This window comes from Jiella mangrovi (assembly GCF_017815135.1).
GTDB classification, from domain to species: Bacteria; Pseudomonadota; Alphaproteobacteria; order Rhizobiales; family Rhizobiaceae; genus Jiella; species Jiella mangrovi.
The window spans coordinates 115,344-280,231 of record NZ_JAGJCF010000006.1 but is presented as its reverse complement, the minus strand read 5'-3'; the positions used below and the strand labels follow the sequence as shown (position 1 = coordinate 280,231).

At 64.6% G+C, this 164,888-nt stretch carries 142 protein-coding genes, 3 tRNA genes, 1 pseudogene and 1 riboswitch (1 of these 147 only partly in view); of the genes and pseudogenes, 61 read left to right on the top strand and 85 right to left on the bottom strand.

Annotation, left to right across the window (positions count from 1 at the left end; all coding sequences use genetic code 11):
* Positions 1–197 (top strand): annotated as a pseudogene (locus J6595_RS11835) (IS110 family transposase); the annotation flags it as partial.
* A 147-nt stretch (positions 198–344) separates the two neighbouring features.
* On the opposite strand, the gene derI reads toward J6595_RS11835, so the two are convergent.
* From derI to ettA, 3 genes are all read right to left on the bottom strand, one after another.
* A complete protein-coding gene (gene derI, locus J6595_RS11830) occupies positions 345–812 on the bottom strand; it encodes a D-erythrulose-4-phosphate isomerase (RefSeq protein WP_209594747.1) in 468 nt (155 codons plus the stop codon).
* Between the two features lie 112 nt (positions 813–924).
* Complete coding sequence (locus J6595_RS11825; RefSeq protein ID WP_245198202.1) at positions 925–1,278, bottom strand: hypothetical protein; 354 nt, start codon at positions 1,276–1,278, stop codon at positions 925–927.
* 88 nt (positions 1,279–1,366) lie between these two features.
* Complete coding sequence (gene ettA, locus J6595_RS11820; protein WP_209594746.1) at positions 1,367–3,016, bottom strand: energy-dependent translational throttle protein EttA; 1,650 nt, start codon at positions 3,014–3,016, stop codon at positions 1,367–1,369.
* A gap of 570 nt (positions 3,017–3,586) precedes the next feature.
* Between ettA and J6595_RS11815 the strand changes: the two genes are divergently transcribed.
* On the top strand, positions 3,587–4,198 hold the full coding sequence (locus tag J6595_RS11815) for a transglutaminase-like cysteine peptidase (RefSeq protein WP_209594745.1): 612 nt from the start codon (positions 3,587–3,589) through the stop codon (positions 4,196–4,198).
* 284 nt (positions 4,199–4,482) lie between these two features.
* Here the strand turns inward: J6595_RS11815 and J6595_RS11810 are convergent, their stop codons facing one another.
* The 3 genes from J6595_RS11810 to J6595_RS11800 all read right to left on the bottom strand — a co-directional run bounded on the left by J6595_RS11810 (position 4,483) and on the right by J6595_RS11800 (position 6,642).
* A complete protein-coding gene (locus tag J6595_RS11810; protein ID WP_209594744.1) occupies positions 4,483–4,692 on the bottom strand; it encodes a DUF3126 family protein in 210 nt (69 codons plus the stop codon).
* 116 nt (positions 4,693–4,808) lie between these two features.
* Positions 4,809–5,630, bottom strand: a complete 822-nt coding sequence (gene cysE, locus J6595_RS11805) for a serine O-acetyltransferase (RefSeq protein WP_209594743.1) — start codon at positions 5,628–5,630, stop codon at positions 4,809–4,811.
* Positions 5,631–5,877: 247 nt separating this feature from the next.
* Positions 5,878–6,642, bottom strand: a complete 765-nt coding sequence (locus J6595_RS11800; RefSeq protein ID WP_209594742.1) for an alpha/beta fold hydrolase — start codon at positions 6,640–6,642, stop codon at positions 5,878–5,880.
* A 207-nt stretch (positions 6,643–6,849) separates the two neighbouring features.
* Between J6595_RS11800 and J6595_RS11795 the strand changes: the two genes are divergently transcribed.
* The 4 genes from J6595_RS11795 to J6595_RS11780 all read left to right on the top strand — a co-directional run bounded on the left by J6595_RS11795 (position 6,850) and on the right by J6595_RS11780 (position 11,650).
* Positions 6,850–7,092, top strand: coding sequence for a zinc-finger domain-containing protein (locus tag J6595_RS11795; RefSeq protein ID WP_209594741.1), 243 nt, complete (start codon positions 6,850–6,852; stop codon positions 7,090–7,092).
* Positions 7,093–7,153: 61 nt separating this feature from the next.
* Complete coding sequence (locus tag J6595_RS11790) at positions 7,154–8,413, top strand: FAD-dependent oxidoreductase (protein ID WP_245198197.1); 1,260 nt, start codon at positions 7,154–7,156, stop codon at positions 8,411–8,413.
* Between the two features lie 172 nt (positions 8,414–8,585).
* Positions 8,586–10,775 (top strand): OmpA family protein, encoded by a 2,190-nt coding sequence (locus J6595_RS11785; protein WP_245198196.1) that lies wholly within the window; start codon positions 8,586–8,588, stop codon positions 10,773–10,775.
* Positions 10,776–10,903: 128 nt separating this feature from the next.
* The gene (locus J6595_RS11780) at positions 10,904–11,650 is read left to right on the top strand and encodes an SDR family oxidoreductase (protein WP_209594740.1); all 747 of its coding nucleotides are present in this window, start codon (positions 10,904–10,906) and stop codon (positions 11,648–11,650) included.
* A gap of 40 nt (positions 11,651–11,690) precedes the next feature.
* Here J6595_RS11780 and J6595_RS11775 read toward each other — a convergent pair whose 3' ends face one another.
* The 5 genes from J6595_RS11775 to J6595_RS11755 form a co-directional block, all read right to left on the bottom strand.
* A complete protein-coding gene (locus J6595_RS11775; protein ID WP_245198194.1) occupies positions 11,691–12,863 on the bottom strand; it encodes an AI-2E family transporter in 1,173 nt (390 codons plus the stop codon).
* Positions 12,864–13,400: 537 nt separating this feature from the next.
* A complete protein-coding gene (locus J6595_RS11770; RefSeq protein WP_209594770.1) occupies positions 13,401–14,147 on the bottom strand; it encodes an amino acid ABC transporter ATP-binding protein in 747 nt (248 codons plus the stop codon).
* Positions 14,148–14,230: 83 nt separating this feature from the next.
* Positions 14,231–15,730, bottom strand: a complete 1,500-nt coding sequence (locus J6595_RS11765) for an amino acid ABC transporter permease (protein WP_209594739.1) — start codon at positions 15,728–15,730, stop codon at positions 14,231–14,233.
* A gap of 13 nt (positions 15,731–15,743) precedes the next feature.
* Positions 15,744–16,934, bottom strand: coding sequence for an amino acid ABC transporter permease (locus tag J6595_RS11760; RefSeq protein WP_209594738.1), 1,191 nt, complete (start codon positions 16,932–16,934; stop codon positions 15,744–15,746).
* Positions 16,935–17,094: 160 nt separating this feature from the next.
* Complete coding sequence (locus tag J6595_RS11755; protein WP_209594737.1) at positions 17,095–18,114, bottom strand: amino acid ABC transporter substrate-binding protein; 1,020 nt, start codon at positions 18,112–18,114, stop codon at positions 17,095–17,097.
* 220 nt (positions 18,115–18,334) lie between these two features.
* Here J6595_RS11755 and metC point away from each other — a divergent pair, with 220 nt between their 5' ends.
* Positions 18,335–19,516, top strand: a complete 1,182-nt coding sequence (gene metC, locus J6595_RS11750; RefSeq protein ID WP_425342143.1) for a cystathionine beta-lyase — start codon at positions 18,335–18,337, stop codon at positions 19,514–19,516.
* A 166-nt stretch (positions 19,517–19,682) separates the two neighbouring features.
* Positions 19,683–20,333, top strand: a complete 651-nt coding sequence (locus tag J6595_RS11745; RefSeq protein ID WP_209594735.1) for an outer-membrane lipoprotein carrier protein LolA — start codon at positions 19,683–19,685, stop codon at positions 20,331–20,333.
* 31 nt (positions 20,334–20,364) lie between these two features.
* Here the strand turns inward: J6595_RS11745 and J6595_RS11740 are convergent, their stop codons facing one another.
* The gene (locus J6595_RS11740) at positions 20,365–21,252 is read right to left on the bottom strand and encodes an alpha/beta fold hydrolase (RefSeq protein ID WP_209594734.1); all 888 of its coding nucleotides are present in this window, start codon (positions 21,250–21,252) and stop codon (positions 20,365–20,367) included.
* A gap of 226 nt (positions 21,253–21,478) precedes the next feature.
* Here J6595_RS11740 and J6595_RS11735 point away from each other — a divergent pair, with 226 nt between their 5' ends.
* Both J6595_RS11735 and J6595_RS11730 read left to right on the top strand, forming a co-directional pair.
* Complete coding sequence (locus tag J6595_RS11735) at positions 21,479–22,282, top strand: exodeoxyribonuclease III (RefSeq protein WP_209594733.1); 804 nt, start codon at positions 21,479–21,481, stop codon at positions 22,280–22,282.
* An 89-nt stretch (positions 22,283–22,371) separates the two neighbouring features.
* The gene (locus tag J6595_RS11730; RefSeq protein ID WP_209594732.1) at positions 22,372–23,532 is read left to right on the top strand and encodes a DUF2235 domain-containing protein; all 1,161 of its coding nucleotides are present in this window, start codon (positions 22,372–22,374) and stop codon (positions 23,530–23,532) included.
* A 3-nt stretch (positions 23,533–23,535) separates the two neighbouring features.
* Here the strand turns inward: J6595_RS11730 and J6595_RS11725 are convergent, their stop codons facing one another.
* Positions 23,536–23,988, bottom strand: a complete 453-nt coding sequence (locus J6595_RS11725; RefSeq protein ID WP_209594731.1) for a cyclic nucleotide-binding domain-containing protein — start codon at positions 23,986–23,988, stop codon at positions 23,536–23,538.
* Between the two features lie 314 nt (positions 23,989–24,302).
* A complete protein-coding gene (locus J6595_RS11720) occupies positions 24,303–24,986 on the bottom strand; it encodes a response regulator transcription factor (protein ID WP_209594730.1) in 684 nt (227 codons plus the stop codon).
* Positions 24,987–25,120: 134 nt separating this feature from the next.
* Here J6595_RS11720 and J6595_RS11715 point away from each other — a divergent pair, with 134 nt between their 5' ends.
* Positions 25,121–25,666 (top strand): L,D-transpeptidase family protein, encoded by a 546-nt coding sequence (locus J6595_RS11715; RefSeq protein WP_209594729.1) that lies wholly within the window; start codon positions 25,121–25,123, stop codon positions 25,664–25,666.
* 180 nt (positions 25,667–25,846) lie between these two features.
* A complete protein-coding gene (locus J6595_RS11710; protein WP_209594728.1) occupies positions 25,847–28,162 on the top strand; it encodes an FdhF/YdeP family oxidoreductase in 2,316 nt (771 codons plus the stop codon).
* A gap of 270 nt (positions 28,163–28,432) precedes the next feature.
* Here the strand turns inward: J6595_RS11710 and J6595_RS11705 are convergent, their stop codons facing one another.
* The 4 genes from J6595_RS11705 to J6595_RS11690 all read right to left on the bottom strand — a co-directional run bounded on the left by J6595_RS11705 (position 28,433) and on the right by J6595_RS11690 (position 31,982).
* Entirely contained in the window at positions 28,433–28,702 is a 270-nt protein-coding gene (locus tag J6595_RS11705) for a DUF6460 domain-containing protein (protein WP_209594727.1), read from the bottom strand.
* A 133-nt stretch (positions 28,703–28,835) separates the two neighbouring features.
* Entirely contained in the window at positions 28,836–30,665 is a 1,830-nt protein-coding gene (locus J6595_RS11700) for a cisplatin damage response ATP-dependent DNA ligase (RefSeq protein ID WP_209594726.1), read from the bottom strand.
* A gap of 116 nt (positions 30,666–30,781) precedes the next feature.
* Positions 30,782–31,111, bottom strand: coding sequence for a DUF2147 domain-containing protein (locus J6595_RS11695; protein WP_209594725.1), 330 nt, complete (start codon positions 31,109–31,111; stop codon positions 30,782–30,784).
* 70 nt (positions 31,112–31,181) lie between these two features.
* On the bottom strand, positions 31,182–31,982 hold the full coding sequence (locus tag J6595_RS11690) for an exonuclease domain-containing protein (protein WP_209594724.1): 801 nt from the start codon (positions 31,980–31,982) through the stop codon (positions 31,182–31,184).
* Between the two features lie 259 nt (positions 31,983–32,241).
* Here J6595_RS11690 and J6595_RS11685 point away from each other — a divergent pair.
* Positions 32,242–32,317, top strand: a tRNA-Thr gene (locus J6595_RS11685).
* A 137-nt stretch (positions 32,318–32,454) separates the two neighbouring features.
* Here J6595_RS11685 and J6595_RS11680 read toward each other — a convergent pair.
* From J6595_RS11680 to hemP, 4 genes are read right to left on the bottom strand one after another with little or no spacing between them, the layout of a single operon-like run.
* The gene (locus tag J6595_RS11680) at positions 32,455–33,291 is read right to left on the bottom strand and encodes a heme ABC transporter ATP-binding protein (RefSeq protein ID WP_209594723.1); all 837 of its coding nucleotides are present in this window, start codon (positions 33,289–33,291) and stop codon (positions 32,455–32,457) included.
* Between the two features lie 6 nt (positions 33,292–33,297).
* A complete protein-coding gene (locus J6595_RS11675) occupies positions 33,298–34,383 on the bottom strand; it encodes a FecCD family ABC transporter permease (RefSeq protein WP_209594722.1) in 1,086 nt (361 codons plus the stop codon).
* The gene (locus tag J6595_RS11670) at positions 34,380–35,279 is read right to left on the bottom strand and encodes a heme/hemin ABC transporter substrate-binding protein (RefSeq protein ID WP_245198192.1); all 900 of its coding nucleotides are present in this window, start codon (positions 35,277–35,279) and stop codon (positions 34,380–34,382) included. The genes J6595_RS11675 and J6595_RS11670 overlap by 4 nt, the downstream gene beginning before the upstream one ends.
* 11 nt (positions 35,280–35,290) lie before the next feature.
* A complete protein-coding gene (gene hemP, locus J6595_RS11665) occupies positions 35,291–35,404 on the bottom strand; it encodes a hemin uptake protein HemP (protein WP_209594721.1) in 114 nt (37 codons plus the stop codon).
* A gap of 265 nt (positions 35,405–35,669) precedes the next feature.
* Here hemP and J6595_RS11660 point away from each other — a divergent pair, with 265 nt between their 5' ends.
* Positions 35,670–37,895: a TonB-dependent hemoglobin/transferrin/lactoferrin family receptor gene (locus J6595_RS11660; protein WP_209594720.1), complete on the top strand. Its 2,226-nt coding sequence runs from the start codon at positions 35,670–35,672 to the stop codon at positions 37,893–37,895.
* Between the two features lie 220 nt (positions 37,896–38,115).
* Positions 38,116–38,433: a heme-degrading protein HmuQ gene (gene hmuQ, locus J6595_RS11655; protein WP_209594719.1), complete on the top strand. Its 318-nt coding sequence runs from the start codon at positions 38,116–38,118 to the stop codon at positions 38,431–38,433.
* A 298-nt stretch (positions 38,434–38,731) separates the two neighbouring features.
* Here hmuQ and rpmF read toward each other — a convergent pair whose 3' ends face one another.
* Positions 38,732–38,911, bottom strand: coding sequence for a 50S ribosomal protein L32 (gene rpmF / locus J6595_RS11650; RefSeq protein ID WP_209594718.1), 180 nt, complete (start codon positions 38,909–38,911; stop codon positions 38,732–38,734).
* A gap of 294 nt (positions 38,912–39,205) precedes the next feature.
* The gene (locus J6595_RS11645) at positions 39,206–39,895 is read right to left on the bottom strand and encodes a biosynthetic peptidoglycan transglycosylase (protein ID WP_209594717.1); all 690 of its coding nucleotides are present in this window, start codon (positions 39,893–39,895) and stop codon (positions 39,206–39,208) included.
* Between the two features lie 161 nt (positions 39,896–40,056).
* Here J6595_RS11645 and J6595_RS11640 point away from each other — a divergent pair, with 161 nt between their 5' ends.
* Positions 40,057–40,956: a polyprenyl synthetase family protein gene (locus J6595_RS11640; protein WP_209594716.1), complete on the top strand. Its 900-nt coding sequence runs from the start codon at positions 40,057–40,059 to the stop codon at positions 40,954–40,956.
* A gap of 378 nt (positions 40,957–41,334) precedes the next feature.
* Here the strand turns inward: J6595_RS11640 and J6595_RS11635 are convergent, their stop codons facing one another.
* The 4 genes from J6595_RS11635 to J6595_RS11620 all read right to left on the bottom strand — a co-directional run bounded on the left by J6595_RS11635 (position 41,335) and on the right by J6595_RS11620 (position 46,627).
* Entirely contained in the window at positions 41,335–42,891 is a 1,557-nt protein-coding gene (locus J6595_RS11635) for a putative bifunctional diguanylate cyclase/phosphodiesterase (RefSeq protein ID WP_209594715.1), read from the bottom strand.
* Positions 42,892–43,048: 157 nt separating this feature from the next.
* Complete coding sequence (locus tag J6595_RS11630) at positions 43,049–43,846, bottom strand: SDR family NAD(P)-dependent oxidoreductase (protein WP_209594714.1); 798 nt, start codon at positions 43,844–43,846, stop codon at positions 43,049–43,051.
* 116 nt (positions 43,847–43,962) lie between these two features.
* A complete protein-coding gene (locus J6595_RS11625; RefSeq protein WP_209594713.1) occupies positions 43,963–44,772 on the bottom strand; it encodes an SDR family oxidoreductase in 810 nt (269 codons plus the stop codon).
* Complete coding sequence (locus J6595_RS11620; protein ID WP_280890819.1) at positions 44,759–46,627, bottom strand: glycoside hydrolase family 15 protein; 1,869 nt, start codon at positions 46,625–46,627, stop codon at positions 44,759–44,761. Before J6595_RS11620 ends, J6595_RS11625 begins: the two co-directional genes overlap by 14 nt.
* 280 nt (positions 46,628–46,907) lie before the next feature.
* On the opposite strand from J6595_RS11620, the gene J6595_RS11615 reads away from it, so the two are divergent.
* The 8 genes from J6595_RS11615 to phoB all read left to right on the top strand — a co-directional run bounded on the left by J6595_RS11615 (position 46,908) and on the right by phoB (position 55,912).
* Positions 46,908–47,990, top strand: a complete 1,083-nt coding sequence (locus J6595_RS11615) for a hypothetical protein (RefSeq protein WP_209594711.1) — start codon at positions 46,908–46,910, stop codon at positions 47,988–47,990.
* A gap of 154 nt (positions 47,991–48,144) precedes the next feature.
* Positions 48,145–49,407, top strand: coding sequence for an ATP-binding protein (locus J6595_RS11610; protein WP_209594710.1), 1,263 nt, complete (start codon positions 48,145–48,147; stop codon positions 49,405–49,407).
* A gap of 144 nt (positions 49,408–49,551) precedes the next feature.
* The gene (locus tag J6595_RS11605) at positions 49,552–50,604 is read left to right on the top strand and encodes a substrate-binding domain-containing protein (RefSeq protein WP_209594709.1); all 1,053 of its coding nucleotides are present in this window, start codon (positions 49,552–49,554) and stop codon (positions 50,602–50,604) included.
* 170 nt (positions 50,605–50,774) lie between these two features.
* The gene (gene pstC, locus J6595_RS11600) at positions 50,775–52,268 is read left to right on the top strand and encodes a phosphate ABC transporter permease subunit PstC (protein WP_209594708.1); all 1,494 of its coding nucleotides are present in this window, start codon (positions 50,775–50,777) and stop codon (positions 52,266–52,268) included.
* Entirely contained in the window at positions 52,265–53,587 is a 1,323-nt protein-coding gene (pstA, locus tag J6595_RS11595) for a phosphate ABC transporter permease PstA (protein ID WP_209594707.1), read from the top strand. Before pstC ends, pstA begins: the two co-directional genes overlap by 4 nt.
* 12 nt (positions 53,588–53,599) lie before the next feature.
* Positions 53,600–54,409, top strand: coding sequence for a phosphate ABC transporter ATP-binding protein PstB (gene pstB / locus J6595_RS11590; protein WP_209594706.1), 810 nt, complete (start codon positions 53,600–53,602; stop codon positions 54,407–54,409).
* Positions 54,410–54,437: 28 nt separating this feature from the next.
* Positions 54,438–55,181 carry a phosphate signaling complex protein PhoU gene (gene phoU / locus J6595_RS11585; protein WP_209594705.1) on the top strand — a complete coding sequence of 248 codons (744 nt, stop codon included), beginning with the start codon at positions 54,438–54,440 and terminating at the stop codon, positions 55,179–55,181.
* Between the two features lie 5 nt (positions 55,182–55,186).
* Complete coding sequence (phoB, locus tag J6595_RS11580; protein ID WP_209594704.1) at positions 55,187–55,912, top strand: phosphate regulon transcriptional regulator PhoB; 726 nt, start codon at positions 55,187–55,189, stop codon at positions 55,910–55,912.
* Positions 55,913–55,915: 3 nt separating this feature from the next.
* Here phoB and J6595_RS11575 read toward each other — a convergent pair whose 3' ends face one another.
* The 5 genes from J6595_RS11575 to J6595_RS11555 form a co-directional block, all read right to left on the bottom strand.
* Positions 55,916–57,583, bottom strand: coding sequence for an AMP-binding protein (locus tag J6595_RS11575; protein ID WP_209594703.1), 1,668 nt, complete (start codon positions 57,581–57,583; stop codon positions 55,916–55,918).
* Between the two features lie 160 nt (positions 57,584–57,743).
* Positions 57,744–58,433, bottom strand: coding sequence for a DUF1007 family protein (locus J6595_RS11570; RefSeq protein WP_209594702.1), 690 nt, complete (start codon positions 58,431–58,433; stop codon positions 57,744–57,746).
* 18 nt (positions 58,434–58,451) lie between these two features.
* Positions 58,452–59,204, bottom strand: coding sequence for a hypothetical protein (locus tag J6595_RS11565; protein ID WP_209594701.1), 753 nt, complete (start codon positions 59,202–59,204; stop codon positions 58,452–58,454).
* 28 nt (positions 59,205–59,232) lie between these two features.
* A complete protein-coding gene (locus tag J6595_RS11560; RefSeq protein WP_342453169.1) occupies positions 59,233–59,859 on the bottom strand; it encodes a HupE/UreJ family protein in 627 nt (208 codons plus the stop codon).
* A gap of 197 nt (positions 59,860–60,056) precedes the next feature.
* A complete protein-coding gene (locus J6595_RS11555) occupies positions 60,057–60,767 on the bottom strand; it encodes a P-loop NTPase family protein (RefSeq protein ID WP_209594700.1) in 711 nt (236 codons plus the stop codon).
* A 303-nt stretch (positions 60,768–61,070) separates the two neighbouring features.
* Here J6595_RS11555 and J6595_RS11550 point away from each other — a divergent pair, with 303 nt between their 5' ends.
* Together J6595_RS11550 and J6595_RS11545 are read left to right on the top strand one after the other, a co-directional pair.
* Complete coding sequence (locus J6595_RS11550) at positions 61,071–62,984, top strand: ABC-F family ATP-binding cassette domain-containing protein (RefSeq protein WP_209594699.1); 1,914 nt, start codon at positions 61,071–61,073, stop codon at positions 62,982–62,984.
* Between the two features lie 219 nt (positions 62,985–63,203).
* Positions 63,204–64,400 (top strand): GGDEF domain-containing protein, encoded by a 1,197-nt coding sequence (locus tag J6595_RS11545; RefSeq protein WP_209594698.1) that lies wholly within the window; start codon positions 63,204–63,206, stop codon positions 64,398–64,400.
* Between the two features lie 61 nt (positions 64,401–64,461).
* Here the strand turns inward: J6595_RS11545 and J6595_RS11540 are convergent, their stop codons facing one another.
* The 4 genes from J6595_RS11540 to J6595_RS11525 form a co-directional block, all read right to left on the bottom strand.
* Positions 64,462–64,653, bottom strand: a complete 192-nt coding sequence (locus J6595_RS11540; RefSeq protein WP_209594697.1) for a Trm112 family protein — start codon at positions 64,651–64,653, stop codon at positions 64,462–64,464.
* A gap of 82 nt (positions 64,654–64,735) precedes the next feature.
* The gene (locus J6595_RS11535; RefSeq protein ID WP_209594696.1) at positions 64,736–65,413 is read right to left on the bottom strand and encodes an LON peptidase substrate-binding domain-containing protein; all 678 of its coding nucleotides are present in this window, start codon (positions 65,411–65,413) and stop codon (positions 64,736–64,738) included.
* Between the two features lie 185 nt (positions 65,414–65,598).
* Positions 65,599–66,627 (bottom strand): thioredoxin, encoded by a 1,029-nt coding sequence (trxA, locus tag J6595_RS11530; RefSeq protein ID WP_209594695.1) that lies wholly within the window; start codon positions 66,625–66,627, stop codon positions 65,599–65,601.
* Complete coding sequence (locus tag J6595_RS11525; RefSeq protein WP_245198182.1) at positions 66,624–67,151, bottom strand: prolyl-tRNA synthetase associated domain-containing protein; 528 nt, start codon at positions 67,149–67,151, stop codon at positions 66,624–66,626. Before J6595_RS11525 ends, trxA begins: the two co-directional genes overlap by 4 nt.
* Before the next feature lie 202 nt (positions 67,152–67,353).
* On the opposite strand from J6595_RS11525, the gene J6595_RS11520 reads away from it, so the two are divergent.
* Positions 67,354–67,428: transfer RNA gene (locus J6595_RS11520), tRNA-Gly, on the top strand.
* A 470-nt stretch (positions 67,429–67,898) separates the two neighbouring features.
* Here J6595_RS11520 and J6595_RS11515 read toward each other — a convergent pair.
* Positions 67,899–73,832, bottom strand: coding sequence for a hypothetical protein (locus J6595_RS11515; RefSeq protein ID WP_209594694.1), 5,934 nt, complete (start codon positions 73,830–73,832; stop codon positions 67,899–67,901).
* A gap of 580 nt (positions 73,833–74,412) precedes the next feature.
* Positions 74,413–74,497: transfer RNA gene (locus J6595_RS11510), tRNA-Leu, on the bottom strand.
* A 378-nt stretch (positions 74,498–74,875) separates the two neighbouring features.
* On the opposite strand from J6595_RS11510, the gene J6595_RS11505 reads away from it, so the two are divergent.
* Positions 74,876–75,883, top strand: a complete 1,008-nt coding sequence (locus J6595_RS11505; protein ID WP_209594693.1) for a complex I NDUFA9 subunit family protein — start codon at positions 74,876–74,878, stop codon at positions 75,881–75,883.
* An 18-nt stretch (positions 75,884–75,901) separates the two neighbouring features.
* Positions 75,902–76,660, top strand: coding sequence for a TSUP family transporter (locus J6595_RS11500; RefSeq protein ID WP_209594692.1), 759 nt, complete (start codon positions 75,902–75,904; stop codon positions 76,658–76,660).
* Here the strand turns inward: J6595_RS11500 and J6595_RS11495 are convergent.
* The gene (locus J6595_RS11495; protein ID WP_209594691.1) at positions 76,644–77,588 is read right to left on the bottom strand and encodes an undecaprenyl-diphosphate phosphatase; all 945 of its coding nucleotides are present in this window, start codon (positions 77,586–77,588) and stop codon (positions 76,644–76,646) included. The two genes, J6595_RS11500 and J6595_RS11495, sit on opposite strands and share 17 nt — an antisense overlap.
* Before the next feature lie 415 nt (positions 77,589–78,003).
* On the opposite strand from J6595_RS11495, the gene J6595_RS11490 reads away from it, so the two are divergent.
* Positions 78,004–78,696, top strand: a complete 693-nt coding sequence (locus tag J6595_RS11490) for a glutathione S-transferase family protein (RefSeq protein ID WP_209594690.1) — start codon at positions 78,004–78,006, stop codon at positions 78,694–78,696.
* A gap of 30 nt (positions 78,697–78,726) precedes the next feature.
* Here J6595_RS11490 and J6595_RS11485 read toward each other — a convergent pair whose 3' ends face one another.
* The gene (locus tag J6595_RS11485) at positions 78,727–79,611 is read right to left on the bottom strand and encodes a LysR family transcriptional regulator (RefSeq protein ID WP_209594689.1); all 885 of its coding nucleotides are present in this window, start codon (positions 79,609–79,611) and stop codon (positions 78,727–78,729) included.
* Between the two features lie 103 nt (positions 79,612–79,714).
* Here J6595_RS11485 and J6595_RS11480 point away from each other — a divergent pair, with 103 nt between their 5' ends.
* From J6595_RS11480 to J6595_RS11460, 5 genes are all read left to right on the top strand, one after another.
* Entirely contained in the window at positions 79,715–80,704 is a 990-nt protein-coding gene (locus tag J6595_RS11480) for an aldo/keto reductase (RefSeq protein ID WP_209594688.1), read from the top strand.
* A gap of 94 nt (positions 80,705–80,798) precedes the next feature.
* Entirely contained in the window at positions 80,799–81,263 is a 465-nt protein-coding gene (locus J6595_RS11475) for a GFA family protein (protein ID WP_245198180.1), read from the top strand.
* 500 nt (positions 81,264–81,763) lie between these two features.
* Positions 81,764–82,921, top strand: a complete 1,158-nt coding sequence (gene queG / locus J6595_RS11470; protein WP_209594687.1) for a tRNA epoxyqueuosine(34) reductase QueG — start codon at positions 81,764–81,766, stop codon at positions 82,919–82,921.
* The gene (locus tag J6595_RS22530) at positions 82,896–83,282 is read left to right on the top strand and encodes a hypothetical protein (protein WP_245198178.1); all 387 of its coding nucleotides are present in this window, start codon (positions 82,896–82,898) and stop codon (positions 83,280–83,282) included. The genes queG and J6595_RS22530 overlap by 26 nt, the downstream gene beginning before the upstream one ends.
* Positions 83,283–83,286: 4 nt before the next feature.
* Positions 83,287–84,201, top strand: a complete 915-nt coding sequence (locus tag J6595_RS11460; protein ID WP_209594686.1) for an SDR family NAD(P)-dependent oxidoreductase — start codon at positions 83,287–83,289, stop codon at positions 84,199–84,201.
* A gap of 35 nt (positions 84,202–84,236) precedes the next feature.
* On the opposite strand, the gene J6595_RS11455 is transcribed toward J6595_RS11460, so the two are convergent.
* From J6595_RS11455 to J6595_RS11430, 6 genes are all read right to left on the bottom strand, one after another.
* Positions 84,237–84,515, bottom strand: coding sequence for a DNA-binding protein (locus tag J6595_RS11455; protein WP_209594685.1), 279 nt, complete (start codon positions 84,513–84,515; stop codon positions 84,237–84,239).
* 315 nt (positions 84,516–84,830) lie between these two features.
* Positions 84,831–85,307, bottom strand: coding sequence for a hypothetical protein (locus J6595_RS11450; RefSeq protein WP_245198176.1), 477 nt, complete (start codon positions 85,305–85,307; stop codon positions 84,831–84,833).
* Between the two features lie 341 nt (positions 85,308–85,648).
* A complete protein-coding gene (locus tag J6595_RS11445) occupies positions 85,649–86,869 on the bottom strand; it encodes an agmatinase family protein (protein WP_209594684.1) in 1,221 nt (406 codons plus the stop codon).
* Positions 86,862–87,698, bottom strand: a complete 837-nt coding sequence (locus J6595_RS11440) for an ABC transporter ATP-binding protein (protein WP_209594683.1) — start codon at positions 87,696–87,698, stop codon at positions 86,862–86,864. The genes J6595_RS11445 and J6595_RS11440 overlap by 8 nt, the downstream gene beginning before the upstream one ends.
* Positions 87,695–88,516 carry an ABC transporter permease gene (locus tag J6595_RS11435; RefSeq protein WP_209594682.1) on the bottom strand — a complete coding sequence of 274 codons (822 nt, stop codon included), beginning with the start codon at positions 88,514–88,516 and terminating at the stop codon, positions 87,695–87,697. Before J6595_RS11435 ends, J6595_RS11440 begins: the two co-directional genes overlap by 4 nt.
* A gap of 22 nt (positions 88,517–88,538) precedes the next feature.
* Entirely contained in the window at positions 88,539–89,606 is a 1,068-nt protein-coding gene (locus J6595_RS11430) for a putative urea ABC transporter substrate-binding protein (protein WP_425342142.1), read from the bottom strand.
* A gap of 96 nt (positions 89,607–89,702) precedes the next feature.
* A riboswitch (guanidine-I (ykkC/yxkD leader) is annotated at positions 89,703–89,809 on the bottom strand.
* 314 nt (positions 89,810–90,123) lie between these two features.
* Here J6595_RS11430 and J6595_RS11425 point away from each other — a divergent pair.
* The 6 genes from J6595_RS11425 to J6595_RS11400 all read left to right on the top strand — a co-directional run bounded on the left by J6595_RS11425 (position 90,124) and on the right by J6595_RS11400 (position 97,812).
* Positions 90,124–91,053, top strand: coding sequence for a cell wall hydrolase (locus tag J6595_RS11425; protein WP_245198174.1), 930 nt, complete (start codon positions 90,124–90,126; stop codon positions 91,051–91,053).
* Positions 91,054–91,179: 126 nt separating this feature from the next.
* Positions 91,180–92,658 (top strand): alkaline phosphatase D family protein, encoded by a 1,479-nt coding sequence (locus J6595_RS11420; RefSeq protein WP_245198164.1) that lies wholly within the window; start codon positions 91,180–91,182, stop codon positions 92,656–92,658.
* 194 nt (positions 92,659–92,852) lie between these two features.
* On the top strand, positions 92,853–93,482 hold the full coding sequence (locus J6595_RS11415) for a nucleoside triphosphate hydrolase (protein ID WP_245198162.1): 630 nt from the start codon (positions 92,853–92,855) through the stop codon (positions 93,480–93,482).
* Between the two features lie 120 nt (positions 93,483–93,602).
* Positions 93,603–95,270, top strand: a complete 1,668-nt coding sequence (locus J6595_RS11410; RefSeq protein WP_209594679.1) for an AMP-binding protein — start codon at positions 93,603–93,605, stop codon at positions 95,268–95,270.
* Between the two features lie 107 nt (positions 95,271–95,377).
* Entirely contained in the window at positions 95,378–96,175 is a 798-nt protein-coding gene (locus J6595_RS11405) for an outer membrane protein (protein ID WP_209594678.1), read from the top strand.
* A 371-nt stretch (positions 96,176–96,546) separates the two neighbouring features.
* Positions 96,547–97,812: a GGDEF domain-containing protein gene (locus J6595_RS11400; RefSeq protein ID WP_209594677.1), complete on the top strand. Its 1,266-nt coding sequence runs from the start codon at positions 96,547–96,549 to the stop codon at positions 97,810–97,812.
* Here the strand turns inward: J6595_RS11400 and J6595_RS11395 are convergent.
* The 3 genes from J6595_RS11395 to J6595_RS11385 all read right to left on the bottom strand — a co-directional run bounded on the left by J6595_RS11395 (position 97,711) and on the right by J6595_RS11385 (position 99,349).
* On the bottom strand, positions 97,711–97,953 hold the full coding sequence (locus J6595_RS11395) for an Lrp/AsnC family transcriptional regulator (RefSeq protein ID WP_209594676.1): 243 nt from the start codon (positions 97,951–97,953) through the stop codon (positions 97,711–97,713). The two genes, J6595_RS11400 and J6595_RS11395, sit on opposite strands and share 102 nt — an antisense overlap.
* 129 nt (positions 97,954–98,082) lie before the next feature.
* Positions 98,083–98,724 (bottom strand): uracil-DNA glycosylase family protein, encoded by a 642-nt coding sequence (locus tag J6595_RS11390; protein ID WP_209594675.1) that lies wholly within the window; start codon positions 98,722–98,724, stop codon positions 98,083–98,085.
* A 13-nt stretch (positions 98,725–98,737) separates the two neighbouring features.
* Complete coding sequence (locus J6595_RS11385) at positions 98,738–99,349, bottom strand: glutathione S-transferase (RefSeq protein WP_209594674.1); 612 nt, start codon at positions 99,347–99,349, stop codon at positions 98,738–98,740.
* Between the two features lie 180 nt (positions 99,350–99,529).
* Here J6595_RS11385 and J6595_RS11380 point away from each other — a divergent pair, with 180 nt between their 5' ends.
* The 3 genes from J6595_RS11380 to J6595_RS11370 all read left to right on the top strand — a co-directional run bounded on the left by J6595_RS11380 (position 99,530) and on the right by J6595_RS11370 (position 102,097).
* Positions 99,530–101,041 carry a sensor histidine kinase gene (locus tag J6595_RS11380; RefSeq protein WP_209594673.1) on the top strand — a complete coding sequence of 504 codons (1,512 nt, stop codon included), beginning with the start codon at positions 99,530–99,532 and terminating at the stop codon, positions 101,039–101,041.
* A gap of 107 nt (positions 101,042–101,148) precedes the next feature.
* Complete coding sequence (locus J6595_RS11375; protein ID WP_209594672.1) at positions 101,149–101,397, top strand: DUF1289 domain-containing protein; 249 nt, start codon at positions 101,149–101,151, stop codon at positions 101,395–101,397.
* Complete coding sequence (locus tag J6595_RS11370) at positions 101,387–102,097, top strand: retropepsin-like aspartic protease family protein (protein WP_209594671.1); 711 nt, start codon at positions 101,387–101,389, stop codon at positions 102,095–102,097. Before J6595_RS11375 ends, J6595_RS11370 begins: the two co-directional genes overlap by 11 nt.
* 48 nt (positions 102,098–102,145) lie before the next feature.
* Here the strand turns inward: J6595_RS11370 and J6595_RS11365 are convergent, their stop codons facing one another.
* The 17 genes from J6595_RS11365 to J6595_RS11285 all read right to left on the bottom strand — a co-directional run bounded on the left by J6595_RS11365 (position 102,146) and on the right by J6595_RS11285 (position 123,236).
* Positions 102,146–102,970 carry a sulfite exporter TauE/SafE family protein gene (locus J6595_RS11365; RefSeq protein ID WP_209594670.1) on the bottom strand — a complete coding sequence of 275 codons (825 nt, stop codon included), beginning with the start codon at positions 102,968–102,970 and terminating at the stop codon, positions 102,146–102,148.
* Positions 102,971–103,062: 92 nt separating this feature from the next.
* Positions 103,063–104,556, bottom strand: coding sequence for an ATP-binding protein (locus J6595_RS11360; protein ID WP_245198160.1), 1,494 nt, complete (start codon positions 104,554–104,556; stop codon positions 103,063–103,065).
* A 149-nt stretch (positions 104,557–104,705) separates the two neighbouring features.
* Positions 104,706–106,130 carry a dihydrolipoyl dehydrogenase family protein gene (locus J6595_RS11355; RefSeq protein WP_209594669.1) on the bottom strand — a complete coding sequence of 475 codons (1,425 nt, stop codon included), beginning with the start codon at positions 106,128–106,130 and terminating at the stop codon, positions 104,706–104,708.
* Between the two features lie 38 nt (positions 106,131–106,168).
* Positions 106,169–106,981: a TVP38/TMEM64 family protein gene (locus J6595_RS11350; protein WP_209594668.1), complete on the bottom strand. Its 813-nt coding sequence runs from the start codon at positions 106,979–106,981 to the stop codon at positions 106,169–106,171.
* Between the two features lie 220 nt (positions 106,982–107,201).
* Positions 107,202–108,311, bottom strand: a complete 1,110-nt coding sequence (locus J6595_RS11345; protein ID WP_209594667.1) for an ABC transporter ATP-binding protein — start codon at positions 108,309–108,311, stop codon at positions 107,202–107,204.
* Between the two features lie 30 nt (positions 108,312–108,341).
* Positions 108,342–110,015, bottom strand: coding sequence for an alpha-glucosidase family protein (locus J6595_RS11340; protein WP_245198149.1), 1,674 nt, complete (start codon positions 110,013–110,015; stop codon positions 108,342–108,344).
* Between the two features lie 11 nt (positions 110,016–110,026).
* A complete protein-coding gene (locus J6595_RS11335; RefSeq protein ID WP_245198147.1) occupies positions 110,027–110,542 on the bottom strand; it encodes a GNAT family N-acetyltransferase in 516 nt (171 codons plus the stop codon).
* Between the two features lie 2 nt (positions 110,543–110,544).
* Positions 110,545–111,372: a carbohydrate ABC transporter permease gene (locus tag J6595_RS11330; RefSeq protein ID WP_209594665.1), complete on the bottom strand. Its 828-nt coding sequence runs from the start codon at positions 111,370–111,372 to the stop codon at positions 110,545–110,547.
* A 4-nt stretch (positions 111,373–111,376) separates the two neighbouring features.
* On the bottom strand, positions 111,377–112,378 hold the full coding sequence (locus J6595_RS11325; RefSeq protein ID WP_209594664.1) for a carbohydrate ABC transporter permease: 1,002 nt from the start codon (positions 112,376–112,378) through the stop codon (positions 111,377–111,379).
* Positions 112,379–112,571: 193 nt separating this feature from the next.
* Complete coding sequence (locus J6595_RS11320) at positions 112,572–113,834, bottom strand: ABC transporter substrate-binding protein (protein WP_209594663.1); 1,263 nt, start codon at positions 113,832–113,834, stop codon at positions 112,572–112,574.
* A gap of 285 nt (positions 113,835–114,119) precedes the next feature.
* Positions 114,120–114,815 (bottom strand): urea ABC transporter ATP-binding subunit UrtE, encoded by a 696-nt coding sequence (urtE, locus tag J6595_RS11315; protein WP_209594662.1) that lies wholly within the window; start codon positions 114,813–114,815, stop codon positions 114,120–114,122.
* A 794-nt stretch (positions 114,816–115,609) separates the two neighbouring features.
* Positions 115,610–116,458, bottom strand: a complete 849-nt coding sequence (gene urtD / locus J6595_RS11310) for an urea ABC transporter ATP-binding protein UrtD (RefSeq protein ID WP_209594759.1) — start codon at positions 116,456–116,458, stop codon at positions 115,610–115,612.
* Positions 116,459–116,618: 160 nt separating this feature from the next.
* Entirely contained in the window at positions 116,619–117,776 is a 1,158-nt protein-coding gene (urtC, locus tag J6595_RS11305) for an urea ABC transporter permease subunit UrtC (protein WP_209594661.1), read from the bottom strand.
* Between the two features lie 364 nt (positions 117,777–118,140).
* Positions 118,141–119,763 carry an urea ABC transporter permease subunit UrtB gene (gene urtB, locus J6595_RS11300; protein ID WP_209594660.1) on the bottom strand — a complete coding sequence of 541 codons (1,623 nt, stop codon included), beginning with the start codon at positions 119,761–119,763 and terminating at the stop codon, positions 118,141–118,143.
* A gap of 244 nt (positions 119,764–120,007) precedes the next feature.
* Complete coding sequence (urtA, locus tag J6595_RS11295; protein WP_209594659.1) at positions 120,008–121,324, bottom strand: urea ABC transporter substrate-binding protein; 1,317 nt, start codon at positions 121,322–121,324, stop codon at positions 120,008–120,010.
* A gap of 271 nt (positions 121,325–121,595) precedes the next feature.
* Positions 121,596–122,636, bottom strand: coding sequence for a phosphotransferase family protein (locus tag J6595_RS11290; RefSeq protein ID WP_209594658.1), 1,041 nt, complete (start codon positions 122,634–122,636; stop codon positions 121,596–121,598).
* Between the two features lie 87 nt (positions 122,637–122,723).
* Positions 122,724–123,236, bottom strand: coding sequence for a MaoC family dehydratase (locus J6595_RS11285; RefSeq protein WP_209594657.1), 513 nt, complete (start codon positions 123,234–123,236; stop codon positions 122,724–122,726).
* A 368-nt stretch (positions 123,237–123,604) separates the two neighbouring features.
* Here J6595_RS11285 and J6595_RS11280 point away from each other — a divergent pair, with 368 nt between their 5' ends.
* Complete coding sequence (locus tag J6595_RS11280) at positions 123,605–124,351, top strand: TetR/AcrR family transcriptional regulator (RefSeq protein ID WP_209594656.1); 747 nt, start codon at positions 123,605–123,607, stop codon at positions 124,349–124,351.
* Positions 124,348–125,574 carry an acyl-CoA dehydrogenase family protein gene (locus J6595_RS11275; RefSeq protein WP_209594655.1) on the top strand — a complete coding sequence of 409 codons (1,227 nt, stop codon included), beginning with the start codon at positions 124,348–124,350 and terminating at the stop codon, positions 125,572–125,574. The genes J6595_RS11280 and J6595_RS11275 overlap by 4 nt, the downstream gene beginning before the upstream one ends.
* 170 nt (positions 125,575–125,744) lie before the next feature.
* On the opposite strand, the gene J6595_RS11270 is transcribed toward J6595_RS11275, so the two are convergent.
* A complete protein-coding gene (locus tag J6595_RS11270; RefSeq protein WP_209594654.1) occupies positions 125,745–126,101 on the bottom strand; it encodes a hypothetical protein in 357 nt (118 codons plus the stop codon).
* 105 nt (positions 126,102–126,206) lie between these two features.
* Between J6595_RS11270 and J6595_RS11265 the strand changes: the two genes are divergently transcribed.
* Both J6595_RS11265 and J6595_RS11260 read left to right on the top strand, forming a co-directional pair.
* Positions 126,207–127,175 carry an NADPH:quinone oxidoreductase family protein gene (locus J6595_RS11265; RefSeq protein WP_209594653.1) on the top strand — a complete coding sequence of 323 codons (969 nt, stop codon included), beginning with the start codon at positions 126,207–126,209 and terminating at the stop codon, positions 127,173–127,175.
* Positions 127,176–127,298: 123 nt separating this feature from the next.
* Complete coding sequence (locus J6595_RS11260; protein ID WP_209594652.1) at positions 127,299–128,345, top strand: alcohol dehydrogenase catalytic domain-containing protein; 1,047 nt, start codon at positions 127,299–127,301, stop codon at positions 128,343–128,345.
* A gap of 497 nt (positions 128,346–128,842) precedes the next feature.
* Here J6595_RS11260 and J6595_RS11255 read toward each other — a convergent pair whose 3' ends face one another.
* The 3 genes from J6595_RS11255 to J6595_RS11245 form a co-directional block, all read right to left on the bottom strand.
* Positions 128,843–129,748 carry an alpha/beta hydrolase gene (locus tag J6595_RS11255; RefSeq protein ID WP_342453165.1) on the bottom strand — a complete coding sequence of 302 codons (906 nt, stop codon included), beginning with the start codon at positions 129,746–129,748 and terminating at the stop codon, positions 128,843–128,845.
* Positions 129,749–129,813: 65 nt separating this feature from the next.
* Positions 129,814–130,179 (bottom strand): cell division protein ZapA, encoded by a 366-nt coding sequence (locus J6595_RS11250; RefSeq protein ID WP_209594651.1) that lies wholly within the window; start codon positions 130,177–130,179, stop codon positions 129,814–129,816.
* Between the two features lie 44 nt (positions 130,180–130,223).
* Positions 130,224–130,502 (bottom strand): DUF4164 domain-containing protein, encoded by a 279-nt coding sequence (locus J6595_RS11245; RefSeq protein ID WP_209594650.1) that lies wholly within the window; start codon positions 130,500–130,502, stop codon positions 130,224–130,226.
* Positions 130,503–130,774: 272 nt separating this feature from the next.
* Here J6595_RS11245 and tkt point away from each other — a divergent pair, with 272 nt between their 5' ends.
* From tkt to J6595_RS11230, 3 genes are all read left to right on the top strand, one after another.
* The gene (tkt, locus tag J6595_RS11240) at positions 130,775–132,787 is read left to right on the top strand and encodes a transketolase (RefSeq protein ID WP_209594649.1); all 2,013 of its coding nucleotides are present in this window, start codon (positions 130,775–130,777) and stop codon (positions 132,785–132,787) included.
* A gap of 162 nt (positions 132,788–132,949) precedes the next feature.
* Positions 132,950–133,966 carry a type I glyceraldehyde-3-phosphate dehydrogenase gene (gap, locus tag J6595_RS11235; RefSeq protein WP_209594648.1) on the top strand — a complete coding sequence of 339 codons (1,017 nt, stop codon included), beginning with the start codon at positions 132,950–132,952 and terminating at the stop codon, positions 133,964–133,966.
* A gap of 251 nt (positions 133,967–134,217) precedes the next feature.
* Entirely contained in the window at positions 134,218–136,077 is a 1,860-nt protein-coding gene (locus J6595_RS11230) for an autotransporter domain-containing protein (protein ID WP_209594647.1), read from the top strand.
* Positions 136,078–136,099: 22 nt separating this feature from the next.
* Here the strand turns inward: J6595_RS11230 and J6595_RS11225 are convergent, their stop codons facing one another.
* From J6595_RS11225 to J6595_RS11185, 9 genes are all read right to left on the bottom strand, one after another.
* Positions 136,100–136,543, bottom strand: a complete 444-nt coding sequence (locus tag J6595_RS11225) for a hypothetical protein (RefSeq protein ID WP_209594646.1) — start codon at positions 136,541–136,543, stop codon at positions 136,100–136,102.
* On the bottom strand, positions 136,527–137,165 hold the full coding sequence (locus tag J6595_RS11220; protein WP_209594645.1) for a recombinase family protein: 639 nt from the start codon (positions 137,163–137,165) through the stop codon (positions 136,527–136,529). Before J6595_RS11220 ends, J6595_RS11225 begins: the two co-directional genes overlap by 17 nt.
* Before the next feature lie 153 nt (positions 137,166–137,318).
* On the bottom strand, positions 137,319–138,548 hold the full coding sequence (locus tag J6595_RS11215) for a beta-eliminating lyase-related protein (RefSeq protein ID WP_209594644.1): 1,230 nt from the start codon (positions 138,546–138,548) through the stop codon (positions 137,319–137,321).
* A complete protein-coding gene (locus J6595_RS11210; RefSeq protein ID WP_209594643.1) occupies positions 138,545–139,768 on the bottom strand; it encodes a CaiB/BaiF CoA transferase family protein in 1,224 nt (407 codons plus the stop codon). Before J6595_RS11210 ends, J6595_RS11215 begins: the two co-directional genes overlap by 4 nt.
* Positions 139,769–139,770: 2 nt before the next feature.
* Positions 139,771–140,553: an enoyl-CoA hydratase/isomerase family protein gene (locus tag J6595_RS11205; protein ID WP_209594642.1), complete on the bottom strand. Its 783-nt coding sequence runs from the start codon at positions 140,551–140,553 to the stop codon at positions 139,771–139,773.
* Positions 140,554–140,557: 4 nt separating this feature from the next.
* On the bottom strand, positions 140,558–141,835 hold the full coding sequence (locus J6595_RS11200) for a TRAP transporter large permease (RefSeq protein WP_209594641.1): 1,278 nt from the start codon (positions 141,833–141,835) through the stop codon (positions 140,558–140,560).
* Positions 141,832–142,380 (bottom strand): TRAP transporter small permease, encoded by a 549-nt coding sequence (locus tag J6595_RS11195; RefSeq protein WP_209594640.1) that lies wholly within the window; start codon positions 142,378–142,380, stop codon positions 141,832–141,834. Before J6595_RS11195 ends, J6595_RS11200 begins: the two co-directional genes overlap by 4 nt.
* 94 nt (positions 142,381–142,474) lie before the next feature.
* Positions 142,475–143,446, bottom strand: coding sequence for a TRAP transporter substrate-binding protein (locus tag J6595_RS11190; protein WP_209594639.1), 972 nt, complete (start codon positions 143,444–143,446; stop codon positions 142,475–142,477).
* Positions 143,447–143,527: 81 nt separating this feature from the next.
* Positions 143,528–144,724, bottom strand: a complete 1,197-nt coding sequence (locus J6595_RS11185) for a pyridoxal-phosphate-dependent aminotransferase family protein (protein ID WP_209594638.1) — start codon at positions 144,722–144,724, stop codon at positions 143,528–143,530.
* 157 nt (positions 144,725–144,881) lie between these two features.
* Between J6595_RS11185 and J6595_RS11180 the strand changes: the two genes are divergently transcribed.
* The 4 genes from J6595_RS11180 (at position 144,882) to J6595_RS11165 (ending at position 154,506) form a co-directional block, all read left to right on the top strand.
* Positions 144,882–148,055, top strand: a complete 3,174-nt coding sequence (locus J6595_RS11180) for an FAD-binding and (Fe-S)-binding domain-containing protein (protein ID WP_209594637.1) — start codon at positions 144,882–144,884, stop codon at positions 148,053–148,055.
* A gap of 98 nt (positions 148,056–148,153) precedes the next feature.
* Positions 148,154–148,825: a GntR family transcriptional regulator gene (locus J6595_RS11175; protein WP_209594636.1), complete on the top strand. Its 672-nt coding sequence runs from the start codon at positions 148,154–148,156 to the stop codon at positions 148,823–148,825.
* 357 nt (positions 148,826–149,182) lie between these two features.
* Positions 149,183–153,427, top strand: coding sequence for a hypothetical protein (locus tag J6595_RS11170; protein WP_209594635.1), 4,245 nt, complete (start codon positions 149,183–149,185; stop codon positions 153,425–153,427).
* Between the two features lie 167 nt (positions 153,428–153,594).
* The gene (locus J6595_RS11165; protein WP_209594634.1) at positions 153,595–154,506 is read left to right on the top strand and encodes a LysR family transcriptional regulator; all 912 of its coding nucleotides are present in this window, start codon (positions 153,595–153,597) and stop codon (positions 154,504–154,506) included.
* 426 nt (positions 154,507–154,932) lie between these two features.
* Here the strand turns inward: J6595_RS11165 and J6595_RS11160 are convergent, their stop codons facing one another.
* The 5 genes from J6595_RS11160 to J6595_RS11140 all read right to left on the bottom strand — a co-directional run bounded on the left by J6595_RS11160 (position 154,933) and on the right by J6595_RS11140 (position 159,585).
* Complete coding sequence (locus J6595_RS11160; RefSeq protein ID WP_209594633.1) at positions 154,933–156,072, bottom strand: pyridoxal phosphate-dependent aminotransferase; 1,140 nt, start codon at positions 156,070–156,072, stop codon at positions 154,933–154,935.
* A 93-nt stretch (positions 156,073–156,165) separates the two neighbouring features.
* Entirely contained in the window at positions 156,166–156,963 is a 798-nt protein-coding gene (locus J6595_RS11155) for an amino acid ABC transporter ATP-binding protein (protein WP_209594632.1), read from the bottom strand.
* Complete coding sequence (locus J6595_RS11150; protein ID WP_209594631.1) at positions 156,932–157,822, bottom strand: amino acid ABC transporter permease; 891 nt, start codon at positions 157,820–157,822, stop codon at positions 156,932–156,934. The genes J6595_RS11155 and J6595_RS11150 overlap by 32 nt, the downstream gene beginning before the upstream one ends.
* A 41-nt stretch (positions 157,823–157,863) precedes the next feature.
* The gene (locus J6595_RS11145; RefSeq protein ID WP_209594630.1) at positions 157,864–158,787 is read right to left on the bottom strand and encodes an ABC transporter substrate-binding protein; all 924 of its coding nucleotides are present in this window, start codon (positions 158,785–158,787) and stop codon (positions 157,864–157,866) included.
* A 120-nt stretch (positions 158,788–158,907) separates the two neighbouring features.
* Positions 158,908–159,585, bottom strand: coding sequence for an RraA family protein (locus tag J6595_RS11140; protein ID WP_209594629.1), 678 nt, complete (start codon positions 159,583–159,585; stop codon positions 158,908–158,910).
* 203 nt (positions 159,586–159,788) lie between these two features.
* On the opposite strand from J6595_RS11140, the gene J6595_RS11135 reads away from it, so the two are divergent.
* From J6595_RS11135 to J6595_RS11110, 6 genes are all read left to right on the top strand, one after another.
* A complete protein-coding gene (locus tag J6595_RS11135) occupies positions 159,789–159,989 on the top strand; it encodes a hypothetical protein (RefSeq protein WP_209594628.1) in 201 nt (66 codons plus the stop codon).
* Positions 159,990–160,016: 27 nt separating this feature from the next.
* Positions 160,017–161,144, top strand: a complete 1,128-nt coding sequence (locus tag J6595_RS11130; protein ID WP_209594627.1) for a LysR substrate-binding domain-containing protein — start codon at positions 160,017–160,019, stop codon at positions 161,142–161,144.
* A 92-nt stretch (positions 161,145–161,236) separates the two neighbouring features.
* Positions 161,237–162,223, top strand: a complete 987-nt coding sequence (locus J6595_RS11125; protein WP_209594626.1) for a TRAP transporter substrate-binding protein — start codon at positions 161,237–161,239, stop codon at positions 162,221–162,223.
* A 38-nt stretch (positions 162,224–162,261) separates the two neighbouring features.
* Positions 162,262–162,735, top strand: a complete 474-nt coding sequence (locus tag J6595_RS11120; protein WP_209594625.1) for a TRAP transporter small permease — start codon at positions 162,262–162,264, stop codon at positions 162,733–162,735.
* Positions 162,732–164,021 (top strand): TRAP transporter large permease, encoded by a 1,290-nt coding sequence (locus tag J6595_RS11115; RefSeq protein ID WP_209594624.1) that lies wholly within the window; start codon positions 162,732–162,734, stop codon positions 164,019–164,021. Before J6595_RS11120 ends, J6595_RS11115 begins: the two co-directional genes overlap by 4 nt.
* 19 nt (positions 164,022–164,040) lie before the next feature.
* Positions 164,041–164,888, top strand: partial view of a dihydrodipicolinate synthase family protein gene (locus tag J6595_RS11110; protein WP_209594623.1) — the 5' portion only. 91 nt of this gene lie beyond the right edge of the window; only the first 848 of its 939 coding nucleotides appear in the window; it begins with the start codon at positions 164,041–164,043; the stop codon falls past the right edge of the window.

The following is a 164,888-nucleotide window of genomic DNA, read 5'->3' as shown; positions in this document are numbered from 1 at the left end:
AGGGGGGAAGGCGCCGGGTGCGCAAAGCTCTCTACATGGCCGCCCTCGGTGCCATTCGCGCAAACACCCGTTTCAAGAGCTTCTTTCAAGCCGTCGCCGAAAGATCGGGATCGAAGAAAGTCGGCATAATCGCCGTCGCCAGAAAGCTTCTCACTGTTCTCAACGCCATGCAGAGAGACAGAAAGGCGTTCGAATGAACACAGTTGCCAGAAACGTTCGACACAACAGAAGCTTAAACGGCGCACTGGATGCTCGGGACGGAGCCCGAGCATGACGAGCGCGATAAAAGCGGACGCCTAGTCTCGGAGTGTCAGGCACTCGATATGCCTGCGCGCGAAAGCCGATCAGACGGCGTCTTGCGAATATTTCCGGTCGAGCGCGTCGATCGCCTCGACATTGGGGGCCGAGGAACTCTGCGGGTCGAAATCGGAAGCCAGATATTTCTCGACGATGGCCTTGGCGAGTTCCGGGCCGATTACCCGCGCGCCCATGGTGATGATCTGGGCGTTGTTGCTCTTGGCCGCGCGCTCGGCGGAATAGGTGTCGTGTGTGAGCGCGGCGCGGATGCCCGGCACCTTGTTGGCCGAGATCGACACGCCGAGGCCGGTGCCGCAGCACAGGATGCCGCGCTCGAACCGCCCTTCGAGAATTGCCACCGCCGCGCGCTCGGTGGTCGCGGCGTAGCGCTCGCCCGCGCTGTCGCCCGAAGGGCTGCAATCCTCGAAGGTGACGTCCGTGCGGGTCCGCAGATAATCCGTGATGGCCTTGACGAGTGGTTGGCCGGCGCTGTCACCGGCGATGACGATCTTCATGAAGCCCTCCCAACTCCCCCCGGCTTGTGGCCGGCCGGCCTTGACGACAGCTGGTTCCGTCAGTCGTCGAGGCCGGTGTTCCAATCGAAAAGAAACGGTGCAGTCGGGCTCCCTACCAGGCGCAGATCTTGGTGACGGTTTCCGGATTGGACCAGCAGGCGGGCTGGTCGCGCTCGCGCACATACATGCCCGACAGGGGCACGTTGCGCCCGGTGCCGTAATCGGCATAGGCAGAGGCAAAGCCGGGCCGCTCGACGATCAGCGCGAAGGTCGGCTTGCCGGGTGCGGAAATTTCAAAACTGCCGGACCCGTCGGTCCCGCGAAAATCGCAAGGGTAATAACCGTCGTCGGTGGTGAAGCAGCGGGCGCTTTTCGCCTCCGCCGGAACCACAGAAATGGCCATGGCACAAAGCGCCATGGCCAATATGCCAGCCACCGCGAACGGTGCTGCGTTGAACTTGCGCATCGAAACCTCCCTGATCTCCCGCAGGCGACACTATCGCGTCCTTCGAGAAAATCAGAGAGGTGCCGACGACAATATCCCGTTACGGCAATCAGCGCGTCAGGCGCTTGTAGGTCGGACGCTTCGGATTGACCGATTCCGGGCCGAGGCGGCGGATCTTGTCCTGCTCGTAATCCTCGAAGTTGCCCTCGAACCATTCGACATGGCTGTCGCCCTCGAAGGCGAGGATGTGCGTGGCGAGCCGGTCGAGGAACATGCGGTCATGGCTGATGACCACGGCGCAGCCGGCATATTCCTCCAGCGCGTCTTCCAGCGCGGTCAAGGTCTCGGTGTCGAGATCGTTGGTCGGCTCATCGAGCAGGATGACGTTGGCGCCGGATTTCAGCATCTTGGCGAGATGCACGCGGTTGCGCTGGCCGCCCGAAAGGGTGCCGACCTTCTGCTGCTGGTTCGGGCCCTTGAAGTTGAAGTTGCCGACATAGGCGCGGCTGTTCATCTCGTATTTGCCGAGCTTCATGATGTCGACGCCGCCCGAGATCTCTTCCCAGACATTGTGGTTGGGGTCGAGATCGTCGCGGCTCTGATCGACATAGCCGAGATCGACGGTCTCGCCGACCTCGATCTTGCCCGAGTCAGGCTTCTCCTGGCCGGTGATCATCTTGAACAGGGTCGACTTGCCGGCGCCGTTCGGGCCGATGATGCCGACGATGCCGCCGGCCGGCAGCTTGAAGGAGAGGTTCTCGATCAGCACGCGGTCGCCGAAGCTCTTGGTCAGGTTCTCGACCTCGATCACCTTGTTGCCGAGGCGCTCGCCGGTCGGGATGACGATCTTGCCGTCGGCGGGCTTTCTGTTCTCGGCCGCCTCGACCAGCTCGTTATAGGCCTTGATGCGGGCCTTCGACTTGGTCTGGCGGGCTTTGGCGCCCTGCTGGATCCACTCGCGCTCGCGGGTGATGGCGCGCATGCGGGCGTCGTCCTCGCGGCCCTCCTGCTGCATGCGCTTCTGCTTCTTCTCCAGATAGACCGAGTAGTTGCCCTCGTAGGGCACGCCATGGCCGCGATCGAGCTCGAGGATCCAGCCGGTAACATTGTCGAGGAAGTAGCGATCATGGGTGACCATCAGCACCGAGCCCTCATACTCGCGCAGGTGCTTTTCCAGCCACAGGATCGTCTCGGCGTCGAGATGGTTGGTCGGCTCGTCGAGGAGGAGGATGTCAGGCTTCGACAGAAGCAGCTTGCAGAGCGCCACGCGGCGGCGCTCGCCGCCGGAGAGCGGCGCGATCTCGGCATCGGCCGGCGGGCAGCGCAGGGCGTCCATCGCCATCTCGACCTGGTTTTCGAGATCCCAGAGGTTCTGGGCGTCGATGATATCCTGGAGCTTCGCCCCCTCCTCAGCCGTCTCGTCGGAGTAGTTCATCATCAGTTCGTTGTAGCGGTCGAGGATCGCCTGCTTGTCGGCGACGCCCTCCATGACGTTCTCGAACACCGTCTTGTCGGGGTTCAGATGCGGCTCCTGCGGCAGATAGCCGACGGTCGCGCCCTCGGCGGCCCAGGCCTCGCCGGTGAACTCGGTATCGACCCCCGCCATGATCTTCAGGAGCGTCGACTTACCGGCGCCGTTCGGCCCGAGGATGCCGATCTTGGCGTCCGGGTAGAAGGAGAGATGGATGTTGTCGAGAACCTTCTTGTTCCCGTAGGCCTTGGAGAGGCCGGACATGTGATAGATGAACTGGCGAGCCATGGGGCGCTGCCCTTTTCCTGTCGTAGACTTTGCGAGAAATTGGGCCGTCTCTAAGCCATATGGGCCGACGGAGCAACGGTGCGTCCGGGCAACGGCGCACGTCAAAATTTTCCCAATTCAGCCGCCGTTAAGCACAAAACCCGGCTCTCGAGGCAAAAACGGCCTGTTTTGACGCCGTTTCGGGCCCCGCATTAACCTTCCTCACCAGAGCCTTTCAGCTCAGCGAGCTCCGCGGCGAGGCGCGAGCCCTCTCATCCGACAGGCCAAATGCCCGTCCGCCGCGTCCGCAGCGAACATCATCCACGTCAGATCCGGTTTTCGCTGCGTGGAAACGACTGGCGCGCAAGGGATACAGACTTCGTTCCCGAGGTCTTAGCGCCGTCAGACGGGCTTAGCGTTCCAGCAAGCTTGCCAGCAGCTTAACAGGGTGGTTCGAATTTTGCGTCCCCTGGAAGAGCAGTTGAAAGTATAGGTCCTGCCACAATCGTTTCGCATTTGAATATAATTGCGGTTCTGCATTTTCGTCCGAAGTAAAACCGGGCTGGCAATGTCTCCCCAACGACGGGGAGAATGACAATGACGAAATTCAGAAAGCACATCGGCCTGGCTCTCGGCCTGATCGGCCTGATGGTCGCCGCATCGCCGGCGCAGGCTGCAGCCTCGTCGCCGATGCCGACGACGGGCTATACCTCGCAGCCAATCGGCCATTACGAGTTCTGCAAGCGCTACGCCTCGACCTGCCAGGCCAACCCGACCAGCGCCGCGCTGAAGCTCACGCCGCAGATCTGGAAGCGCATCGTCGACGTCAATGTCGCCGTCAACACCAACATCTTCCCGCGCACCGACGAGCAGATCTATGGCGTGCCGGAATACTGGGCGTATCCGACCACCCAGGGCGACTGCGAGGATTTCGTGCTGTTGAAGCAGTATATGCTGGAGCGCGAGGGCATCCCGGCTTCGGCGCTTCTGATCACCGTGGTCAAACAGTCGAATGGCGACGGCCACGCCGTTTTGACGCTGCGCACCGATCAGGGCGACTTCGTCCTCGACAATCTCGATAACCAGGTTCTCGCGTGGCAGGCCACCGACTACACCTTCCTGAAGCGCCAGTCCGTGGACAATGCGGGCAAGTGGGTCGGTATCGTCGACGATCGCAACCTCCTGGTCGGCAGCGTTCGCTGACGCAGGAGACGGACCGGGGCCGGCGATGAACCGGCGCTCGTCCCAATGCAGGATCGCTCGGAGCGCCCCGTCCCGCTCCGGGCATACCGGGGGCCGGCCTTCCTTCAAGGAAAAGCCGGCCCCCGGTTCGTTCTGGCCTCAACTCATGGCGTGCGATGATGGACCGTGGCACCGCCGGGCGAGCCGCCAAGGCATGATCGCTGGAACCGATGGCCGGTCCACGACGAGATCACGCGATGTCGGAAACTTTCGGGCGATGCGATCGACCCTGACCGCATTCGGCTTCAGTCGAGGTCGATATCGAGAATCGTCATGGTGAGATGGTAGGACAGCTCACCCTCGTCGGTGTCCTTGTCGATCAGCCCGGCGAATTCGCCGTTGACGTAAAGCTCGGCGGAATCCGCCTTGCGTGGCAAACCGCGCACGGACAGATCGACGCCACTGAAGGTCTTTTTCAGATAGGCTTCGACTTTTCTGATTTCGGCGGGGCTCAATGGCTTCTCCTCGATGATTTGGAGATGCGGTAGCTAGGGTGCCCCCCTGGAAGTTCGAGAGACGGAACAGGCCGCGCCGCCCATCTTTCCCAGAATTTTCACCGCTTTCGATGTGCTCAGTCGGCGCGATCGAAGCTCTGATCCATCTCGCGCGAGGGCTGGTCGCAGCGGGTCTCGCCGATGACCTTGGCGGGAACGCCGGCGACGGTGGTCTGCGGCGGCACTTCTTTCAGCACCACCGAGCCGGCGGCGATCTTCGCGCAATTGCCGACCTTGATGTTGCCCAGCACCTTCGCGCCCGCGCCGATCAGGACGCCGTAGCCGATCTTCGGATGGCGGTCGCCATGCTCCTTGCCGGTGCCGCCGAGGGTAACGTTCTGGAGGATCGACACATTGTCGCCGATCACCGCCGTGAAGCCGACGACGAGGCCGGTCGCGTGATCGAGGAAGATGCCGCGGCCCATCCGGGCGGCGGGATGAATGTCGGTCTGGAACACCGCCGACGAGCGCGACTGCAGATAGAGCGCGAAGTTCTTGCGGCCGTCGTCCCAGAGCCAATGGGCCAGACGATGGGTCTGGATGGCGTGGAAACCCTTGAAATAAAGCAGCGGCTCCAGATAGCGCTCGCAGGCCGGATCGCGGTCGTAGACGGCCTGAATGTCCGTGCGCACGGTCTCGGCAAATGTCGGATCGGCGGCGATCATGTCGTTGAAGGCCTGGGCGATCAGCACCGCCGGCACGTCCGGATGGTCGAGACGCTGGGAAATCCGATGCACCAGCGCCGCTTCGAAGCTCGGCTGGTTGAGGATCGTCGCGTGAATGAAGCTTGCGAGCACCGGCTCGTTCGCCGCGACGGTTGCAGCTTCTGCGCGGATCGCCGCGAAAATCGGGTCGACGGCCTGGATCTTTTCCTGGCTCCTGCTGCCTGCAAAGCTCATGGTGCTCTCCCATGGAACCGAGCGTGACACGCCTTGCTCCAAAGCCGCCCGCTTGTCCTGTTGGCGCATGATATGCATCGAAAGATCAGGTTTGACCGTTCGCGACCATGCTTTTTCGCGCCGACACCGTCCGGCACGTCAGATCCTCGGCGTGATTTAAGCGATGCATGCACCCAGGGAAAGAGTAGCCAGGACCGGCGCCGCTGAATTTGCCGCGAGAATTGCTCAAATCAGATGTGAGCCGATCTCACGCCGACGGCTTCACGAAACCCACGACCGCCTCCTTGAACCGCCTGTCGCCGACCGAAAGCATATGGTCGCGGCCCTCGATGGCCAGGACTTCCGCATTCGGCATCAAGGCGGCGAGAGGCTCGGGCGCGCCGGCGATGTCGTCCTTTGTGCCGACGCCGATGAGGACAGGCTGGGAGATCCGGCCGACCTCGTCTTCGGCAAGTTCGTCGCGCGACGTTTCGATGCAGGCCGCCAGCGCCAGCCGGTCGCTCTTCGTCTTGTCGGCAAATGCCCGGAACATCCGGCCGCGCGCATGGCTGACATCGTCCAGCGAGGGCGCGCGCAGCGCTTCGGCGATCGGGTCCCAGTCGCCGGTCCCGGTCACGAGGGCGATGCCGAGGCCGCCGAAGACCAGACGCTCGACCCGCTCCGGCTCTGCGAGCGCGGCAAAGGCCGAAACGCGCGCGCCCATGGAATAGCCGAAAAAGGTCGCGGCGGCGATGTCGAGATGATCGAGAAGGGCGAAACAGTCCGACGCCATCTTCTGTGGCGTATAGGCCGCGGGGTCCTTCGGCTTGTCGCTCTGGCCGTGACCGCGATGATCGAAGGCGACGACGCGAAGCCCGGCCATGGTCAAGGTCTCCACCCAGCCGGTGTCGATCCAGTTCACCCGCATCGACGAGGCGAAGCCATGAACGAGAAGCACCGCGGGACGGGCGGGGTCGCCCTCGTCCAGAAAGGCGAGGTGCAGCCCGTCATTGGTGAACTGTCCGGTCGTCATGGCGGGGCTTCCTTGCTCGTGGCGTGTTTGCGTCTCTTGACGTCGATAGCGCGCGAGGCCTCAGCTGACACCCCCTGTTCTTTCGCGGATCGGCGCATTATGGTCCGGCCGCATCATATGGGCCGATTCCGGCAGACCCCGTGAATGGGGCTTCGCGTGCCGGTCCCGATCCATCAGGCAGGACGTTTTTGAAGGTTTCAAGCAGTCATGGCCGGTCATCCGATTCCGCATTTTTCCAACGACGCCGGACACGCCACGATCACCGTCGGCGTGAAGGAGTTCATGTGCTGCGGCGCCAATCCGCCCCATGACCACCCCCATGTCTTCCTCGACATGGGCGACGAGGCCGAGATCGTCTGCAGCTATTGCTCGACGCTGTATCGCTACGACGCATCCTTGAAGATCAGCGAGACCAAGCCGGAAGGCTGCTTCTTCGACGAGGCCGCCTGAGCCTGACCTGCCGGCTGCCGGGCGCGCCTTTTGCGGACCGGGCGGCCGGGACCTCGATACCATGACGGCAACGCAAGCGCCCCCTATCGCCCAAGCGCCCCGCATCGCAATCATCGGCGCCGGCATTGCCGGGCTGACGACTGCGCTTTGCCTTGCGCGCATCGGCCTTTCACCGGTGCTCTTCGAGCGCGCCGAAACGCTCGATGAGGTCGGCGCCGGGCTGCAGCTCTCGCCGAATGCGCTTTCGGTCATGGCGGAACTCGGCCTTTTGCCGGCCCTGCGCCGTGTCGCCGTCGAGGCCGGCCATGTCGAGCTTCGCGATCTGCGCAGCGGCCGCCGGATCGCAGCGGTGCCGGTGCGCTCCGGAGATGGCACGCCCTATTTTTCGATCCATCGCGCCGATCTCCAGGCGGTGCTTCTCGCCGCGGTGCGGGACGAGCCGTCGATAACGCTGAGGCTCGGCGCCGAACTCGCCGGGCTCGAGGCCGTGGGCGGCATGGTCGCGCTGTCGCTGCGCGGCGAGGATCGGCCGCAGCATTTCGCGCTTGCGATCGGCGCCGACGGCGTCCGTTCGGCGATGGCCGGTTATCTTCAGCTTTCGCCGCCGCAGGCGGCAGGAACGACGGCCTGGCGCAGCACCATCTCCGTCGACGAGACGGGGAACATGGCAACTGCGGCGGCCTTGAGCGGAAACGACGGTACGGACGGCGGGCCGGGTGCCGTCGTCGGCGCCTGGCTCGGAACCCGCCACCATGCCGTCGCCTATCCGATCCGCGCCGGCCGGGCGGTCAATCTCGTCCTCGTGACGAAGGACAGCGAAAGCGGCGATCCGGCGAGCGTCACGTCGCTCTTCGAAAGCCGCGACCGGCGGCTTTCAGCGCTGATCGGGGCGGCTCCAACCCCGACCGGCTGGCCGCTCCTTGCGACGCCCGCCGACCGGCCCTTCGTTCACGCCGGCGGCCGCATCGTCCTCGTCGGGGACGCGGCTCATGCCATGGAGCCTTATGCCGCCCAGGGCGCGGCAATGGCGATCGAGGACGCCGCCGTCCTCGCAAGAGCTCTCGGCGACGTCGGCGGTGCCGCGATCGAGGCCGGGCGGATCGAGGCGGCGGCGCGGCGCTATGAAGCCGAACGCCGGCCCCGCATCGCGCAGGTCCGCAAGCGGGTGAGCTTTCACCGCTTCGTGTACCACCTCCCCCCGCCGCTCGCATTCGGGCGCGACGCGGTTCTGAAGCTGCGGCCGAGCGACGCATTAAGAGCCGATCTCGCCTGGCTCTACGACTGGCGCGCGCCGAAACTGGGGCCCCCGCCGGCAGGCTGATCGACAGCGATTTGGTCTTTTGCGGGAACGCCGCCGGCCTCCTCGCCGTTTCTGCCGCACCTCGCCCGCGTCCGAACCCGCGCGCCAGACTCCGCGAGGCTGTGCCTCGGGACCCGCGCCACCGGAACACGGGAAGGACCTGCAAGGGACGAAACGCGAAGGTCTAACTGAAATGTCGAATTTGAAACGTGGCGGCAAGCTGATCGGGATTGCCGCCCTCGCCGCGTCAACGGCCCTCACCGGCCCGATGAACGCGTCGGCCTCCGCCGCGCCTGTGACGCGCATCGCCTTCAATACATTCGACGCCGCGTCCGGTTCCGCCGGACCCCGCGACGGCGAGTTCCTGCAGCTTGCCCAGGCCGATGCAGCGCCTGGAGAAGATGCGCCGGAACAGCTCAAGAAGAAGCGTCGCAACGAAAAGGCGGAGAAGCAGCAAAGGGGCGAGCCGGGCGGCGAGCGCGCCGAGCGTCGCGAGGCGCCCGAGGCACGCGACAAGTCCGCGGCAAAGGATGGCGGCGAGGCCGCTCCTCAAAAACGCCAGGGCAAGGAAAAGGCCGAGCAGGCCGCGGCTCCCGACGAAGCGCCAGCGGCCGATCAGGCCGGCCGCGACGAGGCGCCCCGTAACGCCAGGAAGGCCGACCGTGCGCCCGGAAAGAGCGATCGGACCGCAGAACCCGCGGCGCAGGATCGCGGCGCAGAGGACGGCGCACCCCGCCGCAAGGGCGAGAAGTCGCAGAAGAATGCCGACAAACGCCAGGCGAAGCCGGCGGACGCAGAGGGTTCCGCCAATGTGACGCCGCAAGCCCGCCCTGCCAACGAGCCCGTCCCCGAAGAAAAGCCCGGCCGCGCCGAGCCGGACAAGCCGGTGCCGGCGACGGCGCCGAAGTCCGACGAAGCGCCGGCCGCCGGTGGCAACGAAGCACGCGATGCCGGAAAGCCCGGTGCCGAACCGGACGCGGTGGCCCAGCCCGCCGAAAACCCGAGCGATGCCCCCGCACCGCGCCGCAGGGGCGAGGCCAACGCCAATGATGCCGGCGAGACCAGCGGCAATGACGGGCAGGCCCGCGAGCAGCGGAACGAGGCGACCGCGCCCGGCGAGCAGCGCCAGCGCCCGCGCGGCGATGAGAACGCCGCAGGCCAGCCGAACGGCGCGGCCGGTCAGGCGGACAACCGGCGCGGTTCCCAGAACCCCCAGAACCCGCCGGCCGAACAGCCGCAGCCGGTTCCGGCGGCAACGCAGGACCAGCCCGTCGAGCCAGGCCGGATCAACGCCAGCGACGCGCGGGTGCAGAAGCTGCAACAGCCGGTCGAGGTGACGCCGATCACGCAGGAAAAGGGCGAACGCATCGAGCCGCCGGCCGGCGCCAGGGAACAGGGCAACGGCCGCGACAGGAACGGGAGAGAGGCCCGCGACCGCCGCGACGGCGACCGGTTCGATCCCGCGCGCGGCGAACTTCCGCCGGGCGTCAAGGTGGTCAAGCGCGAGGGCGATCGCGACATCCTGACGATCGTCGGCGCCGCCGCGGCGGGCGCCGTCGCAGGGGCTGCGGCCTCCTATTTCATCAAGAGCGACAATGACAGCCGGGTCGCAGTCGATTCCCGCAACACCTATTACGACCGCCTGCCCCGCGGCGAGGTCCGTCAGACCATCGTGCGCGACAACGGCGTTCAGGTGGTGACGATCACCAACCGCTATGGCGAGATCATCCGCCGCTCGCGCATCATGCCGGACGGCCGCGAGGTCGTTCTGTTCTACGATCCCTATTCGGGCGACGAAGCCCGGCCGACCTACGAACTCGACCCGGGCCGCGATTTGCCGCCGCTTCGCATCGACATCCCGGAGAACGAGTACATCGTCGACGTCTCGCGGCCGGACGAGAAGCTCTACTACGCCACGCTGATCGCACCGCCCGTCGAGACCGTGAACCGGATCTATTCGGTGGACGAGGTCGTCCGCTCCGAGCGCATTCGTGACAAGGTGAGGCGGATCGATCTCAACACGATCAACTTCGACTTCGGCTCCGATGCGATCGGCCAGAACCAGGTCGGCAACCTCAAGGCGCTCGGAGAGGCGATCAACGAGGTGATCGACAAGAACCCCGGCGAGACCTTCCTGATCGAGGGCCATACCGATGCCGTCGGCAGCCAGCTCGCCAATCTGGCGCTTTCCGATCGCCGCGCCGAGGCGGTCGCCTCCGCCCTGACGCAGTATTTCGACGTTCCGCCGGAAAACCTCGTCACCCAGGGCTACGGCGAAGAGGATCTGAAGGTGGACACCCAGGATCCCAACCGGGAGAACCGCCGCGTCACCGTCAGGCGGATCACGCCGCTGGTGAAGCCGGTCGAATCGGCCCGGAACTGACCGTTTGAAACCCAGAGGCGGCGCTGCGAGCCGATCTCGCGGCGCCGCTTTTCGTAACAGACCAGGAGCTTGACGGGCCGGCGCTCCTATGGAGAGGCCGGCCTGCCACGTCAGGAAGGAGCCCCACGATGAGCCTCAGAAACAGTGTCACCATCGTCACCGGCGCCGCCTCCGGGATAGGCCGCGCCATCACGCAACGCCTGCTCGCCGACGGCGGCAAGGTTGCAGCGATGGATGAAGACACGGCCGGCCTGGAACAGCTCTCACGGGAGATGGCGGCTGCGGCCGAAAGCGGGGCGCTCGCGACGATGAGCGGCGACGTCGCCTCGCAGGACGACACCGCCGCGGCGGTCGAAAGGACGTGCGAAACCTTCGGCCGGCTCGACGCGATCGTCTGCAATGCCGGTATCATGAAGCGCGTTCCGGCTGATGATCTATCCTACGAGGACTGGCACCGCGTCCTCGACGTCAATCTCTCCCAGAGTTTTCTCTTCGCCAAGCACGGTGGGCCCGAGCTGAGGAAAAGCGGCGGCGCCATGCTCTTGATCTCCTCCAGCCGGGCCTTCATGTCGGAGGCCGACACCGAATCCTATTCGGCGACCAAGGGCGGGCTCTTCGCGCTCGCTCATTCGCTGGCCGTCAGCCTCTCGCCGCAGGTCCGCGTCAATGCGCTCGCGCCGGGCTGGATCAATGTTTCGGGCGAGGAGCTGAGGGCCGTCGATCACGAGCAGCATCTCGTCGGCCGGGTCGGCGTTCCCGCCGACATCGGTCATGCCGCAGCCTTTCTCCTCGATGGCGAGAAAGCCGGCTTTATCACCGGCCAGACGCTGGTCGTCGATGGCGGCATGACCCGCAAGATGATCTACGCCCACTGAGAAAGCAGCCGCTCTTCAAGCGGGGCAAGCCGACCAGCTGTCAGTCGTCGTCGTCATCGTCCTGCCGGGTCTGCTCGGCCGACAGGAAGTCGCCGAGCGCGGTCAACGGCTCGATGTAGCTGGCAAACACCTTGATGCAGACCATCAGCGGCACCGCGAGGAACATGCCGACGACGCCCCAGATCCAGCCCCAGAAGGCGACCGCGAGAAAGATTGCGGCGGCATTCATTTCCAGGCGTCGGCCGACGATCATCGGCGTCAGGAACTGGCCCTCGACCGTCGTGCATGCGAGATAAAGCAGGACGGGTACGGCAGCGCTCGCCAGATGGCCGTATTCGGCAAGAGCGATGACGCCGACAAGCGCCATACCCATGATCGAGCCGATATAGGGAATGAAATTGAGGAGCGTCGCCAGAGCGCCGAAGACGATCGGTGTCGGCATGCCGACCCACCACAGGCAGGTGCCGACCGCGATGCCGAGGCAGATATTGATCAGCGTGATGGTGAAAAGGTAGCGCGAAAGCTCACGTTCGATGTCGTGGGCGATGTGCAGCGCCCGCTTCTTGTCCGACAAGGTCGGCATGGCCCGCACGAGCTTCTGGTAGAAAAGGTCGCCCGAGGCGAGAAGAAAATACAGAAAAATCAGAGAGAAGGCGATCGACGCGAGGATTTGCGGCGCCGTCTGGGTGACATTGTCGAGGAGCCCCGGATTTTTGACGACGACCTCTCTGGGAGCATCCTCGGTCGCACTGGGCGGATCGTCCGTCGCTTTGCGCACTTCTTCCTGCGCGGCCTGGAACCGATCCAGCCGATCGCGGATCGACCGCATCTCATTGTCCACGGCAGCGGCATATCGGGGCGCGTCGTTGACGAGATTGGTGATCGGATCACTCAGCATGTAGAAGCCGAGCGTCAGGGTGAGCAGCGAACCGACCACCAGAACGAGGGCTGACAGCGGCTCCCAGATCTTCAGGCGGCGCCGCAGAAACCTGACGATCGGGCTCATCACCAGCGCGAAAAGAAGCGCCAGAATGACCGGCAGCAAAAAGCTTGCCGTCAGATAGAGCGCCCCGAAGAACAGGATGAAGAATATGCCGATGACGGCCCAGCGCGGGCCGCTTTCGAAGGTTTGCGTGTTGACGAGGCCGATTGTCGGGGAGATCGTCGTGGAGCGCTGTTCGCTCCGTCGGCTGGCTTCTTTTTCCGACGACAAGTCATCCCCCGGATCTCAAACGTCGCTGATAAACGGCTGATGATGTTCAAGGTTCCGCGAGCGGGCCGTGAGGTTCGGTTGCCAAGCCCAAAAGCCCGCCCCGGTTGCGATGCACGTTCCGATCGCCCCCCGAGCGCCGCAAAGCACAAGCCTAAAGGGCGGCAAGTCCAGCAGGTCTGACGCGCGAGGGGAGATCATGCCTGACCTTGGATGCCGCCTCCAGCGCCTCCAGCCGCCTCTCCGCCGTTCCGATCTTCGTCACCAGGAGCAAGCCCGACAGCTCCTGCGAGGGTTCGCACCGGCCGCTGACCGCCGAGCCGGCGGTTGGCTGAGTGGCGCAATGAGGGGTGGCCTGATGGTTTTAGTGCGGCTCACAGCCTGCCCGCCTGAGCCTTTCTCGAAGGGCGAGCATCTCCCCACAAGGGAGAGATCGGACCGCTTCCGGGCGCGCCGCCGCCTTTGGTTCAAAGGTGACGCGAAACGGAAGCTCCGATCAGCGTCGATGATCGATCCCCTCTTTGCGGGGAGATGCCGGCGTCAGTGCAGGATCTGCGAGAGGAACAGCTTGGTGCGCTCGTGCTGCGGATCGGTGAAGAAGGCATGGGGCTCGTTCTGCTCGACGATCTGGCCGGCATCCATGAAGATCACCCGGTTCGCCACCTGGCGGGCGAAGCCCATCTCGTGGGTGACGCAGAGCATCGTCATGCCCTCCTCGGCGAGGCCGACCATGACGTCGAGCACTTCCTTGATCATTTCCGGATCGAGCGCCGAGGTCGGCTCGTCGAAGAGCATCACCTTGGGGTTCATGCAGAGCGAGCGGGCGATCGCCACGCGCTGCTGCTGACCGCCGGAGAGCTGGCCGGGATATTTGTTCGCCTGCTCGGGGATCTTGACCCGCGACAGATAGTGCATGGCGATCTCCTCGGCCTTCTTCTTGGGCATCTTGCGAACCCAGATCGGCGCGAGGGTGCAGTTCTCGAGGATGGTGAGGTGCGGGAAGAGATTGAAGTGCTGGAACACCATGCCGACCTCGCGGCGCACCTCGTCGATCTTCTTCAGATCGTTGGTCAGCTCGATGCCGTCGACGACGATCTTGCCCTTCTGGTGATCCTCCAGCCGGTTGATGCAGCGGATGGTCGTCGACTTGCCAGAGCCCGAAGGACCGCAGATGACGATCCGCTCGCCGCGATGGACGGTGAGGTTGATGTCGCGCAACACGTGGAACTCGCCGAACCACTTGTTGACGCCGATCATCTCGACGGCAATCTCGTCGGAGATCTCCATTTTCTTCGGCTTTTCCGATTGCGCCGCGTCTTTCGGTGCAGCTTCGCTCTGGAGGCTCATGTCAGGAATTCCTTATGGAAGCTTCAGCTCTTGTGGCCGGTATCGAGGCGGCGTTCCGTATAGATCGAGTAGCGTGACATCGAAAAACAGAACAGCCAGTAGATGAAGGCGGCGAAGATCAGCCCCGTCGCCGGCGTTGAGGGCGTGATCCAGTTCGGATCGTTGAAGCCGCGCCGCACCGTGCCGAGAAGATCGGCAAGACCGATGATGTAGACGAGGCTGGTGTCCTTGAAGAGACCGATGAAGGTGTTGACGATGCCGGGGATCACCAGCTTCAGCGCCTGCGGCAGGATGATCATCCGCATCTTCTGCCAGTAGGTCAGCGCCATGGCGTCGGCGCCCTCGTACTGCCCCTTGGGGATCGCCTGCAGGCCGCCGCGGATCACCTCGGCCATGTAGGCGGCCGAGAACAGGGCGACGCCGACACAGGCCCTGAGCAGCTGGTTGAAGGTCACGCCCTCGGGCATGAACAGTGGCAGCATGAAGTTCGCCATGAACAACACGGTGATCAGCGGCACGCCACGCCAGAACTCGATGAAGATCACGGACAGCAGCTTCACCGCCGGCATGTCCGAGCGCCGCCCGAGGGCCAGCAGAACGCCGAGCGGCAGCGACGCCGCGATGCCCGACAGCGCGACGACGAGGGTCAGCATCAACCCGCCCCAAAGATTGGTCGGGACATGGGAGAGGCCGAAATTCGTCGTCATCAGGAAGACGAAGAGGATGACGGCGATCGCCGGATAGAACATCCGCGCGACGTTTCCCTCGCCACGCCTTGCCATGAAGCCGGCGTAGAGCACCGCACCGAGCGCCACCAGCGCAGCAAGGAGCGAGACCAGCGATAGCGCCGAGAAGCGGAAGTCGAGAAACACGACGGTGCGCGCATCGACCAGCCCCGCGACGAGAATCGACAGGAGCGACAGCGCGGCCGCGCCGATGGCGATCTTCACCGGCAGGCTGTGGGAACCCACCTGCGGCTCGGAAGAGACGTCGGCGATGGTGAAGCCCGCGGCGATCAGGAACAGAAACGCCAGCATGCCGCCGGAAAAGGAGAACTGTCCGCCGGTCAGAAGCACGAGCGTGACGACCGGAAAGACGCCGAAGAGCAGAACCGCATTCAGCCGCTTGTAGGGCACCTTGGGGATCGCCAGCCCGGCGACGAGAAGCGCCAGCATGACGAACAGCACATCGACCCGCCAGCGATCGTCGAACGGATAGACCCCGTAGACGAACTGCCCGAACTTCGCCTTGACGAACGCCCAGCAGGCGCCGCCGTGACCACCGCCCTCGACGAGGCAGGCCTCGCGATCGGAGCCGGTGAAGACGGCGTCGATGACGGCCCACTGGAAAATGCCCCACACGCCCCAGACGACCACGATACCCGCGGCGATCGACAGCACGATATCGACCGGCGTCGCAAAGAGGTTGCGACGCACGATGCCGAGGGGGCCGACCTCGCTCTCGGGAGGCGGCAGCGCCGCCTTCTGTTCCTTCGAGACGAACCGGAAAACCTGTTCTTCCATTTTTCCGTTCCCCTCAGCGCTCGACCAGAGCCATTTTCGAATTGAACCAGTTCATGAAGGCCGAGACCGACAGGCTGATCGTCAGATAGACCGCCATCCAGATACAGACGACCTCGATCGACTGGCCGGACTGGTTGAGGACCGTCGAGCCGACGGCCACGAGTTCGGGATAGCCGACGGCAAGGCCGAGCGAGGAGTTTTTCGTGAGATTCAGATACTGGCTGGTCAGCGGCGGGATGATCACCCGGAAGGCCTGCGGCACGACGACGAGACGCAGGGCCTGCCCTCGTGTCAGGCCGAGGGCCGAGGCCGCCTCGTTCTGCCCCTTTGACACCGACATGATGCCGGCCCGGACGATCTCGGCGATGAAGGCGCCGGTATAGATCGACAGGGCCAGCCACAGCGAGATGAATTCCGGCCGGATCTGGATGCCGCCCGCCAGATTGAAGCGGTTGGCGGTCGGAAACTCCATCGTCGCGGGCAGGCCGGTGACGAGAAAGGCGATGATCGGCAGGCCAACGATCAGCGCCACCGCGGTCCATAAAAGCGGCTTGCGCTCGCCGGTGGCCAGCTGATGAGCCTTGTTGCGGCGGGCGATGATCACCGTGGCGACGATGCCGACGACGAAGGCGACGAGCGATGCCCAGGCCAGGAAGCCGAAAATCACCGCCGGCACCTGCAGACCGCGATTGGTGAGATAGACGCCGAAGGCGTTTTCCTCCAGCCCGCGGGGGCCGCCCAGCACCGAGAGAACGCCGAAATACCAGAACAGGATGACCAGCAGCGGCGGAATGTTGCGGAAGGTCTCGACATAGACCGTCGAGAGCAGTCGGATCAGGAAATTGCCCGACAGCCGGCCTATCCCGACGATGAAGCCGAGGATCGTCGCCAGCGCGATGCCGGCGCCCGAGATGATCAGCGTGTTGAGGATGCCGATGACGATCGCCTCGCCATAGGTCTCGTTCGACGTATAGGCGATCGGCGTGATCGCGATGTCGAATCCGGCGCGCGACCACAGGAAGCCGAAGCCGGACGCGATGTTCGCCTCGGCGAGGTTGCGCGCGGTGTTGGAGACGATCCACCAGACGAAGACGACCAGGGCAACGATCAGCGTCACCTGGATGACGATGCTTCGCACCGTCGGATTGTTCAGAACCGACGCCCAGGACGAAGATCGCGGGGCCGGATGTGTTTCGGCGCTCATGGCGACGAACTCCTATGGCGCGGAAGGCAGAGTATACGCCGTCCATGAGGCACGCACCAAACAGCGCGCGCCTTGCGCAGACGACCCAAGGCCTGACGGTTTCGTGATCCTGAAAGACAGATCGGGCGCCCCGCGAACGGGACGCCCGACGATTGTCAGATCAGCGGATCGGCATGCCGTACTGGATGCCGCCCTTGGTCCACAGGGCGTTCTGGCCGCGCTGGATCTTCAGCGGCGTATCGACGCCGATGTTGCGCTCGAAGATCTCGCCGTAATTGCCGACGGCCTTGATGATGTTGACCACCCAGTCCTTGGACAGGCCGATCGAAGCACCGAAATCCTTGTCCTCCCCGAGGAGACGGCGGATTTCCGGATTGTCGGACTTCATCATGTCCTCGACATTGGCCTGGGTGACACCCAGCTCTTCCGCGTCGAGGAGAGCGAAATGCGTCCACTTGACGATATTGAACCACTGGTCGTCGCCCTGGCGCACGGCGGGTCCGAGCGGCTCCTTGGAGATGATCTCGGGCAGGATGACGTTGTCGTCGGGGTTCTTCAGCTCGAGGCGCGAGGCCGCAAGACCGGAAGCGTCCGTCGTCAGAACGTCGCAGCGGCCGGAATCATAGGCCGAGTTCACGTCCGACTGCGCCTCGATGACGACCGGATTGTAGTCCATCTTGTTGGTGCGGAAGTAGTCGGCGAGGTTCAGCTCGGTGGTGGTGCCGGACTGGACGCAGACGGTCGCGCCGGACAGTTCGAGCGCGGAGTTCACGCCGAGCTCCTTCTTCACCATGAAGCCCTGGCCGTCATAGTAGTTGACGCCGGCGAAGGCGAGGCCGAGCGTGGTGTCGCGGTCCATCGTCCAGGTGGTGTTGCGGGCCAGCATGTCGATTTCGTTGTTCTGCAGCGCCGGGAAGCGCTGAACGGCCGACAGCGGCGAGTACTGGACCTTCGAGGGATCACCGAAGACGGCGGCGGCGACGGCCTTGCAGTAATCGACGTCGAGACCCTGCCATTCGCCCTGGTCGTTCTGGGATGCAAAGCCCGGCAGGCCAGTGTTCACGCCGCATCTGAGCGCGCCGCGTTCCTTGACGGTGTCGAGCGTCTGCGCCGAAGCAGCGCCGCCGGCGAGCCCCGCGATCGTCAGGCCGAGCGCGGCGGTCAGGAGCTTGGATTTCATCAGGATGCCTTCCCATTTGGGTTATCGTTTGTATCTTTGGCCGCGCCTCTGTCATTGCGGCGCAGCACCGGTGGCGCCGCTCGATCTCTCGGGCACCTCCGCCAACCGCCGCAATTCCATGACAAATTTTTAATCAGGTCAAGCTGTCGTGTTTTTCTTTCCCACGACAGACTGGCAAAAGCATCGAAGCTGCAGACGGAATAGTCAGAAGGACAAACAGTTGACCACCGACCGCTCAAAAACTCGGCAAACTGGCCCTAATACACTGCTGGCGCACGGCCCTTACGATCCCCGATCCATGCATGGTTTCGTCAATCCGCCGGTCGTCCACGCTTCGACCGTGCTGTTCGAGTCGACCGATGCAATGAAGAAGCGCAAGTCGCTTCCTTATACTTATGGACTACGCGGGACACCCACGACGAAGGTGCTGGAAGACGCGCTGAGCGAACTGGAGGGGGCGCACGACACGATTCTGGTGCCCTCGGGCCTCGCCGCCATCTCGATTCCCCTTCTCGCCTTTCTCGGTGCCGGAGACCACTGCCTGATCGTGGATTCGGTCTATTCCCCCACCCGCCAGTTCGCCCACGGCACGCTCGAGCGGATGGGCGTTACCGTCGAATATTTCGATCCGCACGTGGGGGCCGGCATCGCCGATCTCATGAAACCGAACACCAAGGTCGTGTTCCTGGAGGCGCCCGGCTCCAACACCTTCGAGATGATGGACGTTCGGGCCGTCTGCGACGCCGCCCATGCCGGGGGCGCGGTCACCATGCTCGACAACACCTGGGCGACACCGCTGTTTTTCCGGCCGCTCGACCACGGCGTCGATCTCTCGATCCACGCCTTGACCAAATATCCCGGCGGCCATTCCGACGTGATGATGGGATCGGTTTCCGCCAACGAGGCGACCTTTGGACAGCTTCGCGAGACGCAGCTGCAGATCGGCGTCAACGCGGCGCCGGACGACACCTATCTCGTTCTCAGGGGCCTCAAGACGATGGGCGTCCGGCTGGAGCGGCATCAGGCCTCGGCGCTGGAGCTGGCGTCATGGCTGGAAGCTCGCGACGACGTCGCCGAGGTTCGTCATCCGGCGCTCGCCTCCTTCTTTGATCATGAGCTCTACGCGCGGCAGTTTTCCGGCTCGTCGGGGCTCTTCTCCTTCCTCCTGTCAGGCGGCTTCGAGCGCGCGGCGGCCTTCCTCGACGCGCTGGAGATCATCGGCCTCGGCTATTCCTGGGGCGGCCATGAGAGCCTCGCAGTCGCGGCGGACCTGTCCGATCGCACCATCGCCAAGGGGCCGGCGGACGGCACCTTCATCCGCCTGCAGGTCGGGCTCGAGGACGTCGCCGATCTCAAGGCCGACCTCGAACGGGGTTTTGCAGCCCTGAGCCAGCTCGGGTGAGGACGCTGCGGGGCGCGGCCATCCGGCCGCCCATCACGCCATGGTTAGGCCCCATTGCAGCCCCACGTAACGCTCCCGACATAAGATAGCGAAAGACAACCGACGCCGGGCGCGAACCGGCGCGACGCCGAAGGGCGAAGCTCCTGAGAGAGGAAGCCTCATCGAGATGGCCACAATCATGAACATCATCCGCACCGGCGCCCGACGCGCCGTGATCGTCGGCGCGGCCGCCGCCATGCTGCTGCCGGCCGCCATGTCCGGCGCCTATGCGCAGGCGAGCGCCGCCGCCCAGAAGATCGCCGATCACTTCGCTTCCATCCCCTCGATGCACGGCGATTTCGTCCAGTTCGATTCGAACGGACGGCAGTCGGAGGGCAAGTTCTACATCGAGCGCCCCGGAAAGGTGCGCTTCGACTATTCCAACGCGCCGCTTCGGGTGATCTCCGATGGCTCGAACGTCGCGATCAACAACAAGAAGCTCAACACCTGGGACACCTATCCCCTGTCCCAGACACCGATGAAGCTTCTCCTCGACCGGCGCATCAACCTGTCCAATGCCAATATCCAGAGCGTCAAGGAAGAGAAGGATCTCACCACCATCGTCATGGGCGACCGCTCGGTCTTCGGCAATTCGCGCATCACCATGATGTTCGATCCGAAGACCTACGACCTGAAGCAGTGGACCATCCGCGACAAGCAGGGCAAGGAGACGACGGTGATGATTTACAACGTCAAGGAAGGCGGCAACATCCAGGACTCGGCCTTCAAGATCCCCTATACGGCGATCGAGCAGGGCCAGACCGGCAACCGCCGCTGAGGCGCTTCGTCGAGGGCGAAGCGTTTCGCCCTCAGGACCTGCCGAAGAAGTCGAGGAGCGCCGTCAGCGTTTCTTCCGGCGCTTCCTCGACCATGAAATGCCCGGCTTCGATCGGCCTGCCAACAACGTCGGCGGCCCAGCGCCGCCAGACGTCGAGCGGGCTCTCGCCCGACGCCGGAATACCTTCCGACCCCCAGAGTGCCAGCAACGGCACGCCGATCTTGCGCCCCGCCTCCCGATCCTCCCGGTCCAGCCGCCAGTCGATCGTCGCCCCGGCGCGGTAGTCGTTGCAGGCGCCCTGAATATGCTCGGGCCTGGAAAAATGCTCGGCATATTCGGCGAAGGATTCGGGCGGAAACGGCTCCAGCGACTTCGCGCCGGTCCAGCTGGCAATGGTGTACTTCAGATAGAAGACGGGATCGGCCGAGATCAGCGCCTCGGGAAGCGGATGCGGCTGGGCGAGGAACGGCCAGTGGTAGATCTTCATCGCTTCTGCGGCATGCATCTGCTCCCACACCTCCGCCACCGGCACGATGTCGAGGACCGCAAGCCTCGCCACCCGCTCCGGCATGTCGAAGCCCATCCGATAGGCGACGCGGGCGCCCCGGTCGTGACCCGCGACGGCAAACCGCTCATGACCGAGCGCGCTCATCACCGCCGCCATGTCGCGGCCCATCTGGCGTTTGGAATAAGCGAGGTTCTCCGCGTCGTTCTGCGGCACCGACGAGCGTCCATAACCGCGCAGATCGGGGATCACGAGGGAAAACCGTTCGGCGAGACGCTCCGCGATCGGGGCCCACATCGCCCCCGTCTGCGGATAGCCGTGGATCAGCAGAAGCGGCGGACCGTCGCCGCCGATGCGGCAGAAGATGTCGGCGCCCTCGCCGGGGATGATGCGTGTCGTGAAGCCGTCGAACATGGGATTGATCCGTCTGCCGTGGGGAATTGTCGCCGCTGCGGGCTGAGATACGGTACCGGAAAACCTCGGCAAGTGATGCCCGGTGGGCCGTGATCCGCGCCCGTCCACTGAAATGAACTCGGGGAACTCGCATGGGGATAGCCGCCTTGCCGCGCTTGCCGGCCGTGCCCCGGCGTCATAAGCCGGCATGATCGTCCGCCCTCCCCGCCCGAACCCGCAGAGCCCCATGTCCTTTTCCCTCGCCACCTGGAACATCAACTCCGTGCGCCTCAGGATCGGCCTCGTCGAGCGGTTCCTCACCGAGCACCAGCCGGATGTCCTGTGTCTGCAGGAGACCAAGTGCCCGAACGACCAATTTCCGGAAAAGGCATTCAAAGCGCTCGGCTACGAGCATGTCGCGATCCATGGCCAGAAGGGCTATCACGGCGTCGCGACGATCTCGAAGCTGCCGTTCGAGGACGTCGTCCGGCAGGATTTCTGCGCCGTCGGCGACGCGAGGCACCTGTCGACGCGCATCGACGTCGCCGGCAAGAAGATCCGCATCCACAATCTCTATGTTCCCGCCGGCGGCGACGAGCCGGATCCCGAGATCAATCCGAAATTCCGCCACAAGCTCGACTTCATCGATGAGCTGCGCCGCACCGATGCCAATGGCGAGGCAGGCGTTTCGGCGCTCCTTTGCGGCGATCTCAACATCGCGCCGCTGGAAACCGACGTCTGGTCCCACAAGCAGCTCCTGAAGATCGTCTCGCACACGCCCATCGAGACCGAAGGGCTTCTCACCGCCCAGAGCGAGGGCAACTGGACCGACCTCATGCGGGTGCACTTTCCGCCGGAGGAGGTGCTGTTCACCTGGTGGAGCTACCGGGCGAAGGACTGGGCCGCGTCGAACCGCGGCCGCCGGCTGGATCACATCTGGGGCTCGGCCGACATGGCGCCGGCGCTTTCGAAGGTCGAAATCCTCTCGGAAGTACGCGGCTGGGAAAAGCCGTCCGACCACGTTCCGGTGATCGCGCGGTTTGCCGCCTGAGAATTCCACAGCCCTAGATTGCAGTTGCCCTCAAACTTCCCTATGGTAAGCTTTCGCCACCTTGGCGACTGACCCCAGGGAGGATTGGCATGCGCGGACAAAAGCGTCTCGTCGTCTGTTTCGACGGCACCTGGAACAACGCCGATACCAGCGGCGACAACGCGACCAACGTCGAAAGGATCGCCCGGGCCGTCAAGGGCGACAGCGGCGACATCCCCCAGATCACGCTCTATCTGCGCGGTGTCGGTTCGACCGGCTATCGCCTGCAGCGGATCATCGACGGCGCGACCGGCAATGGCGTCGACGACAACATTCGCTCGGCCTACCAGTTTCTCGCCCAGAACTATCTGCCGGAACGCCCTGATGGAAACGGCGATCTTATCCCGGCCGACGAGATCTTTCTGTTCGGCTTTTCGCGCGGCGCCTTCTCGGCCCGTTCGCTGGCCGGCTTTCTTTCGACCTCCGGCCTCCTGAAACGCCAGCGTCTCGGCGACATCAAGGCCGCGTGGGACTATTATCGCGAAGAGGGCGGCGACAAGACGTCGAAGAGCTTCTGCGAGGCGAGCGGCAGCGACTGTCACCACGATCCGGAGATCAGGTTCCTCGGCGTCTGGGACACGGTCGGCTCCCTCGGCATTCCAACCTCGACCATCGACCTGCCGCTGCTCGAAAAAGAGTTCGCATTCCACGATACGACACCGTCCCGGCTGGCGAGACACGCCTATCACGCCATCGCCATCGACGAGCATCGGGACGAATTCGTCCCGACCCTGTGGACGGGTGACATCCCCGCCGGTGCGACGATCGAGCAGGTCTGGTTCGCCGGCGCCCACTCCGACGTCGGCGGCGGCTATGGCAACCGTGAGCTCGCAGACATTCCGCTTCACTGGATGGCCGAAAAGGCCAGGGCCTGCGGGCTCGATCTGGACGACAGCCTGCTTCCCCGCCGCGAAGATCTCAGACCGGTCGAGGCGCCACAGCACGAGTCGCGGGTGTCCTTCGGCTTCAAGGACCGCATCACGCCGACCATTCGAAAGATCCTCGGCGCTGAGTTTCACACCGCCTTCTACGAGACCGCCTACCCGGAAGATCCGATCGATTCGATCAACGAAACAATCCATGAAAGCGCCAGACAGCGCTTCGGCAAGAACGTCCGCGTCATCGTCGGCGACGACGGACGGAATTCGGGCACGATGGACTACGAACCGAAGAATCTCGCCGCTGCGCTCGAGAAGGAGCACGGCGGCTGAGCGTCAGCCGAACCGGTCTTCCAGCCGCTCGATGTCGGCGAGCATGGTTTCCAGCTCATCGCGGATGCGCGCGTGCAGCATCACCGCGAAATCCGGATATTCCTCCAGCATCCGGCGAAACAGCGGGCGCGACACACGGATGAGATCGCAATCGGTCTCCGTCCTGGCGCTGGTCGGGCGGGTGGTTTCGGCGATCAGGCAGAGTTCGCCGAGAAGCGCACCCGGCCCGTGCCGTGACACGATCTTCTCCGCCTCGCCGCGCCCGCGTGTCAGCGTCACGTTTCCGCTGGCGATCACGAAACCGGCATCGGCCCGGGCATTCTCGCGAAAGACGAACTCACCGGCTTTCAGCCGCCGGTGCTCTGCACCGAATGCCAGCAGCCGAAGCTGGTCGGTCTGAAGCCCGTCGAACAGTCTGACCTTCCGCAGGACCGCGATGTCGCTCTCGAGGCTCATGGTTCAGGCGTACCGATCTTCTCCGGCCCCGGGGCGCAGCGTCTTGTCTCGTGGCCAGCAACGCGCTCGCCCCGTTAACCATCAAGGCGGCAACGAAGCGCTCGCCAGCGGCCGCGACAGCAACCGAACGGCCACCTTATCGTGAACGGACTTGGTAGAGGAATCGTGAATGGGGAAGCAAGCTTTGTCTTTTCGCGCCGACAATCTTGCCGCGCGGCGAAAGCGTGGATGTCGTCGCGGCGCCCGGGCGCCCCACTCGCGTCGCAGCGACGAACTCGCCTCGACAACGGGCGATCGGCTCGCCCGTTGTTGCCTCAGGGCATCAGCTTGTAGCCGCCGGCTTCCGTCACGAGGAGACGCGCATTGGAGGGATCGGGCTCGATCTTCTGGCGCAGGCGGTAGACATGGGTTTCCAGCGTGTGCGTGGTGACGCCGGAATTGTAGCCCCAGACCTCCTCGAGCAGAACGTCGCGGGTAATCACCTTGCGGTCGGCGCGGTAGAGATAGCGAATGATCGCGGTTTCCTTCTCGGTCAGCCGGATCTTCGCCCCCTTCTCGTCGATCAGCACCTTCTGGCTCGGCTTGAAGACATAGGGGCCGACCTGGAAGGTCGCGTCCTCGCTCTGCTCGTGCTGGCGCAGCTGCGCCCGGATGCGGGCCAGCAGCACCGCGAAGCGGAACGGCTTGGTGACATAGTCGTTCGCCCCGGCCTCGAGGCCGAGAATCGTGTCGGAATCGGCGTCCTGCGCCGTCAAAATGATGATCGGCGCCTTGAACCCGCTCTTGCGCAGGACCTTCACCGCCTCCCGCCCATCCATGTCCGGAAGGCCGACATCCATGACGACGAGATCGATCAGACCCCCTCTCGCCGTAGCCACGCCCTTTGCCGCGGTGTCTTCCTGCAGGACGTTGAATTCCTCGTGCAGGGAAAGCTGCTCGGCCAGGGTCTCTCTCAGGTCGTCGTCGTCATCGACGATCAGTATGCTTCTAGCGCTCATCCCTCACCGCAGTTCTGCGTTTCAAATTCAAAGTTGCGGGTGTCCCCGCCGCAAATTCCCGGCGGATTGATTGTAACATAGGGATTTCATCGCTAGGACAACACTGTTGCAGAAGGCGCAAGGGGCATTTCGCCTTGAACGGCACGATCCGTCGCATCACCGTCCGGCGCAAACCCGGTGATCTAAGACGTGGCATCCTCGCCGCCGGCCCGTTTCGCATCGCCTGCGCACTCGGACGCTCTGGCACCACGGTCTTCAAACGCGAAGGCGATGGCGCAACGCCCGTCGCCGAAATGCGCCTCGTTAAGGCGTGGTATCGAACCCGAACCGGCTCCGGCCGCAAGAGCCGTCCGGCAAGCCGGCTCTGCACCCGTGAAGTGCAGCCCGGCAAAGACGGGTGGTGCGACGAACCGACGCATGCCTCCTACAATCGTCACGTGCGCCTGCCTTTTCGCGCGAGCGCGGAAAGTCTGGCGCGCACGGACCGGCTCTACGATGTGGTCGTGGTGCTCGACTGGAACTACAGTCGGCGCGGCCGCGGGCGCGGCAGCGCGATCTTCTTCCACATCGCCCGCCCGGGCTTTCCGCCGACCGAGGGCTGCGTGGCCATCGAGCCGTCTGCCATGCGGCTTTTGATGCCCTTTCTTAGCCCGCGAACGCGTCTCGTCGTACATCGCTGACTTGATAAAGACCGTCGTCTCTTTGCTCCTCAGCACGGCCCTCGCGTCAGGCGGTTCTGAGAAATCGGGCCTGCGCATCGCCTTTGCTGCAACCCCAGCGATGCCCGTGAGTTTGGAACATTGGAGCTAATGAAATTCTCGCCTCGGTTTTGACCGGCGGGCAGATTGCGAGGGGCAACCATGGATCGCTCAGAAAACACCGACAAGCCGACCATCGAGCCCTATGAGGAGCCGACCGGCGGCTGGGGCTCGGTCAAGTCGCTCGTCGACAAGTCCGCTCAGGAGGGACTTCTGGCGTCCACCGTCTGGGCGACGATGCAGCGTCAGAACAAGCCGGACGGCTATCAGTGCGTCTCCTGCTCCTGGGCGAAGCCCGCCGACCCCAAGCCCTTCGAATATTGCGAGAACGGCGCCAAAGCGACGATGTGGGAGATCACCCCGAAGCGCTGTGACCGGGCCTTCTTCGCCAAGCACCGCGTCTCCGAACTCCTTCAATGGACCGATCACGACCTTGAGAAACAGGGTCGCCTCACAACCCCAATGAAATACGACGCCAGCCTCGATCAGTATGTTCCGATCAAGTGGGAAGACGCGTTTCGCGAGATCGGCGAGGAGCTGAACGCGCTCGATCCGAAATCGGTGGTCTTCTACGTCTCCGGCAGGGCGTCCCTCGAAGCCTCGCATATGTGGCAGCTCTTCTCGCGCATCTACGGCTCCAACAATCTGCCCGACAGTTCCAACATGTGCCACGAATCGACATCCGTCGGCCTGCCAGAATCGATCGGCTCGCCGGTCGGCACGGTGGTGCTCGACGATTTCGACGCCACCGACATGATGTTCTTCTTCGGACACAACACCGGAACGAATGCGCCCCGTCTGCTGCACTGGGTGCAGAAGGCGCGCAAGCGCGGCGCGCCGGTGATCACCTTCAACCCGCTCGAGGAGCGCGGGCTGATGCGCTTCAAAAGTCCGCAGAACCCGCTCGAGATGATCTCTCCCGACGAGGGAACGAAGATGTCGAGCGACTATTACCAGGTTCGCGTCGGCGGTGACATCGCAGCGATGACCGGCATCGCCAAGGCCGTATTCGCCCTCGACGATGCGGCCAAAGAGGTCGGCGGCAAGCGGGTTCTCGACGTCGGCTTCATCGCCGAGCATTGCCATGGTTTCGAAGACTTCGAGGCTTTCGTGCGCGGCTCCGACTGGGATCTGATCGCCCAATGCTCCGGCATCCCCCGCGACGAGCTGGAGCATGTCGCGCGGGTCTATTCCAAGGCCGAAAGGGTCATCGCCAATTACGGCATGGGCCTCACGCAGCACCGGCACGGCATCGAAAACGTCCAGATGCTGGTGAATCTTCTTCTCATGCGCGGCATGATGGGCAAGGAGGGGGCCGGCATCTCGCCGATCCGCGGCCATTCCAACGTGCAGGGCCAGCGCACCGTCGGCATCACCGAAAAGCTCGAACTCATCCCGCACGAAAAGTTCGAGGAGTTCTACGGCTTCACCGTTCCGAAGGAAAAGGGCCTCGATACGATCGAGGCCTGCGAGGGCATCATCGACGGATCGGTCAAAGGCTTCGTCTGCCTCGGCGGCAATTTCTCACGGGCCGTGCCGGAGACCGAGCGGGTCGAGGAGGCATGGCGCAAGATGCGCCTCAACGTCCAGATCTCGACCAAGCTCAACCGCAATCACCTGCTCGCCTGCGAGAAGACCTACATCCTGCCATGCCTCGGCCGGCTGGAGCGCGACGCCCAGCACGGCACCGAGCAGGTGGTCTCGGTCGAGGATTCCACCGCCTGCATCCATGCCTCGATCGGGCATACGGAGCCGGCCTCGCGCGAACTCCTCTCCGAGCCGAAGATCATCGCCGAGCTCGCCAAGGCGACGGTGCCGGGCAAATCGACGGTGCCGTGGGACGAGTGGACCGCCGATTACGGCCGTGTGCGATCGGCAATCGAAAGAGCCTATCCGACGGATTTCAGGGATTTCAACGAGCGCCTCGGGACACCGGGCGGCTTTCGCCGCGACATCGGCGCGGCACGGCGCGAATGGCGCACCGACACGAAGAAGGCGAATTTCCTGACCCCCGAGAGCTTCGACGTCGATCCGGACATCGACACCACCTCGAAGGACGTGTTGAAGCTGATCACCGTTCGCTCCAACGACCAGTTCAACACCACCGTCTACGGCTATGACGACCGGCTGCGCGGCGTCAAAGGCACCCGAATGGTGATCCTCATGAACGCCGAGGACATGCGCCGCCTCGGTCTGACCGATCAGGACCGGGTGGACATCGAAACCCATGCCGATGACGGCGTGACCCGGCGGGTCGAGGACTACCGCGTCCACGAATGGCAGATCCCGAAGGGCAACTGCGCGGGCTACTATCCCGAGCTGAACGCGCTGATCCCGCTCTGGCACCATTCGCGCCGGGCGCATGTGCCGGCGGCGAAGTCCGTGCCGGTGCGGATTTTGAAGCGCGCTGCGGGGTGAAGGGCGGAGCGTTTGCGTTGAGCGGGAGCAGGGAGCGTTATTGTTAGGCTTCCGCGCCAATTACCCCCTCTGCCTGCCGGCATCTCCCCCACAAGGGGGAGAGCAAAGGCGGGAGCGCCGTCGCCAGATGCTTCAACGTTTTTGCAGGTCCACGCGGCGTCATGCGTGCGGCCACGCTCATGCAGGTCTGTTCTCCCCCCTTGTGGGGGAGATGCCGGCAGGCAGAGGGGGGTACAGCTGCACCAACGCTTCCTGAGAGGATAGTACCGTTTACCGCCGCCCGATCTTCAACAGCCGCGAAATGATGAAGACCGGCACGACGATCGCCGCGCCGAGGAGGAAATAATAGACCGCCCGCTCGGCCGAGCCGAACAGCGAGCGCCAGGCCCATTCGAAGGTGCGCACGACCCAGTCGATCAGGTCGTGGGGATTGAGGTTCAGCCAGGAGAGCAGGAAGCCGACGAGGATCGAGATCAGGATCAGCCGGACGGCGACGCCGATCGGCGAGCCTCCGAGAAAATGATGAATGCGCTCGGACATTTGCGGCGGTGTTCCCCTGGATCGATCGTCGTCCTTCGCCACAGCAGGTAGGCGGCGGGCCGGCGCTATGCAAGCTCCACGTAGCGCCCGCCGGCTTCGCGGCGTCGAGGTTGCGCCCTGGACAGCGCTGTCGTCATGTCTCCAGCACCGCCTGCAGCGTCTCGATCCGGTCGGCCTCTCGCGCCGGCTTGTCCCATCGCAGGCGTGAGACGCGTGGAAAGCGCATGGCGACACCGGATTTGTGACGATTGGAGCGCGCGAGGCCCTCGAAGGCGACCTCGATGACGAGGCCATGATCGGGCTCGGCGCGAACCGAGCGCACCGGCCCGAAACGCTCCACCGTGTTGTCGCGAATGTATTTGTCGAGCTGCTTCAGCTCCTCGTCGGTGAAGCCGAAATAGGCCTTGCCGACGGGCACGAGTTCCGGCGCGTCGTCTGCGCCCGACCAGACGCCGAAGGTGTAGTCGGAATAGTAGCTCGAACGCTTGCCGTGGCCGCGCTGGGCATACATCAGGACGGCATCGACGAGATGCGGGTCCTTCTTCCATTTGAACCACGGGCCCTTCGGCCTGCCGGGGACATAGGCGGAGTCCCAGCGCTTCAGCATCAGCCCCTCGATCACCGGGTGGGGTGGGGCGGCGCGGAGTTTTGCCAGCTGTTCGAAATCGGTGAAGGCAACCAGCGGCGAGAGATCGAAGCGGGTGGGTTCGAGCTTGCCGAGGAAGGCCGTCAGCCGCTCGCGCCGTTCGGCAAAGGGCAGCGCTCGAAGATCCTCGCCGCCGTCGATCAGAAGATCGTAGCAACGCAGGAAGACCGGATATTTCTTCAGCATCGCAGCCGACACGGTCTTGCGGTTCAGCCGCTGCTGCAGGTCGGAGAAGCTCGCGGCCACGATGTCGTCGGGCCGTGTGTCGGGATGGTCCAGCTTGGGGGTCCCGCCCCCCTCGCCCGTCGCGGCGACGAGAAGCTCGCCGTCGAGCGTACCCTCGAAGGTCATGAAGTCGACAAGGTCCGGGAAGGCGCCGGAAATGTCGTCGCCGGTCCGCGAATAAAGCCTTGCCGTTCCGCCCTCGGCGCTCGCCTGGACGCGAATACCGTCCCATTTCCATTCGGCCGCGTAGCTCTGCGGGTCGATCAGCCCGTGATCAGGCGCCTCCAGCGGCTGCGACAGCATCACCGGCCGGAATGGCGCCAACGCCGCCGAGACCGGCTTGTCGGCGCGGCCCTCGAGCCACGCGAACAAGGTCTCGTATGGCGGTGTCAGGCCATGCCAGAGTTCCTCGATCTCGGCGACGTCCTTTGAGCCGAAATCCGCCAGCGCCTGCTTGGCGAGCCGCGCCGAGACGCCGATCCTGAGGCCACCCGTGACGAGTTTCAGGAGGGCGTAGCGGCCGGAAGCGTCCAGCCGGTCGAGCCAGGCTTCGACGAGCTTCGGACCTTCCTGACGGGTTGCCGCGTTGAGCCTTGAAACGATTTCGGCGAGTGAGGGAGCGGCGATGCCGGCCTGCGCACCGCCCGCTTGCCCCCCTCTGCCCTCCTGAGCCTTCGTCGGAGGGGTATCTCCCCCATCAGGGGAAAGATCAGGCGGCTGGAACGTCTCTGTCGTTTCGATCTCCCCCCTTGTGGGGGAGATGCCGGCAGGCAGAGGGGGGTGCGACGCCGCCCTCTGCCAATCTCCAACCTCCCCGCCGCCCTCCGGCCATACCAGCGCAATCGTCTCGGCGAGATCGCCGACATAGTCGTATGAGTAGCGGAAGAGGACGTCGTCCATACGGGCGGTCACGAGCTCGCGCAGCATCGCCGGCTTGACGCTTCTGATGTCGAGATCGCCGGTGATCGCGGCAAGTGCCAGCCCCCTTTCGGGATCGGGCTGGCTGCGAAAATGCTCGACGAGAAGCTTCAGCTTGCCGTTGCGCGACGGCTGGAGGACGAGAGCGTCGAGGAGATCGGCAAAGGGCTTCATCGCCGGTGAAGATGCAGCGGCCGGCGACGACGGCAAGCAGGACGATGCCCGATCCTGCCGCCGCCTGTCGCCGCGCTTCATTCATGGATCGCCGCCGCAACGCTTACTGTCCGGCTTCAAGGCCGGCGCCAGCTCTGCACCGTGCGACAGAAGACCTTGGCGAGACAGCCGCGCAACTCCAGCCGCGCGCCGTTCAGCCGCAGGGCACCGTCATAGGACGTGTCGTTGCGCGGGTCGCGGACGCGGCCCTTGAATTCCGGCGGCGCGCCGGAAACCGCGGCAACGTTTTCGCCCTTGAAACGCCCGCTGGCGATCGTCGCGCACAATCCGGCGGCGCACCGCGCGATCCTGATCTGCGTTCCGTCGTCGGCGACCCATGGGCCGAGGACCTTGGGCGACGCCTTGGCAGCGCCCGCAGAGAGGAACAGGAGGAGGGCCACAGGCAAGAGAGCAGCTTTCATGGCCTCAAACGTGGCGGCCAATCATGTCCACAGCGTGGAGATCGGCGGGCGCCGCTCACGTTCTTGCAGGAAGGGGCCTTGCGCCGCGGATCTTCCGTGTCTTCAGATGGTGCTTGGCGGTGAAGACCGCATCGGCGTCCATGCCCGGCTCTTTCGTCAGCCAGTCGAGATAGTCGTCCGGCACCTGCTCGATCGGCACGCCCTTGTGGCGGCCGAAACGCAGCTTCGCCAACAGCGCCGGTTCGCTCGAGGCGCGCTCGGCCCGGTCGAGAAAATCGGCAAGGTCGTGGCAGCGCGGCATCAGGACGCCCGCAATCGCCCGCAAAAGGACGGCCGTTGCGACCGCGTCGTAGAGCGCGCGATGCGGCGCCAGCCCCGCCAGAAGCGGCTCGACCGGTGAAAGATCCAGCGGCACATATTTGACGAGACTTTGCAGGCCATGGGCCCTGAGGTTTGGAAAGGCCCTGAGCGCGAGTTTGTGCGTGCAAAGCCAGCGGCCGGAAAACCGCAGCCGCGAGCGGTCGAACTCGGCGCGCTGGGCGGCAAAGACCGGCGCGGAACGAAACCGCGCCGCCGCTTCCATGAAGGACGGCGCACCGGCGAGCATGGCGTCGGAGATGCGATGAACCTTGCGGGCCTGCGGGTTGATCGTGACCCCGCCGGGATCACAGAAGCTCTGCATCGGATTTGCAATGTCGCCGGTCGCAAGATCAAGATCGACCGATCCGATCTCGATCACCGCGTCCTCCTCCAGTCGATGGCCCGCCGTTTCGGTGTCGATCACCCGGACAAGGGTTTGCGGGGCCTCGGCAAACAGCGGCAGTGTCTTGGGGACGGCAGGGAAGTGGTCGGTCATCGAGACGAAAGATCGCGCGGCCGCACGATCAAAACAAGAACCCGCTTGACGAAAACGCCCCGGGCCGGCCCCGAACGGGCAACCCCGCCAGCGCCTTGCGCCCGCTCCCTCCCCCGCAATCCCTCATCAGAACCCGCAGGCGGGCTTTCCCCAGCCTGACCCGACATTGCCCCGGCCACCGATTTGCCCTTGAACCACCGACCTTTTGCCGGTATCAGGGCCGCGTCGATGGTTGGCACATGCCTCCCCTTCGCCGCGTGCCCCAATAGCTCAGTTGGTAGAGCAACGCATTCGTAATGCGTAGGTCGCTGGTTCGAGTCCGGCTTGGGGCACCATTTCCATCGAATTTTCTGTGTTCGGGCAGGCGATCGTCGTCGCCAGCGCCTAGCTAGACGGCTGCGATGCGTCAGCACCAGCGTTGCTTACCTGCTTGCGAGTCGCAGGGGCTTCACGCAGTGGGTCACGCTCGCGATCATGCTTCCGACGGAAGATGACGGGACTTGCGCGGCGTGTCGCCGTGATCGGAGAAATCGGGAAGGATGGCCGGGCGGCTCCAGCCGCCGGGGTGCAGGATCGTCATGTCGATGCCGAAGACCTTCGACAGGACACCGCTTGCAAGCAGGGGTCCGGGTGCGTCGTCTGCCGCAATGGTACCGGCTTCCAGCACGATCATGCGATCTGAAAATGCGGCCGCTAGATTGAGATCGTGGAGAACGGCGACGACGACGCCTCCGGCTTCGACGAAGCGCCGGGCGATCGTCAGGACGCCGACCTGATGACGGATGTCGAGGCTCGACGTCGGTTCGTCGAGAATGAGAAGTTTGGCTTCTGCGTCTTCGACCGGTTCGCCGCTCTGGCATAGGACGCGGGCCAGCTGCACCCGCTGCTGCTCGCCGCCGGACAGGCGCTGGTAGAGCCTGTCGCCGAAACCCGAAAGATCGACGGCGGCCAGGGCTTTGCCAACGCGCCTTTGGCGCACAGCGGCGTCGAGATCGAACCGCTGGCCGAGGGCGAGCGCGACGACCTCGTTTACGGTGAACGGAAAGGCGATCGTGCTCGCCTGCGGCAGAACCGCCCGGCGGGTGGCGAGCTGCGCGGGGGCAAGCCCGGCGATGTCCCGGCCGTGAAGGCGCACCCGGCCGCGGGCCGGGCGAAGTTCGCCGCTCATCGCCCTGACGAGCGTCGACTTGCCGGCGCCGTTCGGCCCGACAATGGTGGTCAGGCTGCCGGCGCCAAGCTCGAGCGAAACCGGGCCGAGAATGCGCCGTCCGGCCGCGACGATCTCGATCTCTTCGACCGCAAGCACCATGGCTTCTCAAAATCCCACGAAGCTGCGTCGCCGCATCAAAAGCCAGAGGAAGAACGGCGCGCCGATCGCCGCCGTGATGATGCCGATGGGCAGTTCGGCCGGGGAAACCAGCATGCGCGCGCCGATGTCGGCGGACACGATCAGAAGCGCGCCCCCCAGACAGGACGCCGGCAAGAGAAAGCGATGATCGGCGCCGACCGCCAGACGCAGGAGATGCGGCACGACGATGCCGACGAAGCCGATGATGCCCGCAACGGCGACGGCAAGGCCGGTCGCGATCGCCACGAGGAGGATCGCCTGCTTTTTCAACCTTTCGACCCTCAGCCCCATGTGGAACGCCTCGGCCTCGCCGAGCACGAGGGCGTCGAGGCCCCGGGCCATGACGATGGCCGAGGCGGCGACGACGAGCATGACCGGACAGCTGACGACGACCTTGTCCCAGGTCACCCCGCCGAGACCTCCAAGGCTCCAGAAGGTGATGTCGCGAAGCTGGGTGTCGTCACTGAGAAAGACGAGATACCCCATGATCGCGGCGGCGAAGGCCGCGAGGGCGACACCGGCGAGCAGCATCGTCGCAACCGAGGTCGATCCGGCTTGCGTCGAGATGGCATACAAAACGAGGGTCACCGTCAAAGCACCGGCAAAGGCGGCGATCGGCAGGGCGTAACCGCCAAGGACCAGGGCGACCGGCCCGAGCGCCCCGCTGCCCAGAACGATCATCGACACCGCGCCGAGAGCCGCACCGCTCGAAACGCCGAGAATGGTGGGATCGGCGAGCGGGTTGCGGAACAGTCCCTGCATGACGGCGCCGCCAAGAGCCAGCATCGCACCGACCATCATGGCCATGACGACGCGCGGCAGACGGATCTGCCAGACGATCACCACCTCGCCGATGGGAAATGACCGGCCGTCGGGCCCGCCAAGAAGGATCTTGAGGACACGCATCGGCGGCAATGCCATCGGCCCGATCCCGATCGCGAGGATCGCAACGACCAGCAAGGCGACGGCAAGAAGCGTGATCGCGGCGGCCCGGGACCGCCATCGATCGCGCTTTTGCCCCATCGTCGAAACGCTGCCACGAACCGCACTCATCGGGACGGCGCGATCTCGCCCGGATAAAGCTTCGCAGCCAAATCGCGCGCCGCATCGGCCGTTCGCGGCCCGAAGCCCAGAAGGTAGGCGGCATCCATCGTGATCAGCGCGCCGTTGCGGCCGGCCGGCGTCGCCTTGAGGGCCGGGATCGCAAGCGGATCCGACATGGCGTGGTTCGGCCCGGCGCCGGTGATCATGACGACGACGTCGGGGGCGAGCGCAGTCGCCGCTTCGGCATTGAGCGTCTTGTAGCCCTGAACGGCGGACAGGACATTCACGCCGCCGGCAAGCCGCATCATCGTGTCGGCCGCCGTTTGCGTTCCCGCCGCCATCGGTCGGCCATCGACGAGCGACAGGATGAACAGAACGCGCTTGTGGCGGTCGATAGCAACAAGTTCCTTCTGAAGACCGGCGAGATCTCTTTCGAGCGCTCCGGCCAGGGCCCGCCCTTCCTCAGCCTTGCCGACCGCGCCGCCGATCTTCTCGATCTTGTCACCGATCGCCTTCTGCCCGTGACCATCGGGAATGGTGGTGATCGCAATGCCCGACGCCTTCAGAAGCGCGATCGCCGGAGGCGGCCCGGCGCCCTCCTCCATCAAGACGAGATCCGGCGACTGGGCCAGCACGCCTTCGGCGGAAAGGGCGCGCATGTAGCCGACATTCGGCTTCCGCTTTGCCTCGGGCGGATAGACCGCGGTGGTATCGACGGCGACGATGCGGTCCTGAACGCCAAGCGCATAGAGTGTTTCGGTGATCGCGCCGCCGATCGCGACGATACGGCTCGCCTCCTTCTCCTGAGCCTTCGCGAGAGGCACGGCGAAGACGCCGAATGAGATCGCGAGGCACAGGGCGGCGAGGGGCCGGAAGCTGGCCGGCATGAGGATAGGGGAAGTCATGGTTACGCGCTTCACTTGGTGAGGATGAGCTTGCCCGCCTTCGTCAGGCGCAGGCGGTAGACCGTCGTGCCGAGATGGATTTCGAGTTCCTTGCGTTCGCCGAACAGCTCCTTCGCCAAAAACACGGGACGCCCTTCGCCCGACGGAGAACAAGACCCTTCGGCATCGCTCTCACCAGACTGGCGACGATCGGCATTCACTTTAGAAACCCTCCAAACCTCCAGCGATATCAATGCGATATAAGTTGACTCTGATTATCATAATAATTATGGACGTCAATGGCGGCGGCATGAACCGAGGGGGTTGGCCGCCCGCTCAGGACAGTAGCCAGCCAGACCGCGACGACGCGGCGCCAGCCAGGTCCCCGCCATTTCCAATCAGGGGGTTTTCATGGCTCGCCATTCGCGACAGCTCGCCGGCGCCGCATCCGGTTTCGTCATTTCACTCGTTCTGTCTTTTGCAGCTTCGGCCCAGGAGGCCACCGCGAACGGGGACCAGTCCATTCTGCTCCAGCCCGTCTTCATCGGGTCGGAGAGCGCTGGTCAGAATTCCGATGCCCAGACCGCGACCCGGGCAGAGACGGTCCTGACCGAGCGCATCACCCGGCAACAGCTCGACGCCGCCCAGATCTTCGACCCCGACGACATCGGCCGCCTCGATCCCGGCGTCGGCTACAGCCGTTCCAGCGGCAGCTTTTCCGTTCGCGGCCTCCAGGACAACCGGGTGCTGACGACCGTCGACGGCATCCCGCTATCGTGGCTCGACGATGGTGCGAGAGGGGTCACCGGCGGCAGCGCCACAGTCGATTTCGACAGCCTTTCGGCCATCGACATCGTCAAGGGCAGCGATTCCAGCATCTTCGGCGCCGGCGCGCTCGGCGGCATCGTCGCTTTGCGCACGCTGAACCCGGAGGACCTTCTTGCCGGCGACAAGAGCTTCGGCGGGTTGTCGCGCCTGACATTCGACAGCAAGGACCAGAGCTTCGGCATCGATCAGGCGCTCGCGGCCCGCTACGGCGACACCTACATGCTGCTCCAAGGCGGCTTCCGAAAGGGCCACGAGACCGACAACAAGGGCGATGTCGGCGGCTACGGGTCCGATCGGACCGAGCCGGAACCCCTCGACTACGACCAGAAGAATCTTCTGGTAAAGCTGCGCCAGCATGTCGGCGTCGATCAGGTCTTCGGCCTCACCGGCGAGATCTACGACCGCGACGAGGACATCGACGACAGGACAGCATCGACGACGACTTACGAGCCCGGCTCGGCAGCAAGACAGGAGGTCGAGAAGCGCAAGCGGATTTCGGCGAGCTACGAGCTCGGCGCGGGGGCAGGCGCCTGGCTCGATGCCGCCGACCTCGTGGTCTACTGGCAGCGTCAGGAGCTGTCGGACGATTTCTGGGCCACGCGCCAGTCGACCCCGGTCGGAGACTATTCCCGGCTCAGCGACATCGAGGACACCACCTTCGGCTTCAACGGCAGCGTGATGAAGCACCTCGATCTCGGCGGCCTGACCCACAAGATCAGCGTCGGCAGCCAGATTTCGGGCAATCGCACCAGCCAGCTTTCGAGCGGCGAGGACAACTGTCCCGAAGGTCCCTATTCCTACGCCTATTTCTTCACCTGCAATTTCCTGCACACCAATCAGGCGGACATGCCCGAGGTGCACGGCATGAATGTCGGCCTCTTCGTGGAGGATCAGATCTCGGTGACCGATCGCTTCCGCCTGACGCCCGGCCTTCGCTTCGACTATTACGAGCAGAACCCTCAGGAAACCGACGCCTTCCTCGACAACGCCACCTATGACGGTCTGCCGGACGCCTCCAGCGACAGCGCGTTTTCACCCAAGCTGAGAGCCGAGTTCGACGTCACCTCCAATGCGCTGATCTATGCCCAATGGGCGCAAGGGTTTCGCGCGCCGACGGCGACCGAACTCTATCTGAGCTATGGCGGGCCCGGCACCTATCTCAGCCTCGGCAATCCCGATCTCGAGGCCGAGACCAGCAACGGCTTCGAACTCGGCATCAAGGCGAGCCACCGGAGCTTCGACTGGCAGGTCTCGGCCTTCTACAATCGCTACAAGAATTTCATCGACACGCAGTCGGTGGACGCCGCAGACGTCGGGATCCCGGCCGGCACCTATCCGTTCGGCATCACCAGCTACTTCAACCGCGAGAGCGTCGAGATCTACGGCATCGACGCGGCCGCGAAGTGGCAGATGACCGAGACCTGGCACAGCGCCCTGTCGCTTGCCGGCTATGTCGGGCGCGACCGGGAGACCGGCGAACATCTCAACTCCATCCCGGCGGCAAAGGCCATCGCCAATCTCGGCTATGGCAACGGCATCTGGGGCGCCGATGCGATCCTCACCGTCGCGGCGGCCCGCACTGAGGCCGAAAACGACATCTCCAAGACGCCGAGCTACACGCTGCTCGACCTGACCGCCTGGTGGAAGCCCGAGCAGCTGGAGGGCGTCAAGGTGCAGGCCGGGCTCTACAACGTCTTCGACGAGACCTATTACGACGCTCTCGACATCCCCGACAGCGCCACCCAGGCCAAGCAGTTCTACACCGAGGCCGGACGCAGCTTCCGGGCGACGCTGACCTATCAGTTCTGATCCGCCGCCGGCTCCATCGTCCTTCACGGACGGGTCTCTCCCGAAGGCCCGTTTGCGCCTTGCGAAAGGGCGGCCGTCGCCGGCGAAGGCTTTCGCCTTGTGCTCGACCGGGAGCCGCCAACCCGGCGGACCGGTCGCCGGCACAGGCCATCAACCAACGACATCACGATCTCACAGGGCTCGCGCCGAGGGCGCGCCCACTCAGAAGGATACCTGCACGATGTACATCGCCATGAACCGCTTCAAGGTCGCTCCCGACATGGCCGAGGCCTTCGAGGAAAGCTGGAGGACACGGCAATCCTTCCTCAAGGACATGCCTGGCTTCGTCGAATTCCACATGCTGAAGGGCCACCATCACGGCGAGCATATTCTATATGCGTCCCACACCGTGTGGCGCGATCGCGACGCCTTCGAGGCGTGGACACGGTCGGAGGCGTTCGGCGCGTCCCATCGCCGGGCAGGCGGTGGCAGCCCCAAGCTCTTTCTCGGCCATCCCGAATTCGAGGGTTTCGAAGTCTTTCAGCACATCGCGGCGTGACAGGCGCCTGACTGCCGGCGAGCCCAGTCCTGACGTCCAACGAGGCGCAGCGCTCAGTCTCGTCGGACGTCGATGGAATGCTGCCCCGGCGTACCGGCCGCAAGAAGACGCCGGAGAGCTTTTTCGAGCGGCTATGCGAGGGGTCGATCGATCCGCCGAATCGTTTCGCCCGATATCCCGGGCCGCTCTTGCGCGGCACGACAGCGCTGCCGGGCACGGCGCCTCGCCTCCAGCCAAAGAAAAAGCCGGGCGAACCCGGCTTGATCGATCAAATTGGCTGATGCCGGCGAACCGGACGTCAGTCCTTGACGGCGAGGATCTGCTTGCCGCGATACATGCCCGTCTTCAGGTCGATGTGGTGCGGGCGGCGCAGTTCGCCGGAGTTCTTGTCCTCGATGTAGGTCGGCGCCTTGAGGGCGTCGGCCGAGCGGCGCATGCCGCGCTTCGACGGGGTCGTCTTCCGTTTGGGTACGGCCATGGTCTGCTCCATTTCCGGCGCCGGTTCGCGCAAAGCGAAGGGCCGGTCGCGTCTCGTTCGTCTCAATTTTAAAGGCGTCCGGCGATCCGGGGCGTCTTGCCACCGGGCCGGTCGACATTCGCGTCGCACGATGGTCTTCCGGACCGAAGCGGCCGCGGCAGGAACACCGGCATGACGGGAATTCGGGGCAGGCCATAACAAAGTCTGGCGCAAAAGAAAAGAGCCGGTCAGACGGCGCGATCAGTCGACCGGGCTCTGCCGGCCGTCAGACCGGCCCTCGAGCCCGCTCCTCGCTCACTTGTCGTCGACACAGGCGACATAGGCGCCGGAGCGCGCGGCGAGGCGCTCCACCCGGCGCGCCAGCTTGCGCATGGTGGCGCTGGGAGCTGCGGGATTGCGAACGTCCGGAGCCGGCAGCGAAACGGTGATCAGCGCCGCCTCGCGCGCCGTCAGCTTCGAAGCGGGCTTGCCGAAATAATGCTGGCTCGCCGCCTCGATGCCGTAGACGCCCGTATCCCATTCGGCGATGTTGACGTAGATCTCCATGATCCGCCGCTTCGGCAGGACGAAGTCGAAATACAGCGCCAGCGGCAGTTCGATCGCCTTGCGGACGAAGGACCGGTCGTTCCAGAGAAAGAGGTTCTTGACCGTTTGCATGGTGATCGTCGAGGCGCCGCGGGTCTCCTCCCCGTCGAGCGCCAGATCGACGACCGAGAGGAGCTCGCCCCAGTCGACGCCGTGATGGCGGCAGAACTGGCCGTCTTCGGACATGATGATCGAATGGAGAAGAACCGGCGCCACGTCGTCGATCGGGACCCAGTCACGCAGGACCGGCCTGACGGTGATCTCGTCGAACAGCATCAGCGTCGAAACCGGATGGACCCCGCGAATGGCATAGATCGGCGTCAAAACCAGCGGTATCGCGACCAGGATCAGGACGACGACGGCGATCCAGGCAGCTATGCGCTTTGCGACTTTAAGCATTTGAAAATCAGCGGCTTCGGCAATGTCGATGGGAGAGACCGGAGGAAGGGCTCCCTTTACTTATCGGTGCTACAAACCTGGCGCAATGGCTCCTGAGAGGATGTCGGAAAAAGCGTTCAATGGTGACTATAAGTCACTCACATCAAGAAGAGACGATAGAGATGAAATCCGGCGAATTCGAAGCATTACTCAAGGCAAACGCATCCGCTGTCGGCGAACATCTTGACGACGTGCTGTCATCTCATCAGTTGGTCGCGGGAACCCCGCATCATCTGCTCAACGCCATGCGCCACGGCGTGCTCAACGGCGGCAAGCGCCTGCGCCCGTTCCTCCTGTGCGAAGTGGCGAAACTTCTCGGCGGCGATTCCAAGGCGGCCATGCAGGTCGCGCTCGCCACCGAGTGCATTCATTCCTATTCCCTCGTCCATGACGACCTCCCTGCGATGGACAATGATGACCTCAGACGCGGCAAGCCGACGGTGCACAAGGCCTTCGACGAGGCCACCGCGATTCTTGCCGGCGACGCGCTGTTGACCCTTGCCTTCGGCATCGTCGCGGCCGTCGATACGATCCCCGAGGCCGTGCGAATCAAACTCATCGCGCTGATGGCGAAGAAGGCGGGCGCGCCGGGCATGGTCGGCGGCCAGGTCCTCGACATGCAGTCGAACGGCAAGCCGCGCTCGGAAATCGAGATCACCCGCATGCAGGCGATGAAGACCGGCGCGCTGATCTCCTTTGCCTGCGAGGCGGGCGCTCTCGTCTCGGGCGCGAGCGACGACGACCGCATGCGGATGCGCCGCTACGGCGAAAATGTCGGCATCGCCTTTCAGCTCGCCGACGATCTGCTGGATGAAAAGGGCGATCCGGCCGTCGTCGGCAAGGCGACCGGCAAGGACCGCGAGCAGGGCAAGCAGACCCTCGCCCAGATCTACGGAAAGCGAGCCCTGGAGGATCGTCTGGCCGCGCTCGTCACCGGCGCGGAGGAGATGCTCGAGCCGTTTGGAGACCGTGCGGCGAACCTGGTCGAAGCCGCGCGCTTCGTCTCCTATCGCAAGAGCTGAGATCGACCAAGCGCGAACCGAGCTTCCCTGCTCTCTCGGCTCGCCCTCCGGTTCGTCGGCTCTCAGCGCTGCAGATCAAAAGGTTAGAGCATCCTTTGTGCGTCCATTCAGTGTGGACGACACGATCCTCGAGGGCCGGCCACGACTTGATCGAGAAGGCGCACCATTCGACAATTCGTCATTCTCGGGCCCCGTCCCGAGAATCCAGAAACGTTTGTAACTACAGAAGCTTAGCCGGCGCACTGGATGCTCGGGACGGGGCCCGAGCATGACGAACGCGATAAAGGCGGACGCCTAATCTCGGAGTGTCTGACACTCGATATGCGCGGTTAGACAAGAATGTCGTGGACGGTGGTGTCCATTCGAACGAATGGCGCGCTAGGCGCTGTGCGCGCGACAGCCGGGTCCTGAATGAGAGGCAGCCCCGGAAGACGCAAGTTCCTTCGGCCCACTCGACTGCGTGCGGACCGCATAGCGTTCCTTCAAGGCTGCGATTCCCATTGGCCGATCAAGAAGGTAGCCCTGAAAGAGTTCGGCACCCGCCAGCTTGGCCAGGGTGTGCTGCTCCTCTGTCTCGATACCTTCTGCCACCACGTTCACACGGTAGGCGTGGGCGACGTTGACGAGCGCCGTCACCATCACATCCGACGCGTGGCTCGTGCCGAGCTTCGAAACGAAAGCCCGGTCGATCTTGATCGTGTCGACCGGGAAGCTCTGCAGATAGGCAAATCCGCTGAAGCCGGCGCCGAAGTCGTCGAGGGCGATCTTCACTCCGAGCCGGCGCAACGCCTCCAGCCGCTGGCGCACGTCCTCCCGGTCGCTCATCGCCATGCTTTCGGTGATCTCGATCACCAGCCGCGACGGGTCGGCCCCGGTCTCGCCGAGAACGGTCTCGACCATCGAGACGACACTGTCCCGCTTGAACTGGCTCGGCGCGAAATTCACGCCGAAGATCAGCCCCGGGAAATCGAGCATGTCCCGGCAGGCGCGCCGCAAAACCCATTCGCCGAGCAGATCGATCATGACCGAGCGTTCGGCAACCGGCACGAAGTCCGAAGGGGGCACGAGGCCGCGCAGGGGATGGCGCCAACGCACCAGCGCTTCGCAGGCATGCAGCGCTCCGTCCGCCCGGAACAGCGGCTGATAGGCGAGTTCCAGTTCGTCCAGCAGGATCGCCGCCCGCAGTTCCCGCTCGATCAGCCGGGCATGGCGAAGATCGCTCAGCATCGATTGGGTGAACAGCGTCGCCTGACCCCGACCTTTGCGCTTGCTCTCGTAGAGCGCCAGGTCCGCATGGTGCATCAGTTCGTCGAAGCCGCTGATATCGCACTCGATCGGCGCGACGCCGATCGAGGCGGAGAGGTTCATCGGCTGACCTTCGTGCCAGAACGTCATGGCGAGCTGTGCCAGATATCGGTTGGCGAAGCCCAGGGCCTCGTCATAGGGTCGTTTGGCAACGAGCAGAGCGAATTCGTCACCGCCGAGGCGGCCGAACACCGTCCCCGGAGCCATGGCATGGGCAATGTCGGCGGCGTGCCGGAGCGCGGCATCGCCCTTGGCATGGCCCATGCTGTCGTTGATGCGTTTCAGATAGTCGAGATCGATCTGCAGGAAGTAGCCGGAGCCCTCCTTGCGATTATGCATCGCCCTTTCGCATTCGGCGATGAAGGCCGCCCGGTTCAGCGCCCCGGTCACGGCGTCCCGGCGGTAGACGCTGGCCTGCCGGCGATGGGCGTCTTTCAGCTCCGCCAGGAGCTGCCGGAGGGACTTTCGCATCTGAAAGAGGCCGACAAGGGCCGCAAGGCTCGCCGCCAACTGCACCCAGAGCACGGAGCTGACGGAGCGGTGCAGCTCGAATAACTCGCAGGCCGTGACCAGACTGAGCAACGCGACCACGGCGACGGTGACGACGATGGCCCAGAAACCACGATTCAAGCGTTCAGTTTGACGATGGAAGACCATTTGACGCGCGCCCGCTCTGCTCCCGCATGAGCAGATCAGGTCGCATGATTTCTTAAAAATGTTGCTAAGCCGACAATAAAGTTGCGAATGCAACCGAATTCGTGGACGCCCGAGCGGCTTTGGCCGGAACTCACCCCTCGTCCTGGCTGCCGACCTCGACCGTGTAGTTCAGCGGCAACCGGCCGCCATCGGCGAAAATCGTCTGGCCGGTGATGTAACTCGCCTCGTCGGAAGCAAGGAAGCTCGCGATCGCAGCGATCTCCCGCGGCTCGCCGATACGGCCGAGCGGGGTTCGCGACAGCACCTTTCGCATCGCCGCCTCGTCGTCGACGACGCCCTTGAGCAGATCCGTCATGATCGAGCCGGGGCCGATCGCATTGACACGGATGCCGTGGGCGGCGAGCGACAGCGCCATGACCTTGGTCAGCTGGCTGAGGCCGCCCTTGGACACCGAATAGGCCACCTGGTCGGGCAGCGCGAAGACGGCATTCACCGAAGACATGTTGACGATCGACCCGGCCGGGCCGCCCCGCTTCACCTTGTCGACGAGATGACGGGCGACGGCCTGGCCGCACAGGAAGGCGCCCTTCAGATTGACGTCGAGAACACGCGTGAAATCGGCTTCCTCGAGCTCGAGAAACGAGGCCTTGCTGACGACCCCGGCATTGTTGACGAGGATATCGACGTCGCCGAACCGGTCGAGCGCGGCGGCGAGCAGGTTGTGGACGTCCAGTCGCTCGGCGACATTGCAGCCAACCGCGACGACATCGCCGAAATCGGCGAGTTCCTCGACCGCCTGATTGCCGGCTTTCTCGTCGCTGTCGGCGATGACGACCTTGGCGCCATCATGCAGGAACCGGCGGGCGATCGCGTAGCCGATGCCCTTGGCGCCTCCGGTGACGATGGCGACGCGTCCGTCGAGTGCCATGCGATTGATCCTTTGCTAAGTTTCAGGGACGATCTGGCATAGCAGTCAGCCGCGACTTGTGCACCATCGCGGCAGATGGACGGCGCGTTCGCCGTCCGCGACTGTCGATGCGTCCGTCAGCCGTTGCCGCGAAAGCCTGGATAGAGGGTCATGCCCCCGTCGGCAAAGATCGTCTGGCCGACGATATAGTCCGCCGCGTCCGAAACGAGCCAGGAGACGACGCGGCCGATGTCGATCGGATCGCCGACACGGCCATAGGGAATGAGCTTGAGCATCTCGGCCTCGTGGGTCTTGCGCTCTTCGGCGTTGATCGCGGTCGCGATCGCGCCCGGCGCGACGGAGTTCACGCGGATGCCCTCCTGCGCCACTTCCTGGGCGAGCGACTGCATCAGAACGTGAATGCCGCCTTTCGACGCCGCGTAGTTCACGTGAAAGGCCCAGGGGATCACCTGGTGGACCGACGCGTCGAAGACCAGCTTGCCGAGCGCGCGGCTGACATCCGGCCGCCGGCCCTTGGAGCGGAAATGGCGGATCGCCTCACGCCCGACCAGAAAACCGCCCGTGAGATTGACGCCGATCACCGCATTCCAGTCGTCGAGGGTCATGTCGCCGATCTTGGCATCCTTCTGGATGCCTGCATTGGACATGACGATGTCGAGGGGGCCGAGCGCCTTTTCCGCCGCGACGAACATCCCGATCACATCGTCTTCCTTCGAGACGTCGCCCTTGACGGCGACAGCCCGGCCGCCGTTCTTCTCGATTTCGGCGACGACCGCGTCGGCGTCGTCCGGGCTGCCGAGATAGTTGACGGCGACGGCGGCGCCCGCCTCCGCCAGCGCCATCGCCGAAGCCCTGCCGATGCCCGAAGAGGCTCCGGTGACCAGCGCCGCCTGTCCGTCGAGGCGTGTCACGTCAGTAGATGCCATCGGGATCCTCCATCATCTTGAATTCGAAATAGCCGGGATCGGCCTTGTCCCCGTTCAACGATCGATCGAGCCAAATGGCTGCGGAGATCAGCGAAAGATGCGTGAGCCCCTGCGGGAAGTTGCCGAGATGGTCGCCGGTCTCGGAAAGTTCCTCGGAGAACAGGCCGAGATGGTTGGCATAGGTGTGCAGCTTCTCGAAAAGGAGCCGCGCGTCGGCGACGTAGCCGGTCCGTGCCAGGGCCTCCACATACCAGAAGGAGCAGATGGTGAAGGCCCCCTCCTCGCCGCCCAGCCCGTCGTCGTTCTCGTCGGTATTGAGGTAGCGCTTGACGAGGCAGTCGCGCACGAGATGGGTGCGCACGGCCCTCAGCGTCGAGGTCCACATGGGATCGCGCGGATTGATGAACTTGACCAGCGGCATCAACAGGACGACCGCGTCGAGGGTCTTGGAGCCCTTGAACTGGGTGAAGGCGCCGAGTTCGGGATTCCAGAAATCGTCGATGATCGTCTTCTGGATCTTGTCGCGCTCTTGCCGCCAGCGCAGGATGTCGCCCGGAAGCGAGTGGGTCTGGGCGATCTTGAGAGCCCGGTCGAGGGCAACCCAGCACATCAGCCGCGAGGACAGGTATTCCTGCGGCTCGCCCCGGCTTTCCCATATGCCCCGGTCTGGCAGATGCCAGTTGTGCGACAGCCAATCGACGATCCGCGAGATCTTCTCCCAGACCGCATAGGCCGGCTTGCCGCGGGCCTTGGTGGAAATGTAGAGCGCGTCGAGAAACTCGCCGTAGATGTCCATCTGGCGCTGCTTGTAGGCAGCGTTGCCGATTCTGACCGGCTTTGAGCCGTCATAGCCGGAAAGATGACCGAGCTCGGTCTCCGGCATGTCGCCGCCGCCGTCCATGCGATACATGATCTGAAGCCCGGACTCGCCGGTCTCGACGGCGCGCTCCATGAGAAAGTGAATGAAAGACTCGGCCTCGTCGTAATAACCGAGGCGCGACAGGCTGTAGAGCGTGAAGGCGGAATCGCGGACCCAGCAGTAGCGGTAGTCCCAGTTGCGCTCGCCGCCCAGGACTTCCGGCAGGCCGAAGGTCGCGGCGGCGGCGATCGAGCCGAATTCGGCCGAGGTCAGGAGTTTCAGCGTCAGAGCCGAGCGCACGACGAGTTCGCGCCAGAATGTCGGATAGCTGCCGCGATTGACCCATTTGTGCCAGTAGTCGCGGGTGCGGGCGAAGGATCGTTTCACATAGCGTTCGCAGATCGGCGGTGCATCGGGATGCCCGGGGCACAGCACCACCCAGCAGCCCTCACCTTCCTTGAGATCGATCGCGGTGTCGATGTCCTCGCCGCTGATCGTCAATGGGAACGAGGCGTAGAGCGTGACCGCCTGCGCCTCGCCGTCCTCCCCCGTCCAGCTGATGCAGACCCCGCCCTCGACCGGCGTCAGCGTCGGCTTGGCGCGGGCGTAGTCCGGCCGCGCCGAGACCGAGAGACGAAACCTCTTGGCCCCGACGATCGCCTTGGCCCGGCGGACGATCCGGCCGGTGCCGTCGATCGGCATGTAGTCGCAGACCTCGCCGATCCCCTCGTCGCCGAGAAACCGGCTGATCAGGATGTTCGTGTCGGGAAGGTAGATCTGGCGGAAGGCGATCGCTCCGTCCTCGACGTGGAAGGCAAAGCGGCCGCCCTTTTCGGAATCGAGGAGCGATGCGAACAGCGTCGGCGAATCGATGCGCGGATGCGACAGGAAATCGATCGTTCCATCCTCGGCAACGAGGGCGATCGTGTTCATGTCGCCGATCACACCATGCGATGCGATTCGATTGGGCACGGGGGGCGTAGGAGCTTCGGACATCTGCTTCCAGTCAACGTCTCATGTCGCACGAACATCGAATACGACATGAAGGGGTAAAGCACGCCTTTTGACGCACCACGAAATCCTACCGGTCTCGAAGCATTTGCAACACCGAAGGCGGCTGGTACATATCGGCATTGGGACGTGGTGACCAAAACGACGACGGGTATAGTGCCGACACCCTTCTCTCCGGCGATGGGAGAATGCGAATCACGTGTCGGAAACGGGCCATCAGGCTGAGAAGGGTAGACGGTTTTTGGGAAGCGCGATCGAAAAGAGTTTGCGGCGAACCCTCACCAAGGGAAATGCCGCCGATCCGAATTTCCGCCTCGAGATCTACGAAGCCGCCGAACGGGCGCTTTTGCGTCTCGAAGCCGCCAACGAGATGTCGGAAGAGGCACGGGACCGTCACCGCCGCGAACTGATCTCAGCCGTTGAGACGCTCGAGACCGAATTCGCCGGCCTCGATGACGAGGCGGTGGGAGCTTCCGGCGATGCGAGCGAGCCGCGCGACACGAGAGATGGCCCGGACGGATTCGTTAAAACCGAAGGCGGCGAGCCGGTCCTGAACGGCAGCGGCGAACCGAGCCATGAAGGGGCGCCCCTGTCCGGCGTCTCACCGGCGGCGCCCGATCGAAACGACGCGCCGGCAAGGGCCGGTGACGAGGTTGCGGACACCGGCGCCGCCGAACGGAGCGGACGGCTCGGCCGCAAGCTGACCGCCGCCGTCATCGTGCTTCTGCTTCTGTTTCTTCTCGGCGTCGCGGTCTGGATCGTTCTGCCGTTTTTCTCCTCGGCCAGCTCCAACGACACGGCAGAGGCCGATCCAAACGCGGCAGGGATCTCGGTCGCCGACGCGATCAAGGAAAATGCGACGAGCGTCGACCAGACAGCTGCCGCGACGAAGTGGGTGGACGTCTATACGCCGGCGGCGATGCGCGAATTTGCCGACAGCGATTCCGCGATCGAGCTCGTGCCCGGCGCCGGTGGCAAGGACGCCCTGAAGCTCGAGGGCCGGACGGGCGAGAATACCGCCGATGGTTCCAACGTCACGGGCGAGATCGACCTTCCGATTTCCGGAGACATCGCGCGGCAATTCGCCGGTCAGAAGGTCCAGGGCGAAGTCATCGTCGGCTCGCCGGACGGCACGGCCCGCGAATTCACGCTGCGCTGCCTTTTCGGCGCCGACACCGTCTGCGGGCGGCAGCGCTTCAAGACCGCATTGCCCGAGGAGAATTTTCTCTTCCATCTCGAATTCCCGCCCGAAGCCGTGACCGGCGGCCAGATCGCCCTCGATCCCGCGATCGGGCCCGGCGCAAAGGATCTTCTGTTCTTCGGCCTGAAACTGCGCCAGGGCTCCTGAGCCGGGAGGGGGACCAGGGCGCATCACCGGCCAATCGTGAACGTCACAATCGCGTGGTAACGAGGTCACGAAGGCTCCTCCGATTCGCGTGGCTGGCTGCGCATTCATCGAAGCAGCGTTCAGTCATTCAAACCGACCGACCCATGAAGACGGCATGCGCAGGAAACGTCTGACTTTCATCGCTGCCCTGTCATTGCTGGCGCTCGCGGTGCTCCACACGCAGGCCGCCGTCGCTGCGGCCTGCGTGTTTGGCATTCTGGCCGCGACGATCTACTGGCCGTCGCGCAATACGGCCAAGCGCGCGGAGATCGAGAGCCGCGCCAGCGAACGGGTCTGGCCCGATCGCGGCATGAAGGCCGTCCTGGAAGCCCTTCAGGAGCCCGCGCTCATCGTCGATCGCGAGCTTCTGATCCGCTATCGCAACCCGGTCTCGGCGGTGGCATTCGGCAATATGGCGCTCGCCGATCCTTTGTCCTTGCGCTTCCGTTCGCCCGAACTGCTCGCCTCCATCGAGGCAGCGATCAAGAATACGGTCGCCACCACCGCGACCCTCGACGAGCGGCGGCCGATCGAGCGTCACTGGGTGGTCGAGATCCTGCCCGTCCCCTCCTATCAGGGCATGCTGCCGACCTTTTTCGTCGTGCTGTTCCACGATCGCACGGCTGAAAGACGGGTCGAGCGCATGCGCTCCGACTTCGTGGCGAACGCCTCGCACGAGCTGCGAACACCGCTTGCGTCCCTATCCGGTTTCATCGAGACCCTGCAGGGCCCGGCTCGCGACGATCCGGCGGCGCGGGACCAGTTCCTCGCCATCATGCGTGAACAGGCGACGCGCATGTCACGCCTGATCGACGATCTGCTTTCGCTGTCACGCATCGAGATGCGCCGCCATGTCCCGCCAATGGCGCGCGCCGACCTCGTTTCGGTGATCTCCAAGGTGCGCTCGCAGCTCAAGCCGCTGGCCGACGACCTCGGTCTCAGCCTCGACTTTACGCCCGGCGAGGACACGGTCCAGGTCGTGGGCGACGAGGACGAACTCATTCAGGTCTTCGCCAATCTGATCGAGAATGCCTGCAAATACGGCGCCGATGGCGCGCGGGTGGAAATTTTCCTCAACCGGACCACCGAACGCGGCGAGGCGGTGATCGATGCCTCGGTGCGCGATTTCGGCGCCGGCATCCCCGCCGAGCACGTGCCGCGACTGACCGAGCGGTTCTACCGGGTCGATGTCGGCAATTCGCGGTCCAAGCGCGGCACCGGGCTCGGGCTTTCGATCGTCCGCAACATTCTTCTCAGACATCGCAGCCGCCTGATCGTCGATAGCGTCGTCGGCAGGGGCTCGACCTTTACGGCCCGTTTTCCGGCGCCGAGCGAAAATGACACCCAAGACCAAAGAATGCTCGAAACATCAATTTAAACAATGATTTATACTGTCATACAACGGATACATCTTTGTCATAGAGATTTCTTACGCGACGTATAGCAAGGGTGCCGAACCACAGTCGAATTCGCGGCTGATGCAACAACAGGTTCGCCAAATCCTCCACAGGGAGAACTGACTATGAACAAGACCATTCTGGCCGGGCTCGCGCTCGGCTCCGCGACCGTTTTCGCCGGCTCGGCCTTCGCCCAGAGCAACCAGCAGATCCACGTCGCCGGCTCCTCGACGGTCCTGCCCTATGCGCAGATCGTCGCCGAGAACTTCGGCGAGACCTTCCCCGACTACCAGACCCCGATCGTCGAATCCGGCGGTTCTTCGGCTGGCCTCAAGCAGTTCTGCCAGGGCGTCGGCCCGGAGACCATCGACATCGCCAACGCTTCGCGCTCGATCCGCGACAGCGAGATCAAGGCCTGCGCCGACAACGGCGTGACCGAGATCTCGCAGGTCAAGTTCGGCTATGACGGCATCGTCTTCGCCTCCTCGGCCTCCGGCCCGGACTTCAAGCTCAATCCGGCGATGGTCTTCAAGGCGATGGCCGCGAAGGTTCCGCAGGACGGCAAGGTCGTCGACAATGCGTACAAGTCCTGGAACGAGGTCGATTCCTCGCTGCCGGACCAGCAGATCACGGCCTTCATCCCGGCCTCGAACCACGGCACCCGCGAAGTCTTCGAAGAAAAGGTCCTGATGCAGGGCTGCAAGGACTCCGGCGCGATGGAAGCCTTCGAGAAGTCCGGCATGGACGAGGATGCGGCCGAAGAGGCCTGCATGTCGGTTCGCAACGACGGCTCGGTCTCCGAGATCTCCGGCGACTACACCGAGACCCTCGCCCGCATCGAAGCCAATCAGAAGGCCATCGGCGTGTTCGGTCTGGCCTTTTACGAGCAGAACCAGGACAAGCTGAAGGTGGCGACGATGAACGACGTCGTCCCGTCCGCCGACACGATCGCGTCCGGCGAATATCCGGTCTCGCGTCCGCTCTACTTCTACGTCAAGCGCGCGCATCTCGGCGTCGTTCCGGGCCTGTCGGAATACGTCCAGTTCTTCCTCTCCGAGCAGATGACCGGCGAAGGCTCGCCGACCGTCAATTACGGCCTCGTTCCGCTGCCGGCGAGCGAGCGCGACGAGCAGATCTCGAACTTCGAGAACGGCGTGACGCTCGGGTCGAAGACCTGATCGCTCGAACGATCCCGCCCGTGATGGTACAACGGGCGCAATGATCCGCTGGCCGCGCAAGCGGCCGGCGGTTTCGCCGCTACCAAGGCGCATCACGTCTTCTGCCGACGCAGCATCGCGGTCGCGCTTCGGCTCTGGTCATCCACGAATTCTTCGTCGAAAGTATCCCCGTGTCGACCTTCACGATCATTATCGTCGTTCTCGCGATCGGACTCGTCGGAGCGTTCTTCGGCTACAGGCAGGGCAAGGTCCTGACGGCGTCGGAAAATGGCGTGCGGCCGCATTCGCGCCCGGTCTACCATGCCTCCTACGTCGCATCCTTAGCGGTCATTCCTGCCCTTCTGCTTCTCGCCGTCTGGCTGATCGCCTCCCCCATCTTCATCGCCAGCGACGTGCGTGCGAGCTTTCCCGAGGGGGTTCTTGCGCAAAGCCAGCTGACCGAAGATCTCGCTTACGGCATCGTCGAGAGTCTCGGCACCGGCCTGCAGGTTCTCCCCGACGACGAGCGCGAGACGATCACCGAGACGACCCCGGTCAAGGACATATCGGCTCTTCTGAGAGAGCGCGGCGTCCCGATCGCTTCTGCCAGCGCCGACTGGATGGTGCCCCTCGCGCTGCAGCTCAACGGGATGCAGTTCTGGAGCCGGCTGGCAATGACGGTGGCCGTCATCGCGCTCTCCGTCTTCGGCGCCTTCTGGGGCTACCGGCAGATCGCCATGCGCCTTCGCTCGCGCAACAAGGTGGAAGGCATCATCAAGGGCGCACTCATCGTCGCCTCTTCGATCGCCATTCTGACGACGGTCGGCATCGTCTTCTCGATGCTCTTCGAGACCATCGACTTCTTCTCGCGCATTTCGCCGGTCGACTTCTTCTTCGGAACGGTCTGGGAGCCGCGCTTCTCGAATGTCGGCTCGAGCGGCAATGCCGGCAGCTTCGGCTTCATCCCGCTTCTCGCCGGCACGCTTTACATCGGCGCCGTGGCGATGCTGATCGCGGTCCCGATCGGGCTGTTCGCGGCCATCTACATGGCCGAATATGCCAGCCGGCGCACACGCTCGGTCGTCAAGCCGCTGCTCGAGGTGCTGGCCGGCATTCCGACCATCGTCTACGGCTTCTTCGCCCTCGTCACCGTCGGCCCCTTCCTCAGAGACCTTTCGGCCCAGATCAACGGTCTCGTCACCGGCGACTATGCAAGCTTCATCCAGGCCCAGAGCGTCCTGACGGCCGGTCTCGTCATGGCGATCATGCTGATCCCCTTCGTCTCTTCGCTCTCCGACGACATCATCACCTCCGTGCCAGGCTCGCTGCGTGACGGCTCGCTCGGCCTCGGCGCCACGCGCTCGGAGACGATCAAGCGGGTGATCCTGCCGGCAGCGCTTCCCGGCATCGTCTCGGCGCTGCTTCTGACGGCCTCGCGCGCCATCGGCGAGACGATGATCGTGGTGCTCGCGGCGGGTGTCGCGGCCAATCTGACGATCGACCCGCTCGAGCCGATGACGACGATCACGGTGAAGATCGTCGCGCAGCTCACCGGCGATCTCGAATTCAACTCGCCCCAGACCCTCGTCGCCTTCGCGCTGGGCATGACGCTCTTCGTCATCACCCTCGCGCTCAACGTCTACGCACTCTACATCGTGCGCAAATACAAGGAGCAGTACGAATGAGCGACGCCACCGCCAACGGCATCGCCGACACGGCTGCGACCCGCAAGCCCAGGCGCGATATCGGAATCAACAAGCGCTACGCCGCCGAGCGCCGCTTCAAGGCCTATGGCATCATCGCCATCGCCATCGGCCTCCTGTTTCTCGTCGCCCTTTTGTGGAGCATCTTCTCGAAGGGCTACACGGCCTTCTGGCAGACCGAGATCAGGGTGCCGATCACCTTTTCCGAACAGGTCCTCGGCACACCGCAGCAGGCGAATGAGAGCCAGACCAAGCTTCTGATGGCCAATTATCCGAAGCTTGCCCGCGAGGGGCTCATCAAGGAGCTCGGCATCGATCCCGACGACAAGAAGGCGGTGAGCGCGGCCAGCGGCCTGATCTCGTCGGGCACCCGCGTCACGCTGCGCAACATCGTCATGAACGACCTGTCGGTGATCGGCACCACCCAGGACGTCTGGCTCTATGCGAGCTCCGAACTCGACAGCGCCATGAAGGGCCAATACGATCTCTCGGTGCCGGAAAACCGCCGGCCGATCAGCGATCTGCAGCTTCAATATATCGACAAGCTCAAGGCCGCCGGCAATCTGGAGCAGCGCTTCAACACCGGGCTGTTCACTTTCGGGGCGTCGTCGCGCGCGGAGACGGCCGGTGTCGGCGTGGCGATCATCGGCTCGCTCTACATGATGCTGATCGTCCTGGCGCTCGCCCTGCCGATCGGCGTCGCGGCCTCGATCTATCTCGAGGAGTTCGCGCCCAAGAACAAGTTCACCGATCTGATCGAGGTGAACATCAACAACCTCGCCGCGGTCCCCTCGATCGTCTTCGGCCTGCTCGGCCTCGCCGTGTTCATCAACTGGTTTCACCTGCCGCGCTCGGCGCCGCTGGTGGGCGGCCTCGTCCTGACCCTGATGACGCTGCCGACGATCATCATCGCGACGCGGGCCGCGCTGCGCGCGGTGCCGCCGTCGATCCGCTGGGCGGCGCTCGGTCTCGGCGCCTCGAAGAACCAGACGATCTTCCACCATGTCCTGCCGCTTGCGGCACCGGGCATCCTCACCGGCACGATCATCGGCCTCGCCCAGGCACTCGGCGAAACCGCGCCGCTGCTTCTGATCGGCATGGTCGCCTTCGTCGCCGACTATCCGGCGACGCCGATGGAGCCGGCGACGGCCCTGCCCGTGCAGATCTACATGTGGGCAAACGAGGCCGAACGTGCCTTCGTCGAGCGCACCTCGGGTGCGATCATCATTTTGCTGGGCTTTCTGGCAATCATGAATGTGACGGCGATCTTCCTTCGCCGCCGCTTCGAACGCCGCTGGTAGGAGCGCTTCATGATGGAAAACTTACAAGCTTCATTCAACAAGGGCCCGTCCGTGGATTCCTCCAAACCCATCAAGATGAAAACCAAGGACGTCACCGTCCATTACGGCCAGAAGCAGGCGCTGAACGGCATCACGCTCAACATTCCGGAAAACCAGGTGACGGCGCTGATCGGCCCGTCCGGCTGCGGCAAGTCCACCTATCTGCGCTGCCTGAACCGGATGAACGACACGATCGACTCCGCCAAGGTGGCCGGCGAGATCCTGCTCGACGGCGAGGACGTCTACGATCCCGACATCGACGTCGTGGAACTGCGAGCCCGCGTCGGAATGGTGTTCCAGAAGCCCAACCCGTTTCCGAAATCGATCTACGACAACGTCGCATACGGGCCGAAGATTCACGGGCTTGCCCATTCCAAGCAGGAACTCGACGAGGTCGTTCATACGAGCCTGCGCCGGGCCGGCCTCTACAAGGAAGTCCACGATCGCCTCGACGAGCCGGGAACCGGGCTTTCCGGCGGCCAGCAGCAGCGCCTGTGCATCGCCCGCGCGATCGCCGTGTCGCCTGAGGTCATCCTCATGGACGAGCCCTGCTCGGCGCTCGATCCGATCGCCACGGCGACGGTCGAAGAGCTGATCGACGAGTTGCGCGAGAACTACACCATTGTCATCGTCACCCATTCGATGCAGCAGGCGGCGCGCGTCTCGCAGCTGACCGCGATGTTCCATCTGGGCGATCTGGCCGAGGTCGGCCCGACCGAGAAGATGTTCTCCAATCCCGGCGACAAGCGCACCCAGGACTACATCACCGGGCGCTTCGGCTGAGCGGAACAACCACGAGGAGGCCGCCAACATGGCCGAACATATCGTCACCTCATACGAGGACGAACTGAAGTTCATCATCCGCCGCATTTCGGAGATGGGTGGGCAGGCCGAACGCATGGTCGAGCAGTCCGTCAGCGCCCTGATGCGGTCCGACTGGGCGCTGGCCCAGTCCGTCGTCGCCGACGACGTTCTTCTCGATGCCGCCCAGCGCGAAGTCGACGAGCGGGCGATCCGCACCATCGCCAAGCGCCAGCCCATGGCCATCGACCTGCGCGAGATCGTCGGCGCGATCCGGATTTCCAGCGATCTGGAGCGCATCGGCGATCTGGCCAAGAACACCGCCAAGCGGGTGATCGCGGTGCATGAACATTCCCAGCCGCTGCAGCTGGTTCGCGGCCTCGAGCATCTTTCGGACCTCGCCCTCGAGCAGCTCAAGGAAGTGCTCGACGCCTATGCGACGCGCAACGAGAAGCAAGCGCTGGCGGTGCGCGACAGCGACGAGAGCATTGACGCCGTCTACACCTCGATCTTTCGCGAGCTCCTCACCTACATGATGGAAGACCCGCGCAACATCACCGCCTGCACCCACCTTCTCTTCAGCGCCAAGAACATCGAGCGCATCGGCGATCATGCCACGAACATTGCCGAGACGGTCTACTACATCAAGACCGGCGAGCAGATGGAGGCAGAGCGTCCGAAGGGCGATCGCACCGCATCGATCGCCCATACCGACGTAACCACACCCCCGGCTCCGGGCGGATCCGGAGCCTGAGCACGATGAGCGCACGTATTGCCGTGGTCGAGGACGAAGAAGCCCTCGGCGTTCTCCTGCGCTACAATCTCGAGGCGGAAGGCTATTCGGTCGACGTCATCGCGCGGGGCGACGAGGCCGATCTCAGGCTGAAGGAGGAGCTTCCGGATCTCCTCATCCTCGACTGGATGCTGCCGGGTCTTTCGGGGGTCGAGCTCTGCCGGCGGCTGCGCCAGCGCGAGGAATCCGAGCGGCTGCCGATCATCATGCTGACGGCGCGCGGCGAGGAATCGGAGCGCGTGCGCGGGCTGTCCGTCGGCGCCGACGATTATGTCGTGAAGCCCTTCTCGACGCCCGAACTCGTGGCCCGTGTGCGCGCCATGCTGCGGCGGGCCAAGCCCGAGAAGATCGCGTCCCATCTGTCTGCCGGCGACATCGACCTCGACCGCGAGACCCATCGCGTGCGCCGGGCCGGCCGCGAGATCAAGCTTGGACCGACGGAGTTCCGGCTGCTCGAATTCTTCATGCAGTCGCCCGGCCGCGTGTTTTCCCGCGAGCAGCTTCTCGACGGCGTCTGGGGGCGCGACATCTATGTCGACGAACGCACCGTCGACGTTCATGTCGGCCGCCTCAGAAAGGCGATCAATCGCGGCCGCCAGCGCGACCCGATCCGTACCGTGCGCGGTGCCGGCTATGCGCTGGACGAGAATTTCACGGCCGCAAAGGCGGTGAAGGAACGGGTCGCAGGCTGAAACTCAGCTCCGCAGCTCCCGCCGCAACACCTTGCCGACGGCCGACTTCGGCAACTCGTCGCGAAACTCGATGACGCGCGGGCGCTTGTAGCCGGTGAGATTGGCCTTGCAGTAGGCCTTGATCTCGTCTTCGCCGATCGCCGCGTCCGAGCGGACGACGAACAGCTTGACCGCCTCGCCGGATGCCTCGTCGGACATCGCGATCGCCGCGGCTTCCGTAATGCCGGGCATGCGCGTCACCACGTCCTCGACCTCGTTGGGATAGACGTTGAATCCCGAGACATTGATCATGTCCTTCTTGCGATCGACGATCTTGAAGGTGCCGTCCTCGCTCATGACGCCGATATCGCCCGAGCGGAAGAAACCGTCGGCGGTCATCACCGCCGCCGTCTCCGCCGGCCGGTTCCAGTAACCGGCCATCACCTGCGGCCCGCGAATTGCGACCTCGCCGACGCTGCCGGGCGGCAGATGGTTGCCGTCCTCGTCGAGAATGGCAAGCTCCGTAGATGGCAGCGGAAGACCGATCGTGCCGGTGTATTCGGAACGGTCGGTCGGGTTGCAGCAGGCCGATGGCGAGGTTTCCGACAGGCCATAGCCCTCGCAGATCGAGACGCCCGTGACCTTTTTCCAGCGCTCGGCGGTCGCCGCCTGAACGGCCATGCCGCCGCCCACGCACAGCTTCAGGGCCGACCAGTCGACGGACTTGGCGTCCGGGTGCAGGGCAATGGCGTTGTAAAGCGTGTTGACGGCCGGGAAGGAGTGGAAGCGGAACGCCTTGATCGCCTTCAGTGTCGCCGGGATGTCGCGCGGATTGGGGATGAGGATCGCCGCGCCACCGTTGCGCACCGACAGCATCAGGTTCACGGTGAAACCGAAGATATGGTAGATCGGCAGCGCGCAGACGACGATCGACTGTTCGCCCGGCGCGAGCTGATTGAGGGCCGGCGCGTTCCAGTGTGCGGACTGGATGACGTTGGCGACGATGTTTCTCTGGGTCAGCATCGCGCCCTTGGCAACGCCGGTGGTGCCGCCGGTATATTGCAGGACGGCAATGTCCTCCGGAGCCACCGCGACCTTGCTGAGCTTCGCCTTGGCCCCCGCCGAAAGGGCCGCCTTGAACCGCACAGCGCCCGGCAGATCATAGGCCGGGACCATCTTCTTCACCCGTCGCAGGACGAAATTGACGATCGCGCCCTTGATCATGGGAAGAAGGTCGCCGAGCCCCGTCACGATCACATGCTCGACGTCGGTCTGCCCGCGGCAGGCCTCGAGCGTCGCCGCCATGTTCTCCAGAACAACGATGGCCTTCGCGCCGGAATCCTTCAGCTGATGGGCAAGCTCGCCGGGCGTATAGAGCGGATTGACGTTGACGATGGTCAGCCCGGCCATGGCCGCCCCGGCGATCGCCACCGGATATTGCGGCACGTTTGGCATCATCAGCGCGATCCGGTCGCCCTTTTTCAGGCCGAGCGTCTGGCAATAGGCGGCGAAATCGCGCGAAAGCTCGCCGAAACGGCCATAGGTGAAAGCCGCCCCCATGAAATGCAGGGCATCGCGATCGGAATAGGTCTGAAAGGCATGTTCCAAAAGCTCCGCGAGCGAGCGATACCCGATCTCGTCGAGTTCCGACGGCACCCCTTGCGGATAGTGCGCGAGCCAAGGCTTGTCCATTTTTGTTCCTCCCGATTTTGACGTTACCGTAAAGGTCATTTCGCGCCAAGTCGGGATATGGTGCGACGAAAGGCGAAGTCGCAAGTCCCCGCCGCAAGGTGGGACGAGCCTTCGCCGTTCACCGGGTCAATGGTTCTTCCGGGCAAAGGCCGGACGCGATCTATCCGCACACCAGCGTCGCCGCCGACGGGATGATCGCCCCGCCGAAATAGGCCCCGGCCGGATCGTCGACGAGCTTCGGCATGCAGGCGTCGGCGGCAGCCCCCTCGCCGCGCATCAGGACCGGCCGGTCGGTGGCGAAGGTGGCGAAGACGAAGAACTCCTCGTCCTTGATCTCGACGCTCAGCTTGTGGATGCGCGGATCCACTGGCGTCTTCAACGGGACGCCGAAGGCGATCGAAACGATGCCGTTCTCGGCCCTTGCCCGGAAGCCCTCGGTCTTGATCGCGCCGAGGTCGTGCCCATCGACAAAAACATAGGTGAAGTCGCGCGAATCCCCGAGATTCTTCATCACGTCCTTTCCCATCGCCGCAGCTTCGGCATCGGACAGGAGGCCGTCCTTGTTTGCGTCGAAGTCCTTCAGCAATTCGGCGCTGAATCCCGCATCGAAGGTCCAGACCTCACCGATGCCATCGACGGAATTGCCCGCAAAATTGAACAGGACGCGGCAGGTCATGGTGATGTTGGGATGGGCACTGGCCGGTCCGCCGAGAGCGGCGAGGATCAGACAGGTGAAAGCGGCGAAGAGCCGGGACAGGCTTCGCCGACTGGCTCTGCCGACGAGGCGGAGGCGGCGCCGCAGAGCCTGTGGATTCTGTCGGCGGGCTTGCTGCCGAACCATCTTGTCCATCCCGCTTTCCTGTTGGTGTCAGAACGGTTTCGCACCGTCGCCGCCGAACGGATCCGATCGGCCGGGCTTCCGGTCCAACCTACCGTTCTCCTCCGGGAACAGACCATCAAGCATGGAGGAATCGCGGGCCGGGGCGGGCGGCGGAAGATTGAGGCTCGGCGGCTTCGTCGCCAGATAGCTGCCGCCGTAAAGCAGACCGATCGCCAGGAGCCAGCTGCCGCAGATCGGAGCGGCGACGAACATCCAGTTGCCGCGAAAGGCCGCCACCGTCGAAGCGATCGCGACGATGAGAGCGACTGCCACCAGGACGCCGGCGACGCTGATCTTCAGATCGTGCAATGTCGGGTCGAGAAGCCTGATCCACAGGGCCCACAGCGTGCCGATGACGAGGCTGGCGAGCGGCGTCGCCACGGGCCGCAGCCGGCGCCCGGAAATCAGCGCGGCACCGGCCGCGATGCAAGAGCCCGGCCCGGCGTAAAAATCGTGGCCGGCGGCCGCCGGCAGATGGCCAAGAAGGGCAAGCCATGTGATCTCGCCGTAAAATCCGCCGGCGATACCCAATCCGAATGCCGCCAACGCCGCGACTCGGGCCCGCCAGCCGATCAGACCGAAGGCCGCCCCGAGGGCGGCGAGCGGCATGGCGCGTTCAGGCGCAAGCGGCCCGTAGGCGATCCACCAGAACAGCGTGTCGAGAGACGCTGCCGGAGGCAGCCGAAGCCCGATCGCCGTGGCCACCGCGACGGCAAGGAACGCCGGACCGGAAAATCGCAAGATCCGTCTGCCCGGCCGCGCGACAGCTTCAGCCGACAAGATAGTAGACGCCCCCAAGCGCTATCGCGGCGCCGCAGATCCGGGAGATGCGCCCGTCCCAGAGCCTGCCGATGACCAGGCCGAAGCCGATGCCGAGAATGTGGATCAGTCCCGTCGCAAGCACGAAGCCGATGGCATAATCCGCCGGGTCTGTCGCAAGCGGCAGTTCCGCGCCGTGGGCGTAGCCGTGACAGATGGCGAAGAAGGCGATCAGACAGAGCGCCACCCATTCGGCCGGCCGCCAGGCAAAGGCGATGGCGAGGCCGAGCACCAGGATCGACAGGGCGATGCCGGTCTCGATCCCCGGCAGGTGAACGCCGGAAATGCCGATGATGCCGCCCACCACCATGATCAGCGGAAAGGTCACCGGAAGGGTCCAGACCGACCGGCCGCCCATCTGGGCGCCCCACAGACCGACGGCGAACATGGCGAGGAAATGGTCGAGCCCGGTCAGCGGATGCTCGAAACCGCTCCCGAAGCCGCCCTGCGCCCCGCGGATGATGTGGGCGCCGGCGACTTGCGGCAGGATGACCATCGCTGCGGCGACGATCAGGGGAAGGCGCCAGGGGTTGGGCGAGGCGGGCATTGCCGCCGAGGTCTGACGTTCGAAGAGCAAGGGAATGTCTCCAGCCGATCTCAAGTGGACCGGCCAAACCCATAGCCGCAATCGTAATGGAGCAGCATTAATTCTTGGTCACGATGCCCCTCGGCCTGTTCCGTCGAGGCCGAGAGGCGGTGACAGGGAGCCCCCGGCAGCGGCGGGAGGCAAAGAGCGCTGCGTCGCATCGTCGCCAGCGCCCAGGCTGGAACGGATCAGGCCGCCTCGCGGATCGCCGCGCGCTGCCCGGGAGCCGGGCGGGCCTCGTTGGCTTTCTGACCGAGGATGCCGATCTCGTAGGCAAGGCTCGCGGCCTCCGCGCGGGCGCGGTCGAGGCCGGGCGCGACGTCTTCCTCCATCGTGAAGATCGTTCCGCCGAAGAGGAACGGCGCCTCGTAGGCGGCGCGCTGCACGAGGCCGATCGGCAGACGCGCGGTGGCGCTTTCCTCGACGATGGCTTCGACGCTGCGCGCGATGCGACTCGGAATGGTGGCGACGGCACTGGCGACGAAACACCAGTCCCGCAGGCGCCGGCCGCGGCCGATGTCTTCGGCGAGCAGGCGATCGGTCTCGATGGCATAGAGCGCCGAGACGGGCGAGAAGCGCACCGGGATCAGCGCCCGGTCGGCGAGCTTGGCGCTGGCGCGGATCGTCTCGGCCTCGTCGCCGGCGTCGATGATCACCAGATCGCCGCGCTTGCGCGCCGCCCTGACCAGCTTTTCGATCGCTGTTTCGTCACGGATACGCTCGACGCTGATCTTTGCGGGCCGGCCGGCCTGCGACGCCCAGGCGGCGATGTCGCCGTCGCGGGCCGCATCGATCAGGAGAACGGGGATATCGGCGGCAGCGGCGACGCTGGCGAGAGTGAGCGCGACGGTCGAAGAGCCGGATGTCTTGAGCGAACCGACGGAGATGACGGAGATCATGGCTTACCTTTGGCGTTCCCGCTGGCAACGCTGATCGTGTTTTCGACGGCCGCGACCCCGCGGGCGGGGCGGCGATGGGCCACAGACCATTCACGCGCGTCGTCGGTTTCAAAACCGACCTTCGGGCAGGGCGAATGATCTGGCTGGTGAATTAAGGCCGGTAAGCTTGGGCGAAGCTTATCGGGGGCAAAGCGCCTCCCGCCAGGCCGGCGTCCCGGCGCTCTCGCTCGGCGCGCCAGCCAAAGCGCCATCTGGGCCGCCTTTCCCCTTTCGCCGCGCTGCAGCACGTGGCAAAAGGCGCTCATGCTTCAGATTACCGACCTTACCGCGCGCGTTGCCGGGCGCCTGCTGATCGATCATGCGAGCCTGACCCTCCCCACCGGGACGAAGGCCGGCCTCGTCGGGCGCAATGGCGCCGGCAAGTCGACGCTGTTCCGCGTCATCACCGGCGATCTCGCGCCGGAGACGGGATCCGTCTCGTTTCCCAAGAACACCCGGCTCGGCCAAGTCGCGCAGGAGGCTCCGGGCACCGAAGATTCGCTGCTCGATATCGTTCTTGCGGCCGATACCGAACGCGTCGCCCTGCTTGCCGAGGCCGAGACGGCCACTGATCCGACGCGGATTGCCGACATCCATGTCCGGCTTGCAGACATCGAGGCCCATTCGGCCGAAGCCAGGGCCTCATCGATCCTGTCGGGCCTCGGCTTCGACATGGCGGCGCAGGCACGGCCCGCCTCGTCGTTTTCCGGCGGCTGGCGCATGCGCGTCGCGCTCGCGGCCGTCCTGTTCTCGCGGCCGGACCTTCTGCTCCTCGACGAGCCGACCAACTATCTCGATCTCGAAGGCACTTTGTGGCTGGAGAACTTCGTCCAGCGCTATCCCTACACCGTCCTCGTGATCAGCCATGATCGCGACGTTCTGAACAATGCCGTTTCGTCGATCGTCCATCTCGACCAGCAGAAGCTCAACTTCTATCGCGGCGACTACGATCAGTTCGCCCGGCAGCGGGCCGAGAAGCTGGAGCTTCTGCAAAAGTCGATCGCCAAGCAGGAAGCCGCGCGCAAGCACATGGAGTCCTTCGTCGAGCGCTTCCGCGCCAAGGCGTCGAAGGCCCGGCAGGCGCAGTCGCGCCTGAAGGCACTGGAAAAGATGGGCCCGCTCCAGTCGATCGTCGAGGAACACGTCACCCCCTTCGTCTTTCCGGCGCCCGAAAAGCAGGCCGCCTCGCCGATCATCCGCATGGAGAATGTCGCGGTCGGCTATCAGCCGGGCCGGCCGATCCTGAAGGGCCTCAACCTTCGGATCGACACCGAGGACCGGATCGCCCTTCTCGGTCAGAACGGCAACGGCAAGTCCACCTTCGCCAAGCTCCTCGCCGAACGCCTTCAGGCAGAGGCGGGTGAGGTGACGCGGGCACCGGGGCTCAAGATCGCGTTCTTCGCGCAGCATCAGATCGACGATCTGCGGCCCGCCGAAAGCGCCGTCCAGCACGTGCGACGGATGATGCCCGACGCAGCCGAGGCCAAGGTGCGCGCGAAAGTCGCACAGATGGGACTGCCGACGGTGAAGATGGACACCGCCGCCGAGAAACTCTCCGGCGGCGAGAAGGCGCGCCTTCTGATGGGCCTTGCCACCCTCGACGCACCAAACCTCCTGATCCTCGACGAGCCGACCAACCATCTGGACATCGAAGCGCGCGAAAGCCTCGTTTTCGCGCTCAACGACTATCCCGGTGCGGTCATCCTGATCAGCCACGACCGCCATATGGTCGAGGCGACGATGGACCGGCTGTGGATCGTCGGCGACGGGACGGTTTCGCGCTATGACGGCGACCTCGAAGACTACAAGAAGCTGATCCTGTCGGGCGCGAGAACGGGCGGCGGGGCGGCTGGCGGCGCCGGCAGCGAACCGGTCGAGGCCGAGCCGCAGCCCCAGCTGTCCAAAGTCGATCAGCGCCGGCAGGCCGCCGAACGGCGCGAAGCGCTGAAACCTTTGAAGAAGAAGATCAGCCAGCTCGAGATCCAGATATCCCGGCTGCAGAAGACGATCGCCGACTATGACGAGAAGCTCGCGGACCCCTCGCTCTACACCAAGGAGCCGGCGAAGGCGGCGGCACTGAACAAGCAGCGCACCGATGCTGCCAGGACGCTGTCGTCCTGCGAGGAGGACTGGCTGGCGCTCACCGAGGAGCACGACGCCGCGATGGCAGCGGAATAAGGCTGCGGCAGCTTTGCAGCCCGTCGAGCCTCCTGCACTGAAAGAATGTTTTCAAGAATTCTTTAGCCAGGCGATGCTAGGATCTTCTTCATCGAGGAAGTTCTAGCCGTGATAAATCAAGCTTACATATCATCTTCGAGAAGCATCCACGATCCAACACTTGCCTGGATCGCGGAGCCGGGCGTTTGCATTCCGCAAACTCTGGCGTCGGCGGGCATCATGCCGACGAACGAAGCTGGCAGCGCAGATATCGTCTTCGCTCCAGCAGCCGTGCCGGCACGAGGGCAGATAACGCGGCTACGAGGCCAACTTGCCCCGCAAACGCAGCTCGTCGCGGTGATCGAAGGCGCCGACGACCTTTCGCCAAGCGCGATCGAGTGCCTGTTCGGCGAGGGGATCGACGATCTGATCGATCCGGCCGATGCCGCCGCGGTTCTGCTGTGCATCGCCAGAGCAAAGGCCACCTTCCGCCGCCGGCAAGCCCTTCACGGCGAGATCGAGATGCTTGAGCGCGTGCGCACGACATTGCTGGCGGCGATGAACAACCTGCCGTCTCCGATCTTCTTCAAGGATGCCGACGGGCTCTACCGTGCGTTCAACACCGCGTTCCAGACATTTTACGGCAAGAGCCGCGAGGACATTCTGGGCGCCAGTGCGTTCGAGCTGACCGCCTTCTCCACCGCTTCGACCTTCATCGCGGCCGACCGCCGGTTGATCACCGATGGCGGCGTTCAGATCTACGAGACGGACGTCGCGGATGCCAACGGCGCGGAGCGGCACGTCGCCTTCTACAAGTCGCTTGTCCTGCGCGACGACGGCTCCGTCGAGGGAATTGCCGGCGCCATGATCGACATCACCGAGCGCAACGAGATGGAGGCGCAGCTTCGCGAGGCGGCGAACCGTGATTTCCTGACCGGGCTCTACAATCGCCGGTATTTCATGACGCATGCGGAGACGATCATGCGTCGGAACCAGGCGAACGGCCGGCCGAGCTACATCGCGATCGCCGACATCGACCATTTCAAAGGCATCAACGATCGCTACGGCCATCCTTGCGGCGACGCGGTGCTGCGGCATGTCGCCGATATTCTTCGCGCAACCCTCGGCGAGGCGCATCTCGTCGCCAGAGCCGGCGGCGAGGAATTCTTCATCATGCTCAACTGCTCGTCGTTCCGTGAAGCCAGCCGCCTAGTGCAAAGGCTGCGGGACGCGATCGCGAAGCACCCCTACGACTGGGAGGATGAGCGGCTATGGGTTACCGCGAGCTTCGGCTTGACGGATATTCGCAGCGAAGAGCGATCGCTCTCGCCGCCCCTCGCCCGCGCGGACGAAGCGCTCTACGACGCGAAAAATCACGGTCGCAACCAGGTTCAGACGATGGAGACGCAGTTCGTTTCGGACAGCGGCGGCATTTGAGCCAAACCCGATGCGCCGTCGGTGTCACAGCCCGGCGAGCGACCTTGTGAACCCGAACGGGTCATTCGATTTCGCGCGCCTCTGAAGGCAGCATGATCGGAATGCCTTCGCGGATCGGAAAGGCGAGCTTGGCGACCTTCGAGATCAGCTCGTTGTTTTCGCGGTCGTAGATCAGCTGCGACTTGGTCAGGGGACAGACGAGAAGCTCCAGGAGCTTGGGGTCTGGCTGGCCGTCCCGGTTGCGTTCGCTCATGAGCCGTTCGTTTGCTTTGCCGTTATATGGTTTGATGGCGTCCGGTCGAGAGATAGCACGCGGCCAAGCCTCTAGCGACAGGTCATTGCAGGGTGGTCGAGCCGTCTTCGCCGCCATCGCGGGCAAGCGCGATCTCGGTGATGGCGATCAGCGTCTCGGCCCGAGCCTTGAGGTCGCTCGCTTCGAGCAGCGCCTGCTTCTCGGCGGCCCCGTAGGGCGACATCATCGAAAGAGCGTTCACCAGCGTCTCGTTCGAGGCTCGGGCGATCGAATCCCAGTCGGCTTCCATCTGGTTGGCTTCGAAGAAGCGCCTGAAGGCCCGCAAGAGTCCCTCGCGATCGACCTCGTCTTCGCCGAGCGCGGAATCGAGGTCAGCGACGAAGGCGGCGATCCGGCAAACCCGATAGGGCGTGCGCAGGCTCAGTTCCTCGACGGCGCGAAACCGCGCGATTCCCTGCAGGCTGATGATATAGCGGCCGTCGCCCGATTCGGCATAGGACGCGATCCTGCCCATGCAGCCGACCTCGCAGAGCTTCGGCTCGTTGTCCTTCCTTTTCGCACCATCAAGGCTCGGCTGGATCATGCCGATGATGCGCGACCCCGCCAGCGCCTCGTCGATCATCTGGATGTAGCGCGGCTCGAAGATGTTGAGCGGCAGCTGACCACCCGGAAGAAGCAGCGCTCCCGTCAGGGGAAACACCGGCACCGTAGCCGGGAGGTCGGATTCGTCCGCATAAGTGTAGTTGCCCGCTTGTACCAAAGAGTGCCTCCGTCGACCTCCTCGGCATTTGGGCCGGCGTCCGGCGATCTCAAGCCCCGGGCCTCATCACGCCTGCCGGAGCTTCGGCCAGCCTCTTCAATTCAGGGCGAGCCGAAGGAAGAACCGGTCCCGGGGCGCGGCGGCAAGCCAGGACGGAGCGTTTGCCGCGCCGGGCGCCCTCCCCCCTATGAAAACAGCAGCGAGGAAAGCCGGCGCCGGGCGTCCTTTGTCGCCGGATCGGTCGGCCCCCAAGCCGCGAAGAGTTCGAGCAGCTTCTGCCGCGCGGCATCCTCGCCGAAACTGCGATCACGCTTGATGATCTCGAGGAGGTGGCCCGCCGACGTCTGGCGGTCGCCCTTCGCATTGGCGATGAGGGCGAGATCGAAGCGCGCCTGATGGTCGTCGGCATTGCTTTCAAGGCGCGCCTGCAGCTGATCGGGATCGCCGAGCTGGGCGATCTCCTCACTCAGCTTCACCTTGGCGCGGACAGCCGCCACGGCCGGGTCGTCGGCCTTGTCGGCCGGAAGCGCATCGATCAGCGCCTTCGCCCGCTCGGTGTCGCCGGACTTCAGATAGCATTCGGCAAGGCCGCCCGTCGCACCGGCATGGCCGGGCTCGTGCTGCAGGATCGCGCCAAAGAGCTGCGCGGCGCTGCCCGCATCGCCGCTCGCAAGCAGCGTATTGGCCTCTTCCAGAGCCTCGGCGATCGGATCGCCGCCCGGCTGGCCCGAAGTGAGCCGCGCGATGAAGGCCTTGATCTCGCTTTCCGGCAGCGCGCCCATGAAACCGTCGACCGGCTGGCCGTTCGCGAAGGCGAAGACGGCCGGAATCGACTGCACGCCGAGCTGGCCGGCGATCGAGGGATGCTGGTCGATGTTCATCTTGACCAGCTTGACCTTGCCGCCAGCCTCCCGCACCGCCTTTTCGAGGATCGGCGTCAGCTGCTTGCAGGGGCCGCACCAGGGCGCCCAGAAGTCGACGATGACCGGCTGGCGACGCGACTCCTGAATGACGTCCGCGGTAAACTGCGCCGTCGTCGTCTCCTTAATGACGTCCGCCGCCGGTGCCGCGCTCTCGGCGCCGAAACCCGTCAGCCCGGCTGCCGGAGCTGCGGCCGGCTGCGACGGCTGGGCGGATCGCCCCTCGGCCGGCCCAGGGCTGACAGTCTGCTGGCCGAAGCCGCCATAGGGATTTCCGTATGGGTTGTCGCTCATCCGCCCTGCCCCTCGCCCTCAATCGTTTCACTGTCCAGCCGGGCGACGAAAGCCTCGTGCCCGGTCGATCGGAAGAATGTCATCAATCCGTCGGTGGCGATCGTGGTGGTCGCAGTGTTCGTCAACGGATGGCAATTCACCATATCGTACGCGAGCAAACCTTCATCAAGCACCACCGTCACCTTGCCGTCGCGATCGTTGAGAACGCCGAAAGCCGTGACCGAACCGGGCGTCACGCCGAGCATTTCCATCATCGCCTCGGCGCTGGCAAAGGACAGCCGCCCCTTCGCACCGATCGTGTGGTGCAGCGACTTCAGATCGACGGCCCGGCTCTCCTCGGCAACGACGAGAAAGTGACGGCCCTTCTTGTCCTTCAGGAACAGGTTCTTGGTGTGGCCGCCCCGGATCTCCCCACGCAGCTCCTGCGATTCGCCCACGGTGAAGAGCGGCGGATGCTCGATCGTCGACGTCTCGATGCCGAGCGTGGCGAGATATGTCATCAGTTCGTCACGCGTCGCCGCCAAGTCTCGTCTCCGTCGCTATCGCCCAGAAATCAACGCCTCGTGCCATAGCCGATCGGACCTCCTCGTTGAAGGGCCGGGCGCCGCGCGGAGGGCTGAACCGCGGGTTTTTCCAAAGAGCGAAATTTGCCTGTTGCATTGTCCAGGGCTTTCCGCCATATAGCGCCCGTCCACGGCACCGGAAACGGAGCGCCGCGGGGAGCGGGCGGGTGTAGCTCAGGGGTAGAGCACAACCTTGCCAAGGTTGGGGTCGAGGGTTCGAATCCCTTCGCCCGCTCCAAATTTTCGCATGTCCAGCCCTGAGACATGGGTGACAGAACGTTCCTAAGACATGGGTGACAATTTCGTGCCGAACGGATTGTCGATTGTTTGCAAGGTTCTCTGTTCCAGGTCGATATATCCTAGATCGTGGCTCATCAAGCTGACGATCCAAAGTGGACCACAGTCTCTTCGAACGGCGCGCATCGAGTGCCTGACACTCTGAGATTAGGCGCCCACTTTTATCGCGCTCGTCATGCTCGGGCCCCGTCCCGAGCATCCGGTGCGCCGATCAAGCTTCTGTTGCATTGCAATTTTCTGGACACTCGGGGCTACAGCGTCGAACCGAGCGCCGTCTCGATCAAGTCGTGGCCGTGCTTGAGCATCCTGTCTCGCACAGCGACGACGATCAGGAGTCGCATAGCGCCGTGCGTCCATTCGGACGCACAGCGCTATAAGGCCAGCCCGACGCCTGAAGTCTGATCCCCAGGCTTACAGAACGAAGTCGTCCTGGGTCAGATTGTGCGTGCCCTCGAGCAGGATCGAGAAGTCGCCGTAGCCGTCGGCATCGACGTCGCCATAGACGATCGTATCGCCGCCGATGTGGATGTAGCGCAGGGTCGCGCCCGCCCCGGTATGCTGGGCCATGCCGATGAAGTTGAAGGCGTCGTCGCCTTCGGTGGTCGACAGGGCGTCGATCCCCGAAAGATCGATCAGGTCCACGCCCTGTTCGAAGTCCGTGATCGTGTCGCGGGTTTCCGCCGGCCGGCCGCTGTCAGCGATCGTGTCGAAGCGGAAGATGTCGTCGCCGGCACCGCCCGTCAGCATGTCCGCCCCGGTAAGGCCGGCGAGGATGTCGTTGCCGCCACCGCCATTCAGAACGTTCGAGCCCGATGTGCCGGTGATGGTGTTGTCGCCGGCGTTGCCCGTGCCGTCGAGGTCGCCCATGCCGGTCAGGGTCAGAGCCTCGATGTTCTCACCAAGCTCGAAGCTGATCGAGCTGAAGACCCGGTCGAGATCGCCTTCGCCATTCAGCTCGAAGACCTGGTCCCCGGCATTGTCGACATAGTAGGTGTCGTTGCCGATACCGCCATACATCGCGTCGGCGCCGGACATATCCTGGAAGGTATCGTCACCGGCATCGCCCAACAGCGTGTCGTTGCCGGTGCCGCCGTCCAGCACGTTGTTACCGGCGTTGCCGGAGATCGTGTTGTCGCGGGCGTTGCCCATGCCGTCGAGATCGGCCGTCCCGGTCAGCGTCAGGTTCTCGATCTGCTGGCCCAGCTGCCAGAGCTTGATGCTGACCGAGCTGAACACCTGATCCTGATCGCCTTCGCCGTTCCGCTCGACGACCCGATCGCCGGCATTGTCGACATAATAGGTGTCGTTGCCGGCGCCGCCGACCATGCGATCCGCGCCGCCACCGCCATCGAGGACGTTGGCGCCGGAATTGCCGGTGAGGACGTTGCTGCGGCCATTGCCCGTCCCGTCGAGGTCGGCCGTGCCGGTCAGCGTCAGATCCTCGAGATATTCGCTGTTCTGGCCGAGATCGAAGCTGACCGAGCTGAACACCTGATCCCGAAGACCTTCATATTGATATTCGAAGATCTGATCTCCGGCATCGTCGACATAGTAGATATCGTTGCCGACGCCGCCATACATCCGGTCGGCCCCGGATGAATCCTGGAACGTGTCGTCGCCATCGTTGCCGATGAGGACGTCGTCGCCGTTGCCGCCGTCGAGGACGTTGTCGCCGGCATTGCCGATGATCCTGTTGTCGCGCGCGTTTCCTGTCGCCGCAAGATCGGAGGTGCCGGTCAGCGTGACATTCTCGACCTGCTGACTGTACTCCCACAGCTTGAGGCTGATCGAGCTGAACACCTGGTCCTGATCACCTTCGCCGTCCAGCTCGGTGATGGTATCGCCGGCATCGTCGACATAATAGGTGTCGTTGCCGGCACCGCCGGACATTTGATCGGCGCCTGCGCGGCCGTTGAGGACATTGGCACCGGAATTGCCGACGAGGACGTTGTTGGCCGCGTTGCCCGTCCCGTTGAGATTGGCCGTGCCGGTCAGGGTGAGCTTCTCCAGATATTCGCTATGCTGGCTCAGGTCGAAGTCGATCGAGCTGTAGACCTGATCCATCATGCCCTGATCGCTCAGCTCGGTGATGGTATCGGTGGCACTGTCCACATAATAGGTGTCGCTGCCGCGGCCACCCCGCATGACGTCGGCGCCCGCGCCGCCGTCCAGCGTGTCGTCGCCATCGCCGCCGTTGAGGGTGTCGATGCCGGCTCCGCCATAAAGCTGGTCATCGCCGTCACCGCCGTTCAGCGTGTCGTTGCCGACATCGCCGTAGAGGGTGTCGTCCTGCGAGCCCGTGGTGATCGTGTTGCCATCCGAGGACGCGAAGACAGTCGCGCCGCGCAGGAATGCGATCTCGTCCGCCGGATCCCAGTCGCCAAGTTCGTCCGCCAGATCGAGCGTCCCGGCACCCGAGATCCGAAGCGAGACCGGCATGCTCGCGGCGACGAAATCGTCGTATTGCACGATCAGGTCGAAGGATTCGAACTGCTCGGCCGTCGCCGTGATGGTCGAACCGGTGGTCTCGAGAATCTCCACGCTGTTCAGCGTCGCCAGCCCGGTGATATCCTCGGCGTCGATGCCGAGGGACAAGACGTCGCGGCCGATGCCGCCGTCGACCGTACTGGTCAGCGGGTTACCGTCGCCCTGAAGGACGATGAAGTCGTCGCCGTCACCGCCATTCAGGATGTCGTTGCCGACGCCGCCATAAAGCCTGTCGTCGCCCTCGCCGCCGTTGAGCGTGTCGTCGCCGTCACCGCCGACAAGCGTGTCGTTCATCACCCCGGTGGTGATCGTGTTGCCGCCCGAGGATGCATAGACCGTCGCGCCGCGCACACCCTCCAGCTCGTCCGTCAGATCGATGGTGCCGGCATCCGACAGCCCCAGAGAGACGCTTGCCGTCTCATCCCCGTTACCGTCCACGATCCGATCGAAGGACTTCAGTTGGTCGATCGTGCCGGTGACGATGGAACCGTTGGTTTCCAGGATCTCCAGGCCGCTCATCTCAGAGAGCCCGCTCAGGTCCACATTGCCCCCCGAAGCGCGGAGCGTGTCGGTTCCGGTGCCGCCGGCAATGGATCCCGTCAGCGCATCCGAAGACGCGTTGATCATGACGGTATCGTTGCCGGAGCTGCCATCGATGGCGACGACCCCGGTCTCATCCTCGAGCCTGTCGTCGCCCTCGCCGCCGTTCAGCACGTCGGTGCCCAAGCCGCCTGTCAGCGTGTCGTTGCCTTTGCCGCCGTTCAGCGTGTCGTCGCCGTCGCCGCCGACGATCGTGTCGTCCTTGACGCCCGTGGTGATCGTGTTGCCGGCCGAGGACGCATAGACCGTCGCGGCCCGCATTTCCTCCAACTCGTCCGTCAGATCGACGCTTCCGGCGCCCGCCAGACGAAGAGAGACGCTCTCCTCTTCCGCGTCGCTGTCCTCGCGAACGATCCGATCGAAGGATTCCAGTTGCGCGGCCGTCGCCGTGACAGTCTGGCCGTCCGTTGCCAGGACCTCCACGCTGTTCAGCGTTTGGAGGCCGCTCAAATCGGACCCGCCACCGTAAAGAACGTCACGCCCTCCGCCGCCGACGATCGAGCCCGTCACCTGTTCCGAGGAAGCCGTGAGCGCGATGATATCGTCGCCATCCCCGGCGTCGATGTTCACGAGCCCAGAGACGTCGGAGATGACGTCGTCGCCGTCGCCGGCATTCAGCGTGTCTTCACCTACGCCGCCATTCAGCTCGTCGTCCTTGTCACCGGTCGTGATCACGTTGCCGGCCGCAGAGGCATAGACTATGGCGGCTCGGAAGCCTTCCAGCGCATCCGTCAGATCGACCGTCCCGGCGTCCGAAATGGTAACTTCGACGCTGGAGCCCACACCGTAGTAGTCGGACGAGGCGAGCCGGGTCAGGTCGTTCAGCTGTTCGGCGCTGGCAGTGACGGCGTAACCGTTCGTCGCGAAGACTTCGATGCCGCTCAGCGTCTCGAGCCCCGACAGGTCCATCGCGACAGAGGCATTCCACTGGAGAACGTCGCGCCCTTCGCCGCCCGCGATCGAGCCCGTCAGCGAACCCTCGGAAGCAAGGATCCTGATGGTGTCGTTGCCGGTACCGGCGTCGATGGCAACGGTGCCAAGGTAGTCTTCGATCGTGTCGTTGCCGGCACCGCCATTCAGCGTGTCGTCGCCGGCGCCACCGGAAAGAAAGTCGATCTGCGATCCCGTGGTGATCGTATTGCCGTCATCGGAAGCATAGATGTTGACACCGCGGAGGTCCTCGAGCTCGTCCGACAGGTCCACGGTGCCGGTCCCCGCCAGGCGAAGCGAGACCGTGTAAGACGAACCGTAGTCGTAGTAAGCGATCCGATCGAAGGATTCGAACTGCTCGGCGGTGGCCGAGATGGTGTAACCGCCCGTCGCCAGGTTCTCGACGCCGCTCAGTTCGGTGAGATCCACCAAGCTGCCGTCGACATAAAGAGTATCAACCCCTTCGCCACCGACGATCGAGCCTGTCAGCGCGGCCGAACCATAGATATCGATGATATCGTTACCCTCGCCGGCATCGATGGCCACGGTTCCGGCATTGTCGTAGATTCGATCGTTTCCGGCACCGCCATTGAGCGTGTCGTTGCCGTCATTGCCGTAAAGGTAGTCGCTGCCGTCGCCGGCATTCAGCGTGTCGTCACCTGCGCCACCATAGAGATAGTCGTACTGCGCTCCCGTGGTGATCGTGTTGCCCAGCGAGGATGCATAGACGTAGGCACCGCGCAGGCCCTCCAACTCATCCACCAGATCGATAGTGCCGGCATTCGCCAGACGAAGAGAGACCATGTCGGTCTCCGCGTGATAGTCGAACTGAACGATCCGGTCGAACGACTCCAGCTGCTCCACCGTCGCCTCGATGGTCGTGCCGCCGGTGGCGAGAACCTCGACCCCACTGAGCGTCGTCAGCTGGCTCAGGCTGCTTTCGGTGTTCAGAACGTCACGGCCGGCGCCGCCGACGATCGAGCCGTAAAGCCGACCGTAACCGTCGATGAGGATGAAATCTTCGCCGTCGCCGCCATCGATGTCGACGGTGCCGGCATTGTCGATAATCACATCCCGTCCGGCTCCGCCCCTGAGGATGTCGCTACCGGTGCCGCCTTCGATCCAGTCGTAGCCGTCGCCGCCCTCGATCGTGTCGTTGCCGCCGCCGCCGATCAACGTGTCGTTGCCCGCGAGGCCCTGCAGCACGTTTGCCGCATCGTTGCCGATGATCGTGTTATCGAGTTCGTTGCCCGTGCCGTCGATGGAACTCGTGCCGGTCAGCGTCAGATTCTCGACATTGGCGAAGTCGGAAAGGGACGCCGTCGCGGCGGTCTGGACCGTATCGTTGCCTTCGCCTGCGTTTTCGGTGATCGTGTCGCCGGCATCGTCGATCACATAGGTGTCGTCGCCCAGGCCGCCGCTCATGGTGTCGGCGCCGGTGCCACCGTCGAGCGTGTCGTCGCCCTCCGCACCGTAAAGCGTGTCGTCCTTCGATCCCGTGATGATCGTGTTGCCGTCTGCGGAGGCATAGACTGTTGCTGCGCGCAAGTCTTCCAACTCGTCCGACAGATCGAGCGTCCCTTCACCCACCAGCTGAAGAGAGACGTCAGACGTTGCATCGGTAACATCGTCCCAAACGATGTAATCGAAGGACTCAAATTGCTCGGCGGTCGCCGTAACGGTATACCCGCGTGTCGACAGGGTCTCGAGGCTCAGGGTCGTCAGACCGGCCAGGTTGAGATCGCCGTCGGCGTACAGATTGTCATATCCCTCACCGCCTTCGATCGAACCCGTCACCGAGCCCGAGTTGAGAAGAAGGATGTCGTCGTCGCCATCGCCGCCATCGATGGCCACGACGCCGACGCGGTCGCTGATCTCATCGTCTCCGGCGCCGCCATTTAGCGTGTCGTTGCCGGCGCCGCCGTCAAGGGTGTCGTTCCCATCGCCGCCGTTCAGCGTGTCGTCGCCATCGCCGCCGCTCAGGAAGTCGTTCCCACCGCCGCCGTTCAACGTGTCGTTGCCGCCGGCGCCGCCCAGCGCGTCGTCGCCTTCGCCGCCGTTCAGCGTGTCGTCCCCAGCGCCGCCGTTCAGCGTGTCGTCCATCGAGCCGGTCGTGATCGTGTTGCCGGCCGAGGAAGCGGTGACTGCGGCCGCTCGCATACCTTCGAGCGCCGCCTCGAGATCCAGCTCTCCGCCGTCCGTGAGCTCGAGACTGACCGAATCGGACAGGCTCCCGGCCTCGTCCACCGTCACGATCCGGTCGTAGCCCTGCAGTTCGCTAACGGTTCCGGAGTACGTGTTGCCGTTGGTCTCGAGCGTTCCCGCCATGTCGTCCCCCTGCCGCGCCAGGCTCAATCCCGGCTGACGTGCATTTTGTTGAATTCATCGATTTTTGCCCTAACGCGTGAAACTTGCGCAGGACATCCCGTTCCGGCAACCTCACCCGTATAAGTTAAAAATTGATTTTTATGACTTACGGTCATCCGGCAAATCAAAACGCGCCCCGAAGCAATGATCCCGACAGATCTGGCGGGCCGCAAGGCTTTCCCCTAGGGATCGATCCCAAGGTAAATATTTGGATAGCGGAAACACATGGCAGGTCGCGGCGCTCTACAGCAGCGGCCCAAAATCGGAATCGATTTTGGGAAAGCATGATGCGGTGATTCGAAAGGTTGGAGCGTCCATTCGGGCGCACGGCGTTCTGGCTGTGGAGAGGGACAACCGACTGGCCGCTTCTTGGTATCGAAAACGACGGGGAAGGTTGCTTCCACGCCGATACCAACGAAAACATCAACGACCGGATTGAATACCAACAGGCCACCCCGGACGTGACCAGATCACGAATTCAGGTTTTCCGGGGTGTTTTTGGCTGTCGTCGTGAGCGGTCATGACCGCATCAGACCGGAAATGGTGCCCAGGAAAGGACTCGAACCTTCACGCCTCGCGGCACACGGACCTGAACCGTGCGCGTCTACCAATTCCGCCACCTGGGCTCGGCGGGGACCATTAGAAGCTGCTCCCCTGCCTGTCAACGCGGATTTTCGATAAGCAGGGATGATGTCGCCCGCCAAGCCGGGCGGGGCGGCATTCTTCGGGGCAAAGCCTGCCGGAATTCCTCGGCGCCGTCCCATGGCGGAGCGCGCCGCAGCGCGGCCTTGCCGGCGCCGCGACCACGATGATCCCGGCGCTGCCGTCTGCGAATGGCTTGCCGGGCGATGCAAGGCGAGGAATTGCCGCCTTCACCTTGCGATGCGAACAGGTTATGAGCCCTTTTGAATGACGGCCAGCCGGCAGTATAGACCGGACCTCGACGCGGGGTCCCGGTTCCGCCGGGACGACGGGCCAGCCGCAGCAGTGAAGGAGCGGATGCGATGACGATCGGTTTGAACAAGACGGTTGTTCTGTTCGGCGGATCCGGTTTTCTCGGGCGCTATGTGGCGCGGGCGCTTGCCCGGCGCGGCCACCGCATCCGGGTCGCCTGCCGCCGTCCCGACCTTGCCTATCACCTGCAGATCGCGGGCAATATGGGGCAGATCCAGCCAATCCAGGCGAATCTGCGCTATCGCTGGTCGATCGACCGGGCGGTCGAGGACGCCGATCACGTGGTCAATCTCGTCGGCATTCTCGCCGAAAGCGGCCGCCAGAGCTTCGACGCCGTCCAGCATTTCGGCGCCAAGGCCGTTGCCGAGGCCGCCCGCGGCGTCGGTGCGGGCCTCACCCAGATGTCGGCGATCGGCGCTGATCCGCATTCCGAATCGGCCTATGGGCGCACCAAGGCGGCCGGTGAAGCGGCGGTTCTCGACACGATTCCCGACGCGACGATCCTTCGTCCCTCCATCGTCTTCGGTGCCGAGGACCAGTTCTTCAACCGATTCGCCGAAATGTCGCGCTTTTCGCCGGTGCTCCCGCTGATCGGCGGCGGCAAGACCCGCTACCAGCCGGTCTTCGTCGGCGACGTCGCCGAGGCAGTGGCGGGCGCCGTCGAGGGTAAGGTGCCGGGCGGCCGGATCTACGAACTGGGCGGCCCCGAAGTCCTGACCTTCCGGCAAATGATGGAGGAGATGCTGCGGGTCGTCGATCACAAGCGCGGTTTCGTGTCGATCCCCTTCGGCGCCGCCTCGACCATGGCGCGGGCCATGCGCTTCCTGCCGGGCGCTCCCCTCACGGAGGATCAGGTGGCGCTGTTGAAGGTCGACAACGTCGTGTCCGACGAGGCCAAGGCCGAGGGTCGCACGCTCGAGGCCTTCGACCGGATGCCCCGCTCGCTCGACGCGATCCTGCCGACCTATCTCATCCGCTTCCGCCCCCAGGGTCAGTTCACGAGACCGCAGACCCATGCGGGCGGCCTCGATGCCGAGAATCAGGACGGCGTGGTCTGAGCGACGGGCTTCCTGCCCGTGCTCTCATCTCTCCTGCCAGCAGATCTCTCTTTAGCCGACGCCCTTCTTCTCGTCCTCGTCAGTGGCTTCACATCCGCGCTGACGGCGGCCTTCGCGCTCGGCGGCGGCATTACGCTGCTCGCGGTGATGAGCCTCTTCCTCCCCGTGCCGGTGCTCGTTCCCGTGCATGGCATCGTTCAGCTCGCCTCCAATGCCGGCCGTGTGCTGGTTCAGCGTCGCGCCGTCGCCTGGCGCGTGATCCCGGCGTTCCTTCTGGGCGCGGTGGTCGGGGCGGCGCTGGGCGCGAATTTCGTCGTTGCCCTGCCCGAGGCTTTCCTCGACATCGCCCTCGGCGGCTTCATCCTCGTCGTCACCTTCGCCAGGCTGCCGAAATTTGCGGCGATCGGCCCGCTCGGCCTTGCCGCCGCGGGCGGCGTGACGACGCTTCTGTCGATGTTCTTCGGCGCGACCGGGCCTTTGAACGTCGCCCTGTTCTCCAAGGTCTTCGACGATCGCCAGACCCTCGTCGCCACCCTTGCCGCGATGACCGGCACCCAGCATGCGCTGAAGGCCTTCGCCTTCTTCGCCCTCGGTGTGGCGCTGGGAGATTACGGCGTCCTGATGCTCTTGATGATCGCGTCCGGCTTCGTCGGAACGATCGCCGGCACGCATCTGCTCAAGCGGGTGAACGAGGCGCTGTTCCGGGTCGTTCTGAAGGTGATCCTGGCGGTTCTCGCCTTCGATCTCCTTCGCCGGGGGCTCATGGCTCTGCTTTGACGCGGGCGCTCTTGCCGGCGGCGAGGTGATCGGCCGGCTCTCCATCCTTCTGCCCGTCGATGATGTCGTCGACGCTCAGCGTGCCGACCGTCTGGGCCGGAGCGCTCGCCGGCGCGCTGGCAGGCGCCAGCGTGAAGATCAGGACCATGCCGAGCGTGCCGACGACGATCCGCCACCACGCGAAGGGCGCAAAGCCGTGGCGCGACACGAAGTCGAGAAGGGTGCGCACGACGAACAGGGCCGAGACGAAGGCGAGGACGAAGCCGACGGCAATCAGACCGACATCGTCGAGAGACAGGGCGTCGCGGTTCTTGAACACGTCATAGGCGACGGCGCCCACCATCGTCGGCATCGCCAGAAAGAAGGAGAATTCGGCCGCCGAGCGCTTGTCCGTCCCCATCAGGAGCGAGCCGGCGATGGTCGCGCCCGAGCGTGAGGTTCCCGGCACCATGGCGAGGCACTGGAAGGCGCCGATCGCCAAACACAGCCACAGCGGATAGTCCATCACGTCGTCGTAGCGAACCCTGCGCGGCATCTTGTCGATGAGAAGAAGCAGGATGCCACCGACGACGAGCGCAATGCAGATCACGATCGGCGTTTCGAACAGGACACGCTTGATGAAGTCGTGGGCGATGACGCCGACGACGGCGGCCGGCAGGAAGGCGACGAGAATGCCGATGACGAAGTGGCGGCTCTGCGCGCTGCTCGGCAAGGTGATGAAGAGCTGCCAGAGCCGGGCGAAGTAAACGAGCAGGATCGCGAGAATCGCCCCGAGCTGAATGACGATCTCGAAGGTGTGAGCCGTCGAGTGGAAGCCGAGCAGTTCGCCGAGAAGGAGAATGTGCCCGGTGGATGAAACGGGGATGAACTCGGTCAGGCCCTCGACGATCCCCAGGACCGCCGCATCGATATATGATCCAAAATCCAATGTTGGTCTCCTCGCGCCATTCGCCGGAGGGTTTCGGGGTTGCCGGGCGCGACTCGGTTCTAGTCGTGACCAATTCTCGACGCCACGTCTTCGTCCGAAATACGGCCCGTTGCGCAAGAAACGCCCGCATGACATGTCGCGCTCTTTCGCGCCGCATGCTGATGCGAGGCTGACCGGCGCTTGCCTGCTTTTGGAACCGGACCTTTCCTTGACGCATTCGCATGCCAGATGACCGAGCGCATGAACGACACACAACCAGGGTAAGAAACTCTTCTTTTTCCAATCTGTTGATAATTTTGTGTGACGTTCGTCGAAATGCTTCTTCTCCTCGCCGGACGGGCAGCAGCGGGAGCACGCGAAACCACTTCTTGCGCAGCCCCCTGCCGTCGCCGGCAACCACTCGACTCCAGGCGAAATGTTGAAACTGCACCACCACCCGATGTCCGCCGCCTCCCGCTTCGTTCGGTTGGTCCTTGCAGAATATGGCGAGCGCTGCGAACTGGTGGAGGAGCGGCCGTGGGAGCGACGCCGCGACTTCCTGCTTCTCAATCCGGCGGCAAGCCTGCCGGTGCTCATCGAGGACAACGGCCCTCCCATCATCGGCGGCATCGTCGTCGGCGAATATCTCGACGAGACCCGCGGCGCCTTTCAGCGCGACAAGCGGCTGATGTCGGAAAAGCCGCTGGAGCGCGCGGAAGCCCGGCGGCTGACCGAGTGGTTCCTGCGCAAGATGGAGAGCGAGGTCACCCGCTATCTGATCCGTGAACGGGTGTTCAAGCTGGAGATGCGCCCCGAGGATGGCGGCGGCGCGCCGGACGCATCGGCGATCCGCGCCGCAAGGGCCAATCTCAAGCATCATCTTCGCTATCTCGGATGGCTGGTGGAAGAACGGGACTGGCTGGCCGGCACGCGGATGTCCTATGCCGACATCGCCGCGGCGGGTGCGCTCTCGACACTCGACTATATCGGCGAAGTGCCCTGGGAGTCCGAACCCCAGGCGAAGGAATGGTACATGCGGATGAAATCCCGCCCCTCCTTCCGCATACTGCTTACCGAGCGTCTGCGCGGCCTGCCGCCCTCGCTGAACTACAGCGAGCTCGACTTTTAAGGCGCTGGACCGGCTGGCTCCCGCCTGACGTCACAGGCGAAAATGATCGATGAAGGCCCTGAGCGCCGGCCGCATCTGGCGGCGCGAAGGAAAGTAGATGCCGAAACCCTCAAATTCCGGCGAACAGTCTTCGAGGAGCCGCACCAGCGAGCCGTCCTCGATCAGCGATGCGACCTGCGGCAGCATCGCCATCGTGATGCCGAGCCCCGCGAGCGCGGCGGCAACGCCGGCCTGAGTGTCGTTGACGACGATGGCCGGCTTCGGCAGCGCCACCACGGGCTGGCCGTCCACTTCGAATTCCCACCGATAGATCGGGCCGGTGTCGAACCGTCGCACGATCCCGTCATGGGCGGTCAGGTCGCCAGGCGAAACCGGCTTGCCGTGAGCGGCGAGATAGGCCGGGCTTGCCACGACCGCGAGCGAGAGCGGCGGACTGGCCGGAACCCGGATCATGTCCTGCTCGATCGATTCGCGCAGTCTGATCCCGGCGTCGAAACCCTTCGATGCGACGTCTGCAAGCCCGTCATCGAGGGTGAGATCGAGCGTGATATGCGCATGGGCGGCCCGGAACCCGGCCAGTCTCGGCAGAACGACGATTTCGTAGGCCGAGCGCGAGAGGTTGACATTGAGGCTTCCCGCCGGCTCGCCGACGAGGGCACCGGCGGCGAGAACCGCCTCGGAAATCTCCGACAGCGCCGGGCCCACCCTTTCCAGCAGTGCCGCGCCATCGGCCGTCGGCGAGACCGATCGCGTGGTCCTGTGCAGCAAACGAACCCCGAGAGTGCCTTCGAGGGATGCCACGGCATGGCTGACGGCCGAGGGCGAGAGACCGGTTTCCCGGCCCGCCGCGCGGAAGGAGCGCAATCGCGCAACGGTGACGAACAAGGCGAGCGGGGAGAGAAGTGAGCGTTCCATTGCTGAATCATATCGAACAGCCCGTGAAAGCGCGACGGGCTTACGTCGGCGCGTTTTGCGGCGCATCTTCGCTCCCATCACATCATCGACGAAGGACAGCACGATGCATCAGCGCAAGCTTGGAAACGATTTGACCGTGTCGGCGATCGGCCTCGGCTGCATGGGCATGAGCCATGCCTATGGCGGCCAGGACGAGGCCGAATCGATCAAGACCCTCCACCGCGCCGTCGAAATCGGCGTCACCTTCTGGGATACGGCCGAGGTCTACGGGCCCTTCACCAACGAACGGCTCGTCGGCAAGGCGCTGAAGGGAAGGCGCGACAAGGTGACGGTCGCGACCAAGTTCGGCTTCAGGATCGGTGACGAGAAGGATGGCACCAAGAATCTCGGCGGCACCGATTCGCGGCCAGAGCACGTGAAGGAGGTCTGCGACGCCAGTCTGCAACGGCTCGGCATCGAGACGATCGACCTGTTCTACCAGCACCGGGTCGACCCGAACGTGCCGATCGAGGAGACGGTCGGGGCAATGGCCGAGCTGGTGAAGGCCGGCAAGGTGCGCGCCCTCGGGCTTTCGGAGGCCGGGCCGGAGACCATCCGCAAGGCCCACGCCACCCACCCCATCGCCGCGATCCAGAACGAATATTCGCTGTTTACCCGCGATCCGGAAGACAAGATCATCCCGCTCTGCGAGGAACTCGGCATCTCGCTCGTCCCCTATTCACCGCTCGGCCGCGGCCAGCTGACGGGCGGGCTGTCGAGCCCCGACCAGCTCGCCGAGGGCGATTTCCGCAGGAACCTGCCACGCTTTCAGGCCGATGCCATGGCCGCCAATGCGGCGCTGGTCGAGACGCTGAAGAGTCTCGCCGAGGCGAGAGGCGTGACGGCCGCGCAGCTGGCGCTGGCCTGGCTCCTGTCGCGCAAGGACTTCGTCGTTCCGATCCCCGGCGCGCGCAAGATCAGGCATCTGGAGGAGAATGCGGCCGCCGCCGACATCACGCTGAGCGAAACAGAGCAGGCCGAGATCGGCGAGAAGCTGGCGAACGTCGCCGGCGCGCGCTACCGTCCCGACCAGCTGGCGATGACCGGACGCTGAGCCGCGACTGCGCCGAATGACCCCGCCCGGCGATCCGCGGCGGAGCGAACACCGGGACGAGGGCCTGTGTCCTCGTCTCTTGAAGATGGAGCCCATGATGGTGAGAGACTGGAAACTGCCGCGCAAGGGCAGCTGCCGCTGCGGCGAACTCACCTTCGCGGTGACGGCGGAACCGGCGGTGACCGCCGCCTGCCATTGCCGCGGTTGCCAGAAGATGGCGTCGAGCGCCTATTCGCTGACCATGATGGTGCCGGAAGAGGGCTTCGGCGTCACCTCCGGCAACCCGCTTCTCGGCGGGCTGAAGGGCCCGGACGTCCAGCATTATTTCTGTCCGTCCTGCCTCACCTGGGTGTTTTCCAAGCCGCAACGCGTCAAGGGCTTCGTCAATCTTCGCTCTCCCATGCTGGACGATACGAGCGACATCGCGCCTTTCATCGAGACCTGGACGAGCACGAAGTTCGGCTTCGCCGGAACCGGCGCGCCGAGGAGCTTTCCGGAATTTCCGGGACCTGACGATTTCGGACCGCTGCTGAAGGCATTCGCCGAGTGGGAAGGCTGACGAGCGGGTCATCTGCCGTGTCGAGACGTTCGGGCAGAAGGGAGGCTCGTCACTTCGAGCCCTGTTTCCGAAGGAGAGCCGCGCGTCGGCGGACGCGACATTATCTCATTCTGATCTACCGCTTGCGAAGCGACTCTGGATTCTCGGGACGGGGCCCGAGAATGACGGCGTCTTAGGTTTTGGGGCCGTCTGTCTGCGCTGATACTCTCGGACAGCGCCTTTGTCCTGGCGAGGCTTCCTCGGTCTGAAAAAGGCTTGAGAGCCTCCGCAGCAGCGCAGAAGAAGGCCGGCCGACACCACCGCTTCGTCATTCTCGGGCCCCGTCCCGAGAATCCAGGGGCGGCGGACGAAACGTGAAATCGAAGCGCGGGCAATGTTCTTGCCGTGGACATCAGACGGCATTCTCGGGGTTTGAGACCTCGAAGGACGGCGGCGCGCACGTCGCCTCAAATGACCAAAGGCCTTGCCCACCCCCTCGCCGCCGCGCCATATCGGCCGGGATGACCGCCGACGCCCTCGCCTCGCTGAAGGATTTTCTCCGCGCCGACGCCGAAAGGCTCGGCTTTGGCGCGTTCGGCGTGGCGGGCGCATCCGGCAGCGTCCTTGCCGGCGAGCGTCTCAGTCAATTCGTCGATCAGGGCCGCCATGGCACCATGGCCTGGATGCCCGAAACTCTCGAGCGACGCCGGTCGCCGAAAGATCTGTGGCCGGGCGTGCGTTCGATCGTCGTTCTCGCCATGAATTACGGGCCGGACGAGGACCCGCTGGACATACTCTCTCGGCCGGATCGCGGGGCGATCTCGGTCTATGCCCGCCACCGGGACTATCACGACGTCATCAAGGGCAGGCTGAAGGAACTCGCCGGCCGCCTCGTCGCCCGGGCAAAGCAATCCGGTCTCGGGACGCACGACGCCAAGGTCTTCGTCGACACCGCGCCCGTCATGGAAAAGCCGCTGGGCGAACTTGCCGGCCTCGGCTGGCAGGGCAAGCACACCAATCTCCTGTCGCGCGATTTCGGCTCCTGGCTGTTTCTCGGCTCGATCTTCACGACGCTCGATCTCGAGACGGACGCGCCCGGCCAGGACCGCTGCGGCTCCTGCCGCGCCTGCCTCGAAGCCTGCCCGACAAACGCCTTTCCCGCGCCCTACCAGCTCGATGCCCGGCGCTGCATCTCCTATCTCACCATCGAGACCAAGGCCGTCATCCCGCGCGGGCTTCGCGCCGCCATGGGCAACCGCATCTATGGCTGCGACGACTGCCTTGCCGTCTGCCCGTGGAACAAGTTCGCCGAAACCGCGAGCGAGGCAAAGCTCATCGCCCGGGACGATCTCAAGGCGCCGAAACTGGAGCATCTGCTCACCCTCGACGATGCCGCCTTTCGCGCGCTGTTCTCCGGTTCGCCCATCAAGCGCATCGGCCGGGAGAAATTCGTCTCGAACTGCCTGATCGCCGCCGGCAATTCCGGGCTCGCGCAGTTTTCTGTGCAGATCACAGCGCTCTTGGGCGACCCCGCCCCGCTGGTTCGGGCCATGGCAGTCTGGGCGCTCTGCCGGCTCGATCGCACCGAGGCCTTGCGACTTCGTCCCGCCGCACTTGATAGAGAGGCTAACGAGACGGTGCGGAGCGAGTGGCATGCCCTGGAAAAAGCCCAAGAATGAGCCGCAGCCTCCGGCCGGCGCGATGAGCGCGCCCGGAACCGCGCTGTCGCGGGACGATCGCCCATCCGGAGCCGAGGCCAAGGTCCGACGCGCGCTCCTGCAGCTGCGCGATGGCGGCTTCCTGCCGACGCCCGATCACGCGGCCGGTTCCGCGGCCCTCGGCGCGGGCGCCCTCGGCGCCGGGGCAGTCGGCGCACTCGCGCTCGGGGCCTTTGCCGTCGGAGCGGTCGCGGTCGGCGCGTTTGCCATCGGCCGGCTCTCGGTCGGCCGGGCGCAGATCGGCGATGCCGAGATCAGACGCCTGCGGATCGGCCGGCTCGAAGTCGAATCCTTCGTCCCGCCCATTCGCAGGGGCGGCTGAGCCGATGCATCTTTTCGTCTTCGGCTACGGCTATTCCGCATCCCGTTTCGTCGAGAGCCTCGACAAGAGCTCGGTAACGGTCGAGGCCGTCACCGTGCGGTCCAGGGACAAGGCGTCGTCCGTCGCCGCGCATGGGCTGAAGCCGGTCGTCTTCGACGGCGAGCGTCCCGGCGACGGGATCGCCGGGGCGCTCTACCGCGCCACCCATATTCTCGTCTCGGCACCTCCCGGCCACAAGGCACCGGACGGCGCAAGGGTCGGCGGCGCCAACGCCAGGTCGGGCGATCCCGTGCTGCGCTGGTATTTCGACGAGATCGCCCATGGCAGCCCGAACCTCCAATGGATCGGCTATCTCTCCACCGTCGGCGTCTATGGCGATCATGACGGCGGCTGGGTCGACGAGGAAACCGAACTGCGGCCACAGTCCGATCGCTCCAAGGCGCGTGTCGAGGCCGAGAACGCCTGGATCGAGCTCGGCAAGACGCGGCAGGTGCCGGTCGCGATCATTCGCCTGTCAGGCATCTATGGGCCGGGCCGCAACGGCTTCGTCAATCTGCGCGAGGGCACGGCCAAGCGCCTGGTCAAGCCGGGCCAGGTGTTCAACCGGATCCATGTCGAGGACATCGCCGGCGCGACCGGCCTTCTTGCGGAAAAGCGTCTGGGCGGCATCTTCAACGTCACCGACGACGAACCCGCCCCGCCCCAGGACGTCGTGCTTCACGCCGCCGAAATGGTCGGCGCCGAACCGCCGGCCGAGACCGATTTCGCCACCGCCGACCTGTCGCCCATGGCGAGGAGCTTTTATGGCGAAAACAAGCGGGTCTCGAACAAGAAGATCAAGGAGGCGGGGTACACCTTCCGCTATCCGACCTATCGCGAGGGGTTGCAGAGCGTGAAGGGGGATTTCGGCAAGGGGTGAAGGCTTCCGAAGGTCGCTGCCCAAGTGCCATCACTTCACCCGTCGGCGTAGTTGCGCAGGATCGACTCGATAAGCGCCCGATAATGCATGCCCTGTTCTGCAGCGCGGGACTTCAGCGTCTCCAGGTCCTTTCTGGAGAGGACGAGTTCGATACGTTGATCTTGGATGTCCTGCACCGCAGTCCTCGCTGCCGCTTGCAAGGCAGAGCGATCCTCGTCGATGTTGCCAATCGCAAGCCAGTCGGCGTTTTCGCTGAGATCGTAGTCTTCCCGCTCGTCGTCGGTCAGGATTGGCTTGGGTTCGCGGCCGCTCATCTTGCGCCTCCCAGAAAATTGCGTGTGGCCCGCCGGCTTGGAAACATCGCCTTGAAGAAGACGCCTGTCTCCGTCTCTACATATGGGACGACCCAGCCATAATTGTCGATCTCGACGACGAGTTGTTTCTGATGTGGGTAACGGTCCCTATTGGGATGTCGACGCCGATGAAGCAGCCGTCCCTCTTCGAGCGCGATCAATACCTGTTCGAATCCGAGGCCGTAGCGAGCCTTCAGTGATTCATTCTTTTCCTGGCTCCAGGGAAAATCCATCAGCAACGATAAGTCGAAGTCTGCTGCCGCTCAAGCGATGTCTTCACCGCCCGCCCAGCGCTCTCGCATCCTCGAAGGCATATTGCCGCGTCCCCTTCCCGTCGAAATAGACGAAGACGAGGTGATCGCGCTTCGACACCATCTGCGCCGGCAGCGGATCGTAGCGGAAGGTCTCGCCGCCGAGATGCGGCGCCAGTGACCCGATGTCGACCCGGCGCTCCTGTGCGACGCGCAGCAGCTTCAGCTCGGTGCCGTCGGCAAGCTTCGCCTCGAAGGGAATGCCGGCAAGCCGCAGGAAGCTGGTCGGGTCGGGCGCCGACTGGAAGCCCTCGACGAAGGCCTTTTCGACGAGGTCGAGGTCCGGCTCGTGCTCGTGCGGATGGTCGTGGTCGCCGTGGTCGTGATCGCTCTTGTGCGGCACCTGCCACTGGGCCGTGCCGCGATGATTGTGGCCGTGGGCATGGCCGCTCCCCGACGAGACGTCATAGGGGTGAAAGTGATCGCTGTCGCCGCGATGCATGGGGGTGTTCTCCTGTGGGTCTTTCGCTCGAAGCACTTGATGCTGCGGGCACATTTTGGGAAGCTGCGCCTGGGCGCCCCCCTCTGTCCTGCCGGACATCTCCCCCACAAGGGGGGAGATCGGCGGCGTTGTCTGTTGCGCCTTTTTCGGCGCTGTCCACCTCGGCTTCATTCGTCGGTCGGCGCAAATGCGATCGATGACGGTCAGGCCAAAGCCAGTCCCGAGATCGATCTCCCCCCTTGTGGGGGAGATGCCGGAAGGCAGAGGGGGGTTGCCCGGCTCAGCCTCAAGAACGGCAGATGCCCCCCAGGTTGCGTTCGCCTTACCGGCAGCGCGGCCTCTCAGAAACTGACCGGCTTGTCGATGATCGCCTTGTGCTTGCCGAGCGTGCCGTGGGCGCACATCGAGCCGAGCGCTTCGACCGCCACGCGAACGCCCATCAGCGCGGTGATGTCGGAGGTGTCGTAGGGCGGCGAGACTTCCACCACTTCGAGGCCGCAGATACCCGGCGCCGAGACGAGGCCGAGGATCTTCAAAGCCTCGCGCGGCAGGAAGCCGCCCGGCTCCGGCCAGCCGGTGCCGGGCACGAAACCGCAGTCGAGACTGTCCACGTCGAAGGAGATGTAGACCGCGTCGGCGTCCTTCCAGGCCAGTTCCAGCGCGATCTCGGCGGTTTTCTCCAGACCATACTGCTCGATGTCCTCGATGGTGAGAACGTTGGTCTGCCGGCGATACGCCTCCTTGGCCCCGGGACGCGGCACCTGCCAGCCGCCGATGCCAAGCTGCACGAGATTGACCGCCGGCACGTTCGGCAGGTTCGTCGCCCAGTACCAGGGCGTCGTGTGCATGCGCTCGTCGAGATCCTTTTCCTGGATGTCGATGTGCCGGTCGAAATGGATGATGCCGATACGCTTCGAGGTGCATTCGGCGATGCCGCGCACGCATGGGAACCCGATCGAATGGTCGCCGCCGAGCATCACCGGCAGGGCGCCGGAGGAAAAGACGTGGGAGACGCCCTTGGAAATCTGGTCGAAGCTCTTCTCCAGATTGCCGGGGATGGTGAAGACGTCGCCGGCATCGCAGAGCGTCATCTGCTCTCTGAGATCGACGCCGAGTTCATAGTTGTAGGTGGTATAGAGCGCCGAGATGCGGCGGATGCCCTGCGGCCCAAAACGGGTGCCGGGCCGGTAGGTGGTGCCACTGTCGAACGGAATGCCGAGGACGGCGGCGTCGTATTTGCCAACGTCGCGGACATTCTCGACATAGGGCGCTTTCAGGAAGGTGTTGATCCCGGCGAAATGCGGCAGCTCGCCCCGGGCAAAGGTCGGGATCGACTTGTCGGTGATCGATTCGGCGCCGGGCAGACCCATGTCGAGTGCCCATTTGACCTCGCGCTTCCAACCCTCGCCGGAGAGCTTGTCCTCGGCCTCCAGCGCCTTCCAGCCGCGGGTTTCCTTGGCGTCGAAATTCGGGTGGTGGTGGCGCGACCTTTCGGCTGAAAATTGCGCGACGGCTTTGCGGCTCTGGCGGGCCGGCGGCTCGAATCGGATGTCTTTACGCATGGGGCTCGTCTCCTCGTTCGAATGGCGCGGGGAACGGCAGAGAGCGGACATCGTCCGCCGCTCCCGCCGACACCGCCGGGTCTTCTGCCGCCTCTCTCGCCGGCTGTCGCTGGCCGCGAAGCGGAATGTCATAGGTGATGGTCGCGCCGTAGGCGGCCGGGAATTGCGGATCGTGGCGGATCTTGTCGAAGACCAGAAGCCTTGTCCCCAGATGAAAGGCTTCCTGAATGTCGTGGGTGACCATGAAAACGGTCATCCCCGTCTCGCGCCACAGATCGATCAGCATCGCCTGCATGTCCTGCCGGGTGCCGGGATCGAGCGCGCCGAAGGGCTCGTCGAGCAGAAGGATGCGTGGACGCTTCAAGAGCGCCTGTCCGATGGCGAGGCGCTGCTGCATGCCGCCGGAAAGCTGGGCGGGATAGCGATCGGCCGCATGGGCAAGGCCGATCTTTTCCATCATCGCCTCGGCCCGCTCCCGCGCCGCTTTTCGCTTGACGCCGAAGAGCCGGCCGACAAAGCGCGAGCCTTCAAAGTCGTCCGGCAGCATCAGATTGCCGAGAACGGTGAGATGCGGAAACACCGAATAGCGCTGGAAGACGATGCCACGCCCCTCGTCGGGCTCGCCGGCCAGCACCTCGCCGCCGACATGGATCTCGCCGCCCGTCGCCTGCTCCTGGCCGAGCAGGATGCGCAGGAAGGTGGACTTGCCGCATCCCGACGCGCCGACGATCGTCACCAGCGAGCCTTCGTCGACGGCAAGATCCACCCGTTCGAGAATCGGCGCATCGCCGTAGCTCTTGGAGATCCGGCGCGCCTCGAGAAAGCTCATAGCGCGTCTCCCGTAAGATGCGCCCAGGGAAACACGCGGCGCGAGAACAGCGCCAGCGCCCGGTCGATCACATAGGCCAGCAGCGTGATCCAGACGACATAGGGCAGGATCACGTCCATCGCGAGATAGCGGCGCACGAGAAAGATCCGGTAGCCGAGGCCGTCGGTGGAGGCGATCGCCTCGGCGGAGATCAGGAAGATCCAGGCCGGCACGAGACCGAGGCGGATGGCGAGGATCAGTTTCGGCCAGAGCTGCGGAAAGACGACCCGTGTCGCGATCTGCCAGGTCGTCGCGCCGAGCGTCTGAGCCTTCACGATCTCCTCGCGCGGAATGTCCAGCACGCTTTGCGCCAGCGCCCGTATCATCAGGGGCGCGGTGCCGATGGCGACGAGACCGATCTTCGCCGCTTCGCCAAGGCCGAGCACGATGAACAGGATCGGCAGGATAGTGATCGGCGGAATCAGCGAGAAGGCCGCGACGAAGGGCGAGAACAGCGCCCGTCCGATCGGCAGGATGCCGATCAGCGCGCCGAAGACGATGGCAAAGGCCGCCGCGATGGCGATGCCGATGGCGAGCCGCTCGAGGCTCGCCAAGGTGTCGGACCACAGGATGAACCCGCCCGTCCGCCGGTCGGCGACGAAGGCGAGGCCGTACATCGCCTCGCCCATCGAAGTGAGCGAGGGCAGAAGCTTGTCCTGCGGGTTGTCGGCCCGGCGGATCGCACTCGCGATCATATAGGCAACGATGGCGAGCGCGAAGGGCAGCGCTCCGAGCGCCACCTGCCAAACCCGCGAAGGATGCTGGTTGATCAGCCGCACGAGCCGGCTCCCACCCGTTCGATCAAAGCGCCTTTTCGGCCGCCATCTCCATATATTCCGGGTCGTAGCGCAGCTGGACGTTGCCTTCGTCGCCGGTGGTCTTGCCGCCTGGATATTCGATGCCGACGAAATCGGCGCTCGGCGCGCCCTGGCCGAGAATGCCGTGATCGAAGAGGAAGTTGGCGACGAAGGTCATCGTCTCGGGCAGCTTGTCGGACTTGGTGAATTCGACGGCCTTCGCAGGGTCGTAGAACATCGCCGTCGTCGACAGCTGATCCTCGAAGCCTTGCAGATCGGTGCCGGACGCCTTGGCCATGGCTTCGAGAGCAGCCTTGCCCTCCGGCGTGTCGGACTGCATCAGCGTCATCATCTCATACCAGGCGCCGGTCAGCGCCTTGCCGAAATCCGGGTTGTCCTTCAGCGTCTGCGTGTTGACGACCATCAGGTCGAGGATTTCGCCGGGGATCTTGGAGGAATCGAAGACCTCGTGCGAGTCGGGCATGGCGGCGATCGTCGAGAGCAGCGGGTTCCAGGTGACGACGGCGGTGACGTCCGGCGTCTGATACGCGGCGACCATGTCCGCGTCGGAGGTGTTGACGACCGTGACGTCCTTTTCCGCCATATCGACACTCTCCAGCGCACGCGCGAGCAGGTAATGCGACACCGAGAGTTCGACGAGGTTGACCCGCTGGCCCTTGATATCCTCCAGCTTGTCCTTGCCCTTGAGGATCACCCCATCATTGCCGTTGGAATAGTCGCCGACGATGAGGGCCGTCGTGTCGACGCCGCCGCCGGCGGGGATCGACAGGGCGTCCATGTTGGTCATGGTGCAGCCGTCATACTGGCCGGCGGTGTACTGGTTGATTGATTCGACATAGTCGTTGATCTGGACGGCCTCGATCGTCAGGCCGTATTTGTCGGCCCACTTCTTCAACAGGCCGGAATCCTGCATGTAGCCCCAGGGCATCCAGCCGGCATAGATCGACCAGCAGACCGAGAAGTCCTTCTTCTCCTCGGCCTGGGCGTTGGGCACCGTCGAAAGGCAGGTGGCGGCGAGAGCGAGGGCGGCGGCGAGCATTCTCATGGGCATCGTCCTTTTCGTCGCGACGGCCGAAAGCGGCCTTGGATGGTCTCGTCGCGCAAAGAGGACCGGGAGACGGCCCGCTCCACGCGGGTCCGTGCGGCGTTCTCCCGGGATTTTGGCCCGCCGTGTCTCCCCGCAACTCACGGGGAGTGCGTCTCTCGGACCAGCACATTCCCAGATGGAATGCCGGAACCCTAGACGCACCGCACATAGCCCGAGCAATCAAGAAGCATGCCAGCTCGCCGGAGCGCGGCAAGTCCGCGGCCAAATGGGCGATCCGTCGCAATTTCCGCTTTCGTCCGGGCGAAGCTTGCCCAGAGCCTGCGCAGCGAAGATCGAAAATTATGCAGCCATATGCCGCGTCATAAGCGGCCGAAGCGCCGGCAGGGCCGCGTTTTGGGCGAACCGGCTGCGCTCTACGACGGCGACGCGCTGCGGCATCACGGCAACAGTCGCCATGCGATGCAATCTTTTGCGACAAATGTGTCGACTTGCTGCCTCAATTGGCGATCACGGCTTTGTCATGAACACGACATACCCCGTTACCAGCGGCCGTTTCGGCCTCGTCATCGCCCTTCTCCTGCCGCTGGCTGGCTGCGTCGGCGCACCCGGCGCCGACGAGGCCTTCCAGGCCGTGGCGACCAAGGATTTCGGCCCGGCGCAGGAATGCCTGGCACGGGCGATGTATTTCGAATCCAATCGCTCGAGCGAGGACGGCATGCTGGCCGTGGGCACCGTCGTGATGAACCGGGTCGATTCGCCAGCCTATCCCAACGACGTCTGCGCGGTCGTCGGCCAGCCGAACCAGTTCGCCCCCGGCGTGATGACCCGCCGCATGGAGGCCGGCAAGGAGCTGGCCATGAAGGTCGCCTATCGGGTCCTGTCCGGCGAGCGGCACAAGGCCGTCGCCCATGCCAAGTTCTTCCACACGGCGGGCATGCACTTTCCCTATCGCAACATGAGCTACCGGCTGATCGCGGGCGGCAATGCCTTTTACGAAAAGATCTCCCGCCGCCTGAATCCGGACGCCAAGATCGTCAGCCAGTCGGAGATCCGGCAGGCTCAGAATGCCGCCGGCGCGATCGATCTGATGCGCACCGCCTCGACCGCCCCCCCAAAGCCCGGCAATGCGACGTCCGCCATCGGCTATTCAGAACCGCGCGCGCAAACAGCTTCCGCCGTGCCGACGCCGATCGAGCGGCCTGCGGAGGGCGAGGCCACGGCAACCCGGCAGAAAAGCCCCTTCCTCGCCATGTTCGAGACGCGAAAGCCGGCCCGAGCCGAAGACGCGGTCCGGGGCGGGCGCGTTGCCGAGACGGCGGCCGTCAGCGACGGCCGTGCTGCTTCGACGAGCGATCTACCCGGCGTCGAAACTGCGGCCGCTTCCTCCGAAGCGAAAACCCGGAGCGAAAGCTCCAAGAATAGCGGCGAGGCCTGGCTCGCCCGCTGGTAAAAGCTTCGGCAAGCGGCCAATTCGAGCCGTGCCGCTGCAAAGCTCGCAAGGCTCCCTATATCCCGCCCGAGTTTTGAACGCCGATTTGGTAGTCGGCACGCTCTGGCGGGATCAAAGAGCAGATTGATGGCAGTCATGAATGGCGACGCGACGACGGCGCCGAGCGGGACACAGCCGGCCGTTCTGCGGACGGATCCGATTCTTTTCGCGCAAGGCGGCGACGAGGCGGGCGACCGCCTGCGGGCGATCATCGTGCGCCCTGCCGGCGAGGCCGCTCCGTCTGTCTCGACCGATGCCGGCAAGGCCGAGACCTACGAGCTCGTCAGCCTTTTCGGCCGGACCGTCCATGCCTGTGAGTTTCGTCTGCCGAGCGGCACCGGCGGCAGCTACGAAGTGGACGGAGAGCGGTTTCACGTCGCTTCGCCCGCGCACCCGGACATGCGCATCGCCTATGTCTCCTGCAATGGCCAGGAAGAAGGCGATCTCGATCGCGGTATCGAGGAGCGCGACGTGCTGTGGCAGCGCCTTGCCGACGAGAACCTGCGCGAGCCCTTTTCGCTTCTGCTCCAGGGCGGCGACCAGCTCTATGCCGACGACGTGCTGTTCTGCCATCCGGAGGTCGAACGCTGGCAGAGCCTGCCGAAGAAGGAGCGCGGCGCCGTCGCACTCACCCCGCAAATCACCGAGGCGCTGCGGCGGTTTTACTTCGACCGCTATCTGATCACCTATACCCGCCCGGCCTTTGCGAGCCTTGCAGCCCGCATTCCCTCGATCATGATGTGGGACGATCACGACATCATGGACGGCTGGGGCAGCCATCCGGCCGCAATGCTCGACAGTCCCGTCGGCCGGGCGCTGTTCACGGCGGCGCGGGAAATGTTCCTCATCTTCCAGCTCGCGGTCCAGCCGGGAAAGACGCCAGCCATCGGCCTCGACGAGACGGGGACCAATCTCGGCATCGCGGTTCGCTATCCGGGGCTGTCGATCATCGCGCCGGACCTTCGCAGCGAGCGACGGCTCGAGCGGGTGATGGGCGACGTCGGCTGGAAGGTGCTGGACCAGGCATTCGCGCAGACCCCGAAGGGCGACCGCATTCTGGTCCTGTCCAGCGTGCCGGCGCTCGGGCCGCGGCTGAGCTTCGCCGAATTCATCGCCGATCTGGTGCCCGGTTCCAGCGAATACGAGGACGACCTCCGCGACCAGTGGCAAAGCCGGACTCACCGTGACGAATGGCGCCGGTTTCTGGCGCTTCTGGCAAGCTGGGAAGAGAGCGGCAACGGCCAGCTGACGGTCGTTTCCGGGGAGATCCACCTCGCGACGCGCGGCGAGATGCGTCTTCAGGGCGGCGGCGTCCTGCATCAGCTCGTCGCGTCGGGAATTTCCCATCCAGCCCCCTCCCCCGCCTACCCCTGGGTGCTCGGTCTCTTGGCAAGGTTCGGCGAAAGCCCGCTGAAGGGTCGCAAGATACGGATCCTGCCGCTGCCGAACTACAAGACGACCTATGCCGGCGAGCGCAATTACCTCACGATCGACAGACGCAATCAGACCTGGTCGGCGGCTTGGGAACTCGAAGAGACCGGCCGCACCGACCCGGTCTCGATCTGATCGGCAGATCGGCCGTCCGGCGATGCCGGTCCGGGCATTTGGGCGAGCGCAAATCTCCACAAGTTTCATCCATCCGCCGTCCCGTGCGGCGCTGCGCGGACGTGACCGGCTTGCCGGTTTCGTCCATGATGGGCCTGATCCGTCGATGCCGCCAGCGAGCGCTCGATCACACCCGTCGGAGCGGAACCGCCCCCATGACAATCCGGCTGACACGCACAGAACTCGCCGCCCGCCTCGCCGAGACGTCTTGTGAAAGGCGTCAGATCATCGCGGTCGCCGGATCGCCGGGATCGGGCAAGAGCACGCTTTCGGACTGGCTGGTTGAGGAACTCGGCCGCTCAAAGCCGGGCGTCGCCGCGGTGCTTGCGATGGACGGTTTCCACTTCGACGACATCGTCCTCAATGCGCGGGGGCACCGGCCCCGCAAGGGCGCACCGCACACCTTCGACACCGGCGGCCTCCTGTCTGCGCTGCAACGGCTCGTCGAACGCCCCGAGAGCGAAGTCGCCGTCCCGGTCTTCGACCGGTCAATCGAAATCGCCCGCGCCGGCGCCCGGATCATCGGGCCCGATGTTCGCACCATCATCGTCGAGGGCAATTATCTGCTGCTGGACGACCCGGTCTGGGCGCCATTGCGGCAGTTCTTCGACGCGACGGCCTTCGTCGAAGTGCCGGAGGCGGTCCTGCGCGAGCGGCTGACCGCACGCTGGCTGGGCTACGGCCTGTCGGGAGAAGCGCTGGAGACAAAGCTCGAAGGCAACGACTTTCCGAACATGCGCACGGTGCTTGCAAAGAGCGTCGCACCGGACTTCGTCGTCATCTGAGACTTTGTCGCCGTTCCCCGGCAAATTCGTCCAGAACACTTGCAGCGCCGTTCACTTTTCGGCCGCCGAAAGGTCGACGTACTTGCCGGATAGGCCGGCGAGTGCTTTTTGTGCAGTGCAATGCAAACCTATCAGTCTCTCACCGCCGGCTTCGCCTGGAACCTGCCCGCCCGCTACAACATCGCCTCGGCCTGTGCCGACGCCTGGGCCTGCCGGGCACCGGAGCGGATTTGCCTGATCGAGGACCGCGGCGCCGCGGCCGCTCTGACCATGAGCTATGGCGAACTCGCCTTCGCCTCCAGAAAGCTTGCAGGCGCCATGGCCGCCCGCGGGATCGGCCGCGGCGACCGGGTGGCGATCGTCCTGCCCCAGAGCTTCGAAACGGTGATCGCCCATCTTGCGGTCTACCGGCTCGGGGCCATCGCCGTGCCGCTGGCCATGCGCTTTGGACCGGACGCGCTCGGTTTCAGGCTCGAGGCCTCGGGAGCAAGGCTGGCGGTGCTGCACCAGGAGGGACTGGCGACGTTCAATGCCGTCGGTGAATCGCTGGCCTCGCTCGAAAGCGTGATCATCGTCGGCGGGGGACCGGGCGACGGCGGGGGACCGGACGATTTCTCCCGGCTGGTCGCCGACGCGCCCGCGACGATCGGGGATGCCGACACCGGCCCTGACGATCCCGCGCTGATCATCTTCACCTCCGGGACGACCGGCGCGCCCAAGGGCGCGCTGCATGGCCACCGAGTGGTTCTCGGCCATCTGCCGGGCATCCGCTTCTCCCACGAGGATTACCCGCAGCCGGGGGACCGGATCTGGACGCCCTCCGACTGGGCCTGGGCGGGCGGTCTTCTCAACGTTCTTTTGCCCTCGTTGCAACTGGGCGTGCCCGTGGTCTTTTCGTCGGAGCGCTTCAAGCCGGACGAAGCCTATCAGCTGATGGCACGCCAGAACGTTCGCAACGCCTTCCTGCCGGCCACGGCACTTCGAATACTAGCCGCTGCGAGCGACGAAGAAGCGATCGGCGATCTGAACCTGCGGACCATCGCTTCGGCCGGCGAGAGCCTGCCGGCGGCGACCTACGACTGGGCTCGGGACACGCTCGGCCTGACCGTCAACGAGTTCTACGGCCAGACCGAATGCAACATGGTGCTGGGCTCCTCGGCCGCCCTTGGCGTCTCGCGGGGCGGCGCGATCGGCAAGGCCGTGCCCGGCCATGAGGTGGCGCTTCGCGGCGAGGACGGACGGGAAGTGGCCCGCGGCACGCCGGGCACGATCGCCATCAGGGCTCCCGACCCGGTGATGTTCCTGCAATACTGGCAGGATCCGGCTGCGACCGCCGCGAAATTCTCCGGCGACTGGCTGTTGACCGGAGACCAGGCCGTCATGGACGCAGACGGCTATGTCGCCTTTCTCGGCCGCGACGACGACATCATCACCTCGGCGGGCTATCGCATCGGCCCGGGCGAGGTGGAAAACTGCCTGATCGCCCATCCGGCGGTGAAGCTCGCCGCCGTCATCGGCAAGCCCGACCCCCTGCGCACCGAGATCGTCAAGGCCTATGTCGTCGTTAAGGACGGCGTCGAGGAAACGAAGGCGCTCGCCGCCGAAATCCAGCATTTCGTGCGAAACCGGCTGTCGGCCCATGAATATCCGCGCGAGATCGCCTTCGTTGACGACATGCCGCTGACCACCAGCGGCAAGATCATCCGCCGGGCGTTTCGCGAGCGTGCCGCTGCCGAGACGGACGGGGCTTGCGGCGCGATGCAAGGGTCGGCGCAGAGCCTTGGTTAACAAACAGGGTTAATCACGCATTAACCCTTCCCTGCGAAAGTCCCGCTCAAGGTGGCGTCGGCAGTCTGCGCCGCGTGAAGCCGATAGGGGCAGGGGACCTGAAGTCGATGAAGGTGGTATATTGGTTCGGCGCTGTCGCGTCACTCGCGGTCATTTGCGGCACGAATGCAGCCAATGCTGCGGATCTGTCGCCGATCTATGACGCGCCGCTCTATCAGGACGTGCCCGAGCTGCAGCCGGTCGAGATCGGCACCGGATGGTATCTGCGCGGCGATGCCGGCTACCAGTTCAAGAGCGACCTTCGCTCGAGCTTCGACGTCTCGACCCCGCTCGGCACGGCAAGCGCCCCGGACGATGAACTGCAACTGCAGGGCAATGCCGAGTTCAGCGTCGGCTTCGGCTACAAGTTCAACGAATTCCTCCGAGCCGACGCGACCTTCGGATACTGGAAATCGGACGTCGACAACGCCGACTTTTCCTCGGGCGACCTGTCCGTCGATACGGAGGCGAAAGCCTACGAGCTGATGGCGAACGCCTATGTGGATCTCGGCACCTATGCCGGTTTCACGCCCTATGTCGGCGCCGGCGCCGGCGGCGTGCAGGTCAGCTACGATCTGGAATGTCGCTACGGCGGAGACGACTGCGGATCGACCTTCGACAGCATGTCCATGAAAGGCGGCTCGGACTGGCGCTTTGCCTACTCCCTCATGGCCGGCGTTTCCTACGACGTCTCCCAGAACCTGAAGATCGATCTCGGCTATCGCTTCACCGATGTCGATAGCGGCAACATCGGATCGCTCACGGGCAGCGACTCCGATACCGATGACACGATCGCGGCGAGCGGTCGTGACGATGGCTTCAAGCGCCACACCATCCAGGCCGGCCTGCGCTATTCGCTCTGGTAGGCGAAGGCTCGATCACACCAATTTGAAGCTCACTGCATCCGTCTGGACGCAGAAAGGGCGCTCCTTCTCTAAAATCGCCCTATTGTCGAAATGCGGCATCGGCCTGGAGATCGATTTCGATTTCCGGGCCGATGCTGTAGAATAGGGGCTTGCCGGATCGAATATCGATCGCGAGACGATGACCGAACTTATTTCATAAGCCGGCAATATAATCGTAATGCCCGCCGAAGCACAACTTTTGCCGAGCGCGCTGGTCGATTGACCCGGGTTGCGGGAGCGCCGACCCCGAAGCGGGGGCAATTCGATCCATTTGATTAAGCCTCTGTTCAACCGCGTGGAGGCAAAGTGCAGCGCAAGGGAGCCTGCGATCCATGCAGCTGGCAGACATCGATCGACTGATTGCCGGACGTGGATACCGGTTTACCTTTCCAAGCGAGATCGAGGCCGCCTACGATGCGCATCGTGCGCGTTTCCGCCAAAGGCTGTCGAATGCCCTGCTCCTGCCGACACTCCTTTGCTACAACGTCTTTCTCTTCGTCGACTACCTGTTGTTGCCGGGGACGTTCTGGCTGAGTGCCGCGCTGCACTTTTTCGTCGTCTCGCCCCTGATCGTGTTTTCCGCTTTTGCCCTGCGCAAAGAGAACGACCCTCGAAAGCGGGACTACTACGTCGCGCTGGGGCCAATCGCGATCGTCGCGCAGATCCTCTTCATCTACGCCCTCAATCATACCAGCGAGGCGGCACAGCACTGTCAGTACCTTGCCATCGTCGTCCTGATTTTCATGAACGTGCTGCTGCGTCTCGAATACGATCAAGCGCTCGTCACCAGCTGTTTCGGCTTCGCGCTTTATGTCGGAACGCTTTTTGCGACCGGGGCCCCCCTGCCGGTTCTCACGATCGGCGTCATGGCGGCGGGCGCGGCGCTTTATCTTTCACTGTCCGCCAATCGACAGATGCAGCGCGACGCCCGCCACGGCTTCCTGCGCGCCATGCAGGACAAGCTGCGCGTCGATCAGGCCCAGACGGAGGCCGAGCTGGACGTCCTGACCGGCCTCTACAACCGTCGCCGCCTCGATGCGGTGTTTGGCGATCTGGAGGCCACGACCTCGCATCTGCCGGTCGCGGTCCTGATGGTCGATGTCGATCACTTCAAGCGCTTCAATGACGAGAATGGTCATCTTGCGGGCGATGCCTGTCTGAAGCGTGTGGCGAACGCCCTGCTCGGAAAGGTTCGAAAGGATCAGGATCTCGTGGTTCGATTCGGCGGCGAGGAATTCCTGGTTTTTCTGGTGAACATGCTGCCCGAGAACGCGCTGATGATCGGCGAAGAGCTGCGTGCCGAGATCGAGGCCCTCAGGATCTTCCACGCCGACGGCAAGACACCGATCACCGTCAGCATCGGCGTAATGAGCGACAGGATTTCCCGCGGCGCCCAGGAAAGCCTCATTGCCGGCGCCGACGCGGCGCTTTATTCCGCCAAACAGGCGGGGCGAAACCAGATCTGGCCGCCCTGTGCGGAGCGCCGCTCCGACGAACTAGCCGAAGGCCTTGAAAGCGACGAGCGTGAAGGTGTCCGAGACGCCATCAAGAACCTGCAGGCGCTCGGTGACAAAATGGCCAATGTCGCGGTCGTCTGACAGATAGAACTTGGCGATGAGGTCGTAATGTCCGGAGGTGGAAAACACCTCCGATATCTCCTCGACCTCAAGAACCAGCGCGTCGGCCACCTTGTAGGCCATGCCCGCCTGGCATTTGAACTGCACGAAAATCGTCTGCATCTGTTGCTCCTGCCGTCCCGACCGGCTGTTTCGTCCGGCCGATTGATGACCATGGTCGAGCCTCGCCGGCAAGCCGTCAAGCTGTCCCTCCCGCCGGATCTTGGTCGATCCCGCTTTGCCTGCCCCTCATCAGATCAGCGCGGCGACCCTTCTTTGCAGTTCCGGCAGGAGTTCGGCAGCAAACCAGCCATGGCGCTTCAGCCAGGCATTGTTGCGCCAGGACGGATGCGGCAGGGGCAGGACCGGCGCGAAGCGGCCGCCGCTGTCGAGAACGGAGCGCCAGTCGGCGACCGTCTCCGTCAGTGACTGCCTTCCCGCCCCCTCGATATGGAAGCGCTGGGCATAAAGCCCGATCGCCAGCACCAGCTCGACCTGGGGCATGGCCGCCATCACGCGCGAGTGCCAGGTGGCGCGGCATTCCCTTCGCGGCGGCAGGTCGCCGCCCTTGTCGTCATAGCCGGGAAAGCAGAAGCCCATCGGCACAATGGCGATGCGGGCCGCGTCGTAGAAAATCTCGGGCCCGATCCCCATCCAGTCGCGCAGCCGCACGCCCGAAGGGTCGTTGAAGGGCTTCGTCGACTTGTCGGCGAGATTGCCCGGCGCCTGCCCGGCGACGACGATCCGCGCGGTTTGCGAAAGCGCCAGCACCGGGTTCGGCTCGATCGGCAACGGCCTGCCGATCGGAGCCTCACGGCAGATGCGGCAGGCGCGGATCGTCCGGTAAAGGGCGAGCGGGCTTTCCGGTTCGCTGCCGCCACTTGCTTCATACAATTGCGACAAGCTTTCAGGCTTTCATGCTCGGCCGTGCCGCGACCTCGTCGTACCAGCGCGCGACATGGGCGAGTTGCGCCGGCAGCTCGATCTTCGCGGGTTTCATGAAGTCGATGGCGGCGACGCCCGTGATGTCGGCGACCGAGAATTCTTCGCCGGCCGCATATCGATGATCGGCGAGATGGTCGTCGAAGAACCGAAGGAATTCGGCCGCCTTTTCACGATTCGCCTCGCCCCAGGCGGCGATCTGCGGCACCTCCCAGTCGGCCATGGCCGGATGGGTGTGGCGGAAGGCGGCGGCGACCGAGGCGAGGAGGCCGAGTTCGATCCGCCGGTTCCACATCTCGACGCGAGCGATCTCCAGCGGCGTTTCGCCAAAGAGCGCCGGCTTTGGATGAAGCGCCTCCAGATAGCGGCAGATGGCGATCGATTCGGTCAGGATCGTCCCGTCGGCCAGTTCGAGCACCGGCAGGCGCCTCAGCGGATTACGGCTGGCGATCGCATCGGAACGATGTTCGAGCCTCGTCATATCGACGGGCTCGAGCGCAACGTCGATCCCCTTTTCGGCAATGAAGATCCGTGTGCGGCGCGGATTGGGCGCGCGGCCTCCGTCGAACAGGCGCATGGTGCTTCCTCCCTGGCTGATGACCGCCCTTCCCCCCTGTCTGCAGGCGGTTCGCCGCCCTTGGCCGGGCGACGGCGGATTTTTTCGCGAATTTCCGGTTCTTTAAGGCATTTTTTTAAGGTTGAGGAAACAGACTGCGGCTGGACCGAAACTCGAGCGCAGGCTCCCGATCGTCTCTTCATGTCCTTAGCTGCACCACCCACCTTCAGTCGCGGCTCCGTCCGTCCAGCCGCGCCGAATGGCGAAATCAGGCGAACGCTGCGTGCCGCCCGTGACAGGCTGGCAACGCGGGGCGAGACGGCGCCGCATTTTTCTCGTGAACTGCTCGCCCAGCATGCCGCTTCGCTCAAGGCCGCAGCCTTCATCCTACCCCTGCCGGTAATGGCCACTGGCTTCGGCCTGTCCGTCTATGTCGGCCCTGTCCCTGCAGCATTGTGGACCATCGTCGCTCTCGGGTGCTATCTCGCCCTCGTCGCGACGGCACGCAAATTCGGCAGCGAACCGCTCTCCGCCGAGGCGGTAGCACGCTGGCGGAGCCTTTTCCTGACAGGCCACGCCATGACCGGGCTATGCTGGGCCTATCTCGCCGCCCTCGACGCGGGCAGCGTCTCAGGGCCGGCCTTCGATACGTTCCGCTTCGCCGTTCTCTTCGTCGTCCTCGCCCAGATGGCGATGATCTCCTTCACGCTGAAAGCGGTCGTCCCGGCGACCTTCGCGCTGGCTGCCGTCTTCCTGTGCCTCGGCGCTCTCGCGCGCCCCAATCCCTCCCACATCGCGATGACGGCAATCCTCGTCGCCGCCATCGCCTTCTTTTCCCTGGTCAGCGAGATCCTTCGCCGCTCGGCGCTGCGCGGCTATGTGCACCAGGCCGAAAAGGACGAGCTGATCGCCGAGCTCGAGACGGCGCGGGTGATGTCGGACGAAGCCCGCCGACGGGCGGAGGAGGCCAATCTCGCCAAGTCCCGCTTCCTCGCCACCATGAGCCATGAGCTGCGGACCCCGCTGAACGCGATCCTCGGATTTTCCGAGGTGATGGCAGGTGAGATGCTCGGGCCGCTGGGTTCGGACACCTATCGCTCCTACGTCCAGGACATTCATGCGTCCGGCCAGCACCTGCTCGGGCTGATCAACGAAATTCTCGATCTCTCACGCATCGAGGCGGGCCGCTTCAACCTCAATGAGGAAGCCGTCGAACTCGTGAGCATTGCCGAGGAATGCCTCGGGGTGGTGCGCATCCGGGCCGAAGCCAAGGGTCTGCACGTCTCGGGCGAGTTCGAAACGGATCTGCCGGCCCTGTGGGCGGACGAGCGCGCGATCCGCCAGATCATTCTCAATCTCTTGTCCAACGCGGTGAAGTTCACGCCGCGCGGCGGCACCATCGTCGTCTCGGTCGGCTGGACCGCCGGGGCGGGCCAGTATGTCTCGGTCAGGGACGACGGTCCGGGCATCCCCGAGGCGGAGATTCCGATCGTCCTGTCGACCTTCGGCCAGGGTTCGGTGGCGATGAAGAGCGCCGAGCAGGGTACCGGCCTCGGCCTGCCCATCGTTCAGGCGCTGGTGAAGCTTCACAACGGCAAGTTCGAGCTCGTCTCCAGGCTGCGCGAGGGCACGCAGGCCATCGCCATCTTCCCCCAGTCGCGCGTTCTGGAAGTGATGCCGGCGCTGGACGATCCGAGCTGGAGCGGCGAGTGAGTCCCCAAAGCCCTGTCCTGCGATCGCTCCGGCCGGTTGCGGACGGCCGTCTCACAAGCCATATCCACCCCAGGCAAAACCACCGCGAGCACAAACCCAAGGTCTTCATGGCGATCGAGAGCCCCTGCACCCGCGTCTGCACGATCGATCCCTCGACGGGACTTTGCCTTGGTTGCGCGCGCTCGCTCGAGGAGATCGGTGGCTGGGCCGGGTTTTCCGCCGCCACCCGGCAAAGGATCATGGCAGAGCTCGGCCAGCGCATGACCGCATTGACCGAAACCGCAAGACAAAAGCCGCCCGCCGCTGCCGGCAAGGAGAGACGGTCGGAGACTGTCGTCGCGTCCGATGCGTCGTGACATCATCCTGTATTTCGTCCTCGGCGCGATCGCTCTGACGCTCGCCCTTCTCTTCCTCGACCAGGATGGCCGCGTCTTCGGCATGGACGAAGACAGCTTCGCGCGCTTGGCCGAGCTTGCCATTCTGGGCATCGGGATCGGCGCGGTGGTCGTGATGTCCATGCGATTTCGCCTCGGGCAGATGTTCAGCAGCATCCTGATCTGGACGCTCGCCTTCGCGGTGCTGATTGGCCTTTACGCCTTCCAGCCGGAATTCTCCGCCCTCAAGAATCGTGTCTTCGCGGTGCTCATGCCCGGCAGCGTCGTGCCGATCGGCGAAGACGACGGGCGCCAGCGTTTCATGGCGACGAGAGCCAGCGACGGACACTTCTATCTCCAAGGTGAGATCGACGGCGAAGCCACCACCTTCATCGTCGATACCGGCGCTTCCGTCGTGGCGATGGATAGCGACATGGCACGATCGCTCGGCATCGACATGTCGCGGCTGCATTTCACCAATCAGGTGATGACGGCCAATGGCATCGCCAGGGCAGCGCCGATCCGGCTCGACGAGATCACCATCGGCGGGATCACCCGCCATGGCGTTCCCGCGGCGGTCACCGAGGGTTCGGGCCTCGATGCCGTCCTTCTCGGCATGAGCTTCCTCGGGACGCTCACATCCTATGACTTTCGCGGAGACCGGCTGGTCCTGACCGAGTGAGGCAAAGCCCGCTTCGCACACATGCCGTGCCGGTCGAAGAGGCAAGGATCACACGAGGCTCCAGGCAAAACGCGCGGCGACGATCAGGAGGAAGGATCCGAAGCCGAGCTCCAGTTGCCGGCGCGAGAGGCGATGGGCGAGCGTCGCACCGAGCGGGACGGCCAGGATCGAGGCCGGCGCGACGATGGCGACCGCGAACAGATTAACGAAACCGAGACTGAAGGCCGGCAGCGCCGTATCCCCCCACCCGCCGACGACATAGGCGACGAGCCCGGGCACCGCGATCAGCGCGCCGACGCCAGCGCTGGTCGCCACCGCCTGATGGATGGGCCGGCCGTAAAGCGTCATGAAGGTGTTGTTGAGAACGCCGCCGCCGATCCCCATCAGGGCCGACAGAAGGCCTATGACGAAACCGGCCGCCGGCCGGGCGAGGCCAGTCGGCAGATCTGCGCCGAGCTGGATGGACAGGCGTCCGATCAGCATCTTCACGCCGAGAGCGAAGGCGAGCACGGCGAAGATCGCTCTGAGCTCCGTGGAACTCGCGATCGAGGCGAGCAAGGCTCCCGCGACGGCCCCGAGCGGAATCGCGACGATCCAGTGCCTCAGAAGCGCCATGTCGACCGCGCCCCGCTTGAGATGGGAGTTCAGCGAGCGCAGCGAGGTCGGCACGATGATGGCGATCGACGATCCGACGGCGAGATGCATCGTGACGAGATGGCTGATCCCCAGCGTCTCGAACGTCTGGTAGAGCACCGGCACGAAAATCGCGCCCCCGCCGATGCCGAAAAGCCCCGCCAGGAACCCCGCGGCGGCGGCGGCGGCGAGCAGTGTCAGGACGAGGGGGAGAAGGCTGACGCCGTCGAGAAGTGCCATCGCCGCCGTCTACAGCATCGGCTGGGGAATCGAAATCGATTTTCGTAAGGCCGCCAATCTGTCTTCACGACTGCGGTGCGGCCCCGGCTCGATCATGCCCGCACTGCGGCCAGCTCGGTGCGCGCAGCCTTCGCAGGCAGGCGGATCTCGAACCGCGTGCCCGGTTGATCGAGGGCGGAAAGCCTGATGTCGCCGCCATGGGCTTCGACGATCTCTGCGGCGATCGGCAAGCCGAGGCCGGTTCCCCCGGAGCGGGCCGAACCGCGAAACGCCTTGAACAGATTCTCCCTGGCGACCTCCGGCAGGCCCGGGCCGGTGTCTTCGACGAAGATCATCAGGCCGCCCCAGCCGCCCCGCTCCGCCTCCAGAAGTTCCGCGCCGACGCGGATCTGGCGGACAACGACCTCGGGATCGTCGAGCCGGCCGGACAGGGCCTCGACGGCATTGCGGCAGAGATTGAGGATGACACGGTGAAACTGGTCCGGATCGACCATGGCAAGAAGGTTCGTCGGCACGGCATTGACGAGTTCGATCTGCGATTTCGCGTCGAGGGCGAGGGTTTCGTAGACATCATCGACGAGAAGCCTCAGCCGCACCTCGCGGCGCACCGGCGCGCTCTCGACCGCCCTGCCATAGGCGAGAACGGACTTGGTGTAGTGCAGCGCCCGGTCGAGGCTTCGCAGAAGCAGCGGCGCGAAGCGCTGGACGGTCGGATCCTCGAGCGTCGCGAGGCGGTCGGAGATCATCTGGCTGGAAGCGAGAATGTTGCGCAGATCGTGATTGATCTTGGAGACGGCAAGGCCGAGATCGGCGAGATGGCGCTGCTCGCGCAGTGTCTCGTTCAGGCGCTTTTGCATCGCCGCAAGCTCGATCTGCGCGATGCCGATCTCGTCGCGGCGGCGGCTCGGCCGGATGATCCGGTCGGGATCGGTCGGATTGGCGCCGAAGCTGACCATCGACTGCGTCATCCGCAGGATCGGCTGCACGAGATAGCGGCTGATCGCGGTGTAGACCAGCAGCGCGGCGAACATCGCGATCGACAGCGACAACAGGAACACGTTGCGCGAATAGACCAGCATCGCCTTGCGCAGCGGCTGCTCCGACATCACCACCTCGGCCCGGACGGAGCCGTCGCCGACGGGCCCCTGCACCCGCATGATCCGATCCCCGCCGGCGAGCAGCGTGTCGAAGGCGCCGAGGATCATCGCGACCATCGATTCGTCGGCGAGATTGATCTGGACATCGGGAACGCCGACCGTTTCGGCCCGGGCAAGAAGGCGCGAGGCGTCCTTGTCGTTGATCGCGATCAGCTCGGCGTCGAGAGCCTTGAGAAGAGCCGTTTCCTGGTTCGGTCCGAGTTCCGAGCCGGAGCCGATGTCGGCCTCCTCCGAGGCGAGCCCCGCAACGGCCACCGTCTCGGTCTTGGCGGTCAGCCAATCCTGACGGAACTTCGAGATCGACGGGACGAAGATCAGAACTTCGGCGAGCATCACGGCAAGCGCGGTGATCGCGAGAATCCGAGCCGACAGCCGCCGCCGCAGCTTCGGCACCGGCTGGTCGTCAGTGGCGACCGCCTTCGATCTCAAGGGATCGTCCAACTATGTCCCCGCTCTAGTCGCGCCGCCGCCTGGCAGCTCCTCGACATGCAAACCGCGCCCTTCCCTGCGAAGCTCCACGTCAAATCGGCTCCGGCCCCCCAGCCCTCGCCGAATCCGCATCAAACCGTCGGGCCCCTTCATCCGAACCGGGAGAGCAATCTCACCGCGCCGCGCACCAGGGCCTTCTTGGTGTAGGGACGATAGTAGACCGTCGCCGCGCGTTTTCCAATTTCCGAAAGGGTCGGATAGGGCGAAATGAAGTCCCTGAGGTCGGCGACCGTCATCGCCTTGCCGACGGCGAGCGAGAGCATGTTGGTGATCTCGCCGGCTGACAGGCCGACGACGCCGGCACCGATGATTTTTCCCTTCGCTCCAAGCACCAGCTTGATCTGCCCGCCGGTGCGCCGTTCCGCCTGGGCCCTGTCGTTCTCGCCATAGGGCCAGCTGACCACGTCCTTCAGAAGGCCGGAGGCTTTCGCCTCCGCCTCCGTCGGGCCGACCTGCCCGAGTTCGGGATCGGTGAAGGTAACATGCGGCAAATGGTCGCGACGTTCGCGCACCGGCAGGCGAAACAGGATCGGACGCAGCACGAGGCCCGCCTGATAGTTGGCGACATGGGTGAATTGCGGACCGCCGGAGATGTCGCCGACGGCATAGACCCGGCGATTGGTCGTCCTGAGATCATGGCGGACGGTAATGCCCTTGGCGGTGTAGTCGATGCCGGCCGCATCGAGGCCGAGGCCGTCGACATTCGCAGCCCGTCCGACCGCGATCAGAAGATGGCTCGCCTCGATCGTCTCGCGTCCCCCGTCCGTCTCGAAAGTGATCGACGGCCCCGCCTCGCCCTTGGCGACAGCCAAGACCTTGGCGAAATCGCGAACAACGACACCCTCCTCACGCAGCCTTTCGATGACCGGAGCTGCAAGTTCGGGATCGTCGCGGCCGAGACATGTCCCGCCCTCGAGGACGGTCACCTTCGAGCCGAGCCGCCGATGAGCCTGGGCCATTTCCATCCCGATCGGCCCGCCGCCGACGATGACGAGATGATCCGGCCGCTCATAGAGGTCGAAAATCGTCTCATTGGTGAAGAAGGGCGTCTCGGCGAGGCCCTCGATCGGCGGCACCAGCGGCGAGGAACCGGTGGCCACGACGAAGCGCCGCGCCTGGACGAGCTGCCCCCCTGCGGAGACGGTTTTCTCGTCGACGAAGCTCGCATCCGCCTGGAGCACCGTGACGCCGAGGCTTTCGAAGCGCTCGACCGAATCGTTCGGGGCGATCGCCGCGATGACGCCGCGCACATGGTCCTTGACGGCGGCAAAATCGATACGCGGCTCCCCGGCGAAGATGCCGAAGCGCTCGGCTTCGCGGATGGCCGCCGCATGCTTGCCGGCGGCCAGCAGCGCCTTGGAGGGCACGCAGCCATAGTTCAGGCAATCGCCGCCCATCTTGCCGCGCTCGACGAGGACGACATCGACGCCGAAGGCAGCAGCCGCAGCCGCCGTCGTCAGCCCGCCGGACCCGCCGCCGATGACGCAGAGATCCGGCTTCAGAATGGGCGCCATCGCCTTCGATCCTTCAAAAAGTCTCGTTGAAAATCCGGTCAGGCGCGGCGCTTGCGCAGCACCGTCTTCTTCAGGACCACGCCAAGAATGGCCAGCACGGCAAGGCCGACAAGGGCGATCGTCATCTCCGTGGTGACGAGATCGGACAGCTCCAGCTTTCCCGCATCGAGATTTTCCAGCGTCCGGTCGAGGCCGGAGCCGAGAAACGCATAGACCATCGAGCCGGGAATGATGCCGAGAAAGGTGGTCGCGACATAGGTGGCGAGCGAGACCTCGAAAAAGGCCGGAGCGATGTTGACGACGAAGAACGGCAGCACCGGCGTCAGCCTCAGCAGCAGAAGATAGGTGAAGGCGTCGTCACGAAAGCCGTCCGCGAAGCGGGCAATGGCACCGCCCGATTTCCGGCGCAGGACATCGCCGAAGGCCGTGCGCGCGGCTAGAAACAGGACCGTCGCACCCATCGTCGCGCCGACCACCGTCAGCGCCCCGCCGAGAAACCAGCCGAACAGGAAGCCGGAGGCGACCGTGACGAGGGACGCGGCGGGAAAGGACACCGCGACGAGGACGGCATAGAGGAGGACGAAGCCGACGCCTGCCAGGAGACGGTTGCCGGCAACCCACGCCTGCAGCGCCTCGCGGCTGTCCAGAAAGCCCTCGAGCGAAACATAGCGATGCAGTCCGAAGGCGTAAGCGAGAGCCAGAGCCGCAACGAGCGCGAGAAGTGGGAGATAGCGTGAGGGGCCACGCCGCGATCGTTGCTTCTCGCCACGCTGCGGCGAATGAGGGTGTTGCTCCGGCTTTGCTGCCGCTTCGCCCGTCGGATCGTCGAGCTTCGGCCTTGCGATCGGCATGGTCGATCAGGTCTCCGGCTGTCGGACGCACCGGAGCGCGCGCGAGGAATGAGAGCACCGCGCCTTTCTCGGGGCCTGCGGGCTTGCGGCATCAACCTTATCCCCTTCGCCCGCGGGCATCCTCACGTTACCGGCGCGGATCGGAAACTGTTGAACACGCTTGCGTCAACGCTTCAATGCACGAATCCGCGAAAGCCCGCCGAGCCGGCGGCGGGCGCGCTTACGCCGCGCGGCGCATCTCGCCCCGCAGCGCCTGCCCGCTCTCGTCGAAGAGGCGCATGGCCTCGGGCTTGGCGGTCAGGCCGATCCTGCGGCCGCGCTCGATCGACACCTCGCCCGGCAGCTTGGCGACGAAGGGGTCGTCCGTGCGGCCAATATCCACATAGACGAGTGTCACCTCGCCGAGGGATTCGGTCAGGACGACCTCGCCGCTGAAGGGCGGGTTCGCCTCGCTCGTCATCGAAAGATCCTCCGGCCGAATCCCCAGATGAGCCGTCTGGCCCTGAGCGGAAGCCGGCGTTGCGATCGGCAGATCGACGGTCGAACCGCCTTCCGGCACGACGCGGGTGGTGGAGCCGGCGCTTTCGATCCTCGCCGGCAGAATATTCATCGAGGGCGAACCGAGGAACTTCGCGACGAAGAGATTGTCCGGGGAATTATAGAGCTCCATCGGCGAGCCGACCTGCTCGACATGGCCCTTGTTGAGGACGACGATCCGGTCGGCCAGCGTCATCGCCTCGACCTGGTCGTGGGTGACGTAGATCATCGTCGTGCCGGCCATCTTCTCGTGCAGACGGGCGATCTCGATGCGGGTCTGGACGCGCAGCGCCGCGTCGAGATTGGACAGCGGCTCGTCGAACAGGAACACCTGCGGATCGCGGGTGATCGCCCGGCCGATGGCGACGCGCTGGCGCTGGCCGCCCGACAGCGCCTTGGGCAGGCGCTCGAGATAATCCTCGATCTGCAGGATGCGCGCCGCCTCGCGGACCCTTTTGTCGATCTCCGACTTGGGCGTTCCCTTCTCCAGCGTCAGGCCGAAGGCCATGTTGTCGTAGACCGTCATGTGCGGATAGAGCGCGTATGACTGAAACACCATGGCGATGCCGCGCTGCTTCGGCGTCAGCGAATTGACCACCCGCCCGCCGATCTCCAGCGTGCCGCCGGTGATGTCCTCGAGCCCTGCGATGACGCGCAGAAGCGTCGATTTTCCGCAGCCGGAGGGGCCGACGAAAACGACGAACTCGCCGGCCGCAATGTCGAGGTCAATGCCGTGCAGCACCTCGACGGCGCCATAGGCCTTTTTCACCTTGGTGAGCTTGAGATTGGCCATCAGATCCTCCCAAAATCCGTGCGCGCCCGCTCAGAGCGCGCCGATGAAACCGTCATGGTCGTCAAGATGTATGCTCTCCCCCTCGCGCCGGCCGCCGAAGCCAGAGCCGGCGATCGGGCGCGGGTCGAAGCCGGCCGGAAGCGGACAATCCGCCGGCCGGTCGGTGAGATTGAAGAGGCAGAGAAGGCGCTCGCCCTCGCGCTCCCGGGTAAAGGCGAGAACGCCCTCCGGGGCATCCAGAAACCTGATCGCGCCGCTGCGCAGTGCCGGGTGGGCCGCGCGAAAAGCGATGAGGCGGCGATAGAAGTTCAATAAAGAGGCCGGCTCCGCCTCCATCGCATCGACCGCGCGGGCGGCATGCTCGGGCGGCACCGGCAGCCATGGCCGGACATCGGAAAAGCCGGCATGGGCCGACCCCGCCTCCCATGCCATCGGGGTGCGACAGCCGTCACGCCCCTTCACCTCCGGCCAGAAATTGATGCCGTAGGGATCGACCAGATCCTCATAGGCGATGTCGGCCTCGGTCAGGCCCAGCTCCTCGCCCTGATAGAGGCAGACCGAGCCGCGCAGGGTGAGGAGGATGCCGGCGGCCAGCCTCAGCGTCTTCTCGGTGTCGCGGCTTTCGACGGTCCATCGGGTCGCATGGCGCTCGACATCGTGGTTGGAAAAGGCCCAGCAGGCCCAGCCGTCCGGCCCCGCCGCCTCGAAGCGCTCGATGATCGCCCGGATGCTCTGCGCCGGCGGCATGTTGCCGGAGAGAAAGTCGAAGGCGTAGCACATGTTCAGCCGGTCGGAGCCGGTGGTGTACTCGGCCATCAGCTCGACGCCGCGAATGCGCTCGCCCACCTCGCCGACGGCCATCGCGCCATAGTCGTCCAGCAGCGCCCGCAACTCGGCAAAGAAGGTCAGCACCTCCGGCCGGTTCTTGTCGTGGATATGGTCCTGGAAATTGTAGGGCTGGTTGCGCGAGGCCATCATTTCGGACTGGAGGCCCGGATCGAGAGGCGGATTGTCGGTGAGCTCGGCGTCGTGGAAATAGAAATTCGCCGTGTCCAGCCGGAACCCGTCGACACCGCGATCGAGCCAGAAGCGGACATCGTCGAGCAGAGCCTGCCGGACCGCCGGATTGTGGAAATTCAGATCCGGCTGCGAGGTCAGGAAATTGTGCAGGTAATATTGCCGGCGGCGGGAATCCCACTTCCACGACGTGCCGCCGAAGACCGACAGCCAGTTGTTCGGCGGTGTCCCGTCGGGTTTGGGATCGGCCCAGACATACCAGTCGGCCTTGTCGTTGTCGCGGCTCGACCGGCTCTCGACGAACCAGGGATGGAGGTTCGACGAATGGGACAGGACCTGATCGATGATCACCTTGAGCCCCAGCCGATGGGCCTCGGCGACGAGAGCGTCGAAATCGGCAAGCGTCCCGAAGATCGGATCGACATCCCTGTAGTTCGAGATGTCGTAGCCGAAATCCTTCATCGGCGAGGTCATGAAGGGCGAGATCCAGATCCCGTCGACGCCGAGCGAGGCGACATGGCCGAGGCGCCGGGTGATGCCGGCCAGATCGCCGATGCCGTCGCCATTGGAGTCCTGAAACGAGCGCGGATAGATCTGGTAGAGGACGCAGCCGCGCCACCAGTCCGCCCCGCGCCCGGCGGCAGCGTCATGCGAAGCGGCGGCGAAGTCGGCAGGTCTGTCGTCCAAACTGAACTCCATCAGGCGGCGGCCTCGAAGGCCGGATGATAGGTGATTTCGCCGCTCGGCGCCGGCGGCGCGATGACAAGGCGCTGGACATAGCGCGCCGGCAGCCCGCGATAGGTCAGCGCCGGATCGCTCCTGAAGCCGAACCGGGCGTAAAAGGCCGGATCGCCGAGAAGGACGCAGCCATTCGCGCCCTGCTCCTTCAGCCGGCGAAGACCATCCGTCACCAGCGCCGCGCCGATCCCCCGGCGCTGGAGCTGCGGCCAGACGGCGACAGGGCCGAGACCGTACCAGCCACCCTCCCCACTCTCCACCTCGACGGCCGAAAAGGCGATGTGGCCGAGGATGCCGCCATCCTCATCGACGGCGACCAGCGAGAGGGTCATGGCCACTGCCTCGCGCAGACCTTCGACGATCGCCACCTCGCTCTGGTCGCTGTGTTCCGCGTCGCGAAACGCCGCCTCGATCAGCGACCGGATGACGGCATGGTCGGCCGGCGTTTCGGGCCTGATGTGGGGATCACGGGTCAATGTCAGCCCTTCACGCCGCCGGCGGTGAGGCCGGAAATGATCTTGCGCTGGAAGATGAGGACGAGAACGATCAGCGGAACCGTGACGATCACAGAGGCTGCCATGATCGTGCCCCAGGGGATTTCCTGCTCGGATGCGCCCGAGAGCAGCGCGATCGCCACCGGCACGGTGCGGGTGGAGTTGTTGGAGACGAAGGTCAGCGCGAAGAGGAACTCGTTCCAGGCGGCGATGAAGGCGAGGAGGCCCGTCGTCACCAGCGCCGGCCACATCAGCGGCAAAAACACCCGCATGACAATGGTGAAGGGCGAGGCGCCATCGACGATCGCCGCTTCCTCGATCTCAACCGGCAGATCGCGCATGAAGGTCGTCAGCACCCAGACCGTGAAGGGCAAGGTGAAGATCATATAGGCGAAGATCAGCGAGAAGAGCGTGTTGTAGAGCCCGGCCCAGCGGACCATCTCGAACAGGCCGGCGAGGACGGCGATCTGCGGGAACATCGAGACGGCGAGGATCGTCAGGAGCAGCAGCCCGCGCCCGGCAAAGTTGATGCGCGAAAGGGCATAGGCCGCGGTCACCGCCAGAAACAACGAGATGGCGACCACGACCACCGCGACGATCACCGAATTGAGGATGTTGGTCGGGAAGACGCCGTTGGTGAGGACGCCTTCGTAATTGGCGAGGTCGAAGTCCACCGGTAGGTAGTTCACCCGGAACAGCGCCGTGCCCGATTTCAGGCTCGTGAGAATCGCATAGTAGAACGGGAAGACCGAGAACAGGACGATGAAGACGACGAGGGCGTAAAAGCCGGTGCGTTTGAGGGCGTATGGCATGGCGTCAGCTTCCCCTTCCGCCAAGATCGAGCCGGGCGACCTTGATGTAGAACAGGGTGATGAAGGCGATCACCAGGAACAGCAGCGTCGAGGCCGCCGAGCCATAGGCGAACTTGTCGAACTGGAAGAGATTTTCCTGGGCGAAGACCGACATCGACTTCGTCTGGGTGTTGTTCGGCGTCAGAACGTAGATCAGGTCGAAGACGCGCAGCGCGTCGAGCGCACGGAAGATCACCGCGACGAGGATCGCCGGGCGGATCAGCGGCAGCGTCACCTTGAAGAACACCTTGACCGGATGGATGCCGTCGATCTTCGCCGCCTCGTAGACGTCGCCCGGCACCATCTGCAGGCCGGCGAGGATCAGGAGCGCCATGAAGGGCGTCGTCTTCCACACATCGACGATGATCACCGCCCACATCGCCGTGTCGGGATCGGCGGTCCAGGCGATGGGCGAGGAGATGATGCCGATCGCCATCAGCATGTCGTTGAGGATGCCGAACTGGTCGTTCATCATCCAGGCCCACATCTTGGCCGAAACGATGGTCGGGATCGCCCAGGGGATGAGAACGGCGGCGCGCACGAAAGCGCGACCCTTGAACTCGGCATTGAGAACGAGGGCGAAGACGAGGCCGAGCACGGTCTCGATCGCCACCGAAATCACGGAATAATAGACGGTATTCCAGACCGCGTTCCACCATTGCGGATCGAACAGGAGGCCGAAATACTCGCCCTCCCCGTCGCCATAGTCGACATATTCCCAATAGTTTCTGAGACCGACGAAATCGGCGCCTTCGAGGTTCGACAGGCTGGCATTGGTCAGCGAGAACCAGATGGTCTTCAGGAGCGGCCAGCCGGCGACAAGGGCAAGGACGAGGAGCATCGGCGCAAGGAACAGCCAGGCCGAGCGAAGCCTCTGGCGTGAGAGATCCGAGCGTGGCCTTGCGCCCGCGCGCTCGGCCTCGAGCGCCTTCTCCGTCGGCGGAACGCCTGCCTGAACGTTTGCCATCGTCTCCTCCCATCGGGCATCCGTTGCACGCAGGGACGGCCGGTTTTCCGGTCTCTTGCCCCTTGCGTTTTGGCTATCCCGATGGCCGGATGCCCTGTCTTTGCCAAGCGGGATCTGCCGCGCGAGACATGATCTTTCGTGCCGCGCGATGGCGAGGCGCGGGGCCGAAGGACCCCGCGACCTCAGGCGGGGATCACTCCCAGGCGCTGCGCTTCAGGCGGCGCAGTCGTTTTTCCAGCTTGTCGAGATTGTCGGCGGCCGAGCCGCGCCCGGACAGGGTCTCGTTCACCGCCGTCCAGAACTCCTTCGACACCTCGTTATACTGCTTCTTCGTCGGCGCCGAGGGCCGCGGCACGGCGTTTTCGACCACCTCTCCCCATGCGGCGACGATCGGCTGGGCCTTGGCGATATCCGGATCGTCGTAAAGTTCGGGGACGGTCGGCAGGCGCGCGGTGTTCATCGCCCGCTCCTTCTGGGCCTTTTCCGACCCCAGGAACTTGACCAGCGCGATGGCCGCCTCCTGGTGCTGCGAATATTTCGACACCGCGAGATTCCAGCCGCCCAGGCAGGCGGCGGACTTGCCGCCCTCTCCCGCTGGCAGCGGAGCGACATCGAACTTGCCCTTCACGGCGGAATCGTCGCCATTCGACAGGGCGTAGGCATAGGGCCAGTTGCGCATGAAGACGGCATTGCCGGTCTGCCAGACGCCGCGCGATTCCTCTTCCTTGTAGGAGAGCACGCCCTCCGGGGCGATCGTGCCGACCCAGCCCTTGGCCATCTCGATGGCCTCGGCGGCCTTCGGATTGTTGATGGTGATGTCGCCCTCCGGCGAGACGATCTGGCCACCGCCATTGGAGGCGATCCATTCCAGCCCGTCGCAGGTCAGGCCCTCATAGGGTGCGCCCTGGAAGACGAAGCCGTTCATCTGGGAATTGCCGGCCTCGCGCTCCTTGTCCTGGATCTCCTTGGCCGTGTCGGTCAGCTCTTTCCAGGTTTTCGGCGGCTCCTTGCCGTATTTCTCCAGAAGATCGGTGCGGTAATAGAGCGCCGGCGCGTCGGTATACATCGGAAAGGCGACGAGCTTGCCGTCGACGGTCTGCGACTGGATCACCGAAGGGTTCTGCTTCTTCGCCTCCTCCGCCAACGGTCCGGACAGATCGACGAAGCTCGAAGCCAGCTGTGGCGCCCAGATGACGTCGGTGCGATAGACGTCGACATCCTGGTTGCCGGCTGACAGCCACAGGCGGTACTGGCCGAACTGATCTGTCGTCGAGGCCGGCATCTCGACGATCTTGACGGTGTGGCCGCTCTCCTTCTCGAAGGCGTCGAGCTGCATTCTGAGTTCGGAAATGTCCTTGCCGATGGAGCCGGCGACGAGCGCCAGCTCCTCGGCGCTGGCGGCACCCGAAAACAATACACCTGCCGCCAGGACGGCAGCCATCTTGCGCAATCTCATGCGTTCTTCTCCTCCCTTTGGGTCGTCTCGGCGACACTGATGGGCGCGTCTTTGCGACGTCTCGAGACGAACGGCTCCACCTCCCATGGTCAGCGCCGCGTCTCAGCCCGTTAGATGGGATGCTAGCCGAACAACCGGGAAAGGCAAGCGTTTCAGGGCAAGCGATGCCGCCGGCTCATGGCCCGGCGACGACCGTCCGGCCTTACGGGCTGCAGCACGGAGATGGATCTGAGCCGGGAGGCGGTGTGCGGACAACGCAGGCCAACCAGCCTTTAGCGCATTGGATCAAACGGTCAGATGCTTCCTGACCTCCGGGTCGTCGAGGCCCTCCGCCGGGCCTTCGAAGACGATCTCGCCGCGATCCATCACATAGACCTTGTCGGCGAGCTCTCGGCAGAAATCGAGATACTGTTCGACCAGAAGGATCGCGATGCCGGAATTCTCCTTCAGGAAGCGGATCGCGCGGCCGATATCCTTGATGATCGAGGGCTGGATGCCCTCGGTCGGCTCGTCGAGGACGAGAAGCTGCGGCCGCGTCACCAGCGCCCGGCCGATCGCCAGCTGCTGCTGCTGGCCGCCGGACAGGTCGCCGCCGCGCCGGCCCAGCATGTCCTTCAAAACCGGGAAGAGCTCGTAGACGTGGTCCGGTATCGTCCGGTCGGCAGCCTTCAACGGCGCATAGCCCGTCTGAAGATTTTCCTTCACCGTCAAAAGCGGAAAGATCTCGCGCCCCTGGGGCACGAAGCCGATGCCGCGCCGGGCTCGGGCATAGGGCGCCTCGCGGCCGAGAACATCGCCATCGAGAGCGATCTCGCCGCGCCGGATCGGCTGCTGACCGACGACGGCCCTCAGCAGCGACGTCTTGCCGACGCCGTTGCGGCCGAGGACGCAGGTGATCTCGCCCTTCTTCGCGCCAAGGGAGACGTTCCGCAGGGCCTGGGCGGCGCCATAATAGAGATCGACATTGGAGACCGTCAGCATGGGCCACGCCCTCCCGCGGGCGTCTTCCTCGGGCCCCGTCCCGAGGATCCAGGGGCGGTTGCCGCTGCATCAGAGGCTTCCGCCTTCTGCAACGGAAGCTGATGGCGCCCGACGATCCCTGGATTCTCGGGACGGGGCCCGAGAATGACGAAGCGTTGAGGCTCGCGCCTGTCGTTTCTGCGCCTCGGCATCGCCGACCGCCTTCCCACGCAACCATTGCCGTTGCAGCCGGGCACGCATGTGAACTCGCCCTTCCCGGCGCCGAGCGAGACGTCTCGAAGCGCCTGGGCCGCGCCATAATAGAAGTTGACATTGGAGACTGTCAGCATAGGCCACGCCCTCCCGCGGCCGTCATCCTCGGGCCCCGTCCCGAGGATCCAGCGGCGGTTGCCGCTGCATCGGGGACTTCCGCCCTGTGCAATTCAGGCCAATAGCGCCCCACGATCTCTGGATTCTCGGGACGGGGCCCGAGAATGACGAAGCGTTGGGGCTCGCGCCTGTCGTTTCTACGCAACCGCATCGCCGTCCCTTTTTGCAAGTAGCACTTCCGGAAGGGTCGTTCGCGTTGTCTGGAAGCGTCGGCCGCTAGGCCGTTTACCGCGGAGACCCCCAAAGTCGTCCTCATCCTGAGGTGCGGGACGGCTCGGAGAGCCGGCGCGCCTCGAAGGGCGAGGACGTGGCTCGGCGTTGCGGCTATGCCCCCTCGCCCTTCGAGGCGCGGCATGTCTAGCGACATGTCGCGCACCTCAGGATGAGGGGGCAGTCCAACGCCTGCGCTGAAAATAGAGTTCTCTTCATCGCCCGAGATACACCTCGATCACCTTCGGATCGGCCGAGACCTTGTCGAGCGTTCCTTCCGACAGCACCGAACCTTCGTGCAGGCAGGTGACCTTCACGCCGAGTTCGCGCACGAAACCCATGTCGTGCTCGACGACGACGACGGAGCGGGTCGTCGCGATCTCGCGCAGGAGCCGGGCCGTTTCCTCGGTCTCGGCGTCGGTCATGCCGGCCACCGGCTCGTCGACGAGGAGGAGTTCGGGATCCTGCGCAAGCAGCATGCCGATTTCGAGCCACTGCTTCTGGCCATGGCTGAGATTGGCGGCGAGGGTCTTTCGCTTTGCGGTCAGGCGGATCGTCTCGAGGATCTCCTCAATGCGCGCGCGCTCGGGCTCGTCCTTGCGGTGGACGAGCGCTTCCAGCACCGAGCGCGGGCCGGAGAGCGACAGGCGGATATTGTCCTCGATGGTGTGGCTTTCGAAGACGGTCGGCTTCTGGAACTTGCGGCCGATGCCCATATTGGCAATCGCCGCCTCGTCGTGCCGGGTGAGGTCCACGTCGCCGTTGAAGAAGACCTCGCCCTTGTCGGGCCGGGTCTTGCCGGTGATGATGTCCATCATCGTCGTCTTGCCGGCGCCGTTCGGGCCTATGATGGCGCGCATCTCGCCCTTCTCGATCACCAGCGAGAGGTTGTTGATCGCCTTGAAGCCGTCGAAGCTCTTGGTGACGCCGTCGAGATAAAGCAGCGTATCGCGCCTTGCACGACCATTCGCCTCGGCGGCCAGCCGCTTTTCGCGAAGCTGCGTCGCATAGGGATGCGGCGAGACGACGGTTTCCCTCGGCTGCGGCTCTGCGGGCTCCGCCATGCCGGAGGGCGGCGAAGACGTTCTGGCCTCCTGCCTTCCGGCGCCCGGCGCCGATGCCGATGGCTGTGCATTTGCCTGTGCCGATCCAACGCCCTGGGGCTGCGACAGCGCGCGGATCTCCTCCGCGACCTTGTCGATTACCTTGGCTTCTGTCATCCGCCTACTCCGCCGGGTTCGCGACGGCGGCCGCGTCATCCGCCTCGCCCTTTTCGGCATCCCTGGCGCGGCGCCGCTGGCGCAGCGTGTCCCAGCCATGATCGATGGTGCCGACGATGCCGCGCGGCAGGACGAGTGTGACGAAGACGAAGAGGCTGCCGAGGATGAACAGCCAGAATTCCGGCGCGAGCGCCGTGAAGACCGTCTTGCCGTAATTGACGATGAGCGCGCCGATGACCGGGCCGATCAGGGTGCCGCGACCGCCGACAGCCGCCCAGACGACGATCTCGATCGAATTGACCGGCGAGAATTCCCCCGGATTGATGATGCCGACCTGCGGCACGTAGAGCGCGCCGGCGATGCCGGCCATGACGGCGGAGACCGTGAAGGCGAAGAGCTTCACATATTCCGGCCGCCAGCCGATGAAACGGGTGCGGCTTTCGGCGTCGCGGACGGCGATCATCAGCTTGCCGAATTTGGAGCGTGTGAGCCAGCCAACGAGGAGGACGCCGATCGCCAAAGCGATGCAGCTGGCCGCAAAGAGCCCGGCTCTGGTGGCATCCGCCTGGATCGAGAAGCCGAGAATATCCTTGAAGTCGGTGAGGCCGTTATTGCCGCCGAAACCCATGTCGTTGCGAAAGAAGGCGAGGAGCAGCGCGTAGGTCATCGCCTGGGTGATGATCGACAGATAGACCCCGGTGACCCTCGAGCGGAAAGCGAAGAAGCCGAAGACGAAGGCGAGCAGCCCCGGCACGAGCATCACCATCAGGGCGGCGAACCAGAACTCACCGAAGCCATACCAGTACCAGGGCAGTTCCTTCCAGTTGAGGAACACCATGAAGTCGGGAAGATCGGGATTGCCATAGACGCCGCGCGCGCCGATCTGGCGCATCAGATACATGCCCATGGCATAGCCGCCGAGGGCGAAGAAGGCGCCGTGGCCGAGCGACAGAATGCCGACATAGCCCCAGACGAGATCGAGCGCGAGCGCCAGAAGCGCGTAGCAGACATATTTGCCCCACAGCGGCACGATGTAGGACGGCACGTGAAGGGGATGGCTCGCCGGCAACCAGAGATTGGCCATCGGCACGAGGATCGCGGCGGCGAGAATGGCCGCAATGAGGATCCACACGCGCGGGCCGAGGAAGCGGGCGAGGATCATCGGCCGGCCTCCATGCTCAAAAGGCCGGTTGGGAGGGGCCGGCGGCAGTGGGTGGTCTGACCTCCTCCCGCCAGCGCAAGCGCATCCACACATCTGCCCGGTGCTTTGAGGGCAGACCTATGGGAGGGGGTATCAGCGGGGATGGGCGAAAGTTGAAGCTTCGTCATTCTCGGGCCCCGTCCCGAGAATCCAGGGGCCACTGCCGCTGCATAAACCGCTTCCGCCCTCTGCTGCCGAAGCGAATGGCGCTCGACGATCTCTGGATTCTCGGGACGGGGCCCGAGAATGACGACGTGTCGAGGCTGGCGCTTCAGCCAATCGCTGGCGAGACGGAACATCGAAAGAGGTTTCAAACCCTGCGCACTCATGCGTCGACGAACCTCCCCTTCTGGGCGAAGAGACCGCGCGGGCGCTTCTGGATGAACAGGATGATCAGGACGAGGACGACGATCTTGCCGAGCACGGCACCGGCATAGGGTTCGAGGAACTTGTTGAGAATGCCGAGGCTCATCGCGCCGACGAGCGTTCCCCACAAATTGCCGACCCCGCCGAAGACGACGACCATGAAGCTGTCGATGATGTAGCCCTGGCCGAGATTGGGCGAGACGTTGTCGATCTGCGAGAGGGCGACGCCGGCGATGCCGGCGATGCCCGAGCCGAGCGCGAAGGTCATGGCGTCGACCCAGGGGGTCCTGATGCCCATGGCCGCCGCCATCCGGCGGTTCTGGGTGACGGCGCGCATCTGCAGCCCGAGCGGGGTCTTGTTGAGGACGGCGAGCAGCGCGGCGAAGACGACCAGCGCGAAGACGATGATCCACAGCCGGTTCCAGGTGATCGACATCAGCCCGAGATTGAAGGCGCCGGACATGAAGTCGGGATTGCCGACCTGGCGGTTGGACGGACCGAAGATCGTCCGCACCGCCTGCTGCAGGATCAGGGAGACGCCGAATGTCGCCAGAAGGGTCTCCAGCGGCCGCCCGTACAGGAAACGGATCAGCCCGCGCTCCATCACCAGGCCGACGGCCCCGGAGACGAGAAAGGCCAGCGGCAGGGCGATCAGAAGCGACCATTCGAAAAGCCCGGGCGCGTTGGAGCGGATGAACTCCTGCACCGCGAAGGTGGTGTAGGCGCCGAGCATCACCATCTCGCCATGGGCCATGTTGATGACGCCCATGACGCCGAAGGTGATGGCAAGGCCGATCGCCGCCAAAAGCAGGACCGAGCCGAGGGACAGGCCGTACCAGACGTTCTGCATCTGGTTCCAGAAGGCGATGTTGGCCTTGATGGCGGCGATCGCCGCATCGGCCGCGGCCCTGGCCACCGGGTCGTCGGTGGATCTGGCGAAGACGGTCAGCTTGTTGAGGGATTCCCGGTCGGCGCGGTTGGCGAGAACCTTGGCGGCTGCCGCCTTGTCCTCGGCGGAGCGATCGGAAACCAGCATCGCGCTGGCCCGCGCCTCCTCCATCCGCGCCTTCACCGAGGCGTCCTGTTCGGCCGCGATCGCAGCGTCGAGCGGCTCGATCATCTCCGGATCGGCTTCCGAAAACAGCGTGTCGGCGGCCCGCATCCGCTGGGCCGGATTGTCGGACCGCAATGTCAGCGAGCCGAGCGCGCCGGTGACGGCGTTGCGGATGGAATTCTTGACGCGGACCTTCTGCATGTCGCCGCGTGGCGCGCTGCCGGCACTCTCGCCGGTGATCGGGTCGAACAGCGCGTATTCGTCGCCCCGGCGCTCCGCGATGAAGACCGCCTCGTCGCTCTCGCGCCAGTAGAGATCGCCTTCACGCAGCGCCCTGAGAGCCCTGGCGACCCGCGCGTCACCGGTGGCCGCGAGTTCGGAAATGACGGCTTCGGTGTGGTCGTAGCTCTGCTTGCCACCGAATTTCTGGACGATCGCGGCCGCGTCGGAGACCTGCGCCAAGGCCGGTGCGGCGCACAGGAACAGGAAGGCAAGGGTTACGAGGAGCCGGTGGAGCGATCGGGTCATGGGGTCTTCGTCATGCCTCACGGCCGGCTTTGGCCATGGCCGGTGGAAGAAATGTTCGCGGAGCGGCCCATCGCGGGCCGCTCCGCCGGCGCTGCTTGGGAGGCAGGCAGTGATGCTTGGCAGATCCGTCGGGCGGAGCGGGCTGCGCCGGGAGGAAGCGCAGCCCGGCCCGTTTGCCGTGGATGGGCGGTCTTGAACCGTGAAAGCCCGTGCCCTGGCTTTCCGCTTCCCGCCCCGCCGCGGCTCAGTTGGAGGTTTCGGCCGTGTCGCCGAGGCACTTCTTGGCCTCGGTGTCGTAGTTGCCGCATTTCAGCTCGACCCAATCGGCCTTCAGCTTCTTGGATTCGGGCAGGAAGTCCGACCAGGCATCGCCCGGAACGAGGTCTTCCGTCTCGGAGACGACGTCGAACTGACCGTCGTCGGTGATCTCGCCGATCAGCACGGGCTTGGTGATGTGGTGGTTCGGCAGCATCTGCGACACACCGCCGGTCAGGTTGGCCTGCTCGATGCCCGGCAGGGCGTCGATGACCGCGTCAGGGTCGGTCGTACCGGCCTTCTCGACGGCCTTCACCCACATGTTGAAGCCGATGTAGTGAGCTTCCATCGGGTCGTTGGTGACGCGGTTGTCGTCCTTGATGAAGGCGCGCCACTTTTCGATGAAGTCCTCGTTTTCCGGCGTGTCGACGGACTGGAAGTAGTTCCAGGCGGCGAGATGGCCGACCAGCGGCGCCGTGTCGATACCGGCAAGCTCCTCCTCACCGACGGAAAAGGCGACGACCGGGATGTCGGTGGCCTTGATGCCCTGATTGCCGAGCTCCTTGTAGAACGGGACGTTGGCATCGCCGTTGACGGTGGAGACGACGGCGGTCTTCTTGCCGGCCGAGCCGAATTCCTTGATCGAGGAGACCTCGGTCTGCCAGTCGGAGAAGCCGAAGGGCGTATAGTTGACCTTGATGTCTTCGGGGGCGACGCCCTTGGACTTCAGATAGGCCTCGAGGATCTTGTTGGTCGTGCGCGGATAGACGTAGTCGGTGCCTTCCAGAACCCAGCGCTCGACGCCCTCGTTCATCAGATAGTCGACGGCCGGGATCGCCTGCTGGTTCGGGGCGGCGCCGGTGTAGAAGACGTTGCGCTCGGATTCCTCGCCCTCGTACTGGACGGGATAGAACAGGATCGAGTCGAGTTCCTTGAAGACCGGCAGCACCGATTTGCGCGACACCGAGGTCCAGCAGCCGAACACAACCGAGACGCCGTCCTGGCTGATCAGCTCGCGGGCCTTCTCCGCGAACAGCGGCCAGTCCGAGGCCGGATCGACGACGACAGCCTCGAGCGGGCGACCGAGAACGCCGCCCTTCTTGTTCTGCTCGTCGATGAGCATCAGCATGGCGTCCTTCAGCGTCGTCTCGGAGATCGCCATGGTGCCCGAAAGCGAATGAAGGATGCCGACCTTGATCGGCTCGCCGCTCGGCTTGGCGTCCTGCGCATAGGCCCCGCTCAGGCCGAAGCCCGCGATGGCCACCGCCGCGGCCGTCTTCTGCATCCAGGTGATGGCTGATTTCATCTGATACCTCCGGTCGTGTCCGGCCTGTTTGCCGGCCTCCTGCGACAGGAGAGCAAAGCCCGTGCCAGACGTGACTTGAGGGAAGACCGCACGTGCCGGCGCCGCCTTACAGCCAAGCGCAGAGCGTGGTTCGCGCCGCGCGCAACCTGTCCGCAAGGCATCGGATACCGCTAAGGAGATCGCACTGAGTGTCTACTGAGCAGGCAAAATGGAGCCCATCGCACAAAAAATGTGCGCATCGCCGCTGCTTCGCGAAGACGCCGCCATGGGCTCAGCCGTCTTCGATGACCTCGATCGCAAGCCGTGCCAGCACCGGCACGTTGCGGCCATAGACCTGCGCCTGCTCGGGATTGGACGCATTGCCGTCGGCATAGCGTTTGAAAACGCCCTGCAGGATCGCGGCGAGACGGAAAAACGCGAAGGCGAGATGGAAATTCCACGTCTCGATCTCGTCCAGTCCGCGCCTGTCGCAATAGTGCGAGACATACTGCGCCTCGGTCGGCAGGCCCCGTTCGGCGCGATCGACGCTGCCGAGCCCCTTGAAGGCGCCGAGATTGGGCAGGCGCAGCTGCATGCATTGATAGGCGAGATCGGCGAGCGGGTGACCGAGGGTCGAAAGCTCCCAGTCGATGACGGCAATGACCTCGGGTCGCTCACGCGAGACGATGAGATTGTCGAGCCGGTAGTCCCCGTGCACGAGGGTGATGACGCCGTCATCGGGGGGAAGATTGTCCTCCAGCCACTCGATCAGCCGGTCCATGTCCGGGATCTCGTCGATCTTCGACTGGCGCCACTGGTCAGACCAGCGCGAGAGCTGACGGGCGAAATAGTTTCCCGGGCGTCCGAAATCCGAAAGCCCCGCGGCTTCGATATCGACGTCGTGAATGGCCGCAAGCGTCGCATTCATGGAATCGTAGATCGCGCCGCGCTCGCCCGGATCCTCAATCTCTGGCAGGCTCGGGTCCCAGAAGATCCGGCCCTCGACATGCTCCATGACGAAGAAAGCGCGCTTGATCGGCGAGTCGGTCTCGCTGGCGAGATGCAGCATCTGCGGGACGGGGACCCTGGTCCTGGAAAGCGCCTGCATCACCCGGAATTCGCGCTCGACCTGGTGAGCCGAGGCGAGCAGCTTGCCGGGGGGCTTGGCCCTCAGGACATAAGTTCCGCTCTGTGCATCGAGGCGGTAGGTCGGGTTGGACTGGCCGGACTGAAACTTGACGACCCGTTCGAGCCCCGCAAATCCCTCGACCGCGCCTCCGAGATAGGCGGCGAGCGCCTCCTGGTCGAGCGTTTTGTCCTCGCCATCGGTCATGTCCCGGCCTCCTTGCGAAACTCTTGCCTGCGCGGGTTCGCCGCCCGTTTGAGGTTTCCGATTCCGTCCCTCTCAGGCCATGCGGTGCTAGCTTTCGGGCGGCGTCATCACCGTCAGCGTGATCCAGTGAGCCGACAGCGCCGGTTTGAGCGTGCCTTCGATCTCCACCGCCGCGTCCCAGCCGCTTTGCAGGCTGACCGCACGCTCGGCGAGCGAAATCAACCGGAAGCGTCCGCGCACCCGCGCACCCGCCTTGACGGGATTGAGAAAGCGGACCTTATCGAAGCCGTAATTCATGCCCATCCGCATGCCCCTGACGCCGGGGATCGCCTCATAGGCGAGCGTGGAGAGCAGCGAGAGCGTCAGGAAGCCGTGCGCGATGGTTCCGCCGAACGGCGTTTCGGCCTTTGCGCGCTCCGGATCGACATGGATGAACTGGTGATCGTGGGTGGCGACCGCAAAACGATCGATCATCGTCTGATCGACGGTCAGCCAGGGCGAGAACAGGGGCTCGCCGTCGAGAAGTGCGCGATATTCGGCAGGCGGCACCATCCGCTCGCCCAAAAGCGCTTCCGTCTCGGCCACGGAATTGAGTGCCATCATGAATCTCCGAAGGGTTCGGGTCCCGTCATCTCGTCGATACTGCCCCTCAAAAGGCAGGATCTCGTGGGTGGTATATGCGACCGGGCGGCCACAAAGGAACAGGGCGCCGCGAGCGATGTGGCTCGTGCTGCCGATATTGCGGGGATATGTCCCTTCTTCCCTTCGCCGCATGGAGGCCTTGCGAGCGGCCTTCTGCCCTCGTCGTGAAGAGCCCACGCAAATTTGGCTTCATCCCCGGCGGGCCAGCCGGCCGGGGCGCTTGCATGAGACGGGATCGCAATCGCGAATTGACACCATACGATTTTGTATGTCCCATCCGCTCTGGCCGCGCGCTTCCAGCCTCCGGCGGCCGGGAGGATCTCGCCATGCCCGAGCGAAAGCGGCAGACACCGGACAAAGGGCGGCCGGCAAATCCGGCGCCGCGCGGCAGACCGCCGCGGCGGGAGCGGAACTTCGCGGCGATCCGGGGCGGCGAGGACACGGAATTTCGCCGTCGCATCCTGATCGCCGCGGCTGAGATCTTCGCCGAACGCGGCTTTGCCGCCGCCTCGATCGACGAGGTGGCCAAACGCCTCGATGCCACCAAGGGCCTCGTCTACCACCGCTATCGCTCCAAGGGCGAGCTGCTCACCGATGTCTGCGAAGACGGCCTCGACCGGCTGACGGCGCGCCTCGACGAGATCGCCGGACGGCGCGAACCGGCGATCACACGGCTGACCGAGGCCGCCGCCTTTCACGCCGGTCAGGTGATCGGAGAGATCGCCCTCCATAGAACGCTCGCCGAGGTCACGTCCTTTGCGGCATCGAGCGGCCGGAGCGACGAGGAGGCGCGTGCGGTTGCCGCGCTCACCGCGCGGCGTCAGGCCTATGACGCGATCTTCACCGCCCTGATCGACGACGCCGCAGATCAGCGCGACCTGCCGGCCGGCCGCGACACGCGGATGCTCGGGCGGATCTTCATCGGCGCGCTCGACGCGCCGCTGCACTGGCCGCCCGAGACCCTCTCAGAACTTGCCGAAAAGCGCGATCTGATCGCGCGCCAGCTGGCCTATTTCGCCATTCGCGGGGCCGGTGCCTCCGACGCGACGCTGATGGCGGAGTTTTCGAGGTGACGGCGATGGATCTGGGGCTTTCGGAGCGTTTGAAGCCGATCCACGCGGCGGTTCGCCAGATGGTTCGCGACGAGATCGCCCCGGCGAGCGAGGAGTTCCTTGCCGAGGTCCCGAAGCAGGGCCGCTTCGCCTATACGGATCGCCAGCGCGAGATCCTCGAAGGGCTGAAGGCGAAGGCCAGGAGCCGCAATCTGTGGAATTTCTGGCTCACCTCCTCCGAGCGCGGCTATGGGCTTTCGACGGTCGAATACGCCTATCTCGCCGAGGAAATGGGCAAGGCGCATCTCGGCGCCGAGACCTTCAACTGCTCGGCGCCGGACACCGGCAACATGGAGGTGCTCGAACGTTTCTGCACACAGGAGCAGAAAGACCCGTGGCTGCCCCGCCTTCTGGATGGGGAAATCCGCTCGGCCTATCTGATGACCGAGCCTGATGTCGCTTCGTCCGACGCGACGAATATCGCGATGCGCTGCGTCGCCGACGGCGACCACTATGTTCTCGACGGCGAAAAATGGTGGGCGTCCGGCGCCGGCGATCCGCGCTGCGCCCTCTATATCGTCATGGTGCGCAGCGGCGACGACGACGCGCCCAAGCATCGGCGCCACTCGATGCTGCTCGTGCCGGCCGAAACGCCCGGGATCGAGGTTTTGCGGGCGATGCAGGTCTATGGCGACGACGACGCGCCGCACGGGCACATGCATTTGCGGTTCACCGGTGTTCGCGTGCCGAAATCGGCGATGATCCTTGGAGAGGGGCGCGGATTCGAAATCGCCCAGGGGCGGCTCGGGCCCGGACGCATCCACCACTGCATGCGCGCCATCGGGCAGGCCGAGCGCGCCCTCGAGCTACTGTGCGAGCGGGCGCTTTCGCGCGAAGCCTTCGGCAAGCCGCTCTCAGAACTCGGTGAAAACCACGACATCATCGCCAAGGCGCGGATGGATATCGAGATGGCGCGGCTCCTGTGCCTGAAAGCGGCCTGGATGATGGATCAGGGGGATCTGAAAGCCGCCGCGCCCTGGATTTCGGCGATCAAGGTGGTGGCACCGAATGTCGCGCTCGATGTCGTCGATCAGGCCATCCAGATGCATGGCGGCGCGGGCATCTCCCAGGACACGCCGCTGGCCCGCATGTGGACCCATCTGCGCACCTTGCGGCTGGCCGACGGCCCGGATGCCGTCCACCGCCGGCAAGTCGCGCGATGGGAACTTCGACGACATCTGTGACGGAACGGTTCGGCCGGGACCGGACCGTCCTGTCTCGACATCGCAACGACCGATGCGTTTTAGGCGATGCGGAGAGGTACGGGCTGCGAAGGGAGCGGGACGGCCGTGCGATGTGGGCAGCGCATGAAAGACCGACGCAGGAGGCGGCCCGTGCATGTCAGCCCCGACGCCTAGACGGCCTCGTCTCGAACGAAGACCCAGACGGCAATGATGAGCGTCACACTCAAACTGATGATGGTCACCGGGTAGAGAATGGCGTCATCGGCATTTACAGATCCAAAGCCGCCCATGCAGACGATCGGACAGAGGTTCGAATAGAACAGGCTCTCCAGCAGACTGTAGAAGCACGCTATTGCGGCGACGGGCGCAATAATTTGCGGGACCACCTTCGAGACGGAGAATTCCGACGAGACCAGCTCGTCCGAAATACCGAGATTGCGAGCCCATGATTTACTTTTTATTAACCATGACGAAGCGGGATTCGGCTGCAAAATCGGCCTCAAATTGCTCACTAGACTACTCATCATGAGAACATCTGATCGGACCGAACGCACAAAAGCAAATATTGGTTCCAGACGTCGCGCGAGATACTGTGCCATAGATAAACGATTAACAATAAGGAAACGTGTACCGTGAAGGCCATCCTGTGTGAAAGCTTCGGATCGATCGGCGCGCTTGCTTATCGCGAGCAGCCCGAACCGGCCGCCGGCGAAACCGACGTCGTCGTCGCGGCCGAAGCGATCGGCGTCAACTATCCCGATGGCCTGCTCGTCCAGGGGCTCTATCAGGCACGTCCGCAATTGCCCTTCATTCCGGGAATGGAGGCCGCCGGCCGGATCCTGTCCGTCGGCGCAGGCGTGAGCCGCTTCAAGCCCGGCGACCGCGTCGTCGTTTCGCTCCCGCACGGCGCCTATGCCGAAAAGGTGCTGGCACCGCAGAGCGCCGTGATGGCGCTTCCCGAAGATGTCTCCTTCGAGACCGGCTGCGCCCTCGTCTGCGCCTATGGCACCTCCCACCATGCGCTGAAGCAGCGGGCGGCACTGGCTCCCGGCGAGACGCTGCTCATCCTCGGCGCGGCGGGCGCGACCGGCATCGCGGCGATCGAGATCGGCAAGATCATGGGGGCTCGGGTGATCGCCGTCGCTTCCAGCGAGGAAAAGCGCGCGCTGGCGATCGCCAAGGGCGCCGATGACGCGATCGGCTACGACGATCTGCGAGGCGACATCAAGCGGCTGACGGGCGGCAAGGGCATCGACGTCGCCTTCGATCCGGTCGGCGGCGAGGCCTTCGAGGCGGTCGCAAGATCCATGGCCTGGAACGGCCGGCTGCTTGTGATCGGATTTGCCTCCGGCACGATCCCCAAGCTCGCGGTGAACCTTGCGCTGGTCAAAGGCTTTGCCTGTGTCGGCGTGTTCTGGGGCGCCTTCACGACCAAGGAGCCGGAGGCCTTCGCCGCCAACATGGCCGAGCTCATGGGCTGGGCGGCAAAGGGCGACGTCACGCCCGAGATCAGCGAGCGGGCGAAGCTGCAGGACGCCGCAGACGTCCTGACACGGATGCATCAGCGCAAGACGCTCGGCAAGATCGTGCTTTTGCCCTGAGCGCAAAAGTTCGGCGATGTCGCGCAACCGATGTCGGCGCGCCGCGTTGGCCGGCTAACGATCCGCCCGACCCAAAGGGCCGGGCCGCGCCGCCGGGCGCGACATCATCAGGAAGGAACGACCATGGCCGAGATCCCAGCTCGCATGAAGGCACTCATCCTCAAGAAGGACGGCTTTTCCGGAACCTCGGACGGCCCGACGATCGAAAGCCTCGCCGACTGGTGCGAACTCGCCGAGATCGACGTCCCGAGGCCGTCTGGCACCGAGGTGCTGGTCAGGGTCGGGCTCGGCAACGTCAACCCGTCGGATCTTCACTATATCAAGGGCGAATATGGCCAGCCGCGGCGCAAGGGCGTTCCCGCGGGCTTCGAGGGGATGGGCGAGGTGATTGCGGCCGGCGACGACGAGGGCGCCCAGAAGCTGATCGGCCAACGGGTCGCGGTTTCGACCTCGCGCGGCGGCAGTGGCGTGTGGGCCGAATACGCCCTGACCGATGCCAAGGCGGTCGTGCCGCTCCATCCCAAGCTCGCCGACGAGGACGCCGCGGCGCTGATCGTCAATCCGATGACCGCCTACGCGATGCTCCACCTCGTCAAGGAGGCGGGCGGCAAGGCTTTCGTCATGACGGCCGGCGCCAGCCAGCTCGGCAAGCTGATGGCGACGCTCGCCAGGGAGATGGGCCTTGCATGCATCGCAACGGTGCGCCGGGAGGAACACCGTTCGCCGCTCGAAGGCCTCGGCGTCGGCACCGTACTTAATACCGAGCGCGAAGATTTTAACGAGATGCTCGTCATGGCGATGCGTCAGGTGCAGCCGACGGTGATGCTCGACGCCGTCGCCGACGGTCATTCCGCCGACATTTTCGCGGCCATGCCGGCCGGCGCCCGCTGGGTGATCTACGGCAAGCTTTCGACAAAGTCGCCGACCCTGCCCAATCTTGGCCAGATGGTTTTCATGAAGAAGAAGATCGAAGGCTTCTGGCTGACGGAATGGATGGCGAAGGCTTCCCCGGAGGCGCGCAAAGAGGCGTTCACCACCGTGCAGGAGCGTTTCGTCTCGGGGGCCTGGAAGACCGACATCGCGGACATTCTGCCGCTCGGCGAAGCGGAGGAGAAGCTTGCTGACGCACTGTCCGGGCTCAACAAGGGCAAGGTGCTGATCCGGCCCTGAGGGCGATGATGGCTGGCTCGAAGGGCGGCGCAACGCCTCGCCCTTCGAGGCTCGCTACGCTCGCACCTCAGGATGAGGGCGACTTAGACGTTACACCGGCTTCGAGCTTCTTTGCCGTTTCGACATGAGCGGATGCCGCTTCTGGGCCGCCGGTGGATCACTCCCGCGAGGCATCGACGGGGCAGAAAGGGCGAAGCCATCAAAGCGTCGTCATCCCGGTCTTGCACCGGGATCCATTCCAAACCCTCTCCCCTGCCGAACCGTTGCAACCCTATCTCATTGGTTCATCTGAATCGAAGCGATCCGTGCAAGGCAGAGAAACGAGTCCCGGCTCGAGCGCGGGATGACGACGCTTCGGTGTCACGCCCACCCCCGCACTGTCGCGGCACAGCGGGCGGCCGACAGCTTCAACGATGCTGCGAACCAGAGCCCCCTCATCCTGAGGTGCGAGCGCAGCGAGCCTCGAAGGACGAGGAGGCGGCCCGCTCGGCGCCGCCTCACCGCGACCTGTCTCGCACGAAGCCGATCACCTCCTCGCGGATCTTTCGATTTCCGAGCGGCAGGACGGTCGAGAACGAGGTGATCGTGCCGATATGGCCGATGCCGGGATAGATCGTCTCCTTCACGGGGACACCGGCCGCCTTCAGCCTGCCGGCAAGGGCCCGGGTGTTTTTCGGATCGACCGTGGTGTCGTCCGCCCCCGTAATCAACAGCGCCGGCGGCTCGTCTCCGTCGACGAAATTGACCGGCTGGCTGGCCTGCCTGGTTGCCTCGGGAAAGATGCGCTTGTAGCGCTCGTCGGTCAGCGGCAGGAAATCATAAGGCCCGGACAGCCCGATGAAACCGGACAGATGCGCGATCGACGAGCCGGCCGCGGCCAGATAGCGCTTGTCCGTTGCCAGCAGGCCGGCGATTTCCGCGCCGGCCGAATGCCCCATCAGGAACAGCGGATGTCGGCCTGCGGGAATGCCTTCGCGACCGTCGCGCGCAAGCCTCTCGACGACCGAGAACGCCTTTGCACCATCCTTCACGAAGCCGGGAAACCGCACCTCGGGATAGAGCCGGTAATTCGGGATCGCCGTGATGATGCCGGCGCTCGCCAGCGACTGACCGACGAAGGGATAGATGTCCTTGGAGCCGGAATCCCAGCTTCCACCGTGAATGAAGACGACGACGGGTGTCTTCGCCGTCATCGTCTTTGGCAGATAGAGGTCGAGTACGCGGCGGTCGCCGGGCGCATAGGCGAGATTGGAGACGAGGCGATAGTCGCCGGAGGGCGTGACCGCGTTGAGCGCGGCCGCGCAGCCGGACAGGGCGAGGCCGTAGACACCGCAGAACGCAATGAGCGCGAGCCGCCTCAGCCAGCCCTGCCTCGGCCTAAAAGCCCTCTCCTGGCGATCCACGCCCTCTTCGTGCCGCCGGCCCGCCTCGCCTGCTTCATCTGCGGCCTCTGAGCGCTCTTTCCAGCTCACTCAACACCTGCCGCCAGCTTGGCGGCGATTTTTTCGAGAGAGGCCGCCGTCTCGTCGAGGCTTTGGGCAAAGTCCCGCCGCGCGCTCTCGCCACCGGCTTCGCTGGCTTTCACGGAGGCACCGTCGGCATCGCGCTGCGCTTCGAGTTCGGCGATGCGCGCCCGCGCCTCGTGCAGCTGGTCGCTCGCCATGATCGCCGCCATCACCGTCAGCCTGAGATCGCCGATCTCGCCGAAGGATTTCCGCAATTCGGCGATCTTGCCGTCGACGTCGGCCGCGAGCGCCTCGAGGTGGTGTTCCTCGCCCTCCGCACAGGCCATGCGATAGGTCTTTCCGTCGATGGTGACGACAATCTGCGGCATGAAACCTTCCCGTTCGGATCGAGCCGTTCTCGATACCAGTTCGGCTACTTATGCTGTTCGAGCACCTTTCGCACCCGCTCCATCGCGTCGACGAGGCGTTTGGAGACTTCGCGATTGGCCTGTTCGAGGCGCTCGCCCCGGGCGAGCGATGCGTCGAGCTCGCGCGCGAGGCGTCCGCGATCGGCCGTCTGGCGCTGGACCTCGGCGTCGACATTCTTCAGCCGCGCCTCGCGCTCGAGCCGGGCGTCGACGGCGCTGTCCAGCCGCTCCAGCGCCGTTCGAAGTCGCGCCTTGGCAGCGTCGAACGGATCGTCATGCGGCATAGGCTGTTACTCCAGGGAGGGTCGCTCTGTCGGGCGGCTGCGACGGATCGCGGCGGCCCTTCCCCAGGTCCGGCACGACCAGTTCACCGTTTCGTCTTAGCGGCTTCGCTCACCCAAGAAAAGCGGGCCAGCTGTCGCGAAGGTCGCCAAGCCCCAGGGTTTTGTTGACAGGACAAACGGCTTATGTTTGCTCCCGCGCGTCGTGGCGGCCCTCCTGATGCGGTTCTTCGACAGGCCCGCCTGGAACACGAGCATAACGGGGAGACCCTGCGATGACGACGCCGATGCCTCAACTGATGGCAAATGCCATCAGGTTCCTTTCGGCCGACGCCGTCGAAGCCGCCGGATCCGGCCATCCGGGCCTGCCGATGGGCGCTGCCGACATCGCGACGGTGCTGTTCACGCGGTTCCTCACCTTCGATCCGAAGAAGCCCGACTGGCCCGACCGCGACCGCTTCGTCTTCTCCGCCGGCCATGGCTCGATGCTGCTTTACAGCGTCCTTTATCTGCTCGGCTATCCCGACATCGGCATCGAGGAGATCAAGCGCTTCCGCCAGCTCGGATCGAAGACGGCCGGCCACCCGGAATACGGCCATGCGGCCGGCATCGAAACGACCACGGGGCCACTCGGTCAGGGCATCGGCAACGCCGTCGGCATGGCGCTGGCCGAGCGTGTGCTCAACGCCCGCTTCGGCGACGGCATCGTCGATCACCATACCTTCGCCCTGGTTGGCGACGGCTGCCTGATGGAGGGGATCAGCCAGGAGGCGATCGCGCTTGCCGGCCATCTCAAGCTGTCCAAGCTGATCTTCATCTGGGACAACAACGACATCACCATCGACGGCAAGGTCTCGCTCGCCGATTCGACCGACCAGCTCGCCCGCTTCGAGGCCTGCGGCTGGCAGGCTCTGTCTTGCGACGGCCACGATCACGAAGCCATCGCCAGCGCTCTCGAAAAGGCCAAGCAGAGCGACCGGCCGACGCTGATCGCGGCCAAGACCATCATCGGCTACGGCGCGCCGGGCAAGAGCGGCACCGAAAAGGCCCATGGCTCGCCGCTCGGCGCCGAGGAGATCGCAGCCGCCCGCGAGGCGCTCGACTGGCCGCACCCGCCCTTCGAAATTCCTTCCGAGATCCTCGACCAGTGGCGGATCGCCGGGCTTCGTTCGGGCTCCAGACGCAAGGAGTGGGAGCGGCGCTTCGCCGAAGTCGACGCCGAGACGCGGGGCGAATTCGAGCGGCGCATGCGCGGCGATCTCCCGAGCGGCTTTATCCAGGCGATGCATCGCTTCAAGCGCAGGATGAACGAGGAGCGGCCCGCGCTTGCGACCCGCAAGGCGTCCGAGATGGCGCTGGAGGAGATCAACGCCGTGGTTCCCGAGATGATCGGCGGCTCGGCCGATCTCACCGGCTCGAACAACACGCGCACCAGCCAGACGCTGCCGATCACCGCCGGCGACTATGCCGGCCGCTACGTCCATTACGGCATCCGCGAGCACGCCATGGCCGCGGCGATGAACGGGATTGCCCTCCATGGCGGGCTGATCCCCTATTCCGGCACCTTCCTGGTCTTCTCGGACTACTGCCGCGGCGCGCTGCGCCTTTCCGCGCTGATGGGGATCCGGCTCGTCCATGTGATGACCCACGATTCGATCGGCCTTGGCGAGGACGGTCCGACCCACCAGCCGGTCGAGCAGCTCGCCGCCCTTCGCGCCATTCCCAACATGCTGGTGTTTCGCCCGGCCGACGCGGTCGAGACGGCCGAGTGCTGGCAGCTCGCTCTGGAACACCGGGCCGCGCCGTCGATCCTCGCCCTGACGCGCCAGAGCCTGCCGACCTTGCGCCTCGACGAGCATGACGAGAACAAGAGCGCCCGCGGCGCCTATGAGATCGACCCCGCCTCGGCCGAAGCCCGCGTCACGCTCTATGCGACCGGATCGGAGGTCGAGATCGCGGTCGAAGCCCGGCGCCAGCTGGAGGCCGGGGGCATTCCCACACGCGTCGTCTCCGTTCCCTCCTTCGAGCTCTTCCGGCGCCAGACCGCCGAATATCGCCGGGCGCTGATCGACGATACCAGCATCAAGCTCGCCATCGAGGCCGGCATTCGCCAGGGCTGGGACGAGTTCATCGGCCGCGATGGTCTGTTCGTCGGCATGACCGGCTTCGGAGCGTCGGGGCCGGGGCCGGAACTCTACCGGCATTTCGGCATCACCGCCGAGGCCGTCGTGACGGCGGTCAACGAACGGCTCGGCGAGGGCGAAGACGCAGACGCAGACGCCGAATAAAAGCCGATCCGGCGGCGCGGCGTTTCCAAGGCCGCGGCCGGAGGTCGATCGAGCGGATGCCTTGTATGGCCCGGACGCCGCCGCCAACTTGATTCGACCGTCCGCCAGGTCTACAGCCCGACCAGACCATTCGCCTCGGGTATCTTGCAGGGAGAACACACAATGGCAATTCGCGTTGCAATCAACGGCTTCGGCCGCATCGGCCGAAACGTCCTGCGCGCCATCGTCGAGTCGGGCAGAACCGACATCGAAGTCGTCGCGATCAACGACCTCGGCCCGGTCGAGACCAATGCCCATCTCATCCGCTACGACAGCGTCCATGGCCGCTTTCCCGGCACCGTGACGGTCGAGGGCGACACGATCGACGTCGGCCGCGGGCCGATCAAGGTGACCGCCGAGCGCGATCCCAAATCGCTTCCCTGGGGCGACATGGGCATCGACGTCGCCATGGAATGCACCGGCATCTTCACCGATCCGGCCAAGGCCTCGGCACATCTGGAAGCCGGCGCCAAGAAGGTGCTGATCTCCGGCCCGCTGTCCAACGCCTCGGGCGCCGAGAAGACGATCGTCTATGGCGTCAACCATCAGACCCTGACGGCGGACGACAAGATCGCTTCCAACGCCTCCTGCACGACCAACTGCCTCGCCCCTGTCGCCAAGGTGCTGAACGATGCCATCGGCATCGACAAGGGCTTCATGACGACGATCCACTCCTATACGGGCGACCAGCCGACGCTGGACACGATGCACAAGGATCTCTACCGCGCCCGCGCAGCGGCCCTGTCGATGATCCCGACCTCGACCGGCGCGGCCAAGGCCGTCGGCCTCGTCCTGCCCGAGCTCAACGGCCGGCTCGACGGCGTCGCCATCCGCGTGCCCACGCCGAACGTTTCGGTGGTCGATTTCAAGTTCGTCCCCAAGCGCGAGACGAGCGTGAAGGAGATCCAGGAGGCGATCCGCGCCGCGGCGACGAGCGGCCCCTTGAAGGGCATTCTCGGCTTCACCGACGACAAGAACGTCTCGTCGGACTTCAACCATGATCCGCATTCCTCGATCTTCCACATGGACCAGACCAAGGTCATGGAAGGCTCGCTGGTGCGCATCCTGTCCTGGTACGATAACGAGTGGGGCTTCTCGAACCGCATGAGCGACACGGCGATCGCCATGCACGAGGCCTGATCCGCCCCTGTCGTACAAGCGATCTCAATCGAGAATGGCCGTCCTTCGGGGCGGCCTTTTTCGTATGTGGGGCGGCTGTCGCCAAGCCCCTGCCATCACCCCCATGGTGCTTCCGGCCGGCACCGATCGCGGCTTTCAGGTGACACCACCGCTCCATACGTTCGGTCGGCAGCGCAAAGTTGCGATTGACGCTTGCGTCAAAGCTTCACTGGCGCTCTCCTTCCGTCAAACATGATCTGGGGGGAAAATTCATGTTGCGTTACAGACATATGGCTTGCGCTCTGTCAGGCGCTTCGCTGCTCGCATTCAGCTGCGTCGCTGCCGGGGCGCAGGATATCGGGTCGGTGATCTCCTTCGGCGACAGCCTGTCCGACAACGGCAATCTTTATGCGGCAACGGGCGGGACCACGCCTCCCTCGCCGCCCTATTTCAACGGCCATTATTCGAATGGACAGGTCTTCACCGAATATCTGAACGGCCCCATGCAGCAGGCGGGCGCGGCGACGCTGGGCGGCGTTGCGATCGACCCGACGGCGAACCAGAACTACGCCTTTGGCGGCGCAAGGACGGACACGCTCACCGCGCTTCCACCCGGCGTTCCGACCCAGATCGGCTTCTTCCAGGCTCAGGACGGCGTGTTCGCTTCGAATGACCTCGTGACCCTTTATGCCGGCGCCAACGATCTTTTCGCGATCCTGGCGACGCCGGGTGTGACACCGGCCGACATCGTCTCAGGCGCGAGCGTCGCCGCCCAGAATGTCGGGACGTCGGCGAACACCTTGTCGCAGCTCGGCGCACCGACGCTGGCGGTCCTCAACCTGCCGGATCTCGGCCAGATCCCGCGTCTGAACGGCAGCGTCCAGACCCAGTTCGTCGGAACGCTCGCCTCGGGAACGTTCAACGCCGCCTTGAGCGACGCGGTCTTCGCGTCGGCGGCCGCCAATCCGGACACGAACACCTATCTCATCGATGTCGAGCGCGTCTTCTCCGCGATCATCGCGAACCCGCAGCAATTCGGCTTCACCAACGCCACGGACGCCTGCCTCGACGTACCGAGTTGCGCCGCCGCTTCGCAGGCCGAGCAGAACCAGTTCCTCTTCTTCGATTCCGTTCATCCGACGACGGCGGGCCACCAGCTCCTCGCCTCGCTCGTCCTCGACTATCTGACCGCCGGCGAGCAGGCGGTGAATGTCGGCTCGATGTCCGAAACGGCGATCCTCGACCGCTATGAGGGTGTCTCCTCGGCTTTCGATCGTAGCCGCTTGGTCCTTGCGGATGGCGGCCAGGGCTCCGGCTTTTATGCGAGCGTCGGCGGCAACTGGTACGACCGGGGCGACGGCGAGCGGATGCATGGCTACGACTACGACGTCGGCACCGTGCGTTTCGGCTATGACACGATGATCGGCGAGAGCTATCTCGTCGGCGGCTCGGTCAGCTATTCGGGCGGCTCGGTCGACAATTCGCCGATCACCTACGACACCCAGGCCTTCGCCGCGGACCTCTACGCCGCCACCATGCTGCGCGGCTTCCAGCTCTCGGCCACGGCCGGTATCGCCCATGCCGATTTCAACGACATCGACCGCGCCACACTGGTGGCGGGCATCACCAATGGCGGCGCCGACACCAATGCGGCGCTCTACGACGTCGGCGCCGAGATCGCCTATCCGATGGCCTTCGGCGACCTCACCGCGACGCCGAGCCTGTCGCTCACCTATCTCCACTTCGACGTCGACGGCTTCACCGAAGCCGGCCTCGGCGCGCGCATCCGCTATGAGGGCTACGATCGCGACGCCCTGTTCGGCGCCGCCAATCTGAACCTTGCCTATGCGACCGAAGCCTTCGGCCGTCCGGCGAAGCTGACTGGCAGGATCGGCTATGAGGACAATCTGACGAGCGACGATACCGGCATCGTCTCGACGATTTCCGGCAGCCCCTCGCAAGCCTCTTTCGCCGAATTCGACGATCTTCACGGTCGCGGCTTCGTCCTCGGCGCCGGAGCGGAGGCTTCCTTCACCGACATGATCGCCGGCTCGCTCAGCTACTCGGTCGGCTTCTCCGACACGATCGACGTCAGCCACGCGGCCAAGGCGCTGATGACGGTCAAGTTCTGAGCCAGGGCGCGATCGATCTTGCCTATCGCCGGTAGGGCCCGGTGAAGAGATCGCCGATGGCGCGTCGCAGGAGAAAGGTCAGCCGGCGCTTTTCGCGGTTCCACGGGCGATCGTGTTCGAGATGGCAGCGCTGGCAGAGCGCGGCGAGATTGTCGGCGGCGTTGTTGGAGGTGTCCTGGTCGAGATGGGCACAGGCGAGACGCACCAGCGTGCGGGGCGGCGCCGGGCCGGCGTCGTTCAACCTCGGATCCGGCAGCGATTTCTTTCGCACCACGCGCCCACGACCATCGCGCCAGCGCTCCGCCTCTTTGTCGAACCAGCGGCCGCCGGGAAGATGATAGACGGTTTCGCCATGCGGACGGCCGCAGCGCTCGCAGCGGCCCTTGGCCCGGCCGAAGCGGATGGCCGTCGACAGCTCGCGCCAGTCGATCGGATAAAAATGCCGGTCTTCACGCCGGATCGGCATCGGCCAGCTCCCCGCCCGGCGCATGGTCGGCGATCTTTCCGGCATCCCTGGACTTGTCGCGGGCGCGGGTGATCGTCAGGCGGCTGACGCCATAGTCGCGGGCGAGCCTCGAGATGGAGGCGCCCTCTTCCAGCTTGCGGAGCACCGCCCGCCGCTGCTCTTCGGTGAGGCGCGGGGGACGGCCGAGCGTCTTGCCCTCGGCCTTGGCCCGTGTCAGCCCGGCCTGGGTGCGCTCGATCAGAAGATCGCGCTCGAACTCGGCCACCGCGTTGATGACGCCCATGGTCATGCGCCCCGCCGGGCTCGTCAGATCGACGCCGCCGAGCGCCAGGCAATGAACCTTGATGCCGATCTCATCGAGCTGGTCGACGGTCTTCCTGACGTCCATGGCGTTGCGGCCGAGGCGATCGAGCTTGGTGACGACGAGGATGTCGCCCTCCTCCAGCCGGTCGACCAGCCGGGCGAAGCCGGGCCGCTCCGACGCGGCGATCGAGCCGGAAATGGTCTCCGTGATGATCCGGCGCGGCTCGACCTTAAACCCCGCCGCGCGGATCTCGCCAAGCTGGTTTTCCGTGTGCTGCTCGACGGTCGAGACCCGGGCATAAGCAAAGATGCGAGACATGAAGCGCGTCGAACCGGCGAGATTGAATCAAAACGGACCAGGACTTGTCGCGCATGCGCAGAAGCCTCGCAAGCTATATTTCGGTCACTTCACAGGGAATCGGTCCGCATTGCGGGCGCCGCTGCCGACGCTGTTGCCAATTGGAATCCTGCGCTATCGGAGGAAACTCGTGATCGCGGAGAGGATCCTTGCGGTCGTTTCGCCTTCCGATCCCGTCGCCTGGGGACGCGGCAGCCTGTGGGTGCCTTCTTCTGCTTCGACCCTCGCGACAAGCTGGGTGCCGAAGCGTAGACCGTGTCGGCCGGGCTCGCCCGGCACGGGACAGCGGCCGACGAGCACCCTCGCCTGTTCCAGCTCGCTCATCACCGCTTTCGTCCGCGCAAGGTCGCCGATCGGCACGACGACCTGATGGGTCCGGGCCGGCTCGCCTCGAAGCAAGACGTCGAGACCGGCGGCAACGAGCGCCTGCTTGAGGCGATCGGCGAAGGCGACCGTCGCGCTCGCATAGGCGCCGCTTTGACGAAATTCGGCAAGAACCCCGCAAAGCGGTGCGAAGCGGGCCGCGTCCTGATTGGCGAGAAGGGTCGCGTCGACGAAATCACCGAAGCGCTTGCCGTCCTCGCCCCGGCGTCCCATCACGATCGCCCCGGTCGGGCCGGCGAGCGTCTTGTAGGTCGAGGTGGTCATCACGTCGACGCCTGCGGCAAACGGGTTGGGGAAGACGCCGCCGGCAATCAGCCCCGCCACATGCGAGGCGTCATAGATCGCCATCGCGCCCACCTCCCGGCAGGCCGCGATCACCGGGTCCGGATCGTCGGGCCGAAGGATGACGCTGCGGCCGAGCATGACCATCGCCGGCCGGTCTTGGCGGATCATCGAAGCCGCTGCCTCCGCGTCGAGACACTGCCGGGCCGCGTCGAACGGCAGATCGCGCACGGCGAGCCCGAGTATCGAGGGCGTACCCCCGCGACGCTGGCTGAGATGACCGCCGTCACTTGACGCCGGAGCAAGAAGCAGGCTGCCCCGCTCGGCAAACACGGAGAAGACGGCGAGATTGGCGATCGTGCAGCTGGGGAGCCGGCAATCGGCCCAGGCCGCTCCGAACAAGGACGTCGCAAGGCGCGCTGCGAAGCTTTCGAGCGAGGCGACGAGGTGGCTGCCGGGCTGCTCCTTGTCCTCGGCGGGCCCCATGGCCGGCATCAGGCTGATCGCCGGGTCGAAGGACGCCGCGACTGAAGGCGTCAGGATGTTGGCGCCGGCGTAAAGTATCAGGAAATCCTCGTGGAGGGCCCGGACGCGATCTTCGACCCGCCGAGCGATCGCGGCCTTGATCTCTTCTGCCGAGCGAGTCTCGAGATCGTCGAGAAGATCGGTCCGCGTCACCTCTCTGCGTCCTGTTGCGGCACGCGAACGGCGCCGCTCTCCACCATGGCGGCGATTTCCTCCTGCGAAAACCCGGCCTCCCGCAAAATCTCCCGGCTGTGCTCGCCCAGAAGCGGCGCCGGCCTGACGATCTCTCCCGGCGTCTGGGAAAACTTGATCGGCAGGCCGATGGCCTTCACCGTCCCGGCGACCGGATGATCGGTCTCGACGATCATGCCCCGCGCCAGCGCCTGTGGGTCCTCGTGCATTTCGCCGATATCGAGTACCGGGCCGGCGGGAACACCCGCCTCTTCCAGCCGGGCGAGCCAGGCCTTTGACGTGTCCTTGAAAAAGTACTGGTTGAGGATCGCCTCGAGCGCCGGAAGATTGGCCATTCGGCCATGATTGGTCGCAAAGCGCGGATCCTCAGCGAGTTCCTCCGCGCCGATGACCTGAAGCATCCGCTCGAAGTTCTTCTGGTTCGCCGCGCCGAGATTGATCCAGCCGTCGCTCGTCCGGAATGCCTGATAGGGCGCGTTCAGAGGATGGGCGGAGCCGAGCGGGCCAGGCGAGGTCCCTGTCGCAAAGGTGATCGCGGATTGCCAGTAGGTGTGGGTGATGCCGGCTTCGAACAGGGAAGTATCGACCCTCTGCCCCTCCCCGGTCTTCAGCTTGTTCGCATAGGCCGAGGCGCAGCCGAGGGCGCCGAGGATACCGGCCGTTATGTCGGATACCGGCGCGCCGGATTTCACCGGCGGGCGGCCCGGCCCCTCGCCGGTGATCGACATCAGGCCGCTCATCCCTTGGGCGATGAGGTCGAAGCCCCCGCGCGTGGCATAGGGCCCGGTCCGGCCGAAGCCGGAAATCTCGCAATAGATCAAGCCGGGATTGGTCTTTCTCAGCTCCTCATAGCCGAGGCCGAGCTTCTCCATCGTTCCCATGCGATAGTTCTCGATGACCACGTCGGCCGTGTCCAGCATGCGCCGCAGCGCCGTCCTGCCGGCATCGCTCTTCAAATCGAGGACGAGACCGCGCTTGTTGCGGTTCATCATCATGTAGGCCGCGGATTCGCCGTTGATGTCGGGCGGCAGAAACCTTCGCGTATCGTCGCCCTCGGGCTTTTCCACCTTCACCACGTCGGCGCCCATGTCGGCGAGGAACATGCCGCAGACGGGCCCTGCCATGATGTGGGCGAGCTCGACCACCTTCATGCCGGCAAGGGGTCCGAATGCTGCGGCCATCGTTACCGGTCCTTCCATTCGGGTTTGCGCTTGCCGAGAAAGGCCTCGATGCCCTCCTTGAAGTCCTCGCTCATATACGCCTTGACGATGAGGTCGCGGTCGTCGGCCCTGGCGCCATCGACCCTGAGGCGGCGAAGCGCTTCCTTCGTCATGCGCAGGGTGATCGGCGCGTGGCCTTTGAGGGTTTCGGCCAGTTCGCCGGCTCTGGCGACGAGCGCGGCGTGATCCTCGACGATCTCCGAAATCAGCCCCACGGCCTTGGCTTCCTCGGCCCCGACGAGCCGGGCCGTGAAGATAATCTCCTTGACCCGGCCATAGCCCATCAGCTGCGACAGCCGGGACAGATTGGCGATCGACAGGCAATTGCCGAGCGTGCGGGCGATCGGAAAGCCGAATTTCAGATCCGCCGTCGCGATGCGGATGTCGCAGGCCGCCGCGATGCCGGCGCCGCCGCCCGTGCAGGCCCGCGAGATCGCCGCGATGGTCGGCACGCGGCAGGCTTCGATCGCGCCCAGAACCACATCCATCTTGTGCTCGTAGTCGAGCGCGTCCTGTTCGTTCGCAAAGCCGCGGAACTGGGTCATGTCCGTGCCGGCGGCGAACGCCTTATCGCCGGCGCCGATGACGACGAGACATTTCACCGAGCCATCGGTCGGAACGTCGCGGCAGATTTCGGCAAGGCCCTCATACATCGCGAAGGTCAGGGCGTTGCGGGCCTGCGGCCGGTTCAGCGTCACCCAGCCGACGCCGTCCCTGATCTCGTAGAGGAGTTCGCTGTCGGACATGGGCCTACCTGTAGAAATAATCGACGAGGAACATCGGAACTGCCGGCACATAGGTGCTGAGGATGAGGACGAAGAGTAGCACGCCGATCAAGGGCAGGTTCCACTTCGTGACCTCCCAGATATTGGCCTTGGCGATCGAACAGGCGGTGATCAGCACCGAGGCGACCGGCGGGGTCTGCTGGCCGATCGCCAGATTGAGCGTGACCACCAGGCCGAAATGGACCGGGTCGATGCCCGCCTGCTGGATCAGCGGCGTGATGATGGGGACGACGAGAATGATCGCCGCGGCCGAATGGAGAAAGAAGCCGATGATCAGGAAGAAGATGTTGAGGATCAGAAGGATCAGATACTGATTGCTGGTCAGATCGAGAATCGCCGCCGCGATCTCCTGGGGAACGCGGGCGGTCGTCAGATACGAGCCCATCAGGACGGAGGTCGCGACCAGGAGCATGACGACGGCCGTCTGGATGCCGCCATCCAGCATCGCTTCCTTCAGCTGCGCCCAATTGATCTCCCGGTACCACAGCCCGATGAGGATTGCGGCGATGACGGCGATGCCGGCGGCTTCCGTCGCCGTCATGAACCCGCCGAAGATGCCGCCGAGAATGATCACCGGTAGCGCGAATGTCGGCAGCGCGTCCATGAAGGTCGCGCGAAGCTGCTTCAGATTGAAGGCGTCCTCGGTCGGCCAGTTGTATTTGATTGCGTAGTAATAGGCCGTTCCCATCAGCCCAGCGGCGCCGAGCAGCCCCGGCACGACGCCCGCGACGAAGAGCTCCTCGATGCTGGCGCCGGAGGAGACACCATAGAGGATCATCGGGATCGACGGCGGGATGATGATCGCCAGCGACGCCGACGACGAGGTGATCGCCGCCGCGAAGGGCGCGGGATATCCGCGACGCTTCATTTCGGGGATGATGATCGAGCCCATGGCCGCGACGTCGGCGACCGCCGAGCCGGAAATCTCGGCGAAGAACAGCGAAACGCCGACATTGACCATCGCAAGGCCGCCACGGATGAAGCCGATGATCGCGGTCACGAAGGCGATCAGACGCCTTGTGATGCCGGTGGCGTTCATGATCGCGCCGGCGAGAACGAACATCGGGATCGCGATCAGCGAGAAGGATTTCGCCCCGGCATACATTTCGAGCGCAATGCCGACGAGCGCGCCGCTTCCGTCCGTCAGCGTGATCGCAAGGACGGCGGCAAGGGCCAGTGCGATGGCGATCGGCACATTGATCGAGACCATCACGACGAGCGCGAGGAACATGGTAAGGATCATCGAACGCTGCCCCCATTTGACGAATGGCTCTCCGGCGTCGCCCCATCCGCCATCACCGCGTGCTCGGTCGAGCGGCCGGCCATGATGTCGCGCCAGTAATCGGGAAGGCTCAAGATCTCGCAGATGATGAACAGGACGGCGCCGATCGGAATGACCGACTGGGTAACCGACACCGGAACCCAGGTCAGGCTGACGAGGCTTTCGCCCTGAAGGATCGTCAGAACGGTGTAACCCGACCAGGCCAAAAGCACGAAGAACAGGACGACGAGCGCTTCCGCAATGATGACCGCGATCTTGCGGGCCGGAATGGGCAGCGCCAGGAGCACGTCGTCGAAGCCGATATGGCCGCGCTTCAGCGCGGCGAGCGCGGCGCCGTAATAGGTGATCCAGGCGAGCAGGATGGACGCGATCTCGTCATACCAGGACAAGGACGCGCCCAGCTTGCGGTAGACCACCGCCACCACGACGATCGCGGTCAGGACGACCATCAGTCCGATGACCAGCCAGGTCAGAAATTCGCCCAGTATCTTCGCCGCTTGGCGCACCCCAGCCTCCTTGCCCCCGGAAAAGGAGAGCCGCTGCCGTTCGAACTGTGGAGAGGCAGGCCGGCTCAATCGCCGGCCCGCATGGGATGATGGGTCAGGCGCCCGAAGCGAGGGCCTGGATGTCGTCGATCAGCTTCTGGCCGCCTTCGACTTCGGTCCCGAACTCTTCGTAGATCGGCTTCGACGCGTCGATGAAGGCCTGCTTGTCGGCTTCGTTCATGACGGTGCCCGCTGCCTCGATCTTGCCGACGAGGTCCTGATCCATCTTGGCGGAGGTCTCATAGGCGAAATCGCTGGCCTTGGTGGCGCAGTCCTGAACCGCCGTCTTCACCTCGTCGTCCCAGGAATTCCAGTTGCGCGAGGACGTGACGAGGAAGGCCGGCGAATAGACGTGGCCGGTCATGGAGAGGTATTTCTGCACTTCCTGGAACTTGCCGGAATAGATCTGGGCCAGCGGGTTTTCCTGGCCGTCGATGACGCCGGTCTTCAGCGCGGTGAAGACCTCGGAGAACGACATCGGCGTCGGATTGGCGCCATAGCTCTGGAACATCTTCACCCGCCATTCGCCCTTGGGCGTGCGCAGCTTGATGCCCTCGAGGTCCGCCGGCACGTTGATCGGTCGAACATTGTTGGTGATGTTGCGAAAGCCGTTCTCCCAGAAGCCGAGGATCTGGTAGCCCTTGTCGCTGGCGGCATTGACAAAGGTGTCGCGCATCTCGTCGCGCACCTTGCGCATGTGGTCGCGGTCCTGGATCAGATAGGGCATCTCGAAGACGCCGAAGGTCGGCGAGACCGAGCTCATGATCGAGGACGGCAGCGAGAAGGCGATCTGCCCGAGTTTCAGCTTCTGCAGCATCTCCTCGTCGGAGCCGAGCTGCGAGGAGCCGTAGGTCTCGACGCTGGCCTTGCCGGTGGCGTTGACGCATTCGGCGAAGTTGTTGGCCGTGGCCTCGTAGAGCGAGCCGGGGTCGCCGACATGGCCGAGTTTCAGAACCTGCTGCGCCGATGCGGACGAGCCGAGCAGTCCGACGGCGGCTGCGCCGAGCATGAGTTTGCGAAAGAACATCGATTTCACCTCCCAGTGTTGTCTTCGATGAAAGCGGCTCCTCCGCCGCCCTTTGGCCCCGCTGGGCCCTGCAGTCTCTCCTTATTCCGCCGCCTGCCGGGCCTGGCTCGCGCCAGATCCTTCGAGGACGGCCATGGCCGCATCGACGCCGCCCTTCCGATGGGCGACGCCAGCGGCCTTCAGCCCCATTTCCACGCCTCCCAACGTGCCGATGAGGGTCAGATCGTTGAAGTCGCCGAGATGGCCGATGCGGAAGATCTTGTCCGCGACCTTCGAAAGGCCGGCCCCGAGCGACATGTCGAAGCGTTCGAGAATGACCTTGCGCAGGGCGTCCGCACCCTTGCCACCCGGCATCATCACCGCCGTCAGCGCGCCGGAATGGTGGCTCGGCTCGGCACAGAGAATCTCCAGCCCCCACGCCTCGACGGCCGCGCGCGTTGCGGCGGCATGGCGCTGGTGGCGGGCAAAGACGTTGTCGAGACCTTCCTCGTGCAGCATTTCGATCGCCGCATCGAGGCCGTAGAGCAGGTTGGTCGCCGGCGTATAGGTGAAGAAGCCGTTGGCGTTGGCCGCCAGCATCTCGTCCCACGCCCAGTAGGAGCGCGGCAGTTTCGCCGACTTCTGCGCGGCGATGGCCTTGTCGGATATCGCGTTGAAGGACAGGCCGGGCGGCAGCATCAGGCCCTTCTGCGAGCCGCCGACGGTGACGTCGACGCCCCATTCGTCATGGCGATAATCGATCGAGCCGAGCGAGGAGATCGTGTCGACGAGAAGCAGCGCCGGATGATCGGCCGCATCGATCGCGACGCGCACCTCTGCGATCGGCGACACGCAGCCGGTCGATGTCTCGTTATGGACGACGCAGACCGCCTTGATCTCGTGCCCGGTATCGGCCTTCAGCCTCTCGCCGATCGCCGCCGCATCGGCGCCGTGCCGCCAGTCGCCGGCGATGAACTCGGTGCGCAGGCCCAGCCGCTCGGCGAGCTTCTGCCAGAGGCTGGCGAAATGGCCGGTCTCGTACATCAGGCAGAGATCGCCGGGAGACAGCGTGTTGACCAGCGCCGCCTCCCATGCGCCGGTACCCGAGGCCGGATAGATGACCACCGGGTTCTTGGTCTTGAAGATGGTGCGGATACCGTCGAGAACGCGGCTCGCCATCTCCTGAAAGCGTGGCCCGCGATGGTCCATCGTCGGCATGTCGATGGCCCGCAGCACCCGGTCCGGCACATTGGTCGGCCCCGGAATCTGCAGAAAATGGCGTCCGGCCTGATAGCTCACCCGATGCGTCTCCCCTGACCTCGAAACGCCTGGTCCAGCGTCCCGCTTTTCGTCGCATGCTCTTGTCGGCTTGCTGAATTTCGGCTTCAAGTGGATTATGAATTCATTATTCAGTCAAGCCACCGACAAAAATAAACCCGTGGGAGGGAAACCAACGATGTCGGAACGTCTGCGTCCGGGGCTCGAACGCCGCTTGCAAAAAGAGATCGCCGGCGAGGTGCTTTTCGACCGGTTTACCAGAGGTCGATACGCGACCGACGCCTCGATCTACCAGATCATGCCGACTGGCGTCGTCGTCGCCCGGACAGCGCAGGACGTTTCAGCCGCTCTCGAAGCCGCGCGGTCGGAGGGCGTTCCGCTGACCATGCGCGGCGGCGGCACCTCGCAATGTGGACAGACGGTCAATTCCGGGCTCATCGTCGATACGTCGAAGTATCTGAACCGGCTGATCGAACTCGATGTGGAGGGCCGTCGCGCGATCGTTGAACCCGGCATCGTGCTCGACGACCTCAACCGCCTGCTGAAACCCCATGGCTTGTGGTTTCCCGTCGACGTCTCGACCGCCTCGCGCGCGACGATCGGCGGCATGGCGGGCAACAATTCCTGCGGCTCGCGCTCGCTGCGCTATGGAACGATGCGCGAAAACGTGATTTCGATCGACGCCATTCTGGCGGACGGCACGCCGGCGCGTTTCGCCGAGCTGCGCCAGGACGCGCGGCGCGACCCGCCGCGCGATCTCGTCGCGGCGATGCTCGCCCTCGGCCGCCGCGAGGCAAGCGAGATCGACGCCCGCTTTCCGAAAGTGCAGCGCCGCGTCGGCGGCTATAATCTCGACGCCCTGGTCCAAGGCGAGACATCGCAAGCGATCAATCTCGCCCATCTCCTCGTCGGCTCGGAAGGCACGCTCGGCATCTCGACCGCGATCGAAATCAGGCTCTCACCATTACCCAAGACGACGAAGCTTCTGGGCGTCTGCCACTTCCCGACCTTCCGAGCAGCGATGGAGGCCGCCCAGCATATCGTCGCCTTGAAGCCGACATCGGTCGAACTCGTCGACGAAACGATGATCGGCCTCGCCCGCGAGATCCCGATATTCGTGCCGACCCTCGAAGCCTTCGTCGAAGGGCGTCCGGCCGCCCTGCTCCTGACCGAATTCGCCGACGATCCGGACGAGAACGCGGAAAATATCGCCCGGCTCGAAGCCGTGATGAGCGATCTCGGCTACGGATTCGGCCGCGGCGGCGCCTATGAGGGCGGCGTCGTGACGGTGAGCGACCCGAAGCTTCAGGGCGCCATCGCGGAGCTGCGGGCGAGCGGGCTCAACATCATGATGTCGATGAAGGAGGCGGGAAAGCCGGTCTCCTTCGTTGAGGATTGCGCCGTCCCGCTCGAACACCTCGCCGACTACACCGACAGGCTGACCGCGATCTTCGAGCGGCATGGCACGCGGGGCACCTGGTATGCCCACGCCTCGGAGGGCTGCCTGCACGTGCGCCCCGTTCTCAACGTCAAGCTGGAACAGGACGTCGCCACCATGCGCGCCATCGCCGAGGAGGCTTTCGCCATGGTGCGCGAATACAAGGGCTCGCATTCGGGCGAACACGGCGACGGCATCGTGCGCTCGGAATTTCACGAGGCGATGTTCGGCACCCGCATCGCCGGCGCCTTCAAGGAGGTGAAGACGGCGTTCGACCCGAACAGCCTGCTCAATCCCGGCAAGATCGTCGACGCGTCGAAGATGGATGATCGCAGCCTGATGCGATACCCGGAAGGCTATGCGGCGGACGACTTTAAGACCGCCTTCGACTGGTCGTCCTGGACCGGCGCCTCCGGCGGTTTCCAGGGCGCGATCGAGATGTGCAACAACAACGGCGCCTGCCGGAAGGCGGCGGGCGCCGTCATGTGCCCGAGCTATCGCGTCACCCGCAACGAGCGGGACGTGACGCGCGGCCGGGCCAATACGCTGCGGCTGGCGATCTCCGGCCAGCTCGGGCCGGATGCGCTGCATTCTGACGGGATGGCCGAGACGCTGAAGCTCTGTGTCTCCTGCAAGGCTTGCAGGCGCGAATGCCCGACCGGCGTCGACATGGCCAAGATGAAGTCCGAGGTCCTGTATCAGCGTGGCAAGCGGAACGGCTATTCGGCGAAGGACAGGCTGATCGCCAACCTTCCGCGCACCGCCGCGATGGCGTCGCGAATGAGCGGGGTCATCTCGTTGCGCGACCGGATCGGGCCTTTGGCGCGCCTCTCCGAAAAGCTCCTCGGCTTCTCGTCGAGGCGCTCGCTGCCGACGTTCCGCCGAGATTTCTTCAAGGACCACGAAGGCGATATCACATCGCATCCGGCCCCTTCGGGCAGTCCGCCGAGACCGGCAACGAACGGACTGACGCCGAACGCGCCGATCAGCTCTGAGGATCAGGCCCCCGACGGCGTCATGCTCAACCCGGAAGGCGCCGGCGCCGATACGAGCACCGGCGCGCGCCACCCGCTCAACGGTCAGCGCGGGATCGAGCGGACGGAGCGGCGTGCGGTCGAGGAACCCGCCGAAGATCGCGCCCGCCCTGCCGTCGTCCTTTTCGCCGACACTTTCGGGCGCTGGTTCGACCCTGAGACCCTGCGCGCGGCGGTGAAGGTTCTTGCCGCTGCGGGCTACGACGTCGAGACGGCGCGGCCCGTCTCCGGCAGGCAGCCCCTTTGCTGCGGCCGGACCTATATCGCCAGCGGCATGGCGGACCGGGCCCGCGAGGAAGCCCGCCGTACGATCGCAGCCCTCTTGCCGCATATCCGCGCCGGCAAGACGGTCGTCGGGCTGGAGCCCTCCTGTCTTCTCACCCTGCGCGACGAATTTCCCGCGCTCGTGCCCGGCGAGGAAGCCGACATGGTGGCCGCAAACGCGCTGTTGTTCGAGGAGTTCGTCGCCCGCGAAGCGAAGGCGGGACGCATGGAGCTGCCGCTGAAGGCCCTCGGCCGCAAGGCCTATCTGCACGGCCATTGCCATCAGAAGGCCTTTGGCGCGATGCCGGCCATCGAGGCCGCGCTGCGGCTCATTCCCGAGCTGGATCTCACCGTCATCGAAAGCTCGTGCTGCGGCATGGCGGGGGCCTTCGGCTACGACGCCGAGACGATCGACGTCTCGATCGCCATGGGCGAAGCGTCCCTGCTGCCGGCCGTGCGCCAAGCGCCGAAGGATGCCCTGATCGTCGCCGACGGCACGTCCTGCCGCCATCAGATCCACGACGGCGCCGGCCGAAATGCCATCCATGTCGCCGAGCTTCTCGCCAGCGCTTTGCGCGACGTTTCACCGCCCGACAGCATGGGACAAGCCGATTGAGGATGGAACCGGCGCATGCGAAAAGCGCCGGGTCGGCCATCCCCTCAAGCCGTTGCCGACTTCGCAGCCTCCAGGATGCGAAATGCCAGGATCAGATGATGAGTCTCGTGGATCTCGAAGAAGCCCTCGTTCGCCCGGCCCTGTCGCTGGAAATCAGCCAGCGCCTCCGGCAGATGATCATGGAAGGCGAATTGAAGTCCGGTGAGAAGGTGCCGGAACGGGCCCTGACGGAGCGCTTCGGGGTGTCGCGCACGCCGGTTCGCGAAGCGGTGAAGATCCTCGCCCATGAGGGGTTCGTCGAGCTCGTGCAAAATCGCGGCGCGATCGTCGCACGCCAGACCGCCAACGAGCTCGGCGAACTCTTTCCCGTCATCGCCGCGCTCGAAGGGGCGGCCGGGGAGCTCGCCTGCGCTCACGCATCGAAGGCGGAGATCGCAAGTCTCGGTCGTCTTTGTCAGACTCTGCGCGCGGCCTATGACGACGGCGACAGGCCGACCTATTTCGAGATCAACCAGAAGATCCATGCCGGCATTCTCGCCGCTGCGGGCAATCCGACGCTGTCGCGCCAGCACGCGACGCTGGCCCAGCGCGTCTTCAGGGCGCGCTATCAGGCCAACCTCTCGCCCGAGCGATGGCTGGCCGCAACGCTGGAACACGAGGCGATCCAGTCCGCCCTCGAGGCGCGCGACGGCAAGCGCCTCGGCGAATTGATGCGCGAGCACCTCATGCACAAGCTCGACGCCCTGACCCGCCACGGCGCCGGCGAATAGGCCGAGCCCCTTCGCCCGCGCCAGCCGGCCTGCCCCGCCAAGGTGAAGATTCTCGCCGCGTTCTGCGTCGATGACGCAGCGCCCCACCTTGTCAGCCAGCGCGGCGCGATCGACGCCGGGCTGACCCTGCGCAAGTCTCTCTGCTGCCCCTTAGGCAAGGCCACGCGTTCTCGACAGCCCTGGACAAGCCTGCAGGAGGATCATCGGACGATGCGAAGAGAGCGGAGGGTTGATCGGAAACGATCGTGCCGCGGGCTCGCAGATGAATGGCAAAAGCGATTGGGAACGTTGTGAAATGTTCCGGGCGCCGCCGCTGATCATCGATGCGTTTCCAGCAATCCCCGGACATCCGCGACCATGACGACGATCTCCTCGCAGACCCTTCTCCAGATCAAGACCACCCCGGCCAAAACCGTCTCCAGCTGGAGCGTCGAGGAGCTGACCGCGCTCAGCCCCGTCGAGGTCGGGGCGTTGAACGCCGCGCAGATTGCGGCCGTTTCGGTCGATGCCATCGCCCAGCTGTCCGAAGCCCAGGTTTCGGCGATTTCCGCGAAAGCCATCCGCGGCCTCACGTCGGACCAGATTGCGGCGCTTGGAACCGACAAGATCGCAAGCCTTGGAAAATCGCAGGTCGCGGCGCTCACGGGGTCTCAGATCGCGGGTCTCACCACCGATCAGGCGGAGGCCCTGACACCCGCGCAGATCGGCAGTCTCGGGCGTACGCAGATTGCAGCCCTCAGCATTGCCGACCTTGCAACCTTCTCGACCGCGGATATCGCCGCGATCAGCGTCGTCGGACTGTACGGCCTGTCGGCTGAGAAGATCGCCTCGCTCTCCGGCGACCAGGTTTCGGCTCTGACGACGACCCAGATCGCGGCATTGAGCGCCGGCCAGGCCAAGGCCCTGACCGACACGCAGGTCCAGCTGCTCAGTCCGGCCCAGATGGGCGCCTTCGGGCCGAGCCAGATCGGCGCGCTTTCGCCGGAAAGCTTTGCCGCGCTCTCCACCTCCCAGATCGCCGCGATCAGTGCGCGCGCCGTCACCGGGATCACCAGCGCGCAGATCGCGGGAATGAGCGCCGAGCATGTGGAGGCTCTTTCTCCCCAGCAGATCGCCGCCATGTCGTCGAGACAGGTCGCAGCCTTCGGCGCCGACCAGATCGCGCAGTTTTCAACCGCCGATTTCGCGGCGATCAGCCCAAGGTCGATCGCCGGCCTGTCGGCCAGCGCGATGTCGGCGCTGACGGCGGATCAACTCGGTGCGATGACGACCGGCCAGGTTGCCGCCCTGAAGGCGAGCCAGATCAAGGCGCTCTCGTCCGCGCAGATCGAGACGCTGTCGATCGCGCAAATCGGCGCATTGTCCGCCGTCCACGTGGCAGCCCTTGGCACCGAGGGCCTCGCCAGCCTCTCCCCGGCGCAGGTGGCCGCGATCAATCCCAAGGCCATGCCCGGTCTCACCACCGTCCAGATCGCAGGAATGACCGCAGCCCAGAGCGAATCGCTGAGCACGTCGCAGGTCGCAAGCCTCAGCCTGACCCAGGTCGCGAACCTGACGAGCGAGCACGTCACAAGCTTCTCGCCAGCCAAACTCGCCGCAATCGGCGCCAATGCGATCGCCGGGCTTTCGACGCAGAATATCGCCGCGCTCAGCCTCGAGCAGGTGTCTGCTCTGAAGACGGCGCAGGTGGTCGCGTTGAAGCCCGCCCAGATCGGCGCTCTCACCGCGCCACAGGTCGATAGCCTGTCGGTGCAGCAGATCGGCGCCATGACGGCCGCGCAGGTGGGCGCCCTCTCCCTTCCGGCCCTCGGCGAATTGTCCGCCGAACAGATCACGGCGCTGAAACCGAGCGCCGTCGCCGGGCTGACCGCAGCGCAGGTCGCGGCCCTGACGCCGGCGCAGGCCGAGACCTTCACCCCGTCGCAGGTCACCAGCCTCACCGCCCGGCAGCTCGCCGCCATCACTTCCACCGCCATGGAGCGCTTCTCCCGGGCGGACATCGCGGCGATCAGTCCGGCCGCCATTTCCGGACTGTCCGCCGACAATGTCGCGGCTCTCAGCCTCGACCAGTTCGCCGGCCTCACCGCCAGCCAGATCGCCGCGCTGAAGCCGGCACAGATCGCCGCCGTCACGCCGGCTGAGGCCGAAGCGCTGACGACGCCGCAGATCCGCGCCTTCTCGGGGCCGCAACTCGCCGCCCTTGCGGCCGACAGTCTCGCCGCGCTCACGCCCGAGCAGATGGCGGCGTTCACGCCCAAGGCGGTCGCGGGCCTGACCGAAACCCAGACCGCCGCCCTCTCGCAGCCGCAGATCGAAGCCTTGCTGCCGGCGCAGGCCGCGGCGCTCACGTCCCGGCAGGTGGCGGCGCTGAGCGCCGACCAGCTGGCGGCGCTCTCGCCGGAGGGCGTCGGGGCATTGACGGTCAGCGCCCTTGCGACCATCTCCGGCGACAAGATCGCCGGCTTCGACGAGAGCCAGATCGCCGCGCTTTCGCCGGCCCAGATCGCCGGGCTGAAGCCCGCGCAGGCGGCCGCCCTGACGCCCTCGCAGATCCAGAGCCTGTCGCTCCCGCAGATCCGCGGCCTGACGGCGGCGCAGCTTTCCGCGATGCCGGACGTCTCCATCGCCGCTTTGTCGGTGGAGCAGGTCGCCGCCCTCAACGCCAAGGCCGTGTCCGGCCTGACGGCGTCACATGTCGCGGGCCTCACCGCGCTGCAGGCCGAGGCGCTCACCCCGGCGCAGGTGGCCGCGCTGACGGCGGCGCAAGTCGCGGCGCTCAGCCCGGCGGATCTGGCGACCTTTTCGCCCGCCGACATCGCCGCGATCGGGACCGGCCCGGTGTCGAGCCTTTCGGCGGACGCCATTGCCGGTCTCGCCGTCGAGCAGACGTCAGCCTTTTCCGCAAGCCAGATCGCCGCGATGAAGCCGGCGCAGGTCGCCGCGCTGACCCCGACCCAGACGGGCGCCTTTTCGACTAACCAGATCGCGGCCCTCACCGCGACGCAGGTGGCCGTGCTGTCGAGCGACCAGCTGACGGCCTTGTCGGGCGATCAGCTGGCCGCAATCAGCGTCAAGGCCATTGCCGGATTGACCGCAGACCAGATCGCAGGCCTCACCGCCGACCGGATTCACGATCTCACGACGAGGCAACTCGCGGCATTGACGGCGACCCAGCTTCAGGCCGTCAGCCTCGACGCGGCGGCGAGTTTTTCGGCCGCCGATATCGCCGCGCTGAGCCCCGGCTCAATCTCCGGCCTGACCACCGCGAATCTCGCCACCTTCGGCGCCGATCAGATCGCGGCCCTGACGAACGGCCAGATCGCAGCCTTGACCACGGGCCAGCTCAATGCCTTGTCCCAGACGCAGACGAGCGCCCTGTCGACGACGCAGATCGGGGCCCTCGGGGCCGGCCAGGTGTCCGGTCTTTCGGCCGACACGCTCAATGCATTCACGCCGGATCAGTTTGCCGCGATCGGTAACAAGGCGATCGCCGGCCTGACCGCAGCGCAGATCTCGTCCCTCGGCGACGAACAGATCGCCAGGCTGACGACGACCCAGATCGCCGCTCTCAGCTCGACGCAGGTCGCAGCCTTCGGCAGCTCCGCCCTCGCCGCACTGTCGTCCAGCAGCATCGCCTCGCTTACCGGCACGGCGATTGCCGGCCTGCCCGCCGAAAAGATCGCCAGCCTCAGCCTCGATCAGGTCTCCGCCCTTCAACCGGCACAGATCGCCGGGCTGACGGCCGACCAGGTCGCCGCCCTTTCGCCCTCGCAGGTGGAGATCCTGACGACGACGCAGATCGCCGCCCTCACCGCCGGCCAAGCGGCCGCGCTCTCAACCGACGGGATCGGCGCGCTCACCACGACGCAGGTCGCAGCCCTGACGCCGAAGGCGGTCGCGGGCCTCATGCCGGCCCAGATCGAGGCCCTGAGCCTGGCGCAGGTCAGCAGCTTCTCTTCGGCGCAGATCGGGGCGCTCGGTTCCAGCCAGATCACCGCGCTTTCGGCCGCCGACCTCGCCGCCTTCTCCACCGCCCAGATCGCGGCGATCAAGTCGACGGCGATCGCCGGGCTGTCCGCCGACCAGATCTCGGCGCTCGGCGGCGATCAGATCGCTGCCCTGACCAACGCGCAGATCGGGGCCTTTTCCTATTATCAGCTGAGGGCGCTCGACACGCCGCAGATCAAGGGCATGACCGCCACGCAGATCGGCGCGCTCAACGCCATCCAGGTGGCGACGTTCAGCACCGACAAGATCACGGGATTCTCGCCCGAGCAGATCGCCTCGATCAGCCCGAGCGCCATCGCCGGGCTGACGCCGGACATGATCACGGCCATGACCGCCGAACAGACGGAAGCCCTGACCTCCATCCAGGTCGCGAGCCTCGGCGCGGCACAGATCGCGGCGCTCAGCAGCAGCCAGATCTCGGTCTTCTCGGCGGCGGACATCGCGGCGATCAGCACCACCGCGATCACCGGCCTGTCGCCGAGCAGCATCATGGCTCTCAGCCCCGAGCACCTGCAGGCGATCACACCGACCCAGAGCCAGTCGCTCGACACGCTGCAGATCACCGCGATCATCTCGGCCTACAGATCCTACTGATCGCGCCCATCGGCACGATCCCGCCCACTGCGACGCGAGAGCCCCCGTAAAGCCCGGCTTGAGGCCGTGCCGATCGCCGCGTAGGACTGGCGCTGAGCCGTATCCGCAAAGCCCGATGCGGTTCCAGCTTCGTGAAACGCTTCGAATGGAAAAGGGCCGCGGCCCGCATGGTGACGATAAAGCAGATCGAGGCGGTTTACTGGATCGCCAAACTCGGCAGTTTCGACGCGGCCGCCGCGCGTCTCTGCACGACGCAGTCTGCCGTCTCGAAGCGGATCCAGGAGCTCGAGGCGCGCTTCGGCATCGAGATCTTCGACCGCAGCCGGCGTTCGGCGACCCTGACCGCCAAGGGCGAGGAAATCCTGCGTTCGGCGCGCCAGCTGCTCGATGCGCGCAACACGCTTCTGACCCAGATGAACACCCAGGAGGTGATGTTTCACAGATTGCGGCTCGGTGTCACCGAGCTGACCGCGCTGACCTGGCTTCCGAATCTCGTTGCAAAGCTGAGGAGCCAGTTTCCCCAGTTGGAGATCGAACCGGTCGTCGGCCTCAGCCACGCGCTGCACCAGCAACTCGTCGATGGCGCGATCGATCTGATCGTCGTCCCGGCGGGGCTCGACAATCCGCGCTTCGAGCAAGTGCCCGTCGGCAAGGTCGAGAACGTCTGGATGTTCGCCACGGGATTCATGCCGGCCAAGCGCAGCTTCACGCTGGCGGAGATCGCCGAGCAGACCCTGATCGCGCAAGGCAAGGATTCCGGCATCGGCAACGCCTACAGCCAATGGTTCCGCGCCAATGGCGTGGAGCCGCCGAAAGTCGTCGTCTGCAGCAATCTGGTGGCCCAGATCGGCCTGACGGTATCCGGTCTCGGCCTCAGCTACCTGCCCGGGAAATGTCTGTCGCATCTCGTTCGTCAGAAGGTGTTGCACGTCGCCAGGACGTCGCCCCGTCTTCCGACCACAAACTACATCGCCATGTACCAGCCTGCCCAACCCGTCGACTTCCACGGCGAGGTCGCTCGGCTGTGCCGCGAGTGCTGCGATTTCTCACGCCTCGTTCTGCAGACGGGTCTGCCTTAGCGCCCCCGCGTCCTATAGGACGCCATGGTGCGCGACACGATGTGCTTGAGGGGGGGCACGGCGTGATCGAGAAGACGCAGCATTCGACGCTTCGTCATTCTCGGGCCCCGTCCCGAGAATCCAGAAACTTCGACAAAACAAAAGCTTAACTGGAGGACTGGATGCTCGGGACGGGGCCCGAGCATGACGAGCGCGATAAGAGCGGACGTCAGATCTCGGAGTGCCAGGCCCTCGATATGCGCCGTTCGACTAGACTGTCGTGCACGACGATTGGACGCCGAAAGAACGCTCCAAGTGGCTGGCTCTATGCATCGTGCTTTCGAGAAGATCGATTCCCATCTTCGGGCCGATGGTGTAGATCAGGGTGCCGGTCGAATCCTGTTTGACGCGCGCCTGCGCAGGCCTGCCCGGGCGCTCAGATACTCCTCAGGTCTCGAAGACCGACAGGAAACGGCGACAGCCTTCAACGATGCTTTCGCGATCAGGCGCGAAGGACAGGCGAAGCCGGTATGTCCCCCCTGTGCCAAACTCGCTTCCCGGGCGCACGCGCACCCCGCTCGCCAGGCATTTTGCGGCGACTGTCTGGGATGGCCCGAAGTGCTCTGGATATTTCACCCAGAGATAGAACGCGCCCGACGGGACGGAGAAATCGACCGGGCCCTTGTCGCGCAGGCAGGAAACCATCAGCGCGCGGCGCTCCTGGAATTCGCGCCGCATCGCCTCGGCCTCACCGGCCGCCCGTTCGAGCGCCGCGATCGCGGCATACTGATTGGCGGTGTTGACGGCGCCGTTGAAGGTTCTGTGCGCGGTCGAGGCGGCCGCGACGAGCTCTGCGGTCCCGACGAGATAGCCGACGCGCCAGCCCGTCATGGCGTATTTCTTGGAAAAGGTGCGGCTGACGATCAGCCGGTCCGCCAGACCCGGCACCGCCAGGGCGGAGACGAACTCGCAGCCGTCGAAGACGATGCCGTCATAGGCCTCGTCGCTGAGCACCAGGAGGTCGCAGGCCCCGGCGATCTCGCTGAGCTCTTGCCATTCCTCGGCCCCGACCACCGTCCCCATGGGATTGGATGGCTGACACAGGATGATCATCTTCGCCGAGACGGCCAGTTTCCGGATCTCGCCGAGATCGAGGCCGCCATCGGGACGCCGGCCGAATCCCCTGATGGTTCCGCCCGCCAGCCTGATGGCGTCGGCGTAGAGGGAATAAGTGGGGTTCTCGATGAGGACGACGTCGCCCGGATCGATCAGCCCGAGGATGGTGGACGACAGCCCCGCCGTGCCCCCATGCGTGACGAGAACGTTCCTCGTGTCGCATAACGGGCTCGAAGGCGGGACGGCGTGGGCGAGAATCGCCTTTACCAGATCGGGAGCGCCGGTCTGGACCGCATAATGCGTCATGCCCTCAGCCAGCGCTTGCGCCTGGGCCTCGACGACGCATTCGGGCGTGGCGAAACTCGGCTCGCCGATCGCCAGCGAGATGGCGGACCCGCCATCGGCGGAAAGCGCGCTTCCGCGCAGCGAGTTGGTGCGGATCTCTTCGATACGCGCGGCGGCAGGGTTCATAGTGGTCATTCCCAAACGATCGAGAGGTCGAGCCGGCGCGGCGGCGAGCATCGACGCTTAAAACGGACCCGCCTTTTCGCCGGAAGCTTGCGGTCAGGCCCGCGCGTTGAACCGGCCGAGGAAAGCCTGCGTGCGCTCGGCCTGCGGATTGTCCAAGACGTCGCCGGGCGCGCCCTCCTCGACGATCTTGCCATCGGCCATGAAGACGACGCGGTTGCAGACGTCGTGAGCGAACTGGATCTCGTGCGTGACGACGATCATCGTCATTCCCGATTCCGCGATCTCGCGCATGACGGTGAGGACCTCGCCGACCAGTTCGGGGTCGAGCGCCGAGGTCGGCTCGTCGAACAGCATGACTTCCGGCTCGCCGGCCAGCGCCCTTGCGATCGCCACGCGCTGCTGCTGACCGCCGGAGAGCTGTGCCGGATAGGCGTCCGCGCGATCGGCGAGCCCCACCCGCTCGAGCAGGGCATGGGCGCGAGCCTTCGCCGTCTTCACGTCCACCCCGCGAACGTGGACCGGGCTTTCGATGATGTTCTCGAGCGCGGTCTTGTGGGAATAGAGATTGAAGTTCTGGAAGACCATGCCCGTGCGTGCACGCTGCCGGGCGAGTTCCCGTCCGCCGATCTCGCGCAGCACGTTGCCCTTGCGGCGATAGCCGATGTAGTCGCCGCAGACGCGGATCGTCCCGCCGGTCGGCTTTTCCAGGTGGTTGACGCAGCGCAGCAGCGTGGATTTGCCGGACCCCGACGGGCCGATGATCGCCAGCACCTCGCCCGCTTTGACGTTCAGCGAGATGCCGTCCAGAACCACCTGGGCACCGAAAGCCTTGACGAGACTGTTTATCTCGACGGGATGGTCAGAGGTTTTCGGAGACAGCGTTTCTTGCATCGCTCAATTCGTCGATTTGAGGTTTCTTCGGCTTGCCCGGAGCACTGTTGCCATAGCCCCGGCCGAACGCCCGCTCGAGATAGGTCTGGCCGATCGTCGCCACCGTCACGAGGACGAGGTACCAGATGCTCGCGACCACCAGCAGCGGGATGATGGCGAAATTGACCGAGTAGATGTCGGTGACGTTGCTGAGCAGGTCGCCGCCGGAAATGAAGGCGACCAGGGACGTAGCCTTCAACAGGTTGATCGCCTGATTGCCCGTCGGCGGAATGATGACGCGCATGGCCTGCGGCAGAACGATGCGCCACATCGCCTGCGCCTCGGTCATGCCCGTCGACAGCGCCGCTTCCTTCTGCCCCTTGTTGACGGACAGGATGCCGGCCCGCACGATTTCGGCCATGTACGCCGCCTCATGCAGCGAGAAGCCCAGAACCGCGGCCGTGAAGCCCGATATCAGCGTGTTGGTCGAGATGACCTGGTAGTATTCGGTGAACGGCACGCCCAGCACGAGATGCGGAAACAGGGCCGCAATGTTGTACCAGAAGATCAGCTGGACCAGCAGCGGCGTTCCGCGGAAGAACCACAGATAGCCAACCGCGATCGGGATCATCACGCGGCTGTCGGACAGCCGCATGACTGCGACAACGACGCCGAGAATGGTCGCCAGGATCTGGCACAGCACGGTCAGCCCCAGCGTCACCAGGACGCCGTTCAGAACATGGGCGTCGAAGAGATATTGGGCAACGACGTCCCATTGCATGTTCTTGTTGTCGAAAAGGCTCTTCCCGATGAGGACCAGAAACGCCAGCACCGCCAGGCCGATCGCGAGCTGGACCGGATGCCGGCGAGGCGCATACACCGGATTTCCGATGTATGCCGAGTTCGCGGCTGCGGCCTGCGTCACTTCTGCGACCCCGTCGCGTTGATCGCCGGGGCGTCCATCTGCATCTGGGACACGTTCCATTTGGCGAGGATCTTCTCGGTCGCACCCTGCGCGTAGATGCTCTGGAAAGCCTTCAGGAGCGCATCACGCAGCTTCCCGTCATCCTTGGGAAGAGCTGCGCCGTGATAGCCCTTGGCGAACAGCTCGCCGGCCAGTTCCAGCTTGCCGTCGGAGGCCTCGACCTGATGGGCGGCGATCGCATAGTCGATACCGGTCGTATCGACGCGGCCGGTCTGCAAGGCGAGATAGGTGTCGGCGCCGCTCGGATAGGTCTTCACATCGACCTTTGGCTTGCCTTCCTCTTCGCACTTGGCGGACTGCTGCTCGGCCAGCTGCACCGAAAGGCTGCCCTTGGGTCCTGCGGCCACGTGACCGCACAGATCCGCCAGGCTGTGGATCTTCAAGGGATTGCCCTTGGCGACCACCAGCATCTGGCCGGTCTTGGTGTAATCGACGAAATCCACCTGCTTCTCGCGCTCCACGGTATCCGAAAAGTCGGACATCGCCACGTCGATGCGGTGCGACAAAAGCCCGATGACCATGGAGCTGAAACCGGTGTTGATCACCTTGATCTTGATATCCAGCACCTTTTCGAGCGCCTGCATGAAATCGGCCTCGATGCCGGTGATCTTGCCGTCCTTGCGGAAGAGATAAGGGGCAAGCGTCGTCTCGCCGCCGATCGTCAGGGTCTTGGCGCTGCGGATCTCTTCGGGAAGGGCGTCGATGGCGGCCTGATCGGGCTTCAGGGAGGCGAGATAGTCGGCCGTGAGGAACTGCGTGCCCTGCCCGGCTGTGTCGGCGGCGTTCGCGACCTGAACGCCGGAGACCGACAGCACGCCTATCAGGGAGGCGCTCGCGAGGGACAACAGAAGTTTTTTCATGAGCATCATGTCTCCGGCCAAGTTGTGCGGTCACGACGACCGCGGTCTATGAATTTACCCAGGCGTTTGCCAAGGGGACGCGAATAATGCACCCCGCCGAAACGGGCTTCTCGATCCGTGCTAATCGATGAAGACGTAGCCGAGCTCCTCGAAGCGCTCGTCGACCCAGCTGCGATCCCACTTGCCGCTCTTGATGTCGCGCAGCTGGGCGTCTTCATTATCGTTCTTCGCCTTCGACGTGGCGTAGACATCCTCGACCATCGCCTTCGGCACGCAGACGAGGCCGTCGTCGTCGCCGAGCATCAGGTCGCCCGGCTCGATGACCATGCCGTCGATGGCGATCGGCACGTTGATCTCGCCGGGGCCTTCCTTGTAGGGGCCGCGATGGGTCACGCCGGCGGCGAAGATCGGGAAATTGCTGCGGTTGATGGTGGCGTAGTCGCGGATGGCGCCATGGAGCACGACGCCGGCTAGCCCCTTCGCCTCGGCATAGGCGGCCATGAGTTCGCCGAACAGGGCGTTGGTCAAATCGCCGCCGGCATCGACCACCACGACGTCTCCGGGCGCCGCCAGATCGAGCGCCTTGTGCAGAACCAGATTGTCGCCGGGGCGGCTCTTCACCGTGAAAGCCGGTCCGGCGAGGACGCCGCCGGCGTGCATCGGCCGCATCGAGCTGCCGCCGGCGGTGATGCGCAGCATGTTGTCGCTGACATTTGCGGCCGGTATGTCCTTGAAGCGGTTGACGAGATCGGGACTGACCTTCTCATAGTCCTTGACCACCCTGAGTGCGACTGGCATGGCGATTTCCAAATGAATTGCAGAGTTCGCTGGCCGTTGCGCATCCACGTTGCGTCCAGCTTCGGCAATATCGTGCGCATAGCTCGTCGCGGAAAAAAAACGAAAAAACCGTTCCCTGACTGATCACTTTTCGGAATACGTCACGAACTGACGCGAGAAAACGGCAGCGCCATTTGGGATGGGGCGCTCTGCCGGGTTGGCTGATGCCCGAAGCCGAGTGGCTCGGCGCGCTTGCGTTCGGACAGCGGCGCCCCGTCATCGTGGGAGCCGCCGAAAACGAGATCGACGAGGCGGCGACAGGCGCGGTCGCGCTCGAACTTCCCGGGCGTCCTCATGGCGGTGCTCCGGTCGGCCGTCAGACCAGTCGCAAGCCCGAATATGCGCCGTCTCCTGCCCGGAATTGAGGCCGGGGCGAGAGAGCTGGCCCGCCCTTGGCGATCGGCGCGGGGCCCCGCGCCGATCCGCACGACAAACCGCCGACCGTAGCAAAGCCGGTGTGGTTACCACGCCGGACCAAATGGCCTAGGGTCCAGGTCAGTCGATCCCATCCTCACCATCATGACGATGCGTGCCGCCTGTCGATCACCTCAGGCAGCCTCGGCAATGATACCAGCTTGACGGACGTCACCGCGCCTTGCGGGAAAGGCAGATCCATGAACCAGAAACAGATCACGGCCTTCAGGCTCGTCATGCGGCACGGATCGATAACCTCCGCGGCCCAGGTCTTGAACGTGTCGCAGCCGGCGGTCAGTCGCCTGATCGCCGATCTGGAGCAGGCCGTCGGTTTTCGTCTTTTCCTGCGCCAGGGTGGCAAGGTGCAGCCCACGGCCGAGGCCATCCAGTTCATCCAGGAAGTGGAACGGATGTATTATGGCTTCGAGCGTCTGGAACAGGCGGCGCGCGGGATCAAGGACCTGCGCCAGGCCACCTTGCACATCGCCAGCATGCCGATGGTCAGCTTCGACATCATCCCGCAGACGCTGAAGCGTTTTCTCGGCGATCATGCCGGCATCCGGGTGACCCACAACGTTCATACGTCCGCGCGGATCGTCGACATGATGACCTCGCGCCAGCTCGATTTCGGCGTCGCGCAGACGCATGTCGAGCGCGACGAAGTCGATATCGTCGCGTCCTATCGCAGCTATTGTGTCTGCGTGGTTTCTCCAGATCATCCGCTTGCCAGGGCCGAGAAGATCACGCTGCGCGATCTCGCCGAGCATCCGATGGTGGCGCTTGCCCACCATACGGTGACGGCCAATTACGTGACCCAGGCTTTCGCGCTCGCCAGCGTCACGCCGCATATCGCCGTCGAAAGTCAGCCGTCCTATTCTGCATGCGCAATGGCTGCGGTCGGCATCGGGGCTGCGATCGTCGATCCGTTCACGCCGGAAGTCTTCGGCGAGCGATTGGCCGCACTGCCGTTCGAATCATTAATTCCATTCGATTTTCACCTGATCAAGCCGTCCGACATTCCGCTGTCGCGCGCGGCAAGATCGTTCTGTGACGCATTGGCGCAAACCTTGTCCCGAATGCCCGGTATACAGCTGCTGGAACCATAAGTTTTCTGTATGAGATGAAACCGAAATTATATTTGATTTTATGTGGACGGGCACAGAACCTCTCCCAAGCGAAGACACAACGGATCTGCCTCATGAAATTCAGACATGTCCTCGCCACGGCGATAGCCTTGGCGATCAGCGCTACCACCGTCTCTGCAGCCGAGTTCAATCTGCGTCTTCACACGCTGGTCAAGTCGCCGCATCCCTATAACGACATGGCGGCGTACATGAAGAAGACGCTCGAGGAGAAGAGCGACGGCCGCATTGCCGTGCAGATCTTCGATTCCGGGCAACTCGGACAGGACCCAGCGGTGATCAGCGAGCTGGCGTTCGGGACGATCGACATGATGATCAGCACCACCAGCAATGCCGCCGAGCAGGTCCCCGAATACGGCATCTTCACCATGCCGTACCTCTTCTCCGGCATGGACGGCATTCTAGACAAGATCGGCCCCGGCACCAAGGTGCAGGAGCATTTCGAGAAGATCTACGAAGACCGCGGGCTTGGCATGCGCCTGCTGGCGCTCGGCGCCTCCGGGACGCGCAACCTCGCCACCACCGACAAGCCGGTCAACACGCTCGCAGACCTCAAGGGCATGCGCATGCGCACGCCGCCCTCGCCGATGGACTCCGAGACCTGGAGCGCGCTCGGCATGCTGCCGGTCACGATCGCATGGGGCGAGCTCTATGCCGCTTTGCAGACGGGCGTCGTCTCCGCCATGGAGAGCTCGCTTCCCGGCTATTCCGGTGCCAAGCTCTACGAAGTCGCTCCCTACCTGGCCCTGACCCAGCACACGCTGCAGATCAACCACATCTCGATCTCCGACGTCACCTGGAACAAGTTGCCGGAAGACCTGCAGAAACTCGTGCAGCAGACCGCGATCGAAGCCAACACGCTCGGCGTTCAAAAGGCGATCCAGTACGACTCCGAACTGGTCAAGTCGCTGCAGGCCGACCATGGCGTCAAGGTGACCCATCCCGACACCGCCGCGTTCCGGGCCAAGCTGGAGCCGATCCAGGCACAGCTCGCCAAGAAGGTCGGTCTCTCCCAGGAATATGAACTGCTGACGGCGAAGTAAGCGCCGTTCATATCCCCGTTCGGGAAGGGTTTTGTCCCATGTTGCGCCGTTTCAACGCGATGGTCGCAAAGGTGGTGGAGTTTGGTCTGTGGCTGGGCTTCACCGCATTGATCCTGACCGTCGGACTGCAGGTTCTTGCCAGAACGATCCTGAAGATCCCGCTCATCTGGACGCCTGATCTCGCCCAGCTCCTGTTCTCCTGGCTGATCTTCGTCGGCGCCGCGATCGCGCTTCGGCGAAACGCCCACTACAATGTCGACATGCTGCCACCGAGCTGGACCAGGCTCGACGCGCCGCTCGCCCTCGTCGGTTTCCTCGTGGCTGCCGGCGTCATCTATCTCCTCACGGTCAACGGCACCGTCCTGGCGCAATTGCGCATGTCGGGCACCATCCAGTCGCTCGGTATCTCCCGCGGCTGGATCTTCGCCTCCATCCCGGTCTCCGGCGTCCTGATGGCGCTGTTTTCGATCGAGGCGCTCGTCGAGATGCTCAAGGGAATGGCCGGAAAATGAATCCGCTTGTCCTTCTGATCGTCAGCTTTTTCGGGCTGATCATCCTGCGCATCAACATCGGCTTCGCGCTGATCGCATCGTCCCTCATCGTCATGTCGACCCAGGGGCTGCCGCTGACGTCGGCCGTCAACCAGATGTATTCCGGCATCGACAGCTTCACGCTTCTCGCCGTTCCCTTCTTCATGCTGCTCGGCCGCATCCTCAATGCCGGCTCGATCACGGATCGGTTGCTGCGGGTGGCCGATGCCAGCGTCGGCCACGTGCGCGGCGGCCTCGGCCATGTGAACGTCTTCGTCTCGATGGTGTTTGCGAGCCTTTCCGGTTCGGCTGCCGCCGATACGGCGAGCGTCGGCTCGATCCTGATCCCGGCGATGAAGAAGGCGGGTTACGATGCCGCCTTCGCCGCAGCGCTGACCGCCGCCTCGTCGACGCTCGGTGTCATCATCCCGCCTTCGATCGTGCTGATCGTCTACGGCGCCTTCGGCAATGTCTCGATCGGTGCGCTGTTCCTCGGCGGCGTGGTTCCCGGCATCCTCATCGGCATCGCGATGATGATCTACACCTATATCCTCGCCGTGCGCCGCGGCTATCCCGCCAATCCCTTCCCAGGCGTTCGCGCCTTTGGGGGCGTATTGAAGCGGGGAGCGGCTCCGCTTCTGATCCCGGTCCTCGTGCTGGGCGGCATCGTCGGCGGCGTCTTCACCCCGACGGAAGGGTCGATCATCGCGGTTGGCTGGGCCCTCTTCCTGTCGCTGGTCGTCTATCGCGACATTCCGTTCCGCGCCATGCCCAAGCTTCTGACGGATGCGGTCATCGACTTCGCCGTCCCGATGTTCACGGTGGCCGGCGCCGGCATCTTCGGCTGGCTGATCGCCTATCTCGGCGCCGCCCAGCTGGTGGTCGACTTCATCACCAGCGTCACCGCCAACCCCTATTGCATCATGCTGCTTCTGGTCGGCTTCCTGCTTTTGATGGGCACGGTGCTGAACCCGATCTCGGCGACGCTGATCTTCCTGCCGATCATCCAGGCCCTGGGCACGACCGCGGGCGTCAACCCGGTCCATCTCGGCGTTCTCACCACTATCATCCTTTCGGTCGGTCTCATCACGCCGCCCTATGGCATCTGTCTCTTGATCGCAGCGCAGATCGGCGAGGTCCGCATCGGCCGCGCCATGCTCGCAGCGCTTCCGATCTGCTTGCTGACCGTCTTCATCGCCTGCCTGTCGCTTTGGGTGCCGGACATCGTTCTCGGCCTGCCGAAGCTGCTCGTGCCGCAATATTTCTAAGTCTCAGGAGGATACAAGAATGGCCCACATCAAGCCGAAAGGCTCCTTTGTCGCCCTCGTCACGCCGATGAACAACGATGGCTCGATCGATTACGAAGGGTTCCGCACCCTGCTCGACTGGCACAGCGAAAACGGCACGCAAGCCGTCCTCATCATGGGCTCGACGGGCGAGGTCTCGATGCTCTCGGTCGAGGAGCGCAAGAAGATCATCTCCGAGACCGTCAAGATGAAGCCGGGCAAGATGCTGATGTATTACGGCATCACCGGCAACAACACTGCCACCACGATCGACTATGCCCGCTACGCCAAGGCCGAGGGCGCGGACGGGGCGATCCTCGCAGCTCCGGCCTATATCTGCGCCGACAACGACGCCATTACCGACTATGCGATGGAAGTGCTCGACAGCACGGATCTCGCCATGGGCTTCTACAACAACCCGCCGCGGGTGAAGACCGATCTGCACTGGACCGATCTTCTGAAGCTCGCCAAGCATCCGAACATGGTGGTGCTGAAGGAATCCACCACCCGCGTCGGTCAGGTGGCCCAGGTCTGCGCCGCCGAGCCCGACATGTCGATCATGTGCTGCTGCTCGCCCAATCTCGGCCTCGTGATCCCGACCATGGCGCTCGGCGGCCACGGCACGGCCAACATGACGGGCAACATCATCCCGCGGGAAATGGCCGTCATCTCCAAGGAATGGAAGACCGGCGAGGACGCCTTTGCCTGCCGCGAAGCCTGGCGCACCAACCTGCCGATGCTGCACTTTGCCTATTCGGCGATCAATCCGGTCGCCATCAAGACGATGATGCGCGTCATCGGCCTGCCATCCGGCCCGCTGCGCAAGCCGCTGAAGCCGATCGATGGTGT

Coding starts and splice junctions, on each gene's coding strand:
- derI (WP_209594747.1), bottom strand. CDS start 812: ATGAAGATCGTCATCGCCGGTGACAGCGCCGGCCAACCACTCGTCAAG.
- J6595_RS11825 (WP_245198202.1), bottom strand. CDS start 1,278: ATGCGCAAGTTCAACGCAGCACCGTTCGCGGTGGCTGGCATATTGGCC.
- ettA (WP_209594746.1), bottom strand. CDS start 3,016: ATGGCTCGCCAGTTCATCTATCACATGTCCGGCCTCTCCAAGGCCTAC.
- J6595_RS11815 (WP_209594745.1), top strand. CDS start 3,587: ATGACAATGACGAAATTCAGAAAGCACATCGGCCTGGCTCTCGGCCTG.
- cysE (WP_209594743.1), bottom strand. CDS start 5,630: ATGAGCTTTGCAGGCAGCAGGAGCCAGGAAAAGATCCAGGCCGTCGAC.
- J6595_RS11800 (WP_209594742.1), bottom strand. CDS start 6,642: ATGACGACCGGACAGTTCACCAATGACGGGCTGCACCTCGCCTTTCTG.
- J6595_RS11795 (WP_209594741.1), top strand. CDS start 6,850: ATGGCCGGTCATCCGATTCCGCATTTTTCCAACGACGCCGGACACGCC.
- J6595_RS11790 (WP_245198197.1), top strand. CDS start 7,154: ATGACGGCAACGCAAGCGCCCCCTATCGCCCAAGCGCCCCGCATCGCA.
- J6595_RS11785 (WP_245198196.1), top strand. CDS start 8,586: ATGTCGAATTTGAAACGTGGCGGCAAGCTGATCGGGATTGCCGCCCTC.
- J6595_RS11780 (WP_209594740.1), top strand. CDS start 10,904: ATGAGCCTCAGAAACAGTGTCACCATCGTCACCGGCGCCGCCTCCGGG.
- J6595_RS11770 (WP_209594770.1), bottom strand. CDS start 14,147: ATGGAGATCTCCGACGAGATTGCCGTCGAGATGATCGGCGTCAACAAG.
- J6595_RS11765 (WP_209594739.1), bottom strand. CDS start 15,730: ATGGAAGAACAGGTTTTCCGGTTCGTCTCGAAGGAACAGAAGGCGGCG.
- J6595_RS11760 (WP_209594738.1), bottom strand. CDS start 16,934: ATGAGCGCCGAAACACATCCGGCCCCGCGATCTTCGTCCTGGGCGTCG.
- J6595_RS11755 (WP_209594737.1), bottom strand. CDS start 18,114: ATGAAATCCAAGCTCCTGACCGCCGCGCTCGGCCTGACGATCGCGGGG.
- J6595_RS11745 (WP_209594735.1), top strand. CDS start 19,683: ATGGCCACAATCATGAACATCATCCGCACCGGCGCCCGACGCGCCGTG.
- J6595_RS11740 (WP_209594734.1), bottom strand. CDS start 21,252: ATGTTCGACGGCTTCACGACACGCATCATCCCCGGCGAGGGCGCCGAC.
- J6595_RS11735 (WP_209594733.1), top strand. CDS start 21,479: ATGTCCTTTTCCCTCGCCACCTGGAACATCAACTCCGTGCGCCTCAGG.
- J6595_RS11730 (WP_209594732.1), top strand. CDS start 22,372: ATGCGCGGACAAAAGCGTCTCGTCGTCTGTTTCGACGGCACCTGGAAC.
- J6595_RS11725 (WP_209594731.1), bottom strand. CDS start 23,988: ATGAGCCTCGAGAGCGACATCGCGGTCCTGCGGAAGGTCAGACTGTTC.
- J6595_RS11720 (WP_209594730.1), bottom strand. CDS start 24,986: ATGAGCGCTAGAAGCATACTGATCGTCGATGACGACGACGACCTGAGA.
- J6595_RS11710 (WP_209594728.1), top strand. CDS start 25,847: ATGGATCGCTCAGAAAACACCGACAAGCCGACCATCGAGCCCTATGAG.
- J6595_RS11705 (WP_209594727.1), bottom strand. CDS start 28,702: ATGTCCGAGCGCATTCATCATTTTCTCGGAGGCTCGCCGATCGGCGTC.
- J6595_RS11700 (WP_209594726.1), bottom strand. CDS start 30,665: ATGAAGCCCTTTGCCGATCTCCTCGACGCTCTCGTCCTCCAGCCGTCG.
- J6595_RS11690 (WP_209594724.1), bottom strand. CDS start 31,982: ATGACCGACCACTTCCCTGCCGTCCCCAAGACACTGCCGCTGTTTGCC.
- J6595_RS11680 (WP_209594723.1), bottom strand. CDS start 33,291: ATGGTGCTTGCGGTCGAAGAGATCGAGATCGTCGCGGCCGGACGGCGC.
- J6595_RS11675 (WP_209594722.1), bottom strand. CDS start 34,383: ATGAGTGCGGTTCGTGGCAGCGTTTCGACGATGGGGCAAAAGCGCGAT.
- J6595_RS11670 (WP_245198192.1), bottom strand. CDS start 35,279: ATGACTTCCCCTATCCTCATGCCGGCCAGCTTCCGGCCCCTCGCCGCC.
- J6595_RS11660 (WP_209594720.1), top strand. CDS start 35,670: ATGGCTCGCCATTCGCGACAGCTCGCCGGCGCCGCATCCGGTTTCGTC.
- hmuQ (WP_209594719.1), top strand. CDS start 38,116: ATGTACATCGCCATGAACCGCTTCAAGGTCGCTCCCGACATGGCCGAG.
- rpmF (WP_209594718.1), bottom strand. CDS start 38,911: ATGGCCGTACCCAAACGGAAGACGACCCCGTCGAAGCGCGGCATGCGC.
- J6595_RS11645 (WP_209594717.1), bottom strand. CDS start 39,895: ATGCTTAAAGTCGCAAAGCGCATAGCTGCCTGGATCGCCGTCGTCGTC.
- J6595_RS11640 (WP_209594716.1), top strand. CDS start 40,057: ATGAAATCCGGCGAATTCGAAGCATTACTCAAGGCAAACGCATCCGCT.
- J6595_RS11630 (WP_209594714.1), bottom strand. CDS start 43,846: ATGGCACTCGACGGACGCGTCGCCATCGTCACCGGAGGCGCCAAGGGC.
- J6595_RS11625 (WP_209594713.1), bottom strand. CDS start 44,772: ATGGCATCTACTGACGTGACACGCCTCGACGGACAGGCGGCGCTGGTC.
- J6595_RS11620 (WP_280890819.1), bottom strand. CDS start 46,627: ATGTCCGAAGCTCCTACGCCCCCCGTGCCCAATCGAATCGCATCGCAT.
- J6595_RS11610 (WP_209594710.1), top strand. CDS start 48,145: ATGCGCAGGAAACGTCTGACTTTCATCGCTGCCCTGTCATTGCTGGCG.
- J6595_RS11605 (WP_209594709.1), top strand. CDS start 49,552: ATGAACAAGACCATTCTGGCCGGGCTCGCGCTCGGCTCCGCGACCGTT.
- pstA (WP_209594707.1), top strand. CDS start 52,265: ATGAGCGACGCCACCGCCAACGGCATCGCCGACACGGCTGCGACCCGC.
- pstB (WP_209594706.1), top strand. CDS start 53,600: ATGGAAAACTTACAAGCTTCATTCAACAAGGGCCCGTCCGTGGATTCC.
- phoU (WP_209594705.1), top strand. CDS start 54,438: ATGGCCGAACATATCGTCACCTCATACGAGGACGAACTGAAGTTCATC.
- phoB (WP_209594704.1), top strand. CDS start 55,187: ATGAGCGCACGTATTGCCGTGGTCGAGGACGAAGAAGCCCTCGGCGTT.
- J6595_RS11575 (WP_209594703.1), bottom strand. CDS start 57,583: ATGGACAAGCCTTGGCTCGCGCACTATCCGCAAGGGGTGCCGTCGGAA.
- J6595_RS11570 (WP_209594702.1), bottom strand. CDS start 58,433: ATGGACAAGATGGTTCGGCAGCAAGCCCGCCGACAGAATCCACAGGCT.
- J6595_RS11555 (WP_209594700.1), bottom strand. CDS start 60,767: ATGATCTCCGTCATCTCCGTCGGTTCGCTCAAGACATCCGGCTCTTCG.
- J6595_RS11550 (WP_209594699.1), top strand. CDS start 61,071: ATGCTTCAGATTACCGACCTTACCGCGCGCGTTGCCGGGCGCCTGCTG.
- J6595_RS11545 (WP_209594698.1), top strand. CDS start 63,204: ATGCCGACGAACGAAGCTGGCAGCGCAGATATCGTCTTCGCTCCAGCA.
- J6595_RS11540 (WP_209594697.1), bottom strand. CDS start 64,653: ATGAGCGAACGCAACCGGGACGGCCAGCCAGACCCCAAGCTCCTGGAG.
- trxA (WP_209594695.1), bottom strand. CDS start 66,627: ATGAGCGACAACCCATACGGAAATCCCTATGGCGGCTTCGGCCAGCAG.
- J6595_RS11515 (WP_209594694.1), bottom strand. CDS start 73,832: ATGGCGGGAACGCTCGAGACCAACGGCAACACGTACTCCGGAACCGTT.
- J6595_RS11505 (WP_209594693.1), top strand. CDS start 74,876: ATGACGATCGGTTTGAACAAGACGGTTGTTCTGTTCGGCGGATCCGGT.
- J6595_RS11490 (WP_209594690.1), top strand. CDS start 78,004: ATGTTGAAACTGCACCACCACCCGATGTCCGCCGCCTCCCGCTTCGTT.
- J6595_RS11485 (WP_209594689.1), bottom strand. CDS start 79,611: ATGGAACGCTCACTTCTCTCCCCGCTCGCCTTGTTCGTCACCGTTGCG.
- J6595_RS11480 (WP_209594688.1), top strand. CDS start 79,715: ATGCATCAGCGCAAGCTTGGAAACGATTTGACCGTGTCGGCGATCGGC.
- J6595_RS11475 (WP_245198180.1), top strand. CDS start 80,799: ATGATGGTGAGAGACTGGAAACTGCCGCGCAAGGGCAGCTGCCGCTGC.
- queG (WP_209594687.1), top strand. CDS start 81,764: ATGACCGCCGACGCCCTCGCCTCGCTGAAGGATTTTCTCCGCGCCGAC.
- J6595_RS22530 (WP_245198178.1), top strand. CDS start 82,896: ATGCCCTGGAAAAAGCCCAAGAATGAGCCGCAGCCTCCGGCCGGCGCG.
- J6595_RS11460 (WP_209594686.1), top strand. CDS start 83,287: ATGCATCTTTTCGTCTTCGGCTACGGCTATTCCGCATCCCGTTTCGTC.
- J6595_RS11455 (WP_209594685.1), bottom strand. CDS start 84,515: ATGAGCGGCCGCGAACCCAAGCCAATCCTGACCGACGACGAGCGGGAA.
- J6595_RS11450 (WP_245198176.1), bottom strand. CDS start 85,307: ATGCATCGCGGCGACAGCGATCACTTTCACCCCTATGACGTCTCGTCG.
- J6595_RS11445 (WP_209594684.1), bottom strand. CDS start 86,869: ATGCGTAAAGACATCCGATTCGAGCCGCCGGCCCGCCAGAGCCGCAAA.
- J6595_RS11440 (WP_209594683.1), bottom strand. CDS start 87,698: ATGAGCTTTCTCGAGGCGCGCCGGATCTCCAAGAGCTACGGCGATGCG.
- J6595_RS11430 (WP_425342142.1), bottom strand. CDS start 89,606: ATGCCCATGAGAATGCTCGCCGCCGCCCTCGCTCTCGCCGCCACCTGC.
- J6595_RS11425 (WP_245198174.1), top strand. CDS start 90,124: ATGAACACGACATACCCCGTTACCAGCGGCCGTTTCGGCCTCGTCATC.
- J6595_RS11420 (WP_245198164.1), top strand. CDS start 91,180: ATGGCAGTCATGAATGGCGACGCGACGACGGCGCCGAGCGGGACACAG.
- J6595_RS11415 (WP_245198162.1), top strand. CDS start 92,853: ATGACAATCCGGCTGACACGCACAGAACTCGCCGCCCGCCTCGCCGAG.
- J6595_RS11410 (WP_209594679.1), top strand. CDS start 93,603: ATGCAAACCTATCAGTCTCTCACCGCCGGCTTCGCCTGGAACCTGCCC.
- J6595_RS11405 (WP_209594678.1), top strand. CDS start 95,378: ATGAAGGTGGTATATTGGTTCGGCGCTGTCGCGTCACTCGCGGTCATT.
- J6595_RS11400 (WP_209594677.1), top strand. CDS start 96,547: ATGCAGCTGGCAGACATCGATCGACTGATTGCCGGACGTGGATACCGG.
- J6595_RS11395 (WP_209594676.1), bottom strand. CDS start 97,953: ATGCAGACGATTTTCGTGCAGTTCAAATGCCAGGCGGGCATGGCCTAC.
- J6595_RS11385 (WP_209594674.1), bottom strand. CDS start 99,349: ATGCGCCTGTTCGACGGAGGCCGCGCGCCCAATCCGCGCCGCACACGG.
- J6595_RS11380 (WP_209594673.1), top strand. CDS start 99,530: ATGTCCTTAGCTGCACCACCCACCTTCAGTCGCGGCTCCGTCCGTCCA.
- J6595_RS11375 (WP_209594672.1), top strand. CDS start 101,149: ATGGCGATCGAGAGCCCCTGCACCCGCGTCTGCACGATCGATCCCTCG.
- J6595_RS11370 (WP_209594671.1), top strand. CDS start 101,387: ATGCGTCGTGACATCATCCTGTATTTCGTCCTCGGCGCGATCGCTCTG.
- J6595_RS11365 (WP_209594670.1), bottom strand. CDS start 102,970: ATGGCACTTCTCGACGGCGTCAGCCTTCTCCCCCTCGTCCTGACACTG.
- J6595_RS11355 (WP_209594669.1), bottom strand. CDS start 106,130: ATGGCGCCCATTCTGAAGCCGGATCTCTGCGTCATCGGCGGCGGGTCC.
- J6595_RS11350 (WP_209594668.1), bottom strand. CDS start 106,981: ATGCCGATCGCAAGGCCGAAGCTCGACGATCCGACGGGCGAAGCGGCA.
- J6595_RS11345 (WP_209594667.1), bottom strand. CDS start 108,311: ATGGCCAATCTCAAGCTCACCAAGGTGAAAAAGGCCTATGGCGCCGTC.
- J6595_RS11330 (WP_209594665.1), bottom strand. CDS start 111,372: ATGCCATACGCCCTCAAACGCACCGGCTTTTACGCCCTCGTCGTCTTC.
- J6595_RS11325 (WP_209594664.1), bottom strand. CDS start 112,378: ATGGCAAACGTTCAGGCAGGCGTTCCGCCGACGGAGAAGGCGCTCGAG.
- J6595_RS11320 (WP_209594663.1), bottom strand. CDS start 113,834: ATGAGATTGCGCAAGATGGCTGCCGTCCTGGCGGCAGGTGTATTGTTT.
- urtE (WP_209594662.1), bottom strand. CDS start 114,815: ATGCTGACGGTCTCCAATGTCGATCTCTATTATGGCGCCGCCCAGGCC.
- urtD (WP_209594759.1), bottom strand. CDS start 116,458: ATGGCGGAGCCCGCAGAGCCGCAGCCGAGGGAAACCGTCGTCTCGCCG.
- urtC (WP_209594661.1), bottom strand. CDS start 117,776: ATGATCCTCGCCCGCTTCCTCGGCCCGCGCGTGTGGATCCTCATTGCG.
- urtB (WP_209594660.1), bottom strand. CDS start 119,763: ATGACCCGATCGCTCCACCGGCTCCTCGTAACCCTTGCCTTCCTGTTC.
- urtA (WP_209594659.1), bottom strand. CDS start 121,324: ATGAAATCAGCCATCACCTGGATGCAGAAGACGGCCGCGGCGGTGGCC.
- J6595_RS11290 (WP_209594658.1), bottom strand. CDS start 122,636: ATGACCGATGGCGAGGACAAAACGCTCGACCAGGAGGCGCTCGCCGCC.
- J6595_RS11285 (WP_209594657.1), bottom strand. CDS start 123,236: ATGGCACTCAATTCCGTGGCCGAGACGGAAGCGCTTTTGGGCGAGCGG.
- J6595_RS11280 (WP_209594656.1), top strand. CDS start 123,605: ATGCCCGAGCGAAAGCGGCAGACACCGGACAAAGGGCGGCCGGCAAAT.
- J6595_RS11270 (WP_209594654.1), bottom strand. CDS start 126,101: ATGATGAGTAGTCTAGTGAGCAATTTGAGGCCGATTTTGCAGCCGAAT.
- J6595_RS11260 (WP_209594652.1), top strand. CDS start 127,299: ATGGCCGAGATCCCAGCTCGCATGAAGGCACTCATCCTCAAGAAGGAC.
- J6595_RS11250 (WP_209594651.1), bottom strand. CDS start 130,179: ATGCCGCAGATTGTCGTCACCATCGACGGAAAGACCTATCGCATGGCC.
- J6595_RS11245 (WP_209594650.1), bottom strand. CDS start 130,502: ATGCCGCATGACGATCCGTTCGACGCTGCCAAGGCGCGACTTCGAACG.
- tkt (WP_209594649.1), top strand. CDS start 130,775: ATGACGACGCCGATGCCTCAACTGATGGCAAATGCCATCAGGTTCCTT.
- gap (WP_209594648.1), top strand. CDS start 132,950: ATGGCAATTCGCGTTGCAATCAACGGCTTCGGCCGCATCGGCCGAAAC.
- J6595_RS11230 (WP_209594647.1), top strand. CDS start 134,218: ATGTTGCGTTACAGACATATGGCTTGCGCTCTGTCAGGCGCTTCGCTG.
- J6595_RS11225 (WP_209594646.1), bottom strand. CDS start 136,543: ATGCCGATCCGGCGTGAAGACCGGCATTTTTATCCGATCGACTGGCGC.
- J6595_RS11220 (WP_209594645.1), bottom strand. CDS start 137,165: ATGTCTCGCATCTTTGCTTATGCCCGGGTCTCGACCGTCGAGCAGCAC.
- J6595_RS11210 (WP_209594643.1), bottom strand. CDS start 139,768: ATGGCCGCAGCATTCGGACCCCTTGCCGGCATGAAGGTGGTCGAGCTC.
- J6595_RS11205 (WP_209594642.1), bottom strand. CDS start 140,553: ATGTCCGACAGCGAACTCCTCTACGAGATCAGGGACGGCGTCGGCTGG.
- J6595_RS11200 (WP_209594641.1), bottom strand. CDS start 141,835: ATGATCCTTACCATGTTCCTCGCGCTCGTCGTGATGGTCTCGATCAAT.
- J6595_RS11190 (WP_209594639.1), bottom strand. CDS start 143,446: ATGTTCTTTCGCAAACTCATGCTCGGCGCAGCCGCCGTCGGACTGCTC.
- J6595_RS11180 (WP_209594637.1), top strand. CDS start 144,882: ATGTCGGAACGTCTGCGTCCGGGGCTCGAACGCCGCTTGCAAAAAGAG.
- J6595_RS11175 (WP_209594636.1), top strand. CDS start 148,154: ATGAGTCTCGTGGATCTCGAAGAAGCCCTCGTTCGCCCGGCCCTGTCG.
- J6595_RS11170 (WP_209594635.1), top strand. CDS start 149,183: ATGACGACGATCTCCTCGCAGACCCTTCTCCAGATCAAGACCACCCCG.
- J6595_RS11165 (WP_209594634.1), top strand. CDS start 153,595: ATGGTGACGATAAAGCAGATCGAGGCGGTTTACTGGATCGCCAAACTC.
- J6595_RS11160 (WP_209594633.1), bottom strand. CDS start 156,072: ATGAACCCTGCCGCCGCGCGTATCGAAGAGATCCGCACCAACTCGCTG.
- J6595_RS11155 (WP_209594632.1), bottom strand. CDS start 156,963: ATGCAAGAAACGCTGTCTCCGAAAACCTCTGACCATCCCGTCGAGATA.
- J6595_RS11145 (WP_209594630.1), bottom strand. CDS start 158,787: ATGAAAAAACTTCTGTTGTCCCTCGCGAGCGCCTCCCTGATAGGCGTG.
- J6595_RS11140 (WP_209594629.1), bottom strand. CDS start 159,585: ATGCCAGTCGCACTCAGGGTGGTCAAGGACTATGAGAAGGTCAGTCCC.
- J6595_RS11135 (WP_209594628.1), top strand. CDS start 159,789: ATGCCCGAAGCCGAGTGGCTCGGCGCGCTTGCGTTCGGACAGCGGCGC.
- J6595_RS11125 (WP_209594626.1), top strand. CDS start 161,237: ATGAAATTCAGACATGTCCTCGCCACGGCGATAGCCTTGGCGATCAGC.
- J6595_RS11120 (WP_209594625.1), top strand. CDS start 162,262: ATGTTGCGCCGTTTCAACGCGATGGTCGCAAAGGTGGTGGAGTTTGGT.
- J6595_RS11115 (WP_209594624.1), top strand. CDS start 162,732: ATGAATCCGCTTGTCCTTCTGATCGTCAGCTTTTTCGGGCTGATCATC.